General features: G+C 65.7%; 202 protein-coding genes, 2 tRNA genes and 3 pseudogenes (1 of these 207 running past the window's edge). 139 read left to right on the plus strand and 68 right to left on the minus strand.

Going from position 1 to position 230,686, the window contains the following annotated elements:
* From ACOOHP_RS06265 to ACOOHP_RS06445, 37 genes are all read left to right on the plus strand, one after another.
* Positions 1-56, plus strand: partial view of a hypothetical protein gene (locus tag ACOOHP_RS06265; protein WP_420465600.1) — the final stretch only. 205 nt of this gene lie to the left of the window's left edge; the window shows 56 of its 261 coding nt (coding positions 206-261); the start codon falls outside the window, past its left edge; it ends in the stop codon at positions 54-56.
* Positions 53-853, plus strand: a complete 801-nt coding sequence (locus ACOOHP_RS06270) for a hypothetical protein (protein WP_420465601.1) — start codon at positions 53-55, stop codon at positions 851-853. Before ACOOHP_RS06265 ends, ACOOHP_RS06270 begins: the two co-directional genes overlap by 4 nt.
* 53 nt (positions 854-906) lie before the next feature.
* The gene (locus tag ACOOHP_RS06275) at positions 907-1,305 is read left to right on the plus strand and encodes a hypothetical protein (RefSeq protein WP_420465602.1); all 399 of its coding nucleotides are present in this window, start codon (positions 907-909) and stop codon (positions 1,303-1,305) included.
* Positions 1,306-1,551: 246 nt separating this feature from the next.
* Positions 1,552-2,025 carry a hypothetical protein gene (locus tag ACOOHP_RS06280; RefSeq protein WP_420465603.1) on the plus strand — a complete coding sequence of 158 codons (474 nt, stop codon included), beginning with the start codon at positions 1,552-1,554 and terminating at the stop codon, positions 2,023-2,025.
* Between the two features lie 402 nt (positions 2,026-2,427).
* Positions 2,428-2,598 carry a YegP family protein gene (locus tag ACOOHP_RS06285; protein ID WP_420465604.1) on the plus strand — a complete coding sequence of 57 codons (171 nt, stop codon included), beginning with the start codon at positions 2,428-2,430 and terminating at the stop codon, positions 2,596-2,598.
* Positions 2,599-2,600: 2 nt separating this feature from the next.
* The gene (locus ACOOHP_RS06290; RefSeq protein ID WP_420465605.1) at positions 2,601-3,131 is read left to right on the plus strand and encodes a helix-turn-helix domain-containing protein; all 531 of its coding nucleotides are present in this window, start codon (positions 2,601-2,603) and stop codon (positions 3,129-3,131) included.
* Positions 3,106-4,551 carry a phage terminase large subunit gene (terL, locus tag ACOOHP_RS06295; protein ID WP_420465606.1) on the plus strand — a complete coding sequence of 482 codons (1,446 nt, stop codon included), beginning with the start codon at positions 3,106-3,108 and terminating at the stop codon, positions 4,549-4,551. The genes ACOOHP_RS06290 and terL overlap by 26 nt, the downstream gene beginning before the upstream one ends.
* Positions 4,548-5,885 carry a DUF1073 domain-containing protein gene (locus ACOOHP_RS06300; protein ID WP_420465607.1) on the plus strand — a complete coding sequence of 446 codons (1,338 nt, stop codon included), beginning with the start codon at positions 4,548-4,550 and terminating at the stop codon, positions 5,883-5,885. Before terL ends, ACOOHP_RS06300 begins: the two co-directional genes overlap by 4 nt.
* Positions 5,886-5,889: 4 nt before the next feature.
* Positions 5,890-7,020 (plus strand): DUF2213 domain-containing protein, encoded by a 1,131-nt coding sequence (locus tag ACOOHP_RS06305; protein WP_420466952.1) that lies wholly within the window; start codon positions 5,890-5,892, stop codon positions 7,018-7,020.
* On the plus strand, positions 7,020-7,463 hold the full coding sequence (locus tag ACOOHP_RS06310; protein ID WP_420465608.1) for a structural cement protein Gp24: 444 nt from the start codon (positions 7,020-7,022) through the stop codon (positions 7,461-7,463). Before ACOOHP_RS06305 ends, ACOOHP_RS06310 begins: the two co-directional genes overlap by 1 nt.
* An 11-nt stretch (positions 7,464-7,474) precedes the next feature.
* Positions 7,475-8,404 (plus strand): DUF2184 domain-containing protein, encoded by a 930-nt coding sequence (locus ACOOHP_RS06315; RefSeq protein WP_420465609.1) that lies wholly within the window; start codon positions 7,475-7,477, stop codon positions 8,402-8,404.
* A 51-nt stretch (positions 8,405-8,455) separates the two neighbouring features.
* Positions 8,456-8,764 carry a hypothetical protein gene (locus ACOOHP_RS06320; RefSeq protein ID WP_420465610.1) on the plus strand — a complete coding sequence of 103 codons (309 nt, stop codon included), beginning with the start codon at positions 8,456-8,458 and terminating at the stop codon, positions 8,762-8,764.
* Entirely contained in the window at positions 8,764-9,282 is a 519-nt protein-coding gene (locus tag ACOOHP_RS06325; RefSeq protein WP_420465611.1) for a DnaT-like ssDNA-binding protein, read from the plus strand. The genes ACOOHP_RS06320 and ACOOHP_RS06325 overlap by 1 nt, the downstream gene beginning before the upstream one ends.
* Positions 9,279-9,629: a hypothetical protein gene (locus tag ACOOHP_RS06330; RefSeq protein WP_420465612.1), complete on the plus strand. Its 351-nt coding sequence runs from the start codon at positions 9,279-9,281 to the stop codon at positions 9,627-9,629. The genes ACOOHP_RS06325 and ACOOHP_RS06330 overlap by 4 nt, the downstream gene beginning before the upstream one ends.
* Positions 9,626-10,651 carry a phage minor head protein gene (locus ACOOHP_RS06335; protein WP_420465613.1) on the plus strand — a complete coding sequence of 342 codons (1,026 nt, stop codon included), beginning with the start codon at positions 9,626-9,628 and terminating at the stop codon, positions 10,649-10,651. Before ACOOHP_RS06330 ends, ACOOHP_RS06335 begins: the two co-directional genes overlap by 4 nt.
* Positions 10,652-10,662: 11 nt before the next feature.
* A complete protein-coding gene (locus ACOOHP_RS06340; protein ID WP_420465614.1) occupies positions 10,663-11,106 on the plus strand; it encodes an HK97 gp10 family phage protein in 444 nt (147 codons plus the stop codon).
* Positions 11,103-11,507: a phage tail terminator-like protein gene (locus ACOOHP_RS06345; protein ID WP_420465615.1), complete on the plus strand. Its 405-nt coding sequence runs from the start codon at positions 11,103-11,105 to the stop codon at positions 11,505-11,507. Before ACOOHP_RS06340 ends, ACOOHP_RS06345 begins: the two co-directional genes overlap by 4 nt.
* A complete protein-coding gene (locus ACOOHP_RS06350; protein ID WP_420465616.1) occupies positions 11,485-12,156 on the plus strand; it encodes a hypothetical protein in 672 nt (223 codons plus the stop codon). Before ACOOHP_RS06345 ends, ACOOHP_RS06350 begins: the two co-directional genes overlap by 23 nt.
* Before the next feature lie 203 nt (positions 12,157-12,359).
* A complete protein-coding gene (locus ACOOHP_RS06355) occupies positions 12,360-12,701 on the plus strand; it encodes a hypothetical protein (RefSeq protein WP_420465617.1) in 342 nt (113 codons plus the stop codon).
* A complete protein-coding gene (locus ACOOHP_RS06360; RefSeq protein ID WP_420465618.1) occupies positions 12,698-13,054 on the plus strand; it encodes a hypothetical protein in 357 nt (118 codons plus the stop codon). Before ACOOHP_RS06355 ends, ACOOHP_RS06360 begins: the two co-directional genes overlap by 4 nt.
* Positions 13,042-13,833, plus strand: a complete 792-nt coding sequence (locus ACOOHP_RS06365; protein ID WP_420465619.1) for a glycosyltransferase — start codon at positions 13,042-13,044, stop codon at positions 13,831-13,833. The genes ACOOHP_RS06360 and ACOOHP_RS06365 overlap by 13 nt, the downstream gene beginning before the upstream one ends.
* The gene (locus ACOOHP_RS06370) at positions 13,830-14,498 is read left to right on the plus strand and encodes a glycosyltransferase (protein WP_420465620.1); all 669 of its coding nucleotides are present in this window, start codon (positions 13,830-13,832) and stop codon (positions 14,496-14,498) included. The genes ACOOHP_RS06365 and ACOOHP_RS06370 overlap by 4 nt, the downstream gene beginning before the upstream one ends.
* On the plus strand, positions 14,495-14,689 hold the full coding sequence (locus ACOOHP_RS06375) for a hypothetical protein (RefSeq protein WP_420465621.1): 195 nt from the start codon (positions 14,495-14,497) through the stop codon (positions 14,687-14,689). Before ACOOHP_RS06370 ends, ACOOHP_RS06375 begins: the two co-directional genes overlap by 4 nt.
* A gap of 97 nt (positions 14,690-14,786) precedes the next feature.
* The gene (locus ACOOHP_RS06380) at positions 14,787-15,248 is read left to right on the plus strand and encodes a hypothetical protein (protein WP_420465622.1); all 462 of its coding nucleotides are present in this window, start codon (positions 14,787-14,789) and stop codon (positions 15,246-15,248) included.
* A gap of 123 nt (positions 15,249-15,371) precedes the next feature.
* Complete coding sequence (locus ACOOHP_RS06385; protein WP_420465623.1) at positions 15,372-15,749, plus strand: hypothetical protein; 378 nt, start codon at positions 15,372-15,374, stop codon at positions 15,747-15,749.
* Positions 15,750-15,757: 8 nt separating this feature from the next.
* Positions 15,758-16,129: a phage tail assembly chaperone gene (locus tag ACOOHP_RS06390; protein ID WP_420465624.1), complete on the plus strand. Its 372-nt coding sequence runs from the start codon at positions 15,758-15,760 to the stop codon at positions 16,127-16,129.
* 1 nt (position 16,130) lies between these two features.
* Positions 16,131-20,843, plus strand: coding sequence for a tape measure protein (locus tag ACOOHP_RS06395; protein ID WP_420465625.1), 4,713 nt, complete (start codon positions 16,131-16,133; stop codon positions 20,841-20,843).
* Positions 20,840-23,164 (plus strand): hypothetical protein, encoded by a 2,325-nt coding sequence (locus ACOOHP_RS06400; protein ID WP_420465626.1) that lies wholly within the window; start codon positions 20,840-20,842, stop codon positions 23,162-23,164. The genes ACOOHP_RS06395 and ACOOHP_RS06400 overlap by 4 nt, the downstream gene beginning before the upstream one ends.
* Before the next feature lie 64 nt (positions 23,165-23,228).
* The gene (locus ACOOHP_RS06405; protein WP_420465627.1) at positions 23,229-24,536 is read left to right on the plus strand and encodes a hypothetical protein; all 1,308 of its coding nucleotides are present in this window, start codon (positions 23,229-23,231) and stop codon (positions 24,534-24,536) included.
* Positions 24,533-25,543, plus strand: a complete 1,011-nt coding sequence (locus ACOOHP_RS06410; protein ID WP_420465628.1) for a hypothetical protein — start codon at positions 24,533-24,535, stop codon at positions 25,541-25,543. The genes ACOOHP_RS06405 and ACOOHP_RS06410 overlap by 4 nt, the downstream gene beginning before the upstream one ends.
* Positions 25,540-26,163, plus strand: a complete 624-nt coding sequence (locus ACOOHP_RS06415) for a DUF4376 domain-containing protein (protein WP_420465629.1) — start codon at positions 25,540-25,542, stop codon at positions 26,161-26,163. Before ACOOHP_RS06410 ends, ACOOHP_RS06415 begins: the two co-directional genes overlap by 4 nt.
* Positions 26,164-26,225: 62 nt before the next feature.
* Positions 26,226-26,672: a D-Ala-D-Ala carboxypeptidase family metallohydrolase gene (locus ACOOHP_RS06420; RefSeq protein WP_420465630.1), complete on the plus strand. Its 447-nt coding sequence runs from the start codon at positions 26,226-26,228 to the stop codon at positions 26,670-26,672.
* Positions 26,669-26,803, plus strand: a complete 135-nt coding sequence (locus ACOOHP_RS06425; RefSeq protein ID WP_420465631.1) for a hypothetical protein — start codon at positions 26,669-26,671, stop codon at positions 26,801-26,803. Before ACOOHP_RS06420 ends, ACOOHP_RS06425 begins: the two co-directional genes overlap by 4 nt.
* Entirely contained in the window at positions 26,800-27,192 is a 393-nt protein-coding gene (locus ACOOHP_RS06430) for a hypothetical protein (RefSeq protein WP_420465632.1), read from the plus strand. Before ACOOHP_RS06425 ends, ACOOHP_RS06430 begins: the two co-directional genes overlap by 4 nt.
* The gene (locus tag ACOOHP_RS06435; protein ID WP_420465633.1) at positions 27,189-27,707 is read left to right on the plus strand and encodes a hypothetical protein; all 519 of its coding nucleotides are present in this window, start codon (positions 27,189-27,191) and stop codon (positions 27,705-27,707) included. Before ACOOHP_RS06430 ends, ACOOHP_RS06435 begins: the two co-directional genes overlap by 4 nt.
* Complete coding sequence (locus ACOOHP_RS06440) at positions 27,704-28,021, plus strand: hypothetical protein (RefSeq protein ID WP_420465634.1); 318 nt, start codon at positions 27,704-27,706, stop codon at positions 28,019-28,021. Before ACOOHP_RS06435 ends, ACOOHP_RS06440 begins: the two co-directional genes overlap by 4 nt.
* Positions 28,008-28,382, plus strand: a complete 375-nt coding sequence (locus ACOOHP_RS06445; protein ID WP_420465635.1) for a hypothetical protein — start codon at positions 28,008-28,010, stop codon at positions 28,380-28,382. The genes ACOOHP_RS06440 and ACOOHP_RS06445 overlap by 14 nt, the downstream gene beginning before the upstream one ends.
* A gap of 73 nt (positions 28,383-28,455) precedes the next feature.
* Here ACOOHP_RS06445 and ACOOHP_RS06450 read toward each other — a convergent pair whose 3' ends face one another.
* The 3 genes from ACOOHP_RS06450 to ACOOHP_RS06460 form a co-directional block, all read right to left on the minus strand.
* A complete protein-coding gene (locus tag ACOOHP_RS06450; RefSeq protein ID WP_420465636.1) occupies positions 28,456-28,737 on the minus strand; it encodes a hypothetical protein in 282 nt (93 codons plus the stop codon).
* Positions 28,734-29,129 carry a hypothetical protein gene (locus ACOOHP_RS06455; RefSeq protein WP_420465637.1) on the minus strand — a complete coding sequence of 132 codons (396 nt, stop codon included), beginning with the start codon at positions 29,127-29,129 and terminating at the stop codon, positions 28,734-28,736. Before ACOOHP_RS06455 ends, ACOOHP_RS06450 begins: the two co-directional genes overlap by 4 nt.
* 375 nt (positions 29,130-29,504) lie before the next feature.
* Positions 29,505-30,716 (minus strand): cytochrome P450, encoded by a 1,212-nt coding sequence (locus ACOOHP_RS06460; protein ID WP_420465638.1) that lies wholly within the window; start codon positions 30,714-30,716, stop codon positions 29,505-29,507.
* Positions 30,717-31,308: 592 nt separating this feature from the next.
* Between ACOOHP_RS06460 and ACOOHP_RS06465 the strand changes: the two genes are divergently transcribed.
* From ACOOHP_RS06465 to ACOOHP_RS06510, 10 genes are all read left to right on the plus strand, one after another.
* Entirely contained in the window at positions 31,309-33,009 is a 1,701-nt protein-coding gene (locus ACOOHP_RS06465) for an AMP-binding protein (protein ID WP_420465639.1), read from the plus strand.
* A 4-nt stretch (positions 33,010-33,013) separates the two neighbouring features.
* Positions 33,014-34,303 carry an aromatic ring-hydroxylating oxygenase subunit alpha gene (locus tag ACOOHP_RS06470; RefSeq protein WP_420465640.1) on the plus strand — a complete coding sequence of 430 codons (1,290 nt, stop codon included), beginning with the start codon at positions 33,014-33,016 and terminating at the stop codon, positions 34,301-34,303.
* Position 34,304: 1 nt separating this feature from the next.
* A complete protein-coding gene (locus tag ACOOHP_RS06475; RefSeq protein WP_420465641.1) occupies positions 34,305-34,796 on the plus strand; it encodes an aromatic-ring-hydroxylating dioxygenase subunit beta in 492 nt (163 codons plus the stop codon).
* 7 nt (positions 34,797-34,803) lie between these two features.
* Positions 34,804-35,718, plus strand: a complete 915-nt coding sequence (locus tag ACOOHP_RS06480) for a VOC family protein (protein WP_420465642.1) — start codon at positions 34,804-34,806, stop codon at positions 35,716-35,718.
* A complete protein-coding gene (locus tag ACOOHP_RS06485; protein WP_420466953.1) occupies positions 35,718-36,476 on the plus strand; it encodes an SDR family NAD(P)-dependent oxidoreductase in 759 nt (252 codons plus the stop codon). The genes ACOOHP_RS06480 and ACOOHP_RS06485 overlap by 1 nt, the downstream gene beginning before the upstream one ends.
* Positions 36,477-36,485: 9 nt before the next feature.
* The gene (locus ACOOHP_RS06490; RefSeq protein WP_420465643.1) at positions 36,486-36,800 is read left to right on the plus strand and encodes a non-heme iron oxygenase ferredoxin subunit; all 315 of its coding nucleotides are present in this window, start codon (positions 36,486-36,488) and stop codon (positions 36,798-36,800) included.
* Positions 36,787-37,476: a TetR/AcrR family transcriptional regulator gene (locus ACOOHP_RS06495; protein ID WP_420465644.1), complete on the plus strand. Its 690-nt coding sequence runs from the start codon at positions 36,787-36,789 to the stop codon at positions 37,474-37,476. The genes ACOOHP_RS06490 and ACOOHP_RS06495 overlap by 14 nt, the downstream gene beginning before the upstream one ends.
* Complete coding sequence (locus ACOOHP_RS06500; protein ID WP_420465645.1) at positions 37,473-38,336, plus strand: alpha/beta fold hydrolase; 864 nt, start codon at positions 37,473-37,475, stop codon at positions 38,334-38,336. The genes ACOOHP_RS06495 and ACOOHP_RS06500 overlap by 4 nt, the downstream gene beginning before the upstream one ends.
* A 135-nt stretch (positions 38,337-38,471) precedes the next feature.
* Complete coding sequence (locus ACOOHP_RS06505; protein ID WP_420465646.1) at positions 38,472-39,422, plus strand: acyl-CoA thioesterase; 951 nt, start codon at positions 38,472-38,474, stop codon at positions 39,420-39,422.
* A 12-nt stretch (positions 39,423-39,434) separates the two neighbouring features.
* Complete coding sequence (locus ACOOHP_RS06510) at positions 39,435-41,216, plus strand: patatin-like phospholipase family protein (protein ID WP_420465647.1); 1,782 nt, start codon at positions 39,435-39,437, stop codon at positions 41,214-41,216.
* Between the two features lie 10 nt (positions 41,217-41,226).
* Here ACOOHP_RS06510 and ACOOHP_RS06515 read toward each other — a convergent pair whose 3' ends face one another.
* The 18 genes and pseudogenes from ACOOHP_RS06515 to ACOOHP_RS06600 all read right to left on the minus strand — a co-directional run.
* Positions 41,227-42,018 (minus strand): enoyl-CoA hydratase-related protein, encoded by a 792-nt coding sequence (locus ACOOHP_RS06515; RefSeq protein WP_420465648.1) that lies wholly within the window; start codon positions 42,016-42,018, stop codon positions 41,227-41,229.
* Between the two features lie 52 nt (positions 42,019-42,070).
* Complete coding sequence (locus tag ACOOHP_RS06520; RefSeq protein WP_420465649.1) at positions 42,071-43,264, minus strand: hypothetical protein; 1,194 nt, start codon at positions 43,262-43,264, stop codon at positions 42,071-42,073.
* A complete protein-coding gene (locus ACOOHP_RS06525; RefSeq protein WP_420465650.1) occupies positions 43,261-43,488 on the minus strand; it encodes a hypothetical protein in 228 nt (75 codons plus the stop codon). The genes ACOOHP_RS06520 and ACOOHP_RS06525 overlap by 4 nt, the downstream gene beginning before the upstream one ends.
* A gap of 46 nt (positions 43,489-43,534) precedes the next feature.
* Positions 43,535-44,242 carry a hypothetical protein gene (locus ACOOHP_RS06530; RefSeq protein ID WP_420465651.1) on the minus strand — a complete coding sequence of 236 codons (708 nt, stop codon included), beginning with the start codon at positions 44,240-44,242 and terminating at the stop codon, positions 43,535-43,537.
* A 125-nt stretch (positions 44,243-44,367) separates the two neighbouring features.
* A complete protein-coding gene (locus tag ACOOHP_RS06535) occupies positions 44,368-44,808 on the minus strand; it encodes a DUF3429 domain-containing protein (RefSeq protein WP_420465652.1) in 441 nt (146 codons plus the stop codon).
* 86 nt (positions 44,809-44,894) lie between these two features.
* Positions 44,895-45,593, minus strand: a complete 699-nt coding sequence (locus tag ACOOHP_RS06540) for a hypothetical protein (protein WP_420465653.1) — start codon at positions 45,591-45,593, stop codon at positions 44,895-44,897.
* The gene (locus ACOOHP_RS06545) at positions 45,590-46,225 is read right to left on the minus strand and encodes a hypothetical protein (protein WP_420465654.1); all 636 of its coding nucleotides are present in this window, start codon (positions 46,223-46,225) and stop codon (positions 45,590-45,592) included. Before ACOOHP_RS06545 ends, ACOOHP_RS06540 begins: the two co-directional genes overlap by 4 nt.
* Before the next feature lie 40 nt (positions 46,226-46,265).
* On the minus strand, positions 46,266-47,258 hold the full coding sequence (locus tag ACOOHP_RS06550; protein WP_420465655.1) for a VWA domain-containing protein: 993 nt from the start codon (positions 47,256-47,258) through the stop codon (positions 46,266-46,268).
* Entirely contained in the window at positions 47,255-48,334 is a 1,080-nt protein-coding gene (locus tag ACOOHP_RS06555) for a vWA domain-containing protein (protein WP_420465656.1), read from the minus strand. The genes ACOOHP_RS06550 and ACOOHP_RS06555 overlap by 4 nt, the downstream gene beginning before the upstream one ends.
* A gap of 2 nt (positions 48,335-48,336) precedes the next feature.
* A complete protein-coding gene (locus ACOOHP_RS06560) occupies positions 48,337-49,605 on the minus strand; it encodes a hypothetical protein (protein WP_420465657.1) in 1,269 nt (422 codons plus the stop codon).
* Between the two features lie 7 nt (positions 49,606-49,612).
* Positions 49,613-50,416 (minus strand): MotA/TolQ/ExbB proton channel family protein, encoded by an 804-nt coding sequence (locus tag ACOOHP_RS06565; RefSeq protein ID WP_420465658.1) that lies wholly within the window; start codon positions 50,414-50,416, stop codon positions 49,613-49,615.
* A 62-nt stretch (positions 50,417-50,478) separates the two neighbouring features.
* Positions 50,479-50,721, minus strand: a complete 243-nt coding sequence (locus ACOOHP_RS06570) for a hypothetical protein (protein WP_420465659.1) — start codon at positions 50,719-50,721, stop codon at positions 50,479-50,481.
* Positions 50,718-52,793 (minus strand): PEGA domain-containing protein, encoded by a 2,076-nt coding sequence (locus tag ACOOHP_RS06575; RefSeq protein ID WP_420465660.1) that lies wholly within the window; start codon positions 52,791-52,793, stop codon positions 50,718-50,720. Before ACOOHP_RS06575 ends, ACOOHP_RS06570 begins: the two co-directional genes overlap by 4 nt.
* Complete coding sequence (locus tag ACOOHP_RS06580; RefSeq protein ID WP_420465661.1) at positions 52,790-54,352, minus strand: tetratricopeptide repeat protein; 1,563 nt, start codon at positions 54,350-54,352, stop codon at positions 52,790-52,792. Before ACOOHP_RS06580 ends, ACOOHP_RS06575 begins: the two co-directional genes overlap by 4 nt.
* A 10-nt stretch (positions 54,353-54,362) precedes the next feature.
* Positions 54,363-55,556 carry a hypothetical protein gene (locus ACOOHP_RS06585; RefSeq protein ID WP_420465662.1) on the minus strand — a complete coding sequence of 398 codons (1,194 nt, stop codon included), beginning with the start codon at positions 55,554-55,556 and terminating at the stop codon, positions 54,363-54,365.
* A gap of 3 nt (positions 55,557-55,559) precedes the next feature.
* A complete protein-coding gene (locus ACOOHP_RS06590; RefSeq protein WP_420465663.1) occupies positions 55,560-56,468 on the minus strand; it encodes a hypothetical protein in 909 nt (302 codons plus the stop codon).
* 62 nt (positions 56,469-56,530) lie between these two features.
* The gene (locus tag ACOOHP_RS06595; protein WP_420465664.1) at positions 56,531-57,904 is read right to left on the minus strand and encodes an energy transducer TonB; all 1,374 of its coding nucleotides are present in this window, start codon (positions 57,902-57,904) and stop codon (positions 56,531-56,533) included.
* Positions 57,905-58,349: 445 nt separating this feature from the next.
* Positions 58,350-58,631, minus strand: a pseudogene (locus ACOOHP_RS06600) (YkgJ family cysteine cluster protein); the annotation flags it as partial.
* A gap of 357 nt (positions 58,632-58,988) precedes the next feature.
* Between ACOOHP_RS06600 and ACOOHP_RS06605 the strand changes: the two are divergent.
* The 4 genes from ACOOHP_RS06605 (at position 58,989) to ACOOHP_RS06620 (ending at position 65,213) form a co-directional block, all read left to right on the plus strand.
* Positions 58,989-60,788 (plus strand): acyl-CoA dehydrogenase C-terminal domain-containing protein, encoded by a 1,800-nt coding sequence (locus ACOOHP_RS06605; RefSeq protein WP_420465665.1) that lies wholly within the window; start codon positions 58,989-58,991, stop codon positions 60,786-60,788.
* A gap of 76 nt (positions 60,789-60,864) precedes the next feature.
* Entirely contained in the window at positions 60,865-61,644 is a 780-nt protein-coding gene (locus ACOOHP_RS06610) for a glutathione S-transferase N-terminal domain-containing protein (RefSeq protein ID WP_420465666.1), read from the plus strand.
* Between the two features lie 90 nt (positions 61,645-61,734).
* Positions 61,735-64,119 carry a DEAD/DEAH box helicase gene (locus ACOOHP_RS06615; RefSeq protein ID WP_420465667.1) on the plus strand — a complete coding sequence of 795 codons (2,385 nt, stop codon included), beginning with the start codon at positions 61,735-61,737 and terminating at the stop codon, positions 64,117-64,119.
* Positions 64,116-65,213: an ATP-grasp fold amidoligase family protein gene (locus tag ACOOHP_RS06620; RefSeq protein ID WP_420465668.1), complete on the plus strand. Its 1,098-nt coding sequence runs from the start codon at positions 64,116-64,118 to the stop codon at positions 65,211-65,213. The genes ACOOHP_RS06615 and ACOOHP_RS06620 overlap by 4 nt, the downstream gene beginning before the upstream one ends.
* 145 nt (positions 65,214-65,358) lie before the next feature.
* On the opposite strand, the gene ACOOHP_RS06625 is transcribed toward ACOOHP_RS06620, so the two are convergent.
* The 3 genes from ACOOHP_RS06625 to ACOOHP_RS06635 all read right to left on the minus strand — a co-directional run bounded on the left by ACOOHP_RS06625 (position 65,359) and on the right by ACOOHP_RS06635 (position 68,491).
* The gene (locus tag ACOOHP_RS06625; protein WP_420465669.1) at positions 65,359-66,381 is read right to left on the minus strand and encodes an ATP-grasp fold amidoligase family protein; all 1,023 of its coding nucleotides are present in this window, start codon (positions 66,379-66,381) and stop codon (positions 65,359-65,361) included.
* A gap of 133 nt (positions 66,382-66,514) precedes the next feature.
* Positions 66,515-67,198 carry an MBL fold metallo-hydrolase gene (locus ACOOHP_RS06630; protein WP_420465670.1) on the minus strand — a complete coding sequence of 228 codons (684 nt, stop codon included), beginning with the start codon at positions 67,196-67,198 and terminating at the stop codon, positions 66,515-66,517.
* Between the two features lie 129 nt (positions 67,199-67,327).
* On the minus strand, positions 67,328-68,491 hold the full coding sequence (locus ACOOHP_RS06635) for a hypothetical protein (RefSeq protein ID WP_420465671.1): 1,164 nt from the start codon (positions 68,489-68,491) through the stop codon (positions 67,328-67,330).
* Between the two features lie 86 nt (positions 68,492-68,577).
* On the opposite strand from ACOOHP_RS06635, the gene ACOOHP_RS06640 reads away from it, so the two are divergent.
* The 3 genes from ACOOHP_RS06640 (at position 68,578) to ACOOHP_RS06650 (ending at position 71,980) form a co-directional block, all read left to right on the plus strand.
* Complete coding sequence (locus ACOOHP_RS06640; protein WP_420465672.1) at positions 68,578-68,997, plus strand: secondary thiamine-phosphate synthase enzyme YjbQ; 420 nt, start codon at positions 68,578-68,580, stop codon at positions 68,995-68,997.
* Between the two features lie 10 nt (positions 68,998-69,007).
* Positions 69,008-70,903: an ATP-binding cassette domain-containing protein gene (locus ACOOHP_RS06645; RefSeq protein WP_420465673.1), complete on the plus strand. Its 1,896-nt coding sequence runs from the start codon at positions 69,008-69,010 to the stop codon at positions 70,901-70,903.
* 138 nt (positions 70,904-71,041) lie between these two features.
* Complete coding sequence (locus ACOOHP_RS06650) at positions 71,042-71,980, plus strand: SphA family protein (protein ID WP_420465674.1); 939 nt, start codon at positions 71,042-71,044, stop codon at positions 71,978-71,980.
* 127 nt (positions 71,981-72,107) lie between these two features.
* On the opposite strand, the gene ACOOHP_RS06655 is transcribed toward ACOOHP_RS06650, so the two are convergent.
* A complete protein-coding gene (locus ACOOHP_RS06655) occupies positions 72,108-72,767 on the minus strand; it encodes a hypothetical protein (protein WP_420465675.1) in 660 nt (219 codons plus the stop codon).
* Positions 72,768-72,910: 143 nt separating this feature from the next.
* On the opposite strand from ACOOHP_RS06655, the gene ACOOHP_RS06660 reads away from it, so the two are divergent.
* The gene (locus tag ACOOHP_RS06660) at positions 72,911-75,634 is read left to right on the plus strand and encodes a serine/threonine-protein kinase (protein WP_420465676.1); all 2,724 of its coding nucleotides are present in this window, start codon (positions 72,911-72,913) and stop codon (positions 75,632-75,634) included.
* 257 nt (positions 75,635-75,891) lie between these two features.
* Here the strand turns inward: ACOOHP_RS06660 and ACOOHP_RS06665 are convergent, their stop codons facing one another.
* The 3 genes from ACOOHP_RS06665 to ACOOHP_RS06675 all read right to left on the minus strand — a co-directional run bounded on the left by ACOOHP_RS06665 (position 75,892) and on the right by ACOOHP_RS06675 (position 80,918).
* On the minus strand, positions 75,892-76,134 hold the full coding sequence (locus ACOOHP_RS06665; RefSeq protein ID WP_420465677.1) for a hypothetical protein: 243 nt from the start codon (positions 76,132-76,134) through the stop codon (positions 75,892-75,894).
* Positions 76,135-76,354: 220 nt separating this feature from the next.
* The gene (locus ACOOHP_RS06670) at positions 76,355-78,490 is read right to left on the minus strand and encodes a GEVED domain-containing protein (RefSeq protein WP_420465678.1); all 2,136 of its coding nucleotides are present in this window, start codon (positions 78,488-78,490) and stop codon (positions 76,355-76,357) included.
* 223 nt (positions 78,491-78,713) lie between these two features.
* Positions 78,714-80,918, minus strand: a complete 2,205-nt coding sequence (locus tag ACOOHP_RS06675; protein WP_420465679.1) for a choice-of-anchor Q domain-containing protein — start codon at positions 80,916-80,918, stop codon at positions 78,714-78,716.
* Positions 80,919-81,133: 215 nt separating this feature from the next.
* Between ACOOHP_RS06675 and ACOOHP_RS06680 the strand changes: the two genes are divergently transcribed.
* Positions 81,134-81,733, plus strand: a complete 600-nt coding sequence (locus ACOOHP_RS06680; protein ID WP_420465680.1) for a sigma-70 family RNA polymerase sigma factor — start codon at positions 81,134-81,136, stop codon at positions 81,731-81,733.
* 301 nt (positions 81,734-82,034) lie between these two features.
* Here ACOOHP_RS06680 and ACOOHP_RS06685 read toward each other — a convergent pair whose 3' ends face one another.
* The 3 genes from ACOOHP_RS06685 to ACOOHP_RS06695 all read right to left on the minus strand — a co-directional run bounded on the left by ACOOHP_RS06685 (position 82,035) and on the right by ACOOHP_RS06695 (position 85,037).
* Positions 82,035-82,976 carry a hypothetical protein gene (locus ACOOHP_RS06685; protein ID WP_420465681.1) on the minus strand — a complete coding sequence of 314 codons (942 nt, stop codon included), beginning with the start codon at positions 82,974-82,976 and terminating at the stop codon, positions 82,035-82,037.
* 264 nt (positions 82,977-83,240) lie between these two features.
* On the minus strand, positions 83,241-83,837 hold the full coding sequence (locus ACOOHP_RS06690; RefSeq protein ID WP_420465682.1) for a hypothetical protein: 597 nt from the start codon (positions 83,835-83,837) through the stop codon (positions 83,241-83,243).
* Positions 83,838-83,849: 12 nt separating this feature from the next.
* On the minus strand, positions 83,850-85,037 hold the full coding sequence (locus tag ACOOHP_RS06695; RefSeq protein WP_420465683.1) for an alkane 1-monooxygenase: 1,188 nt from the start codon (positions 85,035-85,037) through the stop codon (positions 83,850-83,852).
* A gap of 252 nt (positions 85,038-85,289) precedes the next feature.
* Between ACOOHP_RS06695 and ACOOHP_RS06700 the strand changes: the two genes are divergently transcribed.
* Positions 85,290-85,844 (plus strand): RcnB family protein, encoded by a 555-nt coding sequence (locus tag ACOOHP_RS06700; RefSeq protein WP_420465684.1) that lies wholly within the window; start codon positions 85,290-85,292, stop codon positions 85,842-85,844.
* A 163-nt stretch (positions 85,845-86,007) separates the two neighbouring features.
* Positions 86,008-86,868 carry a PA4780 family RIO1-like protein kinase gene (locus ACOOHP_RS06705; RefSeq protein ID WP_420465685.1) on the plus strand — a complete coding sequence of 287 codons (861 nt, stop codon included), beginning with the start codon at positions 86,008-86,010 and terminating at the stop codon, positions 86,866-86,868.
* A gap of 720 nt (positions 86,869-87,588) precedes the next feature.
* On the opposite strand, the gene ACOOHP_RS06710 is transcribed toward ACOOHP_RS06705, so the two are convergent.
* The 4 genes from ACOOHP_RS06710 to ACOOHP_RS06725 form a co-directional block, all read right to left on the minus strand.
* Entirely contained in the window at positions 87,589-88,893 is a 1,305-nt protein-coding gene (locus ACOOHP_RS06710) for a PepSY-associated TM helix domain-containing protein (RefSeq protein WP_420465686.1), read from the minus strand.
* Positions 88,890-91,250: a TonB-dependent receptor gene (locus tag ACOOHP_RS06715; RefSeq protein WP_420465687.1), complete on the minus strand. Its 2,361-nt coding sequence runs from the start codon at positions 91,248-91,250 to the stop codon at positions 88,890-88,892. Before ACOOHP_RS06715 ends, ACOOHP_RS06710 begins: the two co-directional genes overlap by 4 nt.
* Positions 91,251-91,342: 92 nt before the next feature.
* Positions 91,343-91,825, minus strand: coding sequence for a hypothetical protein (locus ACOOHP_RS06720; protein ID WP_420465688.1), 483 nt, complete (start codon positions 91,823-91,825; stop codon positions 91,343-91,345).
* Positions 91,818-92,714, minus strand: a complete 897-nt coding sequence (locus tag ACOOHP_RS06725; protein ID WP_420465689.1) for a haloalkane dehalogenase — start codon at positions 92,712-92,714, stop codon at positions 91,818-91,820. The genes ACOOHP_RS06720 and ACOOHP_RS06725 overlap by 8 nt, the downstream gene beginning before the upstream one ends.
* Positions 92,715-92,903: 189 nt before the next feature.
* Here ACOOHP_RS06725 and ACOOHP_RS06730 point away from each other — a divergent pair, with 189 nt between their 5' ends.
* From ACOOHP_RS06730 to ACOOHP_RS06740, 3 genes are all read left to right on the plus strand, one after another.
* Positions 92,904-93,209, plus strand: coding sequence for a hypothetical protein (locus ACOOHP_RS06730; RefSeq protein ID WP_420465690.1), 306 nt, complete (start codon positions 92,904-92,906; stop codon positions 93,207-93,209).
* A gap of 305 nt (positions 93,210-93,514) precedes the next feature.
* Positions 93,515-94,432 (plus strand): carboxypeptidase-like regulatory domain-containing protein, encoded by a 918-nt coding sequence (locus ACOOHP_RS06735; protein WP_420465691.1) that lies wholly within the window; start codon positions 93,515-93,517, stop codon positions 94,430-94,432.
* A gap of 68 nt (positions 94,433-94,500) precedes the next feature.
* Entirely contained in the window at positions 94,501-95,511 is a 1,011-nt protein-coding gene (locus ACOOHP_RS06740; protein WP_420465692.1) for a zinc-dependent alcohol dehydrogenase family protein, read from the plus strand.
* Positions 95,512-95,574: 63 nt separating this feature from the next.
* On the opposite strand, the gene ACOOHP_RS06745 is transcribed toward ACOOHP_RS06740, so the two are convergent.
* Complete coding sequence (locus ACOOHP_RS06745) at positions 95,575-96,150, minus strand: hypothetical protein (protein ID WP_420465693.1); 576 nt, start codon at positions 96,148-96,150, stop codon at positions 95,575-95,577.
* A gap of 229 nt (positions 96,151-96,379) precedes the next feature.
* Between ACOOHP_RS06745 and ACOOHP_RS06750 the strand changes: the two genes are divergently transcribed.
* Positions 96,380-97,018 carry a glutathione S-transferase family protein gene (locus ACOOHP_RS06750; RefSeq protein WP_420465694.1) on the plus strand — a complete coding sequence of 213 codons (639 nt, stop codon included), beginning with the start codon at positions 96,380-96,382 and terminating at the stop codon, positions 97,016-97,018.
* Between the two features lie 77 nt (positions 97,019-97,095).
* Here the strand turns inward: ACOOHP_RS06750 and ACOOHP_RS06755 are convergent, their stop codons facing one another.
* Positions 97,096-98,082 (minus strand): NAD-dependent epimerase/dehydratase family protein, encoded by a 987-nt coding sequence (locus tag ACOOHP_RS06755; protein WP_420465695.1) that lies wholly within the window; start codon positions 98,080-98,082, stop codon positions 97,096-97,098.
* A gap of 82 nt (positions 98,083-98,164) precedes the next feature.
* The gene (locus ACOOHP_RS06760) at positions 98,165-98,977 is read right to left on the minus strand and encodes an enoyl-CoA hydratase (protein ID WP_420465696.1); all 813 of its coding nucleotides are present in this window, start codon (positions 98,975-98,977) and stop codon (positions 98,165-98,167) included.
* Between the two features lie 143 nt (positions 98,978-99,120).
* Here ACOOHP_RS06760 and ACOOHP_RS06765 point away from each other — a divergent pair.
* The 3 genes and pseudogenes from ACOOHP_RS06765 to ACOOHP_RS06775 form a co-directional block, all read left to right on the plus strand.
* A protein-coding gene (locus ACOOHP_RS06765; protein ID WP_420465030.1) for an IS3 family transposase occupies positions 99,121-100,679 on the plus strand; the annotation gives its coding sequence in 2 pieces (ribosomal slippage) (positions 99,121-99,559 and positions 99,559-100,679; 1,560 coding nt in all).
* 278 nt (positions 100,680-100,957) lie between these two features.
* Positions 100,958-101,146: pseudogene (locus tag ACOOHP_RS06770) on the plus strand (transposase); the annotation flags it as partial.
* A pseudogene (locus ACOOHP_RS06775) lies at positions 101,143-102,516 on the plus strand (type I restriction enzyme subunit R domain-containing protein); the annotation flags it as partial. The pseudogenes ACOOHP_RS06770 and ACOOHP_RS06775, both read left to right, overlap by 4 nt.
* Positions 102,517-102,564: 48 nt before the next feature.
* Here the strand turns inward: ACOOHP_RS06775 and ACOOHP_RS06780 are convergent.
* From ACOOHP_RS06780 to ACOOHP_RS06800, 5 genes are all read right to left on the minus strand, one after another.
* Complete coding sequence (locus ACOOHP_RS06780; protein ID WP_420465697.1) at positions 102,565-104,016, minus strand: argonaute/piwi family protein; 1,452 nt, start codon at positions 104,014-104,016, stop codon at positions 102,565-102,567.
* Positions 104,013-105,881 (minus strand): SIR2 family protein, encoded by a 1,869-nt coding sequence (locus ACOOHP_RS06785; protein WP_420465698.1) that lies wholly within the window; start codon positions 105,879-105,881, stop codon positions 104,013-104,015. Before ACOOHP_RS06785 ends, ACOOHP_RS06780 begins: the two co-directional genes overlap by 4 nt.
* A gap of 427 nt (positions 105,882-106,308) precedes the next feature.
* The gene (locus ACOOHP_RS06790) at positions 106,309-107,559 is read right to left on the minus strand and encodes a ribonucleotide-diphosphate reductase subunit beta (RefSeq protein ID WP_420465699.1); all 1,251 of its coding nucleotides are present in this window, start codon (positions 107,557-107,559) and stop codon (positions 106,309-106,311) included.
* A gap of 84 nt (positions 107,560-107,643) precedes the next feature.
* Positions 107,644-110,595 carry a ribonucleoside-diphosphate reductase subunit alpha gene (locus tag ACOOHP_RS06795; RefSeq protein WP_420465700.1) on the minus strand — a complete coding sequence of 984 codons (2,952 nt, stop codon included), beginning with the start codon at positions 110,593-110,595 and terminating at the stop codon, positions 107,644-107,646.
* A gap of 796 nt (positions 110,596-111,391) precedes the next feature.
* Positions 111,392-112,897: an OmpA family protein gene (locus ACOOHP_RS06800; RefSeq protein ID WP_420465701.1), complete on the minus strand. Its 1,506-nt coding sequence runs from the start codon at positions 112,895-112,897 to the stop codon at positions 111,392-111,394.
* Between the two features lie 897 nt (positions 112,898-113,794).
* Here ACOOHP_RS06800 and ACOOHP_RS06805 point away from each other — a divergent pair.
* From ACOOHP_RS06805 to ACOOHP_RS06850, 10 genes are all read left to right on the plus strand, one after another.
* Positions 113,795-116,611 carry an Ig-like domain-containing protein gene (locus ACOOHP_RS06805; protein WP_420465702.1) on the plus strand — a complete coding sequence of 939 codons (2,817 nt, stop codon included), beginning with the start codon at positions 113,795-113,797 and terminating at the stop codon, positions 116,609-116,611.
* Positions 116,612-116,732: 121 nt separating this feature from the next.
* The gene (locus ACOOHP_RS06810) at positions 116,733-117,371 is read left to right on the plus strand and encodes a ribonuclease HII (protein WP_420465703.1); all 639 of its coding nucleotides are present in this window, start codon (positions 116,733-116,735) and stop codon (positions 117,369-117,371) included.
* A gap of 5 nt (positions 117,372-117,376) precedes the next feature.
* Positions 117,377-120,991: a DNA polymerase III subunit alpha gene (dnaE, locus tag ACOOHP_RS06815; protein WP_420465704.1), complete on the plus strand. Its 3,615-nt coding sequence runs from the start codon at positions 117,377-117,379 to the stop codon at positions 120,989-120,991.
* Positions 120,992-121,004: 13 nt separating this feature from the next.
* Positions 121,005-121,967 carry an acetyl-CoA carboxylase carboxyltransferase subunit alpha gene (locus ACOOHP_RS06820; protein WP_420465705.1) on the plus strand — a complete coding sequence of 321 codons (963 nt, stop codon included), beginning with the start codon at positions 121,005-121,007 and terminating at the stop codon, positions 121,965-121,967.
* Positions 121,968-122,010: 43 nt separating this feature from the next.
* Positions 122,011-123,291: a tRNA lysidine(34) synthetase TilS gene (gene tilS / locus ACOOHP_RS06825; protein WP_420465706.1), complete on the plus strand. Its 1,281-nt coding sequence runs from the start codon at positions 122,011-122,013 to the stop codon at positions 123,289-123,291.
* A gap of 167 nt (positions 123,292-123,458) precedes the next feature.
* Entirely contained in the window at positions 123,459-125,114 is a 1,656-nt protein-coding gene (locus ACOOHP_RS06830; protein ID WP_420465707.1) for a 3-(methylthio)propionyl-CoA ligase, read from the plus strand.
* Positions 125,115-125,202: 88 nt separating this feature from the next.
* A complete protein-coding gene (locus tag ACOOHP_RS06835) occupies positions 125,203-125,613 on the plus strand; it encodes a PaaI family thioesterase (RefSeq protein WP_420465708.1) in 411 nt (136 codons plus the stop codon).
* Positions 125,614-126,059: 446 nt separating this feature from the next.
* Positions 126,060-126,986, plus strand: coding sequence for an ABC transporter ATP-binding protein (locus tag ACOOHP_RS06840; protein WP_420465709.1), 927 nt, complete (start codon positions 126,060-126,062; stop codon positions 126,984-126,986).
* Entirely contained in the window at positions 126,983-127,744 is a 762-nt protein-coding gene (locus tag ACOOHP_RS06845; RefSeq protein ID WP_420465710.1) for an ABC transporter permease, read from the plus strand. Before ACOOHP_RS06840 ends, ACOOHP_RS06845 begins: the two co-directional genes overlap by 4 nt.
* A 50-nt stretch (positions 127,745-127,794) precedes the next feature.
* The gene (locus tag ACOOHP_RS06850; protein WP_420465711.1) at positions 127,795-128,835 is read left to right on the plus strand and encodes a potassium channel family protein; all 1,041 of its coding nucleotides are present in this window, start codon (positions 127,795-127,797) and stop codon (positions 128,833-128,835) included.
* Positions 128,836-128,996: 161 nt separating this feature from the next.
* Here ACOOHP_RS06850 and ACOOHP_RS06855 read toward each other — a convergent pair whose 3' ends face one another.
* From ACOOHP_RS06855 to ACOOHP_RS06865, 3 genes are all read right to left on the minus strand, one after another.
* A complete protein-coding gene (locus ACOOHP_RS06855) occupies positions 128,997-129,602 on the minus strand; it encodes a TetR family transcriptional regulator (RefSeq protein ID WP_420465712.1) in 606 nt (201 codons plus the stop codon).
* An 82-nt stretch (positions 129,603-129,684) separates the two neighbouring features.
* Positions 129,685-131,115: an aldehyde dehydrogenase family protein gene (locus ACOOHP_RS06860; protein WP_420465713.1), complete on the minus strand. Its 1,431-nt coding sequence runs from the start codon at positions 131,113-131,115 to the stop codon at positions 129,685-129,687.
* Positions 131,116-131,272: 157 nt separating this feature from the next.
* Positions 131,273-132,274, minus strand: coding sequence for an aldo/keto reductase (locus ACOOHP_RS06865; protein WP_420465714.1), 1,002 nt, complete (start codon positions 132,272-132,274; stop codon positions 131,273-131,275).
* Positions 132,275-132,445: 171 nt separating this feature from the next.
* Here ACOOHP_RS06865 and ACOOHP_RS06870 point away from each other — a divergent pair, with 171 nt between their 5' ends.
* Both ACOOHP_RS06870 and ACOOHP_RS06875 read left to right on the plus strand, forming a co-directional pair.
* A complete protein-coding gene (locus ACOOHP_RS06870) occupies positions 132,446-133,402 on the plus strand; it encodes an AraC family transcriptional regulator (RefSeq protein ID WP_420465715.1) in 957 nt (318 codons plus the stop codon).
* A gap of 53 nt (positions 133,403-133,455) precedes the next feature.
* Positions 133,456-134,373 (plus strand): pirin family protein, encoded by a 918-nt coding sequence (locus ACOOHP_RS06875; protein WP_420465716.1) that lies wholly within the window; start codon positions 133,456-133,458, stop codon positions 134,371-134,373.
* A 4-nt stretch (positions 134,374-134,377) separates the two neighbouring features.
* Here the strand turns inward: ACOOHP_RS06875 and ACOOHP_RS06880 are convergent, their stop codons facing one another.
* From ACOOHP_RS06880 to ACOOHP_RS06895, 4 genes are all read right to left on the minus strand, one after another.
* Positions 134,378-135,700: an NTP/NDP exchange transporter gene (locus tag ACOOHP_RS06880; protein ID WP_420465717.1), complete on the minus strand. Its 1,323-nt coding sequence runs from the start codon at positions 135,698-135,700 to the stop codon at positions 134,378-134,380.
* Positions 135,701-135,746: 46 nt separating this feature from the next.
* The gene (locus tag ACOOHP_RS06885) at positions 135,747-136,658 is read right to left on the minus strand and encodes an aldo/keto reductase (RefSeq protein ID WP_420465718.1); all 912 of its coding nucleotides are present in this window, start codon (positions 136,656-136,658) and stop codon (positions 135,747-135,749) included.
* A gap of 67 nt (positions 136,659-136,725) precedes the next feature.
* Positions 136,726-138,285, minus strand: a complete 1,560-nt coding sequence (locus tag ACOOHP_RS06890) for an AbgT family transporter (protein ID WP_420465719.1) — start codon at positions 138,283-138,285, stop codon at positions 136,726-136,728.
* A 120-nt stretch (positions 138,286-138,405) separates the two neighbouring features.
* Positions 138,406-139,113, minus strand: coding sequence for a tellurite resistance TerB family protein (locus ACOOHP_RS06895; RefSeq protein WP_420465720.1), 708 nt, complete (start codon positions 139,111-139,113; stop codon positions 138,406-138,408).
* A gap of 171 nt (positions 139,114-139,284) precedes the next feature.
* On the opposite strand from ACOOHP_RS06895, the gene ACOOHP_RS06900 reads away from it, so the two are divergent.
* The 25 genes from ACOOHP_RS06900 (at position 139,285) to pnp (ending at position 165,515) form a co-directional block, all read left to right on the plus strand.
* Positions 139,285-139,701 carry a hypothetical protein gene (locus ACOOHP_RS06900; RefSeq protein ID WP_420465721.1) on the plus strand — a complete coding sequence of 139 codons (417 nt, stop codon included), beginning with the start codon at positions 139,285-139,287 and terminating at the stop codon, positions 139,699-139,701.
* A gap of 50 nt (positions 139,702-139,751) precedes the next feature.
* Positions 139,752-141,446 (plus strand): CTP synthase, encoded by a 1,695-nt coding sequence (locus tag ACOOHP_RS06905; protein ID WP_420465722.1) that lies wholly within the window; start codon positions 139,752-139,754, stop codon positions 141,444-141,446.
* A 14-nt stretch (positions 141,447-141,460) separates the two neighbouring features.
* The gene (kdsA, locus tag ACOOHP_RS06910) at positions 141,461-142,297 is read left to right on the plus strand and encodes a 3-deoxy-8-phosphooctulonate synthase (protein WP_420465723.1); all 837 of its coding nucleotides are present in this window, start codon (positions 141,461-141,463) and stop codon (positions 142,295-142,297) included.
* A 19-nt stretch (positions 142,298-142,316) separates the two neighbouring features.
* Positions 142,317-143,615, plus strand: a complete 1,299-nt coding sequence (gene eno, locus ACOOHP_RS06915; RefSeq protein WP_420465724.1) for a phosphopyruvate hydratase — start codon at positions 142,317-142,319, stop codon at positions 143,613-143,615.
* Positions 143,616-143,624: 9 nt separating this feature from the next.
* Positions 143,625-143,903 carry a septum formation initiator family protein gene (locus ACOOHP_RS06920; protein ID WP_420465725.1) on the plus strand — a complete coding sequence of 93 codons (279 nt, stop codon included), beginning with the start codon at positions 143,625-143,627 and terminating at the stop codon, positions 143,901-143,903.
* 37 nt (positions 143,904-143,940) lie between these two features.
* The gene (gene ispD / locus ACOOHP_RS06925) at positions 143,941-144,654 is read left to right on the plus strand and encodes a 2-C-methyl-D-erythritol 4-phosphate cytidylyltransferase (RefSeq protein ID WP_420465726.1); all 714 of its coding nucleotides are present in this window, start codon (positions 143,941-143,943) and stop codon (positions 144,652-144,654) included.
* 10 nt (positions 144,655-144,664) lie between these two features.
* Entirely contained in the window at positions 144,665-145,165 is a 501-nt protein-coding gene (gene ispF / locus ACOOHP_RS06930) for a 2-C-methyl-D-erythritol 2,4-cyclodiphosphate synthase (protein ID WP_420465727.1), read from the plus strand.
* Positions 145,166-145,306: 141 nt separating this feature from the next.
* Positions 145,307-146,446 (plus strand): glutamine-hydrolyzing carbamoyl-phosphate synthase small subunit, encoded by a 1,140-nt coding sequence (gene carA, locus ACOOHP_RS06935; RefSeq protein ID WP_420465728.1) that lies wholly within the window; start codon positions 145,307-145,309, stop codon positions 146,444-146,446.
* Positions 146,439-149,657 carry a carbamoyl-phosphate synthase large subunit gene (gene carB, locus ACOOHP_RS06940; protein ID WP_420465729.1) on the plus strand — a complete coding sequence of 1,073 codons (3,219 nt, stop codon included), beginning with the start codon at positions 146,439-146,441 and terminating at the stop codon, positions 149,655-149,657. The genes carA and carB overlap by 8 nt, the downstream gene beginning before the upstream one ends.
* A gap of 111 nt (positions 149,658-149,768) precedes the next feature.
* Positions 149,769-150,245 (plus strand): transcription elongation factor GreA, encoded by a 477-nt coding sequence (gene greA, locus ACOOHP_RS06945; protein WP_420465730.1) that lies wholly within the window; start codon positions 149,769-149,771, stop codon positions 150,243-150,245.
* A gap of 31 nt (positions 150,246-150,276) precedes the next feature.
* Complete coding sequence (gene rlmE, locus ACOOHP_RS06950; protein WP_420466954.1) at positions 150,277-150,906, plus strand: 23S rRNA (uridine(2552)-2'-O)-methyltransferase RlmE; 630 nt, start codon at positions 150,277-150,279, stop codon at positions 150,904-150,906.
* A gap of 53 nt (positions 150,907-150,959) precedes the next feature.
* On the plus strand, positions 150,960-152,885 hold the full coding sequence (gene ftsH, locus ACOOHP_RS06955) for an ATP-dependent zinc metalloprotease FtsH (protein WP_420465731.1): 1,926 nt from the start codon (positions 150,960-150,962) through the stop codon (positions 152,883-152,885).
* Between the two features lie 109 nt (positions 152,886-152,994).
* A complete protein-coding gene (gene folP / locus ACOOHP_RS06960; RefSeq protein WP_420466955.1) occupies positions 152,995-153,786 on the plus strand; it encodes a dihydropteroate synthase in 792 nt (263 codons plus the stop codon).
* On the plus strand, positions 153,783-155,129 hold the full coding sequence (glmM, locus tag ACOOHP_RS06965) for a phosphoglucosamine mutase (RefSeq protein WP_420465732.1): 1,347 nt from the start codon (positions 153,783-153,785) through the stop codon (positions 155,127-155,129). Before folP ends, glmM begins: the two co-directional genes overlap by 4 nt.
* Before the next feature lie 21 nt (positions 155,130-155,150).
* A complete protein-coding gene (tpiA, locus tag ACOOHP_RS06970) occupies positions 155,151-155,915 on the plus strand; it encodes a triose-phosphate isomerase (protein WP_420465733.1) in 765 nt (254 codons plus the stop codon).
* A gap of 19 nt (positions 155,916-155,934) precedes the next feature.
* On the plus strand, positions 155,935-156,339 hold the full coding sequence (secG, locus tag ACOOHP_RS06975) for a preprotein translocase subunit SecG (protein WP_420465734.1): 405 nt from the start codon (positions 155,935-155,937) through the stop codon (positions 156,337-156,339).
* A gap of 45 nt (positions 156,340-156,384) precedes the next feature.
* Positions 156,385-156,469: transfer RNA gene (locus tag ACOOHP_RS06980), tRNA-Leu, on the plus strand.
* Positions 156,470-156,822: 353 nt separating this feature from the next.
* A tRNA-Met gene (locus tag ACOOHP_RS06985) sits at positions 156,823-156,899 on the plus strand.
* A 91-nt stretch (positions 156,900-156,990) separates the two neighbouring features.
* Positions 156,991-157,443 carry a ribosome maturation factor RimP gene (gene rimP / locus ACOOHP_RS06990; RefSeq protein WP_420465735.1) on the plus strand — a complete coding sequence of 151 codons (453 nt, stop codon included), beginning with the start codon at positions 156,991-156,993 and terminating at the stop codon, positions 157,441-157,443.
* Positions 157,440-158,927, plus strand: a complete 1,488-nt coding sequence (nusA, locus tag ACOOHP_RS06995) for a transcription termination factor NusA (protein WP_420465736.1) — start codon at positions 157,440-157,442, stop codon at positions 158,925-158,927. The genes rimP and nusA overlap by 4 nt, the downstream gene beginning before the upstream one ends.
* Before the next feature lie 31 nt (positions 158,928-158,958).
* The gene (infB, locus tag ACOOHP_RS07000; protein ID WP_420465737.1) at positions 158,959-161,673 is read left to right on the plus strand and encodes a translation initiation factor IF-2; all 2,715 of its coding nucleotides are present in this window, start codon (positions 158,959-158,961) and stop codon (positions 161,671-161,673) included.
* Between the two features lie 12 nt (positions 161,674-161,685).
* Entirely contained in the window at positions 161,686-162,066 is a 381-nt protein-coding gene (rbfA, locus tag ACOOHP_RS07005) for a 30S ribosome-binding factor RbfA (protein ID WP_420465738.1), read from the plus strand.
* The gene (gene truB, locus ACOOHP_RS07010) at positions 162,053-163,030 is read left to right on the plus strand and encodes a tRNA pseudouridine(55) synthase TruB (protein WP_420465739.1); all 978 of its coding nucleotides are present in this window, start codon (positions 162,053-162,055) and stop codon (positions 163,028-163,030) included. The genes rbfA and truB overlap by 14 nt, the downstream gene beginning before the upstream one ends.
* 48 nt (positions 163,031-163,078) lie before the next feature.
* Complete coding sequence (rpsO, locus tag ACOOHP_RS07015; RefSeq protein ID WP_420465740.1) at positions 163,079-163,348, plus strand: 30S ribosomal protein S15; 270 nt, start codon at positions 163,079-163,081, stop codon at positions 163,346-163,348.
* Between the two features lie 58 nt (positions 163,349-163,406).
* Positions 163,407-165,515: a polyribonucleotide nucleotidyltransferase gene (gene pnp, locus ACOOHP_RS07020; protein WP_420465741.1), complete on the plus strand. Its 2,109-nt coding sequence runs from the start codon at positions 163,407-163,409 to the stop codon at positions 165,513-165,515.
* A gap of 270 nt (positions 165,516-165,785) precedes the next feature.
* Here pnp and phaR read toward each other — a convergent pair whose 3' ends face one another.
* Positions 165,786-166,295: a polyhydroxyalkanoate synthesis repressor PhaR gene (gene phaR / locus ACOOHP_RS07025; RefSeq protein WP_420465742.1), complete on the minus strand. Its 510-nt coding sequence runs from the start codon at positions 166,293-166,295 to the stop codon at positions 165,786-165,788.
* A gap of 47 nt (positions 166,296-166,342) precedes the next feature.
* Positions 166,343-167,236: a tRNA glutamyl-Q(34) synthetase GluQRS gene (gluQRS, locus tag ACOOHP_RS07030; protein ID WP_420465743.1), complete on the minus strand. Its 894-nt coding sequence runs from the start codon at positions 167,234-167,236 to the stop codon at positions 166,343-166,345.
* A 189-nt stretch (positions 167,237-167,425) separates the two neighbouring features.
* Here gluQRS and ACOOHP_RS07035 point away from each other — a divergent pair, with 189 nt between their 5' ends.
* The 4 genes from ACOOHP_RS07035 (at position 167,426) to ACOOHP_RS07050 (ending at position 172,997) form a co-directional block, all read left to right on the plus strand.
* Complete coding sequence (locus ACOOHP_RS07035) at positions 167,426-168,214, plus strand: HAD-IA family hydrolase (RefSeq protein ID WP_420465744.1); 789 nt, start codon at positions 167,426-167,428, stop codon at positions 168,212-168,214.
* 69 nt (positions 168,215-168,283) lie between these two features.
* Complete coding sequence (locus tag ACOOHP_RS07040) at positions 168,284-169,876, plus strand: FAD-binding oxidoreductase (protein WP_420465745.1); 1,593 nt, start codon at positions 168,284-168,286, stop codon at positions 169,874-169,876.
* Positions 169,873-171,399, plus strand: coding sequence for a glycerol-3-phosphate dehydrogenase/oxidase (locus ACOOHP_RS07045; protein WP_420465746.1), 1,527 nt, complete (start codon positions 169,873-169,875; stop codon positions 171,397-171,399). The genes ACOOHP_RS07040 and ACOOHP_RS07045 overlap by 4 nt, the downstream gene beginning before the upstream one ends.
* On the plus strand, positions 171,396-172,997 hold the full coding sequence (locus ACOOHP_RS07050) for an FGGY-family carbohydrate kinase (protein ID WP_420465747.1): 1,602 nt from the start codon (positions 171,396-171,398) through the stop codon (positions 172,995-172,997). The genes ACOOHP_RS07045 and ACOOHP_RS07050 overlap by 4 nt, the downstream gene beginning before the upstream one ends.
* Here ACOOHP_RS07050 and ACOOHP_RS07055 read toward each other — a convergent pair.
* From ACOOHP_RS07055 to queF, 3 genes are all read right to left on the minus strand, one after another.
* Complete coding sequence (locus ACOOHP_RS07055; protein WP_420465748.1) at positions 172,978-173,658, minus strand: hypothetical protein; 681 nt, start codon at positions 173,656-173,658, stop codon at positions 172,978-172,980. The two genes, ACOOHP_RS07050 and ACOOHP_RS07055, sit on opposite strands and share 20 nt — an antisense overlap.
* Before the next feature lie 21 nt (positions 173,659-173,679).
* The gene (locus ACOOHP_RS07060; RefSeq protein WP_420465749.1) at positions 173,680-173,994 is read right to left on the minus strand and encodes a DUF1161 domain-containing protein; all 315 of its coding nucleotides are present in this window, start codon (positions 173,992-173,994) and stop codon (positions 173,680-173,682) included.
* A gap of 61 nt (positions 173,995-174,055) precedes the next feature.
* Positions 174,056-174,466 (minus strand): preQ(1) synthase, encoded by a 411-nt coding sequence (gene queF / locus ACOOHP_RS07065; protein WP_420465750.1) that lies wholly within the window; start codon positions 174,464-174,466, stop codon positions 174,056-174,058.
* A gap of 133 nt (positions 174,467-174,599) precedes the next feature.
* Here queF and smc point away from each other — a divergent pair, with 133 nt between their 5' ends.
* From smc to ACOOHP_RS07085, 4 genes are all read left to right on the plus strand, one after another.
* The gene (smc, locus tag ACOOHP_RS07070) at positions 174,600-178,145 is read left to right on the plus strand and encodes a chromosome segregation protein SMC (RefSeq protein WP_420465751.1); all 3,546 of its coding nucleotides are present in this window, start codon (positions 174,600-174,602) and stop codon (positions 178,143-178,145) included.
* A gap of 169 nt (positions 178,146-178,314) precedes the next feature.
* The gene (locus ACOOHP_RS07075; protein ID WP_420465752.1) at positions 178,315-179,058 is read left to right on the plus strand and encodes a cell division protein ZipA C-terminal FtsZ-binding domain-containing protein; all 744 of its coding nucleotides are present in this window, start codon (positions 178,315-178,317) and stop codon (positions 179,056-179,058) included.
* Between the two features lie 39 nt (positions 179,059-179,097).
* Positions 179,098-181,167 carry an NAD-dependent DNA ligase LigA gene (ligA, locus tag ACOOHP_RS07080; protein ID WP_420465753.1) on the plus strand — a complete coding sequence of 690 codons (2,070 nt, stop codon included), beginning with the start codon at positions 179,098-179,100 and terminating at the stop codon, positions 181,165-181,167.
* Positions 181,168-181,368: 201 nt separating this feature from the next.
* Positions 181,369-182,619, plus strand: a complete 1,251-nt coding sequence (locus ACOOHP_RS07085; protein ID WP_420465754.1) for a hypothetical protein — start codon at positions 181,369-181,371, stop codon at positions 182,617-182,619.
* Positions 182,620-182,709: 90 nt separating this feature from the next.
* Here ACOOHP_RS07085 and ACOOHP_RS07090 read toward each other — a convergent pair whose 3' ends face one another.
* Positions 182,710-184,335: an alpha-D-glucose phosphate-specific phosphoglucomutase gene (locus ACOOHP_RS07090; RefSeq protein ID WP_420465755.1), complete on the minus strand. Its 1,626-nt coding sequence runs from the start codon at positions 184,333-184,335 to the stop codon at positions 182,710-182,712.
* Between the two features lie 102 nt (positions 184,336-184,437).
* On the opposite strand from ACOOHP_RS07090, the gene ACOOHP_RS07095 reads away from it, so the two are divergent.
* The 4 genes from ACOOHP_RS07095 to htpX all read left to right on the plus strand — a co-directional run bounded on the left by ACOOHP_RS07095 (position 184,438) and on the right by htpX (position 188,528).
* The gene (locus ACOOHP_RS07095; protein ID WP_420465756.1) at positions 184,438-184,920 is read left to right on the plus strand and encodes a DUF1249 domain-containing protein; all 483 of its coding nucleotides are present in this window, start codon (positions 184,438-184,440) and stop codon (positions 184,918-184,920) included.
* Between the two features lie 11 nt (positions 184,921-184,931).
* A complete protein-coding gene (locus ACOOHP_RS07100) occupies positions 184,932-185,207 on the plus strand; it encodes a hypothetical protein (protein WP_420465757.1) in 276 nt (91 codons plus the stop codon).
* A gap of 153 nt (positions 185,208-185,360) precedes the next feature.
* A complete protein-coding gene (gene parC / locus ACOOHP_RS07105; RefSeq protein WP_420465758.1) occupies positions 185,361-187,574 on the plus strand; it encodes a DNA topoisomerase IV subunit A in 2,214 nt (737 codons plus the stop codon).
* A gap of 78 nt (positions 187,575-187,652) precedes the next feature.
* Complete coding sequence (gene htpX / locus ACOOHP_RS07110; protein WP_420465759.1) at positions 187,653-188,528, plus strand: protease HtpX; 876 nt, start codon at positions 187,653-187,655, stop codon at positions 188,526-188,528.
* Positions 188,529-188,743: 215 nt separating this feature from the next.
* Here htpX and ACOOHP_RS07115 read toward each other — a convergent pair whose 3' ends face one another.
* Positions 188,744-190,792 carry an EAL domain-containing protein gene (locus tag ACOOHP_RS07115; RefSeq protein ID WP_420465760.1) on the minus strand — a complete coding sequence of 683 codons (2,049 nt, stop codon included), beginning with the start codon at positions 190,790-190,792 and terminating at the stop codon, positions 188,744-188,746.
* Positions 190,789-191,820, minus strand: coding sequence for an EF-P beta-lysylation protein EpmB (epmB, locus tag ACOOHP_RS07120; RefSeq protein WP_420465761.1), 1,032 nt, complete (start codon positions 191,818-191,820; stop codon positions 190,789-190,791). The genes ACOOHP_RS07115 and epmB overlap by 4 nt, the downstream gene beginning before the upstream one ends.
* 90 nt (positions 191,821-191,910) lie before the next feature.
* Here epmB and efp point away from each other — a divergent pair, with 90 nt between their 5' ends.
* The gene (efp, locus tag ACOOHP_RS07125) at positions 191,911-192,480 is read left to right on the plus strand and encodes an elongation factor P (protein ID WP_420465762.1); all 570 of its coding nucleotides are present in this window, start codon (positions 191,911-191,913) and stop codon (positions 192,478-192,480) included.
* Between the two features lie 17 nt (positions 192,481-192,497).
* Positions 192,498-193,463 carry an EF-P lysine aminoacylase EpmA gene (epmA, locus tag ACOOHP_RS07130; protein ID WP_420465763.1) on the plus strand — a complete coding sequence of 322 codons (966 nt, stop codon included), beginning with the start codon at positions 192,498-192,500 and terminating at the stop codon, positions 193,461-193,463.
* Between the two features lie 386 nt (positions 193,464-193,849).
* On the opposite strand, the gene ACOOHP_RS07135 is transcribed toward epmA, so the two are convergent.
* Positions 193,850-194,848, minus strand: coding sequence for a winged helix-turn-helix domain-containing protein (locus ACOOHP_RS07135; RefSeq protein WP_420465764.1), 999 nt, complete (start codon positions 194,846-194,848; stop codon positions 193,850-193,852).
* Between the two features lie 242 nt (positions 194,849-195,090).
* On the opposite strand from ACOOHP_RS07135, the gene ACOOHP_RS07140 reads away from it, so the two are divergent.
* Together ACOOHP_RS07140 and recR are read left to right on the plus strand one after the other, a co-directional pair.
* On the plus strand, positions 195,091-196,257 hold the full coding sequence (locus tag ACOOHP_RS07140; RefSeq protein WP_420465765.1) for an alpha/beta hydrolase family esterase: 1,167 nt from the start codon (positions 195,091-195,093) through the stop codon (positions 196,255-196,257).
* A gap of 52 nt (positions 196,258-196,309) precedes the next feature.
* On the plus strand, positions 196,310-196,909 hold the full coding sequence (gene recR / locus ACOOHP_RS07145) for a recombination mediator RecR (protein ID WP_420465766.1): 600 nt from the start codon (positions 196,310-196,312) through the stop codon (positions 196,907-196,909).
* Here the strand turns inward: recR and ACOOHP_RS07150 are convergent.
* The 3 genes from ACOOHP_RS07150 to ACOOHP_RS07160 all read right to left on the minus strand — a co-directional run bounded on the left by ACOOHP_RS07150 (position 196,906) and on the right by ACOOHP_RS07160 (position 202,705).
* A complete protein-coding gene (locus ACOOHP_RS07150) occupies positions 196,906-197,241 on the minus strand; it encodes a 4a-hydroxytetrahydrobiopterin dehydratase (RefSeq protein ID WP_420465767.1) in 336 nt (111 codons plus the stop codon). The two genes, recR and ACOOHP_RS07150, sit on opposite strands and share 4 nt — an antisense overlap.
* Positions 197,238-201,401: a hypothetical protein gene (locus ACOOHP_RS07155; protein ID WP_420465768.1), complete on the minus strand. Its 4,164-nt coding sequence runs from the start codon at positions 201,399-201,401 to the stop codon at positions 197,238-197,240. The genes ACOOHP_RS07150 and ACOOHP_RS07155 overlap by 4 nt, the downstream gene beginning before the upstream one ends.
* Before the next feature lie 134 nt (positions 201,402-201,535).
* Entirely contained in the window at positions 201,536-202,705 is a 1,170-nt protein-coding gene (locus ACOOHP_RS07160) for a trans-sulfuration enzyme family protein (protein WP_420465769.1), read from the minus strand.
* An 80-nt stretch (positions 202,706-202,785) separates the two neighbouring features.
* Between ACOOHP_RS07160 and orn the strand changes: the two genes are divergently transcribed.
* Both orn and ACOOHP_RS07170 read left to right on the plus strand, forming a co-directional pair.
* Entirely contained in the window at positions 202,786-203,343 is a 558-nt protein-coding gene (gene orn / locus ACOOHP_RS07165; RefSeq protein ID WP_420465770.1) for an oligoribonuclease, read from the plus strand.
* A gap of 96 nt (positions 203,344-203,439) precedes the next feature.
* Positions 203,440-203,913 carry an Hsp20/alpha crystallin family protein gene (locus ACOOHP_RS07170; protein ID WP_420465771.1) on the plus strand — a complete coding sequence of 158 codons (474 nt, stop codon included), beginning with the start codon at positions 203,440-203,442 and terminating at the stop codon, positions 203,911-203,913.
* Positions 203,914-203,980: 67 nt separating this feature from the next.
* Here ACOOHP_RS07170 and ACOOHP_RS07175 read toward each other — a convergent pair whose 3' ends face one another.
* Entirely contained in the window at positions 203,981-204,946 is a 966-nt protein-coding gene (locus ACOOHP_RS07175; RefSeq protein ID WP_420465772.1) for a C-terminal binding protein, read from the minus strand.
* Between the two features lie 168 nt (positions 204,947-205,114).
* Between ACOOHP_RS07175 and ACOOHP_RS07180 the strand changes: the two genes are divergently transcribed.
* Positions 205,115-206,356, plus strand: coding sequence for an OmpA family protein (locus ACOOHP_RS07180; protein ID WP_420465773.1), 1,242 nt, complete (start codon positions 205,115-205,117; stop codon positions 206,354-206,356).
* Positions 206,357-206,398: 42 nt separating this feature from the next.
* Here ACOOHP_RS07180 and ACOOHP_RS07185 read toward each other — a convergent pair whose 3' ends face one another.
* On the minus strand, positions 206,399-206,938 hold the full coding sequence (locus tag ACOOHP_RS07185) for a Smr/MutS family protein (protein ID WP_420465774.1): 540 nt from the start codon (positions 206,936-206,938) through the stop codon (positions 206,399-206,401).
* A gap of 94 nt (positions 206,939-207,032) precedes the next feature.
* On the opposite strand from ACOOHP_RS07185, the gene surE reads away from it, so the two are divergent.
* From surE to ACOOHP_RS07205, 4 genes are all read left to right on the plus strand, one after another.
* Positions 207,033-207,779 carry a 5'/3'-nucleotidase SurE gene (gene surE / locus ACOOHP_RS07190; protein WP_420465775.1) on the plus strand — a complete coding sequence of 249 codons (747 nt, stop codon included), beginning with the start codon at positions 207,033-207,035 and terminating at the stop codon, positions 207,777-207,779.
* Positions 207,780-207,792: 13 nt separating this feature from the next.
* Entirely contained in the window at positions 207,793-208,467 is a 675-nt protein-coding gene (locus ACOOHP_RS07195) for a protein-L-isoaspartate(D-aspartate) O-methyltransferase (RefSeq protein ID WP_420465776.1), read from the plus strand.
* Positions 208,468-208,606: 139 nt separating this feature from the next.
* Complete coding sequence (locus ACOOHP_RS07200) at positions 208,607-209,224, plus strand: DedA family protein (RefSeq protein ID WP_420465777.1); 618 nt, start codon at positions 208,607-208,609, stop codon at positions 209,222-209,224.
* On the plus strand, positions 209,221-210,129 hold the full coding sequence (locus ACOOHP_RS07205) for a peptidoglycan DD-metalloendopeptidase family protein (RefSeq protein WP_420465778.1): 909 nt from the start codon (positions 209,221-209,223) through the stop codon (positions 210,127-210,129). The genes ACOOHP_RS07200 and ACOOHP_RS07205 overlap by 4 nt, the downstream gene beginning before the upstream one ends.
* 81 nt (positions 210,130-210,210) lie before the next feature.
* Here the strand turns inward: ACOOHP_RS07205 and ACOOHP_RS07210 are convergent, their stop codons facing one another.
* Entirely contained in the window at positions 210,211-211,239 is a 1,029-nt protein-coding gene (locus tag ACOOHP_RS07210; RefSeq protein WP_420465779.1) for a hypothetical protein, read from the minus strand.
* Between the two features lie 374 nt (positions 211,240-211,613).
* Here ACOOHP_RS07210 and greB point away from each other — a divergent pair, with 374 nt between their 5' ends.
* The 8 genes from greB to ACOOHP_RS07250 all read left to right on the plus strand — a co-directional run bounded on the left by greB (position 211,614) and on the right by ACOOHP_RS07250 (position 219,226).
* Positions 211,614-212,162 (plus strand): transcription elongation factor GreB, encoded by a 549-nt coding sequence (greB, locus tag ACOOHP_RS07215; protein WP_420465780.1) that lies wholly within the window; start codon positions 211,614-211,616, stop codon positions 212,160-212,162.
* Positions 212,163-212,299: 137 nt separating this feature from the next.
* Positions 212,300-212,638 carry a flagellar hook-basal body complex protein FliE gene (fliE, locus tag ACOOHP_RS07220; RefSeq protein ID WP_420465781.1) on the plus strand — a complete coding sequence of 113 codons (339 nt, stop codon included), beginning with the start codon at positions 212,300-212,302 and terminating at the stop codon, positions 212,636-212,638.
* 21 nt (positions 212,639-212,659) lie between these two features.
* Entirely contained in the window at positions 212,660-214,360 is a 1,701-nt protein-coding gene (gene fliF, locus ACOOHP_RS07225) for a flagellar basal-body MS-ring/collar protein FliF (RefSeq protein ID WP_420465782.1), read from the plus strand.
* Positions 214,361-214,392: 32 nt separating this feature from the next.
* A complete protein-coding gene (gene fliG / locus ACOOHP_RS07230; RefSeq protein ID WP_420466956.1) occupies positions 214,393-215,379 on the plus strand; it encodes a flagellar motor switch protein FliG in 987 nt (328 codons plus the stop codon).
* A gap of 22 nt (positions 215,380-215,401) precedes the next feature.
* Positions 215,402-216,049, plus strand: a complete 648-nt coding sequence (locus ACOOHP_RS07235) for a FliH/SctL family protein (RefSeq protein ID WP_420465783.1) — start codon at positions 215,402-215,404, stop codon at positions 216,047-216,049.
* Positions 216,046-217,410, plus strand: coding sequence for a flagellar protein export ATPase FliI (gene fliI / locus ACOOHP_RS07240; RefSeq protein WP_420465784.1), 1,365 nt, complete (start codon positions 216,046-216,048; stop codon positions 217,408-217,410). Before ACOOHP_RS07235 ends, fliI begins: the two co-directional genes overlap by 4 nt.
* Before the next feature lie 12 nt (positions 217,411-217,422).
* Positions 217,423-217,866: a flagellar export protein FliJ gene (locus ACOOHP_RS07245; protein ID WP_420465785.1), complete on the plus strand. Its 444-nt coding sequence runs from the start codon at positions 217,423-217,425 to the stop codon at positions 217,864-217,866.
* Positions 217,867-217,879: 13 nt separating this feature from the next.
* Entirely contained in the window at positions 217,880-219,226 is a 1,347-nt protein-coding gene (locus tag ACOOHP_RS07250) for a flagellar hook-length control protein FliK (protein WP_420465786.1), read from the plus strand.
* Between the two features lie 452 nt (positions 219,227-219,678).
* Here ACOOHP_RS07250 and ACOOHP_RS07255 read toward each other — a convergent pair whose 3' ends face one another.
* Positions 219,679-220,416, minus strand: coding sequence for a competence protein CoiA (locus tag ACOOHP_RS07255; RefSeq protein ID WP_420465787.1), 738 nt, complete (start codon positions 220,414-220,416; stop codon positions 219,679-219,681).
* A 377-nt stretch (positions 220,417-220,793) separates the two neighbouring features.
* Here ACOOHP_RS07255 and ACOOHP_RS07260 point away from each other — a divergent pair, with 377 nt between their 5' ends.
* The 6 genes from ACOOHP_RS07260 to ACOOHP_RS07285 all read left to right on the plus strand — a co-directional run bounded on the left by ACOOHP_RS07260 (position 220,794) and on the right by ACOOHP_RS07285 (position 225,765).
* Complete coding sequence (locus tag ACOOHP_RS07260) at positions 220,794-222,017, plus strand: tyrosine-type recombinase/integrase (protein ID WP_420465788.1); 1,224 nt, start codon at positions 220,794-220,796, stop codon at positions 222,015-222,017.
* A 339-nt stretch (positions 222,018-222,356) separates the two neighbouring features.
* Entirely contained in the window at positions 222,357-222,827 is a 471-nt protein-coding gene (locus ACOOHP_RS07265; protein ID WP_420465789.1) for a hypothetical protein, read from the plus strand.
* Positions 222,828-222,888: 61 nt separating this feature from the next.
* A complete protein-coding gene (locus ACOOHP_RS07270) occupies positions 222,889-223,125 on the plus strand; it encodes a helix-turn-helix transcriptional regulator (protein WP_420465790.1) in 237 nt (78 codons plus the stop codon).
* A 3-nt stretch (positions 223,126-223,128) separates the two neighbouring features.
* Positions 223,129-223,494 carry a hypothetical protein gene (locus tag ACOOHP_RS07275; protein WP_420465791.1) on the plus strand — a complete coding sequence of 122 codons (366 nt, stop codon included), beginning with the start codon at positions 223,129-223,131 and terminating at the stop codon, positions 223,492-223,494.
* A protein-coding gene (locus tag ACOOHP_RS07280) for an IS3 family transposase (protein WP_420465030.1) occupies positions 223,436-224,994 on the plus strand; the annotation gives its coding sequence in 2 pieces (ribosomal slippage) (positions 223,436-223,874 and positions 223,874-224,994; 1,560 coding nt in all). Before ACOOHP_RS07275 ends, ACOOHP_RS07280 begins: the two co-directional genes overlap by 59 nt.
* Before the next feature lie 174 nt (positions 224,995-225,168).
* Entirely contained in the window at positions 225,169-225,765 is a 597-nt protein-coding gene (locus ACOOHP_RS07285) for a recombinase family protein (RefSeq protein ID WP_420465792.1), read from the plus strand.
* A 41-nt stretch (positions 225,766-225,806) separates the two neighbouring features.
* Here the strand turns inward: ACOOHP_RS07285 and ACOOHP_RS07290 are convergent, their stop codons facing one another.
* Positions 225,807-228,752 carry a type I restriction endonuclease subunit R gene (locus tag ACOOHP_RS07290; RefSeq protein WP_420465793.1) on the minus strand — a complete coding sequence of 982 codons (2,946 nt, stop codon included), beginning with the start codon at positions 228,750-228,752 and terminating at the stop codon, positions 225,807-225,809.
* Between the two features lie 30 nt (positions 228,753-228,782).
* A protein-coding gene (locus ACOOHP_RS07295) for an IS3 family transposase (RefSeq protein WP_420465030.1) occupies positions 228,783-230,341 on the minus strand; the annotation gives its coding sequence in 2 pieces (ribosomal slippage) (positions 228,783-229,903 and positions 229,903-230,341; 1,560 coding nt in all).
* Positions 230,342-230,686 lie beyond the last annotated feature (345 nt).

The raw sequence follows: 230,686 nt of genomic DNA on the forward strand, positions 1-230,686 counted from the left end.
TCATGCAGCGGACGCGGAGGGCGCCACAGACAGAGACGGCGAGGCAGGCCGCATGATCGTTGATGTCGTCTGCGAGAACTCCAATTGTCCGGACCGATTCAAATGCGCCAGAAATCCCAGCGGCGGTGTTCTGAAATATCAGCCTTTCCAAAAAGTCGAAAGATACCCATTGGAGACAGATGATCATAGGTGCAGCAGATTCCTGCCGAAGGCGAACGCAAAAGAGGGAAAAGATCAGATGAGATCGGATAGAGAATCGACCCCCGTCCAGAAGGCATATGGGAAAGGCCGTATTGATGGATTGCGGTTGGCTGGCATCGAAGAACCGGAGACGTACATGAATGCTGAGCGGATCAGAATTGCGGAGCAAAATCTGAACGGGATCGCTAGAAAGATTTATGAGCATGTTCCGGCGGGCGATGCGGTGAAGGCCCATCTGATTATTTCATCAATGTCCAAGGCCACAGGATCTACTGCCGACCATCGCGTGGTTATGTCGTGCCTGAAGAAAATGGTTGATGAAAGGATTGTGAGAGAGCCCAGTCCCGGAGAATTCTGCAGAACGCCGAAGAGAGAAATTAAGGAATCAGAACAGAAACCAGCTACTAAACCGGAGCCAAAGATTGTGCAGAAACAGAGCAGCGTTGAAGTTAAGCCTGAAGCAGCTCCTGCGTCTCCGATGGATAGATTCGCGGCTCTTGCTCAAGAGGCGCGCAAGGCTGCAGAGCAAATCATCAACTTGGCTTCGAAGCTTGATGATGCAGCCATAGAGGTTGAGCAAAGCATTCAGGCGGCTAAGCAGGAAAACGCAAAGATGGTTCAACTGAAAGAGTTGCTGAAAAGTCTCTCTTAGGAGGATTTCTGAACAAGCCTGAAAAGACGATCATCCGCATCGGCGACGCCATCTTGTGGGCCTGGGGCGAGGCTGTCCGCAACGGCGAACTGGAGCGCGTCCTGATCGCGTCGCTGGCCTCGATAAATGAGGACGGCACGTCAAGGTCGCCCGGCACGCATTCAGACCCGACGCTTGCCAGGGTCATCGCGTGCGACCCGATAACGGATCCGGAAACCCTCGTGCGTGACGCTCATCTACAGGCGGCCATGATGGTCGAGACGGAAATGCAGCATTGGCGGAAGGACCGGCATCAGCGATTCTGGACCGAGGTCGCGACGGCCTACTACGCCGGGCCACATGGGCGGACCAATGCGGAGGTTGGACGGCTGCTGAAGGTCAGCGAGCGGACGATAGAGGGTGTCAGGTCGCAGATGCGGCGGTATTTGGTGATGGCGGCGAGGCGTGTTTGACTTTCCCTGCGGCTTTGCCCACGCTAACGGCTACGTGGTTATACCTGACTCCAAAGCCCGCCCAGAAGCGGGTTTTTTCGTTTCGAGGGCGGCATGACTGACGAACAGAACGCCCTTATCGCCGACCTACAGGCCCGTATCGAGGCCCTGGAATCCAAGGCCCTGCAGGAATCGCCAGAACAGCGCAGAGAGCGCCTAGAGGCGGCGAAACGGGCCGCAATCGCGAGACGGAAGCTCAAGCGGTAGATGCGTACGCTCATCATCGGCAGCGGCCCGAACGTCGCAGCCGAGCTGATGACGGTCAATCGCCGTCACTTCGACCTGACGCTGGGCATCAACCGAGCGGCCATCGATCACGGCCCGGTAGACGCCCACATCACGATGCATCCGAGAGAATACGGGCCGCGGAAAGTAGCTTGGATGGTCAGCTTCCACCCGTTCGCCGGCGTCAACGAGGTATTCCCCTGGCGCTGGTCGCCCGAGGTCAAGAGCAGCGGGTCGTCGGGCCTGTACGCGATCAAATACGCCCTGTACCGCGGATCGCAGGACATCACGCTTGCCGGCGTCGGCCTGGACGTGGCCCCGCACTATTACGGCGGGCCTGACTGGCAGGCAGCGATGCAGTTTCGGCGGGCATGGGAACAGGTGCTGCCGGAGATCAGAGGCAAGGTGTACAGTTTGGGCGGATGGACGCGGGGGCTTCTAGGCCCGCAGCTTTGAGGGATGATGTCCTGGCCGACACCGGACTGCGGGACGGCGAGGCTTCATCACCTGAGAGCCAAGCGAAGTCGCCAGCGATGGCCCCACGACTGCGTAGCGGGAGTGCGATAAAGGGCTCCGGGTAGCGCCGGAGGCTCTCACCGAATCGGGAAGTAACTCAACAGCAGAGCGGCGCAAGATCGGCGCCAGGTTCCGGGTATCGAATCCCGGCTTCCCATACATACACAGGCTCGCCATTGGCGGGCCTTTTTCGTTTCATGGCTAGGGCAATCATCAACAGCCCAGGCCAGCCCTGCGGGCGGTGGCCCGTAACACCCGCAGCGTCGGGCCTCGCACTGTGTGCCACTCCCAGGCCTGAGACGCCGTATTCCCCACGATACGGGGGTCATATTCGAGGTTCCCATGCTCCGATTCGAGACCTACAAGGACCGCGCCGGGTTATTCCGCTGGCGCCTGGTGCACCAGAACGGCAACAAGATCGCCGACAGTGCCCAGGGCTACAAGCGCATGCGCGACTGCCGGCGGGGTATCGAGTTAGTGCAGGCAAGTGCTGATGCGGTGGTGGAAGGGTAGAGATGGCAGGGAAGAAGAAAGCGCCGAGCAAGCCAGCCGCGAAGCCCGCAAGGGGTCGGCCGAGCAAGTTCAAGGATGAGATGGTCGATCAGGCCCGCAAGTTGGCCAACAAAGCATTCACAGACGCGGAAGTCGCTGAGTTCTTCAACATCCCGCGTACGACGCTGTATCGGTGGATGAATGATCACCCGGAATTACGCGACGCCTTAAAACTCGGGAAGGTCGCCGCTGATGAGCGAGTCGAGCGCAGCTTGTATGAGCGCGCCACCGGCTACTCTCACCCTGACGTGCATGTGAGCAACTATCAGGGTGCGGTAACACTGACGCCGATCAACAAGGTTTACCCGCCCGACACCACGGCGATGATCTTTTGGCTGAAGAATCGAAGGCCGGAGGAATGGCGCGATAAGGTGGACCACGAGCACGGCGGCCCCAACGGCGGCCCGATCCAAGTCGCCAGCATCGACACCAGCAAACTTTCGACCGCCGCCCTGCAAGAGTTGCTGAGTGTCCGCCGCAATCAAGCTGTCTGATGCCGACTGGCTGGCGATAGAGCGGGAAGCTTGCCGACGGTCGCTTGCAGAGTTCATCCGCTGCGCGTGGCACATCGTGGAGCCTGGACAGCCCTATGTCCACGGCTGGCACATCGATGCCATTGCCCAGCACCTGGAGGCAGTCACAGCGGGGCAGATCACGCGGCTGTATGTCGCGGTCCCGCCCGGCAGCATGAAGTCGCTGATGGTGTCCGTGTTCTGGCCTGCGTGGCAGTGGGGGCCGAAGGCTCAGGCGCACAACCGCATCATCGCCACGTCGCACGCCGAAGGGCTCGCGATTCGCGACAACCTGCGATGCCGGCGGCTGATCGAATCGGACTGGTATCGCAGGCTATGGCCTGACGTGAAGTTGACCGGCGACCAGAACGAAAAGAAGAAGTTTGAGAACACGGCGACCGGATTCCGTCAGGCAATGCCGTTCACCAGCCTGACCGGCTCGCGTGGTGACTGCATCGTGATCGACGATCCGATGAGTGTCGACGACGCGGCCAGCGAGGCCAAGCGCGAAGCGGTCAACCTGACGTTTCTGGAGGCGGTACCGACGCGACTGAACAACCCGGATCGCTCGGCAATCGTCGCGATCATGCAGCGGCTGCACGAGCGTGATGTCGTCGGGATCATCGAGGCGAAAGGGCTGGGGTATGAGGCCCTGGTCCTTCCGATGGAATTCGAGGTCGAAAGACGCTGCACAACCAGTATCGGGTTCGCTGATCCGCGAACGACTGAAGGCGAGCTGCTATTCCCCGCGCGATTCCCGCCTGAGGTCATCGAGCGCGACCGCAAGGCCATGGGCAGCTACGCATGGGCCGGGCAGATGCAGCAGAGGCCCGCGCCGCGCGAAGGCGGCATGTTCAAGCGGTCATGGTTCGAGATCGTGGACGCGGCGCCAGCGACCCGGCGCAAGGTTCGCCGATGGGATTTGGCAGGGACTGACGCGAAGGCCGGCGGCGATCCTGACTGGACCGTGGGGCTGCTGCTGAGCGAATCCGGGGGCGTCTGCTACGTCGAAGCAGTGACGCGCATCAGAGAGGCCGCAGCGGGCGTCGAAAGAACGATCAAGGCCACTGCCATGCAGGACGGCAAGGGCGTCCCGGTGATCCTGCCGGAAGACCCGGGCAGCGCCGGCAAGAGTTACGCGGCATACCTGATTCGGCTACTCGCCGGCTGGAATGCCCGAGCAGAGAAAGAGACCGGATCTAAAGAGGTCCGCGCAACGCCCGTTTCAGCCCAGGCTGAGGCCGGCAACATCAAATTGGTACGCGGATCTTTTAACGAAGCATTCTTGGACGAAATCGCCATGTTCCCCAACGCATCCCATGATGATCAGGTCGATGCGCTTTCGGGGGCGTTTGCGTCGCTGATGGGCGGATCAACCTACAGCTTGGCCAACGTCGCATGATCACCTCGATCAAGGACACGCTGAAGAACCTAGTTGCGAACATCGGGACCAGCCGCGACAAGGCGGCCGGCAGCTACTACACGAACCCATGCACGGACGATGCGCAGCTTGCGGCGATGTACCGCGCCGCGTGGCTGCCGAAAAAGATCGTCGAGATTCCCGCCCTGGACGCCTGCCGCAAGTGGCGTAACTGGCAGGCTGAAGCTGACGACATCACCAAGATCGAGGATGAGGAAAAGCGCCTCGGGGTGAAGTCGAAGATGCTTGAGACGAAGATCAAGGCGCGCTTGTTCGGCGGCGCCGCGCTCTACATCGGGACGGGGGAATCTGACCCGTCGCAGCCGTTGCGGCCCGAGTCGATCAGTGTCGGCGGCATCAAACACCTGACCGTCATGAGCCGGCGCGTACTGACCCCGATGGAACTTGAAACCGACCCGCTATCGGAGCGTTACAACAAGCCGCGCGCGTACATGGTCACGGGCAGCGGCATCGCGGTGGACATCCACCCGTCGCGCCTAGTGGTGAGCATCGGAAACCCGCATCCCGAGCCTGAACTGGCCGGCGGCGTGGATTACGGCTGGGGGGATTCGGTGCTGCATGCGTGCATGGAAGCTGTCAGAAACGCGGATGCAACCGGCGCCAACATCGCGTCGCTGATCTTCGAGGCGAAGGTCGATGTGCTGAAGATCCCGAACTTCATGCAGGGCATGGCGGATCCGGAGTATCGGCGGCTGGTTCTGGAACGGCTCACGCTTGCCGCCACCGCGAAGGGCATCAACGGCGCGCTGCTGCTGGACAAGGAAGAGGAATACGAACAGAAGTCGGCGAGCTTTGCGACGCTGCCCGACATCCTGCTGACGTTCCTGCAGATCGTTTCGGGGGCTGCCGATATTCCGGTGACGCGCCTACTTGGCCAAGCGCCCGGCGGGCTTAATTCGACCGGCGAAGCGGACCTGCGCAACTACTACGACCGCATTCAGTCGATGCAGGAACTGGACCTGCAGCCGTCCATGCAGGTTTTGGACGAATGCCTGATCCGATCCGCACTCGGGTCGCGCCCGCCTGACCTGTATTACGAATGGGCGAGCCTGTGGCAGACCACCGCCAAGGAGCGCGCGGAGATCGGCAAGATGACGGCCGACACGATCAAGATTCTCGGCGACTCGCGCTTGATCCCGGAAGAGGCGCTGAGCAAGTCGGCAATCAACATGCTGACCGAAAACGGCGTGATCCCTGGCCTTGAAGCTGCCGTCGAAGAGTACGGCGACGAACTGCCGGAAGAACCTGCGCAGCCGACGCCTGAAGAACTGGCCGCGACGCTGCCGGAGGAATGACCCGATGATGCTCTATGACGCCGTGACGACCACCGGCGTGCGGCGAACTGCGGACGGCTATTTGGTCGCTGATGTTCGCGTAGCACGTACCGGGATTCAGGAATACGCCGGTGCTGAGCTTGGCGTCGATAAGCCTATCGTCCGCGTGTATCGGCCGGAAGAGTCTGTGTTCGCCGCCGATGCGATGCGCTCCTACGCCTATCGCCCGATGACCAACGATCACCCGCGCGAGCTGGTGACGGCCGACAACTGGAAGAAATATTCCACCGGCCAGACCGGCGGCGACGTGGTGCGCGATGGTGAATTCGTCCGCGTTCCGCTGGTGATGATGGATGCCGCGGCGGTCAAGGACTTCGAGTCCGGAAAGCGCGAGCTATCCATGGGCTACACCGCCGAAATCGTATTCGGCGATGGCGTCACGCCTCAAGGCGAAGCCTACGACGCAATCCAGACGAATCTGAAAATGAACCATCTCGCATTGGTTGATGCCGCGCGTGGTGGGAATGCTTTACGCATCGGGGATTGGCGCGCCTCGAATGCTCAGGATCACGGCGCCGACAAGCCCCCTCCCATGGAGAAATCTGAAATGAGCGACACGAAAACCCGGACGATCCTGGTTGACGGACTGTCGGTGGAAACCACCGATGCCGGAGCCCAGGCCATCGCCAAACTGCAAGGCCAGATCAAGGACGCGCAGTCTGCGTCTGACGCTTTGGTGACCGACCACGCCAAAGCCATCGCCGCCAAGGATGCCGACCTCGCGAAGAAGGATGCAGAGATCGACAGCCTGAAAGGCAAGGTTCTGAGCGACGCCGAGCTGGACAAGCGCGTGAAGGTTCGCGCCGACCTGATCGCCACCGCCAAGGCCATCGCCGATGCCGATTACACCGGCAAGTCTGACGCCGACATCCGCAAGGCTGTCGTGGTCGCCAAGTTCGGCGACGGCATGGCCGACAAGCCCGAGGCGTACATCGCCGCGCGCTTCGACATCCTGGCCGAAGACGCCAAGGCCGACCCGGTGCGCAAGGTGCTGATGAAGGGCGCCGACGGCAAGAAGCCTGACGACAACGGCTATTCGGCCTACGTCGCTGACATTTCCAATTCCTGGAAACCGAACCAGAAGGAGGCCCACTAATGGCCGTTCAGAGCACCTATCGAGAGGAAATTCTCGAAGCCGTCGCGGGCCAGATCGCGGACATGACCCCGGCCACGTTGATGTCTCGCACTGTCGAGACTGCAGCGGGCATCGGGTTCGGCATCGCTGTAGAGCAGGGCACCGCGGACAAGGGCTGCATCCTGTTCGACGGCGGCACTGTCTTGGGCGTCACCGTTCGGGAGCGTTCGCTTGATGCGAATGACCCGGATGAGTTCGCGCAGTACGCAGAGGCGCGCGTGATGACCAAGGGCACTGTCTGGGTCGTGTGCACCAGCGGTTGCAGCGCAGGCGATGCCGTTTGGGTTCGCCCGTCCAACAACACTTTCCAAGACGACAACAGCAACTCTGCTGTTCAGATCGCTGGCGCTCGCTGGGATACCAGCGCTGAAGCCGGTGCGCTGGCCATCGTCCGCATGGGCTAAAGGAGGCCATCATGTCGAATCAACTCTTTGACGCCCAGGCTGCCTTGGGTTTCGTCGTTTCTCAGACCTCGCATATCGAACGCGAGGTGTACCAGATCAAGTACCCGGATATTCAGTATCCGAGCTTGATCCCCGTGGACACGTCCGCGCACCCGTTCGCGAAGTCCGTCACTTACTACAGCTCCGACAAGTTCGGCAAGGCGAAGTGGGTCAACGGCAACGCGGACGACGTGCCGAACGTCACCACCGAGATGACGAAGTTCGAGACCGAGGTTTACACCGCGGCCATCGGCTACGGCTACGGGTGGGAGGAGATTAACCACGCTCAGATGTTGGGCGTGAGTCTGACCGCCGACTACGCCATGGCCGCACGCCGCGCCTACGAAGAGTTCATTGATCGCGTCGCGCTGGAAGGCGACACGACCAAGAACATGGAAGGGCTGTTCGACAGCTCGGCGGTCACCGCAACGGCGCCGACGACTGGCAACTGGACGGCCGGCGGCACCACGGCCGACAACATCCTCAAGGACGTGAACGACGCGCTGCAGTTCGTGCACACCGCGACCGTCACCACGGTCATGGCGGACACGCTGTTGCTGCCCTGGTCTCGGTACAACCTGATCGCTACCAAGCGAATCCCGGACACCGAGACGACCGTCTTGCGGTTCCTGCAGCAGCACAACATCTACACCGCGAACACCGGCCAGCCGCTGATGATCCGCGGAGTGCGCAAGCTCGATACCGCAGGCACGTCGTCGAATCCTCGGATGATCGCCTACCGGCGCAGCCCACAGGTTCTGAAGCTGCATCTGCCGATGCCGCATCGGTTCCTGCCGGTGCATCAGGCCGGTCCGCTGCGCTTCGAGGTGCCGGGCGTGTTCCGCATGGGCGGCCTGGACATTCGTCTGCCCAAGGAAATCGTCTACACAGATGGCGTTTGAGTAACACGGGGCGGCCTGGATCGCCGCCCCTTTTTTCGGAGGATCAACCCGATGGTCAACATCACCAACAACCACAAGGCGCCGCTCGGGCTTCCGGGCGGCATTGTTCTTGCCCCTGGCGTGAAGACGCCCGTGCCGAACTGGCACGCGATCAAGGACAACCACATCGTCGCCGCATGGGTGCGCAATCGCATCCTGACGGTGGAGGGCGCAGACGCGCCTGTACCTCAGTCGGTTACCGATGCTGTCGCGGACGAAAAGGATTCGCTGATCGCCCAGCTTGCGGCGCTCGGCATCAAGAAAGACAAGCGCACGTCGCTTGAGAACCTGCGCACTGCCTTGAGTGAGGCGCAGGGCTGATGTACTACGGCAACCTGACCGACGCAGCGGCGTACCACGTGGATCGCGGCAACGCGGCGTGGGACGCGCTGACTTCGACGGCTCAGGAGGCCGCGCTCGTGCGCGCGTCGCAGTACATCGACGGCCGGTATCGCTGGCGCCTGATGTCCGGGCGCTGGCAGTCGATGTTCCGCGGGACCAAGACCGGCGGGCGCGCTCAGATTCTGGAATGGCCACGCACTGGCGCAACGGACTACGAAGGTAACGAGATCGGCAGCACGGAAGTGCCGACCGAAGTCGAATACGCGACGTATGAGGCCGCATTACGCGAGGCTGCAGACCCTGGAAGCCTGTCCCCGGACTACACCGCATCTGCGCAGGCGATCCGCGAAAAGGTCGGCCCGGTCGAAGTGCAGTACGGCGAGATGAAGGCGACCGACAACACGACGCCGAATCGACCCGTCATCCCGCTGATCGATGAGATCATCGCGCCGCTTGTGTTCCGCCCCTATGAATTACCGGCGGTGTCCGTTGTATGAGCGCCTTCTACGACCGGCTGAACGCTACCGCGCGCCGGCTGATCCAAGCCTATGGCAAGTCGGCGTCGGTCATCCGCATCGCCCTGTCCGGCCCGCCGCATGCGCCGGTACAGACCGAAACACCGCACGCCTGCATGCTGGTCGAGACGGGATACAAGCTCACGCTGATCCCGGAATCGCTGGTGCAGGTTGGCGACCGCATGGGGATCATCTCCACCACGATTGCGATCAGCCCTGAGACGGCCGACAAGATCGAGATCGGCGGCATTCGGTACAACTTCGTCGACGTGAAGCCGCTGAACCCTGGTGGGACCGTTCTGCTGTACGAATTCCTGGCGAGAGCATGAGCGCCACGCCGCGCCAGATCCTCGCAGAACTGGCGCGACTGGAACCGACGGTCCTGCGCGCGTACCTCGCGGAGGTTCGCAGGCTGACCAGTAACGCGCCTGTCGCGGAGATCGAGCGACTGATTAGCTCGGGCGACGTGGCCGGCATTGCGACTGCATTGCGCATGGACGCCTCGGCACTGTCTGAGTTGCTGGAATCGATCCGCACCGTCTACATCACCGGGGGCGTATTCGAGGCATCGTCAATTCGCCCGCCGAAAGGCGCCGGCATCGCGCGACTGCGATTCGACGTGCGGAACATCCGCGCGGAGGAATGGTTGCGTGATCACAGCTCACGGCTCGTGACGCGTGTCATCGACGATCAGCGCGACGCCATCCGCGTGACCGTATCCAACGGCGCGCAGATCGGACGGGCGCCACGTTCGACCGCCCTGGACATCGTGGGCCGCATCAGCCCGCAGACAGGGCGCAGGGCCGGCGGCATCGTCGGGCTGACCTCGAATCAGGCCGGCTACGTCGCCAACGCCAGGGCGCAGCTACTGGACCCGGAACAGATGGCCGGCTACTTCGACCGGCAATTACGTGATCGGCGCTTTGACGGCATCGTCAGGCGCGCGATGGAGGCAGGCAAGCCCGTCAAGGCGGCGGACATTGATCGCATCGTCGGTCGCTACTCCGACCGTCTGCTACGTCAACGCGGCGAGATGATCGCCCGGACCGAAACACTGAGTGCATTCAACGCCGGCAGCGATCAGGTCTACACGCAGGCCGTCGAGGCGGGCCAGATTCGAGCCGATGCTGTCACCGCAACATGGGTCGCCACGCGAGACGGCAGAACGCGCGACTCACACGCTGCGATGAGCGGCCAGACCGTGGCCTACGGTGAGCCGTTCCGCACGCCGAGCGGATACCTGATGCGGTATCCGGGGGATAGCGGATTGGGCGCGCCGGCTGCTGAAGTGATTCAGTGCCGCTGTGTTGCGAGGCGGCGCGTTGATTTTCTGGCGCAGAACCTCGGTTAGAGGGGTGACACATGGCCGCCAAAAAGTTCAACGCGGCCGTGGACTCATGGGTTCGCAAGAGCAAGGCCCGCGGCCAGGCCATCTTTCAAGAGTCCGTTCAGCGCGTCATCGAACAGGCGCAAGAGCAAGGCCCATCCGTCGCCAATCCCGGCGGCGGTGGCGGAAAGATGCCGGTGGACGATGGCTTTCTCAGGGCGTCCGGACAGGTTTCATTCTCCGGCATGCCCAGCGGGCCGAAGCGGCCTGCTGTCGGGGCTGCCGTGTACCGATTCAACGCCGACGACGTTGCGCTGAGCATCAGCCGCGCACGTCTCGGCGACACGATCTTTTTCGGCTGGACTGCGGAGTACGCGCGCGCGATGGAAGCCCGATACGGATTCCTTCGCAGTGCGGCGCAGAACTGGCGACCCATCGTCGCTGCGGTGACGGCTGAGGCCAAACGGAGGTTCCCGTGACCGATGACGCGATATGGAATGCGTTCGCGGTCCGTCTCGGGACGTTTGCCGCTGGAATGAGCCCTGACGTGCCGGTGATCTATGCCGGCGTGCATGGAACGCCGCCGGACACCGGGTCTTGGATCGAGGCGAGATACTTCCCGAACCGGACGCAGAAGTACGGCATCGCCAATGAAGGGCCGATCAGTCTGGTCGGGTTCTGTCAGGCGCTGGTCTGCGTTCGCCCTGGTGCCGGCCTTGCCTTGGACCTCGTGGATCTAGTCGTGGCGCATTTCGACACCGGGACCGTGCTCGGTCCGGCGAAGGTCGAGATGCCCCCTTACGTGTCATCCGTGATCGAAGAGTCAGACCGGATCATGCACCCGATCACGATTCCCTATGCTGCGCACGGCACGCGATAGGACGCGGTACAGGCATCGACAGAGGGAGCCGGAGTGCGACGCCCCGTTGTCTGCTGACATGCCGCGCGGTGACAAGTGGATCGTCTGCGCGTCGGGCCCGTCGATGCTGGCGGTAGACCTGCAGCACCTGCGCCGGTTTTCGACGTGGCGAGTCATCGTGGTGAACAACACCTGGAGCCTGCTGCCGTGGGCTGACGTTCTGTACGCCTGCGACTTCCGCTGGTGGGAGACGTACGGCGAGGCAGCATCTGTGTTCGCTGGCCAGAAATGGACCACCAGCGGCGCGGCGGCGATGAAGCACGGAATCAAGCGCATCGGCAAGCGCGACGGCGCAGGACTGTGCATCGAGCGCGGGCACATTCACACCGGCGGCAACAGCGGCTATCAGGCGGTGAACCTTGCGTATCACTTCGGGGCGAAGCGGATCGTGTTGCTTGGATTCGACATGCACCGCAAGAACGGTGCGCACTGGCACGGCGAGCATCGGGACATGATCAGCGCACCAGAAAGCCACATCAACGCATGGGTCAGGATGTTCGAGCCGATGGCACGCGATATGAAGATGGCGGGCGTGGACGTGGTGAACGCGACGCCCGGCTCTGCACTGCCGTGGTTCCGCATGGCGAGCATGGGCGAGGCGCTGAGATGATCGGGAACCCTGACACGTACTACGGGGCGACGGCATCGGAGTACGACGCTAAGCGCGACGGATCTCCGATGCGAAATGCTGAGCGATCGGCTGTGTCACGACTGATCAATTCAGGGCCTGTGTTCGATGCCCCGGTAGGAACCGGAGGGTTTTGCGACCTGTACCGTAGATACGGAGGCATGGGCGTAGATTCCAGCTCTGAGATGCTGAGCATCTGCACGCGCAAACATCCGTGGATGGATACAGACATTGTTGACCTCAAGGCGCCGCTTCCGTACCCAGACCGACATTGGCCGGTGACACTCTGCATGCGGTTCGTGTGGTGGCTCAAGGATGGTGAGTTTCAATCTGTTATGTCCGAGCTGCGCCGTGTGTCTCGCGCCGTCGTGTACTCGGTTCGAGTCTCTGAAAAGTACGGCCCGGGGCTGAATCACAAATCGCTCGCGCATACCCCTGCGATGGTGTTCGAGGCAAACGGCGGGTGGCGCGTAACGCACTGCATCGACGTGACCCGCAACTATCGAGTCCTGCGGATTGAACCATGAGCTTCGCCGACGTGCTCCGATGTTTCGCGGATCGCCGCGACGGATTCGCAACCGTTGTCCGGCTCACGGATGAGTGGGCCGACCGCTACAGCGTGCCGCGTCCTGTGTTTGGGCCGGATACGCCGGTCCGGCAAGAGATATGGAGCGCGGAACAGGTCGGCGCGCATCTTGATCGGCTCGCGAGAATCGAGCCGCGGATGATCACCGACGAATCACCGAGACGCCTATACGGCCCGCTGGTCCTGGTCGATTTTCGACATGGACGAATCGGGCAGATCGATGGACGCCGAAGGGCGAATGTCTGGCGTCACCAACCGGGGCAATACGGAGTGCTGATCCTGTGCGGATTCTGATCGCAGCGAAGCGTATGCCCGGCAAGCCCGGGCGCAGGGACGGCGGCGTGCAGACCTGGATTGCCACCGTGCGCGATGAACTGGTCAGGAGCGGGCACAGCGTCTGCATCGTGGACAAGGACAGTGCGGTAAATGGCCGGGCCTATGACCTCGGCATCTTCGCGAACTGGCACCACGTCCGGCGATGGCAACCGAACTGCTCCAAGGTCGTGAACATCTGCCACGGCATCGTCGATGACGAAGCGCCGGCCGACGGCGCGCTCTTCACGTCGGAGGAACTGAAAGATCACTGGCGCGGGACGGGCCGGGTGATCCGCCAGCCCGTCGACCTCGGGTTCTGGTCGCCCGGCGGCAAGCGCGAAGACCTGATAGTCAGATACGCGGCCAGAGGCGGCCTGGAATGGCTGCCAGGGCTCGCGGACATGATGGGGCATGCGTTCATCCACGTCCGGAACCTGTCGCACTGGAACGCACGCCAGGCGCTGCGCCGCGCGTCCTGCGTCATCGCTTCCGGGCGTTGCGCCGTCGAGGCGATGGCCTGCGGCGCGCCGGTCGTGATTTGTGATGACCGCCACTATCAGGGGCCGCTACTGGACCCAGACACGTTCGGCGCGATGGCTCGGAATTACAGCGGGCGTGGCGGCGGCGAACCGACAGAGGACTCATTGCGGGCTGCGATCATCCACGCGATGGACCGGCAGCATCTATTCAGGGCGCACGCGGAATTGCACCACGACGTGCGCGATGTGGTTCGGCAGATATTGGAGGCGGCGGGATGATTACGGTAGTTACGCCCACCGGTGGCCGCCCCGAAGCCCTCGCGCGCCTCGCCACCTACGTCAACGCGCAGACCGTCCGCGAGTTCAAATGGATCATGTGCGACGACTGCGACCCGGCCAGCCAGGTGCCGCAGATGCGTGATGGAATCACGGTTGAAGTCATCCGGCCGCAGTGGCGATGGGAAGGGCAAAACACGCACGCGCGGTCGTTGATAGAACTGTTGAAAACCTGTGAAGGACCTGTGATTCACTGCGAGGATGACGATGTATACCTCCCCGATCACATCGCAACGATGCTGCAGGCGCTGCGCACCGCCGACCTTGTAGGCCAGCGGGTCTCGCATTACTGGAACGCCGCGACGCGCCGCTATCGAGCGATCCCCGGCACGTATCACGCGAGCTTAGGAGCGTCTGCAATGCAAGGCCCGGCAACGATCCTGCTGCGGATGATCTGCGGCCAACAGCAGACGCGCCTGGACATCGACCTGTGGCGCAGCTTCAGCGGCAGAAAGTCGCTGCTCGATACGACGACCGCTGTCGGCATCAAAGGACTACCTGGACGCGCCGGCATCGGCGTAGGCCATCGCGAAAACTTTGGCGAGCCCGACCCCGACGGGCGTATGCTCAAGGCCCTCATCGGTCATTGCGCGGCGTCCTATCTGTGAGCGACAAGATCCATCAAATCCCGACCAAGCCAGACAAAGCCCTGGCCTTGACCGAAGAACTGCGCCGGACACTTCCGACGCTGATCGCTAACGCGCGAATGATCGCGCAGCTCAAGAAAGCGCAGTACGACGCCTACGTCGAGGCAGGGTTCACGCCGCAACAGGCGCTGGAACTGATCAAGACGACGTAACGAATCCCGGCCCCGCCGGTACCGCAACCCGCCCTCATCCGGCGGGTTTTTTATTGCCCGCGCTCGCGGGCTTTTTTATGCCCGAGAGGTTTTCCCCATGGCTGATCCAACCACCTATCTGAACGCGACTGTTTCCATCTCCACCACCACGCAGAACACCGACCTCGTGAATGAGGCGGCCTTCGAGGGCCTGAGCTACACGGCCATCGCCAACGTCGGGACCATCGGCCAGTACGGCTATGAAACCAACATGGTGAATTACCCGACGCTCGCCCGCGCGCTGACGCTCAAGGCGAAGGGGCAGACCGATGGCGGCAGCTTCACCATCGAGGCCGCGCAGGACGTGACCGACGCCGGTCAGATCGCATTCAAGGCCGCCGGCCTGCCGACGGTTCGCGATTCCTACGCATTCCGCATCGCCCTGCCCGATGGCGCCACGCACTACCTGCGCGGCCCTGTCGGCGGCCCCGTCTATCCGGGCGGCGGCAATGAAGACTTCGTGCGGATGGTCTTCACCGTCGGCGTGAATCAGTTCCTGGAAGGACTGCCCTCGGCGTAACCCATTAGCCCGCCTCGCGCGGGCTTTTCAGTTTCCGGCGGCTAGCCCTCGCGAGGGCGAAGAGGGACCTGATCCGACCCCTGCCGCCGGAATTCATTTCGGATCGATCACTGAGGATCAAACATGGACCTGTCTACAGAGTTCAAGCCTGTTGCTGCGCGTGATGTTTTCATCAAGCACCCGGTCACTGATGAGCCGACCGGGCTTGTCTTCATGCTTCGCCCGATGACCGACCCCAAGGTCAAAGCCGCGAAGCACCGCATCACGAATTCCCGTCTGCAGTCACGCAAGGGAAAGATCACGTCCGAACAGATGGAATCGCAGGGCGTCGAACTGATGATCGCGGCCATCGAAGGCTGGCGATGGGAAGGCGCCGCAACCTGGGGCGGAAAGAAGCCTGAGTTCACCGAGCAGAACCTTCGCGACGTGATCAAGAACGACGAAATCCGCAAGCAAATCGACGCGGAACTCGGAGACGACGCGGCTTTTTTCAAGGGCTGACGGAAGAGTTGGCGGATGCAGTCCGGCATTACGTCCGGTACGAAACCGCCAACCCTGACGGCGAGACGCGCAGGGAATACAACGCGCGCTTCAAACAGGACCACGTAACGCCAGACCCGCCGGAGATTCCGGATGTGGTCTGGCACGTGTGGGAATGGTTCTGGACGCTCTGCCGGCGCCGCCTTCAAGGCCCGCAACCGCTGACACACAGCGAAGTCCGCGCGTGGCGTGACAACACGTTGACGCCGGTCACCCCCGAGGAAATCGAAATGCTCTTTGCCATGGATGACGCATGGCTGACGCAGAGCGGGATCGAGCTTCGGGAACACGACGAACGCAAGAAGAAGTCGGGGCTGAAATCAGCTCCACGGAGGCGTTGATATGGATGTTGCCGAACTAGGGTTCAGGGCTGACTCAAGGTCGTTGCGGGCGGCCAATTCAGAACTGGACCGGCTGTCCGGCACTGCGCGCCGCACCGAGACAGCGACCGAACGCCTGAATCGTGGGTTCGACCGCATGCGTGGCCTGTTGGTCGCCATTGGTACCGGAGCCACTGTGCGCGCATTGGCTGGCGTCGAAATGCAGATGCGGTCCCTGCAATCGACGTTCACCGTCGCGCTTGGCACGGCTGAACGTGGCGCACTTGCGTTCGGCTATGTGAGGTCGGAAGCCAACCGGCTTGGCCTTGACCTGCAGTCTTCGGCCAGGGCGTTCGCCTCACTGCAGGCGGCGGCCAAGGGCACTTCGTTAGAGGGAGAGCAGGCCGCACGGATATTCACGGGCGTATCCGAAGCGGCGACTGCTTTGGGCCTTGACGCGAACACCACCGAGGGCGCATTGCTGGCCCTGCAGCAGATGATCAGCAAGGGCGTTGTCGCGGCAGAAGAGCTTCGCGGGCAGTTGGGCGAACGACTCCCCGGCGCGTTCGGGCTTGCTGCTGAAGCCATGGGAATGACCACGGCAGAGCTTGGGAAGGCCCTGCAGGCCGGCGAGGTCATGGCTGAAGACCTGCTGCCGAAGTTGGCAGACGCCCTGACGAACCGTTTCGGAAAAGCAGCGGTAGACGCGGCGGACAGTTTGACCGCGAACGTCAATCGGATGCGCACTGCTTTCTTCGACCTGGGCAGCGCTATCAATGAGGCCGGCGCACTTAGCGGAATCTCCGCAATGGTTGAGGCCGCGACGATGCTGGCGCAGCAGGTCAGCGCCGTGTCGAGGGCTAATCAGGAAGCCTTCGGGAACACTGATCCGTTGCTGCAATGGGGCGAAGCCTTCCGCGCCGTTATTGAAAACGCAATTCTTTTCTTTGGCCGAATCCCCGATTTTGTCAAAGCGTCTGCGGTCCTGATCGTCGCCGACATCGTATACATGGCCGAAGCGTTCCGCCTTAACTTCGAGGCGATGAGCGTTTTAGGCCAGCGCGCATTTGTCGTGATCCGCGGCGCCGTCGCCGCCGAAGTCGCGAAGATCATCGCGCTTGCGGCAGATATGGGCGACAGCCTTGCGAAAGTGTTCGACGCGCTTGGCGCGGACGACATCGCCCGCAGCCTTCGCGGAGCTTCCACAGCCGTTCGCGGGTTCGGTGAAGTCGTTGCCGATCAGGCCGCGAACGCAATCAAAGAGCTTGACGCTGAGCGTGAGGCGATCATCAAAGGCCAGAAGGCCAATGAAGACTTGCGCAGGTCTGTTCGGGATCAGGTCGCCGAAGAGCTTGTAGCCCGCGAAGCCGCGCGGCGCGCCGCGTTGGATCAGGTCGGCGCGCTTGATGCCGTAGGCGCCGCAGCGCTCGGGGCGGGAAGTGCAACGACAAAGGCAGCCGGCGAATCTGAAGCGGCTCTCAAGGCTGCAAAAAAAGCGGCGAAGGAAGCCGCGGAAGAATACCAGCGCTTCCTAGACGCAGTCTCAGAGGAAGCGGGCCAGATCAGCGCCGCTGACGAAGCCGAAAAGGTCACTCGCCAGATCGAGCGCCAGATCGAACTCGCGCAGATGGGGTTCTCGATTGACCGGGCGCGCGCCATCGTCACCGAAGACGTGATGCGCGACCAGATCGCGGCGGCTACAGATGAGCATGAGCGGCGCAGGCTTATCGCGGAGCTTGAGACGGTCATCGCGCAGCGCCGACTGGACGGGATCGAAGAGGCGCGCGCCGCATCAGAGCGCGCCCTTGATGAGGCGCAGCGCGCATGGGATCAGGCGGCGCAAGAGATCAATCGAAGCCTGACCGACGCGCTGTTGCGCGGATTCGAGGACGGCAAGGGCTTCGCGGAGAACTTCCGCGACACGCTCAAGAACATGTTTTCCACGCTGGTCCTGCGTCCGTTGATTGAGCCGATCATGGCGCCTATTTCTGGCGTGATTCAGTCGGCCCTTGGAGGCGGCATCCCGGGCGGGGCTAGCGCCCTTGGTGGGTTGATCCCCGGCGGCGCATCTACTGCCTTGGCTGGCTTCGGCGGCGGCCTGTTGCCGAGCGCAGCCACTGGCATTTCAGGCGGCGGGTTTACGGTCGGCAATACCGTTTATAACAGCGCCGGCCAGATCGTCGGGCAGGGTACTGGCGCAATGATCGGCCGCGGCCTTGGAGCCGCTGGCCTGGGCTACCTTGGCGGCAGCACGCTGGCGCAGATTCTCGGGCTGGACGAATCCGGGCAGACCGGTGCGGGCATCGGGGGCGCGCTTGGCGCGGGCCTCGGCAGCATCGTCCCCGGCATCGGCACGCTGTTAGGCGGCGCCATTGGCAGTGCGCTTGGCGGTGTAGTCGGAAGCGCCTTTGGCGGCGGCAGTTGGGGTACGGATGATCTTCGTCTTGCCGGCGCATTCGACGGATCAGACTTCGACGGATCGCTGACGCAGTTCAACAGCAAGAAGCTGAGCGCCGGCCGTGGTCGTCGTCGTCGACAGGTAGAGCTAGACGCGGAACCGCTCGAAAACGTCCTGAGCGACCTGTTCGGCGAAGTGTTTGCCGGCGGCACGCGCGCTGCCGAATCCCTCGGGCTGGCGGTCGGCGACTTTGCCTATGAGATCGACGAATCCTTACTCGGTCTGGAAGGCGATGCGCTGACCGAGCGAATTCTGGAGATCGTGGACGGCGCTGCAGATGCGCTGTCCGCTCAGATTCTGCCGGGGATCGAGAACTTCCAGCAGGAGGGCGAGACGCTTTCGCAGACCCTCGCGCGACTGTCCGCCACGGCGATGACGGTCGATCAAGCCCTCGCCGCCATCGACCAGTCCCTAGACCTGACCCAGATGGGACTGGTTGAAGCTACGCAGGAACTCATCAACCTCTTCGGCGGCGTCGATCAGTTCAGCGCCTCGCTGTCGTCCTACTACGACAAGTTCTTCACCGAGGCCGAACGCGAGCAGCGTCTGATCGACAGCCTGCGCGGGTCGTTCGAGGAGTTGGGCTACTCGCTGCCGGGTTCGCGCGACGGATTCCGCGACATCGTGGAAGGCCTGGACCTGACCACGGCCAGCGGGCGCGAGGCGTTCGCGGCACTGATGGGCCTGTCTGATGGGCTGGATCAGATCATCTCTTCGGAGGATGCGCGGCGGGCTGCGCAGCTCGCGGAGAATCAGGCGCAGATCGACGCACGACGCACGGCGACGCTTGCCCTGCAGATCAGGGTGATGGAGGCAGAGGGCAATGCTATCGGGGCGCTCGCATTGCGCCGTCAGCAGGAGCTGGACGCCACCGAGGAATCGCTACACGGATTCCTGCGGCACATCTACGCGCTGGAAGATCAGGCCGCCGCCGCAGACCTTGCTGCACAAGCCGCAGAGGAACAGGCCCGCGCTGCCGAGGAACTGGCCAGGATTCAGCAGGCCATTGCCACTGAGCGCGGCGGGCTGGAACGCGAACTGCTGACGCTGCAGGGAGATACCGCGGCTTTGCGTGCCCTTGAGCGTGCCGAGCTATTCGAGCAGAACCGCGAACTCTACGACCGCATCCAAGCCCTGCGCGACGAACAGGCCGCGACCGAGGAAGCATCCCGCGCGGCTGACGAACTAGCGCAGGCCAACCGCACCGCGGCGCAAGAGGCGCTGAACGCATCGCAGCGTCAGCTTGAACTCGCGCGCTCGAACGTGTCCCGTGCGTACGACGCGGAGATCGCCTCGCTGCAGTCCGTGGTCAACGCGGTGTCGAGTGCCGAATCTGCCTTGGGTTCAGCCCGGTCGGCCTTGTCCAGCGCCTACCAGCGCGAGGCGTCGGAGATTCAGGCGACGATCAATCAGTTTGACCAGCTCGCGCAGGCGCTCGGAGCGTTCCGCGGCGAGATCGGATCGACCATTGCCGTCGCGCAGGGCGGCTCACTGAACGCTGCCAGGGCCTTGTTCGATGCAGTGTCACGTCGTGCAAGGCTTGGCGACGCAGACGCGCTAGGCGCGCTGCCAGGGGCGGGGCAGGGCTTTGCACAAGCATCGCTCGCCGGATCGTCGTCGCAGATCGACTACATCCGCGACCTGATCCGCATTCAACGTGAGGCCGGCGAAGCGCAGGGCGTTGCCGAACGGCAAAAGAGTATCGCCGAACAGCAACTGGATTCTCTAAACGCGCAAGCCGAACGCATGGGCGTGCTGAATGAGTCGGTCCTGTCCGTTGCCGAGGCGACCTCGCTGGTCCTGCAGGCAGAGCAGGCATTCGAGATCGCACAGCAGGAAGCCGAAGCGGCAGCCGAGCAGATCAGCGAGCTTGAGAAAGCCCGCGATCAGTTGCTGGGCATCGATACCAGCGTGCTGTCGGTGCGTGATTCGATCATCGCGCTGCAGCTAGCCGAAGCGCAGAACGCCATCGCCATCGCCAATGCGGTGCGCCAGGGGATTGCCGCAGCCGCGGCGCTCGCATCTGCACCCGGCTTCGCATCCGGCGGCATGCACGCAGGCGGCTTCCGCTGGGTCGGCGAAAACGGCCCCGAGCTTGAGTACACCGGCCCGTCTCGAATCTTCAGCAATTCGGACTCCATGGAGATGGCATCGAACGACGGCGATCAGGAAACCAAGCTGCTTTTGCGCCAGGTCGTGAAGAACACCGGAAAGCTGCTGAACCTCAACCAGCGTTGGGACGGTAACGGCCTGCCCGAGACGAGGAATGTCGCATGAAGATTGTCCGGCCGGTTTCCGTTACCGACGCGAACCTCGTTTCCAACATCGTCGATGAAGCGGACGAATGGAGCGCGTCAACGCCGACGGATGAGGGCATCGAGCGCATCTACAACGGGCGGCTGTATGAGTCGCTGGAAGCCGCGAACACCGATCAGCCCGACATCGGCGCGTTGCTTGAGGCGCCGACGTGGCTAGACCTTGGCGCGATCAATCGGCTTCGGATGTTCGACGGCCAGGCTTCTCCGCAGTCGATCCGGGCGAACAATATCGATGTGACGGTCACGCCATCGATACCGATCAGCAATGTCAGCCTGATCAACGTCGTCGGCAACAGCGTCACGGTGCAGCAAATCGATTCAGAGGATGGCGTCGTTTACGCGGAAACGCGATCACTGATCGATAACAGCGGCATCGACAATATCTATGACTACCTGTTCGAGCCGATCGAGGTAATTACCGATCTTGTGTTCAGTGACCTTGTTTTTCAGGACTTGCCGAACTACACCGCGCCGGTTCGCATCGTCATAAATGCAGGATCAGGGACTGCGGCAGTCGGGGAGGTCATTATCGGCTTTGCGATAGATGTCGGGGACACCCTTTGGGGCACATCGCCGAGCATCCGCGATTACTCCCGCGTCGAGCAGAACGACTTTGGGGATTATGAAATCACCCGGCGCAGATGGTCGAAGCTCTGTGATTATGACGTAGTAATTGATACGGACGCGGCCGCATCGGTTATCCGCACTCTTTCCCGCATCAGATCAAGGCCGGCGTTGTTCATCGGCGATGACTCGAAAGAGGAAACGATCATCTTCGGTTTTTACACCGATGCGCAGATCGTTCTGGAAGGTCCGTTCAAGTCGGAACTGAGCATTGAAACAGAGTCACTTCCATACGAATCATTGGAGGATTCATTCTCCGGAGGTGCAGTTTCAGTTCCGACTGTTGATCAGCCAGAGGAAGGCTTCACCGTCCCTGATGGAGGCATGTTCATCTCTAGTGCATTCGAGGCCGTTCCAGACACCGACTCGCACGAATCATCCTCGTGGCAGTTCGCCACTGACGCAGCGTTCGCGAGCATCGTTTGGGAGTCTCTGTCGGATGTCGCGAACCTGACCGAGATCGTTCCCGATTGGGGATATTTCACGCAGTCCAGCGTCTATTACGTGCGCGTCCTTCATCGCGGCCTGACCTTCGGCGATTCGCCGTGGTCGCCAGGCGTTTCTTTCGTCGCCGGGCCCGAACTCAACATCACCACGCCGACCATCACTAGCCCCGAGGATGGCGACACGCACGCGCGCAGTCTCAACATCACGTCCAGCGCGTTCGCGTACAGCGGCGACGTAGTGACCGCACACGAAGCCACGCAATGGCAGATCGCCACTGATGCTGGCTTCACGATGCTGGAATACGACGACGTGAGCGAGTCGAGCCTCACCACGCTGGCCGTTCCGTCTGCGCTAACCAACGGCGACACGCTCTACGTCCGCTGCCGATACCGCGACAGCTACGGGATATTCAGCAGCTATTCGACGGGCGTTGAGTTTGTGGTCGGGGAGCCGTTGGGGCAAATCGCGTACACCACGCCGGGCGCCTCTACATTCGTTGTCCCCGCGAACGTAACTCGCGTCTCTGTAGTCGTGATCGGAGCAGGTCAGGCAGGCTCAAGCGGCGGCAGTGGTGGAAGCGGGGGCAGCCTCGCCTATGCGGATTCGATCACGGTTACACCGGGGCAGAGCATATCGATCAATGTTTCCGGTCCAGGCTCGCTTTCATCTCGGAGCAGATTCAAGGACGACGCGACGCTGTACGCAGAGTATCCGATCAATTTCAGCGCCACTGGATACGGCGGTTCCGAACTAACGGTCGGAAGGATCGGCGGTTTCGCCCTGATAAATGAGCCTTCGATTGGCTCTGGCGAAGCAGGCGGCGGCGGTGGCGCGGCGGGATATTCCGGCAACGGCGGCTCGCCGTACAACAGCCCGCCAAAGAGCACAACGCCCGGGGCTTCCGCCGCAGGTGCTGGCGCCTACAACACATCCGGATTCGGCGGGAACGGTGGCGGCGTTGGGCTGCTAGGTCCGAGCAATACCGGCGCTATGGGGGCCACTCCAGGCGCACACGGGACAAACGGCAGCGCTGGCCAAGATGGTCAGGCCACGCGCGGCGGGAATTACGGCGGCGGCGGCGGCGGCGCTCCCAAGGGCAGCGGCAGCAGCGGTAGGCAGCCCGGCCCAGGCGCCGTCCGCATCATCTACGGCCAACTCCCCAACGGCTCTTACCGCGCATACCCATCGACCGGCGTCGCCGACATGTAACCACCCGCTCCGGCGGGTTTCTTTTTATCAGCCCGCCTAGTGCGGGCTTTTTTGTGGAGCCGACATGCCCGCACCTACAGTCCCGTTGCCGCCAGTGTTCCCGGATCGCACGGCGCCGCGCCCGGAATACACCGCGCTGGCTGCCGCGTGGGGGGCAGCGTTCCCCGATACCGTCGAGGGGATGAATGATCTTGTCGATTGGCTGAACGGCAATCTAGGCGATATCGATGGCGACGTTCTGGCCGCCGAAACAGCCGCCACAAATGCAGGGGTGAGTGAAGCAGCCGCAGAGGCAGCAGCCGCGGAAGCAGCGAGCTACGCCGATGCGGCGCAGGTGTCCGCAGAAATTTACGACACCATTGCCCTGGGTCGCGCCGCAGTGGCAGACGGCGAGTATTTCAAGGTCATCCCAGACGGCGATGACATGCTGGACGCGCTTACGTTGTTCCGACGCGACTCGGACAGCACGCAGACGGAAATACTCACGTTCCTGAGCGCTGCGAATCTCAATGACGTTGCCGACGCGCGCATCGCTGCAGCGATTGGCGTCAGTGTCCAGGCGTACGACGCAGACTTGGCAGCGATTGCCGGCCTGGCCTCGGCGGCAGACAAGGTGCCGTATTTCACTGGCTCCGGAACGGCTGCGGTGGCGGACCTGACCAGTGCCGGCCGTGCGTTGATCGACGATGCGGACGACGCGGCACAGCGGGTGACGCTGGGGCTTGTGATTGGAACAAACGTCCAAGCCTACAACGCGAACCTCGACGAATACGCCGCGGTCAATCCGACCGCGGCCGGACTCGCCTTGCTCGACGACGCCACGGCCGGGGATCAGCTCGTCACGTTGGGGCTCACTGCAACAGCCGCCGAGATCAACATTCTGGACGGCGCCACGCTCAGCACGGCGGAACTAAACAAACTCGACGGCGTGACGGCGACCACGGAAGAGCTGAACTACGTCGATGGGGTGACCAGTGCGATCCAGACTCAGCTAAACGCCAAGCTGGCGCACACCGGTGGTGAGCTGACCGACTACCGAATCAAGTTTGTCGATCGAGGTAACTCGGGGGCCGGCACCGTCACGTTGGACTGGAGTGCCGGCAACGTGCAGCGCGTTGTGCGGACGGGCGCGTTCACGCTGGCGTTCTCGAATTTCCCGCCGTCCGGCACCTACTGCGAAATCAAAATCGAGGCCGTGAACTGGGGCGCCGGATCGTGGACATCGCCCACAATCAACTGGGTCCAGGCCGACGGCTCCTACACAACCAGCTTCGCCACATACGGCGTGACGCTGCAAGCCAGCGGTACCGATGCGATCTACCTAGAGACTCGCGACGGCGGAACCACGCTAATTGGGAGGGTCGGCCGATGATGCTGCTGGGGAGAGCGGCGCGCAGCGGTCGGCGGGGAACGAACGGCCGCATGGCGTTTTCGTCGACGACATCGCCGTACCTGACGACGTTCTATCGCGACGTGAACCTCATCACGTCTGGCCCGACGAATTCGCCCCCCTTCAACCAGGGTCGGCGGCTTGAGTGGAATCCTGCCGGGTCGCTGTTTGCGATTGCGCATGTCACGTCGCCTTTTTTCAGCGTGTATCGCGACGATGGTTATGGGCTTTCCTATCTTTCCGGAGCTTTGAGCGAGAACCCGGCAGGCAATGGTCAGGATTGCGCATGGAATCACGACGGGACATCAGTTGTTGTGGTCCATCCGAATAGCCCGTATTTGACGATTTACAACGTCAGCGGAGAATCGCTGACGAAATTGTCTGACCCAGGAACTCTACCGGCAAACATTGGCTTTTCTTGTGATTGGAACCACGACGGGTCGTACATGGTTGTCGGGCATCAAGCGTTTCCTTACCTCACGATCTACAGCCGGTCGGGGGATACGTTCACGAAAATTGCGAATCCGTCGTCTTTGCCGAGCGGCAATTCGATTGGTACTCGGTGGAACAGCGCAGGGACTTCACTAGCAGTAGCTTCATTGGGTAGTCCTTACATTTTGATCTACAACCAATCCGGGAGCACTTTCACTAAACTTTCTGATCCGGCGTCGCTGCCGACTGACTCGGCCAGGGCGGTAGGCTGGAGCCCGAACGGCACTTACCTCATCGTTGGATTCGACGCGAGCCCCTATATCCACATCTACAAGCGGTCTGGGGACACATTCGCCAAACTTTCCGATCCAGCGTCTTTGCCTGCTGGTCCGGTCTACGACATCGGCTGGCGAGACGACGATTGCGTGGCGATGGCACATAACACCAGCCCGTACTTGACGGTCTATGACCGCAGCGGCGACACGTTCACCAAACTGTCCGATCCCTCGGTCTTGCCGCCAGGCAACGGCCGCGGCATCGCATGGAGACCCACATGATCAGAATCCGCTCCAGCGGTGCCGTGGTTTCGCCACGCGAATTCCGCTTGATGCACGAGCCGATAATCATCCCGCCCGTAGTTTCACAGGCCGACGCCGAAATGTTCGGGGCCGACGTGATCGCGCCAACGCCGTCGCCCGACCCAGGGCTGTTCGCTGTTGTCGAATCCGGTGAGCCCGAACAGATCGAAGGCATCTGGACCCAAACCTGGACCATCACGCCCATCCTGGTCGAGCAGGCCCGCGCAATTCTGCATGAGCAGGTTGCGGCCGAGCGCCTGCGCCTGGAGCGCCTCGGCGTGCCGTACGTCTTCCCGGTCGACGTCGCCGGCACCATCCAGACCCGCGACGACACCGACACCCGCAACATCCAGGGCGTGGTGACCACGGCGATGATCCTGCAGGCCCAGGGCGTCACCGATCCGGTGCTCGAGTTCCGCACCGCCGACAACGTCAATCACGCCCTGACGCCGTCCCAGGCCATCGCAATGGGCATGGCCGTCTCCGCCCACGTCAACGCGCTCTACAGCGCCAAATGGACTCACGACGCGGCCATCGAGCAGCTCGCCGACACCGTCGCCTGCGCCGCCTACGACACCACAACCGGGTGGCCTGAGTAGCCCGAATCGATTCACCACCGAGCCCCGCCAAGTGCGGGGCTTTTTATTGCCTGGAGATCGCCATGCGACTGTCGCCACACTTCCACCTCGACGAGATGACGGCCAGCGAAACCGCGGCACGTCACGGCATCGCGAACGAGCCGAACGAGACCGAGATTCGCAATCTCGCTTGTCTGTGCGAGGAGGTTCTGGAGCCGCTGCGCGCATCCATCGGCCGACCGATCATCGTCACCAGCGGGTTCCGCTGCGTCGAGCTGAATCGGCGGCTGGGCAGCAAGGACACCAGCGATCATGTCGCTGGTCGTGCAGCCGACATCAAGGTCCACGGCCTTCGCCCGATCGAGGTGTGCCAGCGTATCGCCGACCTGGAGTTGCCGTACCGCCAGCTAATCCATGAGTTCGGCGCCTGGACGCACGTCAGCATCCCGGCCGACAACGAGGTGCCGCGTCGGCAGCATCTGACCATCGACCGGCTCGGCACCCGCCCCGGTCTGGAGGCCGCGCGATGAAGCGCCGGCCTGGGTTGATCGAGCGCATCGAGCACCTGCTGTGGGATCGGCTCGGCCTACGACTGGCCAACGTCGCTGTCGGCGCCGCGATGATCCTGCTGCTGATCGCCGCCCTGGCGGTGGCGTCATGATCCGCTGGGCGTTTCTCTGCGCGCTGGCGCTCACCGTCACCGGCAGCGTCCGGGCCAGCCCGGCCGAGGCGCTGGCTTACACCGCCGTGGTCGCGGATGTGGTCAGCACCCGCTACGCGCTCAACCAGGGCGCCACCGAGCGCAACCCGATCTACGGATCAGACCCGTCGTATCTGGCGCTGGGCATCGGCGCGGCGGTTCGCGCAGGCGCCATCTACGCGATCGCGCGCTACGGCGGCCCGCACGCTGACGCGACGCTGATGGTGCTCTCGTGCATCACGTTCTCGATCGCCGGCAATAACGTGGCGGTCGGCAAGGGTGACGAACGCGGCCCGGCTGTGATGATCGGGTTCAGCATTCCTATCGCCGGTCGGCTGATCTGGCCGTGAAAAAGATCAACTGGAAAGGGTTGGTCGGCACCGTCGCGCCGACCTTGGCCGCCGCCCTGGGCGGGCCGCTCGCTGGCATGGCGGTGCGGCAGATCAGTCAGGTGGTTCTGGGCGCTGAAGACGGCAGCGAGGAGCAGATCGAAGCAGCGCTGGCCACCGCCGGCCCCGACATGCTGACCAAGCTGCGCGAGGCAGATCGGGCGTTTCAGGTCCGCATGCGCGAGCTGGACATCGACGAGGACAAGCTGCATCAGATCGACCGCGCCAGCGCCCGCGAGCGCGAGGCCAAGACCGGCGACAGCCTGACGCCTCAACTGCTGGCCGCAGCGGTCACGGTCGGGTTCTTCGGCGTGCTGGCGACCCTGCTGCTACACGGCAAGCCGCTGGCCGGCGGCGACGCTCTGCTGGTGATGCTGGGCAGCCTGGGCACGGCGTGGACATCGATCATCGCCTACTACTACGGCTCCAGCGCCGGGAGCAAAGCGAAGTCGGCCGCGATGGAGGGCAAACGATGATCGATGCCGCACTCGAAAGATGGAAACTCATCTCTGGCGCTGTCGTCGGCATCCTCGCTGCGCTCTGGCTGATCGTTGGCTGGGCTCAGGACACGGCACGCGGGGCGGCAAACGGCGACGAAGCGCACGCGCATAACCGGGTGCAGGACCGGCGCATCCACGACCTGGAGGGCGACGCCGCACGGACGAATGTGGCGCTCGGCAAAGTGATCGCCAAGCAGGACGAACTCGCCGAGCAAGCCGAAGAGCGTGCCGAGCAACAGACGGTCCTGCTGCAACAGATTCTGAGGGAGGTGCGCAATGGGCGAAACTGACCAGACAGACCAGAAACGAGATCAGCGCCTGGACGTGTTCGCGGGCGACGACAACAGCACGTTCGGCCGGATCATGGACCGGATCGGCTCTCTGTCGCCGCGATGGCTGGCCGCGCTGCTGATCGGCGTCCTGGCGCTCGTGTGGACCGTTGCGCGTATCGGCGTCCCGTCGATCCTCGCGTCGATCCCGCTGGTGGACAAACTGATCGAGTACCGCGCAGCCAGCGCACCGGACGTGTCCGGCCAGCTCGACCGCATCGAGGCGCAGGGCGTGCAGACCGACCTCACGGTCCGCGCCATCGGGGAGGATGTGCAGCGCCTGGACGGCCGGGTGACGGCAATCGAGGACGCGCACGACTGATCTCGCCTGCCACCGCCGCCCACAACCCGCCCCCGGCCCTCGCGGCTGGGGCTTTTTTGCGTTTGGGGGGCTGTCAGGGCCGCTCCGCGGGGCTCAGGGCCGCGACCAGCCCGTCGAGCTCGGCCGGCACACGCACCCCGGCTCGGCTGAGCACGTACGGCAGCGCCCGGCTCAGGGCGTAGCGCGCTACCGGTGCCGGCGGTGGGCGCGAGCCGGTGCGCCACTCCCAGAGGCGGCTCCAAGAGTGCCGGGTTCCGAGCGCGGTATTGAGGTCGTCGAGCGCGTGCTGTATCTGCCGGCCGTCCTGCGTGTCGGCGGTGATCCAGGTCTCGATCAGGTGGGTGGGCAAGCTCATGCGGACGTGATAGTGCAGCCCGGAAGGCAAAGCCAGGTTGTGCCGTGCTCGTCCAGCATCTCGACGCTCGTGTACCCGAGCCGCGCAGCGAGGAGGCCGCGCAGGCGCTGAAACTCCCAGCCCTGCTCGGCATCGTCGGACTCACAGCCTTTGGACATGATCGCTTCTGCGGCAACTTCGTCGCCGCCGGTGATTTCCAGCGCTGTCTCCCATGCATTTTCTACGGAGTAATTCAGCTCGTAATCCGTGAGCGGGCGCGGGGAATCGATCACATGCAATAAGTCGCCGTGGCTGAGCGCGGCAGATTCCGAAGACGCACCGAAAACGCCGCCGAACATGCCGTCGGCGCGGATTTTGGTGATTTCGGTGTTGCTGCCGTGGAAGTGTTCCATGAGGTAATTCTATACCCGCATCCGGGTATAATCAAGAGGCAGGAATACCGTTCGTCGGGCGGGCTGCTACTCTCTGCCGGCGCCGGGCGGGGCTTGGATTTTTGTGTTTGGGGCTCCCTACATCGTCATTCCAAACAACGCAGTATTGCGGCCTGCAGCGGTGCAATAAATCATTCGATGTAGGGGTTATGACCGGCTAACAGGCTGATTCCCCGAGAGAGTGAACCGGACTGCAAATCCGCGTACGCCGGTTCAATTCCGACCCCAGCCTCCACTATTTCCAGCGGCCTTTTCTTCCTGTCGTCAGCGACTTGTCCCGGTCGAGACAGCGCGTCGCACTCCGTGTGGCCGCGGGCGGTTGTGCCCGCAAGGCCGCTACCAGACCAGGGGTAGTCTGGTGATCTTGGACACCGTGCCGCCGCAGACGGTGACGTCCGCGCCTTCTTCCAGGGCGAAGTCGGGAATGTGCTGCAGCCACTGCTGCAGTCCGATGACCAGTTCGTTGCGACCCAGCAGCGCGCCCGGGCAGCGATGGGGGCCGTGGCCGAAGGTCAGGATCCGGTGCACCGATCGATTCCAATCCACTTCCAGCGGCCGTTCGTAAATGGAGGGATCGAGATTGAAGAATTGCGACGCGATCGCGAGCATGTCGCCTTCCCGAAACGCGGTTCCTTCGATCTCGAAATCCGCGCGTGCCTGTCTGGCCATGGTGACCACAGGAAAGCGCCGGATCAGTTCGAGCGAGGCCGCGGGTATCAGATCGGGGTTTTCCACCAGCGCCCGGCGGTGCCCCGGATTCTGCGCAAGGAACAGCATCACGAAGCTGAACAGCGAGGACACGGTGTCGAGCCCAGCCATCAGGATATGGATGGCCGATCCGAGCGCCTCGGCCGCATCGATCGGACGTCCCCCGATGTCGGCGTTGACCGCGCGGCTCAGCAGATCTTCGCCGTCACGCCCGCGCCGGTCGTTCAGATAGGGCGCAAGATAGGCCGCCAGTCCGTCCATGGCCTCGACGCGCTTGCCCGGGTCCGGATGGCGCGTCGAGGCGTCGACCAGACTGCCGAGCTTCTCGCGGTCGCTGAGGGGCAGCTCGACCAGGTCGAGGAACACCGAGAGCGGCAGAACGTCGCCCATCTGCGTGATGAACTCGCAACGGCGCGCTGGGGCCAGCGCGGCGGCGAGTTCGGCGGCCAGGGTTCGAACCGCGTCGCTGCGTCCTCCGATGATCTTCGAGGTCAGGCCAGCATTGAGGAACGCGCGGAACGGCTTGTGTTCCGGAGGATCAAGCGTCAACGCGCCCATCGGGACCTGTGCCGGCGCCGCGGGAACGAAGAAATAGCGCGAACTGAAACGCTCGTGATCCCCATAAAGCGTGTGGACGTCCGTCCCGCGAACTGCGATCCAGTGACCACCGTGATGCGGCGACCACACGAACGGGTAGGGCGTGGCACGTTGGAACTCCACAAACGCCTCGTGAAACCGGTTGGCGTCGGTGGTGGGGTTGTAAACGTCGAAGTCCACCACCAAGTGATTCGGAACATGGCGGGGTGTGGGCTCCCGTTCGATCCGTTGGGCGTCGTTCATTGTCGTTCTCTCCTCTCTCCTGCGGCTTCGAACCGTTGGCCGAGGGTCGCCCCGCCTTTCGGTCAGTAAAGGCTGAAAGGCACTTGCCCCCTGTCCGCGAAGCCGCTCTTGTGGGTGGCCTCACGATAACGTGTTCGGTAGCTGCCTGCGCAGACGATCGGCGCGACAACGGTTGGCTCGGTCGGTGGGCAGCGTGGCATGCCTCGGGAGGGCGGGCGAAGCTGCAGGTGTCGAGAGGTCGAGGTTCGCAATAAAAAAGCAGGCTAGCCGGTATGTTGACAGTGATGGATCGGCCTTTGTAAGGTTCCTTGTCCGCACCGTTTCGAAACTGCCAGCCATGGAAAAGCGCAAGCGCGCCGTTACCCGTTCCGGCATCGCAGGCTGCGTTCCGGTGATCGGGAACCGACGGCGCGGCCAGGCGACGCTTGCCGTCGTGGCAACGGCGGCGGCGGTCAGGAGGCCATGATCGTCGTTGTGGCGTTGGACCTGGAGCGCCGGCAGGACGAACCGCTTGCGCTCGGTGGGATGGTGCGACCGGCGGCGAACAACGCCGGCGTCGAAGACGTCAGCGGAAGACAGAGGAGAACCAAGCATGGGTGGCACCACGACGTTTCGCGCCGCGCGTGACCTGTTGATTCTGCACCGCAGCGACTACGCCGCGGCGACCGCGGCGTTTCGCTGGCCGGAGCTGCCGGATTTCAACTGGGCTCTGGATCACTTCGACGATCTGGCTCGCGGCAACACGCACCGCGCGCTGTGGATCGTCGATGAATCCGGTGCCGAATCGCATCGCAGTTTCGAGGAGTTGCGGGTGGCCTCGGACCGCACCGCGAACTATCTGCGCGAACTCGGCATCGGTCGCGGCGATCGCCTGCTGGTGATGCTGCCGAACCGCGTAGAGCTGTGGGAGATCATGTTGGCGGCGATCAAGCTGGGCGCGGTGCTGAGCCCGGCGACGATGCTGCTGTCCGAGGCCGACCTCAAGGACCGTATCGAGCGCGGACAGATGAAGGCGGTCATCGTCGACGCTGCGAACGTTGCGAAGTTCGCTGGCCTTGCGGATGGTTGCGTAAAGGTAAGCGTCGGCGGGGTCGTCGCCGACTGGGCCGACTATGCGGACGGCGCGTCGGCTTCGGCGATTTTCAAACCGGACGGTGCTACCCGCGCTGACGATCCCTGCGTGCTTTATTTCACTTCGGGCACCACTTCCAAGCCGAAGATGGTGCTGCACACGCAGCGCAGCTACCCGGTAGGTCATCTGTCGACGATGTACTGGATCGGTCTGCAGGCCGACGATGTGCATCTCAACATCAGCTCGCCGGGCTGGGCCAAGCATGCCTGGAGCTGTTTGTTCGCGCCCTGGCATGTCGGCGCCACCATCTTCATCTACAACCAGGGCCGCTTCGATGCCGCCAGTACGCTCGCCACCCTGGTGCGTTGCGGCGTCACCACGCTGTGCGCGCCGCCCACCGCCTGGCGCGCGCTGATTCTGGAAGACCTGAAAAAGTATCCAGTGAAGCTGCGCGAACTGGTCAGTGCCGGCGAGCCGCTGAACCCCGAGGTGATCGAGCGGGTGAAAGCCGCGTGGGGGCACACCATCCGCGAGGGCTACGGTCAGACTGAATCCACCGCGATGCTCGGCAATCCGCCGGGCCAGCCGGTGCGCTACGGCTCCATGGGCCGTCCGCTGCCGGGCTATGCGATGGAATTGCTCGGTGTCGACGGCAAGCCGGCGAACGAGGGCGAGGTCAGCGTGGTGCTGAATCCGCGGCCGGCCGGCGTCATGGCCGGCTACGCGGGCGACGAGGACAAGACGAAGAAGGCGTTGGGCGGCACGCACTACGGCACCGGCGATGTCGCGACGCGCGACGCTGAGGGTTTCTTCTGGTTCGTTGGCCGCACCGACGACGTGTTCAAGTCCAGCGACTACCGCATCTCGCCGTTCGAGCTGGAGAGCGCGCTGATCGAACATGAGGCGGTGGCGGAGGCCGCGGTCGTCGAGAGTCCCGATCCGAAGCGTCTGTGCGTGCCCAAGGCCTGCGTGATTCTCAAGCCGGGCTTTGCGCCGAGCCGCGACACCGCGCTGTCCATCCTGAGCTTCACGCGCACGCGCCTGGCGCCGTACCAGAAGATCCGCGTGATCGAGTTCTGCGAGCTGCCCAAGACCGTGTCCGGAAAGATCCGCCGCACCGAGCTGCGGGCGACCGAGGCCGAGCGCCGCGCCGCCGGCCAGCGTGCGCCGCAGGAATATTTCGAAGCCGACTTTCCCGAATTGCCGAAGCAGAAGGACTGAGAACATGAACATGCCCCTGACACCGGAACAGCCCGCGGTGTGGCACGACCCGGCGCAGCACATCTTCAAGGTGTCGCGCCGCAGCTTCACCGACACCCAGGTGTTCCGCGACGAATACAACCGCATCTTCGACAAGTGCTGGCTGTACCTGGGCCACGAGTCCGAGCTGGTCAAGGCCGGCGACTTCGTGACCCGCATCGTGGCCAGGCGCAGCATCCTGTTCACGCGCGACGCGCAGAACAAGATCAATGCGTTCTTCAACGCCTGTCCGCACCGCGGCGCGCAGGTGTGCCGCGAGCGCAAGGGCAACGCCAAGTCGCACCAGTGCTTCTATCACGGCTGGGTGTTCGGAGCCGACGGCACGCTCAAGAGCCAGCCCGGCAGCGAATGCTATCCCGCCGACTTCAACGCTAACGGTGCCGGCAATCTGGTGCCGGTGCCGCGGCTCGATTCCTACCGCGGCTTCTGGTTCCTGTGCTTCGACAAGGGCGTACAGTCGCTGAGCGACTACCTCGCGAACGCCAAGGAGTGGATCGACATCATTGCCGACCAGTCCGAGGTTGGCATGACCCTGGTCGGCGGCACGCAGGAGTACCAGATCCGCGCGAACTGGAAGCTGCTGACCGAGAACAGCATCGACGGCTACCACGCCATCAACACGCACGCGACCTACGTCGATTACCTGAAGAACATGCAGGGCAGCATGAGCCCGGTGCCCTTCGACGGTACCGGCTACGATCTCGGCAACGGCCATGCGGTGATCGAGTACAAGGCACCCTGGGGCCGGCCGGTCGCGCAGTGGATTCCGCTGTGGGGCGAGGAAGGCAAGGTCGAATTGAACAAAGTGCGCGCGCGTCTGGTGGAGCGTTTCGGTGAGGCGCGCGCCGAGCGCATCGCCACGCTCAATCGCAACATGTTCATCTTCCCGAATCTGGTGATCAACGACATCATGGCGATCACCGTGCGCACCTACTTTCCGACCGCGCCGGACGCCATGCAGATCAGCGCCTGGGCGCTCGCACCGCAGGATGAAAGCGCCTGGGCGCGCAAGTTCCGGCTGTCCAATTTCCTCGAATTCCTCGGCCCCGGCGGCTTTGCCACGCCCGACGACGTGGAGGCGCTAGAGCAGTGCCAGCGCGGCTACGAGGCGATGAAGGAAGCGCCGTGGAACGACATGTCAAAGGGCATGATCAAGGACAAGGTCAACTACGACGACGAGCTGCAGATGCGCGTGTTCTGGACCGAGTGGCAGCGCCGCACGCGCGCCACCGCCGCGCTGCGGGAGGACGTCTGAGATGCGCGCAGAGGACGTGACCCGCGAGCAGGTCGAGGATTTCATGTTCCTCGAAGCCGAGATGCTCGACGAATGGCGGCTCAAGGAATGGCTGGGCCTGTTCACCGCCGACGGCAGCTATTACGTGCCGACCACGGACTCGGCGCCGAACGCCTCGCCCGATGATTCGCTGTTCTACGTCGCCGATGATCGTTTCAGGCTCGAACAGCGCGTGGAGCGCCTGCTCAAGCGCACCGCGCACGCCGAGTTCCCGAAGTCCAAGACCCGGCACCTGGTGAGCAATGTGCGCATCCGCGCGCGCAAGGATGACGAGCTGGACGTGGGTGCCGCCGTGCTGACCTATCGGACCAAGATGGGACTCACCGAGACCTATATTGGCAGCTACCGCTACCGCATCGCGGTGACGCCGGACGGCCTGCGCATCCGCGAGAAGCGCTGCATTCTCGACATGGATGGGCTCAAGCCCAATGGTCGCATCAGCATCATTCTCTGAGATCGCGATGAACGCCGCTGCCGAAACTCCCTTTCGCTACCGCCGCCTCGCCTACGTGGCGCTCAATGTCTCCGATCTTGCGCGCAGCACGGCGTACTACCGTGATCTGGTCGGACTTGCGGTCAGCGATGCGGCCGCCACCCACACTGCGCTGCGCTGCTCGCAGGATCATCACAACATGCTGCTGTATCCGGCCGCGCAGCCGGGACTCAAGCGCGTTGGATTCGAGCTGGAAAGCCGCAAGGATCTGGAGATTGCGCGCGACTACGTCGCAGGTCTCGGCCTGAAGATCGAGGAGATCGCGACCGAGGAGCTCAAGACGCTGCGCACCGTCGCGGGCTTTCGCTTCCACCTGCCCGGCAGCGGGCTGTGTCTCGAATACTTCGTGCAGATGATGCAGCTGGCGCAGCCGTTCACGCCGACCGTGACCAAGATCGAGCGGCTCGGGCACGTGGTCATCAACGTCGCCGACTTCGATCTGGCGATGGAATGGTTCACGCAGAAGCTCGGCTTCAAGGTCTCGGACTTCGTGCCGGGCTTCGCCGCCTTTCTGCGCGCGTTCCCGAATCCGCTGCATCACTCGTTCGCGATTCTCACCGGCAGCGACAACCATCTCAACCACGTCAACTTCATGGTCAAGGACATCGACGATGTCGGCGCCGCCATGAACCGCATGAAGAAGAACGAGGTGGAGATCGTGTTCGGTCCCGGCCGGCACCAGCCTTCGGAAAGCATCTTCCTGTACTTCCTCGACCCGGATCGCATGACCGTGGAATACAGCTTCGGCATGGAGACCTTCCCCGAGCACGGCGCCCGCGAGGCACGGTTGCTGGAACCGGCACCGGGCACCCTGGACACCTGGGGCAGCGTGCCGACGCCGGCGTTCGGCAAGGTCGGAACCATCGAAGGAGCGGCCGCTTGATCCGCCGATTCGAGACGCGCGTTGCGGTCGTGACCGGCGCAGGTCGCGGCATTGGCTACGCCTGCGCCGAGCGGTTGGCCTCGGAGGGCGCGAAGCTGGTGATCGGCGATCTGGATCAGGCGCAGGTCGATGCGGCCGTCGCGAAGCTCAAGGCCGATCACGGTGCCGACGCAATCGGCGTGGCCGGTGACCTTGCGCAGCAGGACGTGGCGGAACGCACCATCAAGGCCGCGACGCAGCACTTCGGCCGCCTCGACATCCTGGTCAACAACGCGGGCGGCGGAATTCTCAGACCGTTTCTGGAACACACGCCGGACACCCTGCGCGCGACCATCGACCGCAATCTCTGGACCTGCATCTGGTGCAGCTGGTACGCGCTGCCGATCATGAAAGCGCAGCAGTACGGACGCATCGTGAATCTCGGTGCCGACTCGGTGCGCAACGGCCTGTTCGATCACGCCGCCTACAACGCCGCCAAGGGCGGCATGCACGGCATGACCACCGGGCTGGCGCGCGAGTTCGCCAGGTGCGGCATTACGGTGAACACCGTCGCGCCCTGCGTGGTCGCCACGCCGCAGCTCGACGAGGTCGCCGCAAAGAATCCCGAACTGGTACGCAAGGTCACTGAAATCGTGCCCATGGGCCGGCCCGGAACCATGGAAGAAATCGCGTCGATGGTCGCCTATCTCGCCAGCGCGGAAGCCTCGTTCGTCACCGGTCAAGTCGTCAGTGTCAACGGCGGCACCACCATGCTTTGAAGAGTTCGAATGTCTATCTTTCATCCTTTGCTGCGCGCCGACGAAATCTTCGAAGACGAGATCAAGAACGCGATATTGCCGGACGGCACCAAGGTCGCGATCTACAATCTCAATGGCGCTTACTACGTCACCGACGACACCTGCACCCACGAGAACGCCTCTCTGTCCGAGGAAGGCATGATCGACGGCAGCCACGTCATCTGCGGCTGGCATTTCTGCGGATTCGATATCGCGACCGGGGCTGCGACGGCATCGCCCTGCAGCGAGCCGCTGAAGACCTACGCGATTCAGGTCATCGACGGTGTGATTCATGCCGGACTCTGACCTGCCGACGACGGGTGCAGTCGCCAAGCCACGCCGATCCCCGGATGTGGCGGGAAGCGTGCGCAGGCGGCGCACCCAGGCCGAACGTACTGACGAGACACGCGGTCGGGTGCTGGAGGCAGCCGTCGTGGTGCTGCGGCGCAAGGGCTATGCAGGCCTGCGCACCGACGAGGTGGCGCGCGTCGCCAAGGTGTCGCGCGGTGCCATGCAGTATCACTTCAAGACCAAGGACAGCCTGGTCCTGGCTACTGCACAACATCTGCTGCGTGACGTACTCGAACGCGGTCGCACCCGGGCTCAGGACGCACGCTATTGTGGCGATCCCATCGAAGGCGTCATCCAGGATGGCCTGGATTTCTTTCTCGGCCCCGACTTCGTGACCATCCTCGATCTGGTGCTCGCCGGCTCCAAGGACCGGGCGTTGCGCAAGCAGATCTACGCCTATACGCGCGACAGCCGTCTGGGCGTCGAGGCTGCTTGGCTGGACGTGCTGTGCGAATCCGGCCTGCCGCGCGTCAAGGCCGAGACGGTGCTGTGGCTCACCATCAGCGTGGTGCGCGGCTTTGCGGTACGCGCACTGTGGCAGCGCGACGATGCACGCTTTCGCGGCTTGCTGGACGAGTGGAAACTGATCCTCGCCGGCCACTTCAAGAACCTAAAGGGAGAGATGTCATGAGCCTGTGGCTCGACTTTGTCGGCTGCGAGATTCGCTGGGTGGAAACCCCGACCTTCGGCCGCATCCGTGTTGCCGAGGCCGGCCCCGGGGACGCTCCGGCCATCCTGTTCCAGCATGGCATCGGCGGCCACCTGGAGGCGTACAGCAAGAATCTGGTGGCGTTGTCCGACGAGTTCCGCTGCATCGCTTTCGACTATGTCGGGCATGCCATGTCCAACCGCAAGGCGATGGACTACACGCCATTGGCATTGGGCGAGCAGGTGATCGAGTTGATGGATGCGCTCGGGCTCAAGACCGCGCACCTGTCCGGCGAATCTCTTGGCGGCTGGGTCTCGGGCTACCTGGCGGTGCGCCACCCCGAGCGCCTCGGCCGCGTGATGCTCAATACCGGTGCCGGCATCCCCATCGTCAGCGCCAAGGGTCGGGCCGATCTGCTCGACCTGATGGAGCGATCAAAGAAGGCTGCGGGGGTGGCGCCGAACTTCGAGGCGGTCAAGCATCGTATCGAGTGGCTGATCCATCCGAACAACCATCATCTGGTGACGGACGAGTTGGTGAACCTGCGGTTGAAGTACTACCTCATGCCCGAAGGCCGCGAGGTGACGCCGATGGTCAACCGCATGCTGCCTCGCCACGACGAGTTCCTGATCCCGCTCGAACAGATCCGGCACGAAACTTTGCTGCTGTGGACGCGCGACAACCCGATTCACGATCTGGAATGCGCGCAGGCTGCGGTCAAGCGCATCACGAACGGGCGCCTGTACGTGATGGAGGCCGACGGTGCGCACTGGCCGCAGTACGAAGCACCGGAGGAATTCAACCGCGTCGCGCGCGCATTCTTCGCCGGGCGTCCTTACTGAAACGCGTGAGGCAGAGTGGTCCGCGCTGGCTCGCCGCGCCCGCTGGCGACGGGGCGCGATCCTGCGGCGCCGGCTCGCCTCCATCCCGGGGGGAGATTGCCGGGGTTTGGCCGGGCGTGGTCTGAACGCTTAGGCTTGCGCATCCTTCCCACCCCGATCCCCGACGACATGGACGCACTGGCCCAAGATCTGCTGGAAGTGCTGAGCCTGGAAACCCTGGAGTTGAATCTGTTCCGCGGCCCTTCGCGCAACCTCGGCGGCCGCAGCATGTACGGCGGACAGATTGTCGGCCAGGCGATGCTGGCCGCCAGTCGCACCGTGGAGGGACGGGCACCGCATTCGCTGCACGCCTACTTCCTGCTGCCGGGCGACATGGACCGGCCGGTGATCTACGAAGTGGATCGCCTGCGCGACGGCGGCTCGTTCTCTTCGCGGCGGGTGCAGGCGATCCAGCACGGGCGGCCGATCCTGTCGATGATGGCCTCGTTCCAGAAAGACGAAGAAGGATTCGAGCACCAGGTCAAGATGCCGGAGGTGCCCGCACCGGAGTCGCTCAAGTCCTGGCAGGAACTGGTGCAGGAATGGATCGGCCAGACCCCCGACATCACGCCCGAAGCGCGTGCCGCGCTGATGGCGGATTTCTTCATCGACTTTCGTCCGGTAGATCCGGTCAATCCGCTCAAACCATCGAAGCGCAGCACCCGCGGTGCGATGTGGTTCCGCGCCCGCACGCGCCTGCCGGACGATCCCTGGCTGCATCGCTGCGTGCTCGCCTACGCCAGCGACTGGGGCCTGTTGGGTGCTGCACTCAAGCCCTACGGCCGCCGCTGGTTCGAACGCAACATGATCGTCGCCAGCATCGATCACGCGCTGTGGTTTCATCGCCCCGCGCGCGCCGACGAGTGGCTGCTCTACGTCACCGACTCCAATACCGCGCAATCGGCGCGCGGGCTATCGCGCGGCATGATCTTCGACGCCAGCGGCCGGCTCATCGCCAGCGCCGCGCAGGAGGGGCTGATGCGCTGCGTGGAGGCACGCGAGCACTGGGAGCGCGAGATCGACGTCGAAGACGACGCCCAACCGTAAGTCCAGCGCGCCATGGAGAATCTCGAACTCCTGGCACAGTCGACATGGTTTGCGGGCCTGTCCGCGGCGGTGCGCGAGCGCGTCGCCGCGCAAATGGAGTTGCAGCACCTGCACAGCGGCGAGCTGCTCTACGCGCAGGGCGACGATCCCGACTATCTGTATCTGGTGGCGAGCGGCCGCCTGCGCGTCAGCGTCGGCGACAAGGTGCTGGGCTATGTCGCGCGCGGCGAACCGGTGGGCGAGATGGCGGTCATCGGCGGCGAGGCGCGCAGCTCCAGCGTCCATGCCCTGCGCGACACCGAACTGCTGCGCCTGCCGCGCGCCGCACTGCTGGCCTGGCTTGAGCAGGACGCGCCGGCGCTGATGAGCCTGACCCGGCTGATGCTCGGGCGTCTGCGCCAGTACCAGCATCAGTACCGGCCGCCGTCCACGCGCGGCCAGGGCGTGCTGGCGATCCTGCCCGCAGCCGATCCGATGCCGGTGCAGGTGCTGGCCGAAGCGCTGGTGCAAAGGCTGGGCGGCTGGCCGCAGGCGCGCCTGATCACCGCGGCGCACGTCGATGCCGCGCTCGGCGCCGGCGCAGCGCAGGCGGACTTCGATCACGGCTCCGCCTGCGAGCGTCTGCAGCACTGGCTCAACGGTCTGGAGCAGCGACATCGGTATCTGGTGCTGGCGGCGCACAGCGATCGCGATCACTGGGCGAAACGTTGTCTGCGTCAGGCCGACCGCGTGCTGGTGATGGCCGAATCCAGCGCGGCGCCGACGCGCTTGCCGGCGCTGGACGCGATTCCCGATGGCCGTTTGCTGGCGCCGGTGGAACTGGTGCTGCTGCGGCCCGAGGGCGATGCGTCGGCGCACACCCGCGAGTGGTGCCGCGTGACCGGCGCGCGCAATCACTACTTCGTACATCCCTGGGCGGAGGGCGAGCTGGCCTCGCTGGCACGCCAGATCACCGGTCGCGGCATCGGTCTGGTGTTGGGCGGCGGCGGTGCACGCGGCTTCGCGCATATCGGCCTGGTGCGCGCGCTGCACGAGCTGGAGATCCCGGTCGACATCACCGGCGGCACCAGCATGGGCGCGTTCGTGTCGGCGCTGCTGGCCTGCGGCTTCGATCCGGTGGAGATGACTCACGTCGCCCGCGAGACCTTCGTCAACAACAATTTCCTCAACGACTACACTCTGCCGCAGGTGTCGCTGATTCGCGGCCGCCGTTTCTTCAACCGTCTGATCGAGGTCTTTGGCGAACGGCGCATCGAGGAACTGCGCTGCAGTTATTACTGCATCTCCACCAATCTCACCTCGGGTGCCACCGTGGTCCACGACCACGGACTGCTGGCGGCCTGGGTCGGTACCAGCATGGCGGTGCCCGGGGTGGCGCCGCCGGTGGCCTGGGAGGGCGACCTGCTCTGCGATGGCGGCGTGGTCGACAATCTGCCGACGGACGTCATGCAGTCACTGGAGCGCGGTTCCATCATCGCCTGCAGCGTCAGCCAGGCGGGCGATATCCGCGCGCCCGGCCGCGGCCAGGGTGACCCCGAACCCGATGCCCTGCTGCGCTGGCGCGGCGAGGCCCTGCGCCCCAGCTTCAGCGAGATCCTGCTGCGCACGGCGACGCTCACCGCCGACACCCTGTTCCGCAAGGACGCGATCTCGCGCGCCGACGTGGACATCCACATGCCCGTCCAGGACGTCGGCATGTTCGCCTGGAAGCGTCTGGACGAACTGGTCGAGCGCGGCTACGACCACGCGCTGCGGGTGCTGGCGCCAGAGCGCGAGCGTTTGCTGCGGCTCTGAAGCAGTGCCCTCAGCGAAAGCGCGGTGCGCGTTTCTGCAGAAACGCCTGCACGCCTTCGTCGAACTCGGCGCGGCCGAGCAGGTCGCGCTGGCGCTGGTATTCGTAATCGAGCTGCTGCTCCAGATCGTTGGCGTCGGCCGCGCGAAACGCGGCGCGCAATTCTTGCGCGGCGTGGCGCGGGGTCTGTGCCAGCGATCGCGCCAGCGCATCGCTTTCCAACGCCAGTTGTGCATCGTCCACGCAGCGCCAGATCAGGCCCCAGCGCTCGGCGGCCTCGCTGGCGACGCGCTCACCGGTGAGTGCCACCGCCATCGCACGCGCCGGGCCCAGGCGGCGCAGCAGATGCCAGGTCGCGCCCAGGTCGGGCAGGATGCCCAGGCGCGGCATGAACGGAAACAGGAAATACGCCGAGCGCGCGGCGAGCACGATGTCGGCGCCCAGCGCCAGGCTCGCACCGGCGCCCGCTGCCGGACCGTTGACCGCGGCAACGACCGGAAACGGCAGCCGCTGCAAGGCCTGCACCAGCGGATTGATGACGACGCGCAACTGCTCGGCGCCGGCTTCGGCGCGCTCGGCCAACGTGGCGCCGCTGCTCACCGACAGGTCGGCGCCGGCACAAAATCCCTTGCCCGCGCCGGTGAGCACCATCGCGCCCACATCCTGGCGCGTCGCCAGCGATGCCAGCGCCGCATGCAGGTCCTGCAACAGTCCGGGCGCGAACGCATTGAGCGTGTGCGGGCGGTTCAAGGTCAGCCGGGCGATGCCGTCGGTGATGTCGAGCGCAACGTCGGTGAGGGTCATGAAAAATCCGTGATGGTGGCGGGCTGATCGATGGCGTTGATCGATGCCTGATTCAGGCAGGCTGCAGATCGTCGAGCGCGAAAGCCTGACCGAAACCCAGGTCCTGTGCACGCCCACGTAAGCGCTCGAGCAGGGCGGGATCGACTCCGCCCAGCGGGAGGAGGGTGCGCGCCAATTCAATCTGCTGTGACTTCGGCGCGCGTGCGGCCACCTCAAACAAGGGCTCCCACAACTCGCCGAGCAGCGCCGCGCGCGCCAGATCCTGCAGCGCCGGCGGCGGTAGATCGCCGGCAAAGCGCGCCACCGCATCGAGCATCGGGGCGTCCATGTAACGCACCAGCGGCAGCACGTCGCCCCACAGCGTGTCCTGTGTCGCCGCGGCCAGGATCGCGGGCAGTACCTGCGCGTCGTCGCGCAGGACCGGAAGGTTGACCACCTTGCGCTGGGACTCGGGCGACAGCAGCGAGATCACCGGCAGCAGGTCGCTCCACAGGCCCTGACGGTGCGTCAGCTCGACCACGGCATTGAGCACCTGCGTGTCCTGCGCCGCCGCCAGATCGCCCAGCTCGCGCTTGAGCGCGTAGCTCACATGCACGATCAGCGACAACACCTCCAGCAGCAGATCGCGCTGCGGGTCCACCGCCAGCAGCAACGCGCGGCGCAGACGCTCCGGCGGCAGCAGGCGCACCAGGTGATCCAGGCGGTTGCGCGACTCGACGAAGCAGGCGATGCGCAGCAGCACCTCGTCGTCATCCACGCGCGCCATCACCGCGGCGACGGCGTCGTCGCGCAGGTAGTCGACGAAGCGCCCGGCGGTGGGCCAGTCGCGGCGCGCGATCAACTCCATCGCCACCTCCACCAGAATCGCCACCGGGATCGCCTGGATCAGATCGTGCGCGCGCCGCGGGTCCAGTTCGCGACACACGTCGGCCAGGAAATGCGTAGGCAGGCGCACCGCCATGCGCGCGGCACGCCGTGCCGGCATCTCGCCGGCCAGACAAGCGGTCAACAGCGGTCCCGCCCAGCGCGCCAGCCAGGCCACCAGCATGATCGGCAGCGGTCGCAGCCAGCGCGCCAGGCGCAAAAGCAAGGGCCGGTCCAGCGCGTACCACAGGTCGAACACTGCCAACCGCAGACCGCGCAGGGTCTCTGCCGGCAGCGTCTGCAGATCGGGCAGGGAGGGTGCGGCCTCGCCGAGCAGGCGGTGCAGTTTCTCGGCTTCGGCGCGCGCAGCGAGACGGGTCACCGGCCCAGACCCCGCAGGAGCAGGGCTCGCAGCGGCCACGGCAGCACGCGGCGCAGATCGCGATCCAGCGTCGCGCGGCGCTGCTCGGTGGCCTGGGCGATGGCGGCGGACAGCGCAGCCCGCGGCTCTTCGCCGAGCGTGGCTAGCGGCCGCAGGTGTCCGACCGGTCGCTGCAGGCGTCGCTGCAGCAATGCCTTCGCGTGTTCCTCCGGTATGCCGGCCATGCGCCTCCCCCGTACAGGCAGGCGCCAGTGTAGCGATCCAGAGGTGCTAGCCGGGCTGCGCCGATCGCCCTGGCAGGACCTCGGCAGCCAGGCGCTGCATGCCGGTGCGGAAATACTCGAAGCGCTCCGACAGCCGGCGGAAAATGTCGCGTAGCCCGAACTGTTGCGCCTGTGCGGTGCCGGCGGCCTGCGCGAAGTGGCTGCGACCGAGGCGTCGATAGAACTCCATCGATACCGGCCGGCGCCGGTACTGGCGCCGGTGTTCGATCCAGGGTGCGCAGACGCCGGACAGGTACAGCGCGTAGTTGCCGATGTGCGCGTCGACCAGGAAACGCCGCTCCGGGCTGGCGTCCAGTCCTTCCTGCAGCAAGTCGGCGAAGTATTCGTACCGCGCCGCGTCTTCGCGCTGCAGACGATAGATGCGCTCGGTGTGGCTGAACAGGCCGAGAAGGTTGGCCAGGTAGTGGATGACGTTGCGTTCCAGGCGGTCGCGCGGACCAGGCAGGCTGTGACGCAGCATCACGTCGAAGAACAGGCGGGGCGAGACGTCCAGCACCTGGGTGTGCCGGTCCAGCAGCGCGCGTTGCACGAAGCGCGATTCCAGAATCGACTCCAGGGTGTTGGGCTGCTCGTGGACGCGACGGATCGCTTCCACCGCGTCGACACCCGGCACCGGGAAATGCTCGAACAGGAACAACAGATCCTTGTGCGCGAATGCGGCCGGATCCACCAGGGCAAAGTCGGGAGACTGCATGATTGAAACCTCCTTGCACATGACCTGTAACGTCTATGCAAAGTCTGGGCCTGTACACGCGTGCAAGCCAGCCAGCACTCGCCGCTGAGGGCTGCCAAACCGCCGTCGATCCGGTAGCCGTCGGTTCAGGCGCTCGCCGAGATCGCGTAGCGCCAGCCCATGGCGGTGAGCACGCCGATGGTCAGCACGCTGCGCAGCGCGAAATAACCGCCGACCGTGCCCAGGCTGCGTTCACGCCAGAAATCGGCAACCAGCAGCATCACGAAAGTCAGTGCGAGCACCGCCAGCGCGGGCGCGAACGGCAGTGCGGTGGAGAACCACGCGAGCAGCATCAGGGCCATGGCGATCAGCAGACCGGCCAAACCCGCGGCACCTTCGCAGGCGGGCAGGGCAAAGCCCCACAGCGAGCCGGCCATGAAAGCGGCGATCAGCGCGCAATAGCTCAGCCACACCGCGTCCATCCAGTCGGGAATGGTCTGCGGCGACAGGCTCAGCCACGCCGGCCCGAGAAAGAACGGGATCAGGCCGGCGTAGCCGATCAGGGACACCGGGGTGGGCAGGCGCATACGGCACTCCAGAATTCCGAGGCCGCATTCTGAACCCTCGCCGCAGTGACCTGCGATCTGTCGCAGCGGCGCCATGCCGCGGCCGATCAGCCCGGTGGAGGGTGACTGTTGCGTGTAGGTCGTGCGGCCGGCGCCAGCAATTCGCCCACCTGTCCGGCGATGCCGGCGCAGGCCGCGGCCTCGGTGCGCGCGATCATCGGAATCGGCACGATGATCGCGGGCATGTAGGAGGTGCCGCTGGCGTTGACGGTGATCTTGCCGACCGCGCTGCGGTTGTGGACGTCCCAGATGGATACCTCGTACTTGGATTCCTTCTCCCACCAGCCGAAGCCCAGGCAGCCGCCGCCGGCGGGCGAGATCGCGCAGCCCATGCTGCCGCCGCCGTCGATCTTTTCGGTTTCGCCGTCCACCCACACCAGAAAGCGCACGCCGGTAGCGCGCAGGCGCTGGGCGATGTCGGGGCGATCGAACAGATTGTTGAGCGCGTCGGCAGAGACCGGCGCGGTGCGCGGCTCCAGCCAGGGAAACAGGGCGTCCACGAACTGTTGCTCGGAATAGATCGACAGGCGCCGCTGCTGCAGCGAGTCCGCAACGCAACGGTTGAAACTGGCCTCGGATTCGCGGTCGCCGCGGTGGCGCCGGCCCAGCACCACCACCGACTCGTCGACACCGACCATCACGGTCTGGCCGCTCTGGCGCAACTGCTCCACTTTGGAGCTGACGCAACCACCCAGAGCGATGCCCAGCAGCGATACCAGCAATGCGGTCGGCAGGCGCCAGTTCATGGGGTGGACAGCGCCTCCGAAGAGGACGGCTGTGGCTGCCGGATCACCGCCAGTTCGTTCTGCAGGCGCTGCCGGAACCCCGGCCCGTCGCGAAAGATCAGCGCCATGCCGGCGGCGGCGTCGCGCAGGGCCTCGCGAACGGCCGCGGTCAGCGCCGCGTGGGTGCCGCCGAGCGTCGAACCGCGATGCTTACCGTAGGCAGCGATCTCCCAGGCCGCGAGCAGGCGTCCATTGGGCGCGCGCAGGTTGAGGCGGTACTTGATCCAGGCCTCGTGGAACTCGTCCTTGTCGCTGCGCGGCGAGGCGATCTGCACGTCCTCGATTACCGGCTGCAACACCGCCTCGACACCGGCCGGCGTTGCCTGCTCGTCGGGCGGCTGTGCCAGCACCGTGAGCGAGCGGAACTGCTCGGTGAGAAATTCGGTGAACAGGACCTTGGACGCCGGGCCCACCGACACCCGTTGTTCGAAGCCCTTGGGCGGTTTGTCCAGGTGTTCGTAGGCGACGAACTGCGGGTCCATGTACAGACCCATCGCGGTGGGCACGCGGATCAGCACCGGTTGCGGAAACTCGGTCGTCGGCACCACCGGCTTGGCCGAGCAGGCACCGAGCAGGCATGCCAGCAGCACCACGGACAAGCATCTCCGGTTCACTGCGAGCCTGCGATGGCGGTTACAGCCCGACAAAAGCACCTCCGTTTTCAGCACACAGGATACGCATCAGGCTGGCGAAGCGGATGCCGGTGACCGACACCGCGCCGTTGGCCGCATACTGCGTCGGAAAACCCACGCCGTGGATGCGCGCACGCGGCACTCCGCGTGCGTCCTTGGGATTGATGCGGCGGATACGCTGCACCACGTCCTCGATGCTCGATCCCGTGAACTCGTCGCCGAGCACGTAGATGGAGATCTTCTTGCCCGGTTCGGCAAACGCGCGGATGGCGCGTTCGATGCCCTCCACCGGGCTGGAATCGGAAAACGTGCGCCAGGTGGCGAGCGCGCCGAGCAGCGCCTTGCGCCGCGCGGGCGTGTCCGGAATCCATTGGCCGGCGCGGTAGGTGTTGAACAGATAGTCGCCCTCGTCGCTCATGACCTGCATGCCTTTGACGCGAGGATAGATGTCCAGGATTTCATCCATCTTGCGCAGCATCTGCGGCCAGGCGAAGCGCTGCATGGAACCGGAGGTGTCGATGACGAAGACGATGTACTCGCTGTCCACCGGAATGCCGCCGACCGGTGCGTCGGCGCGCGTACGCACGCCCTGCGCCTGCAAGCGGCGCATCTCCTCGGTCAGAGTCTGGCGCGCCGCTGCCAGGCGCTGTTCGATGGTTTCGGCCACCGTCACTTCGGCGCGCGTCTCGCTGGTCTTGTCGTCCAGCGAATCCGAACTCGTGCGCAGCGCCGCCAGGGTACTGCGCGCGGCTTCCAGTTCTCGTCGCACCGCCGCCACCTCGTCCTCCAGCGCCTGGCGCTTGCCGGAGGTTTCCTGCGCCAGCTGCTGCAACTGCGCCTCGCGTGCGGCCAGTTCCTCGGTGGTCTGCTCGCGGATGCTGGGCTCGGCGGACTTGGTCAGCACCAGCAGCAGCACGATGGCGCCGAAGCCGCAGCAGATCACATCGAGGAAGGACAGACCGAAGATTTCCTCCTCGCGGCGCCGGCGCTTCACGGCCAGTCCCTCGACGGTTCCAGGAACGCGCCGCCCGAGATGCGCGCCAGTTGCCAGAACGCGCTGGCCGCGCGCGGATCGCCTTCCATCGGCATCAGGATCACGTTGACCGGCACCCCGCGCGGCAGCTTCTGCACCGCCTCGTTGTAGTGCGCCAGGCGCTGCTTGCCGGACACGACGCCGCCGCGAATGCTGCTGCCCTGGGTCGGCAGGCCGTCGGTGATCAGGATGATGTTGTCGGGTGCCGGATTGAGCGCGCGCGCGGCGTCGAAGGCCTTGGCCAGACTGGTGCCGCCGGCCGGCACCACCTCGCGCAGCGCGCGCATGGCGGCGTCCAGACCGCGCCCGGAGTCGGACGCCAGCCAGCCGCCCTTGCCGGTCACTGGGCGTGCGTCCTGCGCGAAGACCAGCATCTGGAACTGACCGTCCGGCGGCATCTGCGCGGTGAGCCAGTCGGCGGTGGCCAGCGCGCGCGTCCACTTGGGCGCACCGCGGCGTGCCGATTCGCTCATGTTGCGGCGGCGGATGGCGTCGACGATGGTCTCGCCGAGCATGCTGGCGGAGCCATCCACCAGGATCAGCACGCGCCGCCCGCTCACCTGCAACCCGGTCAGATACTGCCGTTGGCCCTCGCCGCGCACGGTGCGGGTGGCGTTGGCGGCGGCGTCCTGGCTGGCCGCGCGCATCGCCGCCACCCGCTGCTCCAGTGCCAGCAGTTCCTCCTGCAAACGGCGCATGCGCGACTCGCGCTCGGTGGCGGCGTCGCCTTCGGGCATGGCGGCGCGCAGTTGCTCGATCTGCTGACGCAGACGTTCGGCCTCGTTCTCTGCGGTTTGCAGTTCCTCTTCTTCACGCGACAGCGCCGACTCCATCGTGAGAATGGCTTGGCGACCGTCGAGGATCTCGCTCTCCAGCGCGTTGACGCGGGCGACGAGGTCGAAGTTGCTGTCGAGATCGCGATCGACTCTGGCGTGATCCACCAGCATGAACAGCAGGATCGCCGCGCCGAAGCCGCAGGAAATGACGTCGAGAAACGACAACCCGATGACGGCCATATCGCGGCGTCGACGTCGCATGGTCAGTCCGCTCTGGCCACCACGATCAGGCGCAGCTCGCTGCCGCCGTGGCTGAGGCGATCGCCGGCGCGCAGCGGCCGCGTGCCGGCCAGCGCCTCGCCGTTGAGTCGCACCGTCGAGCCGCCGGCGTCTTCGATCTGCAGTGCGTTGCCGTCTCCGCGCAGCAACCCCGGCGCGCCGGGTAGCCAGGCCGACAGCGCCTGCACGCGCCCGTCGGCGGGCAGCGGAAGCGCGCGATAACCCAGCAAGGCGTGGGTGGGTACCAGACTGTGCTCGCCCGAGGCGCTTTGCGCGTGCAGCGCACGTCGCGGCAGGCGCGTGACCCAAGGCAGTTCGGTGCTGTCGGTTTCGATCAGGGCCAGGTGTTCGGCGATGCCGCGCGCCACTGCGCCGGCATCGAGCCGTTGCGCCTGCGGCAGTTGCGATGCCAGGCCCGGCAGTTCCGCCGCACGATCGCTGAGCAGGATGCTCGCCGGCTCACCGGCGATGGCGCCGCTGACGGCGTCGACGATGGCCGCCACCCGGTCCGACAGGGTCGAGGCCAGCGCCTCGCGGGTGAGGCCGGCGCGGTGCGTGCGCGTCCCCGCATCCAGTTCCAGCACCGCCTGCGACTCGCCCGACAACTGCGCCATCCATTGCGGCAGCCGGTCGTACAGCGCCTGCTCGGTGGCGGCGCTGTGCAGCGGATCGAAGCGCGCCGTGCGCACGAACGCTTCCGCCACCACCGCCGCGCAGCGGTCCTGCAGCGCCGCCAGACCGGGCTTGAGCTCCTGCAGCCGCGTGCGGGTCAGGTCGCGATCGCCGTCCAGCCAGGTCAGCAGCACGCGATGGCGCTGGACGTCGACGTGCACGCTGCGCGGCGCGGTGCCCAAGGTGCTGGCCGCCGCCACTGCCGCATCGACCAGCCCGACCGCGCGCACCTGCAGGGCCTGCAGAATGCCGAGCAACACGCCGAGCTGGCTGGGCGTGAAGCTGGCCGGCGCCGCCAGCACCAGCGGCTGTTCGGTCAGCGCGCTGCCCAGTTCCAGCAATTGCGCATGGGCCAGATCGGCGGCGCTGCGCGCAGCGCCCAGCGGCGTGGGCAGGCTGGCGTCCAGCTGATACCAGTAGCGGTCGTATGCACGTCGCGGATCCAGGCGCAGGCGCGCCTGGGCGTCGCGACCGGTCAGCAGGCGGCGGCCATCCAGCGCCGCACAGCCGGGGCTCTCCAGCAGCAGTTGCTCGCCCTCGTACAGGCGCAGGCCGACGTCGTTGAGTTCCAGGATGCGCATCGGCCGGTCAGCTCTGCGGCGCCTGCAGGTTCTGGATCAGCTTGCGCTCGCACTGTGCCTGGCCGTCGAGCACCAGGCGCTCCTGCAGCTGTTGCAACTGGTAGAGCAGGAACATCAGCACCATCGACAGCAGCAGCGCGACCAGGGTGGAGTTGAAGGCGGTGCCCAGGCTCTCGGTGACGCCGGCCAGATCGCCCTCCAGCGCGCGATTGGCCTGGCCCATGGCCTGACCGATGCCGCGCACGGTGCCGATGAAGCCGATGGAGGGAATCGCCCAGGCGATGTAGCGCACCAGCGACAGTTCCGAGTCCAGGCGATCGCCGTACCCCTGGCTGGCGCGGCCCACTTCGTCGGACACGTCCTGGATGTTGCGGGTGGTGCGGAAGCGGTTGAGCGCGGTGAGCAGCAGGTGCGGTAACAGGCGTTCGCGGCTTTCGGTGGGCAGCGCCTCCAGCGCGCGGGCGTGACCGCGGGCATCCTCGGGCAGGATGCTCTCGCCGTCGGCAATCGCGACCAGGTTGGCCTCGAACAGCTCGCGTTCGCGTCCCAGGTTGCGGAACTTGTAACCCATGATGGCGAAGCCCCACAGTGCCAGGATGATGCTCAGCTCCTGCTCGTAGTCCTTCAGGATCACCCACACGTTCGCCTCGTTGACGTGCTGCGGGTCGGCCAGCACCGCGGCCTGCTGCTGCTCCAGCGCCGCCGCGGCGCGCGGCCGCACCAGCGCCAGGTAGGCGGCGTGCACCAGGATCGCCGCGATCGCCAGCGCGAAGATCTGGTAGACGAATTCGACGGGAAAATTTCGGCGCATGGTCGGGGTGGGGCGCTGAGGCGTTTAGGGATGAAGAGGCGCGAGGATCGAGAGTCGACGCTTCAGATATCGGCCGGGAAATCCACTTCCTGGTCGGGAGACACCTCTTCCGAAGGTCGAAAGCTGCTCTGATCCACCGCGCCGCCGGATCCCGATTCGGACGGAGCGGGTGCGGCCTCGGAACCTTTCGGCGCGGGCGATGCGTCGCCTTCCTGCGCCGACGTCGTCGACGCGCACAGCGCCAGGCCCACCGCTGCCAGGTTGCGCGTGCATACCGTGAGAATCGGTCCGATCAAGGGGTTCATTGCGCGTACCTTGCCACGCGAAAGCCGAGGTCGGGCCGCGGTTCGCGGCCGAAGTCGCGATAAGCCGAGCGCAGCTGCACCACGCCGCCGTGCAGCCAGCTCGATCCGCGGATGACGCGGTCGCTGCCGGATTTGCTGCCGGGTTCGGGGCCGAAAGGGTCGGTGACGCGCGGCGGGTCGATTGCCAGCGCGGTTTCATAGGCATCGTGCACCCACTCGGCCACATTGCCGCCCAGATCGAACAACCCCAGCGGATTGGCGCCAAAGCTGCCGACCGGGCTGGCGGCAGGGTATTTGTCGTCATAGCCGGGCAGAAGCTGTTCGGCGATGCCTTGCGCGGAGGCGTCGGCGAAGTTGCCGCTGCCCGCCGGTGGCGGAAACGCCGCGCCCCAGGGATAGCGACGTTCCTGCCGGTTGGGCGCAAAGCGTGCTGCCCACTCCCACTCGGCCTCGCTGGGCAGGCGGTAGCCGGTGGTGACCGGTTTGACCAGCGCAAAGTCGTTGCCGCTGGACTCGTAGGCGGGCGGCAGCCCGTCCTGCTGCGACAGCCAGTTGCAGTAGCGCACGGCGTCGTTCCAGCTAACGCGTGCGACCGGCTGCCGGTCGTTGTCCAGGGTGGTGCGGCGAATGATTCCGGACGAGTGCCCTCCGGCAAAGCGCCGGTATTGTTCGTTGCTGATCTCGGTGGTCGCCAGATAAAACGCGCGGCTGAGCTTGACCGGACGCAAGGCCTCGTTGGTCTGGCGGCCCTGGGTGCCGCGCGCGCTCCCCAGGGTGAATTCACCCGGTGCGATCAGCACCAGTTCCGGCCCCCCCTTGCTGGCGATGCGCGCCGGGTTGCGCGCCGCCTGCGCCGCCGCCTCGGTCTTGAGGCGGATGGTCACGCGCTGCTCGAAGCCCGGCTTGGGCGTGACCGTGCCGGTCCAGGGCTCGTGGCCGTCCTTGCTGGCGGCGATGCGATGCGCGGTGGCGGTCAGCTTCACCTCAGTGGTGCCGGGGGCGACCGCCTCGCCGTCGATCTCCACCTTCGCGTCGGCCGGCTGCACGTCCAGCACCACGCTGCCGAGGATCGCCTGCAACTCCAGTTGCAAAGGCTCGTTGCCGTCGGAGGTCACGGTCTGCCGGTGTTCCAGCGTGCGGTAGCCCGGCGCCGACAACGTCAGCGTATGGCTGCGCCCCGGGGTCAGCAGCAGGTCCAGCGGGGTGTTGCCGCGGAAACTGCCGTTGACGGTGACGCTGGCGCCGCGCGGAATGCTGCTGAGCTGCAAGCGGCCCTGCGCCGGCTGCAGATCGACCTCGGGCAGCGCCAGCGCCTCGTTGGCGGTCACCGTCAGGCGGTCGCGCCAGGTGGCGTAGCCGGGCAGGCTCAGTGCGATCTCGTGGGCGCCGGCACCCACCTCCAGGGTTTGCGGCGTGCGGCCGGCCTCGATGCCGTCGATCAGGATGGTGGCGCCCGGTGGCTGCGAGCGCACCGACACCGGCGCCCAGCCCGGTACCAGGTCCACTTGCAGGGTCTGCTCCACGCCGCCACCCTCGATCTCGATGCGCGCCTCGTAGGCCTGATAGCGCGGTGCGCGCAGCAGCAGGTCGTACTCGCCGGCACGCAATTCCAGCGCCTGCAGCGGCGTGGTGCCGCGCGCGGTGCCGTCGATGAACGTCTGTGCGGGTGGATTCGACACTAGGCGCAGGCGCCCCGGCAGACGTGTCATGTCGAACTGGAAGCTCTGCCTGCGGGGGTCGTTGCGCACCTGGAAACCGGCGGCCAAGTCCTCGTAGCCCTCCGCCCGCGCCAGCAGCCGGTACTCGCCCGGCCACAACAGGTATCCGCTGCCCAGTGCGAAGCCGACGCCACCATCGACGTCGATGCGGGCGCCGGCCGGCTCGATCCGCAACTGCACTGAGCGCGCCATGTAGAAAAACAGCACCGCCGCAGCCATCACCAGTCCCAACGCGCCGAGTGCGATCCACAGTGGCGGGATGCGCGGCCGCACGCCGCCGGATTGCTGTCCGGCGGGCTGGTAGGGCACCGCGGCGATGCGCGGGCTGTCGTCGCTTCGGTCGGCGTCGCTCACAGGGTTTCCGTACAACGAATGTCGATGCGCAGATCGCCGCTGCCGCTGCCGACCTCGAATTCGCGGCGCACATCCACGTAGCCGGGGCGGCTGCCGACTGCCACATAACGACCGGGCTTGAGCGTCGCCGTGTTGCTCACGAAACGGCCGAGCTGGCCGACGCGATAGATGGTGACCTCGGTCTGGCCATCCGACACCAGCTCCACCGTCACCGGCTGCGCGGCCGCCGCGCGTGCCTGCTCCAGCGCCGCGATCTGCGCACGCAGCGCGGGCCCCGCGTCGCCGACCTGCCGCGCCTGGGCCAGCAGGGATTCGGCCTCCTGCATCACCGCCGGACTGTGCAGGCGTTTAGGCTCATCGATCAAACGCTGCAGCTGCGACGCCAGTTGCGCACGCGGTTCGGCCCGCGCCAACCCTTCGGCGGCGAATACCAGGCTGGCGTCGATCTGCAGCGCGCTGCGATAGCTGGCCGCCGCGCCGGTCCAGTCTTCGGCGGCCGCCTGGGTGTCGGCGCGCTGGCGCAGTTGCGCCAGCTGCGCCACCCGCCGCGCTTCGGCCAGCCGCTGGCCGGCGGCGCGCACACCCGGATCCTGTGCGCGCAGCTGCCGCGCCCGGGCCAGCGCCTGTTCGGCGCGATCGAGCTCGCCCTGGTCCAGCGCGCTGAGCGCGGCCGCCAGTTCGCGGCGGAACTCGGCGTCGGCGGCCTGGGTGTCCAGCCGCGCCAGGTTTTCACGCGCCTGCTGACTGTCGGGGTCCAGCGCCAGGGCCTCGCGCAGTGCCGCGCGGGCAGCGGCGAGGTCGCCGGCCTGTTCCAGACGGAACGCAGTGTCCAGCCTGGCGCGCAGCGCCGGCGCGCGATCGATCCGTTGTAACCCGGCCGTAGCAGTCGCATTGCCGGGTTCCAGCTGCAATGCCTGCTGGTAGGCGCGGGTGGCGGTCGCCAGCTCGCCGCTTTCCAATGCCTGGTGGCCCTGATCCAGCGCGGCCTGCAGGCGCTGCGGCAGACCGTCGACCAGCGCGGTCGTCGCTAGTGCGGCAGCCTCCCAGGCGCTCTTGGCGGCGGGGAAATCGGGCGTTGCGAACGCCTCGGCGCCGCGCCGGGCATGCTGCGCCGCCGCGTCGAGCTCGGTGGCCGCCCAATCCTGGGCGCCCGACCGCTGCAGTTGCTGCAGGTCCGACTGGTAGCGTGCCTGTGCCGCCTGCGCCGCCGCGCGGGCCTGCAGCAGTTCGGGGTCGTCCCAGGCTTCCGCGGTCGGGGTCGTTGTAGCAGTCGGCGCGGCGGGTGCCGGGGCGGTAGCGACGACTTCCGGGCCGGTCGCCGGTGCCGACGCCTCCGGCAGAGACGGCGGCGCCTGCAGCAGCCGCGGCAGCCCCCACAGGGTGATGCCGCCGAACAACAGCACCAGCAGCAGCCCCAGCACGAAGCGGCTGGCCGGAATGCGGCGATCAGCGGTGGTGGTTGTGTCCGTCGCTGCCGCTGCGCGCGCTGCCAGTGCCGGCGGCTGCGGTGCGATACGCTGAAAAGCGGCGGGGCTTTCGGCTTCCGGTTCTGACCTCATGGGACGGCGTTCAGGGTGTGGTGCCGATCTCGGCGGCATAGCGAGCTTGCAACATCTCGCGCCACTGGTCGTACTGGTCCTGCGCCGAACCGGTGAGGGTGACCGTCTTGCCGTCCAGTTCGACCACCCGCGGCGACACGTCGTCGTTGATCGAAGCATTGAGCTCTTTCAGCGATTCGGCGTGCAGTTCGGCCTCCTTGCCCTTCTGCATGCCGCTGGCAAAGATGCCGACGCCGCCGATGATGCCGATCTGGCCGATGGCCGCGGTGCCGGCATTGTCGGCGCTGCCCAGCGCCACCGCACCCGCGACCACCGCCGCCGCGCCGGCAATCTTGCGCCACAGGGCCTGGCGTTCCAGCTCGCGCAGGGCCACCGCCTCGGTGTAGCTGGCGCGCCGCCACTCCTGGTAGGAGGGCGTCATGTTGTGACGGAAGGCGGCGTAGTGCGCGTCCAGGGTGTCGACCAGGGCGTCGTCGCGCAGACGGATGCGCTCGATGCTCTGCACGATGGGATCGTTTTCCGGCGGCAGCCGCAGCACCTGGTAGCGGCCGTCCTTGTCCTGTTTCAGATAACCCTCGAAGCGACTGGGCGCGAGGTCGGCTGCAAAGCGCAGCTGCGCCACCCGACGCACCTGCAGCAGGTCGTCGGCCTGCAGCTTCTGGCGCACCTGCAGCAGGTCGTTGGCCACGCGGCTGTAGAGATCCTGGAAGGGGTCGCTGCCACGCGCGGATTTTTCGGTGTAGGAAATTTCCGCGGCCTGTTCTTCGTACTCGCGGTCCAGCCACTGGCGTCCGCTGGCGTCCCGCGCGTGGACGCGCAGGCGCAGCAGTTCGCCGTCCGAATGCAGGATCTTGCCGCCGATCACGAGCATCGAGGCGGGCGTGGCCTCGGGCAGCACGCGCACCGTGCCCCAGTAGCCGGTGCCGTCCAGGGTCTGGCGCAGCAGTTGCGGCACGTAATTGGCCTCGGCTTCGCGCACTGCCGGGTAGATGAATTGTTCCTGCTGCTCTTTGAGTGTCTCCGGCACGCCCGGATCGAAGCGCACCACGGTGACTTCCAGCAATTGTTCGACCGGCAGCTCCTGTTGCGCCTGGCTGGCCTGTACCTCGTTGACGCGCTTGACCTGTTTGGAGACGCAGCCGCCCAACGCCAGCAGCGTCAGCAGTAGCGACAATCCGATCGCGGTACGCGGCACGGTGTCCATGGCTCAGCCCTTGCGCGACTTGTACTTGCGATATTCCTCCCACAGCCGCGCACGCAGCTCCGGGTCCTTTTCGCGCTCGGCGGCCTCGCGCAACTGGCGCGCCACCACGTCGTCGTCGTGGCCGTCGGGGATGCCCTCGGGTGCGGGGAAGCTAGGCCCCGATTGGCCGTAGCCGGCGGTGGACGCGGTCTGCGGGTCGCCGCCCTGGTCCGATCCGTCCACCGGCAGCTCGGCCGGCATGCCGGCGGTGTTGACGCCGTCGCCGCCACCGCCGCTGCCGGACTCGCCGGCCTCGCCGCCGCTGCTGCTTTCGCGCTGCTGTTCCAGCACCGCCTGTTCCCTGGCCAGGCGCTCGTCGAACTCGCCCAGGGAACCCTGGAACGCCTGGTCCCAGCTCTGCGTGCGCTCGGCTTCGGTCTTGGCACCGCCGCCGCTGCCGGACGCGGTCTGTGCCCCGCTGCCCGAGGCCGGTTGCGCGCCGCCACCACCGGGCGTGGCTGTTTCGCTTTGTGTGCCGGCGCCGCCGCCCGTCCCCGACCGGGTTTCGGTGCCGCCGGCCTCCTGTCCGGACGAACCGGACACGCTGCCATCCTGGGATGCGCTTTCGGCGCTGCCGCTGGCCGCCGCCGAGCCCTGCTCCGAGCCCTGTTCCGAGCTCGGCCCCGAACCCTGCCCGGAACCACGTTGCTGGCCGGCGCCGCTCGCAGCACCCTGACCGCTGTCCTGCCTGCCGCCTTGCTGACCCGCGCTGCTGGTGGTTCCACTGCTTCCGCCGCTGCTGCCGGAGGACGGTGGTGGCGGACTGCCGACCGGGGTCGGCGACGACGGTGTCGGCTTGGACGGGTTGCTGTTGCAGGCCATGAGCAGGCCCGCAAGGGTCCCGATCAGCGCGGCGCGTATCGGCAGTTTCATGGAATGGAGCCTCCTGGCTGGCCAGAGGTTGGACGCGCTGGCGACCGCGGAGTTTCGCCCGCTCATGCTGAATCTCCACCGACGCTTAGACGATAGCGCAGGCCCTGGCTGGATTGCGGTTTGCCGTCGCGGATCGCCGGACGCAGGCGCGCGGCGCGCAGCGCCTGCAGCAGCGCGTTGTCAACCGAGGTCGGCAGGTTCTGCGGCTGACGTTGCACGATGCGCGGCTTGAGCACGCGACCCTGCGCGTCGACGTCGAACTCGGCGATCAAGACCCCGCCGCTACCGGCAACCCGCGCCTGCGGCACCGCCAGCTGAAGGAACTTTGGTTGCACCAAGGTCACGGGTTGACCGGCGGTGCGTTCCAGTTCTGCAGCACGGGCGTAGGCCTCCAGTGCCGGGCCGTCGCGGCCCAGGGTGATGTGGACATCGCCCAGGCGCAGCCACTGCGCGGCCTGTTGCGCCGCGGGCGCCGCGGATTGCGCACTCAGGATGCGCTCGGCGCGTGCCAGCGCGGTGGCCGGCTGGATGCCCGGTGACAACGAGGGCTGGTCGATCTCGCGCCGACGCAGACCGCCGCTCAGGGCGAGTTCCAGCAGGGGTTCGAACAGAGCCGCTTGCTCGCGGCCGCCGTTGTTGTCCAGCAGCTGCACGGCCTGAGCATGCAGGCCGATGGCGTTGGGGGAGTTGCCGGCTTCGCGAAACCAGCGGCCGGCCGACACGTAGAGCGCCGCGAGCTGCGCGGGGTCGTCGTGGTACACCCGTTCGGCGACCTCGACGCGACGGATCTGCCATTCGTCGGCGTCCTCGCGGTCGCCGCTGGCATCAGTGGCGACGGCCAGGGCCTGCAGCACCTCGAGCTGCCCGGCGCTGTAGAGGCCGCGACCGAGCCGATGCAGTTGCAGAGCGTTGGCAAAGGCGACCTGCGCCGGCAACACCTGGCCTTGTGCCAGGTGCAGATAACCCATGCCGTACCAGGCTTCGTATAGCCGGGGGTCGCGCGGGCCGCCCTGAGCCTCGGCCAGCTCGACCGCGCGCAGGTAGTCGGCCAGCGCACCTGCGGCGTCGCCGGCCGCCTGGCGCAGATGCCCCTGCTGGATCAGCGGCACGCTCAGGCGGCCGTCCTCGGGCCCGTAGGCGATCCGGCTGTCGGCGAGCGCGCGGTCGGCCAGTGCCAGCGCCGCCTGCGCGCCGTCCTGTTGCAGCGCAGAGGACATCGCCTGTGCGGTTGGCGCCGAAGCCGGCCGCGCGGGATTCTGTGGCAGAGTCGGCGGCGCCACCGTGGTGAGCTCACGCGGCGGTGCCGGCAATTCCGGCGGCGTCGCCGAGGCCGCCATGCAAACCGCTGCCAGCAGCAGCCCCCACCCGCCGGTCGATGCGCGTCGCAGGCGCAGGACAACAGCGGGGCTGGGCGAGGGCTTCTGCGAAGAAAACATGGTCGATCGGTTCGAGGTCGGGTGAGCGACGTGGGTAGCAGCATGGTGCGCCAGAGCGCCTGCTTCAATCGTGGATGCGGCCATCGCTGTGAGGACGTCTGCAGTCGAGCATGGACGGGGCGTGTGAAAGCCGATGGACGGTCGACCGCCCGGACCCCATGTCTACGTCAACGCGTTCCGATCCGGACGCAGCCCCAGCCCGCATTTCTCACAGGTCGCCGGAGAATCCCTTGCCTATTCCCATGCTCGCGGCGTTCTTGAAGCTCGCCTCGGAAACAGACTGAAGGAAGATTCTCCGTCTGGATCGGCGCTGGCCTGTCTGCGGCGCGCATCGCTTGGGACTCACTCACCCCATAGAACCACTATGGGGTTCGCTCCGTCCCAGCGCACTGCACGTCCTCGACATACGGCCATCGCTCGATCCCCTGTGAGGAATGCGGGCTAGTGACGGCGCGGTCGACGCCTCCAGCGCGTCAAGAAACTCCAAGGCGTGCTCCCGGCTCGACCCGCACATCTCCGCACTGGGTTGCAGGTCCGAGCAAACCGGCGGTCGGCGCGGGTCGCCGAACAGACGGCAACGCGACTGTGCGTCGAGTTGCACGCACCGCACTCCGGCAGGCTTGCCCAGCGGCATGCCCGGAATCGCCGACGATATCGATGGCGCAATGCAGCAGGCCCCGCAGGCCACCCGGCAGCGCAGCTGGCCGGCAAGGCCTGTCGGGGCCATGTGTGGCGCGGGCGGCGAGGGTGTTTGGCGGGGTGTCATTTCAGGAGAGGCAGAAACCGTTGAGCATCTTGTGCGCCACCGCCCCGCAGGCCACCCGGCAGCGCAGCTGGCCGGCAAGGCCTGTCGGGGCCATGTGTGGCGCGGGCGGCGAGGGTGTTTGGTGGGATGTCATGTCGAGCTGTTGCTAAAGGCGGCCGGACGGCGGGTGGGCTGCGAGCCCGGCCGGCTGGGCGTTCTGCTCGCGTTCTGCTTCGACAGCGGACCACGCTGGCGCTACGGTCAAGGACCCTTGGCAAGCATACGCTAGAGTACGGCTATCCCGGTTTCGTCCACCTGTCCTCCCTTTCGGAGCTGTTCATGCCCACTTACACCCCGCCCCTGCGCGACATGCAGTTCGTGCTGCACGAATTGCTGGATGTGTCTACGGGTCTCAAGAAGCTGCCGCCACACGCCGACATTGATCGCGACACCATTGATTCCATCCTGGAAGAGGGCGGCAAGTTCTGCGCCGAGGTGCTGTTCCCGCTCAACCAGGTCGGCGACCGCGAAGGTTGCACCTATCAGGGCGACGGCGTGGTGACCACGCCGACCGGCTTCAAGGAGGCTTACGAACAGTTCGTCGAGGCCGGCTGGGGCGCGCTGGGCATGGACCCCGACTTCGGCGGCCAGGGCCTGCCGCACGTCATCCACAGCGCGTTCATGGAAATGATGAACAGCGCCAACCAGGCCTGGACCATGTATCCCGGCCTGAGCCACGGTGCCTACAACGCGCTGCATGCCTTTGGCACGCCGGAGCAGAAGGCGCTGTATCTGCCCAAGCTGGTCTCGGGCGAATGGACCGGCACCATGTGCCTGACCGAGTCCCACGCCGGTACCGACCTGGGCATCCTCAAGACCAAGGCCGAGCCGGTCGGCGACGGCACTTACGCGATCACCGGCACCAAGATTTTCATCTCGGCCGGCGAGCACGACATGTCGAAGAACATCATCCATCTGGTGCTCGCGCGTCTGCCGGATGCGCCGCCGGGGACCAAGGGCATCTCGCTGTTCATCGTGCCCAAGTTTCTGCCCGATGCCGATGGCAATCCGGGCCAGCGCAACACGTTCAAGTGCGGCTCCATCGAACACAAGATGGGCATTCACGGCAACGCCACCTGCGTGATGAATTTCGATGGCGCCATCGGCACCCTGGTCGGTGCGCCGAACAAGGGCCTCAACGCCATGTTCGTGATGATGAACAGTGCGCGTCTGGGCGTGGGCATGCAGTCGGTGGGCTTGGCGGAGACCGCCTACCAGAATTCCTTGGCCTACGCCAAGGACCGCACCCAGGGTCGCGCGCTGACCGGGCCCAAGGCCAAGGACAAGACCGCCGACCCGATCATCGTCCACCCCGACGTGCGCCGCATGCTGCTCACGCAAAAGGCCTACGTGGAGGCCGCGCGCGCCTTCACCTACTGGGCCGGGCTGGCGATCGACCGCGAGCACAAGCACCCCGACGAAAAGGTGCGCAAGGACAACGCTGATCTGGTTGCGCTGCTGACCCCGGTGGTCAAGGGCTTCATCACCGACAACGGCTACGAGTGCACCACCCTGGCCATGCAGGTACTGGGCGGCCATGGCTACATCGCCGAGTGGGGCCTGGAACAGCACGTGCGCGACGCGCGCATCAACATGATCTACGAGGGCACCAACACCATCCAGGCGCTGGACCTGCTCGGCCGCAAGGTGCTCGGCGACATGGGCGCCAAGCTGATGAAGTTCGGCAAGGCCATGCACGAGGCGCTCAAGCCCTTCGAGGAAGAGCCGCGCATGCAGGAATTCCTGGCGCCGCTCAATGCGCTGCAGAGCGAGGTGCAGAAGCTGACCATGGAGATCGGCCAGAAGGCGATGAAGAATCCCGACGAGGCCGGTGCCGCGGCGGTGCCCTATCTGCGGATTATCGGCCACCTGGTGTTCTCGTTCGCCTGGTGCATGGCGGCTGGGGTGGCGATGAAGAGGCTGGCCGGCAGCGCGGGTGCCGACGAGACGTTCTACAAGTCCAAGCTCACCACCGCGCGTTTCTACTTCGCCAAGCTCTATCCGGAAACGGCAGCGCTGATGCAGCAGGCGCGCGCCGGCTCGGCAACCTTGATGGAACTCGAAGAGGCGGCGTTCTGAGGTCGTCCTTGCCCTCCGTCCGAAGCCGTCGTGTCATGGCGGCTTCGCACTTCGCTTTCACCGGTTCGATGCTCACATGACCACTGCGCTCGATCTTCTCGCCAATGTTGTGGGCGCCACCGCGCGCGGCTGGCGCGGCACCATGGTCAGCCGTGTGGCCGAACAGCCGGCGGAGCCGCTCAAGCTCTACGACATCGAGTCCTGTCCCTACTGCCGCCTGGTGCGCGAGACCCTGACGGAGCTGGACCTGGACGTACTGATCCTGCCCTGCCCGAAGAACGGTCAGCGTTATCGCGTGGAAGCAGAGCGCATCGGCGGCAAGCAGCAGTTTCCGTTGCTGGTAGACGACAACACCGGCACGACGATGTACGAGTCGGCCGACATCATGGCCTACCTGTGGCGCACCTATGGCGGTTCCGAACGGTCGCCTTCGGCCCTGCGTCACGCGATCGCGGTGGCGGGTTCGAACCTCGCGACACTGGCGATGCTGCGACCCGGCGGCATCGCCGGACTCCGGCTGCGGCCCTCGACCGCGCCCGCCGAGCGGCTGGAGCTGTACAGCTTCGAGACCAGCCCGTTTTCCAAACCGGTACGCGCACGCCTGTGTGAGTTGGAGCTGCCCTATCTGCTGCGCAACACCGGCAAGGGCCAATGGTCCGACATGGGCCCGCCAATGTTTCGCGACCGGGTGTTCAAGGGTCACCGGGACACCACGCGCAACCGTGCCTGGCTGGCGGAGAACACCGGCAGGGTGCAGGTGCCCTACCTGATCGACCCCAACACCGGGGTGGCGATGTACGAGTCGCGCGACATTCTGGCGTACCTGAACCGCACGTACGCCCAGCCGGTGCCGTAGTCCGCGCGCAGCGGCCGCACACCTGCGGGCGACCCCGCACTTTCGCTTCGACCGCAGACGGCTACACTGCTCTCTTCATCTTGGAGAACTGTGTCTGTCGTCATGGCAAGTGGAGGGACTTTCGATCTGTTCGACGACGCCACCGCGCGGCAGGACGTGCTGCCCGCGGCGACGGAGGTTGCGCACGAGCGCATCGTGCCGCAGGCCTGCCTGCGACTGTTCACGCATCGAATCCAGACCTGGTTTCGCGGCAAGCCCGATCGCCGTCCCATCGGCGCCGCGCGCCTGACGTTCGACTACGCGGGGCAACGCTTGCGCCCCGCCGCGACCGGCATCCGCCGCGGTGCCGAACCGATCGACGAGGCGTTTCGCAACAGCGCCGCCGAACTCGACGCGCTGGAGCGTCTGGCCGAACTGCACATGACCGAGGCCACCGAGCTCGAAGGCGTCTATTTCGACCGTGATCCGGTGCTGCGTGCCGGCGATTTCGTGCTCGAACGCGGCCGCGGCGCGCTGGCCACGCCGGACCACTGGCTGCACCTGCTGCCGCGCCTGTCTGGCGCCGGGTTCCAGCTCGAATTCGCGCCGGAATTTCCGGTGGAGCTGCTGCAGGCACCGGACCACTGGCGCGTGGACGTCGCCAGTCGCGCGCACGGCAAGTGGTTCGAGTTGGGCTTGGCCCTGGAGGCCGACGGCCAGCGCCTGGACTTGCTACCCATCCTGCGGCGCCTGCTGGCCGATCCGGGGTTTCCGCGTCAGCCGCAGCCCAACGAACCCAAGGATGCGGTGTGGCTGGCAGCGCTGGACGACCGCCGCCATGTGCCGCTGCCCTTGAGCCGCCTGCGTCATCTGTTGGCGATCCTGCAGGCGACCATCGCCGCGCAGCCCGCCGGCACCCACTTGCGCTTGCGCCGCGCACAGGCGGATCTGCTCGACGAATTCGACCGCATCCCGGACCTGCGCTGGCATGGGCGCGAGCGGATTGCCGCAGAACGGGATCGCTTGCGGGTATTGGCCGGTGAAGCCCGCAGCTCGCGGCCGCCGGCCGCCGGGTTCGAAGCCGAACTGCGCGGCTATCAGCAAGAGGGTCTGGCCTGGCTGGGCTTTCTCGGGGAAGCCGGACTCGGTGGCGTGCTCGCCGACGATATGGGCCTGGGCAAGACGGTGCAGGTGCTGGCGCACATCTGGACCGAGCGTGTTGAGGGCCGGTTCACCCGTCCCAGCCTGATCGTGGCGCCGACCACGCTGGTGGCCAACTGGCGCAACGAAGCGCGGCGCTTCGTGCCCCAACTGCGTGTGCTGGTGCTGCACGGGCCGGACCGCGACACGCGCTTCGAGCAGATACCGCAGCACGACCTGGTCATCACCACCTATCCGCTGCTGTCGCGCGATCGCGTCGAGCTCAAGCGCCATCGCTTCGGCCTGCTGGTGATGGACGAATCCCAGTTCATCAAGAACGCGCGCACGCAGGCCGCCAAGGTCGTGCGTGAACTCAAGGCGGATCGGCGCCTGGCCATGACCGGCACGCCGCTGGAGAATCACCTGGGCGAGCTGTGGGCGCAGTTCGATGCGGTGGAGCCCGATCTGCTCGGCGACGAGAACGGTTTCGATCGCTACTTTCGCGATCCCATCGAGGAACGCGCCGATGCCAACGCGCTGGCGCGGCTCAACCGCCGTGTCGCGCCCCTGATGCTGCGACGGCGCAAAGAGGACGTGCTCAAGGATCTGCCGCCCAAGACCGAAATCCTGCGCGCGGTGGAGCTCGACGGCGCCCAGGCCTCGCTGTACGAAGCCATCCGTCTGGCGCAACACGCCCGGGTCCGGCAAGCCATTACCGAGCGCGGCGCCGCGCAGTCCGGGGTTGTGGTGCTGGATGCGTTGCTGCGCCTGCGCCAGGCCTGCTGCGATCCGCGTCTGCTGCGCATCGAGGGCATGGAGGAGCAGGCCGCGGCCACGCCCTCGGCCAAGTTCGAGCACCTGCTGGAAATGCTTGAAGGCCTGGTGCTGGCCGGCAAACGCGTGCTGGTGTTCTCGCAATTCACCTCCATGCTCGGACTGATCGAAGCTGCATTGAGCGAACGCGGGATCGAGCACTTGCTGCTGACCGGTCAGACGCAGAATCGCGCGGAACTGGTCGACCGCTTCCAGCAGGGCGAGGTGCCGGTGTTCCTGATCAGCCTCAAGGCCGGCGGCGTCGGTCTGAACCTGACTGCCGCCGACACCGTCATCCACTACGATCCCTGGTGGAATCCCGCCGCCGAGGATCAGGCCACCGATCGCGCTTACCGCATCGGCCAGGACAAGCACGTGTTCGTCTACAAGCTGATCTGTTCGGGAACCGTGGAAGAACGCATCCGCGCGTTGCAGGCGCGCAAGGCCGCGCTGGCCAGCGCGGTGATGGAAGGCGGCACTACGGCGACGCTGCAGTTCGACGAAACCGAGATCGACGAGTTGTTTGCGCCGGTCGCGGGGTGAGCAGTGAAGGCCCGGTCGGACCTGCCGGGGTGATGCCGGTGCGCCGGAGCAGTTTTCTGCGCCTGCGGCAGTGGCTGTCGAAGTGGAGCGACTGGCGCGCGCAAATGGCCAGGCGTCTTGACCGGTTCACCGACAAGCCGCAAGGCCGGCACCTCAGACGCTGGATCTTGCGCCTGCCGGGCGTGGACCGCTGGAAACTGCATCGCATCTTCACCCGCCGCTACGCTCGCACGTTCGGGCGCCAGCCGAATCTGGCGCAGCCGCGGCTGTTCACGGAGTACATCACGCACCGCATCGTGTACGACCGCGATCCGCTGCTGAAACTGGCCTGCGACAAACTGGCGGTGCGGGAGTATGTCGGCCGGACCGCGGGTTCGCAGTACGTCGCGCCTCTGATCGGCGCCTGGCGTCGAGTCGACCGGATCGACTGGCTGGCGCTGCCTCTGCCGATGGTGCTCAAGCCCAACAACCAATCGGGGCTCTACGAGATCGTCCGCCATCTGAATGACCTGGATCGCTTGAAGTCGGCGTGCGCTGCGTGGCTGGAGCAGGATTATTTCGACCGCTCCCTGGAATGGGGTTACCGCGGGTTGCCGCGGCGCATCCTGGCCGAACCGCTGCTGCGTGCACCTGACGGCGGCAGCCTGATCGAAGTGTTGGCGTTCACGTTTCACGGCCAGCCGCTGGTGCTGTTGGCAGTCACCGGGGACAAGCGCGACAAGCGCCGGTTCTGCACCGCGAACCTCGACGCGCGAGGAGGCCGGCTGGACCTGAGGGGCACGGCGCACGTGATCGAGGAAGTGCTCTCTCCAGACCAGCAGCGGCGCTTCTTGGCACAGGTCGAGTCGGCTCGGGAGGAAATCCTCGCCGCCGCCGCACGCGTCGGAGCGGCCTTTCCGTATGTTCGGGTGGATTTCTACATCACCGACCAGGGCCTGAAGATCGGCGAACTGACCCCCTATCCCGCAGGTGGGCGTGGCCGCTACTCACCGCCAGACTGGGATGCGCGGCTGGGCGAGATGCTCCGTCAGAGCGCGACCCAGAGGCCGCGGCGGCGCAAGCTGTTCCGTACGGTGTGGCCGCCGCTCGACTGAGAGCGGTACGCGACGCCTTCAGGGCAGAAAAGGCGCCACCACCGCGACCCCGCAGTTCGACGAAACCGAGATCGACGAGTTGTTTGCGCCGGTGGGTGGGTGAGGGGCAGGGACAAATGCAGGGTGCGGTGCCGTGCCGGCTTTCTCAGGTCTGCATCCGCGGCATCCGCGGCAAGCGCCAATGGCGCAGGTAGGTCGCACATCTTTGAACATTCAGGATGACAGGTGGCGTTCGGGATGGCGCGGGAATGTCTGAAGGCCAAGCGGTACGTCGCCTCCACGGTTGCACAGGATCAGATCGCACCGCGTCGATAAACATTGCACCCAGCTTTTGGTCCCAGTCAGCCGGCTGAAATGGCGTAGTCCCTCGTTGCGGATAGGCGGTGAGTTCGGCGACCTTGAGTCCCTCGCTGGTGATCCAGATATCGACCCGCATCATTGCGAACCAGCGCCCGAGTCGCTGCGCCAGATCGGCAATCGCTTCGCGATGACTTTGGAACTCGCGTATCAGTCGTTGCAACTGCGACGCGTCCAGAACTCGCTCCGGCGGATCGGCTTTGCCGCGCAGATCAAGCCTTTGTCCGTGTGCGCCGAACCAGCCGTTGCAGCGGTGGTTGGAACCTTTCTTGCCGGTCAGTACCTCGAAGACAGCAGGATGGCCGGCAAACGTTGTTACGTTCACTTCGATCATGGATTCACCGTCGTGACTCTTCATCACGGGCTCGGCGAGTAGTCGATCAGGAGTGTTCAGATAAGACCATTCCAGCCCGACGTCGAAATAGGATTGCCGGAGCCAAGAGGTTCCCAGCGCGGTCAACGACGACGTGTCAGCGCGCTGCAGATCCCTCACGACCCGGATCTTTCCAGACATGTTGTTGGGCTTGAAAACGAAGGTGTCAGGAAGCGTTTTCCACTCGATTCGATCAGCACGTTGCCAGCTTCCCAGCAGTGGCAGCGCATACCTATACCCTGCCATACGCGAGACGAACTCTCGAGTCGCCAGTTTGTCTCCAGCAAACCGCAGCCAGGGATCGCGATCATGAACCATACGTTGCAGGATTCGTTCGTTGAATCCGTGCGGGGCGATCAGATTAGGTTTGCGACCGAAACGGTTGGCATGTCCGTGGACCACCTGCCGCCGTATCTTCCGCCAGCCGAGCAGTGGCATGCGCAGCATCCACGGGCGCAGCACTCCCCCTCGCCAAGTATTTGCCAACGCATTCAGTCGGCCGAACTGCCTGCTCAACCAATGCTGAAGATGCCACCGCGCGAGCGCGATTTGGTTTGCGAGCGGTGGACGCTTAGCCATAGGTAGGATCCCGCACAAACGGATTGAACTGCCGCTCCGCCCCCAACGTGGACATGGGCCCGTGCCCGGGCACGAAGCGAACCTCGTCGCCGAGCGCAAACAGCCGCTCGCGAATGGAGCGAATCAGGTCGGCGTGATTGCCGCGCGGAAAGTCCGTCCGTCCGATAGATCCCTGGAAAATCACGTCGCCGACAAAGGCCAGTTGCGAGGGCGCGTGATGCAGCACCACATGACCGGGGGTGTGGCCGGGGCAGTGCAGGACGTCCAGACGCAGGCTGCCGAGTTCGACGGTGTCGCCGTGATGCAGCCAGCGATCTGGCGTGAAGGACTTGGCCGGTGGGAAGCCGAACTGCGCGGCCTGTTGTGGCAGCAGATCGATCCAGAACTGATCGTCCTCGTGCGGGCCTTCAATGGGCAGCCCGTAGCGTTCGGCGAGTTCGGCCACGGCGCTGGCGTGATCCAGATGGCCGTGGGTGACCAGCAACTTTTCGAGTTTGAGTTCGTGGTGCTGAACGCGCGCCAGCAGGCGATCAATCTCGCCGCCAGCGTCTACCAGTGCCGCCTGACGGGTGTCGGTGTCCCAGATCAGGGAGCAGTTCTGCTGAAACGGGGTCACCGGCAGAATGTCGCAGCGCAACGCCGAGGAACCGGATTGAGAAACAGTCTTCGGGTACATGGCCCGCATTATCGGGCATCACCCTCGGGCTGACTTCCCTCACGCGTTCAGGCGGGCAGCGCTGGCGGCGTTTTGCCGCTGAAATAGTCGACCCGCGCGGCGAAAACAGCGACGCTGCGCGTCACCCGTTCATGCCGTCGACAGCGCCGGCGGTGTTTGACCCTGCAGGTATTCCAGCAGACGCGGGCCTTGCAGCCGGTTTCCTGGCAGACCCACCAGTCTTGCGAGGCCCGCGACTCGATCTTGCCGGTCGCGTTCCAGTGGGTGCAGGTAATGCGCGTTGAGCAGATGCCCCCAGGCCTGGGGTCGCAGATAGCGTTCGCCGCCGATGGGCGCAAAGCTGTGCCCGGTGTCTGACGCCAGGACGCCCAGCCGCGCCAGCGGGTCGTGTTCGTTGCCGAAGCTTTCGATGAACGGCAGGCTGCGGTGCTTGTCGATAGCGCTCATGCCGCTGGCGCAGTTGCCGAAGGTGTAGATCTCCAGCTTGGCCAGTTCGTGCGCCGACAGCGGCGGGCGCACCGCTGCCGAGCCGCGCTGCTCGCCACGTCGCGCGGCCTCGTCGGCCGAAGGAAACCCCCACTGGTGCGCCAGGTGCTGCGCCACCTGCTGTTCCGGGCAACCCGGTTCGCCGTTCAAGGCCTGTGCGGCAGTGGCCGGATACAGCGCACGTAGCAGCCACAGCAGCACCGACGTCACCACCGTGCCCTGCGAATGCGCGATCAGGATCACGCGCTTGCAGCTGGGTTGCTTGAGCGCGACATAGATCGGGGCGAAGGCCTTGCGCGCAGCTTCGGCGATGCCGCGACTGCCGCGATCCACGGTGCACTCGGCCAAGTCTGCGAGCAGCCCGCAGCTGGCATTGTGCAGCAGGATCAGCGGGCGTCCGAACAACTTGCCCAGATAGGCGGCGTTGAGCAGCAGCACGTGGCGGTCGGCGCCGATGCCGTTGAGAAAGAACCAGGCCTGGTCGGGGGTGGGATCGGGCCAGCAATGGGTGTCGTGATAGCGAAACACCTTGGTCGGCCGCAGCAGCAGGCGCACCACCGGCTTCAGTCGGGGACGGTGGCGGACCCAGCGCGGCGGGCGTTGCGAGGACGCCGGAATCAGCAGGTGTGCCAGGGTCTGTGCGGCCTTGCTCCAGTTGGAGACCTGCGAGAGCTGGAACTCGCTGTACGGGCAGTATTCCGGCGACCGGCTTTCCGGATCCCCCAGCAGGCCGCGCTGCAGCGTTCGGCATTGCGGCCCGAACATCCGGGCCACCTTGAACACCTTGCCGATCGCCTGCGAAACCATGGTTTATTCCTCGTGTTGGCTGGGTCTAAGCAAGCATCAGGCCAGCCCGGCAGGCACAATGGGCGCTTTGCCGGAGTCCTTCGGCCATGAAGTCTCATCGCCAGGAAATCACGCTGCACACCGAAACCCGAACCGCGTTCGTCAACCTGACACCGCAGGTGGACGCGGCGTTGCGCGACAGCGGAATCCAGGAAGGCCTGAGCTTGGTCAATTCCATGCACATTTCATCCAGCGTCTTTGTCAACGATGACGAACCCGGGTTGCACCAGGATTTCACGCATTGGCTGGAGGGCCTGGCGCCGCACGAACCGACGCGTCAGTGGCGGCACAACGACACTGGCGAGGACAATGCCGACTCGCACCTCAAACGCCAGATCATGGGTCGCGAGGTGGTGGTGGCAGTGACCCGCGGGCGCCTGGACCTGGGCACCTGGGAGCAGATTTTCTACGGCGAGTACGATGGCCGGCGGCGCAAGCGCGTGCTGGTCAAGATCATCGGCGAATAACCGGCACGGCATGCTCAACTTCAGTCAACTCACCTTGCGCCGCGGCGCGCGGATTCTTATCGACGACGCCACCCTGTCCATTCACGCCGGCCAGCGCGTGGGGCTGGTGGGCCGCAACGGCACCGGCAAGTCCAGCCTGTTCGCGCTGATGCAGTACGAACTGGCCCCGGACAAGGGCGAGTTCACCCGGCCGCGCAACTGGGCGGTGGCCACCGTGGCCCAGGAAACCCCGGCGCTGCCGACCCCGGCCCTGGAATATGTGCTCGACGGCGACCAGGAGCTGCGCGAGCTGGAGACCGCGCTGGCGAAGGCAGAAGCCGCGCACGATGCGCAGCGGCTATCCGATCTGCACGAGCGTGCCTATCAGATCGACGCGTACACCGCGCGTGCGCGCGCCGCCACCCTGCTCGACGGCCTGGGCTTCGAGCAGGCCACCCATACGCAAGCGGTGGCCGAGTTCTCCGGCGGCTGGCGCATGCGCCTGAACCTGGCGCGTGCGCTGATGTGTCGTTCGGACCTGCTGCTGCTGGACGAGCCGACCAATCACCTGGACCTGGACGCAGTGATCTGGGTGCAGGAGTGGCTGGCCGCGTATCGCGGCACGCTGGTGGTGATTTCGCACGATCGCGAGTTCCTGGACGCGGTGTGCACGCATACCCTGCACCTGCACGGCGAGCGCCTGACGCTGTATGCCGGCAACTACTCTGCTTTCGAGCGTGTGCGTGCCGAGCGCCTGTCGCAGCAGGCGGCCACCCGGGCCGCGCAGGAGCGCCAGGTGGCGCATCTGCAGAAGTTCGTCGACCGCTTCAAGGCGCAGGCCACCAAGGCGCGGCAGGCGCAGTCGCGGGTGAAGATGATCGAGCGCATCCAGCTGGTGGCGCCGGTGATCGCCGACAACGAGTTCACCTTCAGTTTTCGCAAGCCGCTGAAGATGCCCTCACCGCTGGTGAGGCTGAACAAGGTCAGTGTCGGCTACGGCGGCAAGGCGCAGTTGTCCGGCGTGAATCTGGGCATCGAGCCGGGCGAGCGCATCGGGCTGCTGGGCCCCAACGGCGCCGGCAAGTCCACTTTCGTCAAGCTGATTGCAGGCAAGCTGGAGGCCATGAGCGGCACGGTGGTGATACACCCGGATCTGGTGGTCGGCTACTTCGACCAGCACCAGCTCGAACAGCTCGATCCGGCGGCTTCGGCCATTCTGCATTTCAAGCGTCTGGACCCGCAGGCGCGCGAGCAGGATCTGCGCGATTACCTGGGCAGCTTCAACTTTCGCGGCGACCGCGCCTACGAGGCCATCGAGCCATTCTCCGGCGGCGAGAAGGCGCGCCTGGCGCTGGCGCTGGTGGTCTACCCGCGGCCCAATCTGTTGCTGCTCGACGAGCCGACCAATCACCTGGACCTGGACATGCGTCAGGCGCTGGAACTGGCGCTCACCGACTTCGACGGGGCGGTGGTGCTGGTGTCGCATGACCGCCACCTGATCGCGAGCGTCAGCGATCGTCTGTGGCGGGTGGCGGATCACGCGGTGCAGCCGTTTGACGGCGACCTGGACGACTACTCGCGCTGGCTCAGCGAGCGCGGGCGCAAGCCGGCGCCGGGTGCGGGCAAGCTGCAGAAAGCCGATGCACCGCAGGTGGCGTCGGCAGCGCCGAAGGCGACGGTCTCGCGCGACGAGGTCAAGCGGCTGCGCGAGACGCTGCGCAAGACCGAGGCGCGCCAGAAGCGCATCGAGGAATTGCTGCGGCGCCTGCAGCAGCAACTGGCCGAGCCAACCCTGTACGAGCGCAGTGACGGCCCCGCCGAGGCCGCCAAGCTGATGAAGCAGCAGGCCGAGCTGCAGGACGAGCTGGCGACGGTGGAGGAAACCTGGCTGGAGACCGCGGACCTGCTGGAAACCCAGGGCGCCTGATCGTCATGAGGAGCGGAAGCGCGCGCCTACTCTGCAGGGCAGGGGTTACCCCCGGTATGACCCGCCGGGTTTGCCCATTAACCTGAGCGCAGCACGCGCGCAGCCTGCATGCCGTGGCCCCTGGGAGGAGAACAAGAAATGAACCATAAAAATGCACCTGCCTGCGCGCGCCGGCCCCGGCGCCTGGCATCTACGCTGGCCGTCGCGCTGCTGGGGCTGGGCGGCTTCGCGCCTGCGGTACAAGCTGGCGAAGGCGGACTGTCCAACTTCCCCTACGGTGCGCAGACGACCTACGCGGCCATCATGCCGCCGCCGGGTACAACGTCGTTCTTCGGGTACATGCTGGGTTACACCGCCGACAGCGTCAGAGACAACGGCGGCGACCGTATCCCTGGCGTGGAGGTCGAGGTATTCGCGCTGGCACCGCGGCTGGTGCACAGCTGGAAACAGCCGCTGGGCGGATTCAAGGTCAGCAGCGGCATCGTAGTGCAGGGGGCCTACGCCAAAGTCGAGGTGCCGGGTGCCGAGGATGACGTGACCGGCCCGTCGCTGCTGGGTATCGAGCCGTTCTACCTGACGCGGTCGGTCGGCGCCTGGCACTTCCTGACCGGGCCGCTGCTGTACTTTCCGCTGGGACCTTACGACCGCAACGATCTGGTCAACAGCACGGTCAACTACCGCTCCTACGCCTATCAGACCTCGGCCACCTGGACGCCGACGCCGCGCTGGGACATCTCCCTGAACGCCGCCATCGAGTTCAAGGAACGCAACGACGACACCGACTATCGCTCCGGCACGCAGACCGGCCTCACCTTCGGCGTCGGCCATCGGCCGTTCACCAACCAGAAATGGGACCTGGGCATCAGCGGCTTCTACACCCGCCAGTTGACGGACGACGAGCTCGACGGACAGGACGTGCCGGGCGGCAACCGCACGCGCAAGTTCGCCGTCGGCCCCAAGCTCGTCTACTGGTTCACCCCGGCCGCCGGCCTGGTCGTGCAATGGCATCGCGAAACCAACGTGCGCAACGCGCCCAAGGGCGACCTGTTGTGGGTGGAGGTGGCGTTTCCGTTGTAGGCGCGGCCGCCCGGTGCAACCCGGGAAATCGTCGTGCCGACGAAACGACCGATCCCGGGCGTTGCCCGGGCTACGGTTGCTTCAATCGAGCGTTCGTCGCGAACCCGACGCCGGGCGCCGATGCAGTTCAGAAATCCACCGCTATCTTCTGCAAGCCCAGACTCCCCGTGAGGTACGCCTGGATCGCCGTGGACCACTTGTCCGGAAGCCTCGAGGTGGGGCTGGGCCCGTACCCGGCGGCGTTCTTGATCACGTGGGTCACGCCGGGGATCTGCGGCAGCGAATTCGGCGGCGTGCCGTACGGATGCACGGCCACGCCGCGGGCGTCAGGCTTGTTGCCATTGAGTGAATTGGATCGGTCGGAGAAGCTCACCAGCACCGCATTGATCTTGATGATCCGGAACCCGACGCTCGCCCCGCCGTCCAGCGCGTAGAGCCGCACAACAGATTGGTGCCCAGTGGGATTCGAGTCGATGCCGTTGGCCTTTTCATGTGGCGTGTTCGGGCTCTTCCACCCGGTCGCCGGAACCGCAGGCTTGGACGCGTAGGTGTTGATCATCCGGGCATTGAGCTGCTGGGCGTTATTGGGGTCGTCGTGCACGTCCCCCGGCACCCAGTACACCTTGCCGCTGGTGGTCTCCGCGACGCCATAGAACCATTGGCCGGGCTCGGCCGCCGTGAAGTCATGAAGATTGTTCACGTCGCCCATCTGCAGCCCCACCGCATTCGGGTCGTCCTGGTAGTTGGATTGGCCGCCGTTGCCGTTGGGTACTTGAATGATAGCCATGGTGATCTTGCTCCGTCGTGATGGGTTCAATCGGCTTAGCGACGAGGCGTCAACAAATCCCTCATCCGCGGCCGTGGTTCGCCACCGCAGGCTTGCCTGCCTGAGTGCTAGCCTCGCGCCACACCTGACTGGCCCTGCCCCCGATGCCGGACATCGACTGGTCCGCCCTGGAAGACCTGTTTCACGCTGTCGCCGACCTGGCGCCGGAGGCGCGCGCGGCCTACCTGGACCGGCACTGTCCCGACCCCGACCTGCGCCGCGAGGTCGAATCCCTGCTGGCGGCCGATGGCGTTGAGGGCACCCGCGTCGGTTCGGTGATCGGGCAGGGCATCCAGCAGGCGACTCTGGGCAGTATCGAAGCCGGCCAGCTCATTGGCCCCTACCGCGTGGTGCGCGCCATCGGCGAAGGCGGCATGGGCGCGGTGTACCTGGCCGAGCGCGACGACGGCCAGTTCCGCCAGCAGGTGGCGATCAAGGTGTTGCGCAGCAGCCTGCCGGGCCCGGAGCTGATGGCGCGCTTCCGCCACGAGCGGCAGATCCTGGCCGGCCTGCGCCATCCCAACATCGCCAGCCTGCTCGACGGCGGCGCCAGCGACACCGGCATGCCGTATCTGGTGATGGAGTACGTCCAGGGCCTTGCGCTGGACCGCCACTGCCGGGATCGGGCACTGGACCTGCACACGCGCCTGGCGCTGTTCCAGAAGGTCTGCGGCGCGGTGCAGGCCGCCCACCAGAACCTGATCATTCACCGCGACATCAAACCGGCAAACGTGCTGGTCGATGCCAGCGGCGAACCCAAGCTGCTCGACTTCGGCATCGCCAAGCTGGCCGACGAGCAAGGGGCGGCCGCCGACTCCACCCTGACCGCCTTCGGCGGCCGCGCCTTCACTCCGGAATTCGCCAGCCCCGAGCAGGTGCGCGGCCAGCCGGTGACCACGGCTTCGGACGTCTATTCACTGGGCGTGCTGCTGTACGGCCTGATCACCGGCCGTTCGCCGTACGCGCGCTGGCGCACGCAACCGCTGGAGCTACAGAAGGCGGTGTGCGAGACCGATCCGCCGAAGCCCAGCGACTCGCTGCTCGGCGCGGCGGATACCGCGCTGGCGGCGCCGGTGGCGGCGCAGTTCCGCCGCGCGTTGAAGGGCGACCTGGACCACATCGTGCTCAAGGCCATGCGCAAGGAGCCCGGCCAGCGCTACGCCTCGCCGGCGGCGCTGGCCGAGGACATCCAGCGCTTCTGCGATCAGCGGCCGATCGAGGCGCGGCGCGGCTCGCGGCGTTACGTGCTGACCAAGTTCCTGCGCCGCAACGCGCTGCCGGTGTCGGCGGCCGCAGCGGTGACCGTGGCCATCGCCGGCACCGTGGCGTTCTACACCCAGCGCCTGCAGACCGAGCGCGACGTCGCCGAACGCGAACGGGCGGCGGCCCAGGAAATGTCGGACTTCGCCTTCGGCATGTTCCGCGCTGCCAATCCCTCCGAGCAGAAACCGGGCTTGACCGCGGTCGACATCCTCGCCCGCGGTGCCGAGCGCATCCAGACCCAACTCACCGACCAGCCGCGGCTGCGCGCCCGCATGCTGTACGTGCTGGCCGGGTCCTACTGGGCGCAGGAGGAACAAGCCCGAGCCGAGGACCTGTATCGGCAGGCGATCGAAACGGCCTTGTCAGCGCCTGACGGTCTGCAGGAGGCGGCAAATGCCGCGGAGCGCTACGCCCTGGCCCTGCAGACCACCGATCGCTTCGAGGACACGCGGCAGGCCATCAAGCGGGCGCGTGAGTTGTTCGGGCGCCTGTACCGCCACACCGGGCCGGAGTGGGCGAAGCGGCGGGCGGACTTCGGCCTGGACCTGCTTGGCGTCGAGTTTCGCAGCGACGGACGCACGGCCACGCCGGAGCAGTACGCGCTGATCCAGGACATCAAGCAGGCATATCAGGAGGCCGACCGGCGCAATACCCACGATTACGCAATCGCCCTGGTCAGCGAATCCAACTGGCACAAGAAGCGCTTCGAATGGCCGCAGGCCATCGCGATCCTGACCGAGGCCCTCGGCCATTCGCAGGGCGAGCATGGCGAGGGCCACATCCGCACGGCGTTCACGGTCGAAGACCTGGCGCGCACGCTTTATTTTGCCGGCGACTACGCGGCGGCCCGGATCCGGTTCGAGCAGTTCATGGACATCGTCACCGCATTCAAGGGCGCCGACAGCGCGGACCTGACCTGGACGCTCTACTACCTCGCACGCATCGAGCGTGAATCCGGCGGCCACGCCCGCGCGGTGCGTCTGGTGGATCGCCTGATCGCCATCGAAACCGCCAGCCCCGCAACTGACGACCAGCGCTACCTGGCCCGCGCGCTGGCCCTGCGCGCCCTGCTGCGCGCCGACGCCGACGACCTCGACGCCGCCCAGGCCGATGCCGAACGCAGCCTCGAGTTGCTGGCCGCCTCCGGCCAGACCCGCGTGCAGATGGACGTCGCCCACGAGGCCTGGGTGACGGTGGCGCTGGCCCGTGGCGACACCGCCACGGCGCTCGAACACGGGCGCGCCCTCGACGCCGTCCGGAGGCTGGAACTCGACCCCGCCCAGACCGACACCCCGCAGGCCATCACCCTGCACGCCAGCGCCCTGGCCGCCAGCGGCGATGTCGAAGGCGCTGCCGCCCTGTACGCCGGAGCGATCGATCTGGCCGAGCAGCGCTACGACCCGCAATACCCCACGATCGGGCGCGCGCTGTGGGGCCGCGCGCGGATGCATTCAAAAACTGGTGACGAGACCGCCGCCGCGCAGGACCGCGCGCGCGCCCAGGCCATCTTCCAGGCACGCGGCATGGTCCCGCAGACCGCCGCCTGGACCCTGCCGGCCCGGTAGGGCGGCCCGCGGCCGCCGCCAGTCCGTGCAGCGCGGATGCTGCCCCTGGGTTCGGGTCGGGTTCGATCAGGAAACCCCGGGTTGCACCCAGGCTACGGTTCCTACAGCTATTGCACGAAAAACCTGATCCGACGGCCGTCAAAAAAAACGGCCCCCGGGCAGGTACCCGGAGGCCGGTTTGCGACTCGCATGTCGCCATGCTGCGGCCCTTGCCGGTCCGCTACCGCCGCCGCACGCGGAAGTCGGGGGTGCTGCGCTCAATTCAGGCCGAAGCGCGTGTCCATCAGGCGCGCCACCGGGCCTCTGGGTGCGTCTTCCAGGCGCAGATAGCCGGCAAGGCTCAGGCTTTCGAGCGCATCTGCAAGATATTCCTGGCTCAAGCCAGCGCGACTCCAGGCGGCCATCAGCTCGTCCAGGCGCATGCTGGCGCCAGCCCGGATCATGGCGGTGTCGAAGATGTGGTGGAGGGTGTTCCAGAGGGAGGTGGTGGAGATGTTCATGTCGGGGCCTCTTGGGGTGGCGGGTTGGATCCGGAAAATTCCGGCTTCATTCCTAAAGCGACGAGGGTTTGGGCAACCCCTCACCGACCTGCTGCTGAACCCCTGCGCCGGTCGCTTCCAGCCCCGGCAACGACGCGCCTATCCCGCCGCCGAAGCCTAAAAAAGCGAACGCGCAGGTCGCCATCCGGGCAACCCGCGCGTCCGCTAGCGAGCTGAAACCTCAGCGTCGCACGCGCTCCAGGCCGAATCGGCGCAACGCGCCCAGAAGTCCGAGCATGCCGAGCAGACCCAGGCCCAGGCTGCCGCCGCCACCGCCACCACCACCACCCGGGGCCGGCTCGGGTTCAGGCTCAGGCTGCGGTTCCGGTTCCGGCTCGTCCTCGGCAACCACGGTGATCAGGTGATCCTCGACTTCGCCGTCGGTGGCAATGCCGGTCGGGCTGTTGCAGTTGGTGGGATTGCCGCTGGCGTCGTCGAGGCTGCACACCCGGGCGCGCAGCACGCGGACGCCGAGCGGGGTGTCCAGCGGCACCACGCCGCCATCGATGGTGTTGATGCCATTGGTCACGGGGCGGTTTTCCACGAGGTGGTCGTTGTCGCCGAACTCGCCGTCCTGGCTACCGTCGATCCACACATTGAGCACCGGATCAGTGCTGCCGGTGCCGGCACCGGTGGCGGTGACGGTGAACGAAAAGCTCAGCGGCTGACCGGGCGACACCGTGATGCCCGCAGCCAGGCCGTCTTCGTCGTTGCTGCCGTCGCCGTTGTCGCCGCTGGCGTTGGCAGACGGAAAGCCGTCGGCTTCGGCATCACGGATGGTGCCGAGGATGACGCCGGTCGCAAAGTGGCGGGCACCGCCCGACGAGAAGCCTTCGGCATCACGGCTGGTGCCGTAGCTGTCGGGGGCATCGCCGAAGTCGCCTTTGACTTCGAAGGCGCCGACGTCGCAGGCGATGTTGCCGTCGCCGGTCCCGTCGAGGTTGCGGCTGTTGCCAAACTGCGGGCCGGTCTGGTCTTCACCGCCCGCACCGGGTGGGTTGGCGTCGTTCGCGGCCAGGCAGGGGCCTTCGGCTGCCGCATCAATTGCCACGCTGCCGGTCAGCAGGGCGTGGATGGGCGTAAAGCCGCCGACGTTGAAGGCATCGAGCTCGGCCAGTTGCAGCGCCGAGCGCGTGGTGTTGGCATTGTTGACGCGAAAGCCCGAGGGCTGCGGGGTGCCGCTGCCGCCGTTGCCGCCGATTACCGACGAACAGGTGTTATCGGTCAGCAGGTTGTTCTGGCCGGAGAGCACCGAACCGGCATCGCTGCCTTGCAAGTCACAGGGGCCAACGATGATGCTGTTGTCGATGCGGGTGTTGAAGTTGCCCGTAACCCCGGACACGGAAAGCTGCACGTCCGGGTTGGACCCGGTACTTTCGTTATCCGTGATCGTGCTGTGCACGAGCGTGATTTGACCCGAGAGATCGGTGATGCCCGGGTCAGTTTCCGCGCGGTTGCCGGCCACGGTGCTGTTAATGATGCTTAGGTTGGATACCGTGCCGACCAGCGCGATGCCGCCGCCCGAATTGGTCGCCTCGTTGTCGGTGATTGTGCTGCGCAATACCAGATGCGAGCCGCCGGTGATGTCCATTCCGCCGCCGCTCGACGCTGTGCAGCCCTGCAGTAGGCTGTCGACAATGCGGACGCGGTTGTCCGGCCGGAGTACCGTGGCCATGCAACCGCCGGAACCACCGCCATTGCTGTCGGTGATGCGCACGCGCAACAGTTCGAGATTGTTGCGATCAACCTGCACACCACCCGCAGTGTCGGCGGAACCATTGGTGATGGTGATGTCGCGGATGACCACATCGGCAGAGACGCCGTCGGTGCCTGGATTGACCAGTTGAAACACGCGGCTTTGAGCGTCGCCGTCGATGGCCAGTAGATTGCGCCCAGGTCCGGAAATGGTCACGGATCTCGTGATCTGCAGTTCGCCGCGCACCAGGGTGATGACCCCGTCGCCGCCCGCTTGGTTGAAGCCGTTGTCCGAACCAACGCCGGCCAGCACCACGCCGGCAAAGGCGATGCGGTCGTTGGTGCCGTACGGGCCGTTTTCACCGCTGGTGTCGGCCAGGCAGGCGTCCTGGTTGCTGCCGGCGTTGATGCTGGCCACGGCCGAACGCAGCGTGCAGCGGCTGCCTTCGGTGAACTCGTTGTCGTCGTCGGTTTCCACCACGATCAGCGCGGCCTGCACAGGAAGACTCAACAGTCCTGCGATCGCCAGCAGACCCGCTGCCAGCAGGGCCCGCGCTGCGCGGCGCCCCCGATATCGGCCATGGCCCGGCTGGGCCTGGTGAGGTGTTCTGTTCTGCCACATGGGAAATGTCTCCGGTATTTCCGGCCGGAATTGGCCTTCACTCACCCAAGCGCCGCTGGAAAGACGATCCCCTCATCGGCGGCGAGAAAATCCGCCTCCGGGAGGGGTTCCGCGGTTGCGACCGGTATCGGGATGCCCGGTGGTGTCACGAAATTCCACCAGCTCGACATTTGCCGAACGGGCGGGCTGTGCCCGCCGTCGGAAATGGGGTTGGCGAAGCGGCTCAAAGCCTCAGCAGCTCCGCCCCGGCTTCGGCGGCGTCGAAGGTGTCGTCACCATCGAAGGTCGCCGTGTAGCCGCCATTGAGCAGGTTGCCAAGCAGGCCGCCAAGCGTGCCGGTGCAGCTCGCGCGGCCGCTGGCGTCGGTGACGCCGCTGCAGATCGCGGTGCGGCCGGCGGTGAAGCGCACGGTCTTGCCGGGCAGCGGCTGGCCGGTACTGACGTCGATAAGCGTGGCGCGGGGGCTGGTCTGGATGCGCAGGGACAGGCCGCGCCGCACCATCACCACCGCGGTGGGCTCGGCGGTCAGGGCGCTCGGGCCTCCGAACTCGTAGGCGCCGATATCGCAGAACTCGCCGCGCGGGCGCTCGATGCCGCGCTGGTCGGCGTCGGCACAGTCGGTCAGATCGGTGACCGCGTCGATGGCCAGGCTGGCGGGCAGCAGGGCGTGGGTCAGCGTCGGTCCGCCGTTGTCGGACAGCGGCCACAGCCCGGGGTCCGCGGTGACGAGGTTGGCGGTGCCGGCCGGTGCGATGTCGGCCAGCTCCTGGCAGCCCTCGGGGCCCAGCAGGTTGAAGCCGTTGGTGGTGACCGCGGCTCCGGCGAAATCGATCCGGCAGTCCCGGGTGCCGGGGTTGCCGGAGATCAGGCTGTTGGAGACGCTCAAGCGTTGACCGGCGGAAAACAGAAACGAAAGGCCGCTGGCGTTGAAGTCGGTGCCGACGTTGGCGGTGACCGTGGTCTGCAAGAGCTCGAGGCTGCCGGTCTGCACCGCGATCCCACCGCCGACGATGTGGGCCTGATTGCCGGACACGGTGGAATTCACCACGGTGGCTTCAGAGTTGTTAAACACAAACATGCCGCCACCGAAATTGCTGACGTTGGCGTCCTGCTCGTCGGCACCCCCGATCAGGCTGCTTTCGATATGGGCATTGCTGCCATTGGCGATCAGCAGACCGCCGCCACCGCCGTTGAGGGCGATGTTGCCGCCTACGGTGGAACGGGTCAGGCGCAGGCTGGCCCCTTGCAGGTTGATGCCGGCGGCTTCGCCGGACTGGTTGCGGGTGATGCGGCTGTCGCTGATATCAGCGCTGCTTCCGGTTTGCACGAACAGGCCACCGGCGGAACGCTGATCGCTGGCGGCGTTACGGTCGATGACCGAATCCTGCGTCATCACCAGGTGCCCGCCGGCGACGACGCGAACACCGCCGCCGCTGTCGCCGGCGGTGTTGTCGCGGACGGTCACGCCGACGAAATGGGCGGTATTGGGCTCGCCGTCGGTGCGATTGGACACGCAGGCGCCGCCGCCGATGCCGTCAGTATGGTTGTCGGTCACCATGGTGCCCTGGTCGAGCCGCGCCTGCGGGCTGCCCAGGCGCAGGCCGCCACAGGTCTCGGTGCTGCGGTTGTGATCGATTTGGATGCCTTCGAGGCTCACCATCAGCGCGGTGGATGCGGTGAACATGCCGCCGCCCACCCGTGCGCTGTTGTGGTGGATGCGAGTGCCGTTACGCAGGATCACCGAGGCGGCCTCGGTCAGCTTCAGTCCACCGCCGCTCCAGCCCATGGCCCGGTTGTCGGTGATGCGCACGTTGTCCAGCACCACGCTGGAGCCCGGCGCAAAGACCGTGATGCCGCCGCCGTCGCTGGTCGTCTTGCGCCCGCCGGTGACGGTGATCCCGCGCAAGGTCACTGAGCCGTCGATGGCGCGAATGTCGAAGATGCCGTTGGCGATCGAACCAGGTCTGTCGCCGCCGGCATCGATGATCGTGGTGGCAGGGCCGGTGCCGTTGAGGGTGACACTGGTGTTGAGGTCGAGGTCGCCGACCCGTGCCGCGTTGTCACCGCCGGCAATTGTCAATGTAAACGTGCCTTCAGGCAGTTCGATGGTGTCGAACGGATCGGCCGGGTCAGCGGTGTCAAACTCGGTCAGACACTCGCCGTCAGCCAAGGCGGCTGCGGCGCCGGGACCCACGTTGACAGCGGGGGACTGCGTATTGACCACGATCACCGCTTCGCGGAGAGAGCAGAAGCCGTCGAACGCGATGGCGTCGATGGGGGTGTTCACCGCCACGGTGGCGGCCTGGACGTTCGACGCACCAAGACCGGTGGCGGCAAGGAGCATGGCGAGTGTGGTCAGGCGCAATCGTGGCAGCTTGCGGCGGGATGGCGCGGGCGCGTGTGCAGGCGCGAAGGTGATGGATGACATGGAATTCTCCCGAATGGATGAAAGGACTGGCCGCAAAGCGCGGCAGGCTCAATCACTCAAGCGACGGCCTGTCCTTGATCCCGTCATCGGCGCTTCGATCCGGTAAAGCGTGACCGCCGTCTCGATTCGATGCGCCGGCTGACTCCAATGCCGGTGCAGGCCCGTATCATTCGGTTCAGTCAGGGCCGGACCCTGGATCGCAGGAGGTCATTGGGGTGAATCAGCCGTTGCCCGAAGTGCCGCAAATCGCTGACATCACCTGTCTGCTCGGCGCCTGGCAGAACGGCGACAGCGCCGCGCTCAACCGGCTGACGGACCTGCTCTACGCCCAGTTGCACGCCATGGCGGATCGGCACATGCGCCGCGAATCGGTCGGTCACACCCTGCAGGCCACCGCGCTGGTCCACGAGGCCTACGCGCGGGTCGTGGGCGCGGAGCTGAACTTCCAGGACCGCAGCCATTTTCTGGCGGTGATGAGCACGCAGATGCGGCGCATCCTGATTGATCACGCCAAGGCCAAGCATCGCGACAAGCGCGGCGGGCATGCGGTGCCGATCTCGCTGGACGACGTGCCGACCGTCGCCGCCGACAGCAATCCGCTGCTGCTGGACCTGGACGAGAGCATCCGCGCGCTCGGCCGCCGCGATCCACGCAAGGAGAAGGTACTGGAGATGCGCTACTTCGGCGGCATGACCCAGCCCGAGATTGCCGAGGCCCTCGACATTTCCCTGGCCACGGTCGAGCGCGATCTGCGCATGGCGCGGGCATGGATCAAGATGCAGTTGAATGAGGGTGAAGCAAGGGACTCGGGCTGACAGTGGCCGCCCGACCGCTGGTCTCTGCGAAACCAGGTAATTCCCCACAGGGCCATCACCTACCCGGTCCCCTCGGTCCTGGCGTCATCGAGGGATGGCGCTGCCGCCGGGGGCTGGACCTACAGGCAGACAATTCAGGCCGGCTTCATGCGCAAACCGGAGACTGGGTTTGTCGGCGGCATGTCCTTCCCCCCAAGGACTTCTCCTCCAGGCCTCCCCCGGGCCCCGTCGGCAGCCGGCCCCTCTGCGCTCTCCCCGCAGAGGGGCTTTTTTTGGATCTTTTTGGGTTGGGTAACGACGTTCAAAACATCGGATCGATGCGCAGCTCCTGGCCGGTGGCCAGTGCCGTGCGGGTTTGTTCCGAAATGCTGCCGGGCCGACGCGGGGCAGGGCCGGCGGCTTCGAGCAGCACGAAGGATTCGCCGCGATATTCCACGTAGGCATCGTTGTCGCCGGGTGTGCGGGCGATGCCCAGCAGGTAGTGGCCCGGCACGCGCACGCCGATCAGTCTGGGTCCGTCCAGGTTCTTGACGATGGCCGCGAGCAGCGCGGATTTGGTATCGCAGTCGCCGTAGCCCTTTTCCAGCGCGCGCGGCGGCGTGTAGAAACCCAGGGTCTGGCGCCCGCTCTCCACCGCGGACGGGGTTCGATAGGCCAGGCCGGTCTGCACCAGCGCCACCGCCGACTCGAACAGGTCCTCGGCGTCGTGGCCGCGCTCGCTGGCCAGGCGGCGCAACGCGGCCGAGACCGGCAGCACATGGGCGCGGTTGTGACGCACCACCTCGGGGATGTCCACGAACAGCCGCGAGCGCTGGCCGGGCACGCTGCGCAGACGCAGTTTGTGCTCCCGGTAGTAGCGCATCAGGTGCTGGTCGAACACCTGCTGGTTGCAGCCGCGAGTGGCTTGGCAGCGCTCGCGCAGGACGTCGAGTTCGTCCTGCGAGACGCCGAAAGCCTGCATGGAATTGCGCGCGGCGGCTTGTTCCAGGTGAAAGCGGATGGACAGCGCATCGCCGCTCAAGCCACGAAAGTCGGCGGTCACCAGGTAGCGTCCGCGGTCCGCCGCGGTCTTGAAATAGCGCGGCCCGGCATGCGGCGCAGGCCCGAAGTTCAGCACCTGGGGGATGCCCGGCAGTTGCTGATCGTTGGCGCTGGCTGCGTTCGAGCACAGCGCTGCCAGGACAAGAGTGGCCAGCGGGACGGGCTGGGCAAGCAAGGCGCACAAGCGTCGGAAAGGGGACATGGTCTCGGCGGGCGTGAGCATGGGCCCGCTGAGGTGCAAGTCCTGTTCGCTTGCGGAGCAGGTTTAGACTCAACCCTCCGCTCGTCTGCCGGTGAGGGCCGTCGGTTCCGGACCGGCGACCAGTGGTATGCCGGTGCCGACGAGTGCGCGCGGTTTGCGGTGGCGCAAATGGTTGCCGGCCCGATCGGAGCCCGGCGGTGAGAACCCGTGACGGCAAACCGACGCCGGAAAAATGGCGAACGCCGACGGCTCTGGAGCGAGTCCTTACTGCCCGGACGGCTTGGCGCCGGTCGCCGCCGCCAGGCGGGCACGAACCTCGACGATCCGTGTCGCTAGAAGCGGACAGTTCTCGGTATCGCGATCCAACTGCGCGATGAGCGCGTCGGTCGGCAGGCCCGGGAGGTCGCTCGGTACGTCGCTCGGGTCGGCTGGGCGGCAATCGAGGTAGCGCCGAACCTGTTCGGCGCGATCGCAGCCCAGCTCCGGGTCGCGCAGCACCACGGCGCCGCTGAACCTGCAGGCCGCAGCGTCGCCACGCTGGGCATCGCGCAGAAACTCGACGCGGTAACGCCAGCGACGCACTTCCGGGACCACCGCGTGGCGGGATCGCACCGCGATGGGCAGGCCCATCCACCAGGCGAAGCCTGCTTCGCCGTCCTGGCGGCGGTAGAAGTCGGCCAGGACCCGTCCAGCCGCGGCGGCGCCCTCGGGGCCGTGCAGCAGGGCGTGGTTGCGATCGACTCCGGGCGCGATCGCGGAGTGGTCGGGATCGGCTGCAGCGGCGGCCAGGGTCACGGCGCCGAACAGGACCAGGAGAATGCCCCTCAGGCGTGGGCCGGTCCTGCAGCAGCGCGCACGCAAGCCCGTTTCCGTCTAGCTGGCAGGTGTCGGCTGCGCCCGTCCATAGCGCGCCGTGAGTGCGGCACGACGCCGCGGATGGATGTTGACCTTGTTCATGTCGCCCCGGGCCCAGACCGCGACGCGCGGGTCCATCAGGGCAAACCACAGCGGCGGGAACAGCGCGACGAAGAACATGCCCGGGTAGCCGCTGGGCAGCTCCGGCAGTTTGTCGAAGGCGCGCAGGCTCTGGTAGCGCCGCGTTGGGTTGGCGTGGTGGTCGGAGTGCCGCTGCAGCTGGAACAGGATCAGGTTGGACATCACGTGGTTGGAATTCCACGAGTGGTGTGGCTGGCAGTGTTCGTAGCGGCCGTCGGGCCGCTTTTGCCGCAGCAGGCCGTAGTGCTCGATGTAATTTGCGCTGGTCAGAATCCACCAGCCCCAGAAAGCCTGAATGAACAGGTAGGGAATCATGATCCAGCCGAACGCGACGATCAGGCCCAAGTAAAGAGGAATGGTGATCAGCCAGGGCTGGATCACTTCGTTATGCAGGCTCCACACGCGCTTGCCGCCGCGTTGCAGGCGGATGCGCTCGGACGCCCAGGAACGGCGCAGCGCACCGGGAATTTCGCGCACGACGAAGGCGTAGATGCTCTCGCCCATGCGCGAGGTGGCCGGGTCTTCGGGCGTGGCCACGTCCTTGTGATGGCCCTTGTTGTGTTCCACAAAGAAGTGCCCATAGCCCACTACCGCCAGCACCGCCTTGGCCAGCCAGCGTTCCAGGCCGGTGGTCTTGTGGCCCAGCTCATGACCGGTGTTGATGGCCAGACCGTTGATGATGCCGACCGACAGGCCCAGACCCAGAATGGCGTGCCAGGGCAGATCCTGGGTGCCCACGATGTACGCCGCGTAGATCATGGTCACGTAGTGCATCGGGACCGTCAGATAGGTCAGCACGCGGTAATAGCGGTCCTGCTCCAGTTGCGCCACCACCTCGGGCGGGGCATTGCTTTGGTCTGCCGGCAGCAGGTGATCGATGATCGGAATCACGCCGTACCACACCACCACCGTCAGCCAGTACCAGGCGACCTGGCCGGAGGCCAGCGCCAGCAGGCAGGAAATGACCGGAACCACCGGCCACAGCAGCGACAGCAGCCACAGGGCGCGTTTGCGATCCGTGTAGGTCACCACTCGTCCGTCGTCGGTCGCGACGCTGATGCTCATTACGTTTACTCCTGGAGTCGTCGGCTGGCATACCACCAGACCGTCGTTTGATCACCGGCGTCAGCCTAGACTCGCAGCCCTGCCAGCGACAGTAGGACAGGCCCGGAGGATCCGTCCGATCCCAGCCGATCCGGAAGTGCAGCGACGGGTGAGAGTAAAGAACGGTAAACGCCGGCGGGAACTCAGATGCAATTCAGTTTCCCAGCCTAGCTTGGGCTCGCGGCTTCTACCGCGCACTGCCCGAGAACGATCATGTACCGCCAACTGATGTTGATCACCGCCCTCAGCCTTGGTCTTGCTGCCACGCCCGCGGCTATGGCCGATTCCGACCGTGACCGTGACCGCGACCGCGGCGCCGGTTTCGGCGCCTCGCGCGATCACGACCGGGGCGACCAGCAACGGCATCGGCGGCCGGAGCATCGTCGGGATCATGACCGCGATCGCGGTCGTCATCACCGCGGCCATTGGGATCGTGACCACCGCGATCATCGGCGTCCGCCGGTCCACCATCGCCCGCCCCAGAACCGTCACCGCTGGAGCAACGCACGCGAGCAGCACTGGCAGGGTCCGCGCTACCGCGTACCGCGCTACCACCGGCCGCAGGGTTACGTGCGCCATCACTGGGTCGCCGGTCACCGTGTGCCGCCTTCCTACCGGCACAGCCGATACGTGGTTCACGACTACCACAGCTATCGTCTGCGCCCGCCGCCGCGCCACCATCACTGGGTACGGGTGGACAACGACGTCGTGTTGACGGCCGTCGGTACCGGTGTGATCGCCGCGGTGGTTTACGGCATCTTCCAGTAACGCGATCCCGCGCGGCGGCAGGTCCCCGTCTTTATCGAAACCGGGACCCGCCGGTTGGATTGCCGGCTCGATACCAGTCGAGCCGGCCCGGCGCCAGACCGCCAAAACGTGCGACGCGCGAACTGAGACAATCGCGCTTCCGTTTCCACGGTTGCGCACTCCCATGAAAATTCCACCCGGCCTGCTTCCGCTGGTCGAAGAAGGCGTCGTCGACTCGGTGGTTCGTCCGCTCAAGAGCGGCAAGGAAGCTTCGGTTTATCTGGTGTCCTGCGGCGGCACGCTGTGCTGCGCCAAGGTCTACAAGGAAGCCAATCAGCGCGGTTTTCACAAGCTGGCGCAATACCAGGAAGGCAGAAAGTCTCGCGGCACCCGCGAGGCCCGCGCGATGGTCAAGGGTTCGCGTCACGGTCGCCGCGAGCAGGAATCCGCTTGGAAGAACGCAGAGGTCGACGCGCTGTATCGGCTGGCCGACGCCGGCGTTCGCGTGCCGCAGCCGCGGGGTTACTTCAGCGGCGTGCTGCTGATGGAGATGATCGCCGACGAGCACGGCGATCCGGCGCCGCGGCTCAACGAAGTCACGCTCAGTGCGGAGCTGGCGTTGAGCTATCACGCCTTTCTGATGCGCCAGATCGTGCGCATGCTCAGCGCCGGGCTGATTCACGGCGACTTGTCCGAATACAACGTGCTGCTGGATGCCAATGGTCCGGTGATCATCGACCTGCCGCAGGCGGTGAACGCCTCCGGCCACAACGGCGCGTTCGCCATGCTGGATCGCGACGTCGGCAACATGAAAACCTACTTCGGCCAGTTCGCGCCCGAACTGCTGGCCACCGAGTACGCACGGGAAATCTGGTCGCTGTACGAGCGCGCCGAACTGCACCCCGACAGCGAACTGACCGGCACCTACGTCTACAGCACCGTCGAAGCCGACGTCGACGGCGTGATGGTGCAGATCGAAGAAGCACGTCGCGAGGCCGAGATCCGCCAGCGCGGACGCGAAGAGGCCGAGGCGCGGGAGGACTGAAGCGATCGCGTCAGTCGGTTACACGCTAGCGGTTCGATTCGCGGCAATAGGAACGCGCCCATTTCCGCAGATTCTGCCGATGCTCGCCGCGGGCTCGATCAGCCTCGTTGTTGGTGTCGATGCATTTCCGGCGCAGCCATTCGGACACCCTGGCGCGACATTGCCGATAGCGGATCGTGCCGTAGCCGTGAACTCCCTCGCAGTCGGTGAGTGGAACCACATAGAACAGCGAGCTGCCGTCGGTCCGGGCAGCGGGTGGAGCCGATGATCGCGACGCAGAGAACGGCGTGCGGGGCGTGCGCGGCGCCGGCCGCGCGGGCGGCAGGCTTGCGCGCGAGGCCTGTGCAAACTGCTCACAGGCGCTTTCCGGATCGTCGTTGAGGGCAGCACCGGATCGTGTTTCTTCGACACATCGCGCGCGGAGCAAGTCCAGATTCGGTTGCGCTGGTCCGAAGTCTTCGAATCGGCGCTCGCTTCCGGTCACCGGCGTATCGGGCGTCCGCGCGGACTGCCCGCTGCTTTGCTCAGGCTGCGTCGCATTGTGCGGTCCACGGCCAAGGCTCCAAGCAAGCAGTAGCAGCAGTGCGCTGCTGATGCCCACTGCAAGCGTCACCGGGATCAGCCAGGTTTTCACGTCCGGGCGGGAAGGGCGAAGATCGCTGCAAGCTTAACGCGATGCCTGCGCCTTGCCGCGCAGATCGATCGTCGCGGCCATCCTTGTCAGCCTCTGGCAATCCTGGCGCCTGCGCCCACACGGTCACACAACCACAGCGCCAGCACCGAAGCACCGAGCAGCGGCATCACGACACACAGCGCCGCGCCCGTTGCCAGCGCCCAGCGCGGCAGGCGGATCTCGGCGCGCAGCGGTGCACCGAGTTTCCCGCGCGGTCGACGCAGCCACCACGACAGGAATCCGGTCGCGCTGATCCACACCAGCGCCAGCGCAAACACGGTGTTGAACCACTGGTTGGCGCGGCCGAAGAAGCTGCCCTCGTGCAGGTCCACGCCAACCGACACCGCCCGCGGAATCGGCGGGTAGTCGTCCCAAGTGGTCTTGACCAGCACGGTGCCGTTGCCGCGATCCAGCGCCAGTTGGGTTTCCTGCGCCGCCCGCGGCATCCGGTTGCGCAGGCTCAGGGCCGAGCCTGGCCGGCCGTCGAGCTTGATCTCCACATCGCCGTCGACGCCGGCCGCACGCGCGCGCTGCAGGGCCTCGTCGAGCGTGATCGCCGCGCCGTCGGTCACCGGGCTGCTCTCTGCGCGCATCGCCGCACCGAACGGCGAGGACTGTCCCAGCGCGCCCTGCAGCGGCTTGAGCACCTGATTGCCCCAGAAGTGAGTCCAGGGCAATGCGCTGATCAGGAAGGCGAGCAGCAGCGCCGAGAACAGCACCGCCACGCTCGCGTGCAGGTCGCGCACCAGCACGCGGGCGCCCTGTCCGGTGCGCGGCACCAGTGCGGCGAGCAGACCTCGATCCCCGGGCCACCAGAGATACAGGCCGGTCAGCACCATCACCACGGCCCAGCACGCGCCGAGTTCGAGCAGCCAGGAGCCAGCGTCGCCGAGCGGCCATCCGCCGTGGATTTCGCGGCTCCAGCCGGGCATCCAGCTCCAGTCGGGCAGCGAGCCGAGCACCTCGCCCGAGTAGGGATTCACGAACACCGGAAACGGCAATCCGTCGCCCTCGCCGTGATGCCCGCCGAACATCACCTGCGTCGCGCGCGTCGGCTCGGCGGGCACGATCAAGGTGGTCGCTTGCGCCTCCGGGTGTGCGGTCAGTGCCGCCGAAAGCTGCGCGTCCAGACTCGCGCGCTGCGCTTTGGGTTCGACGAAGCGCAATTCAGGATGCGCCCAATCTGCCCACTCGTCGTGCCACAAATACAGCGTGCCGGTAAGGCTCTGCAGCAGCACGAAGGGAATCACTAGGAACGCGGCGTAGAAGTGCCAGCGCCACAGGCGGCGATAGAGACGGCCGTCGCCGGCCGCCTCCCCCGCTGTCGTCGTGGATTCGGGTGTTGCGCTCATCGAAACGTTCCGCGGAATTCGGCGACGAAGCTGCGCTGCGGGTACGGATGGAATTCGTAGTATTCCTCGTCGGTGAGGTTGGAGACGCCGAGACCGAACTCGTACTTCTCTTGCCAGGTGTAACCGAGGCGCGTATCCACCGTCGTGAACGCCGAGGCACAACCGAAGCGCTGGCAGCCGCCGTCATCGCTGTTGTCGATCTCCGCGTAGTTGTCGCCGGTGTGCAGGGCCGCGAGGTTGGCGTTCCAGCCGGGCAGGAAGCGCCAGTTGGCGACGAGATTGGCGCGCACATCCGGGATGCGCACCCAGTCCTTGCCTTCCGACGCCGGGTTGCGCGCGTTCTCCTTGATCTCGGAATCCACCAGCGAGAGGTTGGCTTCCACGTCCAGGTTCGGCAGCAGCTCGTGCACGCTGTAGACGAACTCGACGCCCTGGGTCAGCACGCGATCCACGTTCTGGATATTGGTGATGTTCGGGGTCACGTTGACGTTGGTCTGGAAGTGGATGGTGTCGTCGATGTCGTCGCGGAACAGCGAGACGCGAACCTTGTGCTTGTCCGCGTACACCTTCTCCCAGGCGATCTCCTGCGATAGCGCGTCCTCGGGTTTGAGGTTCGGATCGTTGTTCTGGATCGTCGCCACCGGCTGGCCGTTGACGGTGGTGGTGCCGATGGAGCCCTGGAACAGTTCGGATACCGTCGGATAGCGCACGCCGCGTCCCACCGAGTAGCGCAGCGTGTAGGCCGACGGCGCGTAGGCGATGGAGAGCTTTGGCGATACGTCTTCTTCCTCGCGATCCGTATAGCGCAGGCCGTCCGGATTGCTGGCATTCGCGCGCAGGCCATCGAGCGCCTCCCAGCGTTCGAGACGCACCCCCGCCGTGGCCGACCAGTCGGGCGCGAACTTCCACACGTCCTGCGCGTACAGCGCCTGGATCACGGTGGCGCCTTCGGCGTCCTCGAGCAGCGAGCCGCGGGCGCCGCGCTTCCAGTCGCCGGTCGCGTAGCGCTCCTGGTCGAGCTCGTAGCGCGAGCGGTAGTAACCGACCGTGAACGTGTGCGCGAGATCGTCGCGGGCATACGTGCCCTGCAGGTCGAGATTCCACCAGCCCTTGCCGGAACCGCCGTCGGTGATGGTGCCGGCCAGCAGGTTCTCGGTTTCGCCGGACCCGGTCGGCACGTTGGATCGCAATTCGTCCTCGCCGATGTCGTACAGCGAAACAACACTGGAGACATTCCAGCCGCTGTCGCGCTTGCTGCGCACGGTCAGCGCCGTCATCAGGTGCTCCTCGACGCCCTCCTGCGGACCGAAGGAACTGTCGGCAACGGTGTAGACCTGGTCATCGACACGAATGGTGCCGCGCGTCACCGTGTTGCCGGCGGCGTCGCGCAGGAAACTCAGGCCGTCGCGATCGTAGTCGTTGCGCCAGAAGCCGATCTGGCCGTCGGCGCGAAACACGTCGTTCTCGTAGGCGATCTTGGTCTTGACCTGATTCTGCACGCCGTCCTCACGCGAGCCGCCGTTGGGACCGAGGATCAGCCGCGCTGCGCCTTTCGGATCACGGTCTGCAATCGCACCGGTAACGTCGACCGCGCTGGCCTGTTGTGCTTCGCTCGGTGCAGCCACACGCGTACCGGTGGCGTACTGCATCGGGTGGCTTTCGCTGCGCAGCTGGTTCACGCCCAGCGAACCGGTCCAGTTGCCCCAACGGTTGCCGCCGAAGGCGCTGAGCTGCGAGCCGCCGTAATCGTCCTCGAAGCCGTACTCGGAATAGCTCTGGGTGAAATATTGCGCGCGGCCCGACACCGTGGCTTCGGATGGATCCTGGGTGGTGACCAGCACCGTGGTGCCGATGGAGTTGCCCGGGTACAGCGCCGAATACGGTCCGTACAGGACATCGAAGCGCGCGATCTCCTCCGGCGCCACCATGTTCCAGCGTGGCGCGTTGAAGCGACCGAGGAAGTTGGACAGCAGCACGCCGTCCGAATACACCACGCCGCGCGGCGCCTGCAAGACGTTGTGCGAGCGACCGCCGATCAGCGCGTTGCGATCGCCGATGTAGCGCTTGCGCATGGTGACTGTAGGCGCGTGCTTGAGCGCGTCCTCGGTGTTCACGAACACACGGTTCCGCAGTTCGCGCGCGGTGACGCCGACGCTGGTCTGCGGCAAGTCGGCGGTGAGCCTGCGACGCTCGCCGGAGACGGTGATGGTCTGGATTTCGGCTTCTTCCTCCTCGTGCATCGCGACCTCGGTCGCGCCGGTATCAAAGCTGGAGGCCGGGGTGGCGTCTTCGGCATGGCCGGGCGACGCCAGCAGCAGCGCGGCAGTTGCCGCCGCGATGGGAGACATCTTCAACATGAGTTTTCTGTCCTGATCGGCACCCGAACGGATTCGGGCAGCGCGTTGGCGCAGGGACGCGGGCAGGGCAGCCCGCGCCATTGACGGCGGGATCAGGAAATCTGCGGTGGCCCGCGTGCGGGTGGCTTGGGCCAGACCGGCCGGTGTGCTTTTTCGAGCGCGGGCGGTGCGGCCGGCTCCAGGCCCGCCGCGCGCAGAAGGATCGTCAGATTGACGCGGTGCAGAGCGTCCGTTGCTGCGCCCGCGCAGAACTGCATGCAGTCCTGGTGTTGCTCGGCCTGTGCCGAACCTTTCTGCAGAATTTCGCGCACCTCGGTGGGCAACTGGGCCAGCTTGGCACTCATGCCCGGCGACAAGGGGCCGCACCAGGTGGCCAGACCTGCGTTCTGTTCCGCCATCACCGCCGCGTGCGCCACCGGCAGACAGGCCTGCGTCAGCCATGCGAACAGGGCGAAGGCGAGCAGGAGGCGGGAGCGGAGGTGGCGGTGAGTCACCCAGCTATTGTGCCGGACCGGCGCAAGGTACGGGGTCGTCGTCTTGCGATTTTTTTGACGTGCCGCGCCGAGCTCATCCACCGGCAAAGCTCTGCAGCGCGCGTTGCACGATCACCGGTCCTGCCTCCTGCGTGAAATGCCCGGCCTGTGCCAGTTCCAGCGGCTCGGGACAGCCGCGAATGATGCCGCGGAGTGCCCGCATCACCGGTGGACCCAGCACCGGGTCCTGCATGCCGATGGCCATGAAGCTCTGGCCGCTCCACTGGTTGCGCCACCAGTCGCGGGCGCGGCGGGACAGCGCAGCGCCCTGCGCATCGGGCCGGTCCGGTACCAGATTGGGGAAGCGCCGTACCCCGGCCTTGTAACGCGCATCCGGAAACGGCGCGGCATAGGCCTGTGCCTCGGCCTCGCTCAGGCCGGCGATCGATCGTTTCATCAAGCCGGCGATGTCCATGTCCGGACTGCGGTTGCTGTAGTCGCGCCAGGCCAGAAATCCGGCGCCCAGCGGCACATCCCCGGTGCCCAGTGCGGTATTCATGACGATCAGGCGCTCGAAGCGACCTGGCAGGTCCATCGGCAAGGTCAGGCCCAGCAGCCCGCCCCAGTCCTGGCAGACCAGGGTGACGTTGCGCAGATCCAGATGTTCGACCAGCCGTATCAGGGCCAGTCGATGAAAGTCGAAGGTGTAGACCGGCTCGTCCGCGGGCTTGTCGGACCGGCCGAAGCCGAACAGGTCCGGCGCCACCACGCGCAAGCCTGCGCCGACGAAGGCGGGGATCATCTTGCGGTACAGGTAGCTCCAGGTCGGTTGCCCGTGCAGGCACAGCGCCACCGGTGCGTCGGTCGCACCCAGGTCCAGGTGGTGCATGCGCAAGCCTTGGTAACCCGGCAAGGTGTCGCACCAATGCGGCTCGAACGGGTAGTCCGGTAGCTCGGAAAAGCGGTCTTCGGGGGTTCTGAGCACGTCCATGGTCGGCGTTCCGGTCTGCGGTCGATGGGTGGATTGGTCGCGAGTGTGCCCAAAGCGGCGCGCGATGGGAGGTGGAGGACTGCGAGTGGGCGGATTAGGATTCCGGGCTGAATCTCGATCACGCCTGTACATTAGGAGGGTTTCCGCGTGCTCCCGCATGGCTGTCACGTTTTCACTGCTCTGGTCCTGATGACTACCGCGCTCGGCGTTGCCGCCCAGGGTTCGATCAGACCGCAACCCAGTACCCCGCCTCCAGGGGGTGGCGATCCGCGTGATCGCCGGCCCGCCCCGCCGAACTATCGGATGTACGACTACGGCAAGGAGGTGTACGCGGTGAAATTGGGTTGCGCCACCTGTCCGCTTGGCGACAAGCCGTTGGACGAGGCCACTGCGCGCCGCGTGCTCAATGACGAGACCTTGGGCTACGACATGAGCTACGAGGAGTTCGACGCGGTGAAGGTGTTTCTGCGCCAGCGTTTCGGGTTTCCAGGATAGCGCGGTGCGCCAACCGCCGACGTTCCGGGCGCGGTTCGCTCGCCAGTGTCCGGGACGACGCCCGCCACGGCGGGACCGGCAACGTGTAAAGGCCGAGTTCATGGTGGCGCGGTATTGATGGCGCTGGCGATCATGGGAGTGGACGGTCATCCGCTGCGGCGGAACCGTCGCGCAAACCGCATAGGTCATGATCGATTTCGCGATCGGGCACGCATGGGGCGTCTCGATCCCAGTGGAGGGTCGGCGTAAGCTCGTCGTAACGATCGGCGGCCGGCTTCCATCTCCGTTCAGAGGAGGCATGCAACATGAAAGCACTTTCCCTATCGGGTTTCCGTCATCGCGCCAGTGCGCAAAGATCCGCGTGGATCGCGGCGCTGGCGTTGGCCGCATCGATGACCTCCACCGTCCGCGCCCAGGACACTGGCGCCGAAAGTCTGGATCTGGGCCAGCTTTCCTACATCAGTGGCGGTATCGGCGCGGACGAGTCCGCAGCGATGAAGGCGCAGGCCAGCAGCTATTCGCTGGCGCTGATCTTCGCCCAGCATCTGGACGGGCAGGATGTGTTTCTGGCGTCGGTGCCGGTGGTCATCAGCAAGGACGACGGCACCTCGGTGCTCGACATCGTCACCGAAGGGCCGTACCTGCTGGTCAATCTGCCCGAGGGCATCTACCGGATCTCGGCGACCTACGGGCAGCGCGAGAAAACTGCGAACGTGCAGATCAAGCCGTGGGCGCACGAACGCCGCACCTTCCTGTGGGAAGAACTCGGGAGCGCCGCGGTCAGCACCACCGCCTCAGCCCCGACGGTGGTCGCTGCTGCGGCCGCGCCGGCACCGTCGGTGGTGGTTACGACCCCCACCAGCCACCTGCCGGCTGCCAAGACCTACGGGAATGTCAGCTACATCACCGGCGGTATCGGCTCGGACGAATCCAACGCCTTGAAGGCCGAGTTGGGCAAGCATCCGCTGTCGCTGACCCTGGCCAGCCGAATCGATGGCAAGGATGTGTTCCTGGCCAGCGTGCCGGTGGTGGTGCGCGATGCCAGCGGCACGGTGGTGCTGGAAGCCACTTCCGAGGGCCCCTATCTGTTGGCCGACCTGCCGCCGGGTAACTACGACGTGTCCGCCTCCCACAAGGGCGAAGAGAAGCGGGGCAGCGCCGCGATCAGCGCGGGCAAGCCGGCAAGGCTCACATTCCTGTGGCAGGGAAGCGCGACACCGTAACGCCCACGGTCGGCGGCCGGTCGCCGTCTCTTTCCACAGTTCATTTCTTTTTGCCGAGTCTGAATCGTATGCCCAACGCCATCCGCATCCGCAGTCCTGCCACGCTCGACAGCCTTTACGCCGATACCGTGGAGCCGCGACCGCCCGGCCCGGGCGAGGTCGTGGTGCGCATGCGTGCCAGCTCGCTCAACTTCCACGATCTGGTCGTGGTCACCGGCCATCTGCGGGCGGCGGACGGCCGCATTCCGATGTCGGACGGCGCCGGCGAAGTGTTGGCGGTGGGCGGCGGTGTGGACGATCTGCAGGTCGGTGATCGGGTGCTCAGTACCTTCTTCACCGACTGGCCCGATGGCGAGCCGGACCTCAAGGGCTTCAGCAGCGTCCCCGGTGACGGCATCGACGGCTATGCCTGCGAGTTTGCCACCGTGGCGGCGGGTTCGCTCACGCGCTTCCCGCGCGCCTACAGCTTCGAAGAGGCCGCCACCCTGACCTGTGCCGGCGTCACCGCCTGGCGCGCACTGATGGTCGAAGGGCGCCTCAAGGCCGGCGAGGTGGTCCTGGTGCAAGGCAGCGGCGGCGTGTCTATCTTTGCGCTGCAGCTGGCCAAAAGCGCCGGTGCCACGGTGATCGCCACCTCGTCCTCCGACGAGAAGCTGGAGCGCCTGCGTGCGCTGGGCGCCGACCACCTGATCAACTACAAGCGCACCTCGGACTGGGGTGCGGAAGCCGTGCGCCTCAGCGGGCAGGGCGGGGTGGATCATGTGATCGAGATCGGCGGTGCCGGCACCTTGCCGCAGTCCATGCAGGCGGTGCGCCAGGGTGGACACATTTCGTTGATCGGCATCCTCGCCGGACGCGAGGGCGTGATTCCCACTTCGCTGCTCATGCGCAAGCAGGCACGCTTGCAAGGCATCACGGTCGGCAGCCGCCGACACCAACTCGATCTGGTACGCGCCTGCGAGGCCACCGGCATCAAGCCCGTGATCGATCGCAGCTTCCCGTTGCCTCAGCTCGCCGATGCGTTCCGCTATCAACAGTCCGGCGCGCACTTCGGCAAGATTTGCGTGAGCATCCCCTGAGGGCTGCGGTGACGGTGGTTGCGCGACCGCGCGGTCGCGATGCAAACGCAGCGCACGAACGGATCAGAATTCACGCTGGTGGCGGCAGGCTTGGATGTCCGCGTCGGTCACCCCCGGGCGCTTGCCGCGTGCATCGCGTAGGCGGGTCTGCAGGATGGACCACGGCAGGCAGCGCGCCGGAAACCCGTTGCCGTGATCGATCACGGTAAAGGACACCTTGTCGTAGTCCGAGGCGACCTGCGGTCGCACGATGTAGGTGCGCCCCGGCGCCACCCGGAACGGCACCTGCGCGCGGGTCAGACTGATGCCGGCGTCGATGTTGCGCACGTACTGCACCTCCACCACGTGCTGTCCCGGTGGCAGCCAGATGCCGACCTCGGGGCCCAGTGTTGCCGGCGCGTTGGCAGGCCGCCAGGCCGCAACGTGCCGGTCCTGCAATGCAAACCCGTTGACGGTCACCACGGCGCCGCCCGGCGTGTCGGCCAGCGTCGACAGGAAGCCGTGGTTCGCAGTCGAGGCCGGTCGCTTCGATGGCGCCGCAGGGTGCGATGGCACTTCCGGCCAGGTGCAACCGGACAGCACGAACAGCGTCGCCGCCGACCCCAGGATCAGGCCAAGAACAGAGTGTGGTCGTATCACGGCGCGTTGCGTATTCCTTGCGGCTGTCTCGTGCGCAGGACCTTAGCCTCGGCAAGTGTCGACCGGCACATCGCGGGCGATCAGAGCCCCGGCGCGACCCGACGAGAGGCGCTGCGTGGGACCGACGAAGAACCCGGCGGCCGCGGCACGGCTTCCTCGCCGGAACATCGATGGCCGCGGCAGCTAAAATCCACCGGACATAACGATCCACGAACTGGCGAGGAGAAACATGATCACCATTCACCACCTGGGCATTTCGCAGTCCGACCGCATCGTCTGGCTGATGGAGGAACTGGGGCTGCCCTACGAGCTGAAGTGGTATCACCGGCGCACCGAGGACAACTTCCTGCCCGCCGAGTACCTCGCCCTGCATCCCGCCGCCACCGCGCCGGTGATCACCGACGGCGATCGCACCGTTGCCGAGTCGGCCGCCATCGTCGAATACATCTGCCACCGTTACGGCGACGGCCGCTACACCGTGCGTCCGGACCAGCCCGAATACCCGGACTACCTGTACTGGATGCACTTCAACAACAACGTGCTTGGTTTGTTCATTGCCCAGCTCGCGCTGGGCGTGGCCGCTCCGGGTCCGGACGCCGACCGCGTGCGCAGCCTGGTGCAGCGCCGCGAGGACAATTACTACCGTTATCTCGAACAACGCCTGGGCGAAGTGCCCTATCTGGCCGGCAGCGAGTTCACCTGCGCCGACGTGATGGTGACCTTCAACCTCACCTCCATCCCGCTGTTCGGTGGCCGCAGCATCGACGGCATGCCCAACACCGAGGCCTATGTGAAGCGCATCAGCAGCCGGCCGGCGTACATCAAGGCCATGAGCATCGCCGGGCCGGGCGCGAAGCCACCGGGGTAGGTCCGGGACGGCGGCCGCCGCGTCGCGAGTCTGCAACCGCGCCCGGCAGATCGAGGCCGGTGTTGCTGGCGCAAGCCTTACAGCAGCCCGGCCTGACGCAGCCAGGCGTGGCAGTCGGCCAGGCACTCGCGCAGCGGCGTGGCCTTGAAGCCGAGTTCGCGCTCGGCCTTGGCGCTGTCGACCACGGTGGTCACGCACATCAGGCGCGCCATCTCGCGCGTCATCAGCGGCTCGCCGGAACTGGCCGGCGTGAGCGAGCCGAGCACGGTGCCGAGCAGGCCCAGTACCGGGGCCGGCGCGGTCAGGCGCGGTGGCTTGATGCCCAGCAGTTCGCAGGCCCCGCGCGCCATGTCGGCAAGGCTGGTGTCGTGGCCGCCGAGCAGGTAGGACTCGCCGGCGCGGCCCTGGGTGGCCGCTGCGACGTGAGCGCGGGCGATCTCGCGAACGTGATTGAACGACAGCCGACCGGGCGGCAGCAGCGGTAGCTTGCCGCTCTGCAGCAGCAGGAACATGCGACCCCAGTTCTTGCTGTCCTTGGGTCCGATGATGGCGCCCGGTTGCAGGATCACGATGTCCTGTCCTGCGGCCGCCGCCTTGCGCGCTTCTTCCTCGCCGAGCCACTTGCTGCGCTCGTAGTTGATGGAGGACATCGCCGCCCGACTCGGCGTGGCTTCGTCGAAGCGCTGCGTCTGCGTGCCGTAGGCCGACACCGTGGAGGTCACCACCACGCGCCGCACGCCGGCGGTGCGCGCCGCGGCGAGCACATGGCGCGTGCCGTCGACATTGATCCGCGTCTGCATCGCGTCGCGCTTGTGCCACAGACTGGTGTCGCCGGCGACGTGGAACACCGTGTCGGTGCCGGCGGGAATCGCAATCGATTCCGCGTCCACGATGTCGCCTGCCACCACCTTCACACCCAGTGCCGCCAGCTCCGGCGCCGCTTCCGGCTTGCGCGCGATGGCGGTGATGTCCCAGTCCTGCGTGCGCAGTTCCACGCAGAGCTGGTGGCCGAGAAAGCCGGTGGCACCGGTGACGTAGGCGGTTCGCGAGATGGGCGTGCTCATGCGCTCGATGTCGGGAGGAGAAGCGCCAACTATAGACGCGCCCGCATAGGCAGGCGTCCCGATGCGCCAGCCAGCGTCAGACTCAGGACGCGGACAGCGGCCTCCACACCGGCGTGCGCTTGTCGAGAAAGGCGTCCACGCCCGCGAGCGCGTCCTCTTCCATCATGTTCTGCGCCATCACCTCGCCGGCGTAGGCATAGGCCTCGGCCAGCGGCATCTGGCGCTGGCGATGGAACATGGCCTTGCCGTAGCGGATCGCGGTGGGGCTCTTGGCCGCGATCACCGCGCACTGGCGCGCCACCGCGGCGTCGAGTTCGGCATCCGGCACTGCCGTGTTGATCAGGCCCCAGTCCGCTGCCGTCGCAGCGTCGATGAAGCGCGCGCTCACCAGCAGGTCGAAGGCGCGCTTGGCCGAGACGTTGCGCGACAGCGCCACCGCCGGCGTCGAGCAGAACAGCCCGACATTGATGCCGGACACCGCAAAGCGCGCGCTGTCCGCCGCGATGGCGAGGTCACAGGCACCGACGAGCTGGCAGCCCGCCGCGGTGGCGATGCCGTGCACCCGCGCGATCGCCGGCACCGGCAGTGCCTGGATGGCCAGCATCACCTTGGCGCAGCGGGCAAACAGCGCGCGGTAGTAGTCCAGGGTTGGCGTTGCGCGCATCTGACGCAGGTCGTGCCCGGCGCAGAACGCCTTGCCGGCACCGGCGATGACCACGCAGCGCAGCTCAGGGTCGCGGCTCAGCGCATCGAGCTCGGCCTGCAGCGCGCCCAGCAATTCCTCGGACAGCGCGTTGAACTGCTGCGGCCGGTTCAGGCACAGCGTGACGACGCCGTCGCGATCCTGCCGCGTCAGCAGCGGCTCGATTGATGCGACAGGGGCGGATGCGTTCATGGGTGGCTCCCAGTGCGGAGACTGCATTGTCGGCCTGCCGGGCCAGCGCTTCGATCCGGGTGCTCACCCAGTCAAGCCCCCCCGCGTCAGAATAGTTGCCGCCTTGATAGGACCATCCCTGGGGGCGTCAATGAAGGTAGAACGTGGCTCGATACGGACAAGGATTCAAGGACCGCGCGGTAGCGCGGCTGTTGCCGCCTGAAAGCGCGGCGGTGGAAGACGTGGCGTTAGCAGTGGGAGTGGGTGCCCAGACCTTGCAGCGTTGGCGAGAGCAGACGCAGTCCGGGCCGGTGAAGGCTCGGACGTGGACCGCGGGATCGCGTCTGGAGGCGGTGATTGCAACAGCACCGATGGCCGAAGCGGATCGGAGTGTGTGGTGCCGGGAACAGGGTGTATTTCCGACGGAGTTGGAGAAGTGGCGGGCCAGCGCAACGGCCGCACTGGCGGAACCCGAAGAAGCCCGTGCCAGTCCGCAGGCGACGCGACAGGACCGCAAGCGCATCAAGGAGCTGGAGCGCGACCTGCTGCGCAAGGACCGGGCGCTGGCGGAGACGGCGGCTCTGCTGGTCCTTTCAAAAAAACTCGCGGCGATCTTCAACAAGGCAGAGGACGAATGATCGACCTCGAAGATCGCCAACGCCTGGCCCACAACATTCAAATCGCCCAGGGTGCCGGTGCCCGGCTGCACGCCGCGTGCGACACCGCGGGCATCGACACCCGCACCCTGCAGCGCTGGAGAGCGTGCGGGGGGCTCGTGGACGGCGATGGAAGGCCCCAGGCCGTCCGACCCACACCGGCGCATGCCCTGAGCCTGGCCGAGCGTGCCGAGCTCTTGCGCGTGGCTAATGAGCCGCGCTTTGAGGCCGTGCCGCCAGCGCGCATCGTGCCGATGCTGGCCGACGAAGGCGTGTACCTAGCCAGCGAGTCCAGCTTCGCGCGTGTGCTGCGAGCACATGGCCAAGCCACTCACCGTGGACGCGCCCGCGAGCCGCACACGGTACGCCCACCGACCACCCACATCGCCACTGCACCGCGCCAGGTGTGGTGCTGGGACATGACCTATCTGCCGGCCACGGTGCTGGGACGCTGGTATCACCTCTACCTGATTCTCGACCTCTACAGCCGCAAGATCGTCGGCTGGGAGGTCCATGACCGCGACCATGCCGATCACGCAGCGCATCTGGTGCGGCGCACCGCCCTGGCAGAGGGCATTGCGGCCCTGGTGAACAAGCCCGTGCTGCACGGCGACAACGGCGCCACGCTCAAGGCCACCACGGTGCTGGCGATGCTGCACTGGCTCGGAGTGAAGCCCTCCTACTCGCGGCCGCGGGTGAGCGACGACAACGCCTACGCGGAATCGCTCTTCCGCACCGCCAAGTACCGGCCCGAGTTTCCGGCCAGAGGATTCGAAGACCTGGCGGCAGCGCGCGCCTGGGCAGCCGGCTTCGTGCGCTGGTACAACATCGATCATCGCCACAGCGGCATCCGCTACGTCAGCCCGGCACAGCGCCACGACGGCAGCGATGGTCCGATCCTGGCGGCGCGCCACGCGCTCTACGCCCAAGCCCGCGAACGAAACCCTGCACGATGGTCAGGCGCAACGCGAAACTGGTCGCCGGTACTCGCCGTCACCCTCAACCCCGAACGCGACTGCGTCATCAACACCCACGTCGCCGAAACCTTTAAGCAACTCGCTGCATGAATGAGGCGGCAACTACCTTGACGCGCGCCGAAGCGGAGGAGGGCGGGTTAGCCGCGGCTGTTCGCGGCGTAACCCGCCGCATGCCGCGATCATTGGGCCGGGATGCGCGGAAGGCAGGTTACTCGGTGAAGCCGCTAATCCGCCCTACGCGGGCTTCGATCCGGGCGCTCACTCGGGCGGGTCGTGTCCCCGGGCGTGGTGTAGGTTCTGAAGGTCATCGGTGGCAACTGGTTTAGGTTTGGGTTTCGACGCTCAACCCTGAACACAAGGAACCACCGATGACCGATGAGATGATGAACCTGCGGGCGCTGCTGGAAAAGAGTCCGGATGCCGATCTGCTGCGCGAGATGATCGGCTTTGCCGGCCAGCGACTGATGGAACTGGAGGTCGGCGCGCTGACCGGCGCAGCCTACGGCGAGAAGAATGTCGAACGCATGGTGCAGCGTAACGGCTATCGCGAGCGCGACTGCACCCGCACAACATCGGCCAGAAGACGGAAGTCATGGTCGAGCACTTCCAGCACTTCACGCGCCACAAGATCGGTGGCCATGCCAAGGCGATGGTCGTCACCGGATCGCGACTGGAGGCGGTGCGCTACAAGCAGGAGTTCGACCGCTACATCCAGGAGAAGGGCTACCCGATCAAGAGCCTGGTGGCGTTCTCCGGCACCGTTGAAGACGACAAGATCCCGGAAAAGACCTACACCGAAGTGGAGATGAACGGCGGGCTGAAGGAAAAGGAACTGCCCGACACCTTTGCCAAGCCGGATTTCCGCGTGCTGCTTGTTGCCGAGAAGTACCAGACCGGCTTCGATCAGCCACTGCTGCACACGATGTATGTGGACAAGCGCCTGGCCGGTATCCAGGCCGTGCAGACGCTGTCGCGCCTGAACCGCACGCACCCGCTCAAGGACGACACCTTCGTGCTCGATTTCGTCAACGAGCCAAGCGAGATTCAGGAGGCCTTCCGCCAATATTACGAAGGCTCGCTGATGGGCGAGCAGGTGGATCCGGACCGACTTTACGAGGTCAAGGCCGAGCTCGATGCCTCGGCCATCTACCTCCAGACCGAGGTTACCGATTTCGCGCGTGTGTTCTTCGCGCCGAAGCGCCGGCAGAGCCCCGGCGACCACAAGGCGATGAACGCGATTCTCGATCAGGCTGTCGCGCGCTTCGTTCAATTGCAGAACACGGAAGAAGAGGAAGCAGAACTGTGGCGCGGCAAGCTCCAGGCGTTCCGTAATCTTTACAGCTTCCTGAGCCAGGTCATTCCGTATCAGGACAGCGACCTCGAAAAGCTGTTCACATATCTGCGTCATCTCGCGCTGAAACTACCCAAGCGCAAGAGCGGGCCTGGCTATCAGTTCGACGAGGAGGTCGAACTCGATTACTACCGGCTGCAGAAAATCAGCGAAGGCTCGATCAGCCTCAACGAGGGCTATGCCAAGCCGCTGGACGGGCCGCGCGAGGTGGGATCGGGCATGGCGCGCGAAGAGCACGTTTCGCTATCGCGCCTGATTGATGTCATCAATGAGCGGTTTGGCGGGGAGCTGAACGAAGCCGACCAGCTTTTCTTCGATCAGATCGCTGAAGCCGCCAGCCAGAGCGAGGCGCTGCAGAAGGCGGCCGAGGTCAACCCTTTGGACAAGTTTCAGATGGTCTTCAAGCAGGTGCTGGAATCCCTGTTCATCGAGCGCATGGAGCTCAACGAAGATCTCTTCACCGACTACATGGGAAAACCAGAGTTGCAGGAGTTGGTGTCGAAATCTCTAGGGGTTCAGGTATACGAGCGCTTGGCGGCGAAGTCGGCCAAGAAACAGGGAAGGGCAGGTAACTAGGCACGTGCTATTCGTGTCGTACATTCTTCAGCTACCGCCCATTATTGCTTACATGAAAAGCCGGTATGCGTAGGCATTTCCCGGAAGTGCACGAACATTGGCTATCGTTCTGGCCAGCCGCTGAGAGTATCGAATGGTGACAGGAACGGGGTCGTAGAGGGCATCGTTGTTCCAATCCATCTTCGTCAACGCAAGGGCTTCCAGAGCGGTTGTTTCCATAGGCCCGATACCTGCGTGACGCACGAGGCTGATCGGGCGCGGGATGCTTTTCTTGCCTTGGTAGTAGTCCCCTTGCAGTGAAGCACGTGGCGCGTTGCCAGCGACCCAGACCAGCACAGAATTTCCGGAGCGCTGCAGTACCGTGCCGCGAGGAACTGGGTAGCCATCAGGCTCGCTGCGCGCTCCCCGTTTCCTCCCCTGGTTCAACCACACGCCGCGCCAGCCCGGGCTACTCCCGACCTCAATGCATTCAACCTCAGGCACGGCAGACAAAGCGTCTAGTGCGCCTTCCATTTCCTCGGATCGGAAAGCCGTCGTTTTGTGAACCACGAGCCGGCGTGGCAATTGTCCGCCGTTTCGGCCCTGATAGAGATGCAGACTGCGCGCCAGCACCGCACGCATATCGTTCCGGCTCAGGAAAGGATTGCGTCGCGCTTCTTCAATGTCCTTGACAGGGTCGCGCGCCTCGAATGCTACGAACTGCATGCCACCGCCGTCTGCGTCGAAGACCTGCGAACAGCAGGTGACATAGTGCGCTTCCTTAGGTTCGCCCCTCAGCGCGTAGGCAAGGCCAATATAGGCCGTCCCTTCAGGGACCTCCGGAAGGGGAGCCAGTTTCCAGGGGATGCCGCCTGCCTTCACATACAAGGCAATCGACAGGCGCCACGCTAGGGATGCCTTGTATTGGAAGTTGATTGCGCGGTCATTGATCACCTGCGTTGGGATGCCGTATGCCGCTCCCAATGCCTTGAGAGCATCGTGGGCATCGAAGCCCGGTGCTCGAAATGCCGCCTGCCAGGCGTCCGGCAGGTGGACGAGGGCGACGTCGAACTGATCGCGTACCAACATCAGCCGATCCATTCCGCCGCGAAGAGCCTGCAACAGCCGTTCGTGCGCTGGTCCATTCTCGCCCAGCTTGTCGAGGTCGTCAGGCAGCTTGATGTGAGCGCTGCCGGTTGGCGCCCCTATCAAGGGGACGCCGAATATGTCCGCGAAACCGCGGAAGTGCGGGACATACTCTTTTCGGTCCCCTGGCTTCTGATTCGAGCGCAGGGTATCGATTAAGTCCCGCAGTCCGGCTAGTCCGCTCAGGGGCGCAATACTCGCGATCCGCAATGCCGGGGTGTAGGCCCTGAACGTAGCCGAACTGTAAGGGCCAAATAGGTCGAGCCCACGTAGCGGATTCACGTCGAGCGACTGATCGGCCGGATCGAACGTCAACTGAGGTTCTTCCAGCAGGGTGAAGGGTGCCATCTTTGATGCGTCGAAATTCATGCTCATCGACCACCACGTCGGAAATAGTCGTGCTCATGGCCCGGTCGGCTCCAGGCGGTGACCGGTGACAAGCGGAACTCCGCATCCTGACCAACACCATCTTCTAGCCGGAGCGATCGCAATGAAAAGGATCCGTCTCCTGCAAGTATCCTTGCCCATGCGGCGATGATCTGAGCCCATGCTTGGTTGCGGCGCAAAACCCATCGTTCGCGCCGCCAATCAATCGCAGGATCGCCTTGGCGAAGAACTTGAAATGTAAGATCGCCCGATGCGGCTTCAGCGTCGCCGTCGTTATCCGCCTCGCGGCGCGGGAACTCCACAGAGGTGAACGGCTCGAATGCACACCACCACTGCCCATTCAAGGACTCTAGGCGGATTTGCACGCCCTCATTGAATGGATAGTCGAGGTCGGGAATCTTGCCCACGAGTGCTGCGTTGTACGCGCGCTTGAGCTCCGCGAGCTGGTTATCGCGACGGGTAACAACTTCCGGTGGGTCGTCCGGAAACCCGCTTTGCACCAGCAGCGAGTGCCCCTTACGGCGCAGACGGGCAAACAGCGGCCGCCTTCGGCACAAAGCGCGTACGAGCGCATCGTAGAGAAGTCCGCGAGCCCAGCTGTCCCGTTCCGGGTGCAACTCGATCGATCCCGCGACGCGGCCGCCGACGCTGGCAAAGGCGCGATCGAGATCAGCGTCGCTCCCGAAAGCCGCCAACTCCTGCCCTGCGCTGGCGACGATGGCCCAGACCTCTGCCTCTCGTAGCAGCTCTCGCGCACGGGATGTTGAAACCGGTTGATCGACTTGGATGCGACGCGCAACTGTCGGCAGGGCGAGTACCGGAAGCGCTGAGCATTGCAGCACGGGAAACTTCCGCCGCTCAGTCGTCGGCAGCGGGACCTCGCGAACAACCGGATTCGGACGCGCCTGATAAACATGCGTCTTGAGTGGCGCCGGCAGCTCGGTGTCGTCGGCAATGTCGGCCGCCAGTTCATCGAAAGTCTGGGAGTCCACGACAGCAACGGATACACCGGCCTTGACCGCAGCCTCCAGCAATTGCGTTACGGCGGGCAGCAGCGAATCAGCTCTCCGCGTCACCCAGAACAGCCCGCCCGGAAATGCCTTGGGCTGTGCTAACGCTTCGGTGAGGGCTTCCATGACCGAGGCATCGCGCCCGCTATATCCGACGACCACGAGGCCGAAGCGAGCGCAAGCTGCAGACAACACTTGCCGCATCTGCGAATCCTGCGTCTTCAGTTCCGCTGTCGTGTTCTTTAGTTCGACCGATTGGTAGTCGCCATGCAGCTTGGCAAGCAAGGGCCACCGAGATTCCCGCATGCAGAGCTGGGCGCGAGCGGCGTTATCGATAGCCGCGACCGTCAGATGGGCGCGCTCAGCGGGATCGACTAACTGATCAGTGAGCGTTGCAGCGGTCTCTATTAGGGAATCGAAGTTTGTCGTGAAGACGCAAGGAACCCGCTGGGTAGTCAGCAATGCCGCGAGGACCCTGTGTGCGAACGACGGACTCCCTTTTCTGATGGCTGCCTCGATGTATGCGCGTCGATCCTCCGGGGTCGGATAGACAGCCTCGAACGCTGCTGCGTATTCGGTCGGATCGTTCGGCACGGGAAGCCCCGATCGAGTGCTGAGGTACGAATTAATCCGCGCGATCCATAGCGGGTCGTTGGCGTCCACTTGCCTCAGCGAGGTGCCGGTGAGCTGGCAGAACAACCGCTTCTTGAGGTCGGTGATCATCGCGTAGCCGGTAGGAATTCCGGCTGATGCAGAGGCTCCGGCGCCGAGGAACCAGGCCAGCATTTGCGGACGCAGGGCGAACTGCCTGGCGAACTCTGGCCCCTTCAGCGTGCGGATCACGCCAAATCTCTGCTGGAGTCGGCGATAAACGGGAGCTCTAGCGATGCAAGGGTAGAGCGGAAGCTTGCTCTTGTCCCTGGAGCATCGGAATTTGGAGCGTACTTCTCGAACGTTTTGATCACCGTCGAGGCGTAATTGTGTCGTGTCCGCATCCGATACGTCGATCAGGCCTTTCGGGCTGCATTCACCTTCGGATTGTGAATCGAAACTCGCACAGATCCTTCTCGATTATCACCCGCCGCGAACTGGATCCATTCAGTTCGGGCAAATCTTGATTTGGCTTTCCGCAGGCTCGTTTGAAGATAGGGCAAATCTGAGAATAGGTGGCGGCGCTAGGCAAATCTTGGAATAGCTAATTTGAGTCTAGAACTGACCCAGAAAAATCTGGGTCAGCCGTTGTCCCTACGAGTGACCCATCCATCTAGGCTCAATCCCAGCTCAAGGCCCCACCCGTCTGATACTCCGTCACGCGCGTCTCGAAGAAGTTCTTCTCCTTCTTGAGATCCATGACCTCGCTCATCCACGGGAACGGGTTGGTGTCGGCACCGGGGTAGATCGCCTTGATGCCGATCTGCTGGCAGCGGCGGTTGGCGATGAACTGCATGTACTCGGTGAACATCGCGGCGTTCAGGCCCAGCACGCCGCGCGGCATGGTGTCGTGCGCGTAGCGGATCTCGAGCTGGGTGGCCTCGTGAATCATCTGGCGGGCCTGCTCCTGGAACTCATTCGTCCACAGGTGCGGGTTTTCGATCTTGATCTGGTTGATCACGTCGATGCCGAAGTTCATGTGCATGGCTTCGTCGCGCATGATGTACTGGATCTGCTCGCTGGCGCCGATCATCTTGTTGCGACGGCCGAAGCTCAGCAGCTGCACGAAGCCGACATAGAAGAAGATGCCTTCGAATACGACGTAGAAGGCGATCATGTCGCGCAGCAGGCGCTGGTCAGCCTCCGGCGTGCCGGTGTGGAAGTTCTCGTCGGCCAGGGACTGGGTGTAGGGTAGGGACCACGCGGCCTTGTCGTGAATGCTCGGCACTTCGCGGTACATGTTGAAGACTTCGGCCTCGTCCAGGCCGAGGGACTCGATGATGTACTGGTAGGCGTGGGTGTGGATGGCCTCTTCAAATGCCTGGCGCAGGATGTACTGGCGGCACTCGGGGTTGGTGATGTGCTTGTAGACGGCCAGCACGAGGTTGTTGGCCACCAGGGAGTCGGCGGTGCTGAAGAAGCCCAGGGAGCGCTTGATGATGGTGCGCTCGTCCTCGGTCAGGCCGTTGGGATCGGCCCACAGCGCGATGTCGGCACTCATGCCGATTTCCTGCGGCATCCAGTGGTTGTTGCAGGCGGCGAGGTACTTCTCCCAGGCCCACTTGTACTTGAAGGGGACGAGCTGGTTGAGGTCGGCGCGGCAATTGATGATCTTCTTGTCGTCGACCTGGATGCGGCGCGCGCCCATGTCCAGGTCTTCCAGACCGGTATAACCGGCCTCGGGCTTGCCCTGGGTGGGCTTGAGGCGGAATTCCTCAGGGCCGGGGATGGGCGGTTTCGGAGCAGGTGCTGGCGCAGTTGCCATGACGACAGCGCCGTGAGGCGAATGGCGTGAGGCGTGAGGCGCCGAAGCGGCCTTCGCCGGGGCGGTGGTGGGTGTGGTTTCGTCGTCCCAGGACAGCATGTTCATCTCCTTGCCCTTGCGATCATTCTGTAATCGCGAAGGGTCTTGCAATCGTTGATCAAAAAGCGCGGCCATTAACGCCTAACGCCTTCACTGGCAGCTCTCACATCCCGGATCCAGGATCGAGCACACCTTGGCGCCGGACACTTCGGTGGCCGCACGCGGCAGGGTGATGGGCCCTGACACGGCGGCCGCAGCACCGGCACTCTCGCCGCTGCCGACCTTGTTGAGCCGGCCATCGGTGATGGTGGTCTTTTCGGCGTGGGTGGCGCCCAGGGTGCGCAGGTAATAGGTGGTCTTGAGGCCGGACAGCCAGGCGTGCTTATACAGCTCGTCCAGTTTCTTGCCGCTGGGCGCGGCCATGTACAGGTTCAGCGACTGCGACTGGTCGATCCACTTCTGGCGGCGGCTGCCGGCGTCCACCAGACGCTTGGAGTCCACCTCGAACGCGCACTTGTAGATCTGCTTGAGCTCATGCGGTACGCGGTCGATCTGCTGCACCGAGCCGTCGTAATACTTGAGGTCGTGCGCCATCACCTCGTCCCACAGGCCCAGAGCCTTGAGGTCGTTGGCCAGGTACTCGTTGATGACGGTGAATTCGCCGGACAGGTTGGACTTCACATACAGGTTAGAGAACTGCGGCTCGATGGACTGCGCCACGCCGGTGATGTTGGCGATGGTGGCGGTAGGAGCGATGGCCATGCAGTTGGAGTTGCGCATGCCCACGGTCTGCACGCGGGCGCGCAGCGTGTCCCAATCGAAGCGGCCGGAAACACTGCTGTCCTGGCGCAGGTACTGGTTGCCGCGCGCCTCGCCCAGCAACCTGATGGAGTCGATGGGCAGGATGCCCTGGTCCCAGAGCGAGCCCTTGAAGGTGGAGTAGGCGCCGCGCTCTTCGGCCAGATCGGTGCTGGCCTGGATGGCGTAGTAGCTGATCGCCTCCATCGATTCGTCAGCGAAGCGGATCGCCTCGTCGCTCTCATAAGGCAGGCGCAACTTGTACAGCGCGTCCTGAAAGCCCATCACGCCCATGCCGACCGGGCGGTGGCGCAGGTTGGAATTGCGCGCGGTGGACACCGAGTAGTAGTTGTACTCGATGACGTTATCCAGCATGCGCAAGGCGGTGCGGATGGTCTGCTGCAGCTTGACCAGATCGAGCTGGCCGTCGGCGCCGATGTGTGCGGGCAGGTTGACGCTGCCCAGGTTGCACACGGCAATCTCGGAACCGGCCTTGGTGTTGAGCGTGATCTCGGTGCACAGGTTGGAGCTGTGCACGACGCCGATGTGACTCTGCGGGCTGCGTACGTTGCAGGGGTCCTTGAAGGTGATCCACGGATGCCCGGTTTCGAACAGCATGCTCAGCATCTTGCGCCACAGGTTGAGCGCCGGCATGCGCTTGAAGTTCTTGATGCGGCCTTCGTCGGCGAGCTTTTCGTACTCGGCGTAACGCTGCGCGAACGCATCGCCCATCAGATCGTGCAGGTCGGGCACTTCGTCCGGCGAAAACAGCGTCCACTGGCCGTCTTCCATCACCCGCTTCATGAACAGGTCCGGCACCCAGTTGGCGGTGTCGATGTCATGGCAGCGGCGGCGGTCGTCGCCGGTGTTCTTGCGCAGGTCCAGGAATTCCTCGACATCGCGGTGCCAGGTTTCCAGGTAGGCGCACAGCGCGCCCTTGCGCTTGCCACCTTGGTTCACCGCCACCGCGGTGTCGTTGGCCACCTTCATGAACGGCACCACGCCGTTGGACTTGCCGTTGGTGCCCTTGATGTAGCCGCCCATGCCGCGCACCGGCGTCCAGTCGTTACCCAGCCCGCCGGCATACTTGGACAGCAGGGCGTTGTCCTTGATGGCGCCGAAAATCCCGTCGAGGTCGTCCGGCACCTGGGTGAGGTAGCAGCTCGACAACTGCGGGCGCAGGGTGCCGCTGTTGAACAGGGTGGGCGTGCTGCTCATGAAGTCGAAGGCGCTGAGCAGCTGGTAGAACTCGATGGCCTTGGCTTCGCGGTCGATCTCGTTGATCGCCAGACCCATGGCAACGCGCATGAAGAACGCCTGTGGCAGCTCGAAGCGCACCTTGTTCGAGTGGATGAAGTAACGGTCGTACAGCGTCTGCAGGCCCAGGTAGTCGAACTTGGCGTCGCGCTCGGCCAGCAGCGCCTTGCCCAGGGTGTCGAGGTCGAACAGGCACAGCTTGGGGTCCAGCAGCTCCAGTTCCGCGGCCTTGTGGATGTAGTCGCGGAAGTAATCGGGGTACAGCGCCTTCATCTCCTCGAAGGTCGGCCGCGTCTGCGGCTCGCCCAGGAACTTCAGCGCCTCGTGGCGCATGGCGTCCAGCAGCAGGCGCGCGGAGACGTAGGTGTAGTTGGGTTCCTTTTCGATGCGGGCGCGGGCGGCCAGGGTCAGGGCCTGGCTCAGCTCGGCTTCCGGTATGCCGTCGTACAGGTCGCGCACCGCGGCGGCGACCACTTCCTCACCGTCGACGCCGGTCAGGCCTTCGCAGGCTTCCGCAGCCAGACGATGCATGCGCGGTTCGTCCAGCGGCACGATGCTGCCGTCGTCGAGCTTGACGTTCAGCGTGGCCTTGGCCGGCGCCGCCTCGGTCTGCTTGGCGGCTTCGGCAGCGCGCTTGCGCATCTGCTCGTCGCGATACAGCACATAGGCTCGTGCCACCTTGTGCTCGCCGGCGCGCATCAGCGCCAATTCCACCTGGTCCTGGATGTCCTCGATGTGCAGGGTGCCGCCGCCGTTCATGTGGCGGGTCAGGGCCTGGGTGACCTGCTGGGCGAGGTCGGCCACCAACTGGCGCACGCGCGAACTGGCCGCCGCCTGTCCGCCTTCCACCGCCAGAAAGGCCTTGGTCAGGGCAATCGAGATCTTGGAGCTGTCAAAACTGGTGAGCTTGCCGTTGCGGCGGATCACCTTGATGCCGCCGGGGGCGGTCGCAGCCAGCTCGGCATGCGTGGGCATTGCCGAAGCAGTTTCAGCGGTCTGACGGCGCGTTTCGCTGCCGGCGGTGGTCTGAGCGGATGACAGACTCATGGGTGTTGTTCCCCTCGAACGAATGTGGTGACTTGGATGCGGCGGACGGGGCGCTAGCTCGTCATGCGCATCGGCAGGTCGACGTACCAGACCATGTTTAGTCTGCTCCTTCCCGGTGACTTCAAGCGGGAGAAACAAGCCAGTTCATCGTCGGTACGCATCTTCCTGCGGTGCGGGGACCGGCTCTGGGCCGGGCCACCGACGAGGGGTGCGTTTCACCGTCGGCTAACAATATCTAGTGGTTTTCGGATGGGCAAACCCCAACATCCTGTGTTCAGGCTTGTGGATCACCCCTGCCTAAGATGTGGGCTGCCTGTGGATGGAGTCGCTAAGTGCAGGCATGAGAACAGGGTTTGCGGACACCCTCACCCCCTTATCCGGCAGTGGATAAATTCCGCCAGGCCTCCGGCGGCGCCAGCCGGATCGGTGCCGAACGGTCTGACTCCGGGTCAATTTCTTTTTGGATCAGTGAATTGAAAATTGTCTCGAAGGTTGTTTCGAAGATTTTTTCTTTGTGATTAAAAATTAAATAACACTACCGTCTTTAATTTAATTACAAGACTTGTGATGATGGCTGCGCAGTCAATGCAAGTGCGCAGCGACCGGCGACCCCGAAATCGCGGCGTATTACGGTGACGCTTTTGTCTCAAGGGCGGTACACGCCAGCGCCGCGGCTACCGCTTCCGCGCGCATTAACTCGAAAACCGGAAGGGTTGCCTTGCGGAGAGGTCGACACCAACGAAAAGCCCGGCGGGTTTCCCCGCCGGGCCAGTGTTTCAAGCCTTGTTACCGGACCTCAATCGATCACGCGGAATTCCACGCGGCGATTCTCTTCCTGACCTTCGGCCGTGCTGTTGTCCGCGATCGGCGAGGTCTCGCCGTAGCCGGCCGGGCGCATACGCGCTCCGACGACTCCGCGGCCGACCAGATAGTCCTTGACCGAATTGGCGCGACGCTCCGACAGGCCCAGGTTGTAGGCATCGGTGCCGAGCGAGTCGGTATGACCCTGGACTTCCACCGAGACATCCGGGTAGGCGGCAAGCGTGTCGGCCACGTCGTTGAGGATCAGCTCGGCCGGCCGGGTCAGCTTGGCCGAGTCGAACTCGAACTTGACCCCACGCAGCACGAAGCGCTGATCCAGCGCGCAACCGTTGGCATCGACGGCTTCGCCCGGACGCGGCCTGCGGCAGTCGCCGACCAGCGCGCAACCATTGGGCAGCACCTTCAGGCCCGGCGGCGTGTTGGGGCACTCGTCGAGGTGGTCGGGGATACCGTCGCCGTCGGAATCCAGCGGGCAGCCGTCCGGTCCGACCGGGATGCTCGGATCGGAATCCGGGCACTTGTCAAGATGGTCGGGGATGCCGTCGCCGTCGCTATCGGTGATCGGGCAGCCCGCTGCATCGACGGCCTGACCACGCGGGGTGTTCGGGCACTGGTCGAGGTAGTCGGGTACGCCGTCGCCGTCGGAATCCAGCGGGCAACCACGGCTGTCGACCTTGACGCCAGCCGGCGTGCCGGGGCACTGGTCCAGATGGTCGGGTACGCCATCGCCGTCCGAATCGAACGGGCAGCCGTTGGCGTCGACCGGCGATCCGGGCGGCGTGTTGGGGCACTTGTCGAGATAGTCGGGCACGCCGTCCTGATCGAGGTCGATCGGGCAGCCGTCGGAGTACACCTGCACGCCGCGCGGCGTGTCGGGGCACTTGTCCTTGGAGTTGGGCACGCCATCGCCGTCATCGTCACCGGGGTCGGCGCCGAACTTGTAGCGGGCGCCGGCGGTGGCGGTCCACACATAGAACGTGTCTTCCGGGATGATGCCTTCCTCGCTGATGAAGTCGAGGTTGTAGCGGGTCTCCAGGCGGATGTCCCATTTCTTGTCCATGGGAATGAACAGACCGCCGCCTACGCCCACGCCGCCACCGGACAGCGACTCCTCAAGAAAGTCGATCTGGTGGCCGTTGAGGTTGGCCAGCAGGAAGGGACGCACGCCAGCGTCGGGCCCTGCCAGCGTGGTGACCAGGTTCAGACCCGCCGTGAAGCGTTCGTAGTCGTTGCCCTCCGGGATGTCGAACTCGTCGCTACTGACATCGAGGATGCCGAACCCGGCTTCCAGTTCGAATCCGAAAAACGAGTTGACGTTCTTGCCGATACCGATCTGGCCCTGACCGCCGAAATCGCCGTCGGCAAACATCGCCCCGAGCGAGGGCGAGATGTACCAGCGGGTGTCGGCTTCCTGAGCCGTCGCAGAGCCTGCCGTCGCGCACAGCGCGAGCGCGGCCATCCATTTCAAAGGTTTCAACATTCCTTCACTCCCCATCGACCCTGGTCTTTCAGTAGATGACGGCCTTGCGACCGACCTTGAGCTCGGCGGCCGACCGGAACTGCCAGCGATCTTGGAGATCGCCCCTAACAGGCAGGTCCCGGCGCGGCTAACGCCTTTGACGCTTGGATTATGATGATGCCGCAGGGCGCCGTAAACCGCGATACGCTGAAATTCGTTGCGATCAGCGTACTTTGCGGCACGGTAACCACCTGATTGGCGCCCCTGGCAGGGCTCGGATCCTGCGCCGCCGTCGGACATGGCGGTTGATCGAGGCGTGGCGACTGCGACTTAAAGCACGTCCTAATACACGCCGCAGCAAGCGTCTGCCTTTGGCTTAAGGGAGCAGCGGCGGCAGTGTCGTCAACCCTGCACCGGCGCACTTGTCCGGCCGTCCAACCCGGCGGTGCCGGGTCCGATCCGGTCTTGCGCGGCGGCCCGGCGCAGCCGTTAGTCGGGGCGGCGAAGCGGGCCGGAAGCGCGCAAATCGAGCGACCACAGCGGCGACAGCTCAATCCATCTTGATGCCCTTGGGGCGTCCGTTGCGCGCTTGTCCCGGCCGCGCTCGCAACATCGAAGGTCGGTTCAAGCTTAGGACGGCCCTCCGGCCCGCACCAGCGAAGGGTCGGCACCGCGAGGTGCGAGGGTGTCGACCCGCGGCCCCGGTCACGGGTCCCGAGCAAGGGGCACGCAGAGGGACTACTGAGGTGTGGGTCGGCGGTCCCAGCGGGCCGCGGGCACGGCGGCCGGGAAAAATTTCTGCAGAAAGTTGAAGCTTTTCGCACGCGGATGCGATTATGATTCAATGCGAACACACGGAGAGGCTCAGACTCCGTGTGAGCGGCGTACTGCATTGACCTTTGCAAAGGGAGAGTGGTGATGAGGCATTTCGGAATTCTTTGGGCGGTCCTGGCCGCCTTGTTCATCGCGGGCTGCGGGGGGGACAGCATCAAGAGTCCAACCTTCACGCAGATACTTCAGGCCGTCACCGTTCAGCCCAGCACTGCATCGACGCCGATCGGGCGCACGGTCCAGTTCACTGCCGTCGGCGAGTACACCTTGCCACCAGGCTCCGCCACCCCGACCGAGCAGCGCCCGATCGAAGACGGCGTTCAATGGGCGGTCGGCAATACCTCGATCGCCACCATCGATCAGAATGGCGTGGCGACCGGCGTCAGTCCCGGTTCCACCCAGGTCACCGCCACCATCGACGGCGTCAGTTCGACCCCGGCAACCTTGAACGTCGGCGACGCGGTCGTCGAATCCATTGCCATTACCCCCGCCAATCCCACCGTGTCGCTTGGCAACACCGTGGTGCTGAGTGCGATCGGCACGTTCTCCGACGGAGAAACCGGTCCGGTTTCGGTAAATTGGAGTTCCAGCAACACCGGCGTCGCCACGCTGGCGCCCGCCACCGGACCGTCGACCACGGCCACGGGCGTAAGCCAGGGCGGAAGCACCATAACCGCTTCCACCGTCAACGCGGACGGCGACCCGGTGTCGGCCACCACCACGCTCACCGTGGGGCCGTTCGAACCGATCCTCTTGTCGCTGCAGGTCACGCCTGATCCGGCAACGCAGCCGGTTGGACGTCCGCAGCAGTTTGTCGCCACCGGCACGTTCTCGACTGCACCGGGCGGTGGCGGAACCACCACCATGCCGGCGACCGTGACCTGGTCGACGGCCAACTCCGACGTCGCCATCATCGACGCGCAGAACGGCGTTGCCACTGGCCAGATGATCGGGTCCACGCTGGTGACCGCTACCGCTGCCAACGGCGTCAGCGACAGCGCGACGTTCAATGTCACGGCGCCGGTGCTGGATCGAATCGAGATCACCCCGCCGAATCCGACGGTCCCGGTAGGTGCCAACGTCACCCTGTTTGCCGACGGTGTGCTGACCAATGGCGCCAGCAGCCCGATCTCGGTGACCTGGAACTCGGACAACACCACCAACGCGACCGTGGTTGCCGGCCCTGCGACCACCACGCTGGCATCCGGCCTGAGCGTCGGTACCGCCGTGATCAGCGCCACCAACGGCGACATCACCGGTCAGACCACGCTCACCGTGACCGACGCCGAGATCGTGGCGCTGGACCGCGTCGAGCCGAATCCGGCCGGCGTGGCTGTGGGTCGCTCGCGGGTGTTTACCGCCATCGCCAGTCTCTCCGACGGCAACGAGGCAGTGTTCCCCAATGACGAGATCATGTGGAGCAGCAGCGACCCCGATATCGCCACCATCGACGCCGATGGGCGCGCCACCGGTCTGGTCGAAGGTCGCGTCAACATCACCGCCACCCGCACGGAAACCGGCGAGACCGCCAGCGCGCTGCTGGTGGTGAACGACGGTGTCTGCACCATTCCGCTGCGTGCGGCGGACGGCGCTGTGATCACTCCGCAGCTCACGCCGTTGTGCGTGCTGTGCAGCCTGGAGGACGGTGAGAACATCATCGACCTCAACGATGACAACTTCGGCACGCTCAATGTGCCGGTAGGTCTGCTCGGCAACAGTGCCGGCGCGCGCGTCCGCTCGCTGACCACGTTCGAGGGCGGCAACAACGCTGGCTTCATCATCGGCAAGCCCGCCGGCACCCTACTGCTGGCAGAAGTGACTTCGCAGGTACAGGTGCGCACCTTGCTGGACGGTGTGGTGCAGGAAGACAGCAGCGACGGTGTCGCCCTGCGCGTCGAACTGCTGGGCCTGGAGCTGCTGGGCGGCGGCGAGACCGAGACTGCGCTGGTCGGCATCCGCACCTCGGTGCCTTATGACGCCATCGAGCTCAGCTTCAACTCGGGTGTGGCTTCGGTGCTGTCGGAAGTGCAGGTGTTCCAGGCTTGCGGCACGGCAGAATTCTCGCCGCCCGCTTCACCGCTGGTCGGCATCGACCGCATCGAACCGTCGACCTCCATCGTGGCGGTTGACGCCACGCGCGGCTTGGAAGCGATCGGTGTGTTCGAGAACGGCGATGAAGCGCCCATTCCCGACGCCGACCTGATCTGGGAAAGCGAAGACCCGACCAACGCCACGGTCAGCCCCCTGGGTCTGGTCACGGGTATTTCGCCGACCACCACGCCGGCCGTGATTCGGGCAACGCTGGATCCGGTCGTGTACCCCGATATCGACGTCAACAACACGGCCGTGGGCAGCGTGACCGTGGTCGGCAACGTCTGCGAAACGCCGTTCCGTTCGGCTGACGGTGCCACCATCGAAGGCGATACGGGCGGGCTGTGCCTGCTGTGCAGCACCAGCAACCTCGAAAACGTGATCGACGATCTGCCGAACACGGCGGGCACCATGGCGACGACCCTGAACCTGCTGGGTTCGGTCAGCGTCACGGTGACCAAGCCGCCGCTGGCGCCGAACATCATGCCGGTGTCCGGGGACAACCCGGGCTTCGTCATCGGTCGCCCGGTCGGACGCGTGCTGCTGGCCGAGCTGCTGGCGGAGTTCGAAGTCGAGACGCTTTTGGACGGTGAAGTACAGCAGAGCAGCGACACGGAGATCCCCCTGCGTGCGGACTTGCTGGGTCTGTCTCTGACCGGTGACGCCGAGCTGGCGGTACTGACGGTCAATGCGACGCAGCCGTACGATTCGCTGCGGTTGACCTTCCAGGGTCTGCTGTCGGCCGGCTTGCAGAACGATCTCAGCACTGCCGAGGTGTTCCGCGCCTGTTCGACGACATCGCTGCCAAACTAGGTTGGCGTCTCGGGCCTGGGTTTTATCGTCAGGTCATCAGCGGTTTTTCAGGGGCTCCTTCGGGAGCCCCTTTTTATTGCTCGACTCGTCGACGGTCACGGCGCTGCCGCGTGCGGCTAAAATGTGGCGAATGCACGGGGCGGATCTTTCGGTGAGTTCGTCGGCTGGGGAGGCAGTGATGGTGGCCGGCGTGGATGAAGTCGGTCGCGGCTGCCTGGCTGGGCCGGTCTATGCAGCGGCGGTGATCTTTAGGCCGGGAAACGACGTCCAGGGTCTGCGCGATTCCAAGCAGCTCAGCGCGGTCCGACGCGAGCAGATTGCGCCACGGATTCGCGATGTGGCACGGGCCTGGGCCGTCGGACGAGCCGAAGTCGAAGAGATCGACTGCATCAATATCCTGCAGGCCACGTTCCTGGCGATGCGCAGAGCGGTACAGGCCCTGGAGCCGCGACCGTCGCTATGCCGGGTGGATGGCAGTGCCGATCCGGGCCTGCCGGTGCCCGCGCAGATGGTCGTCGGTGGCGACGCGTTTGAGCCCGCGATCATGGCGGCGTCGATACTCGCCAAGGTGGCGCGAGACCAGGAGATGGTCCGCCTGGATGCGCTCTATCCCGGTTACGGCCTGGCGCAGCACAAGGGTTATGGCACGCCCATGCATCTGGCCGCCTTGCACAAGCTGGGGCCATGCGCCCTGCACCGCATGAGCTTTTCGCCCTGTCGCGCCGCCTCGCTTGCGGTCTCCCGTCTCACGGCGTCCTAGGCCCGATGTTCGTTCACCTGCGTCTGCATACCGAGTATTCGATCACCGACGGGCTGGTGCGGGTGGAGCCCCCCAAGCGCAAGGGCGTGGAGGGCGCCACGCTGGCGACGCATGCGGCACGACTGGGCATGCCAGCGATCGCGCTGACGGACCGCATGAACCTGTTCGCGATGGTCAAGTTCTACAAGTCGTCCGAGGCCGCCGGCATCAAGCCGGTGGTCGGTTGCGACCTGCGGCTGACCGAAGGCCAGAAAGGCGAGCCGCCCGAGCGCCTGACCCTGCTGGTGCAGAACGAGGCCGGCTACCGCAATCTTACGCGCCTGATCTCGCAGGGCTACACCGACGGACAGGGCAGTGGGCAGCCGTTGATCGAGCGCGCATGGCTGCAGGAATGCGCACAAGGGTTGATCGCATTGACCGGCCGCGACGGCGCGGTGTTTCGCGCCGCAGCGCAATCCAACGTCGAGGCGACGCTCGAAGCACTGCGCGACCTGCAGCAGATCTTTCCGGACCGGCTGTATCTGGAGGTCTCCCGCTGCGACCGGCCAGGCGACGAAGACTGGGTGCAGGCCGCCTCGGCGCTGGCGCGTCGCTGCGACGTGCCGCTGGTGGCCACCAACGACGTGCGCTTTCTGCGGCGCGAGGATTTCGCCGCCCACGAAGCACGCGTGTGTATTGCGCAAGGCCGGGTACTGGCCGACGACAAGCGGCCGCGCGAGTACACCGAAGAGCAGTATCTGAAATCTCCGCAGGAGATGATCGAGCGTTTCCACGATCTGCCGGAGGCGATCGCCAATACCCTGGAGATTGCGCGGCGGTGCACGCTCAGTCTGAAGTTCGGTACCTATCACCTGCCGGTATTCCCCGTTCCCGACGGCTACACCGCCGATACCTACCTGCGCGCTGTCGCGCACGAGGGCCTGACGCGACGGCTGACGGAAACTTCCCCGACGCAGCCGGGGCCTCCCTCGGAATCGATCTACCGCGAGCGGCTGGATTACGAGCTGGCGATCATCGAAAAGATGCAGTTCCCCGGATACTTTCTGGTGGTGTCCGACTTCATCCGCTGGGCCAAGTCCAATGGCTGTCCGGTGGGACCGGGGCGCGGCTCCGGGGCGGGGTCGCTGGTGGCATATTCCATCGGCATCACCGATCTCGATCCGTTGCCGTACAACCTGCTGTTCGAGCGGTTTCTCAATCCGGACCGCGTCTCCATGCCGGACTTCGATGTCGACTTCTGCATGGACAATCGCGATCGCGTGATCGAGTACGTCTCGCAGAAATACGGGCGTGACCGGGTCGGCCAGATCATCACCTACTCCACCATGGCGGCGCGCGGCGTCGTGCGCGATGTTTGCCGCATCATGGGTCACGGCTACGGTTTCGGTGACCGCCTGGCCAAGCTGATCCCGGGCACGCCGGGTGCCACCCTGGCCGACGCGGTCGAGGAAGTGCCGGAGCTCAAACAGGCGCACGCCGAAGAGGAGGACACCCGCGCGGTGCTGGATCTGGCGCTGGAGCTCGAAGGCCTGACCCGCGGCGTCGGCGTGCACGCCGGTGGCGTGGTGATCGCCCCGCAGCCGCTCACCGAGTATGCCCCGCTGTTCTGCGAACCCGGGGGCGCGGGCCTGCGCAGCCAGTTCGACATGAAGGACATCGAGAACATCGGGCTGGTGAAGTTCGACTTCCTCGGTCTGAAAACGCTGACCATCATCCAGACCGCGCTCGACACCATCCGCGGCAGCCAGGGCCGGCACCTGGACGTACTCAAGCTGCCGCTGGACGACGCCGAAACCTACGCGCTCTACGCCAGCGGCGACACCGCTGCGGTGTTCCAGATGGAATCGCCGGGCATGCAGCGCGCATCGCGCGATCTCAAGCCCGATACCTTCGAGGACATCATCGCGCTGGTGTCGCTGTACCGGCCCGGTCCGATGGAGCTGATTCCGGAATACTGCGCACGCAAGCGCGGCGATTCGGAGGTGGTGTATCTGCATCCGGACATGGAAGCGGTGCTGCAACCGACCTATGGCATTTTCGTCTACCAGGAACAGGTGATGCAGATGTCGCAGCGCCTGGCCGGCTACTCGCTGGGTGGTGCCGACCTGCTGCGCCGCGCGATGGGCAAGAAGAAAGCCGACGAGATGGCGCAGCAGCGCGCCATCTTCACCCAAGGCGCCCAGGCCAAGGGCATTCACGAACATACCGCCACCGCGGTGTTCGATCTGATGGAGAAATTCGCCAACTACGGTTTCAACAAATCGCACGCCGCCGCCTACGCGCTGGTGAGTTACCAGACTGCATGGCTGAAGACGCACTACCCGGCGGAGTTCATGGCCGCGGTCATGAGTTGCGACATGGACCATACCGACACCGTGGTGGCCATGCTGGCCGAGTGCCGGCGCATGAAGTTGCCGGTGCACCCGCCCGACATCAACCGCGGCGACTACCGCTTCACCGTGACCCGCCACGGCAGCGGGCCGGGCGAGATCGTTTACGGCCTGGGTGCGATCAAGGGCGTGGGCGAGGGCGTGTTGGCGGGCGTCGTCGCAGAGCGCCGCTCCAACGGGCCGTTCCGCGACCTGTTCGATTTCTGCACCCGGATCGATCTTCGGCGCGCCAACAAGCGGGTGCTCGAAGCCCTGATCCACTCCGGCGCGCTGGATGCTTTCGGGCTCAACCGCGCCTCGCTGCTGGCCAATCTGCCCAAGGCGCTGGCGGTGGCCGAGGCCGCCATGCATCGCGCCGATACCGGACAGGATGACCTGTTCGGCATGGGCGCTGGACCGAGCGCAGGTCCGGTACAGATCGAAGCCGATGTGGTGCCGGAACTGCCGCAGCGCGAGCGCCTGGAGTTCGAGCGCCAGACCCTGGGCTATTACCTGTCCGGGCACCCGATCGAGGCCTATCACCCGATCATCGACGCGGTCTGCAGCGGCCGCCTGCGTGAGCTGATTGCCGCGCACGCGCAGGCGCCGCCGATCGCCGCCGGAGATGGCAGGCCCGCTTGGCAGCCGCGTGCCAAGGTTCTGTTCGCGGCCTGGGTGACCGACCTGCGCTACTTCAAGGGTCGCGCTGACGGCGACGGCCGCGCCGCGCGCGCCAGCTACAAGGTGACCCTGGACGACATGGGCACTCAGATTTCGTGCTGGATCGACATCGAGCCCTATCAGCGTTTCCAGGCCTTGCTCAAGCCGGACCAGTTGGTATTCGTGATGGCTGAAATCGGTCTGTCGCCCGGGCGCGACGGCCGCGAGTCGGAGCCGCGTTTGTACGCGCCCGAGTTTCTGGGGCTGGACGGCATCTACCAACAGTACTTGGCGCGCGTGAAACTGGACTGGCGTCAGCCGGCGGACAAAGTCGCGATCCTGCGCAAGCTGCTGGAGCCGCTGCGCCAGCCCGACGGGGCCAGCCTGTGTGTGTACCTGCACTGCGATGCCGGGCGTGCGGTGCTGGATCTTCCTGCGGACTGGTCGATCCGGCCGGATGAGCGCGGCGTGATCGCGCTGCGCCAGCTTGTCGGCGCGGACTGCGTAGAATTGGAGTTCAGGCGCTACACCGCGCCCCTGACCGAGCGGCGCGGCACGCGCAGCTTCGTGCCGAGTTACGACGACGAATAAGGCTTGCCCGAGCATGAATCTCAACTACCTCGATTTCGAACAACCGATCGCCGACCTGCAGCAGAAGATCGAGGAGCTGCGCTACGCCACCGCCGGCAGCGAGGTGAATCTCACCGAGGAGATTTCACGGCTGGAGGCCAAGAGCCAGGAGCTGACCCGGCAGATTTTCAGCAATCTCAACGCCTGGCAGATCGCCCAGCTCGCGCGGCATCCGCAGCGGCCGTACGCAATGGATTACATCAAGACCCTGTTCACCGAGTTCGAGGAACTGCACGGTGATCGTCACTTCAAGGACGATCCCTCCATCATCGGCGGCCTGGGACGGCTGGACGGCCGCGCGGTGATGATCATCGGCCAGCAGAAGGGTCGCGATGCCAAGGAGCGCGTGCTGCGCAATTTCGGCATGCCGATGCCGGAGGGTTATCGCAAAGCCTTGCGACTGATGAAGATGGCGGAGCGCTTCAACCTGCCGATCGTCACCTTCATTGATACGCCCGGTGCCTACCCCGGCATCAGCGCCGAAGAGCGCAATCAGTCGGAGGCCATCGCGCGCAATCTGTTCGAACTGGCGCGGCTGCGCACGCCGGTGCTGGCCGCAGTGATCGGCGAGGGCGGCTCTGGCGGCGCGCTGGCCATCGGCGTGGCCGATCACCTGATGATCTCGCAATACGGAATCTATTCGGTGATTTCGCCCGAGGGCTGCGCATCGATCCTGTTCAAGTCCGCCTCGCGCGCCAAGGAGGCGGCGGAGGCGATGAAAATCACCTCCAAGGATCTGATTGAACACAAGCTGGTTGACGAGATCATCCCCGAACCCCTGGGCGGCGCCCATCGCGACGTGGCCGGCATGATGGCGGCCGTCAAGCAGCGCCTGGTGGCGAATCTGGAGCGCCTGCGGCGCGTGCCGATCTCGCAGTTGTTGAGCACTCGCTACGATCGCCTGATGAGCTACGGGGCGTTCGAAGTCCGGCACTGAGCCGGGCATCTCCCGCGCGGTCGGGCGGCAAGGACATCGCGTCGTGGCCGCCGAATCCTTGAACCTGCTAGGGCCGGCGGCGGCGCACACCTCGGCGCTGGCGGTCGCTTACAGCGGTGGCCTGGATTCCACCGTGCTCCTGCACCTGCTGCGCGGCCGGACGCCGCCCGGACGTCTGCGCGCCCTGCATGTCCATCACGGCCTGCAGGCGGCGGCGGAGGATTGGGCGGCGCATTGCCTGGCGTGCGGAAAGACCCAGGGCGTACCGGTGCAGATTCTGCGGGTGAAGGTTGAAAACACCGGACAGGGGCCGGAAGCGGCGGCGCGCACTGCGCGCTACGTCGCCCTGGCCGCGCAGCTGCGGCCGGGCGAGGTACTGGTGACGGCTCAACACGCAGACGATCAGGCCGAAACCCTGTTGCTCAACCTGTGCCGCGGCAGTGGGGTGCGCGGTCTGGCGGCGATGCCGGTGTGGAGCGAGTTTGCGCCAGGGTTTCTGTGGCGGCCCTTGCTGCAGACCCCGCGTGCTGCGCTGCGCGCATACGCGGCGGCACACGGCCTGAGCTGGATCGAGGATCCGCATAACGCCGATCCCGCTTACGCCCGCAGCCGCCTGCGCAAGACCGGCCTGCCGGTACTGCGCGAGCAGTGGCCGGGCCTGATCAAAACGCTGGGGCGCACCGCCGAGCGCATGGCGGAGGCATCGGAGCTGCTGCAGGAACTCGGCCTGGCCGACTTGGCCGGCCTGCGCGCCGACGTCGATCACGCGCTGTCGGTTGCCGCCCTGCGACGGATGACTGCCGCACGCCGCCGCAACGCCTTGCGCTGCTGGATCGACCAGCAGGGCTTGCCCGCGCCGTTTCAGCACAGCCTGGAGCGGGTGGACGCCGAGATGCTGAGCGCGCGCGCCGATGCCGATCCGGTCGTCGCCTGGCCCGGCGCCGACTTGCGTCGCTATCGTGATCGCCTCTACGCCATGCCCACGCTGGAGCCACCGATGTCGGCGTCGCTGGCCTGGGACGGGCGTACCGAGGTGCTTTTGCCTGGCGCCAGCGGGCGGGTCGTTGCGGGCCCAGGCGGCAGCCCTGCGGGCGTGTTGCGCATGCCGCGGCCGGGTGAGCGATTCCGGCCGCTCGGCGCAAGCCACCGACGCAGCCTCAAAAATTTGTTCCAGGAACGCGGTGTCCCGACCTGGGTGCGAGAGCGAACGCCGGTGCTGGAATGCGCTGGCAGCGCGGTGTGGATCGGCGGCATCGGGCCGAGCGCAGATTTCCGCGGTGCTGAGCCGCGCTGGCTGTGTCGATTGCCGGGCGCCGCGCGGTAGTTTCACCCGGGCCCCAATTACAGAAGTGTAGTACCAGGTCGCACCCAGGTTGCGAAATGACAGACCTCCAGCACCTGCCCAACCCGGTGGTTGGTTTGTGCGCGGTGTGCCGGTATCTTCCGCAATCTTGTGGTATCCCAAACAGAATCAGATAAGAGGAGCGACTCATGCTGGGCCAGATGATGGATATGCCGTTGACTATTTCGTCCCTGATCGTCCACGCGGACCGCTATCACGGGGATACCGAGATTGTGTCGCGTGCGGTGGAAGGCCCCACAGCGGACAACGGCGGCAGCATCAAGGACGGCCTGCACCGCTATACCTATCGCGAAGCGCACACGCGCTCGCGAAAGCTGGCCAATGTGCTCAAGGACCAGGGCATCGCGTTCGGCGATCGCGTTGCCACCCTGGCCTGGAACGGTTACCGCCATTTCGAGCTGTATTACGCGATCTCCGGCATGGGCGCGGTGATGCACACCATCAACCCGCGCCTCCATCCGGAACAGGTGGCGTGGATCGTCAATCACGCCGAGGATCAGGTGCTGTTCTTCGACATCACCTTTGCGCCGGTGGTGGAAAAGATTGCCGAGCACTGCCCCGGCGTGAAGGCCTGGGTGGCGATGACCGATCGCAAGCATATGCCGGCGATCAAGGTCGACCATCTGCTGTGCTACGAGGACCTGATCGAGCCTGCATCCGACGTCTACGCGTGGCCGGAGTTCGACGAGCGTTCCGCCGCTTGCCTGTGCTACACCTCGGGCACCACCGGCAATCCCAAGGGCGTGCTGTATTCGCACCGCTCGACCCTGCTGCACGCCATGGCCAGTATCCAGCCGGACGTGTTCAATCTGTCGAACCGCGAGGTGGTGCTGCCGGTGGTGCCGATGTTCCACGTCAACGCCTGGGGCATCGCCTACACCGGGCCGATGGTAGGCGCCAAGCTGGTCTTCCCGGGTGCGGGATTGGACGGCGCCAGCGTGGTGGACCTGTTCGAGCGCGAAAAAGTCACCCTGAGCGCCGGCGTGCCGACGGTGTGGCTGGGCGTTTTGCAATACCTGCAGGCCAGCAAGAAGAAGCTGTCCACGGTCAGGCGCATGGTCTGCGGTGGTTCGGCCGTGCCGCCAGCGTTGACCAAGGCGTACATGGAAGAGCAGGGCATCAAGATCCATCAGGCCTGGGGCATGACCGAAATGTCGCCGCTGGGCACCTTCAACACGCTCAAGGCCAAGCACGATCCGCTGTCGGACGAAGAGAAATTCAGGATCGAGACCAACCAGGGCCGGGCCATCTACGGCGTCGATCTGAAGATCGTCGACGGCGATGGCGAGGAGCTGCCACGCGACGGCAAGACTTCCGGCGATCTGCTGGTGCGCGGGCCGTGGATCATTCAAAGCTACTACCGGCTCGATCACAGTCCGTTGGTGGACGGTTGGTTCCCCACCGGCGATGTCGGCACTCTGGACCCCGACGGCTATCTGACGATCACCGATCGCTCCAAGGACGTCATCAAGTCCGGCGGCGAGTGGATCAGTTCCATCGACCTGGAAAACCTGGCGATGGCGCATCCCGCGGTGGCGATGGCGGCGGTGATCGGCGTGGCGCATCCGAAGTGGGACGAGCGGCCGCTGCTGATCGCCGTCAAGAAGCCCGGTCAGGAGGTGTCGGCGGCGGAATTGCTGAAGTTCTTCGACGGCAAGATCGCCAAATTCTGGATGCCCGACGATGTGCAGTTCATTGACGCGCTGCCCTTGGGTGCCACCGGCAAGGTACAGAAGAACAAGCTGCGCGAGCACTTCAAGGATTACAAGCTGCCGACTGCCTGAGGATCGATCCCGTGGCCGTGGCGCGTCGACGCGCCACGGCTTTTTTGTGTCCGCGCTGGCGCGTGCACGCGAGTCGATGGAGCGAACGATGAGTCCGCTGGAACAGTTTCTGCCCTATCTGCTGCAACACCCCTTGCACCGGGCAATGGGCCTGCGCGAGATCGAAACCGCGGATGGAACCGCCTGGTTCGAAGTGGACATCGGGCCCGACACGGTGAACACCGCCGACATGTTCCACGGCGGCGTGGTGTACGCCCTGGCCGATCTGGCCGCGCTGTCGGCGGCGTTGACGCGATTGCCGGAAGGACATTTTGCGGTTACCCACGACCTCCACGTGTCGATGATGCGCGCCGGCATGCGCGGTCAGCGGGCGAGGTTCGAGGGACGCGTGTTGCGGATGGGACGCTCCCTGGCTTTCATTCAGGTGGAGGTCAGTTGTGCCGGCGAGGTGCTGGCGCGGGCCTCGGTGACCAAGTCGATCCTGAAATCTGCCCGCTGAATCACCGCGCGATCAGGCGGTAGCCTCAGCGCAGGCGATGAAAAACGCCGGCGGCCTTCCAGAACGCTTCTCCGGAGCTGACGGATTCTGCAGCGAGCTTGGATTTTGTTGCCGCGACCGCGGGCGCCTCGGCGGCATTCGACGGCGCGGCTTCCGGCGTCGGTGTCGAAGCCGGTTCGCTCGCACGGTGGCGCGGAGGCTTGCGTGGAAGATTTTGGCGGGAGTCGCTCATGGTCGGGTACTGACTGGCGATGGCTCGCGGCGGGCTGCTGAGTCGCAGGCTCAAGGTAGGCGCCCTCGTCGCGCAAGGCAAGCCGCCGGCCGCCGCTTGCTTTAGGCTTCCACCCCAGCCGAGGCGCCCGAGAGCGGATCGGCTCCCACCCCATCCAACCGCCGCCAACCGGGTGTCGGCGCCCGGGCGTACCGATTGCGGAGCCAAGTTACGCGTGTCCTCCATCATTTCGATTCGAGACCTCACCAAGACTTACGCCTCGGGCTTCCAGGCACTCAAGGGGGTGAACCTGGAAATCCGCCGCGGCGAAATCTTTGCGCTGCTGGGACCCAACGGTGCCGGCAAGACCACGCTGATCGGCGTCGTTTGCGGCATCGTCAACCCGAGCAGTGGCACGGTCACCGCCGACGGCCACGACATCGCGCGCGACTACCGCGCCGCCAGGGCCAAGATCGGCTTGGTGCCGCAGGAATTGAGCGTGGAGGCCTTCGAGACCGTGTGGGATACCGCGAATTTCAGTCGCGGCCTGTTCGGCAAGCCGTCCAACCCTGCGCTGGTGGAGAAGGTGCTGCGCGATCTGTCGCTTTGGGACAAGCGCAAGTCGCCGATCAAGTCCCTGTCCGGCGGTATGAAGCGGCGCGTCATGATCGCCAAGGCGCTGGTACATGAGCCACAGATCCTGTTTCTGGACGAGCCCACCGCCGGTGTCGACGTGGAACTGCGCCGCGACATGTGGAACGTCGTACGGCAACTGCGCGCAGGCGGGGTGACCATCATCCTGACCACGCACTACATCGAGGAGGCCGAGGAGATGGCGGATCGGATCGGCGTGATCAATCACGGCGAGCTGATCCTGGTGGAGGACAAGGCGACCCTGATGCACAAGCTCGGCAAGAAGCAGCTCACCCTGCAGCTCAAGCAGCCGCTCGCCGAGATTCCCGCCAACCTGGCTGGGGAGGCGCTGGAACTTGGCGCCGACGGCCAGTCGCTGGTCTACACCTTCGACGCGCAGGCCGAGGAAACCGGCATCGCGCAGTTGCTCAGACATCTGCACGAGCAGGGCATCGATTTTCGCGAGCTGCGCTCCAGCGAAAGCTCGCTGGAAGACATTTTCGTCAATCTGGTCCGGGCCCGCGCATGAACCTCTACGCCATTCGCGCCATCTACCGTTACGAAATGGCACGTACCTTTCGCACCCTGCTGCAAAGCTTGGCCTCGCCGGTGATCTCGACCTCGCTGTACTTCGTCGTCTTCGGTGCTGCCATCGGCTCGCGCATGGGCGACATCGACGGCGTCAGTTACGGCGCTTTCATCATCCCCGGTCTGATCATGCTGTCGCTGCTCAATGAGAGCATTTCCAATGCCTCGTTCGGCATCTACATGCCCAAGTGGACCGGAACCATCTACGAGCTGCTGTCGGCGCCGGTGAACTACTTCGAGATTCTGATCGGCTACGTCGGCGCCGCGGCGACCAAGTCGATCATCCTGGGCCTTCTGATCCTGATCACCGCCAGACTGTTCGTGGACTACGACGTCGCGCATCCGCTGTGGATGGCGTTCTTCCTGGTGCTGACCGCGGTCAGCTTCAGCCTGTTCGGTTTCATCATCGGCATCTGGGCGGATAATTTCGAGAAGCTGCAGATCATTCCGCTGATGATCGTCACCCCACTGACGTTTCTTGGCGGCAGTTTCTATTCCATCAACATGCTGCCACCGATGTGGCAGACCCTGAGCCTGTTCAACCCGGTGGTGTACCTGGTCAACGGATTTCGCTGGAGCTTCTTCGGCGTGGCCGACGTCAACGTCGCCGTCTGTATCGGCGTCATGCTCGCGTTCCTGGCGCTGTGCATTGCGGTGGTGGGCTGGATGTTCCGCACCGGTTATCGCCTGAAAACCTGATATCGGCGATCCAGGTGCTCGTCATCTTCCACTGAGGGCCCGAGTCGCTCATGGCACTACCGATCCGCCGGAAACGAACTGCACCGCACTCCGGGACCCGGTTGTTCCGGCGCACACCGCGTTCGCCCGCACGTATTCTGGGCACGCGGGTGCTGCTGATTCTGGGCGTGCTGGTTTTGCTCACCGCGGTGCTGTGGTGGGATCGCGCCGGGCTCAAGGATCACCTGGATGGCCATATCAGTTTTTCGGACGTGGTGTATTTCACCGCGGTGACCGTGACCACGGTCGGCTACGGCGACGTAGTGCCGGTGACTGATCGCGCACGCCTGATCGATGCTGTTCTGGTCACGCCGGTGCGGCTGTTCGTGTGGCTGGTGTTTCTGGGCACCGCGTACGAGCTGTTGTTGCAGAAATGGATCGAGGGCTGGCGGATGAAGCGCATGCAAAGCGGGTTGAAGGATCACGTCATCATCTGCGGCTACGGTCACAGCGGACAGAGCGCCGCCAAGGAGATCGTCGCCTGCGACGGCGACGCAGTGGTGATCGACCTCGACCCGCGCGCGGTGCAGCGCGCCGCCGACGCCGGTCACATCGCGCTGCAAGGCGACGCGACGCGCGAGGCGGATCTGGCCGAGGCGCGCGTCGACAAGGCCAGCGCCGTGTTGATCTGCGTGGGCCGCGACGACACCGCGGTGCTTGCCACCCTGACCGCGCGCCATCTGCATCCGGGCGTGCGCGTCATCAGCAGCGTGCGCGAGTTCGAAAATCTCAAGCTGGTGCGCCAGGCCGGCGCCGACACCACCGTGCTGCCTTCGCAGGTCGGCGGCTATCTGATGGCCGATGCGGTGCGGACGCGTTACCTCAATGCCTATGTGTCCGACATGCTCACTTCGTCCGGGCGCATCTCGCTGCAGGAGCGTGTCGCTGGCCCGACCGACGTCGGGCGGCGCATGCGCGATCTGGATTCCGAGCTGGTGGTGCGCGTGTATCGCCAGGGCGAGCCGATCGGGTTCTGGGAAGGCGACAAGACCGTGATCCAGATCGGTGACGTGCTGCTGACCATCGTGCCGAACCCGGACCTGGCCGACTGAGAGCTTGTGAAGATTTCGTCGCGAGCGAAGGCAGGTCGGGTTTCGCCGGAGCGCAGCAACCGGAATGTACTGACGTACATGAGGACTGCGAGCACCGCCGAAACCCGAGATGCCGAGCGCAGCAGAAAGATTCACACGCTCCGAGCCGCCGGTCGCGGTGTTCAGTCCGGCAGGCACGCAAAGCTGCGATCCAGCAGCTTCGCGAGCGGGGTTTTGCCCGCCTCTTCCAGCCAGGCGTCCATCGCCGTGCGAAACGCGGCCACACCGATACGGGCGGTGAGCCGCGCGCGCAGAAGGCCTGCGGCGGTTTTCGGTAGTCGGGTGGTCAGCGCCTGTGCCAGCGCGTCCTCCCACTCGGCGTGTTTCTGCAGGGAGTGCCCGCGCAAGCTCGGCGTGCGATGGATCAGATAGGCGAACCGGTAGGTCTGCTCACGCCGCGGATCGACCTCGGCAACCATCCGCAGAAACGCTTGATGCATCGACTGCAAGGGCGGTTCTGCGCGTGGTCGCGCCAACAGTGCGGCCACCAGCGTCTCCTGCAGCTCGCGGGTCCAGCCGAGGACGAGGTCGCCCTTGGTTTCGAAATAGCGAAAAAACGAGCGCCGCGAGATGTCTGCGGCCGCGGCGATTTCGTCGACCGTCACCTCATCGAAGCCGCGTTCCACGAACAGGCGCATGCCTACCGCAATCAGGGCCTCGCGGGTACGCACCTGCTTGCGCTGGCGCAGGCCGGCCGGAGCGGCGGCGCGGAGAATCTGCTCGGTCATGGTCTGATGCAGGTTGTGGTGCCGGTGGTGTTGCGAAGAGGGCGGACGCGCCGACCGCCCTCTTCGCCATCGCGTCGCGCCCTCAGGCCTGGGCGTAGCCCATGATCGCCTTGACCTCCAGGAACTCCTGGAAGCCGTGGTCGCCCCACTCACGACCGTTGCCGGACTGCTTGTAGCCGCCGAAGGGGGCGGCCAGATCCAGGGGCGCGCCATTGACGCAGACCATGCCGGTGCGGATGCGTCGTGCCACCTTGCGCGCGTTGTCCAGATTGCCCGACTGCACCGCGCCGCCGAGGCCATAGATGCTGTCGTTGGCGATGCGGATGGCCTCCTCCTCGTCCTGGTAGGGTATGACCGCAAGCACCGGGCCGAACACTTCCTCGCGCGCGATGGTCATATCGGGGCGCACGTCGGCAAAGATGGTGGGGCGCACGTAATAGCCGCGCTCCAGGCCTTCGGGCAGGCCGGGGCCGCCGGCAACGACGCGCGCGCCTTCTGCGATGGCGGTGTGGATCAGGCCCTGGATCTTGTCCCACTGCACCTTGCTCACCACCGGGCCGAGCACCGTGCCCTTGCCATTGGGATCGGCGGTGGGAAATGCCTCCACGGCCTTTTTCAGTTCTTCCAGCATCTGCTCCTGCTGATCGGCGCGCACCAGCAGGCGCGACGGCGCGTTGCAGCTTTGCCCGCTGTTGAGGAAACAGGCGCCGAGTGCCTCGGGCGCGGCCTTGGCGAAGTCCGCGTCGGACAGCACCACGTTGGCCGACTTGCCGCCGAGTTCCTGCGACACCCGCTTGACCGTGTCGGCAGCGTTGCGCGCCACCAGGATGCCGGCGCGGGTGGAGCCGGTGAACGACATCATGTCGATATCCGGATGCGTCGACAGCGCGGTGCCGACGCCGGGGCCGTCGCCGTTGACCAGGTTGAACACGCCCTTGGGCACGCCGGCTTCGTGCAGGATCTCTGCCACGATCAGCGCGTTCAGCGGCGCCACTTCGCTGGGCTTGAGCACCATCGTGCAACCCACCGCCAGCGCCGGGGCGACCTTGCACATGATCTGGTTCAACGGCCAGTTCCAGGGGGTGATGAAGCCGCACACGCCGATCGGTTCGCGCGCGAGCAGGGTGGTGCCGCGCAGTTCCTCGAATTCGTAGGTCTTGAGCACTTCAATGGCCTGCTTGAGATGGGCCAGACCCATCACCGCCTGTGCGTGCTTGGCCAGCCCGGCGGGTGCGCCCATCTCGCGGGTGACGGTGGTTGCCAGATCCGGGGCGCGGCGCTCGTACACCGCGGCGATCTTTTCCAGCAGCGCCAGGCGCTCTTCACGCGTGGTCTGCGAGTACGCCGGAAACGCCGCCTTGGCGGCCGCCACGGCGCGATCCACGTCGGCTTGACCGCCCAGGCTGATCTGGCCGGCGACTTCCTCGGTGGCGGGGTTGATGACGTCGAGCAGACGCGATTCGACCGGGTCCACCCAGGCGCCGTCGATGTAGAACTGGGTTGGCTTGGACATGAGCACTCCTTGGTTGATGGCGAGTCCGCGCGATGTGGCGGACCGGGATCGACAGTGTAATGGCACTGAATGCCAAATGCGTGGCAGTGCCATGAAGGATGCTGTCCCTGACGGGCAAGCCGCGGCTGTCCGTCAGGGAAACCCGCCGCGAAATCGCTCAGCGATTCAGCGCGCCCATGAACATCGCCGGGTAGCGCTCGCCGACAATCTGCGCCGATTCGATCAGGTCTCGGATGGCCTGAAGATCCGCCGGGCTCAGCGCAACCTGGGTGGCGCCGGCGTTCTCCTCCAGCCGCGACAGACTGCGGGTGCCCGGAATCGGTACCAGGTCGGGCGCTTGATGCAGCAGCCAGGCCAGCGCGAGCTGTGCCGGGGTGCAGCGCTTGTCCCGGGCCAGCGCGATCACGGCGTCGACCAGTTTCAGGTTCTGTTCCAGATTGCCGGCCTCGAAGCGCGGATTGCTGTGCCGCCAGTCGGCGGCGTCGAGGTCTTCCGGCTTGCGGATGGCGCCGGTCAGAAAGCCGCGGCCCAGCGGGCTGTAGGGCACGAAGCTGATGCCCAGCTCATGGCATACCGGCAGGGCGTCGGTCTCGACCTCTCTCGTCCACAGCGAGTACTCGCTCTGCAGCGCGGCGATGGGATGAATCCTGGCCGCGCGGCGCACGCTGGCGCCGGAGGCTTCGGACAGGCCCAGGTAGCGCACCTTGCCCGCTTCCACCAGGCGTGACATCGCGCCCACGGTTTCCTCGATGGGCACCTGATCGTCGATGCGGTGCTGGTAATAGAGGTCGATATGGTCGACGCCCAGGCGCTTGAGACTGGCGTCGCAGGCCGAGCGCACGTACTCGGGCCGGCCGCTGATGCCCAGGAATTCGCCGGCTTCGTTGCGCACGTTGCCGAATTTGGTGGCCAGCACCACGTCCTTGCGGCGGGTCTTGAGCAGTTTGGCCAGTAGGCGCTCGTTGGCGCCGTTGATGCCGTACATGTCGGCAGTGTCAAAAAAATTGATGCCGATGCCGAGCGCGCGATCGAGCACCGCCAGATTCTGGGTGTCGTCTGCCGGCCCGTAGAAATCCGACATGCCCATGCAGCCCAGGCCGATGGCGGAAACCTCTAGCTCGGATGCGCCGAGGCGGCGACGCGGAAGGGGATGTGTCATGAACGACTCCGGAGGGTGGGAACAGACGATCAGACTAGACCTCGGAGCGTGTCGGCGTTAGCAGGTTACTGGCGCACCCTTGCCCGATCCTGCTGCACTCGGTGCAAGCGCAGGGGCGCGCCCGGACGACGGCGCATACTGTGCCGGCCGTATCTGATCCCGGAGCACGTCATGGCGGAATCAACTTCTACTTCTCCTGCACGGGTCATCGCGCAGCGCATCGGGCTGGAAGCGCCGCAGGCCGAACTGGCCGACCGCGTGATGCGCGCGGCGCGTGCCGAAGGCCTGACGGCCAGCGGCATTCCTGGTCTGGACCTGATCCGCTTCGATCAGCCTTCGCGGCCGTTGCCGACGGTGTACGAGCCCAGCCTGTGCGTGGTGGTGCAGGGCCGCAAGCAGACCCAGCTCGCGGGCGAGATCTACACCTATGACGCGCTGCATTACCTCGTGGTGTCGATGAGCCTGCCGGTGGTCGGCCAGGTGATCGAGGCGACGCCGGAGCGCCCCTACCTGTGCCTGCGCTTCGTGATGCAGCCGGCGGTGGTCCACGAGTTGCAGCAGCAGATCGGCGCAAGCAGCGCCACCCCGGCGCCGGCCCGGCGCGCGCTCTACCTGGCGCGCAGCAGCGCGCCGCTGCTGGACGCGGTGCTGCGCGTGGTGCGGCTGATGGACACGCCGCAGGAAGCCGCGGTCCTGGCGCCGCTGGCGTTGCGCGAGATCCACTATCGCGCGCTCACCGGCGAACTCGGCCAGCACCTGCTGGATCTGTGCAGCATCGACGGCACCGCCCAGCGCATCGCCCGCGCCATCGACCTGATCAAACGCCGCTACACCGAATCCCTGCGGGTCGAAGAGCTCGCCGAAGTCGCGCACATGAGCAGCTCGGCCCTGCACCATCGTTTCAAGGCCGTCACCGCGATGTCGCCGCTGCAGTTCCAGAAACAACTACGGCTGCAGGAAGCCCGGCGCCTGATGCTGTTGGAAGGTCTGGAAGCCGCCGCCGCAGGGCATCGGGTGGGTTACGAGAGCCCCTCCCAGTTCAGCCGCGAATATCGGCGGCTGTTCGGTGCGCCGCCGCGCCAGGAGATCGAGACCGCGCGTTCCGGCCTGCGGGCGGTGGGCGGCTGAATCAAGGCGGTGTGGGTGGCAAACTTGCGGCATTGCCATCTTCGGAGAGCCCGATGAACCCAGAACCTATTCCCGCCGGTCTGGCGCCCGCGCCGCCGCCGGTCATGCGGCGCTTTGCTGCCAGCAGCAAGACCCTCGGCGAAGGCATGGAAATCCGCCGTGCGCTGCCGACCCAGGCGCGACGCATGGTCGGGCCCTGGTGCTTCCTCGATCACTTTGGCCCGGTCGATATTTCCGGTGGGCAGGGCATGCGTGTGGGCCCGCATCCCCACATCGGACTGCAGACCGTGACCTGGCTGTACGAGGGCGAAATCCTGCATCGCGACAGCCTGGGCAGCCTGCAGTTGATCCGCCCCGGCCAGCTCAACCTGATGACCAGCGGCCGCGGCATCTCGCATTCGGAAGAATCACCGCAGGAGCGCTCGCCGCGCATGCACGGTCTGCAGTTCTGGATCGCGCTGCCCGACGGCGCCACCGAAATTCCACCCGCGTTCGAACACTATCCCGAACTGCCCAGGGTCGAACACGGCGGCCTGCACTGCACCGTCCTGGTGGGCGAAGCGCTGGGGCAGCGCTCGCCAGCGCGCATGTACTCGCCGGTGATGGGGCTGGACGTGCGGTCGCCGCAGGCGACGACTGCGCCGCTGCCGCTGGATTCGCAGTTCGAGCACGCGGTGCTGCTCACCGGCGGCGAGGTCAGCGTCGACGGCGAGGCGCTGCACACTGGCGAGTTGCTGTATCTGGGCGGCCAGCGCAGCAGCCTTGCAGTGCGCGCTTCGGCCGACGCCCGCTTCGCGGTCATCGGCGGCCGCGCCTTCGCCGACCCGGTGCTCATGTGGTGGAACTTTGTCGGTCGCGACAAGGCGGCGTTGAGCGCCGCCTGCCGTGAATGGAACGCGGAGGCACCCGGGTTCGGTGAAGTGCGCGGCTACGACGGCGCACGCCTGAGCGCTCCGTTGCCGCCCTGGTAGGCATTCAGACGGTGGCGGGTAAGGCGTCGGAGGCCTGCGACTCCCGCCGCCGCTGATGCCGCCCCAGCCAGTAGCCCGTCGTCGCCCATCCCAGCGCGATGCCGCTGCCGACGAACATTGCCAGCGCGGGATGCTCTCCGAGCAGATCGAGGCCGCGCTTGACCCAGCCGCTGACCGCGTCGCTGCCGCGGTAGACCACGGTGTCGATGAAGTTCTTGGCCTTGTATTTCTGTTCGGCGGTGACCACGGTGTAGAGCATCTCGCGGCCCGGCCGCACCAGCGCGTATTCGCCGGCGCGGCGCACCACCATCACCACCACGAACACCGCAAACACCGGCGCAAATGCCAGCCATAGAAATCCGAATGCCACCACCAGCGGCACCGCCACCAGCAGCACGCCCACGCCGAACTTCTGCGCGATGCGGCCGGTGATGAAGACCTGGGTGAGGATGGCCAAGGTTTGCACCACGGTGTCGATCAGCCCGAACACCTGGGTCTGGCGGGTGCGGTCGGTGAAAGTCTCCGCCACCAGCCGGGCCTGCTCGAAGTACAGGAATGTGCTGACGCTGGCCAGCAGCACCACGAACAGCGCGATGCCGAGCAGATAGGGCGTGTGCAGCACTGCGCTGGCACCGGCGAACGGGTTGCCGCCCAGTGGCAGCACCGCGGGCGGTTGCGCCGGACCGACGTGATCGGGCAGCGGATGACGGGCGCGCCAACTCTGCAACCACAGCGCCGCGGCGATACTGGCGACCAGCAGTGCGGCCGACAGCAGCACCAGCCCGGCATGTCCCAGCGGCGCCACCAGCAGGGCGCCGAGTAGCGGACCGGTCAACCCACCCAGGCTGGCGCCGCCGGCGATCAGGGCGAACAGGCGCTTGGCCTGCGTGCTGGGGAACACGTCGGCCAGCACGCTCCAGGCCAGCGAGATGCAGATCAGGTTGTAGACCGACAGCCAGATGTAGAACGTCCGCGCGGCCCACAGCGAATCGGGCCGCTGCGCAAAACTGGCGGCGAACAGCAGCAGGTGCACCGCGAAAAAGCCGTAGGTCCATGGCAGGATGCGCCGCCGCGAAACCTGCGACGCCAGCCATCCGAACAGGGGCAGGGCGGCCAGGGTGGCAAAGAAGGTGCCGGTGAACAGCCATTGCAGGTTGTCGATGCCGCCAGCGATGCCCATGGTTTCGCGTACCGGCCGCAGCATGAAGTAGCCGGTGAACAGCAGGAAGAACATCAGCAGTCCGGCCACCACCGCCGGAGTCTCCTGCGCGGAGACGTTGAAGACGCGCGCCAGCCAGGGCGGGCGGTCGCCCGCTGCGGCGCTCATCGCCGGCTGAATCCAACGCCCGCCATGCGGCGGGCCCGCCGCGGCCTCACGCGAACTTCGCCATCAGTTCTTTCTGTTGCGCGGTGTCGAGCAGCGCGCCGCGACCGGCCTTGAGCTGATCGGCCTGGCGATGCGGCTTGCCGGTGGCGGGTATCACTGCGGTCACCGCCGGATGGCTGATCGCGAACTTGAGAAACATCTGCGCCCATGAGCTGACGCCGACCGCTTCCGCCCAGCCCGGCAAGGGCTGGTCCTTGACCCTGGCGAACAGGCGGCCGTCATCGAAAGCACGATTGATCAGCACCGCCACGCCACGATCCTGCGCCAGCGGCAGCACCGTCCTGGCCGCCGCTGGCGAATTCACCGAGTAATGGATCTGGATGAAGTCCAGCTTTTCGCTGCGCAGGATCTGCTCCAGATCGTCCAGGCCACTGTCCAGGTAGTGGGTGACGCCCACGTACCGGGTCTTGCCCTGTGCCTTGAGTTCGCGCGCGTAGGGCAATTGCCGGCGCCAGTCGCGCAGGTTGTGGATCTGCAGCAGCTCGACCTTGTCGGTGCGCAAGCGGCGCAGGGATTCGGCCCATTGCGCCGTTGCCGCGTCCGCGCTGTCAGCGGCGATCTTGGTTGCCAGGAAACAGCGCTCGCGCCAGCCGCCTTCGTCCAGCAACTGGCCGAGCACGGCATCGGCATTGCTGTAGTTGGGCGAGGTGTCGAACACGGTGGCACCGCCTTCGAAGAAGATCTTCATCACCTCTTTGAGCGCCTCGAATTCCGGCGAATCGACCGCGGTTTCGAAGCTGCCGGAGGTGCCCGCGCCGAGGACCGGCACCTGCTCGCCGCTGGCCGGAATGGTTCGCATGATCAGCCCGGTATCGGCGGCCCAGCTCGCCTGGCGCGCGGCCAGCAGGCCCAGGCCGGCAGCGCCAGCGGTGGCGAGAAAGCGTCGGCGGTTGATCATGATCGTCTCCGGTGGCGGTCGGAAAAGGACCCGCGCTTGCAGCCAAGGTTCGGCGATGGCTGCGCGCTCAGGGCGTGTAGCCGTAGGTCGCCCCCAGCCCCAAGGGCAGTCCCAGACCCCAGTAGGCGAGCAGGAACGCGCTCCAGGCCGCCAGGAAGATCAGCGAGTAGGGCAGCATCATCGCCACCACCGTGCCGATGCCGCTGGATTTGACGTAGCGTTGGCAGAACACCACCACCAGCGGGAAGTAGGGCATCAGCGGGGTGATGATGTTGGTACTGGAATCGCCGATGCGGTAGGCCGCCTGGGTCAAGTCCGGCGAGATGCCGAGCTGCATCAGCATCGGCACGAAGATCGGCGCCAGCAGCGCCCACTTGGCCGAGGCCGAACCGACGAACAGGTTCACGAAACCGGTCAGCAGCACAATGCCGATTACCGTCGCTCCCGCCGGCACCGCCAGCGCCTGCAGGCCGGCGGCGCCCTCGATGGCGATCAGCGCGCCGAGGTTGGAGGCGCCGAAGGCGTAGATGAATTGCGCCGCGAAGAACGCCATCACGATGTAGTAGCCCATGCCCTGCATCGCGTGGGTCATGCCGGCGATGACGTCGTGCGAATTCCTAAGCGTGCCGGCGGCAAAGCCGTAGACCACGCCGGGCAACAGGAACAGCAGGAAGATGAAGGCCACGATCGACTGCATCAGCGGCGCATCGCCGGCCGACAGCAGGCCGGCCGGCGATCGCCACGGCGAGGTTTCCGGCGCCGCGGTCAGCGCCAGCAGCAGCGCGCCCAGGATCATCGCGATCACCGCCGCGCGCAGGCCGCGCTTTTCGGCGGCGGTGAGCGGATCGAAACTCGGCGCCTGCGCCAGATCGCCGTCTACCGCCAAGGCTTGCAGGCGTGGCTCCACGATACGGTCGGTGATCCACCAGCCCAGGCCGATGACCAGCAAGGCTGATGCCGAGGTGAAGAAGAAATTGTTGAGCGGATTGAGGACCACGGCCGGGTCGATGATGTGCGCTGCCGCCTGGCTCAGGCCCTGCAGCAGCGGGTCCAGGCTGGCCGGCACGAAGGTGGCGGAGAAGCCACCCGAGACACCGGCAAACGCCGCGGCGATGCCCGCCAGCGGATGCCGCCCGGCGGCGTGGAAGATCACTGCGCCCAGCGGCACCACCAGCACATAGCCGGCATCCACCGCGGTGTGACTGAGAATGCCGATGGCCACCAGCATCGGGGTCAGCAGTCGCCGTGCGGTCACTGCCAGCAGCGCGCGCAGCCCGGCGCGGATGAAGCCGGCATGTTCGGCCACGCCGATGCCCAGCATCGCCACCAGCACCACGCCCAGCGGGTGAAAGCCGACGAAGGTCTTGACCAGATTGGCGTAGAACGTGGTCTGTGCGGCCCCGGCCAGCAGGTTGTTCACCTGCAGCGGCGCCTGGCTGCGCGGGTCGATGGCACTCCATTGCACGCCGGACAGCAGCCAGGACAACACCCACACCGCGATCAGCAGGATCAGGAACAGCACCGCCGGATCGGGCAGGCGATTGCCAATGCGCTCCACGGCGTCGAGAAAGCGCATGAAGCTGCTGCGCGGTACGACCGGATCGGGCCTGATGGTCGGTGTGGTCATGGTCGGCAGACTGGTCGAAGAGAGCGGGGCACCCGCGGTTCTACGCAAAGATGCCCGATCCGGACGAATTTCTCTGCAGCGCTCGCCGGACGCAGCGCGCCGGTCACGCGCGGGTAGGGCCTATCCCGGCAGGGCCTGCCGCTCCAGGCTGTCCTTGAGCGCCGGGTCCAGCTTGAGCTGGCGTGCCAGTTCGTCCAGGTAGGCGCGCTCCATGAAATTCTGCTGGTCGGCGGCCATCAGGCTGGCCAGGTACATCTCCACGCCAATCTCCGGCGTGCTGGCGGCGCGCGCGACCTCGGCCGGGTCCAGCGGCTTGGCGAGTTCGGCTTCCAGCCAGTGACGGGTCTCGGGGTCCTCGGCCAGCCGACCGAGTTCGTTGTGAATCAGGCCACGCTCGCGCTCGTCGATATGGCCGTCGGCCTTGGCGGCTGCGACCAGCGCCTGCAGGATCGCGCGGCTGTGAACTTCAACCTCGGGGGCGGGCAGGCGGTCCACCGTGCGCGGTGCCGGCGCGGCAGCGGCGCCCGGCGCCTGTTGCTGCTGCTGCCAGTCGCTGTAGGCGCGGTAGGCCAGAGCGCCGAGGGCCGCGACACCGCCGTACTTCAGCGCGCCCCCGCCCATCTTGCGCACGCTCTTGTTGCCCAGCAGCAGGCCCAGCGCGCCGCCGCTGAGGGCGCCCTTGGTGAAGTCCGAGCCGAGCAGACCGCCGATGCCGCCCGCTGCGCCACCGCTGCGAGCGGGCTGGCCGGGCTGCTGCGCGGGCAGGTTCTGGTTGAGCATGGCCTGGCCGGAGGCCAGCAATTGGTCGAGCAATCCCTTGGTGTTCATATTCTTGTTCTGGCGCTGAAGGAAAGGAGCCGGATAGACCGTCCAGGCAGGTTAAAGATTCCCGCGGCGGACATGCCGGTTGGTGCTACCGCGGCTTGTTCGCAGCGCGTCGGCGCCGCAGCATGCCACCGCCAAACCCGCAGCGGGAGTCGTTACATGCTGGAAAACACGATGCACGAACTGTTATTGCAGGCGCAGGACCAGCGCGTGGTGGAGGTCTTCGGCGCCGATCCCGCGTTGCCGGCCGCCGACCTGGAGTCGCGCAAGGCCGCCGCCGACCAGCTCGTGCGCCTGCGCCTGGCGCAGTTCGAGGACGATGCGCGCACCCGCCTGCGACTGACCAATCCGGGGCGTTACTGGGCGCTCAACGGCGGCTACATGGCCTTGCTCAAGGACGACCCGGAGCGCGCCGCCGGCGGCAACGGCCGCGGCCGCAACCCGGAGATGGAGCAGTTGCGCTACCAGTTCATGACCCTGCGCATGCGCACGTTCTGGTGGAGTTTCGGCATTTCCATCGCCAGCTTCGTGATGTCCCTGGCCTCGCTGTCGATTGCGCTGCGATACGGCGGCGCCCTGCTGCGGCCATGAGCGCGAGTCCGGCCTGATAAACTTCTTCAAACCAACCTCGCTTATTCGTCATGGCCGACGCCGGCTCTACGCGCTTTATTTTCGTCACCGGGGGCGTCGTCTCCTCGCTGGGCAAGGGTATCGCCGCGGCGAGCCTGGCCGCGCTGCTGGAATCGCGCGGGCTCAAGGTCCGCATGATCAAGCTGGACCCGTACATCAACGTCGATGCCGGCACCATGAGCCCGTTCCAGCACGGTGAGGTGTTCGTCACCGAGGACGGCGCCGAGACCGATCTGGACCTGGGCCATTACGAGCGCTTCCTGCGCGGCAAGACCAATCGCCATTCCAACGTCACCACCGGCCAGATCTACCGCAACGTGCTGGACAAGGAGCGCCGCGGGGATTACCTGGGTCGCACCGTGCAGGTGATCCCGCACATCACCGACGAGATCCACGCGCGCATCAAGATGGGTGCGGCCGGCGCCGACATCTGCATGGTGGAGATCGGCGGCACCGTGGGCGATATCGAATCGCTGCCGTTCCTGGAGGCGATCCGCCAGATGGGCGCGGAGTTGGGGCGTAGCCATGCCATGTACATGCACCTGACGCTGGTGCCCTTCATCAAGGCGGGTGGCGAGCTCAAGACCAAGCCCACGCAGCATTCGGTGAAGGAGTTGCGCGGCATCGGCATCCAGCCCGACATCCTGCTGTGCCGCTGCGAAAAGCCCTTGCCGGAGTCGGAGCGCCGCAAGATCGCGCTATTCACCAACGTGGCCTACAACGCGGTGATCTCCGGCATCGACGTCGATGACATCTACAAGATACCGGGCTGGTATCACCAGCAAGGGATGGACGAGCTGGTGGTGCAGCACTTCGGCTTGCAGGACCTGCGCCGCGCCGATCTGTCGAGCTGGGAGCGCGTGGTCGAAGCGCGCGACCAGATGGATGCCGAGGTCCAGGTCGCGATGGTCGGCAAATACGTGGATCTTGCAGATGCTTACAAGAGCATCAATGAGGCGCTGTATCACGCCGGGCTGCACGCACACACACGGGTGAAGATCCGCTACATCGAATCGGAAACCCTGGAATCGCAGGGCGTGCGCGTGCTGCAGGGCGCCGACGCCATCCTGGTCCCCGGCGGCTTCGGCGAGCGCGGTATCGAGGGCAAGATTCTGGCCGCCAACTACGCCCGCGAGCACCGCGTGCCCTATCTGGGCATCTGTCTGGGCATGCAGGTGGCGGTGATCGATTACGCGCGCAGCGTGTGCGGCCTGGCCAACGCCCATTCCACCGAGTTCAATCCGCATTCGCCGCACCCGGTGATCGCGCTGGTCACCGAGTGGGTCGACGCCACCGGCAAGCTGGAGACACGCACGGCAACGTCCGATCTGGGCGGCACCATGCGCCTGGGAACGCAGCGTTGTCGCCTTGCGGCGGGTTCGCGATCTCGTGCGATGTACAACGCCGAGCTGGTCAGCGAACGTCATCGTCACCGCTACGAGTTCAACAACAATTACCGTGCGGAGCTGACCGCCAAGGGCCTGCTGCTGGCGGGCGTGTCGGAGAACGAAGAGCTGGTGGAGATTGTAGAGATCCCCGATCACCCCTGGTTCGTCGGCGTGCAGTTCCATCCGGAATTCACCTCCACCCCGCGGGACGGTCATCCGTTGTTCGAGGGCTTCGTCAAAGCCGCTCGCGAGCATCACTTGGCGCATCAGGAGGCCGTCGGCAAGACCCACACCGCGCCCGCAGCGGCCAACGCCTGAGCACCGGACCTCCCATGAAACTGCTAGGACGCGACATCGGCCCGCAGTACCCGATCTTCCTGATCGCAGGCCCCGACACCCTGGAATCACAGGAGCTGGCGATCGAGGTTGCCGGCCACCTCAAGGCCATCACCGACCGGCTCGGCATCCTCTACGTGTTCAAGGGCAGCTTCGACAAGGCCAACCGCAGCTCGCACCAGAGCTACCGCGGGCCGGGGATCGAGGGTGGGCTCAAGATCATGGACAACGTCAAGAAGCAGATTGGCGTGCCGGTGCTCACCGATGTACATGAGGACACCCCGCTGGGGGAAGTCGCCAGCGTGATCGACGTGATCCAGACCCCGGCCTTCCTGTGCCGGCAGACCAACTTCATGCAGAACGTGGCGCGCACCGGCCGGCCCATCAACGTCAAGAAGGGCCAGTTCATGAGCCCCTGGGAGATGGGCAACGTCATCGACAAGATGGCGGCCGTCGCATCTCATCAGTTCATGCTGTGCGAGCGCGGTTTCAGTTTCGGCTACAACAATCTGGTGGCCGACATGCGCGGCCTGGCGATCATGCGCAAGTTCGCGCCGGTGGTGTTCGACGCCACCCACACCGTGCAGTTGCCGGGTGGGCAGGGCCACGCGTCGGGCGGCATGCGCGAGATGATTCCGGTGCTGGCGCGCGCAGCGGTGGGCGCCGGCGTATCCGGTCTGTTCATGGAAACGCATCCCAAGCCGGACGAGGCCTTGTGCGATGGGCCCAATTCGCTACCGCTCAAATTTATCGGCGGCCTGCTCGAAACCCTGGTCGAGCTCGACCGCGTGGTGAAGAAGTCGGGCCTGCTGGAGACCCAACTCGTCCCCTGAACCGAGGCCCTAAACACGTATGTCCATCATCACCCGCATCACCGCTCTGGAAATCATCGATTCCCGCGGCAATCCCACGGTGGAAGCCGAGGTCGAACTGGAGACCGGCGCGGTCGGTCGCGCCGCCGCACCCAGCGGCGCGAGCACCGGCACCCGCGAGGCGGTGGAGCTGCGCGATGGAAAGCCGAAACGCGGCAAGAGTCGTTACCTGGGCAAGGGTGTGCGCAAGGCGGTCAGCCATGTGGAAGGTGAAATCGCCGACGCGGTCGAAGGTCTGGACGCGCAGGACCAGGCGGGGTTGGACCGGGTGATGATCGAGCTCGATGGCACCGAGAACAAATCGCGCCTGGGCGCCAACGCCATCCTGGCCGTGAGCCTGGCGGCGGCCAAGGCGGCGGCGATGGAGAACGGCCTGTCGCTGTTCCGCCATCTCGGCGGCATCGGCGCTAATGTGCTGCCGGTACCGATGATGAATGTCATCAACGGTGGCGCGCATGCCGACAACAACGTCGACATCCAGGAATTCATGATCCTGCCGGTCGGCGCGCCGAGTTTTTCCGAGGCGCTGCGCTGGGGTACGGAAGTGTTCCATACGCTCAAGACGGTGCTGAAGGGGCGTGGTCTGAACACCGCGGTCGGCGACGAGGGCGGTTTTGCGCCCAACCTGGAATCCAACGTTGCCGCGTTGGATTGCCTGCTGCAGGCCATCGAGAAAGCCGGCTACAAGCCGGGCAAGGATATTTACCTGGGCCTAGACGTGGCCTCCAGCGAGTTCTTCGAGAAAGGCAAATACAACCTGCACGGCGAGGGCAAGAGCTTCTCGCCGGAACAGTTCGCCGACTTTCTCGCCGATATCGCGGCCAAGTATCCGGTCATTTCGATAGAAGATGGCTGCGCTGAAAATGACTGGGTGGGCTGGGCGGCGCTGACCAGGAAGGTGGGCGCTAAGGTGCAGTTGGTCGGCGACGATCTGTTCGTCACCAACACCCGGATTCTGGCCCGTGGCATCCGCGAGGGCATTGCCAACTCCATCCTGATCAAGCCCAACCAGATCGGCACGCTGACCGAGACGCTGGACGCGATCCAGATGGCGACCGGCGCCGGCTACTCGAGCGTGGTCAGCCACCGCTCGGGGGAGACCGAGGACGCCACCATCGCCGATATCGCGGTGGGCACCGCGGCCACGCAGATCAAGACCGGCTCGCTGTGCCGCTCCGACCGCATGGCCAAGTACAACCAGCTGCTGCGGATCGAGCGCGAACTCGGTGTCCGCGCCCGCTATCCCGGCGCCGGCGCTTTTCCGGTGAAGCTGGGATAAGCTCGCAGCGTGTCGCTCAAGCACGCCATCACCGCCGTTCTGGGCCTGTTGTTCCTCGGGCTGCAGGGGCGGCTGTGGATTTCGGACGATGGCCTGCGCAGTCAGACCCGTCTGCAGCATCAAGTGGAGTCGGCGCAGGCCGAGAATCGGCAACTCGCGGTCCGCAACACCGAGCTGGAGGCCGAAGTGCAGGATCTCAAGTCCGGCCAGGCATCGGTGGAGGCGCGCGCGCGCACAACCCTGGGCATGATCAGGCCGGACGAGACCTTCTTTCTCGTCGTCCAGTGAACCCTGACGCTGGCGCGACACCTTGGGGTTGCGATCCTTGAGTACTCGCAGGGCGCGCTACTGGGCGGTGGTTCCAGCTGCCGGAGGCGGTTCGCGGATGGGCACCAACAAGCCCAAGCAATATCTGAATCTGCGCGGCCGCGCCTTGCTGGAATGGAGTCTCGGCCCGTTTCTGGACACCGGCTGGATCGATGGCTTGGTCCTGGTGCTGGCCAAGTCCGACCAGGACTACGCACGCCTGCCCATCGCACGCCATCCCAAGATTGTGACGACCATCGGAGGGGCGGCGCGAGCCGAGTCGGTGCTGGCCGGCCTGGAGGCGGTATCCGAGCGCACCCGCGGCTTCGAGGACGTGTTCGTTCTGGTGCACGATGCCGCGCGTCCGTGCCTGGAGTGGTCGGACCTGGAGCGTCTGCGTGACGAGGCCGACGACGATGATGGTGGGTTGCTCGCCGTGCCGGTAACCGACACGCTCAAGAAGGGCAAGAAGGGCAAGGTCGCCGCGACGCTGGACCGGTCTTTGCTATGGCGGGCGCAGACGCCGCAGTTGTTCCGTCTTGATCTGCTGCGCCAGGCGTTGCTGGACTGCGACGAGCGCAATCTTCAGGTGACCGACGAGGCCAGTGCCATGGAGCGTGCCGGCTACAAGCCCAGGCTGGTGCGCGGGCGCGAGAGCAATCTCAAGGTGACCTACCCGGAAGACCTGCTGCTGGCCGAGTTCTGGCTGGCTCATGCAGAGAGTCAGCCATGAGGAAGCGGACATGAGTTTCCGGATCGGCCACGGATTCGATGCGCATCGTCTGGAAGCTGGAGAAGGCGTCACCCTGGGAGGGGTTTTGATTCCCTGCGAGTACCGTGCGATCGCCCACTCGGACGGCGATGTGCTGATCCATGCCCTGTGCGATGCCTTGCTCGGGGCCTGCGCGCTGGGCGACATCGGCAGGTTTTTTCCCGACACGGACGACCGGTTCAAGGGTATCGACAGCCGCGAACTGCTGCGCGATGTGACCCGTCGGGTCCATCAGTCGGGGTACGTGCCGGGCAACGTGGATCTGACCCTGGTCGCGCAGACGCCCAAAGTCGCACCGTATGTGGATCTGATGCGCACGCGCCTGGCGTCCGATCTCGGGGTGCTGCCGGCCGTGGTCAACGTCAAGGCCACGACCACCGAAGGCATGGGCTACCTTGGCCGCAAGGAAGGGGTGGCTGCGCACGCCGTCGTGTTGCTGGCGGTTGCAACCAGGTCCGTCGCTTCGGGCTGAGAACACGGCAAGGCCGGTCGCGAAGCGTCGATAGACGCACTGCAACATCGCCGGTAGAATCTGCGGTCGTTTACGCACGGGGGGCGCTTGCCCCCCTTGTTGTGTGTGCGGATCGATTTATCACCCCAGAATTCCGAGCCGATGACGAACCCCAAGCCGGCCCTTCTTGCACTCGCCGACGGTAGCGTTTTCGAAGGCATTTCTATTGGTATTGATGGGAAGTCGGTGGGGGAGGTGGTGTTCAACACCGCCATGACCGGCTACCAGGAAATCCTCACCGATCCTTCGTACCGGCAGCAGATCGTCACGCTGACCTATCCCCACATCGGCAACGTCGGCAGCAACGCCGAGGACGACGAGTCGGGCAAGGTGCAGCTCGCCGGCCTCGTATTGCGCGAAGTGCCGCGCCGCCCGAGCAACTTCCGCTCGACCCAGGATTTTTCCGAGTACCTGCGCGAGCAGAAGGTCGTCGCCATCGCCGGCATCGACACCCGCCGCCTCACGCGCATCCTGCGCGACCAGGGCGCGCAGAACGGCTGCATCGTGGCCGGCGCGAAATTCAGCGAGAAGGCTGCGCTTGCCGCCGCCCGCGAATTCCCGGGCCTCAAGGGCGCGGACCTCGCGAAGGTCGTGACCACCGCCAAGGCCTTCGAGTGGACGACCGGCTCGTGGGTGCTCGAAACGAATCGTGAAACGCAGATCGGCGCGGTCAAGCACCACGTCGTGGTCTACGACTTCGGTGTCAAGCGCAACATCCTGCGCATGCTGGTCGACCGTGGCTGCAAGCTCACTGTGGTGCCCGCGCAGACCAAAGCCGCCGAGGTGCTCAAGCTCAAGCCCGACGGCGTGATGCTGTCCAACGGCCCCGGCGATCCCGAGCCCTGCACCTACGCCATCGAGGCTGCACGCGAATTCATGCAGCGCAAGCTGCCGCTGTTCGGCATCTGTCTCGGCCACCAGATTCTCGGCCTGGCAGCCGGCGCAAAAACGCTCAAGATGAAGTTCGGCCACCACGGCGCGAATCACCCGGTGCAGGACGTGGAGTCCGGCCGCGTGCTCATCACCAGCCAGAACCACGGCTTCGCGGTGGATGAATCCACCTTGCCGGGCAACGTGACCGCGACGCACCGCTCGCTGTTCGACGGAAGTAACCAGGGAATTCGCATCACCGACGCGCCGGCCTTCAGTTTTCAAGGGCATCCGGAGGCGAGCCCGGGGCCGCATGACGTGAGCTATCTGTTCGATCGGTTCGTGAAGATGATGGAGTCCACCCATGGGTAAGCGCACGGACCTGAAGTCGGTCCTGATCATCGGCGCCGGCCCCATCGTCATCGGACAGGCCTGCGAGTTCGACTACTCCGGCGCGCAGGCCTGCAAGGCGCTGCGCGAGGAGGGCTACCGGGTCATCCTGGTGAACTCCAACCCGGCGACGATCATGACCGACCCGGAGATGGCGGACGCGACGTACATCGAGCCGATCCGCTGGCAGACCGTCGCCGCGATCATCGAGAAGGAGCGCCCGGATGCGCTGCTGCCGACCATGGGTGGCCAGACCGCGCTGAACTGCGCGTTGGATCTGGAGAAGCACGGCGTGCTCGCGAAGTTCGGCGTGCAGATGATCGGCGCGAACGCGCACGCGATCGATCTGGCCGAAGACCGCCAGAAATTCCGCGACGCGATGACCGAGATCGGTCTGGGTTCCGCGCGTTCCGGCGTGGCGCACACGATGGACGAGGCCGATGCGATTCAGGCCGGCATCGGCTTCCCGGTCATCATCCGGCCGAGCTTCACGCTCGGCGGCACTGGCGGCGGCATCGCCTACAACCGTGAGGAGTTCGAGGAGATCGTCACCCGCGGGCTCGATCTTTCGCCCACCACGGAAGTGCTGATCGAGGAATCGCTGCTCGGCTGGAAAGAATTCGAGATGGAGGTGGTCCGCGACAGCAAGGACAACTGCATCATCGTGTGCAGCATCGAGAACTTCGATCCGATGGGCGTGCATACGGGTGATTCGATCACCGTCGCGCCGGCACAGACCCTGACGGACAAGGAATACCAGATCATGCGCAACGCGAGCATCGCGGTGCTGCGCAAGATCGGCGTGGACACCGGCGGCTCCAACGTGCAGTTCGCGATCAACCCCGACGATGGGCGCATGATCGTGATCGAGATGAATCCGCGCGTGTCGCGCTCCTCCGCGCTGGCGTCGAAGGCGACCGGGTTCCCGATCGCGAAGATCGCGGCCAAGCTCGCGATTGGCTACACGCTGGACGAACTCAAGAACGACATCACCGGCGGCGTGACGCCGGCGAGTTTCGAGCCGAGCATCGACTACGTCGTCACCAAGATTCCGCGCTTCACGTTCGAGAAATTCCCGCAGGCCGATTCGCGCCTGACCACGCAGATGAAGTCGGTCGGCGAAGTCATGGCCATGGGCCGCAACTTCCAGGAATCGATGCAGAAGGCGTTGCGCGGGCTGGAAGTGGGCTCGGACGGTTTCGATCCGCAGGTGAAGATCGGCAGCGAGGAGTCGCTGAACAAGATCATCGAGGAGCTGGTCACGCCGCGCGCCAAGCGCGTCTGGTTCGTGGCCGATGCCTTCCGCGCCGGGCTGTCGGTGCCCGAGGTGTTCAAGTTCTCGAAGATCGATCCCTGGTTCCTCGATCAGATCGCCGAACTCGTGGCGGTGGAGAGCGACATCGCGCAGCAGAAGATCTCGTGGATCGGGGCGGACGAGCTACGCCGCTACAAGAAGCTCGGCTTCTCCGATCGCCGCATCGCCAAGCTCATGGGCGTGAAGGAAGAGTCGGTGCGCAAGCGTCGCATCGGCCTGGGCGTGCGCCCGGTGTTCAAGCGCGTCGATTCCTGCGCGGCGGAGTTCCGCTCGTCGACGGCGTACATGTATTCCAGTTATGACCAGGAATGCGAAGCGGTGCCTACAGACCGCGACAAGATCATGATTCTCGGCGGCGGGCCGAACCGCATCGGGCAGGGCATCGAGTTCGACTACTGCTGCGTACACGCGGCGCTTGCGCTGCGCGAGGATGGTTACGAGACCATCATGGTCAACTGCAATCCCGAGACGGTGTCGACGGATTACGACACCTCGGATCGGTTGTACTTCGAGCCGCTGACCTTCGAGGACGTGATGGAAATCATCGACCTCGAAAAGCCCAAGGGTGTGATCGTGCAGTTCGGCGGCCAGACGCCGCTGAAACTGGCGCGTGCACTCGAAGCTGCGGGTGCGCCGATTATCGGCACCTCGCCCGATTCGATCGATCTGGCTGAAGACCGCGAGCGTTTTCAGAAGCTGGTGGATAAGCTCAAGCTGCTGCAGCCGCCCAACGGAACCGCCACTTCCGAGAAGCAGGCGCTGCAGGTCGCCAATAAGGTGGGTTATCCGCTGGTGGTGCGTCCCAGCTACGTGCTCGGTGGCCGCGCGATGGAAATCGTGCACGACGACGAAGACCTCAACCGATACATGACCGAGGCGGTCAAGGTTTCCAACGACTCGCCGGTGTTGCTGGACCGCTTCCTGAACAACGCGGTGGAAGTAGATGTCGACGCCTTGAGCGACGGCAAGGATGTGGTGATCGGCGGCATCATGGAGCACATTGAAGAAGCGGGCGTGCATTCGGGCGACTCGGCCTGTTCGCTGCCGGCCTATTCCCTGCCGCAAAGCGTGCTCGACGATATTCGCGAGCAGATTTTCAGTCTGGCGAGGGCATTGAAGGTGGTCGGACTGATGAATGCGCAGTTCGCCGTGCAGGGCACTCGGGTCTATTTGCTGGAAGTGAACCCGCGTGCCTCTCGCACCAGCCCCTTCGTGTCCAAGGCCATCGGCCGGCCGCTCGCGAAGATCGCTGCGCGCTGCATGGTCGGGCAGTCGCTGAAATCGCAAGGCATCGGCCGGGAGCTGATCCCGCCCTACTTCTCAGTCAAGGAAGCGGTGTTTCCGTTCAACAAGTTTCCCGCGGTCGATCCGCTGCTGGGACCGGAGATGCGCTCAACCGGCGAAGTGATGGGCGTCGGCAAAACTTTTGGAGAGGCCTTCTATAAGGCCCTGTTGGGCGGCGGCAACGCGATTCCGCGCAACGGCACCGCGTTTCTGTCGGTGCGCGACAGCGACAAGCCCAAGGCGGTGGAGGTCGCACGACTGCTGGTGGCGCGCGGCTTCAAGGTGGTTGCGACGCACGGAACCGCCGCCGAGATTCGCAAAGCCGGCATCGCTTGCGAGGGGGTCAACAAGGTCAAGGAAGGCCGGCCGCACTGCGTGGACATGATCAAGAATGGTGAGATCCAGCTGGTGGCCAACTCCACCGACGGCAAGAAGTCGATCGAGGAATCGCGCTCGATCCGCTCGGCGTCGATCCAGCACAAGGTCTGCTATTTCACCACGGTGTCGGGCGCACACGCGGCGGCGGTGGCGATGACCTTCATGGACGAGCAGGACGTCCACAGCCTGCAGACGCTGCACGCCACGGTCTGCTAAGCGATAATTCGCGGCACGTCCGCGTCCGGTGCAAATCCAGGACGCGGGACTCCAGGACTGTCCCCGGGGCGCTTGCTGCGGCTCTGGGGCGCTTTTGTTGCGAGGACCATCATGAGCCGAGTGCCCATCACCAAGCGTGGCGAGGACAAATTGCGGGAAGAGCTGCGCGTTCTGAAATCGGATGCCCGTCCCAAGGTGATCGCCGCGATCGCCGAGGCGCGAGCACACGGTGACCTGCGCGAGAACGCCGAGTATCACGCCGCAAAGGAGCAGCAGGGCTTCATCGAGGGGCGTATCGCCGAAATCGAAGGCAAGCTCGCCGCCGCGCAGGTGATCGACGTGACCCAGATGGAAGCCAACGGCAAAGTGATCTTCGGAACGACGGTCAGGGTGGTGGATGTCGACACCGACGACGAATTCCGCTATCAAATCGTGGGGGACGACGAGGCCGACTCCAAGAATGGCCTGATCTCCTACAACTCCCCCATCGCGCGAGCGCTTATCGGCAAGCACGAGGGCGACGTCGCAGAGGTGGCCGCGCCCGGTGGACAGCGCGAGCTGGAAATTCTGTCGGTGGAGTACCTCTGAGCCGCACGACTGCCGCTGCGGGACCGGCCGGGTGAGCCGCAAGCGCAGTGCGAGTTCGACGCGCTGGCTCGCCGAGCACGAGAACGATCCCTATGTCCGGGAAGCCCGCAAGCTGGGCTTCCGTTCGCGCGCCGTGTTCAAGCTGCGCGAGATCCAGGAAAAAGACCGCCTGATCAGGCCTGGAATGGTGGCGGTCGATCTCGGCGCCGCCCCGGGCGGGTGGAGCCAGTTGGCGCGACCCTTGCTGGGTCCGCAGGGCAGGTTGATCGCACTGGATATCCTGCCGATGGACCCTTTGCCAGAGGTTGAGGTCATAACCGGCGACTTTCGCGAAAGTGCGGTAATGGCGGAATTGGAGGGGCTGATCGGGACGCGCGCGGTCGATCTTGTTTTGTCGGACATGGCCCCCAACGTCTCGGGCATCACGACGGCGGATCAGGCCGGTCAAATCTATCTGTGCGAGCTGGCGTTGGAATTCGCCAGGGCTCACCTGAAGCCGGGTGGCGATTTTCTGGCCAAGGCGTTCCAGGGCGACGGTTTCGAGGCCTTTCTCAAGGGGCTTCGACAGGATTTCGATTCGGTGTCGATTCGCAAGCCCAAGGCCTCGCGGGCGCGCAGTCGCGAAGTGTATTTGCTGGCGAGGAGACTGAAGCGGGTGTAAGGTCCATAACGCGGTATCAGACGTGTGCAGACAGCGGTCACGAGGGTGATGCTTTGAACGATCTAGCTAAGAATCTCCTGCTCTGGGTAGTCATCCTGGTCGTCCTGATCAGTGTGTTCCAGAGCTTTGCCAACCGCAGCCGCTCGCAGCAGCCGATTGCCTACTCGGACTTTCTGCAGCAGGTGGAAAGCGGCCAGATCGCCGAGGTGCGGATCGCCGGCGACGTCATCGCCGGACAGCTCAAGAGCGGCGCCCGGTTCGAGACCATCAGCCCGGAAACCGACAACCGTTCCATGGTGGGCACCTTGCTGGACAATGGCGTGAAGTTCACCGGTGAGCAGCCCAAGGGTACGCCGTGGCCCCTGCAGCTGCTGTTCAACGCCTTCCCGATCCTGCTACTGATTGCAGTCTGGGTGTACTTCATGCGCCAGATGCAGGGCGGTGGCGGTGGCAGGGGGGCCATGAGTTTTGGCAAGTCGCGCGCCCGGATGCTCAACGCCGATCAAGTCAAGGTCACGTTCAACGACGTGGCGGGGGTGGAGGAAGCCAAGCAGGAAGTGGGAGAGCTGGTCGATTTCCTGCGCGACCCCAGCAAGTTCCAGAAGCTTGGCGGCAAGATTCCGCGCGGCGTGCTGATGGTGGGTTCGCCCGGCACCGGTAAAACCTTGCTGGCCAAGGCGATCGCTGGTGAGGCAGGGGTGCCGTTCTTCACCATCTCCGGCTCGGATTTCGTGGAAATGTTTGTCGGTGTCGGCGCCAGCCGCGTGCGTGACATGTTCGAGCAGGCCAAGAAGCACGCGCCCTGCATCATCTTCATCGACGAGATCGACGCGGTCGGCCGTCATCGCGGCGCCGGTCTCGGCGGTGGGCACGACGAGCGCGAGCAGACGCTGAACCAGTTGCTGGTGGAAATGGACGGTTTCGAGGGTAGCGAGGGCGTCATCGTCATTGCCGCCACCAATCGGCCGGACGTGCTTGATCCGGCGCTGCTGCGCCCGGGCCGTTTCGACCGTCAGGTCGTGGTACCGCTGCCCGACGTGCGCGGCCGCGAACAGATCCTCAAGGTGCACATGCGTGCGGTGCCGCTGCATGACGGCGTCAAACCCGACATCATCGCGCGTGCAACGCCGGGCTTTTCGGGCGCGGATCTGGCCAATCTGGTCAATGAAGCGGCACTGTTTGCTGCCCGCGGCAACAAGCGGCTGGTCGATCACGACGACTTCGAGCGGGCCAAGGACAAGATCATGATGGGCGCCGAACGCCGTTCCATGGTCATGTCCGAGAAAGAAAAGAAGCTCACCGCCTACCACGAGGCGGGCCACGCCATCGTGGGCCTCAACGTGCCGGATCACGACCCGGTCTACAAGGTCACCATCATTCCGCGTGGCCGCGCGCTGGGTGTGACCATGTTTCTGCCCGAGGAAGACCGCTACAGTTACACGCGCGAGCGTCTCAACTCACAGATCTGCTCCTTGTTCGGCGGGCGCATTGCCGAAGAGCTGATCTTCGGCCTGGACAAGGTCACCACCGGAGCCAGCAACGACATCGAGCGTGCGACCGAGATTGCGCGCAACATGGTCACGAAATACGGCATGTCCGGGAAACTGGGGCCGCTGTCGTACGGTGAAGACAATGGCGAGGTGTTCCTGGGCAAGAGCGTGACGCAGACCAAGGGCGTCTCGGATGAAACCGCGTTTGCGATCGATCAGGAGATCCGCGAGATCATCGACAGCAACTACGCGCGCGCCAAGACGGTCATCGAAGCCGACATGGACAAGCTCCATGTCATGGCGGAGGCACTGCTCAAGTACGAGACCATCGACTCGGCGCAAATCGCACGCATCATGCAGGGCCAGGATCCGGGCGAACCCGAGAGCTGGAACGACAGCGGTCGCCCCACGCCTCCACCGGCGCGTCCGGGCGGCTCGCCGGTGGAGCCGGTTCCGCCGACGGGCGAGCCGCGTCCCGCGAGTCACTGATTCGCCAGATTGACTGCGAAGATGTCAGCCGCCGGCTAGCCCGGCGGCTTTTTTCTGCGTGACGCTCCGCATCGGCAACCGTCGGTTCGACCTGCAGGAGCCCCTGGTCATGGGGATCCTCAACCTCACGCCGGATTCGTTCTCCGACGGCGGCCGTTTCGTTTCGATCGAGACCGCTTGCGCGCACGCTCGCGCCATGAATGCGGAAGGTGCGGACTTGATCGATATCGGTGGCGAATCGACCCGTCCCAGTGCGCAACCGGTGAGCGAGCAGGAGGAACTCGACCGGGTCATCCCGGTAATCGAGCGCCTGCGCTCGGAGCTGGATATCCCCTTGTCGGTAGACACCATGAAGCCTGCGGTCATGCGCGCTGCGCAAGCGGCCGGTGCCGACCTGATCAACGATGTCCATGCCCTGCAAGCGCCCGGAGCGCTGGCAGCGGCGGCCTCATCAAACGCGGCGGTGTGCCTGATGCACATGCGGGGTGAGCCGCGGACCATGCAGGAAGCGCCGATCTACGCCGATGTGGTGGCGGAGGTTTGCGCGTTTCTGCAGCGACGGGTGCAGGCCTGCGTGGAGGCGGGCATCGCGGCTGACCGCATCCTGCTAGACCCGGGATTCGGGTTCGGCAAGCGGTTGACACACAATCTGCAGCTACTGGCGAATCTGCACGCGGTGGTGGATCTGGACTTTCCGGTGCTGGTCGGGCTGTCGCGCAAGTCGATGTTGGGGCAGTTATGCAACGCGCCGGTTTCGGAGCGGCTGGCTGCCGGCCTTGCAGCAGCGACGGCGGCGGTACTGGGTGGCGCAGCCATCATCCGAACGCATGACGTGCGGCCCACCCGGGATGCGGTACGGGTAGCGGCTGCGGTTCGGCTAGCCAAGGGGAGGTACATTTGAAGCGACAGTATTTTGGTACCGACGGAGTGCGGGGCGCGGTTGGGACCGCGCCGATGACTCCGGATTTTGCGCTGAAGCTGGGCTGGGCGGCCGGACGGGTTCTGGCACGCACGAGTGGCGCACGCGTGTTGATCGGCAAGGACACGCGGCGCTCCGGGTATATGTTCGAGTCGGCACTGGAGGCGGGATTTGCCGCGGCGGGGGTGGAAAGCGACATGCTGGGCCCGTTGCCGACCCCGGGGGTGGCTTACCTGACGCGGGCTTTGCGGGCTCAGGCCGGTGTGGTGATCTCGGCCTCGCATAATCCGCACCATGACAACGGGGTCAAATTCTTTGGTCCCGACGGCGGCAAGCTCAGCGACCAGGTGGAGGCCGAGATCGAGGCTCTGATCGACACTCCGCTGACCTGTGTGGCGTCAGATCGGCTGGGCCGGGCGCGGCGTATCGACGACGCACAGGGTCGGTACATCGAGTTCTGCAAGAGCAGCTTTCCGGTCAGCCGGACCCTGGCCGGGCTGCGCATCGTGCTGGACTGCGCCAACGGCGCCGCCTACCGCACCGCGCCGGCGGTGTTCGCGGAACTGGGGGCCAATCTGACGGTGATCGGCGACCAGCCCGATGGTTTCAACATCAATCGCGACTGCGGCTCCACCCACCTCGAGGCATTGCAATCCGCGGTGCGCGCGCAGGGCGCCGACGTCGGCATCGCGCTGGACGGGGATGCGGATCGTTGCCTCATGGTCACCGAACAGGGCGAACGGATCGACGGTGACGACATCCTGTTCGTCATCGCCCGGCATCGACAAGCGGTGGGGCGGTTGCGGGGCCCCGTGGTGGGCACGCAGATGTCCAACCTGGGCTTGCAGCTTGCGCTCGAAAGGCTGGGGATCGAGTTTCACCGCGCCAGCGTCGGTGATCGCTACGTGCTGGAGCTGCTCAAGCAGCACCATGGGGAACTGGGTGGCGAGACTTCCGGCCATACCCTGTGCCTGGATCGCACTACCACCGGCGACGGCACCATCACCGCCCTGCAGGTGCTGGTCGCGCTGCTCGACCACGGCGGCAGTCTGGGCGAACTGGCCTCGGGCCTGCATAAGTGCCCGCAGGTGCTGATCAATCTGCGCGTACAGGGGGCAAGCGAGCGGATCATGGCGGCGCCCGCGGTGGTCGACGCGGTGGCGCAAGCCAAGGCTCGGCTGGGGCGCCACGGTCGCGTACTCTTGCGTCCCTCGGGGACCGAGCCGCTGATCCGTGTCATGGTCGAATCGCAGGATCAGCAGGAGACCATTGCCGTGGCCGAATTCATCGCCGAGCGCGTGCGCGAGGCGGCAGACCCGACCTGAAAAATCTCAAGGAGAGATCGCATGCAGCGCCAGTACCTTGTTGCGGGAAACTGGAAGATGAACGGCAGTCTGGAGACCAATCGCAGCCTAATCACCGGCATCGCCAGCCAACGCACACACTGCGCCAACGTCGAAGTGCTGGTGTGTCCGCCCGCGGTGTACCTAGCGCAGGTGCGAGAGCTGATCGATGGTCATCCCATAAACCTGGGTGGACAGAATGTGGCCGACCAGGACAAAACCGGCGCGTTCACCGGCGAAACCCACGCCGCGATGCTGCGCGAGATGGGATGCACCTACGTGATCGTCGGGCACTCCGAGCGTCGTGCGCTGTATGGCGAGACCGATGCGGTGGTGGCAGCCAAGTTTGGCGTGGCACAAGTGGCCGGGCTGGTGCCGGTCCTTTGCCTGGGCGAAACCCTCGAAGAACGCGATCGCGATCAGACCGAGACGGTGCTGGCCCGCCAGCTCGGCGCCGTGCTGGATCGGGTCGGCGTTGGCGCCTTCGCCCGCGCGGTGATCGCTTACGAGCCGGTATGGGCGATCGGCACCGGTCGCACCGCGAGCGCCGGTCAAGCGCAGGCGGCACACGCCTTTATCCGTGGTCTGCTGGCGGCCCGCGATGCTAAGATCGCGGGCTCGGTTCGCATCCTCTACGGAGGAAGCGTCAAGCCGGACAACGCGGCCGAATTGTTTTCTAGTCAGGATGTGGATGGCGGACTGATTGGTGGCGCCTCGCTCAAGAGCGGCGATTTCATGGCGATCTGTGCGGCCGCACAGGCGCAATAGTTTCGGGTAAGCGAATTCAATGTACACAGTACTGGTGGTGGTGCAGGTTTTGGTGGCGATCGCGCTGGTCGGACTGGTGTTGATCCAGCACGGCAAGGGCGCCGATGCGGGCGCAGCGTTCGGCAGCGGGGCGTCCGGCACTGTTTTCGGTGCTCGTGGCGCTGCGAACTTCCTGACGCGGGCCACTGCCACTCTGGCCGCGGCCTTCTTCATCAGCAGTCTGGCTCTCGCGTACCTGGTCAACGACCGTAGCGGTGGAGGTGGCAGCAGCGTGGTGGACGGGATCGAGGACAATATCGTGATCCCGGAAGACAACCTTGAGGCGCCGCCCCCGGTGCCGGAGTCCGCGGTCGAGCCCGAAGCCCCGTCGGGATCCTCAGCCGAACCTGCCGCCGAAAGCGATACCCCCAGCGTGCCGCAATAGGGTTCGAGACAAACGCGAATCGAATCGCTAAGATTCGCGCCCCCTGCCGACGTGGCGGAATTGGTAGACGCACTACCTTGAGGTGGTAGCGGCGAAAGTCGTGGGAGTTCGAGTCTCCCCGTCGGCACCAAAACAGTGATGTTTTGGAGGCATAGCAAAGGGGGGTTGGTGAGGCTACGCGAACCCGCTTGGATCGCCGGCCCGAGCCGTGGGTCACCGGCGTGCGGACGAAACAACCACCAGATACCCGCACGGTCCGCGCTCAATCAAGGTCCCCACTCCACGTTCGCAAGCTGCCGCCGGACCGTGGCTCGGCAAGCACCGGGCATCGACGTTTCGTGGCGGCTGCGGCGGCAGTGTGCCTTAGGCTGGGTGTTGCTGATCGGTAAATCCGATCGAAGCGAAAACTCCAGTAAACGCAAATAATTATTGCCAGCCCGTTGCGACGATTTTGGGCACCCCATATACTAGTCGTCTGTCTGGTGCGGGGTGGAGCAGTCTGGCAGCTCGTCGGGCTCATAACCCGAAGGTCGTAGGTTCGAATCCTGCCCCCGCTACCAATTATTTGGTACCAAACAGGCCCCGCGTGGGCCTGTTTTCGTTGGTGAATTGGCAGGTGAAGCGCGGGTGTTGCAGGATCGGCTACTAACTTTGATCGAACCCCTGGTCGAGTCTCTCGGCTACGAACTCGTGTTGCTCGAGTTCATGGCGCAGGGCAACGCTGCGCTGCTACGGCTGTACGTCGACGCCGAGCAGGGAGTGACGCTCGGCGATTGCGAAGCGGTCAGCCGGGAAGTCGCGGCGATGCTCGATGTCGACGATCCAATCCGGACCGCCTACCAGCTCGAGGTGTCGTCGCCGGGCCTGGACCGGCCGCTAACCAAGCCAGGCCATTTTGAAAAATTCACCGGCGAAAAGGCGCGCATCGAGCTGACCGCGCCGATCAACGGGCAGCGCCGCTTCGTCGGCAGGATCAGCAGAACCACGGCCGATAGCGTCTGGCTGGCGTCCGACCGCGCCGAGACCGAACTGGCCTACGCGGCCATTGCGCGGGCGCGCCTGGTTCCCAATTACTCAATTCGAACGGCCGAGGGTGAGGCGTGAACAAGAATATTCTGTTAATGGCCGACGTGGTTTCCAACGAAAAGGGTGTCGACAAAGACATCATTTTCGACGCACTGGAGGCCGCACTGGCTTCCGCTACCAAGGAACAGCACGGGGACGAGTCCGATATCCGGGTGGCGATCGATCGCGAAACCGGGGAGTACGAGTCGTTCCGCCGCTGGACCGTCCTGGAAGACGACAGCGAGGATTTCGAGTTTCCCGAGCGTCAGATCAAGCTGACCTACGCCGAAAAGGAACACCCCGGCATCCAGGTCGGTGCCGTTATCGAGAAGAAGATTGCTTCCGTCGATTTCGGTCGTATCGGTGCTCAGCGCGCCAAGCAGGTCATCGTGCAGAAAGTGCGAGAAGCCGAGCGGGCGCAGGTGGTGGAGGCGTACAAGGATCGGGTTGGCGAACTGCTCACCGGCCTGATCAAACGACTCGAGCGTGGCGCCGTGATCGTCGACCTGGGCGGCAATGCCGAAGCCATCGTGCCCCGCGAGCACCTGATTCCGCGCGAGCCGGCGCGTCCTGGGGATCGCATCCGCGGTTTTCTGTATGAAGTCAGTCCGCAGGTGCGTGGCCCCCAGCTGTTTCTCTCGCGCACCTTGCCGCAGTTCCTGATGGAGCTGTTCAAGATCGAAGTACCGGAAATCGCACAAGGTCTGATCGAACTCAAAGGTGCGGCTCGCGACCCGGGACTGCGCGCCAAGATCGCGGTGCAGGCCAAGGACAAACGCATCGATCCGGTCGGAGCCTGCGTCGGAATGCGCGGTTCGCGCGTGCAGAGCGTGTCCAACGAACTTGCCGGCGAGCGTGTAGATATCGTGCCCTGGGACGAGAATCCGGCGCAGTTCGTCATCAATGCGATGGCGCCCGCCGAAGTCGAGAACGTGGTGATCGACGAAGACTCCCACGCCATGTCGATCGGTGTGGTGGAGGACAAGCTGGCGCAGGCCATCGGTCGCGGCGGTCAGAATGTGCGCCTGGCCTCGGAGCTGACCGGCTGGGTCATCAACGTCATGACCACGTCCGATCTCGAAAGCAAGAAGGACGAGGAGAATCGCGGCATTCTCGAAATGTTCATGGGCGAGCTCGACGTCGATGCCGAAGTCGCCAGTGTGCTGGTCGACGAAGGGTTCACCACACTGGAAGAAGTGGCCTATGTGCCGACCGAAGAGCTGCTGCAGATTGAAGAGTTCGACGAAGCTATTGTCGAAGAGCTGCGCAGCCGCGCGCAGGATGTGCTGCTGACCAAGGCCATCGCCAAGGCCGAACGCGCCGCCGACGTGGCGCCAGCCGAAGACCTGCTGGCGGTCGAAGGCATGAGCGAAGAGCTCGCCTATGCGCTGGCGGCGGCCGGTGTGGTCACCGCAGAGAACCTGGCCGATTTGGCCACGGACGAATTGCTGGAACTTGCCGAGCTGGATGAGACCAGCGCGCAGAACCTGATCATGGCGGCTCGCCAGAAGGTTTACGCCTGAGCCCGCTCCGCCAAATCCAACCGAAGACCCTATGTCCACAGTAACTGTCCAGAACTTTGCCGAAGAGCTGAAGCGTCCGGTCGCCGAGCTGCTGGCTCAGCTCAAAGAGGCAGGCGTTGCTGCCGATGACGCCAAGTCGCCGCTGTCGTCCACCGACAAGGTTGCGCTGCTGAACTATCTGCGACAAAAGACGCGCGCGCCGATCAGCGCGACCGCCGCTGGCGCCGCTGCGCCGAACCGCATCACGCTCAAGCGCAAGGAAACCTCGGAACTCAAGCTCGGCGGAGGTCGCGGTCTGCCGACCAAGACGGTCAGCGTCGAAGTTCGCAAGAAGCGGGTGCTCAAAGCCGATCCCCTGCTCGGGCCGGGAGCCGGGGAACTGCCGGCGATCGAGCATGAGGAGGTCGACACGCTAGAGGCCGCTGCCGCCGCAGCCGAGGCGGCTGCCGAGGCGCAGGCTCAGGCCGAGCAGCAGGCCGCTGCGCGTGCCGCTGCCGAGGCGCAGGCCACGGCGCAGGAGCAGGCACAACAGGAACAGGAAGAAGCCGCCAGAAGGCAGCAGGAAGAACAGGCTGCCGCGATCCGGGCGGAAGCCGAGGCACGCGATCGCGAGCGGCTCGAACACGAAGACAAGCTCAAGAACGATCCGATTTATCGCGCCAAGTCAGACGCCGAGGCAGCGCGCCGGCGCGCTGAAGAGAACATTCGTCGCATGGCCGAGGCCCGCGCCAATGCGCCGGTCGCGGCTGCACCCGTGCCTGTTGCGACGCCAGCGCCCGCAGCGGCGGCGGCCCCGGCTGCGCCCAAGAAAGCCGGAGATCGCGACCGTGGTCGCAGCACGCACGGTCGCCAGGAGCTGCACGTTGCCGAGGGCAAGGGAGGCAAACGCGACAAGAAAAAGCGCAAGCCCACCGGGCAGGTGCGGGTGGACAACGCGCATCAGTTCGAAAAGCCGATCGCGCCGGTTGTGCGTGAGGTGGAGGTGCCGGAAGGCATCACCGTGGCAGATCTGGCCAACCGCATGGCGATCAAGGCAACCGAACTCATCAAGGTGATGATGAAGAGCGGTGTCATGGCCACCATCAACCAGATGCTCGATCAGGATACTGCGGTGCTGATGGTCGAGGAGCTGGGTCACAAGGCGCGTGCGGTCAAGGAAACCGAGTTCGAGGAGGGCCTGATCCAGGCAGTGGAAGGCGAAAAGCGCGACGTGCCTCTGGAGACCCGTCCGCCGGTCGTCACCATCATGGGTCACGTCGATCACGGCAAGACCTCGCTGCTCGACTACATCCGCAAGACCCGCGTCGCGGCGGGCGAAGCCGGCGGCATCACCCAGCACATCGGCGCTTATCACGTGCAGACCGACAAGGGCGTCGTCACGTTTCTGGACACGCCGGGTCACGCCGCCTTCACCCGCATGCGTGCGCGAGGCGCGCAGATCACCGACGTGGTGATTCTGGTCATTGCGGGCGACGACGGCGTCATGCCGCAGACGCGCGAAGCGATCCAGCACGCGCGTGCGGCGGGCGCGCCGATGGTGGTGGCGGTCACCAAGATCGACAAGCCCGATGCCGACCTCATGCGGGTCAAGAACGAGCTGTTGAAGGAAGAGGTCGTGGCCGAAGATTTCGGTGGCGACGTGCAGGTTGTCGGGGTCTCCTCCGTCAGCGGACAGGGTGTGGACGACCTGCTCGACGCCATCCTGTTGCAGGCCGAAGTGCTCGAACTCAAGGCGCCGGTCGATGTGCCCGCGCGCGGCCAGGTGGTGGAGTCCTCGCTGGAAAAAGGGCGCGGCCCGGTGGCAACCGTGCTGGTGCGCGCCGGAACGCTGCGCCAGGGCGACGTGGTGCTGACCGGACCGCATTTCGGCCGCGTACGCGCGATGTTCGACGAAGCTGGCAAGCCGGTGAAGGAGGCCGGCCCCTCGATACCGGTGCAGGTGCTGGGTTTGTCCGGCGTGCCGGACGCTGGCGACGACATCGTGGTGGTGGCCGACGAACGCAAGGCACGCGAACTCGCCATCCTGCGCGAATCTAAGCAGCGCGAACAGAAGATTGCGCAGTCGCAGACCGTGCGCATGGACCAGATTTTCGCGCGCATGGGCGAGGGCGAAGGCGAGGGCAAGCAGCTCAACATCATGATCAAGGCCGACGTGCAGGGTTCTGCCGAAGCCCTGGCCGAATCGCTGCGCAAGATCCCCAGCGCCGAGGTTCGCGTCAACGTGCTGGCGTCGACCATCGGCGGCATCAGCGAATCTGACGTCGATCTGGCGCTGGCGTCCAAGGCCATCATCATCGGCTTCAACGTTCGCGCCGATAACGTGGCACGCAAGCGCATCCAGGACACCGGCATCGACGTTCGTTACTACTCGATCATCTATCAGGTGATCGACGATGTGACCGACGCCATTTCCGGCATGCTCGGCACCGAAGTGCGCGAGCAGATCGTGGGCATCGCGCAGGTGCGCGAGGTGTTCCGCAGTTCCAAGCTGGGCAACATCGCCGGTTGCCTAGTGATCGAGGGCAGTGTGCAGAAGAACCTGCCGATCCGTGTTCTTCGCGATCAAACGGTGGTCTACGAGGGCGTGCTGGAATCGTTGCGCCGCTTCAAGGACGATGTGGCCAAGGTCGAGGCCGGTACCGAATGCGGTATCGGCGTGAAGAACTACAACGACGTCAAAGCCGGCGATCAGATCGAATGTTTCGATCGCATCGAAGTGCGTCGCAGCGTCAAGGCCGTGGCCTGATCGCATCGCCGGATGAAGGAGTTCCCACGCAAGCTTCGTATCAACACCCAGTTGCAGCGCGAACTGGCGGAGTTGATCGTTGAGAACCTGACCGATCCCCGCCTCGACGGCGTGTCGATCACTGAGGTCGACGTGTCGCCCGATCTGCGCAATGCCACCGTGCACGTCAGCTCGCTGAAATCCGATGCCGAACTGGAGCAGAGCGTGCGCGCGCTGGCCGGTGCCGGGGCGATCCTGCGCAAGGGGCTCGGGCGTCGGCTGCGGCTGCGTTATGTGCCGCAACTGCACTTTCGCAGCGATTCAAGGATTCGAAAGGCAGATCGGCTGACCCAATTGATCCGCGATGCGGTGGTCGACGATCATCAGCATGCACGCGAGCGTGGCGAGGAATAGGGCCATCTCGGGAGCGCGCAAAAAAAAATCGCTATGGCGGGCGGTCGACGGCATCCTGTTGCTGGACAAACCCCTGGGGTTGAGCTCGAACGGCGCGTTGCAAGCCGTGCGGCGTTTGTTCAACGCGGAAAAGGCCGGGCACACCGGCAACCTCGATCCGCTGGCGACCGGCATGCTGCCGGTGTGTTTCGGCGAGGCCACCAAGCTCAGCGGGCGGCTGCTGGACGCCGACAAACGCTATGTGGCGATAGCCCGTTTCGGCGCATGCACCGCCACTGGCGATGCCGAGGGCGAGGTGGTCGCCACCTCCGATGTCGGCGGGCTGGACTGGGCAGCACTGGAGGCGGTGCGCGCCGCTTTCGCCGGGACGATCAGCCAGACGCCGCCGATGTATTCGGCGATCAAGCACGAGGGCCGACGGCTGTACGAGCTGGCCCGCAATGGCCAGACCGTTGCCCGGACGGCGCGGCAGGTGCGCATTCACGAACTGCGGTGGCGGCCGTTGTCGGCCACCGAGCTGGAGATTTCGGTGGCCTGTTCCAAGGGCACCTATATCCGCACCCTGGTCGAGGACCTCGCCGCCGGCATCGGGCACTGCGCGCATCTGCGCCAGCTACGCAGGCTGGAGGTCCATCCGTTCGGCGGGCAGCCGATGTGGACCGTGGACGCCCTTCAGGCGCTGGCCGAAGCCGGCGACCTCGATCGCGCCCTGCTGCCGATGAATGCCGCGGTGCGCGATTGGCTGCAGGTCGACCTGCCGCGTGAGGACTTGGTGCGGGTCGCCCGCGGCCAGACCATCGCCGCTCCGGCGGCGCTGACCGGGCAGGCCACCGACACGGTGGCGGTAATCGATGAGTTTGGGTCGCTGCGGGCGCTTGCCCGTCTCGATCCGGTGAAGGGTTTGGTGCCCAGCCGTTGGCTGGGGGGTGCTCGCTGGCTTGAGGCGAACGGGTCGGAAAGCTAGAATGGCGAGCTTTGTACGGAAATTAATCAGCAGGTTTGGAGCGTTGCAATGACTCTTTCGGTAGAACAGAAGCAGGGTGTGGTCCAGCAGCATGCCCGGGGTACGGGTGACACGGGTTCGCCCGAGGTGCAGGTGGCACTGTTGTCGGCGCGTATCACCGATCTCGGCGGCCATTTCGAGAAGCATTCCAAGGATCACCATTCGCGTCGCGGCTTGCTGAAGATGGTCAATCAGCGCCGCCGTCTGCTGGACTATCTTAAGCGCAAGGACGAAGCGCGTTACACCCAACTCATCGCCACGCTCGGATTGCGCCGCTAACCAGCGGCGTTTTTCGTTTTCAGCGATTCGAACTTCGTCAACCAGAGCGCTCTGAACAATGGGAATTCCCGCACTTCCTGCGACACCGACCAGCAAGACATTCTCCTACGGCGCGCACAGCGTCACGATCGAAACCGGCGCCATCGCCCGTCAGGCCACCGCCGCGGTAATGGTCAAGATGGACGACACCGTGGTGTTCGTCTCGGCGGTTGCAAAAAAGGAAGCCAAGCCGGATCAGTCCTTTTTTCCGCTGACCGTCGATTTCATGGAGCGCACCTATGCTGGCGGGCGCATCCCTGGCGGTTTCTTCAAGCGTGAGGGGCGTCCTAGCGAGCGTGAAACGCTGACCAGCCGTTTGATCGACCGGCCGATCCGCCCGTTGTTTCCGGACGGGTTCCTCAACGAGATTCAGATCATCGCGGTGGTGTTGTCGCTGAATCCCGAGGTCGATGCCGACATTCCCGCCATGATCGGTGCCTCGGCGGCACTGGCGTTGTCCGGGGTGCCGTTTGCAGGCCCCATCGGCGCTGCCAAGGTCGGCTACATCGACGGCCAGTACGTGCTCAACCCCTCGGCATCGCAGCAGAAGGTGTCGGATCTCGACCTCGTGGTGGCCGGCACGCGCGACGCCGTCATGATGGTGGAGTCGGAAGCCAAGCAGCTGTCCGAAGACGTGATGCTGGGCGCCGTGCTGTTTGGACATCAACAGATGCAAGCGGCGATCCAGGCCATCGACGAACTGGTCCAGATCGCCGGCAAGCCGAAGTGGGAGTGGGCGCCGGTGGACAGCGGTCAGGGCCTGGCAGAGGCGCTGAGAGCCTACCGCGGCGACGTCGTCGCCGCTTATGGGGTCGCCGACAAGCAGGAGCGGCAGGACGCGGTCCGCGCGGTTCGCGACCGCGCTGTCGAAGCCCTGACCGCCGGCGAGTCGCCTTTGCACGTCGCCGACAAGGTCAAGACCGCATTCCATGATCTGGAAGCCGAAGTGGTCCGCAGCCGCATCCTGGAGGGCAATCCCAGAATCGACGGCCGCGATACGCGCACGGTTCGTCCGATCAGCATTGCGGCCGGCGTGCTGCCGCGCACGCACGGCTCGGCCATCTTCACCCGTGGCGAGACCCAGGTGCTGGCGGTGACGACGCTGGGGACCGGCAAGGACGCCCAGCTCATCGACGCGATGGAAGGCGAGTGGCGCGAGCCCTTCATGCTCAATTACAACTTCCCCCCTTACTGCGTGGGCGAGACCGGTCGCGTCAATGCACCGAAGCGCCGCGAGATCGGACACGGTCGTCTGGCCAAGCGCGGCCTGGCGGGGGTGATGCCCGACCTCGACAAGGAATTCCCCTACGTGGTGCGCGTGGTGGCTGAGACTATGGAGTCGAACGGCTCATCGTCCATGGCCACGGTCTGCAGTTCCTGCCTGGCGATGATGGACGCGGGTGTACCGCTCAAGTCGCCGGTGGCAGGCGTTGCCATGGGCCTGATTCTGGAAGGCAACAAGTTCGCGGTGCTGACTGACATTCTCGGCGACGAGGATCATCTCGGCGACATGGACTTCAAGGTGGCCGGTTCGCGCAATGGCGTGACCGCGCTGCAGATGGACATCAAGATCACCGGCGTCAACGGCGAGATCATGAAGCAGGCCCTGGCGCAGGCCAAGGATGCCCGCCTGCACATCCTCGACCAGATGGATCAGGTGCTGTCCGCCGGGCGCACGGAGATGTCGCCGTTCGCACCGCGCATCACCACCATCAAAATCCATCCTGACAAGATTCGCGAAGTCATCGGCAAGGGCGGCGTCACCATCCGTTCGATCACCGAGGAGACCGGTACCAGCATCGATATCGAGGACGACGGCACCATCAAAGTAGCCGCCACCGACAGCGCCAAGGCCGAAGCGGCCATCGCGCGTATCCACGCGCTGACCCGCGACGTCGAAGTGGGCGCCATCTACGAAGGCAAGGTCGCCAAGCTGATGGACTTCGGCGCGTTTGTGACCATCTCGCCCGGCAAGGACGGCTTGGTGCATATTTCGCAGCTCGCCGACAAGCGGGTCGACAAGGTCGAGGACGTGGTCAAGGAAGGCCAGTCGGTGCGGGTCAAAGTGCTCGAAGTCGACAAGCAGGGCCGCATCCGCCTATCAATGAAAGCAGTGGATGTCGAGTAGTTTTTATGCGTGAACGGGTTGCAGATGAGAACCTGTTCACGCAAAATCAACGAATGTTGTTGCCTGTCAAGCCGTAGTCAATAAGCGGATACGGGCCCAAAAGAAGCCCCGCCACGATTGGGGTAAGGTGCGAGAAGAAGGCCTGAGGCCTGCCTGGAGGAGACCAGAGCTGTTTTTAAAGGAGCGCGGATGCGCTCTCTTTTTCCAGGTTCGATGTTGCAGTGCACTATTCCGTGGCCTGACCCTGACAAACTCTGTTCGCGCTGCAGCTCATGACTCGGGATCGTCCGCTCGGCTGAGCGGGTTGAGCTTCTTGGTTTTCGACAAATTCTTCAGAAATTCCTTGCGTACCAACCTCCAGATCGGCACCTGCCGCTCGGCGAGATCCTTGAGTGCGTGCAGCGGCTGCTGGGCTTGACCCAGGCGCTGGCGCAGCTGGTCGGCGAAATGGGCCTGCTGCTGGGTGAACAACTGCAGCGACAGCTCCAGATAGCGGCTGATGCTGGTCTGCATCGGATCGCCGTAGAAGCGGATGATGAAGGTGAGAACCTCGGTGGTGAAGATGGGGTCGCCACCTTCTTCCTGCTCCGAAATGACCTGCAGCAGGATGCTGCGTGTGATGTCTTCGCGCGAGCGCTTGTCCTCGACCCGGAATCGCACGTTTTGCAGGACCAGCTGCCGGACCTCTTCAAGCGTGATGTAACGGCTGATTTCCGTATCGTAGAGACGGCGGTTCGGGTACTTCTTGATGACGCGCAGTTCGCTCATGAGACCGGCCATGTTGCAGTGCGCCAAGAATGCCAGAATCAACGGCTTGGAACAAAGGCTTAGGCCATTTCCAACCGATCCGGAGGGATGTCTTGCGGGCGCCATCGGCAGATCGCGTGCGCGAGCACGGTGGCCGGATTCAGGTGTTCGGCATCGTGCAGCACTGCCTGCCCCAGGCAGCGCAGAGCAGCCAGCAGGTTGAGCGTGGCGGTTTCTTCGCGCACTGCCGTGGCGTCGTCGCGCTTGCTGAGCTTGCGGCCGTGTGCGTCCACCACCAGCGGCAGGTGACGGTAGCGCGGCAGCGGCTGCCCCAGCGCCCGGGAGACTTCGATCTGACGCAGGGTCGAAGCGACCAGATCGCTGCCGCGCACCACATCGGTGATGCCTTGCGCGGCCTCGTCCACTGCGCAGGCGAGTTGATACGAGGCGTGGCCGTCGCGACGACGGATGACGAAATCGCCAATGTCGAGCTGCGAGGTCCGGCGCTGCGGACCCAGGCTCAGATCGTCGTAGGTCAGGTTGCCCGTCGGCAGTCGCAGGCGCAGCGCCGCACCGACGTCGGGATGTCCGGCCTCCCTGCAAACCCCCGGATAGACCGCCTCGTCAGCCTCGGATGGTGGGCGCCGCCCCTGCAGTTGGGCACGGCTGCACGTGCAGGAATAGGTCAGGCCGGCCCTGCATAGGTCCTCGATGGCCCGCGCGTAGGCGGGGCGATGTTCCGATTGCCGTCGCAGCGGACCATCCCAATCCAGGGCGTGGGCGCTCAACTGCGACAGGATCCGCTCCTCTGCGCCCGGCCTGACCCGGGGTCGATCGAGATCGTCGATGCGCAGCAGCCAGGTGCCGCCCGCCGCTCGTGCGTCCAGATAGCTGGCAAGCGCGGTGACCAACGATCCGAAATGCAACGGACCGGACGGCGTTGGCGCGAAGCGACCGACGTAAGCCATGCGCATGGACGGTGCCGACAAAGGCGGTGAACGGTGTCAGATGGCCGACAAAAACACAACGCCAAACAGTCCACTACAGGGGACTTCGACTATACTGCGTGAAGTTTCCCGTGGTACCCCTGTCATGCCCGAACCCGCCATACCCGCTGTGCATTGGTTGACACCGCCCTTCGCGGTGCCGTCAGGGGGATGGTCGTGAGCTTGCGGGCCCTGTTGTTCGACGTCGACGGCACCGTCGCCGATACCGAGCGCTACGGGCACCGGCCAGCCTACAACAGCGCGTTCCGCAAACTGGGATTGACCTGGCGCTGGGGGCCGCGGCTCTATCGGAAGCTGCTCGCGCTGCCCGGCGGCAAGGAGCGCTTGCGCTACTTCGTCGATCAGCATCATCCCGACTTGGCGCATCACACGGCGGCATACGCCAACGATCCCGATCTGTGGGTGGCGCAAGTCCACGATCTCAAGTCCCGCTATTTTCAGCGCTACCTGCGCAAAGGCCGCATTCCTCTGCGTCCGGGCGTGGCGCGCCTGATCCGCGAGGCCGACGCCGCCGGATTGCATGTGGCGCTGGTGAGCAATGCCAGCCGCGCCAGCCTGCGTCCGGTACTGCGCTACGGTCTGGGCCGGGAGCTGGCCACCCGTATCGATCTCGTCGTCAGCGGCGAAGACGTCACCCGCAAGAAGCCCGCACCTGACAGCTATCTGCTGGCGCTATCGCGGCTGGGCCTGGCCGCCAACGAGTGCGTGGCCTTGGAAGATTCCTCGATGGGCCTGCGCGCCGCGGTGGCCGCCGGTGTGCCCACCATCGTCACCACCAATGCCAACACCGAAGGCGAGGATTTCTCTTCGGCCTGTGTGGTGCTGGACGGTTGTGGCGAGCCCGATCAGCCGGTGACGCATGCTCGCGGCCCGGCGCTGGGGCCCTACCTGACGCTGGAGCAATTGCGCGCCGTTCAGCGCTTCGCCCACGTTCCGACCTGCTGAGATCGTTGTCCTGAAAGGGACGCGCGATACACTGCGTCGCTTCGGTCATCGATCGGGGCGGGAGTCGGCATGCGGCGCTGGAACGGCTGGGGCGAAGCGGAACAAAGTGTGGCGCTGGGATCCCAGGCCCTGGCTTTCCTGCGCGAGCGTATCGGTCCCGGACAAGCGTCGCCCGAAGCCGAACTGGACGCCGTCCTGCGACACGTTGCCGCCTCGCGCCTGCAGCTCGCCGGTTTCGACGTCTCGCCCGAAACCCGGCTGCGGCACGCTCGCGGCCACAGCTATCGCGACTGGCTGGCGCTGAAGTACGGCCGCATCGGGCCGGTGGCGGACGCGGTCGCCAGTCCTGCCACGCACGAAGAGGCGCGGGGCCTGTTGCAACAGGCGCGCGAGGCTGGCGCGGTGGTCATCCCCTGGGGCGGCGGTACCAGCGTGGTGGGCCACCTGGACGTGCCGGTCGACAGCGACCGACCGGTACTCAATCTGTCGCTGCAGCACATGAACCGCTTGCTGGACTGCGATAGCACCACGCGACTGGCGCGTTTCGGCGCAGGCGTCGCGGGGCCGCAGATCGAGGCGCAACTGCGCGATCTGGGGTTGATGCTTGGCCACTACCCGCAGTCGTTCGAGTATTCGACCCTCGGGGGCTGGGTGGTGACGCGTTCCAGCGGCCAGCAATCCCTGCGCTACGGCCGCATCGAGCAACTGTTCGCAGCCGGTCGCCTGGCGACCGCGCGCGGCGATCTGGAGGTGGGAGGCGTGCCGGCGTCTTCCGCCGGTCCCGACTTGCGCGAATTCGTGCTCGGTTCCGAAGGCCGTCTGGGCGTGCTGACCGAAGCGACCGTGCGCCTGCGGCCCCTTCCCGAGCGCGAGGATTTTCACGCGGTCTTCTTCCCCACCTGGGATCAGGGTGTGCTGGCCGTGCGCAATCTGGTCCAGGCCGACCTGCCGCTGTCGATGCTGCGCCTGTCCAACGAGAGCGAGACCGAAACCCAGCTCACCCTGTCCGGTCACGACAAGGCCATCACCTGGCTCAAGCGTTATCTGAAGCTGCGCGGCAGCGGCGTCAAGCCGGTGATGCTGGTCATGGGGGTTACCGGCCTGAATCGCGAAGTGCTGCGCACGCGGCGCGAGTCGCTGACCGTGTGCAAGCTGGCGCGCGGCGTGCACGCGGGACGCATGATCGGCGCCGGGTGGGCCAAGAACCGCTTTCGCGGACCCTACCTGCGCAACGCGTTGTGGGAGGCGGGCTACGGCGCCGACACGGTGGAAACCTGCGTCAACTGGCCGCAGCTGACCCCGCTGATGCGTGCCATCGAACAGGCCGCGACCGATGTGATGGCACAGGACGACGAACGGGTTCACGCCTTCACTCACCTGTCGCACGTGTACCGACAGGGCTGCAGCCTCTATTCGACCTTCGTGTTTCGATCCGCGGCCGATTACGAGCAGGACCTGGCGCGCTGGCAGCGGCTCAAGGCACGCCTGTCGCAGACGGTCGTGGCCCACGGCGGCACCATCAGCCACCAGCACGGCGTCGGTACCGACCACGCGCCTTACTTGGCGGCTGAAAAGGGCGCGCTGGGCATGGACCTGATCCGCGCGGTGGCGCGCGAACTGGATCCCGATCGCATGATGAATCCAGGCAAGCTGTTCGCGTGAGCGGCGACCGGCTTGCCGGACTGGACGATCGCTACGATCTGATCGTCATCGGCGGTGGCATCAGCGGTGCCGGCGTGCTGCGCGAAGCCGTGCGCACCGGGGCTTCGGCGCTGCTGGTCGACAAGAACGACTTCGCGTCGGGCACGTCGAGCGGTTCGTCCAAGCTCGTCCACGGCGGCTTGCGTTACCTGCGATCCGCGCAATGGCGGCTCACCCTGGAGTCGGTGCGCGAGCGCGCACGTCTGTTGCGCGAGGCGCCGGGCCTGGTCGATCCGCAAGCTTTTCTGATGCCGGTGCATCGCGGCGTGAAGCCGAGCCGCTTGCTGATCCGGACCGGCCTGCTGGTGTACGACCTGATGGCCGGACGCCTTGCCTCGTGCTGGCTGTCGGCCGACGAGGTCGCGCGACGCGAGCCCGCGCTGTCGCGGGATGCGCTGCTCGGGGCGATGCGCTTCGAGGACGCCCGTACCGACGACGCCCGCCTCGTGCAGCGTCTGATCGAGGACAGTCGCGCGGCAGGCGCGACCGCGCTGAACTATGTGCAGGTCGACGATCTCTTGCGCGATCAGGAGCGCGTGTGCGGCGTGGTGCTGCACGACCGCCTTGCGAACACCACGCGACGCATCGAGGCCGGACTGGTGGTCAACGCTTCCGGGGTGTGGGCGCGCCAGTTCGCGTCGGCAACGGTCGGCGCGCCGTCGCTGCGCCCCTTGCGCGGCAGCCACTTCGTGTTTCCGCACGCACGCCTGCCGATCGCGCATGCGATTTCCTGGCTGCATCCGCACGATCGCCGACCGATTTTCGCCTACCCCTGGGAGGGCGCCGTGCTCTACGGCACGACCGACCTCGATCACGATGTGCGCGCGCTCGACTCTCCATGCATGACCGCCGGGGAAGCGAGCTATCTGATCCAGGCGCTGAACTTACGCTTCCCCGACGTCAACCTGGATGCCAGCGATGCGCTGTGCCGCTATGCCGGCGTGCGGCCGGTGATTGCCGGCGGCAAGGGCGCGCCGTCCGCGGAGTCTCGCGAATCCGCGCTGTGGTCGAGTCCGGGCTTGGTCAGCATCACCGGGGGCAAGCTCACCACTTTCCGCGTCACCGCGCGCCAAGTGCTTACGGAAGCGGCGCAACAGCAGCCGCGGCTCGCGCCGCGCGCGGAGCAACCGCTGTTCGAATATGCGGCAAATTCGGACGCGAGCCTGCTACGCCTGAGCGGAAGGCTCGGGCCGGCCATTGCGCAGCAGTTGGTTGCGCAGGACGAGTTGATGAGTACTGTGGGCGCCACGCCTTACACCTACGCCGAGCTGAAATGGTCGGCCGGCCACGAACAGGTCCACCGGCTCGACGATCTGCTGCTGCGACGTACGCGCATCGGGCTGGTGAGCGCGCGGGGCGGTGCCGCGCTGCTGCCCTCCATCCGCATCGTGGTGCAGTCCGAGCTGGGCTGGGACGATGCGCGCTGGGCTGCCGAGGAAACCGCCTATCTCGCGCTGTGGCAACAACAGCACGCGCCGCTATGAGGGACGCCCCCAGCACCCATTGTCCTCCGGGCAAGCACCGTGTCGGCACGGCCCGCCTGCTGGCACTGGACGTGGGTACCCAGAGCGCGCGTGCCTGCGTGTTCGACACCCAGGGCCAGTTGCTGGTACGCAGCCAGGTTCCCATCGAGCCCTATGTTTCGCCGCAGCCCGGGTGGGCCGAGCAGGACCCGGAGGTCTGGTGGAACGCGCTCGTGCAGGCCTGCACCGGACTCTGGACGCAAGCCGCGGTGACGCCCGGGCAGATCGCCGGCCTGTCGCTGACCACGCAGCGCGCCACCATGGTCTGCCTCGACGCCAACGGCGCGGTGCTGCGCCCCGCCATCGTCTGGCTCGACCAGCGCCGCTGTACCGCGCCGCCCGACCTCGGGCCGCTGTGGCGCGCCCTGTTCGGGGTCGTCGGCGCGACGCCGCTGATCGCCCATCTGCAGGCCGAGGCCGACGCCAACTGGCTCGCGCAGCACCAACCCGAACTGTGGCGCGCCACAGCGAAATATCTATTCCTCAGCGGGTATCTGACGCACCGACTGGTCGACGACTACGTGGATTCGGTCGGCAGCCAGGTCGGCTATGTGCCCTTCGACTACCAGCGGCTCGAATGGGCCAAGCCGGCGGACTTCAAGTGGAAGGCGGTCGCGGTGCGCGCGGAGCAGCTACCGCGGCTGGTGCCACCGGGCGCGCGGCTGGGCGCGCTGACGCCGCGTGCGGCGCAGGCGCTGGGGCTGCCTGCCGGGCTACCGATGATCGCGGCGGCGGCCGACAAGGCCTGCGAGGTGGTCGGCTGCGGCGCGCTGGAGCCGGACGTGGCGCAGCTCTCGTTCGGCACCACGGCGACCGTCAACACCACGCAGACGCGCTACTTTGAGGTCCAGCGCATGCTGCCCGCGTATCCAGCCGCGGCGCCGAATGCGTGGAACACCGAGATCCAGATCTTCCGCGGCTTCTGGATGGTGAGCTGGTTCAAGCGCGAGTTCGGCCAACGCGAGATCGCGCTCGCGGCCGAGCGCGGCGTGGCGGTGGAGTCGCTGTTCGACGAGCTGGTGAACAGCGTGCCGGCTGGCAGCATGGGCCTGACCCTGCAGCCCTACTGGTCGCCCGGCGTGCGCGATCCGGGACCCGAGGCCAAAGGCAGCATCATCGGCTTCGGCGATGTGCATACACGCGCGCACCTGTACCGCGCGATTCTTGAAGGCCTCGTATACGGCCTGCGCGCCGGTGCCGAACAGATCGAGCGCCGTACCGCGCGCAAGATCCGACGCCTGGTGGTGGGCGGCGGCGGCTCGCAGTCGGATGCCGCGATGCAGATCACCGCCGACATATTCGGCCTCGCCGCCGAGCGGCCCGAGGTTTACGAGACCTCGGCGCTGGGCGCCGCGATCAATCTCGCAGTAGGCCTGGGGCTGCACCCCGATTACGCCGCGGCGGTGCGTGCCATGACCCGTGTCGGCCGAAGGTTCGTGCCGGAGCCCGGCGCGCAAGCGATCTATCTGCGACTTTATCGCGAGGTCTATCGCGATCTTTATCCCCGGCTGCAGCCCCTTTACCGACGCATCCGCGACATCACCGGATATCCGGTATAGGCCCGCGGCCAGCCAAAACCAGTCCGGTCATGGCCAGGCTCAGCACCCCGGCGTTGAGCAGATGCCAGGCCCAGTGGGTGCCCCAGACCCAGCGCGAGCACCAGGCCTGGTCCACGCTGCGTAGCGCGATGGAGACGGCGAACAGCGCCGCGGCCAGCGCGAAGACTGCGGCGCCGGGCCGGCGTCGAAACGCCAGGCCCAGGGTCATCAGGCTCAGCGCCGCCAGGGCCGGGAGGTAGTCCACCGAGCCGTTGAGATCGCCGGATTCGAACGGCGCGGTCACGAACACGCCCAGCGCCCACAGCGCCGGTGCAGCGATCCAGGCCAGCGACCAGCGGATGTCGAGTACGTAGCGCGCAAAACAGATGGCGAAGCCGTAGATGAACAGGGCGATCGACAGGACGTCGAGCCATCCGGCCCAGCGCGTAGCGAAGGTGTGGAAGGCGCCCGAGCAGATGCCGATCAGCGCAATGCAGCCGGCCAGCAGGTTGAATGACAGCGGCACCGGTCGCGGAGCAAAGGCCAGGGGCATGCGCGCGGCGACCCACACGCCGGCGAGGACAAACGCCAGATTGCTCAGCGCGTTGAGCGGTTCGGCGAGCAGACCGGGGCCGAAGCGCTCGCAGTAAAGGTCGACCGGCTGCAACCATTCCATGGCCATGGCGATTGCAGCCGCGTCGGATCAATAGTTCTGCAGCGGGGTCTCGGGCGTGCCGGTCGAGGTGGCTGGCTCCGTCGCCGGGGCCGCGGCCTCCGGGGCCGTCGCCACCACACCGCGGGTGTAGACGAGCTTGCGGGAGCCGCCGTCGCAGCTGCCGACGATCTGGCGATCGCCTGCATCCGCAGTGGCCACCGCCTCCAGGGTGTAGTTCTTGACGCCTTTGGCCTGTAGCTGCGCGTCGATTTCGGCCTGCAGCTCGGCGCAATCCTTGCGCGCCTGCGCAGTGCCGACGGCCAGCAACAGGCTCAAAGCCGCGATGATCTTGATAGATTTCATGGTCTGTTCTGTCTCCTGATTCCCGGTGGGCGACGCTTGAGCGCCTGTCTTGAGCGCCTGTTTACTGCTTGATCCATTCGCCTGGCGGCAGCGTTACGGCCGGTTGCGGGCTCCAGCCCGGCGCGCGATGTTCGACCACAACGTGGGTAAAGATGCCACCGCGCACGCCGAAGTCGCCAGTCAGGCGCATGAAGCGCGGCGCGGTGGCGGCGACCAGGTCGTCGAGGATGCGATTGGTCACCGCCTCGTGAAAGGCGCCTTGGTCGCGAAAGCTCCAGATGTAGAGCTTGAGCGACTTGAGCTCGACGCAGCGCTGGTCGGGGATGTATTCCAGGTAGAGCGTGCCGAAATCCGGCTGGCCGGTCTTGGGGCACAGGCAGGTGAACTCTGGCATCCGCATGCGGATCACGAAGTCGCGCCCGGGATGGGGATTGGAAAAGCTTTCTAGCGACGTGTCCGGCTGGGTAGACATGCGGGCGGTGGCGGCAGCGAACGGCGCAAAGGTGGGTGATTCGAGGTCGGTAATTTACACTAGCCCATCGGCCTCCCCTGGGGAGCGGCCTCATTGAAAGCGCCACGACTGTGCGCGCACAACTCGAAATCGAATGCGCCTTTCCGGACTCAAGCTGGCCGGCTTCAAGTCTTTTGTCGATCCCACGCAACTGCCGCTGCCGGCCAATCTGACGGCCATCGTCGGCCCTAACGGCTGCGGAAAATCCAATCTCATCGATGCGGTGCGCTGGGTGCTGGGCGAGGCCAGCCAGAAGCAGCTGCGCACGCAGGACTCGGACGACGTCATTTTCAACGGCTCCAAGACCCGCAAGCCGGTCGGTCGCGCCAGCGTGGAGCTGCATTTCGACAACAGCGACGGCCAGATCACCGGCCCGTACGCTGCCTATACCGACATCGCGGTGCGTCGCGAACTGACCCGCGACGGCAATTCGCAGTACTTCCTCAACGGGCGCAAGTGCCTCAAGCGCGACGTCACCGACCTGCTGCTCGGCACCGGCCTGGGCGGCAAGAATCAGTACGCGATCATCGAGCAGGGCATGGTCAGCCGCATGATCGAGGCCAAGCCCGAGGAACTGCGCGCCTGGCTCGAAGAAGCCGCCGGCATTTCCAAGTACAAGGACCGCCGCAAGGAAACCGAGAGCCGTATCCGCCAGACGCGCGAAAACCTGTCGCGCCTGAATGACATGCGGGTGGAGATTCAGGCGCGGCTCGAAGTGCTACGCAAGCAGGCTGCCAACGCGGAGAAATACCGCGAGTTCAAGCAGCAGGAACGTCAACTCAAGGCCGAGATACTGGCCTTGCGCGAGCGTGGTCTGGACGCCGAGGCAAACGCCCATCAGGACAAGCTCGAAACCCTGGAGCAGGCGCTGGAAAACGCGCGCGCCCAGGTCATGGCGGCGGCCCAGGGCCGCGAAGGTGCCGAGGACGCGCGGCGTCAGGCGCAGGAGCAGCTCAACCGCGAGCAGGGCGCGGTGTTCGAGGCCGAGGGCGCCGCCAGCCGGCTCGAACAGGACCTGGTGCACGCGCGCGAGCTGCGCGCCATGAAGCAGCGCGAGCTGGAACAGCTCGATCGCAGCCTGGCCGATCTCGACCGCCGCCGGCAGCAGGATCGCCTGCGCCTGGAGCAGGCGTTGGCCGAAGTCGGGCAGCTCGAAAGTCAGGCCGAGTCGGCACTGCGGCATCACGAGGAGGCGCGCGCCAACCTCGCGCGTTCGGAAAACAGTGCGCAGGCCGAGCAGGCGTGCTGGGAAGAGTTCAGCGCCACCTCCGAGCAGCCGCTGTTCGATACCGAAGGCGAGCGTGTGCGCGTGCAGGCGCTGGAGCGCGCGCAATTCCAGTTGGAGGAGCGCTACAAGCGGCTGGCGGCGGAAAGCGCCGGGCTGGATGCCGCGCCGATCCAGGCCTCGCTGTTCGATGCCGACACCGAACTGGGCCAGCTCGATGCTGAGATCGCCGATGCCCAGACCCGCCTGCAAGGGCTGGACCGCGACCTTGCTGCGCTGCGCGAACAACGTGCCACCCTGGACGGCGGTTTGCACGAGTCGCGTCAGCAGCTGCAGTCGGCGCGCGGGCGCCTGTCTTCGCTGGAAACCCTGCAACAGGCCGCGCTGCGCCAGGACGACGCCGAACTGGCCGGCTGGCTGCGCGAACGCGAGCTGATCGGCCAGCCGCGTCTTGGCCAGCATCTGCAGGTCGAGGCGGGCTGGGAGACCGCCGTCGAGCACGTGCTGCAAGGCCTGCTGCAGGCGCCTTTGGTGGATCATCTGGCGACCGATTGGGCGCACCAGGAGTGGCCCCGGGCCGGCTTGGCGCTGCTGCAGCGTCAGGGGACCGATGCCCCCGCCGACGCCGGCACCCTGGCCGCATGGGTTCAAGGTCCGCAAGCGGTGCGCGATTTCCTAGGCTCGGTCTATTGCGCCGACAACGCGGCCGATGCTGTCGCGCGTCTCGGCACGCTCGCCCCTGGCGAGTCGGTGACCACGCCGGACGGCGTCTGGCGCGGACGTGGCTGGATACGGGTGCCGTCCAGTCAGGATGCGCGCTCGGGTGTCATCGCGCGCGAGCAGCTGATCCAGCAATTGCGCGCGCAGGTCGACGAAACCAGCCAGGCCATCGACGCGCGCGAAGCGGCGCTGGGCGCGGTACGCGAACGCCAGCAACAGGCTGAGAGCGAACGGCGCGAACTGGCCGCGCGCTTCGAGCAGTCGCGCAGCCGGCAATCGCAGCGTCTGGCATTTCGCCAGGCCCAGGCGGTGCGACTGGAGCAGACCCAGGGGCGCATCGCCGCCCTGGTCAAGGACATCGAGGCGCTCAAGGCGCAGCGCGAGCAGCAGGCCGCCGAACTGACTGCCTCGCGCGACAAGCTGGTCAACCTGGAGGCGGTGGCGCAACGCTTGCGCGAGGAGCGCATCCAGCATCAGCAGGGTCTGGCGCGCGTGCGCGACGCGGTCAGCCGCAATCGCGCCCTACTGACCCAGGCTGCGCAGGCCGACAGTCAGGTGCAGATTCAGCTGGCATCGCGGCGCAGCCATGTTGCGGCGCTCAACCAGAGCGCGTACGAACTGGAGGCCAGCCGCGAGCAGCTGGTACAGGACCGTAGCGCCCGCGGCGCTGCGGTGGAAGAACTGGAGGCACCCCTGGCGGAGCGCCAGGCACAGGCCGAAACGGCGCGCGATGCGGTCAACGCGGCGCGCGAGGTGCTGCGTAGCGCGCGCATGGCCCTGGAAGCGGCCGAGCAGGCGGTGGGTCAGAGCGCGCAGGGTTTCCGCGAGGCGGAGGACGCCAAGGATCAGGCGCAGGAGCGCCTACAGCAGGCGCGCATCGAGTTCGAGAACCTGCGCGCGCGCCGCCAGAGCATCCAGCAGCAACTGGCCGAGGTCTGCGAAGCCTCCGGACTGGAACCTGAAGCCGTGTTCGCGCAGCTTCCTTCCGAGGCCACCAGCGACGGATGGGAGGAAAAGCTGGCGGGCTTGGGCCGACGTATCGAGCGTCTGGGCGCCATCAATCTGGCCGCGATCCAGGAGCTGGAAGAGGCCGAAGGTCGCGACCGGTATCTGGGCGAGCAGTACGACGACCTCACCGGTGCGCTGGATACCCTGGAGGAGGCGATCCGCAAGATCGACGCCGAGACCAAGGAACGTTTCAAGGATACGTTCGACAAGGTCGACACCATCTTCCGCGACCGCTTTCCGAAACTGTTCGGCGGCGGCGAGGCGTATCTGGAACTCACCGGCGACGACCTGCTCGACACCGGCGTGCGGGTGATGGCGCGCCCTCCCGGCAAGCGCAATTCCAGCATCCAGATGCTGTCCGGCGGCGAGAAGGCGATGACCGCGGTGGCCTTGCTGCTGGGCCTGTTTCAACTCAACCCGGCGCCGTTCTGCCTGATGGACGAGGTCGACGCGCCGCTGGACGACGCGAACGTAGCGCGCTACTGCGAGGTCGTGCGCGAGATGAGCCAGACCGTGCAGTTCATTATCATCACCCACAACAAGATCACGATGGAGCTGTCCAGCCATCTGCACGGCGTGACCATGCAAGAGCCGGGCGTGTCGCGACTCGTGAGCGTGGACGTCCAGCAGGCGGTGGATCTGGTCGGCCAGGTCGAAGCGGAAGCCGGGAAAGAGTCGATAGCGTGAAGAACCTTCGTTCGGGCGGCTTGCCCTCACCCCACCGTCCGCATCCGCGGACGGTCCCCCCCTCTCCCCGGTTGGGCTTACCCGGGAGCGCCATAATGGCGCTCTCGAGCTGGGACCCAACCGCGCGGGCGAGGGACGTTGGCGTCGCCGTCGGCGACTAGGAGAACTCATGGGCGAATTGCAATGGGCGCTGCTGATCGTATGCGTAGTGCTGGTGGTGGCGCTGTACGTGCTCAGCCGCCGCGCGAAATCCGAAGACGGCGACGACTCCACCGAAGACGCCCTGCTTCGCGGGGCCGATGAGCAGGGCGATCAGCTCGATCTGCTGGCGCCGCGCAAACCGCCGCAGGGATACGATGAATATGGTGTCGGCCGCCCGCGCAAGCGCGGTGGCGAACCCAGCATGGATGCGCCCAAGGCGCGGGAACCGGCGTCGCCACCGTCGGTCGCCACCTTGCTCAAGCCGTCGACCCAGACCGCTCCCGCCGCCGCTGCGGTACCCGCGCGACCGGTCGCGCTGATCGTGGCGCCCACCGAGGAAATCGACATACTCGGCCCGCAGCTGCATCAGGCCCTGGCCATGCAGGGGCTGCGCTTTGGCGAGGGCGAGCTGTATCACCGCCTCATCGGAGGTCGCAGCGTGTTCTCGGTAGCCAGCCTGCTCAAGCCCGGCAAGCTGGTGCCGACCGAGGCCGAGACCTTCTCCACCAAGGGCTTGCTGGTTTTGATGAATCTGCCGGGCCCGGTCAGTCCCACGGTTGCCTTCGACGACATGCTGGGCACCACCCGTGCGCTGGCGGTGGCGCTCAAGGCGGATATCTTCGACGCCAGCCGTCAGCGCGTGGACGACGCCGTGGCCAGCAGCCTGCGCCAGGACCTGCAGGCCTGGGCCAAGACCCACCAGCTGGGCTGAGAACCTGTGCCGCAACCGGCGGTAACTGCCGCCGCCCGCGTGGCCTGGTTGCGCGAACGGATTGCTGCGCACGACCACCGTTATTACGTGCTCGATGCGCCCAGCGTTTCCGATGCCGAATACGACGCGTGGTTTTCCGAATTGCGCGAGTTGGAGACCCGCCATCCCGAGCTGGCGAGCGCCGACTCACCGACGCAGCGCGTCGGCGGCGCGCCCAGCAGCGCATTCGCGCCGGTGACCCATCGCCTGCCGATGCAGTCGCTGCGCAAGGCCGGCGACGAGGCCGCGCTGCGCGATTTCGACCGTCGCGTGCGCGAAGTTCTGGGCTGCGACAGTGCCCGCTACAGCGCCGAACCCAAGCTCGACGGCTTGGCGGTGTCGTTGACGTATCGCGACGGCGTGTTGGTGCAGGGCGCCACCCGCGGCGACGGCGAGACCGGTGAGGACGTCACCGCCAATCTGCGCACCGTCGGCGACATCCCGCGACGCCTGCGCGGCCAGCCACCGCCGGTGGTCGAAGTGCGCGGCGAGGTGTATCTGCCGCTCAGCGGGTTCCGCCGTCTATGCGCCGAGGCCGAGGCGCGTGGCGACAAGGTGCCGGTCAATCCGCGCAATGCTGCGGCTGGCTCGCTGCGCCAGCTCGACCCCGCCGTCACCGCGCAGCGGCCACTGGCCTTCACCGCTTATGCCCTCGGTTATCGGGAGCAATGGGATGCGCCGGCAAGCCATGCCGAGGTGCTGGCGCAGTTGCGCGCCTGGGGTTTGCCGGTATCGGACTTGATCGAAACCGTCGACGGTGTCGACCGCATGCTGAGGTATTTCGCGGCGATGGCGCAGCGCCGCGCCGAGCTGGATTTCGAGATCGACGGTGTGGTGTTCAAGCTCGACGATCTTGCCGGCCGCGAGGAACTGGGCAGCGTATCGCGCGAGCCCCGCTGGGCCTGCGCCTACAAGTTTGCCGCCGAAGAGGCGCGCACCGTGTTGGAGAATGTGGAGTTTCAGGTCGGGCGCAGCGGTGCGCTCACCCCGGTGGCGCGGTTGCGGCCGGTGTTCGTCGGCGGTGCCAACGTCGGCAACGCCACGCTGCACAATATGGATGAGGTCGAACGCAAGGACGTGCGACCGGGCGACACCGTGATCGTGCGTCGCGCCGGCGATGTGATCCCCGAAGTGGTCCGTGTGGTGCTGGCCGACGAGGCCGAGCGCGCCGCCCACGACGCGCGGGTGCCGGTGCGGTTGCCACCACAGTGCCCGGTGTGCGGGGGGCATGTCGAACGGGTCGAAGGCGAGGTGGTCGCGCGCTGCACCAACGGTTTGTCCTGCCGCGCGCAGTTGCACGGCGCACTGGTTCATTTCGTGTCGCGCAAGGCCATGGACATCGAAGGGCTGGGCGACAAGCTGCTGGCGCAGGCGATCGACGCCGGGCTGCTGACGTCGCCGGCCGACATCTACCTGGCCTTGACTGCAGAGGTACTCGCAGGGCTCGAGCGCATGGGCGAGAAGTCCGCGTCCAATGTCGCGGCCGCCATCGCGCGCAGCCGCCTCACCGAGTTCGGCCGCTTCCTGTTTGCACTCGGCTGTCCGCAAGTGGGCGAAACCACGGCACGCGATCTTGCGCGTCACTTCGGAACGCTGGACGACCTGCTCGCCGCCATCCACAGCGATGCGTCCACCGCCCATGCGCCCGAACTGAAGGACAAGGACCGCTACCCGCGACTGCGCCAGGTGGCCGACGTCGGCCCGACAGTCGCCGCGCACGTGGTGAATTTTTTCGGAGAGCAGCGCAATCGCGAAGTGGTCAGCGCGCTGGTGCGGCCGCGCGATCAGGGGGGCTGCGGCATCCATTGGCCGGCGCCCGCCGCTGCCGCGGGCGGTGCGCTGGCCGGCAAGAGCATCGTCATCACCGGCACCCTGCCGGGAATCACCCGCGATCAGGCGACCGCGTGGATCGAGGCGCAAGGCGGTCGGGTGGTGGGCTCGGTATCGGCCAAGACCGACTTCCTGCTGGCCGGTGCAGCCGCGGGCTCCAAGCAGGCCAAGGCCGAAAAGCTGGGCGTTACGGTGCTGGACTGGAACGCGCTGCAGAAGTTGGCTGTCGACGACGCCTGAGCGGTCGCGCGACCGCATCGGGTCCAGCCGTCGCCGCGCCGCCGGTCCGCTTTTCGATGCCGCTGGGTTTGGCCTCAATCGGCTCGTCGGGCGCTTTGCACCGGTTGTCCCGCCTGCATCGCATCGCGCTTCGCGTGCGTCGATGCTTCGGTCCATCGCTGTCGCGGGGCGGCGGTTCCCAACTTTTAACGGAGAGTTCTCATGTGGCAGAAAAGTCTGATGGCGCTGGCCTTGGCGGGTTCCTTGACGCTGGTGGGTTGCGGCGGCGGCGGTGGCAGCAGCGGTAGCAGCGGCGACGGCGGCGCGCCGACGCCTACCGCGCGCAACGACGTGGCCGGTCCGCTGGACGCGGTGCAGGAGCCGGTCTCCAACCAGGTCCTTGCCCCTCTGGCGGTTGCCTCGGCGGGCACCCCGTTGGCAGGTGTGGTGACCTGCGTCGATCAGATCGTGGTCGGCGACACGCTCGATATCGTCGACGTCCTGGCAGCCCAGGCCGACGCCGGCACGGCGGGCTTTCAAGGCGCGGCGACGGTGGTGCAGGCCGAGCTGACCAATCTGGTTTCCGATCTGCAGGGTCTGCTGTTGTCGCTGGCCGGCGGTGGCGCCTGCAGCGGCACCACCATTCCCGCGCCCGGCGGACTGGGCAGCAACCCGCTGGCCGGCACGCCGCTGGAAGCCTTTGGCGCGACCCTGCTGAGCACGCTGGCGTCGGTGCAGGGCGGTCTGCCCGGGACCGGCGGCGGTGCCGGTGTTCCCGATCTGAGCGTTCTGAGCGGTCTGGTCGCGCAGCTCGCGGAGGGCTACAACCTGGCGCTGTCGATGGTGCCGGCGGAGGCTATCAATGCGCCTGTAGTCGGCCCCTCGCTGACCCTGGTCGGCACCGCGCTGGACGATCTGGAGACCACCGTCGGTGCGGCCTCCAGCGGCGATCCGACCGCAGTGGCTTCGGCGCTGACCGTCACGGTCGAGCATCTGGTGAACGGCCTGTTGGTGGACGTGTTGCCGATCGGACTGCTCGAAGGGCAGGTTGGCGACGGTGGTGGCAACCCGCTCAGCGGTCCCATCATGGACGCCATCGACCAATTGACCGGACTGTTGGGGACCGGCTTCACCACGCCGGGCTCCGGCCTGGGTGGCGACGCCCTGACCGGTGTCATCGAAACCCTGCTGGCGCCGCTGACCGGTGCCGTCCCGGGCGTTGGCGGTGGCGATCCCACCGTGATCCTGGATGACCTGCTGGCACAGATCACCTCGGTGCTCGGCGGTGCCGGCGGCACCGGCGGTCTGCCGATCCCGGCAGTCGGTGGTGCCCAGCTCAACAATGCCCTGGCGCAGCTCACCGGTCTGCTCTCCGGTGCCGGTGCGCTCGAAGGTCCGCTGGCGCCGCTGTTCGCAACCCTGACCGGCCTGCTCGACGGCTTGCTCGGTGGCCTGCTGGGTGGCCAGGGCTGATCGCTACCGGCGATCCGGCATCGGTGTAGCGGTACCAGAGCCCCGGCCTTGCGCCGGGGCTTTTTTTGGCGCCGAGCTTGCCGCGCCTGCTCAGGTGATGACGCTGGGTGCGCGCCTGCCGGTGATATCGGCGACGCGCACGATCTTTTCCGCCAGGCCCGTCAGCGGCGCCAGTGCTTCGGTGGATTTCAGGTCCAGGGCCTGACGCTCGAAGCGTTCCAGGTACAGGCGCAAGGTGGCGCCCTTGGTGCCGGTGCCGGACAGCCGCACGATGAGGCGCGCAGCATCGCCAAACACCAGGCGCAGTCCCTGGTCGGTGGCGCGGCTGTCGTCGATGGGATCGACATAGGAAAAGCTGTCGGCGGCGCTGATGGTGTAATCGCCATAGCGCTGACCGATGCGCGCCGGCAATGATTCCTGCAAAGCCTGCATGACCTGTTGTGCCGCGGCGGCAGGTAGCTCGTCGTAATCGTGGCGCGCGTAATAATGGCGCCCGAAGCGCGCCCAGTGCGCCTGCGCGATGTCCTGCACCGAGCGTTCCGTGATCGCCAGGATGTTGAGCCAGGCCAGTACGGCCCAGACACCGTCCTTCTCGCGGGTGTGGTTGGAGGAGGTGCCGAAGCTTTCTTCGCCGCACAGGGTGATGCGACCGGCGTCGAGCAGGTTGGCAAAGAATTTCCAGCCGGTGGGCGTCTCGTAGCAAGGGATCTTCAAGGCGCGCGCGACCTGATCGAGCGCGCGACAGGTGGGCATGGAGCGCGCGACGCCGGCCAGGCCGTCGCGATAGCCGGGCAGCAGGTGCAGGTGCTCGCACAGCATTGCCAGCGAATCGCCGGGCGTCACGAATAGACCGCGGCCCAGGATCATGTTGCGGTCGCCGTCGCCGTCGCTGGCACCGCCAAGTTCGGGCGCGGCATCCGACAGCATCAGATCGACCAGCGGCTTGGCGTAGATCAGATTGGGGTCGGGATGGCCGCCACCAAAATCTTCCAGCGGGCAGACGTTCTGCAGGCTGGAAGCCGGCGCCCCCAGCAGGTCCACGAACAGCCGCTGAGCGTAGGGGCCGGTCACCGCGTGCATCGCATCGAAGCGCAGGCGGTGGCCGCGCTTGAACCAGTCGCGGATGCGGTCGAAGTCGAACAGGGTCTGCATCAGCTGCGCGTAGTCGTCCACGCAGTCGACGATCTCCACCGCCATGCCCTCGACGGTTTGCGTGCCGCGCCGGTCCAGGTCTACGTACACGCCTTCCAGCGTGCGGTAGCGCGTCATGGTCCGGCTGGCCTCGTACAGCCGGTCGGTCAAGGACTCAGGTGCCTGGCCGCCACCGACCACGTTGTACTTGAGGCCGAAGTCACCGTCCTCGCCCGCGGGGTTGTGGCTGGCAGTGAGCAGAAACCCGCCTGCCGCCTCGCGACTCCGGATCAGGTGCGAGGCCGCCGGAGTGGACAGCAGGCCGCCCTGGCCGACTACAACCCGACCGATGCCGTTGGCAGCGGCCATCGCGATCGCGGTCTGAATCGCAGGGCGGTTGTGATATCGACCGTCGCCGCCGACGATCAGCGTGCCGCCGCGCAGACGCGGGTCGACATCGAAGATCGCCTGCAGAAAATTCTCCAGGTAGTGCGGCTGCTGGAACACGGCGACTTTCTTGCGCAGCCCTGCGGTGCCCGGTTTCTGGTCGGAGTAGGGCTTGGAAGCGATTTCGCGCACGGCCACGGGGTTCTCCAGTCCTGCGAATGAACGCTCATTGTGGCCGCGTGTCTGGCGCAAAAATCAAGACTTGCGCCGCTTCCGGGCCTTGCGGATAGTGTCTTCCCCATGGAAGCCATTCGAGAACATCTGTGCCCCTGCTGCGGCAAGCCGCGACGGCTTGCGCACCTGATGGATCTGTACGAGCGCAACTATCGTCTGCTGCAGCGCCTGATTCCGGAGCTGGATCTGCCGTTCGAATCGGCGGTGTCGCGATCCGGCTCGGATCTGCCGCTGCACCTGAGTCTGGTTGCGCGTGATCGTTACACTCTGACCTTGCGCCTGACCTACGAATTCGTCGACGACTGCGGCCTGCGCCGGCAACCGGACATCCTGATTCGCGCATATCGGGACGCGGGCGTCGCCGAGGCGCTGGAATGTTCGCATCGACCGCCGTGGCAGGCGCAGGATGAGGCGGACCCCAAGGCGGGCGAGTTCCTGAGCGGGCAATGGCGCCGCAACCTGATGTTGGGCAAGTGGCTGGAATACCTGCTGGACCACGGTCACGGCTTTGGCATGGCCCATCGTCCGCGGGTGGCGGCGGCGGCCTGAGGAGTGAAATCATGACGCGCACAGTTGTGGTTGCGATTGCAGGGTTGCTGGCCGCCACCTCGGGGACCGCCAGCGCTGACTCCGATGCGGTGCGCAAGGCCCTGCAGGACCGCGCAGGCAAGTCCGCTACCGTGGTGCTGGCTTCCGGCGCCGAGCTGACCGGCAAGGTCGGCGCGCTGTCCGACGACAGCGTGCGACTGACCGAACTCAGCGGCAAGGAATTCTTCGACGCCGTGATCGACCTGGATCACGTGCAGGCCGTGGTGTTCCGCGCCCGCGACAACTGAACGGCCTCAACGCAGGCCCCGGAAACTCGTCATGCCGGCGAAGGCCGGAATGCGGACATCCCGGCCGGTCTCCGGAAAACGTTTCCCTTGGCCGCTTTACGGCGGTGCCGCGATGACGGCGCTCGTAAACCTTTGCCCTCGAATTCGATCGACATGCTGAACTCCGATACCGAACGCCTGCCGCTGCGCGCCTTCGCCGAAAAGGCTTATCTCGATTACTCGATGTATGTGGTGCTCGATCGCGCGCTGCCGCACCTCGCTGATGGGCTCAAGCCGGTGCAGCGTCGCATCGTCTACGCCATGTCGGAGCTGGCGCTGGGACCCGGCGCCAAGCACAAGAAGTCGGCACGCACCGTCGGCGACGTCATCGGCAAGTTCCATCCGCATGGCGACAGCGCCTGCTACGAGGCGATGGTGACGATGGCGCAGCCCTTCAGCTATCGCTATCCACTGGTGGACGGGCAGGGCAACTGGGGTAGCGCGGACGATCCGAAATCGTTCGCCGCCATGCGTTACACCGAGTCGCGGCTCGGCGCGTACGCACAGACCCTGCTCGCCGAACTCGGCCAGGGCACGGTGGACTGGCAGCCAAACTTCGACGGCACGATGGAAGAGCCGGTGCGCCTGCCGGCACGCCTGCCCAATGTGCTGGTCAACGGCACCACCGGTATCGCGGTGGGCATGGCCACCGACATTCCGCCGCATAACATCCGCGAGCTGGTCAAGGCCTGCCTGCACCTGCTCAAGCATCCGAACGCGCAGGTCGAGACATTGTGCGAATTCGTGCCCGCGCCGGATTTCCCGACCGGCTGCGAGATCGTGTCCGAACCGCACGATCTGCTCAAGATCTACCAGACCGGCAATGGCATGGTGCGCACGCGCGCGGTGTGGGAGCGCGAGGAAGACAGCGGCCATATCGTCGTTGTCGCGCTGCCGCATCAGGTGTCGCCGGCCAAGATCCAGGAGCAGATCGCCGAGCAGATGCGGGCCAAGAAACTGCCGCTGGTGGAAGATCTGCGCGACGAGTCGGACCACGAGAACCCGACGCGTGTGGTCATCATTCCACGATCGAACCGGGTCGATGCAGAGGCACTGATGGCGCATCTGTTCGCCACCACGGACCTGGAAAAGAGCGTACGCGTCAACCTCAACATGATCGGCCTGGACGGGCGGCCGCGCGTGAAGAATCTGAAGCAGATTCTGGTCGAGTGGCTGGAGTACCGCTTCCAGACGGTGACGCGGCGGCTCAACCACCGCTTGACCAAGGTCAACGACCGGCTGCACATCCTCGAAGGTTTGATGATCGCCTACCTCAATATCGATGAGGTGATCCGCATCATCCGCTTTGAAGACGAGCCCAAGGCCAAGCTCATCAGCACCTTTGCGCTGTCCGACGTGCAAGCCGAGTGGATACTCGATCTCAAGCTGCGTCACCTGCAAAAGCTCGAAGAGATGCGCATCAAGGGCGAGCAGGACGAGCTGACAGCCGAACGCGCCAGACTGGAGGAGCTGCTCGACGACGACGACAAGCTCAGGAAACTGATCGGCGAAGAGCTCAAGGAAGACGCCCGGAAATACGGCGACGAGCGCCGCTGCGTGGTCCAAGCGCGGCCGCCGGCGGTGGCGATGTCGGCCGAGGAGATCATCCCCGCCGAACCGCTGACCGTGGTGCTTTCCAAGGCGGGCTGGATCCGCGCCGGCAAGGGCCACGAACTGGACCCGGCGTCGCTGTCGTACAAGGCAGGCGACGAGTATCTGGCGCACGCGCACGGCAGATCCAACCAGTTGCTGGTGCTGCTGGACTCCAAGGGCCGCAGTTACACGCTCAATCCGCGCGAGCTGCCGTCGGCGCGCTCCCAAGGCGAGCCGGTGACCACCAAGCTTGATGTCCAGCCCGGCGCGCGCATCGTGGCGCTGCTGTTCGGCGACGAAAACGAGCGTTACGTGCTGGGCTCCGAAGAAGGCTATGGCTTCGTTGCACGCCTGGGCGAGCTGGCTTCGCGACAGCGCGCTGGCAAAGCGGTCGTCAGCGTGGAGCGTGCGCCGTTGGCGCCGGCGCGGGTGCCCGATCCGGGCAGCGACCGGCTGGCGCTGGCGACCGCAGAAGGCCGGCTGCTGGTGTTCCCGATTTCCGAACTGCCGGAACTGGCCAAGGGCAAAGGCAACAAGCTCGTCACCTTGAAAGGCGAAGATCGCATCGTCGCCAGCGCGGTGGTGCCACTGCCTGCCACGCTCACCCTGTATTGCGGCAAGCGGACCTTGAATCTTAAGCCGGCCGATCTGGACGCTTACGTCGGTGCTCGCGCCAGTCGTGGCGGCCATCTGCCGCGCGGTTTCCAGACGGTGGAGCGGATGGCGCTGGCTTGAGAACCGGCTCTTGAAGCGGCGGTCGAAGACCCCGATATTCCCGCGGCAAGTTCAACTGGAACGAAAGGCGAGGGCGGTATGAAACGAGTGATGCTGCTGGTTGCGACCAATGTCGCGGTAATGGTGGTGCTGGCGGTGGTGGCCTCGCTGCTGGGGGTCGATCGCTTCCTCACCCAGAACGGGCTCAACCTGCCGGCCTTGCTGGCGTTCTCGGCGATCTTCGGCTTCGGCGGCGCGTTCATTTCGCTGGCCATGTCCAAGTGGATGGCCAAGCGCAGCACCGGCGCGCAGGTCATCACCGAGCCGAAGACCTCCACCGAGATGTGGCTGATCAACACGGTGCAGCGCCAGGCGCGCACCGCGGGTATCGGCATGCCCGAGGTCGCCGTCTTCGACGCGCCCGAACCCAACGCCTTCGCCACCGGCATGAACCGCAACAACGCGCTGGTGGCGGTGAGCACCGGCCTGCTGCGCAACATGAGCCAGGATGAGGTGGAGGCGGTGCTCGGTCATGAGGTGGCGCACGTCGCCAATGGCGACATGGTGACCCTCACCCTGGTGCAGGGCGTGGTGAATACCTTCGTGATGTTCCTGTCGCGGGTGGTCGGTTACGTCATCGACCGAGCCGTGTTCAAGACCGAGCGCGGCGTGGGTCCGGGCTACTACATCAGCGTGATCGTGCTGCAGATCGTGTTCGGCATTCTGGCGACGACCATCGTGTGCTGGTTCTCCCGCCAGCGCGAGTTCCGTGCGGACGCCGGCGGTGCGCATCTGGCCGGCAGGCGCAAGATGATCGCCGCGCTGGAGCGGCTCAAGGCCGGCCACGCGGAGTCCTCGCTGCCTGAGCAGGTCGCGGCCTTCGGTTTCATCGGCGGCGCCAAGAAATTCTTCATGACGCATCCGCCGCTGGAAGATCGCATCGCCGCCCTGAAGGCGGGAGGGGCGGCGGGCTGAAGCTGGACGGGCGGGGATCGACACCGCGCAGCCGTGCCGGAGTCGTCGCACCCGCTCATCGAGCGCGGACAGCCGCCGCGGGCCGCCCTACGGGATGGCGCTAAACCTATCCATTGAGTTGGGGATGGCGGGGGGTGGCCACCGCTGGCCGATTCGGCCTGCAGATCAAGCTAATCCCGGATATCGATCCGGGTTTTTCCAGCTCAGCAAGCGCGCTAAGCGATCAGCACGACCTCGGGCTCCTGTACGTGGTAGCCCTGGATGAAATTGACGCCCATCTGCCACATGCGGGCCATGACGTTGGCGTCCTCGACATGACTGACGATGGTGCGAATCCGCCGTTGTTTGGCCTGGTCCATGAAGCCGGCCATTTTCTTCTGGATGTCCTTGTCGCTGAAGTTGTGCGTGTAGGACATGTGGAACTTGAGGAAATTGATCGGCAGGTGCTCCAGCAGCTGCGCGGAATTCACCCCGATGCCGAAGTGTTCGATGGCGACGCTGGCGCCGCAGTCGCGCAGATATTTGGTCAGGGTCTTGGCCTTGCGGATGTGGTTCTGCAGGGAAATTTCCTGAATCTCGAAGCAGACTTCCTCTTCGCCGAGCTTGCGGCCCTTGAGCAGTTCCTGGAACCAGGCGATGTACCCGTCGGTATCTTTCAGGGTGTCCTCGCTGAGCTTGACGAACAGCATCGAGCCCTCTTTGCGGTTTCCGCGCGCCGTGATCACGTTGGTGGCCTGCTGGATGACCCAACGATCGATCAGGCGCATCAGCCCGGCCTTCTCGGCGATGCGGACGAAGTCGCTGGCGTGCACTTCCTCGCCCTGGTCGTTGATCATTCGGATCAGCACGTCGAAGTGCTGGCGCGTGTCGCCCTCCAGGCTGGCGATGGTCTGGTAGGCCAGCTTGAAGCGATTGTCCTCCAGTGCGGCGCGGATGTTTTCCACCGTGCGCTGCTCTTCGCGTTCGGCCGCATTGGCCTTGGCGGTCGGCCCGATCAGGGCATAGCGATTGCCGCCACGGCCGGACAGCTTGCGCGCATCGTTGGCGAGCACCCCGACGATCTTCGAAGCGGTTTCGGCAGCACTGAGGGGATACACGGTGATCGACAGCGACACCTGCGACTCGTGTTCCGCCGTGCTGAACACCTGGGCGCCGATATCGCGCACCAGCCGGTCCGCCAGCGGCTCGAATTCCAGCGCATCGTGGCGCGACACCAGCAGAGCAAATTCGTGGGTGGAGAACCGGAACAGGTTCACGCCTGCCTCGGCATCGCGCGCCAGACGCGCGCCGGCCTGCACCGCGACCTGCTCGGCGTCCAGGTGACCGATGCGGTCTTCCAGCGAGTCGAAGCCGTCGATCACCGCAAACAGAGCGGCTCTGGGTTCTTCATCGGCGCCGGTATTGTCGATGGCATTGAAGAAATCGAGCCGCCCGGCCGCGGCGGCGGTGGGTGCCTGCACCGCTTCGGCGCGGATCAGCATTTCCACGAAGCGCTCGCCGTCGGCCTCGCCCCGGGTCAGCTGCGCCGACACGGTGACGGGGGTGCGGTCACGGCTGAGCAGGGCGCACTCCAGCGACTTGCCGTCGGCGCGGCCGTTGTTGAGCTGGCGCAGCTGGTCGCGCACGGCGGCGTGCTGTTCGGGCGCCACCAGATCCATCAGCGGCATGCCGGCCAGAGCGGCGGGGTCATCGTGACCCAGCAGGTTGGCGAACGCGGGATTGACCTCGGCCAGGATACCCTCGTAGATCTGCGCCACGGCGTCACCGGTGCCGGCGACCAGCTGGGTATAGCGGGATTCGTAGTCGGCCAGCAGCGCGCGCGTACGGGCCAATTCGCGCAGGTTGCGGTAGGCCAGGTATTCACGCAGGTAAACGCGCTCCAGATGTCCCAGGCTTTCCTCGTTGCAATCGGATACCAGATCGCGCGCGCCGGCGGCGACCGCGGCCGCCGCGTTGTCGCCGGACAGGCGCTGGCCTAGCGAGAGAATCGGCAGACTGGGTGCAAAGCGTCGGCAGCTTTCCATCACCGCCCTGAGCGGCAGTGCCGCGGACTGGTCCGAGGCCATCAGCAGATCCGGTGGACTCTTCTGCAGATGTTGTTCGAGCTCGGCGGCGTCGGAGACCCACACCGCACGCATCTTGTGGCCGGCGTTACGCAGATGGCTTTCGATGCGCTTGGCGTTTTCCTCGAAAGGCGCCACCACCAGCACCAGCGCAGTCGTGGCGGCCGGGGCGGCGGTTCTCAGCAGCGGCGGGTTGTTCACCATGGAATCCAGGTTTTGGCGGGCTCACCCGGCACTTCCCGTGCCAGTTTGGGGACCAGATACCCGGGGGAGCTTCGCGACAACTCTCGCATCAGCCGTACCGCCCGGTCCTCGGAAACCTCGAAATGGGCCGCGCCCTCGACGCGGTCCATCACATGCAGATAGTAGGGGAGAACCCCCAGACTGAACAGGCGCTCATGCAGGCCCATCAGTACGTCGGTCGTGTCGTTGATGCCGCGCAGCAGAACCGACTGGTTGAGCAGGGTCAAGCCGGTATTGCGCAGCGCACGGCAGGCGTCGCGCACGGTCGAGTCCAGTTCGTTGGCGTGATTGGCGTGCAGCACCATCGCCTTGTCCAGCGGCAGCGCGGTCAGAATCTTGAGCAGGCCGGCATCGACCCGTTCCGGCAGCACGATGGGCTGACGCGTGTGGATGCGGACGCGACGCAGGTGCGGGATGCGTGCCAGGCCTTCCAGCAACTCTTGCAGACGCTCGTCCGAAAGAGACAACGGATCGCCGCCGGAGAGGATCGCTTCAACGATGCCGGGATCGGCGGCCAGACGTGCCAGCGCAGGTTGCCAGTGACCGCGCGCGGCAAGGCTTTCGGCATAGGGAAAGTGGCGCCGGAAGCAGTAGCGACAGTGCACGGCGCAGGCGCCGGTGGTGATCAGCAGGGCGCGGCCGTGGTACTTGTGCAGCACGCCGTCTCCCAGCGCGGCGTCCAGGTCGCCGACTGCGTCGCGCACAAAGCCTGCAGCCTGCTCCGCCTCCCGCGCGGCCGGCCACACCTGAAGAAACAGCGGATCGAGGGGATCGCCCTTGCGCATGCGCGCGGCGTAACCGCGGGGTACGCGCAAGGGGAACGAGCGCAGACGCGGCAGTTCCAGTGCCGGCAGCGCGGGATCCAGCTCCAGGTAGGACAGCAGATCGGACGGACGGCTGAAAGCCTGGCGCAGCGCGTGCTGCCAGGCCGGCGCACGCGGCGCCTCGGCCGAGGTCTGTCTTGGGTCGGGGCTAGCGGCTATCATGCGCGGCCGATTTTCACCGATTCCGGTCGCACAAACGCGCGACCGTGATGAACGCAACCCCGTACATCCAGGACAAAGAGCGTCTCGCGCATGGCTACCGTCAGCACCAATGAAATGAAATCCGGCACCAAGGTGCTGGTCGATGGCGAACCCTACTCCATCGTCGACAACGAATATCGCAAACCCGGCAAGGGTCAGGCCACCAACACGGTGAAGATTCGCAGCCTCAAGACCGGCCGCGTGATCGATCGTACTCTCAAGTCGGGAGACACCTGGGAGCTGGCCGACATCGAGGAAGTGGAGATGCAGTATCTCTACAACGATGGCGAGTTCTGGCATTTCATGAACCCCGCCAGCTTCGAGCAGATCCAGGCCAGCAAGACCGCGTGCGAAGACGCCGCCAAGTGGATCAAGGGCGAAGAGACTTGCAAGATCATGTTCTTCAACGGCCAGCCCCTGTCGGTGACGCCGCCCAACTTCGCGATCCTGGCCATCACCGAAACCGATCCGGGCCTTCGTGGCGACACCAGCGGCGGCGGCGGCAAGCCGGCCACCCTGGAAACCGGCGCCATCGTGCGCGTACCGCTGTTCGTGCAGCAGGGCGAACTGGTCAAGGTCGACACCCGCACCGGGGAGTACCTGAGCCGGGCGGGCAAGTAGCTCGCGAGGTGTGAGGCGTGAGGCGTGAGGCGCCGCTATGGCAGCCCTCTGCCAGTCTGGAAACTCTGAAAGCGCGGGCCGAACTTTATGGTTCGGTCCGCGCTTTTTTTGGCGTCCGCGGTGTGCTCGAGGTGGACACGCCGATCCTGTCGGCGCATGCCACTGTGGATCGGCACATCGAATCCTTTGCCGTGCCCGGCGGCGGCTGGCTGCAGACCTCGCCGGAGTTCGCGATGAAGCGGCTGCTGTGTGCCGGCAGCGGACCGATCTTTCAGATCGCACCCGCGTTTCGACGCGAGGAGCGGGGTCGACATCACAACCCCGAGTTTCGTCTGCTCGAGTGGTACCGACCGGACTGGGATCACGATCTGCTGATGGACGAGGTCGAAGAGCTGATGCATGCGCTCGACGTCGGCCGCGGCCGCAGCTTCGTGCGCCTGAGCTATCGCGAGGCTTTTCTGGCCTTCGCCGGCATAGACCCGTTCACCGAGACGGTGGAAGCCTTGGCGCGGCGCGCGGCTGCCGGCGCGGTACCAATGCTGGATCTTGGCGGCCAGGCCTTGGATCGCGACGCCTGGCTGGACCTGTGGATGTCGCACCGCGTGGGTCCGCGGCTGGGTCACGAGGCGCCGGTGTTTCTGCACGACTTCCCGGCCAGCCAGGCGGCGCTGGCGCGCGTGCGGCCGGGCGATCCGCCGCTGGCCGAGCGTTTCGAGCTGTTCTGGCAGGGCATCGAGCTGGCCAACGGCTTTCACGAACTGGCCGACGCCGCCGAACAGCGCGCCCGCTTCGAGGCCGACCTCGTCTGGCGTGCGCAGCAGCACCGCACGACGCCGCCTATGGACGCGTATCTGATCGCCGCGCTGGAGCACGGCCTGCCGGATTGCGCGGGGGTGGCCCTGGGTCTGGATCGCCTGCTGATGCTCAAGCTCGGCCTGCCCGAAGTGGCCCCCAGTCTGACGTTTGCGGCCGATCGCGCCTGAGGGGTGAAGGCGCTGCGGATTCTGCAACCTGCGTGCATCCCGGGAAATGCGGTTGCCGCGGATTTCGCGGAGACCGCGGATCGAAAGGCAGCGGCCTGTGCAGGCTGATCCGTTCACCGAAGCGGTGTCGCGACGATCCCAACCGGCTTTTGTTGTGGACCGTGTTTGTCCGGGCCGTGCGTGGCCGGCAGTTGCGACTCCTCGGTTCGTCCACGCCGGAATCTTCTGTGTGCCCCCGCCTGCGTCGTTGCGAGCGTCGCCTATTCCGGCAACCGCAGCCGCAGGGCACGCAGGCGTGTCGACAAGTCTGCGGCGCGCGCGAGGCGCGTCTGCGGATCCGGGTGGACCGCCGCTGCGATCTCGGCGCGCAATTGCGGGTCGCGTACCTACGCGGTCCAGTCGGCCGTCATTGCGCACTGCAAGTCGCCCAGCACGCACTGATAGAGCAGGACGCCGAGCGCGTGAATGTCGCCCGGACGATCGCCAGCGCGGCGGCGGCGGCTCAGTGACGCGCGCCCGTCAGGCGGCATCTGCGACCAGCCCCAGTTCGCCAGTTTGATCGTAGGGCCGCTGTCCGATGCTGCGAGCACGACCACGGAGGCGGGTTTGAGGTCCTCGTGCAGAATGCCGGCGGCGTGAGCGGCATCCACGGCATCGGCGATGCGCGCCACCCACTCGAGCCGGGCGGATAGCGGCAAGGCACTGGCATCACCGTTGCGCGAACCCCACTGCAGCAAGGTGCCCAGCGAGCTCCATTCGGTTTCCATCCACGCGGGTTGTTCGTCGAGCTGTTGGCTCAGCAGCGCGACCGCCGGCGAGTCGTCGGGGCCGCAGGCTTCGCGCAGGCGCTGGATCGCCGTCAGTTCGCGGAGCATGAATTCGGACGCGACAGCGTCCGGCGCGAACTTCAGCATCCGTTTGCCACGGTGCTGGCGATGTTCGATCGCCCAGGCCTCGCCCTGCACACCACGGTCCAGGCATTCCACCAGGCGCCATTCGGGGCGCCCGGCCGGCGACTGGCCGACAGCCAGCCTGAGCCCGGTGGCAAGCGCCTCGTCCTGCTCCACCGTCACTGGCACGCCCAGGCGATAGCCTTGGCCGTGCACGGTGAGCACCTTGTGCCAGTCGCGGTCGTCCAGCGCGCTGCGCAGCTTGGTCACGCAGTTGGTCAGGGCGCCGTCGGAAACCGGTTTGTCCTGCCACAAGTCGTCGAGCAGTTCGTCCTTGCCGCAAACTTCGCCGGGACGTTCCAGCAAGCGCATCAACAGATGCCACACGCGAGGTTGTACATCCGCTATGGCGCCCTGCACTTGAATCTGCCGGGTGGCCTCATCGACGACGACGTCGGCGAACCGCCAGCGTCTGGGTCGCGTTTCAGGCTGCAAGACAACCCCCTTTGTTGTGTCGAAGCATCGGCAAGCGTCGGATCGTCACCCGACCCGCGGCCTCATCCGGTTCGAGCGACGATGCTCCATCCCTTTGGCGCGAGCGTCGATCCCCGGGGCGCCGAATCCGACCGGCAATCTGCGAGCGGGATCACATTTAGCACGTGAAGGTTGGGAAACGGTGAGGACCTGCGGGCCGCTTCATCTTACGTTGGCGGGACGTTCCAACCTCCGGAATTTCCATGTCCAGCACCCGCTCCCGACGCGATGCCCCGGCCGCCATGCCAGGACCCGGCTCGTCCTGGCGACAGGCCCTGTGGCTGCTCCTGGCGATGCTGGCCGTCGTCGCGCTGTGCATCTGGAGTGTACCGGGTGAAGCGCAGCTGCTGCGTAACCTGCTGGGCAGTGGCGGGGGCGCCCCTTCGGCGCCCGTCAAGTCGGGCATGTTCAGCGCGCCGCTGTCGATTCCAACGCCGGAGGGCGACCGCTTCTTTCTGGTTTACGCGCCGCGCGATTACCGGCCAGGCGATCCCGTGCTGCTCGCGCTGCACGGCGGTAGCCTGAGTTATGAAATTGCGATGGAGCCGGGCAATCCGTTTGCCGCCATCGTCGATCTGGCCGACGAGCACGGCTACCTGCTGATCCTGCCCAACGGCACCAACGGGCTGCTGGCGCCGGGCTCGCCGGGGTGGGCGGACGGCCGCTCCAACAAGACCTGGAATGACTGCCGTCCGAGTCCTGGCCGCGTGGCAGACGACGTCGGCTTCCTGTCCGACTTGATTGCACACGCCACCGACACCGACGGCCCGTACCGGGCCGACCCCGAACAGGTCTTCGTCATCGGCCAGTCCAATGGCGGCTTCATGGCGCAGCGCATGGCCCTGGAGCGGCCGCAATTGCTGCGCGCGGTGGGTTCGGCCCTGGCCAACGTCGCGGCCGACAGCGAGTGCGTGCCCGCCGGGCGCGCCGTTCCCATCGCGCTGGTCAACGGCGACCAGGACCTGCTGGTACCCTGGCGCGGTACCGCGAATGCCGATGGCAGTTGTCCCGCGCTGTCGCTGTCGCTCACCGGCTGCATGCTGTCGGCGGAAGCCTCTCGCGATTTCTGGGTGGCCTACAACGGCAACGCGGCCGCCGCGCGGGTCGACCGCCAGCTGACCAATGTGACCTCGTCCGACGCCGGCTCCACGCTGCGCGAGATGCGCTACGACCGCCGGCCGGGCAGCTTTACCAAGCCCTCGCCGGCGCCGGTGGTGTTCTACCGCGCCAACCGTGCCGGCCATGTCGAACCCAGCCTGCTGTACCGCATCGGCACCGCCGGCAAGGCCGCTTTCGGCAACCAGAACCAGGATGCCGAGGGATACGGCCTGATCTGGTCGTTCTTCGAGTCGTTGCCGGCGGTGAACTGAAGCGTCGGCGCCGCGCCTGTCTTTATGCAGGCACCGGTAGAATCGGTGCCTCATGAATACTTATTCCCCTCGCCTTGCGCGGCTGATCGAGGCCTTGCGCAAGCTGCCTGGCGTCGGTCCCAAATCGGCCCAGCGCATGGCGTTTCACCTGTTGGATCGCGACCGTCGCGCCGCCGAGCAACTGGGTCTTGCCTTGAACGAGGCGCTCAGCGGCATCGGCCGCTGCCCCAGCTGCCGCATGTTCTGCGAGGACGCGGCCTGTCGCTACTGCAGCCCGGCGCGCCGGGCGGCGGGCCAGCTCTGCGTGGTGGAAACGCCCGCCGATCTGATGGCCATCGACGCCGCCACGTCTTATCGCGGACGCTACTTCGTGCTGATGGGACGGCTGTCGCCGCTGGACGGCGTGGGGCCGGAGGAACTGGGTCTGGCAGCTCTGCAGGCGCTGCTCGACGACGGCTCGGTGCAGGAGATGATCGTGGCCACCAACCCCACCGTGGAGGGCGAGGCCACCGCCTACTACCTGGCCGAGATGGGCAAGGCCGCCGGGATCAAGGTATCGCGCATCGCCCATGGTGTTCCCATGGGCGGCGAACTGGAATACGTCGACGGCGGCACCCTGGCGCACGCGCTGAGCGGGCGCACGCCGGTTTAGCCCATTAGCGCGTCGATCTTGGCGGCGCAGATGAAGTCGTTCTCGGTCAGCCCGCCCACGGCGTGAGTCCAGTAACGCACTTCGCAGGTCTTGTAGCCGAAGTTCACGTCGGGATGATGGTCCTCCCGATGTGCCACGTAGATCACCGCGTTCACGAACGCGGTGGTGTGGTAGTAGTTCTTGAACTCGAACGTCGCGGCGAGCGCGCGACTGTCGCCGGCCAGTGTCCATCGCGGCTGCAGTTGCGGCATCAGCGCGGCGCAGGCCGCGGCGTCCAGCGCCGGCACGCCGCCTTCGCAGGGCACACAGCGCTTGTTGGTGAGCTCGGTCATGAGGATGCTCCGTCTTGAGGTCCCGGTTCGCGCACGATAACAGGCGCTTTCTTCCACAGGCCGCCGTGCGAATACTGCGCCCAGCCCCAGCGCAGCCAGTTGAGCAGGCTGTTGGCCAGCCACAACGCCCATAGCAGCATCAGTCCGCGATAGAACCAGATCGACACCGACAGCACCCAGGCTTCAGGCAGGGCGTCGGCGTAGCGGTCCTGGTACCAGTTGAGCTGATAACGCGTGGAATCGTTGCCGGCAATCTGCATGTCCGGGGTGCCCAGCAAGCCCTGCGCGACCGCACCAAACAAGATGCTCAAGGCCACCAGCGTCCACAGCGCCAGCAGGATCTGCGCCGCATTGAACCGCCGCGCACTCCAGTGCTGCGGTATCCGCGCACGCAGCGCCAGCGCGAACAGCCAGCCGGCCACTGCGGCCGCGCCGACGACGGGCAGTTGCGACAGGCCGATCATCAGCAGCGCCCACTGCGTGCCCCGCAGCGGCGTCAGCCCGCTGCGGCCGAGTGCGATGGCCACCGCCAGCAACACTGCCAGCACGCCCCAGAACAACACCGCCGGGCCCAGGGTCGGTCCATGGACCCACAACACCCAGCGGTCTTCCGGGAGATGGACGCGCAGGCGTGCGTTGACCCCGGATGAGCCGGGGGACAAGGCCGGCGTGCGGGTGACCAGGCCCAGACCCTCCTCGGCGCGCAGGCGCACCGCTACCTGTTGCGTGCCGGGGCGCAAGGGCAGGATCAGGCCGTCTTCTTCGCGCCGCGGCGGCTGCGGCACGCCGTCGATGTCCAGGCCCTGCAGGCTCAGGTGCGCGGGCAGGGGTAGCGCGTGCTGGCCGCCCTGGCTGGCCCGTAGGGTCAAGTCCAGACGGTAGTCGGTAGCGCGCTTGCCGGGCTGCACGTCCAGCTCGGCTGCGTCCATGGTCAGCACCTGGCCGCTGACCGACTGCGGTCGCGCCACCTGGATCACCAGGGTCTCGCCCGGCCATGGACGGAAGCTCACCAGTCGCCAGTCGCCCTCCTGATTGGCCACCGGCGCCAGGCCGTCGAAGTCGACGTGCCACAACGGGCTGATGTCGAAGCGCCAAGTCTCGAACAGATTGACGCTGCTGTCCGCCTTCAAGTCGAGTTGCGGCGCGACCTCCAGCCGCGAAGTCCAGCGCACCACGCGCTGACCCGGTGAGAAGCTGGCCTGGATCACCTTGCCGAGCTTGCGCACAGCGTCGCCGGTGACGACCTCCCCGGTCAGCGCCGGCACCGAAGCCACCAGCGCGCCCTGGGCGTTGCCCTCGCGCTGCAACTGCGATTCCACGTTCCATACCAGCCCGAACTGGAGATTGCGTGTCAGCCGCAGCAGGGGTGGTAGCGCCTGTCCGCCGCCTGGTTCGAGTGCGCCGCCGTCGTCGCCCGCGGGTGCATCCGCAGGTTTCTCGCGCAGCAGGTCGATGACGCTGCCGGCACGGCCCTGCGCATCCACGCCGCTGACGTTCCAGCCGGGCGCGTCGACACTGACCTGCTTCGGCGGCGGTGCGGTCGGCAGTTGAATCTGCGTAAAGCCCTCGAGATCGCCGCTGACGTCCACCTCGTGGCGACCCGCCGGCACCCGCAGCCACAGTACGCCGCGCGCATCGCGCAACAGGGTCGCCGGCTCGCCGTCCAGGCGAACCTGCGACGGCTGCCACACGCGGCTTTGTTCGCTGGCCAGCGGCGGCACCGGCAGCGGCAGCGCCGTATCCACCTGCGCCTGCGCGCTCAGGCGCAGCAGCAGGGTCTGTGTGGCGTCCACCGCCACCGCCATGCGCGACCAGTGGGCACAGTGCGGCAAGCAGTCGGGCGGGGCGATCAGGCGTTCGCGCAACTCGTCGAGCAGGGCTTGCGACGGCGTCGGCGGGTCGGACTGTGGGGCCTGCAAGGCCATCGCCGGCAAGGGCAGCGCCAGCAACGCCGCGGTCAGCGCCAGAGTGAGCGTCAGGGTCGCTGCCGTTGCAGCGTCAACGGGGCGAAGACGCAGGCGCGGCCCGCCCGGCGGCCACGCCAGCCAGCGCACCGCCAGCACGGCGATCAACAGGATCGAGACCCATCCGAGCAGACGCGTCAGCCACGGCGGTATCAACCACAGACGGAACGCCTGATCGGCGGTGACCGGCCCCGACCAGCTCAGTTGCGCGCTGCGCCAGTGCCAGGCCGGCAAGCCCGGCCCGGTCTGGGTCAGTACATTGGGGTCGAGCGCCTGGATCGACGTCTGCACCGCGTTCTGCTGGGGCGCCGATGCCGGCTCCAGCAGCTGCCGCGACGACTGGCCGACACCGTCGGCCGAGGCTTCGAGCTTGGACATGACCCGTGGCTGATCCATCTCCTGCGGTGCGGCTGCCTCGCTGTAGGCGATGTCGGCGCTGCCGGCCATGGGCGCGGCGCGATGTGCCCACGCGCCAGCCGGATCCAGTTGCGGGTACAGGCTCAGGCGCGCCTGCTGTACCGCGAACGGCAATGCCACGAATGTCAGGATCGCCGCGGCGACCCATTGATAACCCCACAGCAGCTTACGCAGGCGACCGCCGTCCAGCGATGCCGGCAGCGCGCGCAGCAGGGCGATGGCCGCGATCAGATTGAGCCAGGCCCAGCGCGGCGCGGCCGGCTCGTGCCAGGTGAGCGCCAGGGTCAGCAGGGTCAACAGCGCTGCACCGCGGCCGAACAGGCGCAACGCGGCGATGGCGGCGACCAGCACCAGGAACAGATCCAGCAAGGTCCAGCGCGCCAGCCAGGTGTCCGGCACGTTGTCCACCCCCGGCGCGGCGATCAGCCGCCAGGCCGGCGGCAGGTGCAGCGTGGTGTCGACACCCTGCAGGTTGGTGTTCCAGCCGCCCGCGGGCAGGCGCTGGCCGGCATCGTCGATGCGGCTGTCGGCAGACAGGTTCAACACGCCATGACGCACTTCCACACCGACCCCGTCCTGATGGCGGGTGATGAGCTGCGGCTGGCCGTCCACCTGCACGCGACCAAGGGTGATCGGCGCTTGCGCGTCCAGCCGCCACGTCCGTGCCAGGCGTCCGTGCAGGTGGTCCTGCACGCTGTAGCCGCCGCCGTCGAAGTCCAGCCACAACTGACGCTGCAGGCGCAGGTCGTCGGGTGCCAGGTCGCGACTGCCGCGCTGGCGCTCGGCCAGACTCAACTGCGCTCCGGGTTCGGCCAGAAAAGCCGGCAACGCCTGCCAGGGCGCCGGCACGCCAGTCTGGCGCGGGTCCACCGGCGCCAGACCGGTCGGCTCGACCACCCGCAGCTCGGGGCGCATGCGCAGCGACCAGATCTCCTGCGCCGCCCAATCCGGGCTTGCCGCCGGAGCCGGCAGCATCAACGGCGCCGCCGTCGCGCGGGCGCTCAGGGTCAGGGTCCACAGGCCCGGGCGCACCTGCACCCGCAAGTAGCCGTCCTCGTCCAGGCGCGCTGGCAGGCCGCCGCTCAGGCTCAGCGGCACCAGCCCGGGCAGCAGCGCGGGACCGATGCGTTCTTCTCGCACTTCGCCGCCGGCTTCGATCTGGATCTGGGTGGTGACCAGCGCCGGGATGTCGTCGTCGATCAGGCGGAATACGCGCAGGCTCAGCCGCTCTGCCTGCTCGGCTGCGCTCGCGGCGCGGCGGCCCAACCACAGTTGATTGCCGGTGTCGCGCTGCGGATGGGCCACCTCACGGCCGCCCAGCCGCAAGGCGAGCAGCCCGCTGCCGGCCGGCACGCGCAAGGATTCCGGCAGGGCGCGCCAGTCGAAACGGCCTTGCACGACGTGCTCCCCGGCGCCGACCCACAGTGCAGGGATGGCGTCGCGGTCCAGCACCGGCGCCGCCCGATCGTTCACGGTCACGTCCTGCGGCCAGCTTGAGCTGTCGCCGGGCAGTTCCAGCCAGCCGGGTGCCTCGACACGGGCGCGCAAGTCGAAGCGGCCACCAGCGGCGTCGAGGTCGAGGTTGAGCTGGGTCGGCCAGTGGCACAGGCGCCTGGCGGCGGCGCCGTGCGCGAGCGTGCAGAGCTCGGGTTCCGCGCCGTGCAGCACCCACGGAATCCACGCCCGCAGGGGCTCAGGCACCCGATCCGGGCTCAGCGGCGCCGCCTGCGCGAGGCCGACGGTAAGCAGCAGCGCACCCAGCAACAGGCCTGGCCTCATGGAAAGACTCCTGCAACGCAAGATGGTGGAGCGAGTGTTAACGGACGCAGCGTCGGCAAGGGGTTGGCGAGCACGCATTTTGCCGGGACCCATCGGGCGCGGTTCTGCCGTCGCATCCGCACCGATGCGACTCTTCAGATCCTGCGCAGTGCATGGTCGAGGTCACTGCGCAGGTCGTCGACGTCCTCGATTCCGACCGACAGCCGGACCAGCCGATCCACGATGCCCAGGCGTTCGCGCTCGGCAGCCGGCACGCTGGCGTGGCTCATGGTGGGGGGATGGCCGATCAGGCTCTCCACCCCGCCCAGGGATTCGGCCAGCGCAAACAACTGCGTGCCCTGCAGCAGGCGCAGCGTGCCCGCCATGTCGGTGCGCAACTCCAGCGCGATCATGCCGCCGTAACCGTGCCGCATCTGGCGCTGCGCTAGCGCGTGTTGCGGGTGCGATGCCAGGCCCGGGTAGTGAACGCGGGCCACTTTGGGGTGCCGCTCCAGCCAGCCGGCGAGCTCTTGCGCGTTGGCGCAATGCCGCTGCATGCGCAGGTCCAGGGTCTTGACCCCGCGCAACGCCAGATAGGCATCGAACGGACCCGCGATGCTGCCCACCGCGTTCTGCAAGAAGCGCACACGCTCGAGCAGATCGGGGTTGGACCCGGCGACGATCACGCCACCGATCATGTCGGAATGGCCGTTGAGATACTTGGTGGACGAATGCACCACCAGATCGAAGCCCAGTTCCAGCGGCCTTTGCAGACAGGGACTGGCGAACGTGTTGTCGACCACGCTGATCAGTCCGTGCTCTCGGCACAGCGCCGCAATGGCGGCCAGATCGGCCAGACGGAGCAGCGGATTGGTCGGCGATTCGGCCCACACCATGCGCGTATCCGGCCGGATCGCACGGACCAGATTCTGCGGATCGCGCAGGTCCACGAAGGAAAACTGCAGCGCCGCGCTGCGGGCGCGCACCTGCGTGAACAGGCGATACGAGCCGCCGTAACAGTCCTCGCTGACGATCACGTGGCCGCCGGCGTCCAGCAACTCCAGCGCGGTGGCGATCGCCGCCATGCCGGAGGCGAACGACCACGCGCGCGTGCCGGACTCCAGCGCCGCCACGCAGCGCTCCCAGGCAAAGCGGGTGGGGTTGTGCGGGCGCGAGTACTCGTAGCCCTTGTGCGTACCGGGGGCGTCCTGCACGTAGGTTGAGGCCAGCGAGATCGGCGGCATCACCGCACCGGTGTTCGGGTCCGGCGACTGACCGGCGTGAATGCATTGCGTAGCGAAACGCGGGGTTCTGGCATCCGACATGCGCGCAGATTAGCGCTGAACCGCGACGGCTGCCGCAACAGTGTGTGATGCTCCTGGGACCTTTTACAGTCCGTTCGAACATGGCTGCGCACGAGAACAACCTGATCTGGATCGACCTGGAGATGACCGGCCTGATCCCCGAACGCCATCGCATCATCGAGATCGCCACCCTGGTCACCGATTCGCAGCTCACGCTGCTGGCCGAGGGCCCGACCCTGGCGGTGCACCAGTCCGATGCCGAACTCGCTGCGATGGACGAGTGGAACACGCGCCAGCATGGCGGCTCCGGCCTGACCCGGCGCGTGCGCGACAGCACGCTGGACGAGGCCGAAGCGGAGAACCTCACGCTGGAATTCCTGTTGCGCTGGGTGCCGCCGGGGGCATCGCCGATGTGCGGCAATTCGATCTGCCAGGACCGGCGTTTCCTGGCCCGCCACATGCCCAGGCTGGAACGCTTCTTCCACTACCGGAATCTCGACGTGTCCACGCTCAAAGAGCTGTGCCGGCGCTGGGCGCCCCAGGTCGCGGGTGGTTTCACCAAGGCCTCCACGCACCTTGCGCTGGACGATATTCGCGACTCCGTGGAGGAGTTGCGCTACTACCGTCGGCGCTTCATCGGAATGTCCGAAAACGGCTAAAAAATTGCGGCGCGAGGCCTTGAAACGGACATCGGCGTTCCTAGCTTTCATGGCATGCGGCGATACGCCGCAGTCAATCGCAAAAGGAGACCCGCCATGACACTCGTGAACTACGTTCCGCAGACCGCCAACCCCTATCAGTCCTACCGTCAGCCCTGGTCCCTGCATCAGGAGCTGTTGCAGGAAGTCAACCGTTTCTTCGACCGCGTCGGTGCCAACGACGCCTCCAACGGCGCGACCGCCGACTGGGCGCCAGGCGTCGACATCGAGGAATACGCCGATCGCTTCGTGCTGTACGCCGATGTGCCTGGCGTCGATCCCGCCAGCATCGAGGTCACGCTGGAGAAAGGCGTGCTGACCCTGGCCGGCAGTCGCGAGGCCATCGTCGACAAGGACGGTGCCGAGCGGCGTCGGACCGAGCGGCCGGCCGGTCGCTTCCATCGCCGCTTCACCTTGCCGGACACTGTCGATTCGGACGCGGTCAGCGCCAGCGGTCGCAACGGCGTGCTGGAAGTGGTGATCCCCAAGCGCGCGCAGGTACAGCCGCGGCGCATTGCCGTGAACGCCTGATCGGGCGTCCGACACGGCCCGCTGCCCCCAGTTCGGGCAGCGGGTCGTTCGCGTCACTCCCTTCGCGTTACGGCGGCGGCACCAGATCCCGCGGTGGCTGCCCGGCGAGCACGCGGATCACCTCCTCGGTGGCGCGCAGTCGCAGCTCCTCGACCGACGTTGGCGACGAGAACGCGATGTGCGGCGTGGTGACGATGCGCGGATGTGCGGTGATGGCCGCAGGCGGCTCGGGTTCGCCTTCGATCACGTCCAGCGCCGCGCGGCCGGGGCGTCCGACTTCCAGCGCGACGATCAAATCCTCGTTGTGAACCAGCGCGCCGCGGCTGATGTTGACCAACAGGCTGCCGGGCTTCATCTGCGCAAACGCGCGCGCATCGAACACGTGTCGGGTCTGCGCCGACAACGGCAGCAGCACGATCACCGCGTCGCTGCGCGTTAGCAGGCCGCCAAAATCCACCCACTCGATCTCGGCCGGATGGTCCGCCGCCCGCGTGCGGCTGTAGGCCAGCACGGTGCAGCCGAAGCCGCGCAATTTGCGTGCGACCAGTTTGCCGATGCGCCCGTAGCCGGCGATACCGACGGTGAGCGTGCGCACGCGCCGCGGTGTCGGACGCGAGGGATCCCAGATGCCCTGCTTGACCTCGCGGTCGTTCTCGGTGATCCCGCGGGCCCAGTCGAGGAGCATCGCCACGGCGTGATCCGACATCTCCTCGACGCAGTAATCCGGCACATTGGTCACCAGCGCGCCGCGCGCAGCGGCGGCCACGCGGTCGATGTTGTCCAACCCGACGCCGACGCGGGCGACCAATTGCAGGTTCTCGCAGTGGCCGATGGCGGCCCGATTGACGAGCGCCCAGCAGGTCATGATCGCCTGTGGGCGATAATGTGCGCATTGGGCGACAATATTTTCGGGTGGCGGCGCCGCCTTCGGTCCTGCGATGAGTTCCAGGCCGGCGGCGGCAAAGCGCTCGTACTCGAGGTCGAGGTTGTTCCAGGCATAGTCGGTGAGCAGCACTTTCTGGCGTTTGTTCATCTGCGGTTCTGGAAAGCTGTGTTGGGCTGTTCAGCGCGTCTTCAGCCGTGCGGACCTTGCATCCTCTGGGAGCAAAGGGGGCGGTTTCATAGCCTTGTCACGTGCGTCGGCGCATCGTTTACGCGATCGGCAACGCCGCCGATCCGATTTTCGTCAGGGGAGTGATCGATGTCGAATGGATTCAAGACCAGGCTCGGCCTGGGTGTAGTGGGCATTTTTCTGGGTCTGTCGCCGCAACTGGCGCAAGCCGGCGTGAACGGCCCGTACGTCAGCCTGTTCGGTGGCTTAAATCTTCTGGAGGACGAGGACTTCCGTCTGTCCGGACGCGATGTCGAACTGCCGGTCCGCAACGGCGACACCCTGTTCGCGATCGACTCGGACGACGGTTTCGTCGCCGGTTTGGCCGTCGGCGTTCGTCAGGGCATCTTTCGGCCGGAGCTGGAGCTGGCCTACCGCCTCAACGATGTCGACCAGCAGACCGAGAATCGCGTCGTGGGCGGTGGCCTGCTGACACCTGGCACGGCAGCGACGGTGGTAACCGACGCACCCGCAGAGGAAACCGAGGCGATCACGGCCATGGCCAACGTCTGGATCGACTTCCTGGGTCCCGACTCCAAGCTGCGGCCCTACTTCGGCGGCGGCCTGGGCGCGGTGAGATTCGAGCTGAGCGATCCCACCTACAACGGCAACGATCTGGGCAGCGACGACGACATCGTGTTCGCCGGGCAGCTGGGTGCCGGTATCGGCTACAGCGTGACGCCGAAAATCGATGTGAGCCTGGACTACCGTTACCTGAAGTCCGAAAGCGGCGATTTCGAGTATGGCGTCGACAACGAGGAATTCGTCAAGGCCCGCTACGAAACGCAGTCGGCGATGCTGACCTTGCGCTACAACTTCGGCAACCCGCCGCCGCCCCCGCCGCCGCCGCCGGAACCCGAGCCGGTGCAGGTGGTCGAGGCCCCGCCGCCCCCGCCCCCACCCCCGCCGCCGCCGCCGTGCACCGGCCCCGACGGCGAGCAGTTGATGGATATGGAAGGCTGCAAGACCGGCGACACCATCGTGTTGCGTGGCGTGAACTTCGACTTTGATCGCTCCGTGCTCACCGCCAATGCCCAGACCATCCTGGACATGGTTGCGACGGAACTGACCGAGCATCCGGATATCGACGTCGAAGTGGTCGGTCACACCGACTCCAGGGGCTCCGAGCCTTACAATCAGACGCTGTCTGAACGCCGCGCCGCTGCAGTCGTGAAGTACCTGGAGGGCAAGGGCGTCGCCACCGAGCGCATGGCGCCGCGCGGGATGGGCGAGGCCCAGCCGATGTCCGACAACGCGACCGACGAAGGTCGCGAGATGAACCGGCGCGTCGAGCTGCAGGTGATCGCCGATGGCTCCGAAGGCGGTCAGTAAACGCGTTTAGCCGAAGCGCGCAGCGGCTGAGCGGACCATCGCTCAGCCGCTGCGGCGCAGCAGCACGTAGAGCGCGCCGCTGCCGCCGTCCTCAGGTCGCGCCGAACAAAACGCGTGCACGTCGCGCAGCTTGCGCAACCAGCCGTCCAGTTGGCGCTTGATGACCGGCCCGCTGTTGGGCGAACCATTGCCCTTGCCGTGAATGATGCGTACGCAGCGCCGGTCCTGGTCGCGGCACTGGGCCAGAAAGCGCGCGACCTCCGCCCTTGCCTTGTCGCGGTTGAGTCCGTGCAGATCGACTTCCGCTTCCAGCCGGTAGCCGCCTCGGCGCAGGTGTCGCAGCACCGACTCCTGCACGCCCGGCGCGCGATAACTCAGGGTTTCTCCGCTCTCGAAATGGTCGGGGTCCGGTCCGCTCAGCAGTTCCGCCAGCACCGCAGCCTCGTCAGCCCTGCTGTGACGCGGCTCCGGTGGCGGTGGCAGCGGACGGGTGGGCACGCGCGTGCTGGGACCGTGCAGGCGAATGTCGCGCATGGCGGCGCGAAACGCGTCAAGGTCGTCGTCGGGCGGTTCGGGGCACATGCGAGGTCGCGGCTGGCAGGCGGGGCGTTGGGCTCGGGCAACGGAATCATAGGCGCTGGGCGGATAAACTAGCGCTCTTTGACGTGTCGATCCCATGCGCATCCTTCTTTCCAACGACGATGGCTGTACCGCGCCGGGCTTGCTATGCCTGCGCGATCATCTGCGAGAGCAGCACGATGTCACGGTGGTGGCGCCCGACCGCAACCGCAGCGGCGCCAGCAATTCGCTCACCCTGGCGCGACCGGTGCGCGTGCAGACGCACGCCGATGGCACCCACTGCGTGGACGGCACGCCAACCGACTGCGTGCACCTGGCCTTGACCGGCATGCTCGATGAGGCCTTCGAGATCGTGGTGTCCGGGATCAACGCCGGCTCCAACCTGGGCGACGACACGCTGTACTCCGGCACCGTGGCAGCGGCGATGGAAGGCCGTTTCCTCGGCTATTCCGCGGTGGCGGTGTCGTGCTGCTCGCACGAGCCCCAGCATTTCGACACCGCTGCGCGGGTGGCGCTGCGGATGGTGGAGCGACTGCGCCACGATCCGCTGCCGGGCGATACCATCCTCAATGTCAACGTGCCCGACATCGCCTTCGAAGACCTGCAGGGGTACGAGGTCACTCGGCTGGGCAGTCGCCACAAATCGGAGAAGGCGATTTCTGCGCGCGACCCGCGCGGTCGCCAGATCTGGTGGATCGGTGCCGCCGGCGGCGAGGGCGGCGCCGGACCCGGAACCGACTTTCACGCCATCAACCGCCATCGCGTGTCGATCACGCCGCTGCTGGTCGACTTGACCCGGCATGCCTCGCTGGAGCGTCTGTCGTCGTGGGCGCAGGACCTTTGAGCGGACCCGCGCGATGACCGACGCCGTTCGACACCACCACAGCCGCGGGCTGGGCATGACTTCGTCCAGGGTGCGTGTGGCCTTGCTCGACGAACTGCGCCGGCAAGGCATTCGCGACGAGCGCGTGCTGGAGGCCATGAACAAGGTGCCGCGCCACGAGTTCGTGGAAGAGGCGCTCAAGTCCGAGGCTTACAAGAACCGCGCGTTGCCGATCGGTTACGCGCAGACCATCTCGCAGCCCTACACCGTGGCCTTGATGACCGAGGCGGTGCTGGGTGGTGGCTCGCCCCGGCGCGTTCTGGAGGTCGGCACCGGCAGCGGCTACCAGACCGCGGTGCTGTCGCATTTGGTGGAAACCGTGTTCACGGTGGAGCGCATCCGCGCACTCACCGAAACCGCACGCGTGCGTCTGGCCGGCCTGGGCCACCGCAACGTGCACTTCGGATATGCCGACGGCACGCTGGGCTGGTCGCCGTATGCGCCGTACGACGGTATCGTGGTCACTGCCGGCGGAGACGAGGTACCGACCGCGCTGATCGATCAGCTGGCACCGGGCGGGCGCCTGGTGATCCCGGTCGGGCCGGCCGGGGCGCAGATGCTGCGAGTGGTGGAACGCGGCGCCAAGGGCCGGGTCGAACGCGAGATCGGCGCCGTCACCTTCGTGCCGCTGCTGAGCGGCAAAGCCTGATCGGGCGTCCCATACACTTGCCGGGTCCGGCCACCGGCACCTGCGCGCCGACGCCGGGCGAGTGCCGGCGGCGGGAGCCATTGGGCGCGCGACGAAGCGGCATCGGCGCGCGACCGCCGCGGCCGTTCTGAGGAGCAACATGCAAGCGTTCGGAGAATGGCTCAACGGCATCCTGGCGCATCTTGGCTACGGCGAGATCGCGTTCCTGATGGCCTTGGAATCGACCCTGGTCCCCATCCCGTCGGAAGTGGTGATGATTCCGGCCGGTTATCGGGCGGCGCAGGGGGAGCTGAATCCGTGGCTGGCGACCCTGGCCGGCGGCCTCGGCTCGCTGGGCGGCGCCTGTTTCAATTACCTGATGGGTCGCTACGTGGGCCGTGCGTTTGCCCTCACCTACGGCAAGTATTTTCTGGTCAGCCCCAGGACCTTTGCAGATGCCGAGGCGCTGTTTCTGCGCAACGCGAATCTGGCGACCTTCGTCGGTCGCTTCATTCCCGGCATCCGGCACCTGATCTCGATCCCGCCGGGGATGTTCGGCATGCGGCTGGCGCCGTTCATGTTCCTCACCACACTCGGTGCGACCCTGTGGTGCGGCGTGCTGGTGGCGCTGGGCTATTTCTTTGGTGAACCGGTGGTGGAAGCGGTGGGCAAATACACCCACGAGGCGAGTGTGCTGGCCCTGCTGGGGCTGCTGGCGTTCGTGATCTGGTTCATCTACAAGCATCGCAACAAGCAAAACCCGGAGGCCACGCCTTGAGTCTGGAATTCCACCGCCTAGCGCGAATCGCACCGTTGCTTGCTGCATCGCTCGCCGGCGGTTGCGCCAATCTGGTGTCCTGGGATCCGCCGCCGCAACGCGAAGTGCACAACCAGCAGTTGCCGCCGGTGACGCCCGAACGCCCGGTGGCGAGCGGCGAGTACATGGTGCAGCGGGGCGACACGATGTACTCGATCGCGTTTCGCAACAATCTGGACTATCGCGAGCTGGCGCGATGGAACGCGGTGGGTTCCGATTACCTGATCCGACCCGGACAGGTTCTGCGGTTGTCGGCGCCGCCGCAGGTCGCGCTGGTGGAGGGCGATGTGGTGTCGTATCCCACTCAGGAACCGCCGCCCCCCAGCAACCGCCCAACGCCGCTACCGGTCGAAGCGCCGACCATTCCGATCGTGCCCGGTGCGGCGCCGGCACCGCGCCGACCGCGCATCGTGGCCCATGCTCCGCCGTCTCCGGTCGAGCCGGTGGTCCGTCCGACGGTGCCGCCCCCGCCAGTGATCACCAGCGAGTCGGGAGGCCCGTACAAGTGGCAATGGCCCACGCAGGGTGACGTCGTGCGGGCATACAACCCCGGCGCCGGTTCCAAGGGATTGGACTTCGCCGGCAAGGTCGGCCAGCCCGTTTTTGCGGCGGCGCCGGGCAAAGTCGTGTACAGCGGGTCGGCGCTCAAGGGCTACGGCGAGCTGATCATCATCAAGCACGATGATCTGCGCCTGTCGGCCTATGGCTACAACCGCACGCGTCTGGTCAACGAAGGTCAGATGGTGAGTGGCGGCCAGCACATCGCCGAACTGGGGCTGGGCCCGGAAAACAAGCCGATCCTGCACTTCGAGATTCGCGAACGCGGCCAGCCGGTCAACCCGGTTCCGTACCTGCCACCGCGTTGAAGCGGACCGGCGGAGTCGGGGCGATACCCGCAGCCGACGGTCCGCCCAAGACGATCGCAGAGAAGTTCAGTCGGCGCCGGCTCAGGGTAGAGGTACCGGATCGGCCAGATAGGTTTCCAGCAAATCGCGGAACTGGCCGTCGTCGCTGGTGATGGTGGTCTGCCCGTTGGCCCCGGCGGCAAACACGACGCCGACTCCTCCAGCTTGGACCAGACGCTCGGGATTGCGCAGGAAATAATCCACGCGGTTGTCGCGGTAACGCTCGAAGCTGCCGCCGGGGTTGGGTGAGGGCACCCCCATCGGCGTCTGCCACCACAGCACCGGCAGGCGTCCGATGCCCTGCTGCCAGATGCGAGTCTGCGCCAGGTGCCGCTCGAACGCCGCGTCGTCCCAGTAAGGATTGTCGACACTGCGTCCGCAGCCCGGACCGTCGGCCTCGAAGCACCCGGCATCGCGGTCCAGGGTCTGCTGGATCATGAAATCGCCTTCGGCCGCACCGACCGCGTTCATCAGCGAGATGACCTCCTCGTCGGTCTGCCCGAAGGAGGCCGGCGGGAAGCCGACGAAGGCCTTGGGCGCGCGCGCCCGGGCAATGGCGAGCAGGCAGCGGCCGACGCCGGTGACGTCGTTGGGCAGGTCGGCACAATCATCGGCGATGTCGACCTGGGCAAACATGGCGGTGGGCTGGCTGTCGGTATAGAGCGCGACGTAACTCCAGAAGTCGGGCTCCAGATTGACGATGGCCGGCTTGTCGTAGGCACCCAGCAGGTCGAACAGCAGTTCGGTATGTCGCCAGTACCTGTCCATCTGCGAGGCGCTGGACAGCAGCCCCTCGATGTTGCCGTCGCCGTTGTCCGCCATCTGGTAGAGCGTGAACATGGGGATGGCCCCGACGCTGTCGGCCAAGGCGGTGACGATGTTTACGTACTCGCCTTCGGGGCTGTTGTAATTGATCCAGGAGTCGCCACCGATGCTCGGCAGGTAGCGATCATAGAAATCGATCTGTAGACCCTGCTCCTGGATAGCGCTGATGGGATTGTTGGTGCCCAACCCGATCAGCAGCCGGCTGTCGCGCCCCATGGCGCTGGCGAGCGCCGCAGCGGCGGACACCGGCTCAGGTTCTGGTTCGGGCTCCGGTTCTGGATCAGGCTCCGGCTCGGGTTCTGGATCAGGCTCGGGTTCCGGCTCCGGCGTTGGCATGTTGCCGGGATCGTCATCGGGCGGCGCGTGGTCGTTTCCCCCCGAGCCTCCGCCGCAGCCTGACAGCGCGAATGCGACAATCGTCAACGCGATGATTCGCTGCAGCATGGGACGATCCTCGTGGAGCCGGCAGATTACGGGCGCTGCCATTTAATGCGGCAGATGATGACTGGGCGCAAGCGAGCACTGTGCGCTGGATCACAGAAGCCGGATTCCCCGGTAATCTTCTCCAGCGGGCGCGTTGGGGATTGAGACCCACAAGCAAGAACGGCTGGACACGGGCGATGGCGCGGGGATGGGGTAAGGAAGAGGACTTCGACGATCCGCAAGACGGGTCGGAGCGCTTTCGCGAATCGCCGACGCGTTCTTCGCCCTACATCACGCCCGAAGGCCATGCCCGGCTCAAGGCCGAGTACGACCAGCTGTGGAGCGTGCGGCGACCGGAAGTGGTCAGGGCGCTGATGGCGGCTGCTGCCGAAGGCGACCGCTCGGAAAACGCGGAATACCAGTACCGCAAGAAAGAGCTGCGCGAGATCGACCGGCGGGTGCGCTACCTGCAGCGCAGAATCCCCGCGCTGGTCGTCGCCGAACGACCGACTGCCGATCTCGCCAGCGTGTACTTCGGCGCCTGGGTGGAACTGGTAGATGAACACGACCAGCGTCGCTGCTATCGCATCGTCGGACCCGATGAAACCGACGCCGCGCAGGGTCGCATCAGCATCGACTCGCCGCTGGCGCGCGCCCTGCTCAAGCACCGCGCCGGCGATGTCGTGGAAGCGCAGCTACCGGGTGGCGTCAGCGAATTCGAGATCCTTTCCGTGCGCTACGAGTAGGGCAGTGGTGGTGCAAGTGGGCTGACCTTGTCAGGGCGTGTCGCGACCTGCTGCAGGCAGCGGCGCCGTAATCCCGACGCCGTTTTTACTGGAACAGGAGTTGCTCCAACGCCGGGGAACCGACATCCCGACCGGCCATGTCCCAGATCGACGTCAACAGCGTGCTGTCCCAGATCCGTGCCCTGCAGGCGCAGGCCGGCGCGCCTGCGCGTCCCGCCGTACCGGCTGCGGCCGCCAGCACCGCAAGCGGAGCACCGAACTTCGGCCGCGTGATGGAAGCTGCGCTGGATCGGGTGAGCCTGCGCCAGACCGAGTCGGCCGAGCTGCAGTCGCGCTTCCAGCTGGGCGATCCCAACACCGACATCGCGTCGGTGATGCTGGCGTCCGGTCGCGCGCAGGTGGAATTCAAAGGCCTGGTGGAAGTTCGCAACCGCATGGTGCGGGCTTACCAGGACGTCATGAACATGCCGCTGTAAATCTGACAAGGCACGCACCCAATGGCCCTGGCCGAAACCGCTGCACCGCCGCTACCCGCCGGCATTCCGACCCACCTGCGCGCGGTCAAGGATCTGCCGATCGTGCGTCAGCTGTTGCTGCTGGTGGGCATTGCGGCCGCTGTGGCCGGCGGCATCTACGCCTTCACCTGGTCGCAACGGCCCGGGCAGGTGGTGCTGTTCCCGGAATTGGCGGGGCAGGATGCGGCCGCCGCCAGTGAGGTGTTGCGCAGCAATGGCATCGAATATCGCCTGGACTCGTCCAGCGGCGCGCTGACGGTCGCTGCCGGACAGGCTCATGAAGCGCGTTTGCTGCTGGCCTCGCAGGGCTTGCCCAAGGCCAGCGCCAATGGTTTCGAGATGATGGCGCAGGACCCTGGTCTGGGTGTAAGCAGCTTTCTGGAAGGTGCGCGTTACAACCATGCGCTGGAGACGGAGCTTTCGCGCAGCGTTGCATTGCTTGCACCGGTCAAGGCGGCGCGCGTACATCTGGCCATTCCCAAGCCCACCGCGTTCGCTCGCGCCGAACAGGGTGCCAGCGCCTCGGTGCTGGTGAACCTGCATCCGGGTCGCGAGCTCGAAGCCAGCCAGGTGCAGGCCATCGTGCACATGGTGGCGTCCAGCGTGTCAGGCCTGAAGCCCGAGCGCGTCACTGTGGTGGATCAGTTCGGGCGCCTCAAGAGCGGTCAGGACGACGACGCCTTGTCGGTGTCTACAGAGCAGTTCGACTATGCGCGCCGGGTGGAGGCCGATTACGTGCGTCGCATCGAGCAACTGCTGGCACCGGTCACCGGCGCCGGCAAGATCAGCACGCAGGTCGCCGCGGAACTGGACTTCTCGCAGACTGAGGAAGCGCGCGAGAGCTACGCACCGGACCGGTCGGTGCTGCGCGCCGAAGTCACCAGCGAGCAGAAAACCAGTGGCCCGCCCGGCCCCCAGGGCGTGCCGGGCGCGCTGTCGAACCAGCCGCCGCAGGCGCAGCCGGCGCTGCCGCTCAACGCGCTCGCCGGCCAGACGCAGGACGCCAATGCCGCGCCGGTCAATGAATCGCGCAATGCCTCGCGCAGCTTCGAGGTGGACCGCACTTTGTCGCACACCCGTCAGCCGGTGGGGCGCTTGAAGAAGCTCACCGTGGCGGTGCTGGTGGATGACCTGCCGCGGCCGGACGGCAAGGGTGGCAGCAGCCTCAAGCCGCTGGCGCCCGAGGAGATTGCCCGCGTCGAAGCCCTGGTACGCGATGCGGTGGGGTTCGACGCCAACCGCGGCGATCGCGTCACCGTGCAGAACGTCAGCTTCATGCCGGAGTTGCCCATCGTCGAGGCAGCTGCGCTGCCGATCTGGATGCAGCCGCAGACGCAGACGATGCTGCGTCACGGCTTCGGCTTGCTGGCGGTGCTGGTGCTGATCTTTGCCGCCCTGCGTCCCGCGCTGAAAGTGCTGCTCACGCCGACGCCGATGCCAGGTCCGGCGCTGCAGAGCACCCTGGGCGCGATCGAACACCAGCCGGATGCGCGGGATGCCGTCGGCAGTCGTTCGCGCAAGCGCAGTCTGGAGGCTGAGCCGGAGGAGGAAGAGCCGTCTCCGCTCGATATCAGCGGCCCCTACGAGAAGAAGCTGCACACCGCGCGCAGCGTAGTGGCGCAGGACCCCAAGCGGGTCGCCCAGGTCGTGAAGTCCTGGCTGTCCGAAGACGGAGCGCCCTGACCATGGCCGAGCTTGCAAAGTCCAGACTCGAAATTCCCGGGCCCGAGCGTGCTGCCATTCTGTTGATGTCACTGGGCGAGATCGAAGCCGCCGAAGTGCTCAAGCACATGGGTGCCAAGGACGTGCAGAAAGTAGGGCAGGCCATGGCCTGCCTCAGCAACGTGTCGCGCGACAAAGCCACCGTGGTGATGGAGAACTTCGTCAGCACGCTGGAAAGCCAGACCTCGCTCGGCGTCGGCGCCGACGACTACGTGCGTCGCGTCATGGTCAATGCGCTCGGCGAAGACAAGGCGGCCGGGTTGATCGACCGCATTCTGCTGGGCCGCAACAGCAAGGGTCTGGAAGCGCTCAAATGGATGGAAACCCGCGCGGTCGCCGACCTGGTGCGCAACGAGCACCCGCAGATCGTCGCCATCGTGCTGGCCTATCTGGATTCCGACCAGGCGGCGGAAGTGCTGGCGCTGTTGCCCGAACGCATGCGCGCCGATGTGGTCATGCGCATCGCGCGTCTCGACGGCATCCAGCCCGCCGCGCTCAAGGAACTCGACGAGATCATGGAGAAGCAATTCTCCGGTGGTAACAACCTCAAGTCGTCCAGTGTCGGCGGCGTCAAGAAGGCCGCCAACATTCTCAACCTGATGGATTCGAGCAGCGAGCAGATCATCAGCACGCGCATCGGCGAAGCCGACGGTGAGCTTGCCAACCGCATCCAGGAACTGATGTTCGTGTTCGATGACCTTGCCGGTATCGATGATCGCGGTATTCAGACCTTGCTGCGCGAGATCGGCACCGAAACCCTGGGCATGGCGCTCAAGGGGGCCGATCCCAAGGTCAAGGACAAGATCACGCGCAACATGTCGCAGCGCGCGGCCGAAATGCTGATCGAGGACATGGAAGCCAAGGGTCCGGCGCGCCTGGCCGATGTGGAGGCCGCCCAGAAGGAGATGCTGGCGGCTGCCCGTCGTCTGGCCGACGCCGGCACCATCGTCATCGGCGGCAAGGGCGAGGAGATGGTATGAGCACGTCGGTCGGAGCCTTGCGATGAATGCAGCGCGCGACAACGGTGGCTATACGCCGGTGCTCTCGGGCGAGCAGTTGAGCGGCAGCGCCGCCGCCTGGTCGCTGCCCAGCTTCGACGAGATGCTGCGTGCCCGATCGGTGCCGACGCCCGAACCGCCGACTGCGCAGCAGGTCGAGAACATCGAGGCCGAGGCCTTTCGCGAGGGCCACGCGCGCGGCTATGCCGATGGATATTCCCAGGGTGCCGGCGCGGCGCGCGCCGAAGCCGAGCGACTGCGCCTGCTGCTGCGTCACTTGAGCGCGCCGGTGGCGGAGGTCGACACGCAGACCGAAAGCGCACTGGTCGCGCTGATGCTGGAACTGGCGCGTCGCCTGGTGCAGCAGGAGCTGGAAGCCGCGCCCGAAAAAATGCTGGGTGTCGTGCGCGAGGCCGTCTCACACCTGGCTCAACCCACGCGCAGCCTGCGCATCCGCCTGCATCCGGAGGACGCCAGAGTCATCGCCGAACATCTGCCGCAAACCGCAGAAGCCGAAGGCTGGACGCTGGTGCCGGACCGCCAGCTCATGCCGGGTGACTGCGTGGTGGAAACCGACACTGCCCGGGTCGATGCGCGACTGGATACGCGCCAGGCGCAGCTCGCGCAGCGCTTGTTGGGAGAGGCGAGTTGAACGAGTTCGCAGCGCAGCGCAACCTGCGTCTGGTCCGCGTGCTGGAAGATCGCAGCCGTCATGTCCGCGAGTACGACACCATGGTGGTGGAGGGCACGCTCAAGCGTGTCGTCGGGCTGACTCTGGAAGCGGCCGGTCTGAGCGTGCAAATCGGTGGCCGTTGCCGCATCGATGCGGCGGATCATTCCAGTATCGAGGCCGAGGTCGTGGGTTTTTCGGGCGACCGCACCTACCTGATGCCGGCCGGCGAGATGCAGGGTCTGCTGCCCAACGCGCGGGTAGTGCCCCTGACCCGGCGACCCGAATTTCCAGTCGGCGATGGCTTGCTCGGCCGTGTGCTCGATTCCGAAGGCGCGCCGCTGGACGGCCTGGGCAGACTCAAAAACGTGACGCGCAAATCGCTGCGCAGCACCAGCATCAACCCCCTGCTCCGCGAGCCCATCCGCGAACCCCTGGATGTCGGTGTGCGCGCGATCAATACCTTGCTTACGGTCGGGCGGGGTCAGCGATTGGGTCTGTTCGCCGGTACCGGCGTCGGCAAGTCGACCTTGCTCGGCATGATGACGCGCTATACCCGGGCCGAAGTGGTGGTGGTGGGCCTGGTCGGCGAGCGCGGTCGCGAAGTGCGCGATTTCATCGAGCGCAATCTGGGGCCGGAAGGCCTCAAGCGCGCCGTCATCGTTGCCACGCCTGCCGACCGTCCGCCCTTGCAGCGCATGCGTGGTGCCTGGCTGGCAACCTCGGTCGCCGAAGCATTTCGCGATCAGGGCCGGCATGTGCTGTTGCTGATGGATTCGCTGTCGCGCTTCGCCCAGGCTGCGCGTGAAATCGGGCTGGCAGTGGGCGAGCCACCGACCACGCGAGGCTATCCGCCATCGGTATTCGCCAAGCTGCCGGCGCTGGTGGAACGCGCGGGCAACGGCATGCCCGGCGGCGGCTCCATCACTGCGGTCTACACCGTGCTGACCGAGGGCGACGATCCCAACGACCCGATCGCCGATACCGCGCGCGGCATTCTTGACGGCCACATCGTGCTGTCACGCAGCGTCGCCGACGCCGGCCTGTATCCGGCCATCGACATCGAGGCCTCGGTGTCGCGCGTGGCCAACGACATCGTGCCGGCGACCCAGCAACAGCAGGCGCGACGATTTCGCCAGCTTTACTCGGCGTACCGACAGAACCGCGACCTGATTGCCATCGGCGCCTATCAGAAGGGCGCCGATCCGCGCGTGGACGCCGCCATCGCGGCGTGGCCGTCGATGGAAACCTTCCTGCAGCAGTCGGCCAGTGCCGGCGCCAGCTATGCCGAAAGCTGCGCCGCGCTGGCCGCACTGGCGTCCGCTGCCACACCGTCCCGCTGAGCCTGAACTGTCATGGTCATGAGCGTCGATCGTCTCGAAGTCCTGGTGAAAGTCGCGGCATCGCGCGCCGATCGTGCCGCGGAGGAAGTGGGCCGCCGCAAGGCCGGCCTCAACGAGCAGGAACACCGCCTGCAGGAATTGCGGCGCTACATGGACGATTACCGTTCCCGCCCGCTGCCCTTGTCGTCGATGCTGATCGCCAATCGCGAGCGCTTCATGGCGCGACTGGGCGAAGCCGAGGCGCAGCAGCGCCGCACGGTGGAACAAGCGACGCACGCGGTGCACGAATCCACCCGGTCCTGGCTGGAGCAGAGAGCCGGACAGCAGAAATTCGGGGTGCTGCAGACCGCCGCGATCGATCGCCAGAACCGGACGGCCGAGCAACACCAACAGCGAGGCCTGGACGAGTTCGCGCTACGCGTGTTCGCGGGGCGGCCCGGGGCCAACACCGACTGATACATTGCCGCGCATGGATCTCAAACTCTCCACCCTGGGACCGCTGGGCACCACCACCACCGCCAACGCGGGTCCCAACCCGACGACGGGCGACGGCGAGGCCGCTGGCAATTTCGCGTCCGACCTCGCTGCGATGACGAGCGGTCTTCGTAGCCCCGCTTCCGGCGCCAGTTCGCCACTGGCCGGGCTGGGACCGCCGGCCGCCGCCAGCAGCGTCGAGCCGGTCGCCGACCGCGGGTTGGCGGCGCTGGCGAAGCTGTTATCCGAAGGCCTTGCAGCGGGGGCGATCCCCGAAGCCCAGGCGCGGCCGCCAGTGCGTAGCGCCAAGCCAACGTCGGCCGACGCCGCCGCAGCTGCGCTGCCGGAGACGCAGCTGCTGGCCGCGCTGGCATCCCTGATGGTCGCCGCCAAAGCCGGCGTATCGGCCGCCGGCCCGGAGAAGGTTTCGGCGACGCCGATCGAGGTTGCTGCCGATCCGGACGCCGCCCTGCCGCCCGCGATGACGAGCTGGTTGGGCATGGCCGTCGAGTTGGGGCTGGTTGCGCGACCGACGGCAGGCGGCGCCACTCCGCAGGCCAGCAAGCCAGACGCGACGATGGTGCTGTCCACGCTGGCCGCACGGCTTTCAGCTTCAGTGGTGCAAGGCACTGCGACCACCACGGCGCCGACCACGACTGGCGGCCACGGCATCGTGGGCGGTAGCAGCAGCCCCCTGGCGGCGCTGAATCTGGCAGGCGCCACTCCGCCGGCCCCTGCGGGTGCCGTGAGCATGCTCGACACCCTGGCTGCGATACTCGACCCCGCGGCGCAACCTTCCGCGCCAGCAAGCGCGGGCATCGTTCTGGAAGGGATCGCCGACCCCGCCGGAGCGCCCACCACTGTCGCCGCGCCGGTTGCAAATCCGCAGTCCTCGCCGGTCGAGCGCGCCGGTCTGCCGTCGGCGCTGTCGGGGCCACTGGAAATCCGCCATCCGCAGGCCCCGCGACAACTGGCCGATAGCGTGATCTGGCACCTCGATCAGGGCGTGCACGAGATCCGCATTCGGGTGAACCCCGAGGCGCTGGGGCCGCTGGAGGTCAAACTCAGGCTGGACGGTGAGAAAGTGGCTGTGCGCTTCGACATGGCCGACGCCAGCGTGCGCGACGTGGTGCAAACCTCATTGCCCAGCCTGTCCACCCTGCTTTCGGCGCGCGGCCTGGAACTGCAGCACGCCCAGGTGTTTTCCCAGGACCGCGGTCAGTCGCAGCCCGGTTTCAGCGGAGGCGAAGCCGCCGAGGCCAGGACCGGAATCGAAGTCGAGGAGAGCCGACCCGCAACGAGGCTGGTCTCACGCCGAGGTCTCATCGACGATTACGTTTGAGGCCCCGACGTTGCGGCCCGGCGCGCATCACGGCGTGGTGTCGCCATCCAGGCGCAAAAAAAGCCCGGGTGTTGGTCCGGGCTTAGACGTCTATTGGGTTGGCTCCCCGACCGGTACGTACTGGGAACCAGACGGGTTCTGTTCGAGTTGCCGGCGAGGCTGAGGCGGACGAGTGGATCCCGGAAAGGCGTTGCACTTTCATTGCAGGGCGTGCGGTGAGCGGTTCGAGGCTGAGCCGACCCGGACTGTGCCGGTAGCGGATCGGAAATGGCAACCGGTCGACTATTTCGCGGCATGCCCTTTGTGCTCGGCTGAGGCTGCCCAGCTGGGGTGGGAGCTGGGGCTGGCCAAGGCCTGGACGTTGGCGGCGGGGCCGAAGACGGCCGCCGGGATCCAGAAGTATCACCTTCGTTTTACCAGAGTTCCTTTCGAGGGCAGCATGATTAATCCAATTAATCAATCGGTTCGGGAATTATCTCGGAGACAACACCATAGCGTTGGTATGCCTCTTCGTTTTGACGAGCCAGTTCCGATCCGTAGTCGGCCTCGCGTTCCTTGTCTGTACGTTGGTCTCGTAGTGGTTTGCCGTCATCCATGGCATTCACGGTCATCAAATTCCCCCATCCCGCGCATGGGGTCGACCGATACATCTTTCGAAGCCTTAGGACTTTACCTCCGCCAAGATCAAAGAAAGCGGGTTTCGAGGCCAAAACGATCGATCTTTGGGGGTGCTTCCAACGAAACGTCTCGTGGCCCTTTCGTAGACGTAAGAGAAAGCGATCCGCTTCGTAGGCGGCGCGGACATCAAACATCCAGACCATGTCTCCGTAGAACGCTTCGCGCGCCAGAATTTCCGCGACTGAGATCGAGGAGTGCTGAAATTCGATCACCCGGCCATTCAGAACTGCATCGGCTCGGTGAGTTTGACCATCCCGGGTCATTACGACTTCCGTTTGCCCGCCGAGAGTCTGGATGTGTTGCTGCCACTGCAAGTGCCAATCCGAAATCGGCTCAGCCCATGGGTCGCAATCAACTTTCCCGAGGTGACTCCAATGCCAACAGTTAAGTCTTCCGCAACGCGCCACAACTGGCGCGCGGCACGCGGGGCAGATCGCGCGTTGCCCCGAACGCTTGGGGGCGAGATTTGTCCCCTCACTGGAGAGAGCTATCCTCAATTGCCGGCTCCTCAACGGGTCTTCGAGGCGGCGGCTAACTTGAGCTGCCTCTGCGACGCGTTTTTCGATACGAAGACATCGAGCCAGCGGTCTGCTCTCATCGCAGAAATGAGAGTAGCGCTGGCTACGATGGAGGCCGACGTGCCTTCAGCGAGAAGCCTTAAAAAGGGTTCTCAGCCCGGCATAAGGGCTAAAAAGTATGGCTCCGTGACCAGGACTCGAACCTGGGACCAAGTGATTAACAGTCACCAGATTTGGAACGTCGTGAGACGGCCTGCCTCGATACGTACCCCCTTGAAACGTTGTTCTGACATTAAAACATAGGCACTAGACGACTCATGCCGTGTCATGTAGTCTCGCCTCAAAGTATCGGGGTAAGTATCGGGGTTTCGATGCCGGTCAAATCAAGTGATGCATCGATCAAGGCGCTGAAGTCGAGGCGAAAGGAGTACGAAACCGCCATCGTTGGGCATCGTGGCCTAGTGGTGGTGGTCTACCCCAGCGGTGCTCGCAGCTACACCTACCGATTCCGCCAAGATGGAGTTCTCAAGCGGGTATTCCTGGAGGCGGACTCGCTGGCTGCCGCCCGGACCGAATGGGCCGCGCTGACCGGCACCGTGAAGAAGGGCGCCGACCCTGCCGAAGTCGTGAGGCGCGGCAAAGCAGCGAAGCAGTTGAAGCGCAAAGCTGACCGTGCAGATCCGACCATTACTGATCTCGCTGCTGACTTCATCCGTCTGCACTCCAAGAAGAAGAAACGGAGCTGGCGAGCTGACGAACTGATGCTCGAAGGACTGGTGCTGCCCGAATGGGGCTCCCTGAAGGCAAAGGACGTCGAGCGCCGCGACGTGGTGGCCTTGCTGGATAAGGTGGCGGAAACCGCCCCTATTCGCGCCAATCGTTTGCTGGCAGTGGTGCGCAAGATGTTCAATTGGGCGGTGCAGCGTGACGTACTGCCAGCTTCGCCGTGCGCGGGCGTGAAGGCGCCTGCCAATGAAACCGCACGCGACCGCACCCTGACCGATGGCGAGCTGCGCCTTTTCTGGAACGGCCTGCCGAAATCGAACATTCCCGCCGACACGCAAACCGCGCTGCGGCTGCAGTTGCTGACCGGCTGCCGTATTGGCGAGATTGCAGGCGCCCGCTGGTCAGAGTTGGACCGCCAGAAAGGGGAATGGCTGATTCCTGGGGCGCGGACCAAGAACCGTCGCGAATGTTTGCTGCCGCTGCCACAAGTCGCGCTGGCCCTGCTCGAAGGGCTGGACGATGCCGGTCCGTACCTGTTCCCTCGCAAGGGCAAGAAGAGCGGCCATCTTCGGGCTGACGTGGCGACCCATGAACTGGGTCACGGCGAGTTCGCCATCGCGGAGCGGTTTACTTCGCACGATCTGCGCCGGACGATGGCGACGAACCTGGGCCGCCTACGCGTGCCCCGCGTGGTGCAAGACGCGATCCTGAATCACAAGGATCGGAGCATCGGCGCCACCTATGACCGACACGACTACTACGACGAAAAGCGTGCTGCTTTAGGGGCGTGGGCGGCGCACCTGCACCTGATCGTGAGAGGCGAGGAATGCGGCAAAGTAGTGCCGATCAGGAGCGCGTCAAGTGGTTGACTGTTCGACCAGACGCTCTCGGGACGCGGTCCGCCAATTCGTTGCCTGTGCTGTCCTCGAATTCGTCTAGGTCGATGTACCAGCAACGGCCGATCTTGCGGGCTTTAATGACGCCGGCCTCAATCCAGCCGAGCACGGTGGTGCGCGTCGGGCGCGAGGCAACCGAGAACAAGGACTGAAACTCTGAGATTCGACTGAGGCGCATAAGGTCACAGTGAGACCTGCTTGTAGTCCATTATCGCTTCACACCGAATTGCCAAGGCTAGGCCGGCCAGCCGAATGCGGGACACCTTCACCCGTTGCCGTGGCGACCCTTGAAGGGCGCAGGGACGGTGCGCGATGACGATAAAGCAGCGGCAGCGTGGGACTCTGCCGGACCAAACGCAAGAAGAGCGCGCGGTTCAGGTAGCCAGATGTCGGCGCATTGCGAATCTGCTGGAGCAATTGGCAGACAAATTGTTGGCCAGCGATCCAGGTGACGACGCGGACGACCAGAGTGAAGTAGTAACGCAGGCGTTCGACTTGAAAGAAGCGGCGCGGATAGTCCGCGAGCATTACGCAGCGCTGATCAACACGCCGTCACCGAAGAAGCGCGGCAATCCGAACATGAGGCGAAAGGCGAATCCTCTAGACGTGGCTTTCGCCTACGTCAGCTTGCGCCAAGCAGGGGATTTGAAGGCCGACGCAGTGGCAGAGCTCGCGGACAGATTCGGAATCAGCACGGACACGGTAGACATTCACATCAAGAGACTCGCGAGGGAAGTTCGAGATTTCGCGGATAGCGAGGGGGTAACTATTAGGGACGAATAGGTACCACGCATCGACGCGCTATAAAGCGAATCATGCTGCACCCCTTATGGAGTGCCGCACCATGTCGCAGAAAGTTACAGCTGAAAGTCTACCGGAATCATGCCGGTACTTCGACACCATGCCGGACGCGGGTGAAGTCCGCCAGCCCACCGTAGAAGCGCTGTTCGGTATCAGCGCGGCAACGGTCTGGCGCTGGGTACGTGAAGGCCGTCTGCCGAAACCGCGAAAGCGAGGGCCGCGCGTCACGACTTGGAACGTGGGCGAACTGCGCGCAGTTCTGAGCGCAAAGGCAGCTTGAGCCATGCCCGCCGACCAACACGACGGCGAGACCGTCACGCAGATCCCCGACGGCGACCGGGCCGTTCGTTTGCTGGAAGGGTTCGCGATGCTTGGTGCTGCCAGCGCCACCACGGGTTTCAAAAGGCTGAAGATGGAGCCGGGATTTCCCAGGCCATTTTTGTTCGGTCACCGCCGGTTCTTCCTGCAGTCCGAGTTGCTGGCGAATCTGGCGCGCTTTGCCGCGCAGCGCGTCGGCGAACAGGCCCCCCGCGTCAGAATAGTTGCCGCCTTGATAGGACCATCCCTGGGGGCGTCAATGAAGGTAGAACGTGGCTCGATACGGACAAGGATTCAAGGACCGCGCGGTAGCGCGGCTGTTGCCGCCTGAAAGCGCGGCGGTGGAAGACGTGGCGTTAGCAGTGGGAGTGGGTGCCCAGACCTTGCAGCGTTGGCGAGAGCAGACGCAGTCCGGGCCGGTGAAGGCTCGGACGTGGACCGCGGGATCGCGTCTGGAGGCGGTGATTGCAACAGCACCGATGGCCGAAGCGGATCGGAGTGTGTGGTGCCGGGAACAGGGTGTATTTCCGACGGAGTTGGAGAAGTGGCGGGCCAGCGCAACGGCCGCACTGGCGGAACCCGAAGAAGCCCGTGCCAGTCCGCAGGCGACGCGACAGGACCGCAAGCGCATCAAGGAGCTGGAGCGCGACCTGCTGCGCAAGGACCGGGCGCTGGCGGAGACGGCGGCTCTGCTGGTCCTTTCAAAAAAACTCGCGGCGATCTTCAACAAGGCAGAGGACGAATGATCGACCTCGAAGATCGCCAACGCCTGGCCCACAACATTCAAATCGCCCAGGGTGCCGGTGCCCGGCTGCACGCCGCGTGCGACACCGCGGGCATCGACACCCGCACCCTGCAGCGCTGGAGAGCGTGCGGGGGGCTCGTGGACGGCGATGGAAGGCCCCAGGCCGTCCGACCCACACCGGCGCATGCCCTGAGCCTGGCCGAGCGTGCCGAGCTCTTGCGCGTGGCTAATGAGCCGCGCTTTGAGGCCGTGCCGCCAGCGCGCATCGTGCCGATGCTGGCCGACGAAGGCGTGTACCTAGCCAGCGAGTCCAGCTTCGCGCGTGTGCTGCGAGCACATGGCCAAGCCACTCACCGTGGACGCGCCCGCGAGCCGCACACGGTACGCCCACCGACCACCCACATCGCCACTGCACCGCGCCAGGTGTGGTGCTGGGACATGACCTATCTGCCGGCCACGGTGCTGGGACGCTGGTATCACCTCTACCTGATTCTCGACCTCTACAGCCGCAAGATCGTCGGCTGGGAGGTCCATGACCGCGACCATGCCGATCACGCAGCGCATCTGGTGCGGCGCACCGCCCTGGCAGAGGGCATTGCGGCCCTGGTGAACAAGCCCGTGCTGCACGGCGACAACGGCGCCACGCTCAAGGCCACCACGGTGCTGGCGATGCTGCACTGGCTCGGAGTGAAGCCCTCCTACTCGCGGCCGCGGGTGAGCGACGACAACGCCTACGCGGAATCGCTCTTCCGCACCGCCAAGTACCGGCCCGAGTTTCCGGCCAGAGGATTCGAAGACCTGGCGGCAGCGCGCGCCTGGGCAGCCGGCTTCGTGCGCTGGTACAACATCGATCATCGCCACAGCGGCATCCGCTACGTCAGCCCGGCACAGCGCCACGACGGCAGCGATGGTCCGATCCTGGCGGCGCGCCACGCGCTCTACGCCCAAGCCCGCGAACGAAACCCTGCACGATGGTCAGGCGCAACGCGAAACTGGTCGCCGGTACTCGCCGTCACCCTCAACCCCGAACGCGACTGCGTCATCAACACCCACGTCGCCGAAACCTTTAAGCAACTCGCTGCATGAATGAGGCGGCAACTACCTTGACGCGCGCCGGTAGGTGGAGAGGTCGGCAAGTGCCCGCACTTCATACCACCGTATTCTGTACGTGCCAGGGCTGGCCTGAAAACAATCCAAACTGACTTGTTTTTCGTAAAGATATCGTGTACAGTTATCAACGTACAGATAAGGTACCTTATCATGCGAATTGGCTACGCTCGCGTCTCGACTCAGGACCAGAATCCCGAACTGCAGCTCGACGCCTTGTCGGCGGCGGCGTGCGAGCAGGTTTTCCAGGAAAAGGTTTCGGGCCGCGTTCGTGAGCGGCCAGAACTGGAGGCTTGCCTGCGTACCCTGCGCAAAGGGGACACGCTGGTGGTTTGGAGGCTCGACCGGTTGGGTCGCTCGCTGAAAGACCTCGTGGAGATTATTCACGGGTTGGAAGCACGCGGTGTGGTCTTCCGGTCGCTGACCGAGAGCATTGACACCTCCAGTGCGGGGGGGCGGCTGATATTCCACGTCTTCGGCGCGCTGGCCGAGTTCGAGCACAATCTGATTCGGGACCGCACCGTGGCCGGCCTTGCAGCGGCGCGTGCGCGAGGGCGAATGGGCGGGCGCCGTCCAAAGCTGTCCAAGGCCGATGTACGCAAGGCTGCTGCCATGCTCATGGACCCGATGATGACCAAGACCGAGGTGGCCGCGCATTTCGGGATATCGCGGGTGACGCTCAATGCCGCGCTTGACCGCGCGGGCTATCCGCAGAACCCGGCAGCATCGGTTCAGACGGTCACCGCGTAAGTGATCCTCCGCCGGACTTCGGTCATGCCGCGTCCCGTCGCCTACTCAGCCCCCCGCTGCCGCAATGCCTCGTACAACTGCCCGGGCCCGAGCAGAATCTCCAGTAGCCCTGCTCGGACCTTCTCCGAGTTCAATGCCTGAGTGCTCATGGCCGTGTTAGCGCTGAGCGCATCCATGATCGCGTTCATGAGTTGGCTGTTGAGGTCGGGCGAGTTTGCGAATTGCTCCTTGGAGTTGTTGCCGGCCTGGGTCATCAGGATGTCGGACTCCAGCAGCTTCCCCTTGAGCACGTTGTTCACGTACACCAGTTTGTCGTTGTCGGTGACCTCGCCCTCGAACAACTCGTTCACCTTGGCAATGATTTGCGCGAGGTAGATCTTCTCTTTCTCGCGCACCTCGCCGCTGCCGGCCTCGGTCAGGGGCTTGAGCTTGGTGGGGTCGCCGTAGCTGAGCGGCAGGTCCTGGGCCTCGTCTGACTTCAGGCGATGGTGCGTGAGCACAACCTTGCTCAGGTCCACCCCCTCGCGCTGGCGGCCGAATTCCAGCAGAGGTAGCAGGCGGCGGAAGAAGATGGCGCGCTTCTCGATGTCGGTGTTGCCGTAGTCGAAGATCTGGCTCAGGAACGTGTACACCCGAATGAAGGCACCGAGATTGCGCTGGAACAGTAGCAGCGCGTCCATTTCTTCCTTCGCCGCTTTCTCGCCGGCCTTGTCTTTCTTGGCGACGGCCACGACGTGGGCTTCGCGCGCGGCCTTGTATTTCTTCATCAGCCGGTCGGCGACGGGCTCCAGGGCCGCGGACAGCTCGGCCTGGGTGCCCTTGGGATTCAGCTCTGCACGCACCACGCGCTCAATTTCGTTGTCGTCGTAGTACCCGCTGGTGTCGAGCTGTGCGCGGAGGTCGTAGACCAGGTTCGGGTCGGTCACGCCGTCCAGCTCGGCGGTGGTGTGGTAGGTCTTGAACGCGGCCAGCACCTCGTCCGGGTCGTTCACGAAGTCCAGGACGTAGGTGGTGCCCTTGCCGGGGTGCGCGCGGTTAAGGCGGGAGAGTGTCTGCACCGCCTGCACGCCGGCCAGGCGCTTGTCCACGTACATGCCGCAGAGCAGCGGCTGATCGAACCCGGTCTGGAACTTGTTGGCGACGAGCAGGATGCCGTACTCGTCAGTAGCAAACGCCTGCCGGATGTCACGGCCTTTGAGATTGGGGTTGAGCGCGGCGGAGGTCTCGGTGAACGGGTCCGGTCCGGACTCCTTATCGTTCACCTCACCAGAGAACGCGGCGAGCGTGCCGATCTTGTAGCCCTGCCCCTTGATGTATTTCTCGATGGCGAGCTTCCAGCGCACAGCCTCGACGCGACTGGCGACCACCACCATCGCCTTGGCCTGACCGTTGAGCAGGGGTGCCACGTTCTCGCGGAAATGCTCGACGACGATCTGCACCTTCTGGCTGATGTTGTACGGGTGAAGCCGCACCCAGCGCATCAGGCCCTTCATGGCCTCGTCCCGCTCAACCTCCTTCTCGTCCCATTCCTTGCCGTTGTTCGCCAGCTTGAAGGCCAGCTTGTACGGCGTGTAGTTGCGCAGCACGTCGAGGATGAAGCCCTCCTCGATGGCCTGACGCATGGAGTAGACGTGGAACGGAGCGGGCAGGTTGTCGGGGCCAGCGGGTAGCTCAGGCTTGGGCCTGCGCCCGAACAGCTCCAGGGTCTTGGCCTTGGGCGTGGCGGTGAAGGCGACGTAGGTGATGCCGGCATCCGCGGCACGCGCGGTCATCTGCGCGGCCAGCACATCCTCCGTGCTCACTTCACCGCCGTCAGCCAGATCGCTCAACTCCTCGGCGGACAACAACTGCTTGAGCTTGGACGCGGCCTCGCCGGTCTGGCTGCTGTGCGCCTCGTCGGCGATCACCGCGAAGCGCTTGCCCTGCGTCGCCGCCAGCTCCTGCACGGCCGCCAGCGCGAACGGGAAGGTCTGGATGGTACAGACCACGATCTTCTTGTTGCCGGACAGTGCTTCTGCGAGCTGCGCGCTCTTCGCACCGGCCTCGTTCTTGATGGTGGCGACGACGCCGGTGGTGCGCTGGAAGTCGTAGATGGCTTCCTGCAACTGCGAGTCGAGCACGTTGCGGTCGCTCACCACCAGCACGGTGTCGAACAGCTTCTGGTGCTGGTCATCGTGCAGGTCCGCCAGGAAGTGTGCGGTCCAGGCGATGGAGTTCGTCTTGCCCGAGCCGGCGGAGTGCTGGATCAGGTACTGCTGGCCCGGGCCTTCGCTGCGCACGGCGGCGAGCAGCGCGCGGGTGGCATCGAGCTGGTGGTAGCGCGGGAAGATGATCGCCTTGATCTTCTTCTTGTCGTCGCGAGGTGCGACGAGGTAACGGCCGATGATCTCCAGCCAGCTCTCGCGTGCCCAGACTCTCTCCCACAGATAGCTGGTGCGGTGGCCAACAGGATTCACCGGGTTGCCGGCCGCGCCGTTGTCGCCCTGGTTGAACGGCAGGAAGGTGGTCGCGGGGCCGGCCAGCTTGGTGCTCATGCGCACCTCGCTGTTGCTGACCGCGAAATGCACCAGCGCACCGCGCGGAAAATCCAGCAGCGGATCGGCGGCGTTCTGGCCCTTGGGCTTAGGGTGACGATCGAAGCGGTACTGATCCACCGCGTCGTCGATGCTTTGCGTGAAGTCGGTCTTCAGCTCCACCGTGGCCACGGGGATGCCGTTTAGAAACAGCACGAGGTCAATACAGTTCTCGTTGTGCAGAGAATAGCGAAGCTGCCGCACCACGCGCAGTCGATTGGATTCGTAGCGCGCCATGATCTCGGTGTTCATCGCCAGCGCCGGCTTGAACTGCGCCAGCGACAGGGGCTGTTTGAGGCCGAGCAGCTCCACACCGTGACGCAGCACGTCCAGGGTGCCGCGGTCGTCGAGTTGCTTACGGATGCGGTCGAGCAGCACCGACTCCGCGCCAGCGCCGTGGCTCTTACTCAGCACCGGCGCGCGTCAAGGTAGTTGCCGCCTCATTCATGCAGCGAGTTGCTTAAAGGTTTCGGCGACGTGGGTGTTGATGACGCAGTCGCGTTCGGGGTTGAGGGTGACGGCGAGTACCGGCGACCAGTTTCGCGTTGCGCCTGACCATCGTGCAGGGTTTCGTTCGCGGGCTTGGGCGTAGAGCGCGTGGCGCGCCGCCAGGATCGGACCATCGCTGCCGTCGTGGCGCTGTGCCGGGCTGACGTAGCGGATGCCGCTGTGGCGATGATCGATGTTGTACCAGCGCACGAAGCCGGCTGCCCAGGCGCGCGCTGCCGCCAGGTCTTCGAATCCTCTGGCCGGAAACTCGGGCCGGTACTTGGCGGTGCGGAAGAGCGATTCCGCGTAGGCGTTGTCGTCGCTCACCCGCGGCCGCGAGTAGGAGGGCTTCACTCCGAGCCAGTGCAGCATCGCCAGCACCGTGGTGGCCTTGAGCGTGGCGCCGTTGTCGCCGTGCAGCACGGGCTTGTTCACCAGGGCCGCAATGCCCTCTGCCAGGGCGGTGCGCCGCACCAGATGCGCTGCGTGATCGGCATGGTCGCGGTCATGGACCTCCCAGCCGACGATCTTGCGGCTGTAGAGGTCGAGAATCAGGTAGAGGTGATACCAGCGTCCCAGCACCGTGGCCGGCAGATAGGTCATGTCCCAGCACCACACCTGGCGCGGTGCAGTGGCGATGTGGGTGGTCGGTGGGCGTACCGTGTGCGGCTCGCGGGCGCGTCCACGGTGAGTGGCTTGGCCATGTGCTCGCAGCACACGCGCGAAGCTGGACTCGCTGGCTAGGTACACGCCTTCGTCGGCCAGCATCGGCACGATGCGCGCTGGCGGCACGGCCTCAAAGCGCGGCTCATTAGCCACGCGCAAGAGCTCGGCACGCTCGGCCAGGCTCAGGGCATGCGCCGGTGTGGGTCGGACGGCCTGGGGCCTTCCATCGCCGTCCACGAGCCCCCCGCACGCTCTCCAGCGCTGCAGGGTGCGGGTGTCGATGCCCGCGGTGTCGCACGCGGCGTGCAGCCGGGCACCGGCACCCTGGGCGATTTGAATGTTGTGGGCCAGGCGTTGGCGATCTTCGAGGTCGATCATTCGTCCTCTGCCTTGTTGAAGATCGCCGCGAGTTTTTTTGAAAGGACCAGCAGAGCCGCCGTCTCCGCCAGCGCCCGGTCCTTGCGCAGCAGGTCGCGCTCCAGCTCCTTGATGCGCTTGCGGTCCTGTCGCGTCGCCTGCGGACTGGCACGGGCTTCTTCGGGTTCCGCCAGTGCGGCCGTTGCGCTGGCCCGCCACTTCTCCAACTCCGTCGGAAATACACCCTGTTCCCGGCACCACACACTCCGATCCGCTTCGGCCATCGGTGCTGTTGCAATCACCGCCTCCAGACGCGATCCCGCGGTCCACGTCCGAGCCTTCACCGGCCCGGACTGCGTCTGCTCTCGCCAACGCTGCAAGGTCTGGGCACCCACTCCCACTGCTAACGCCACGTCTTCCACCGCCGCGCTTTCAGGCGGCAACAGCCGCGCTACCGCGCGGTCCTTGAATCCTTGTCCGTATCGAGCCACGTTCTACCTTCATTGACGCCCCCAGGGATGGTCCTATCAAGGCGGCAACTATTCTGACGCGGGGGGGCACCTCCCAGGCTTTCGGTTGCGTGGCCTGTACCCAGGCGAGCACGTCGGCCGGGTACAGCGCACGGGCGCGGTCGTAGCTTGGGGCGTCGCCAGCCGCGTAAAGCCAGCCATGCGTCGCGAGGTGGGCGCATAGGTCGTTCTCGAACTCGATTTCCTTGTGCAGGCTCATTCCCCATTGCCCTCGGTATCCACGCAAGTCCCGGCCGACCGCGGCCACCCTTCGCAACTCTTTGTTTTCAAAGCTGCTGTCGGTGTCTGGCGGGCCCAATTCACCGA

Source organism: Panacagrimonas sp. (assembly GCF_965216805.1).
Taxonomy (GTDB): Bacteria; Pseudomonadota; Gammaproteobacteria; order Nevskiales; family Nevskiaceae; genus Panacagrimonas.

Coding starts and splice junctions, on each gene's coding strand:
- ACOOHP_RS06270 (WP_420465601.1), top strand. CDS start 53: ATGATCGTTGATGTCGTCTGCGAGAACTCCAATTGTCCGGACCGATTC.
- ACOOHP_RS06280 (WP_420465603.1), top strand. CDS start 1,552: ATGCGTACGCTCATCATCGGCAGCGGCCCGAACGTCGCAGCCGAGCTG.
- ACOOHP_RS06285 (WP_420465604.1), top strand. CDS start 2,428: ATGCTCCGATTCGAGACCTACAAGGACCGCGCCGGGTTATTCCGCTGG.
- ACOOHP_RS06290 (WP_420465605.1), top strand. CDS start 2,601: ATGGCAGGGAAGAAGAAAGCGCCGAGCAAGCCAGCCGCGAAGCCCGCA.
- ACOOHP_RS06300 (WP_420465607.1), top strand. CDS start 4,548: ATGATCACCTCGATCAAGGACACGCTGAAGAACCTAGTTGCGAACATC.
- ACOOHP_RS06305 (WP_420466952.1), top strand. CDS start 5,890: ATGATGCTCTATGACGCCGTGACGACCACCGGCGTGCGGCGAACTGCG.
- ACOOHP_RS06310 (WP_420465608.1), top strand. CDS start 7,020: ATGGCCGTTCAGAGCACCTATCGAGAGGAAATTCTCGAAGCCGTCGCG.
- ACOOHP_RS06315 (WP_420465609.1), top strand. CDS start 7,475: ATGTCGAATCAACTCTTTGACGCCCAGGCTGCCTTGGGTTTCGTCGTT.
- ACOOHP_RS06320 (WP_420465610.1), top strand. CDS start 8,456: ATGGTCAACATCACCAACAACCACAAGGCGCCGCTCGGGCTTCCGGGC.
- ACOOHP_RS06325 (WP_420465611.1), top strand. CDS start 8,764: ATGTACTACGGCAACCTGACCGACGCAGCGGCGTACCACGTGGATCGC.
- ACOOHP_RS06330 (WP_420465612.1), top strand. CDS start 9,279: ATGAGCGCCTTCTACGACCGGCTGAACGCTACCGCGCGCCGGCTGATC.
- ACOOHP_RS06335 (WP_420465613.1), top strand. CDS start 9,626: ATGAGCGCCACGCCGCGCCAGATCCTCGCAGAACTGGCGCGACTGGAA.
- ACOOHP_RS06340 (WP_420465614.1), top strand. CDS start 10,663: ATGGCCGCCAAAAAGTTCAACGCGGCCGTGGACTCATGGGTTCGCAAG.
- ACOOHP_RS06350 (WP_420465616.1), top strand. CDS start 11,485: ATGCTGCGCACGGCACGCGATAGGACGCGGTACAGGCATCGACAGAGG.
- ACOOHP_RS06355 (WP_420465617.1), top strand. CDS start 12,360: ATGCTGAGCATCTGCACGCGCAAACATCCGTGGATGGATACAGACATT.
- ACOOHP_RS06360 (WP_420465618.1), top strand. CDS start 12,698: ATGAGCTTCGCCGACGTGCTCCGATGTTTCGCGGATCGCCGCGACGGA.
- ACOOHP_RS06370 (WP_420465620.1), top strand. CDS start 13,830: ATGATTACGGTAGTTACGCCCACCGGTGGCCGCCCCGAAGCCCTCGCG.
- ACOOHP_RS06380 (WP_420465622.1), top strand. CDS start 14,787: ATGGCTGATCCAACCACCTATCTGAACGCGACTGTTTCCATCTCCACC.
- ACOOHP_RS06385 (WP_420465623.1), top strand. CDS start 15,372: ATGGACCTGTCTACAGAGTTCAAGCCTGTTGCTGCGCGTGATGTTTTC.
- ACOOHP_RS06395 (WP_420465625.1), top strand. CDS start 16,131: ATGGATGTTGCCGAACTAGGGTTCAGGGCTGACTCAAGGTCGTTGCGG.
- ACOOHP_RS06400 (WP_420465626.1), top strand. CDS start 20,840: ATGAAGATTGTCCGGCCGGTTTCCGTTACCGACGCGAACCTCGTTTCC.
- ACOOHP_RS06405 (WP_420465627.1), top strand. CDS start 23,229: ATGCCCGCACCTACAGTCCCGTTGCCGCCAGTGTTCCCGGATCGCACG.
- ACOOHP_RS06410 (WP_420465628.1), top strand. CDS start 24,533: ATGATGCTGCTGGGGAGAGCGGCGCGCAGCGGTCGGCGGGGAACGAAC.
- ACOOHP_RS06415 (WP_420465629.1), top strand. CDS start 25,540: ATGATCAGAATCCGCTCCAGCGGTGCCGTGGTTTCGCCACGCGAATTC.
- ACOOHP_RS06420 (WP_420465630.1), top strand. CDS start 26,226: ATGCGACTGTCGCCACACTTCCACCTCGACGAGATGACGGCCAGCGAA.
- ACOOHP_RS06425 (WP_420465631.1), top strand. CDS start 26,669: ATGAAGCGCCGGCCTGGGTTGATCGAGCGCATCGAGCACCTGCTGTGG.
- ACOOHP_RS06430 (WP_420465632.1), top strand. CDS start 26,800: ATGATCCGCTGGGCGTTTCTCTGCGCGCTGGCGCTCACCGTCACCGGC.
- ACOOHP_RS06440 (WP_420465634.1), top strand. CDS start 27,704: ATGATCGATGCCGCACTCGAAAGATGGAAACTCATCTCTGGCGCTGTC.
- ACOOHP_RS06445 (WP_420465635.1), top strand. CDS start 28,008: ATGGGCGAAACTGACCAGACAGACCAGAAACGAGATCAGCGCCTGGAC.
- ACOOHP_RS06450 (WP_420465636.1), bottom strand. CDS start 28,737: ATGAGCTTGCCCACCCACCTGATCGAGACCTGGATCACCGCCGACACG.
- ACOOHP_RS06455 (WP_420465637.1), bottom strand. CDS start 29,129: ATGGAACACTTCCACGGCAGCAACACCGAAATCACCAAAATCCGCGCC.
- ACOOHP_RS06460 (WP_420465638.1), bottom strand. CDS start 30,716: ATGAACGACGCCCAACGGATCGAACGGGAGCCCACACCCCGCCATGTT.
- ACOOHP_RS06465 (WP_420465639.1), top strand. CDS start 31,309: ATGGGTGGCACCACGACGTTTCGCGCCGCGCGTGACCTGTTGATTCTG.
- ACOOHP_RS06470 (WP_420465640.1), top strand. CDS start 33,014: ATGAACATGCCCCTGACACCGGAACAGCCCGCGGTGTGGCACGACCCG.
- ACOOHP_RS06475 (WP_420465641.1), top strand. CDS start 34,305: ATGCGCGCAGAGGACGTGACCCGCGAGCAGGTCGAGGATTTCATGTTC.
- ACOOHP_RS06480 (WP_420465642.1), top strand. CDS start 34,804: ATGAACGCCGCTGCCGAAACTCCCTTTCGCTACCGCCGCCTCGCCTAC.
- ACOOHP_RS06490 (WP_420465643.1), top strand. CDS start 36,486: ATGTCTATCTTTCATCCTTTGCTGCGCGCCGACGAAATCTTCGAAGAC.
- ACOOHP_RS06495 (WP_420465644.1), top strand. CDS start 36,787: ATGCCGGACTCTGACCTGCCGACGACGGGTGCAGTCGCCAAGCCACGC.
- ACOOHP_RS06500 (WP_420465645.1), top strand. CDS start 37,473: ATGAGCCTGTGGCTCGACTTTGTCGGCTGCGAGATTCGCTGGGTGGAA.
- ACOOHP_RS06510 (WP_420465647.1), top strand. CDS start 39,435: ATGGAGAATCTCGAACTCCTGGCACAGTCGACATGGTTTGCGGGCCTG.
- ACOOHP_RS06515 (WP_420465648.1), bottom strand. CDS start 42,018: ATGACCCTCACCGACGTTGCGCTCGACATCACCGACGGCATCGCCCGG.
- ACOOHP_RS06525 (WP_420465650.1), bottom strand. CDS start 43,488: ATGGCCGGCATACCGGAGGAACACGCGAAGGCATTGCTGCAGCGACGC.
- ACOOHP_RS06530 (WP_420465651.1), bottom strand. CDS start 44,242: ATGCAGTCTCCCGACTTTGCCCTGGTGGATCCGGCCGCATTCGCGCAC.
- ACOOHP_RS06535 (WP_420465652.1), bottom strand. CDS start 44,808: ATGCGCCTGCCCACCCCGGTGTCCCTGATCGGCTACGCCGGCCTGATC.
- ACOOHP_RS06540 (WP_420465653.1), bottom strand. CDS start 45,593: ATGAACTGGCGCCTGCCGACCGCATTGCTGGTATCGCTGCTGGGCATC.
- ACOOHP_RS06555 (WP_420465656.1), bottom strand. CDS start 48,334: ATGCGACGTCGACGCCGCGATATGGCCGTCATCGGGTTGTCGTTTCTC.
- ACOOHP_RS06560 (WP_420465657.1), bottom strand. CDS start 49,605: ATGCGCATCCTGGAACTCAACGACGTCGGCCTGCGCCTGTACGAGGGC.
- ACOOHP_RS06565 (WP_420465658.1), bottom strand. CDS start 50,416: ATGCGCCGAAATTTTCCCGTCGAATTCGTCTACCAGATCTTCGCGCTG.
- ACOOHP_RS06570 (WP_420465659.1), bottom strand. CDS start 50,721: ATGAACCCCTTGATCGGACCGATTCTCACGGTATGCACGCGCAACCTG.
- ACOOHP_RS06580 (WP_420465661.1), bottom strand. CDS start 54,352: ATGAGGTCAGAACCGGAAGCCGAAAGCCCCGCCGCTTTTCAGCGTATC.
- ACOOHP_RS06585 (WP_420465662.1), bottom strand. CDS start 55,556: ATGGACACCGTGCCGCGTACCGCGATCGGATTGTCGCTACTGCTGACG.
- ACOOHP_RS06590 (WP_420465663.1), bottom strand. CDS start 56,468: ATGAAACTGCCGATACGCGCCGCGCTGATCGGGACCCTTGCGGGCCTG.
- ACOOHP_RS06595 (WP_420465664.1), bottom strand. CDS start 57,904: ATGTTTTCTTCGCAGAAGCCCTCGCCCAGCCCCGCTGTTGTCCTGCGC.
- ACOOHP_RS06605 (WP_420465665.1), top strand. CDS start 58,989: ATGCCCACTTACACCCCGCCCCTGCGCGACATGCAGTTCGTGCTGCAC.
- ACOOHP_RS06610 (WP_420465666.1), top strand. CDS start 60,865: ATGACCACTGCGCTCGATCTTCTCGCCAATGTTGTGGGCGCCACCGCG.
- ACOOHP_RS06625 (WP_420465669.1), bottom strand. CDS start 66,381: ATGCCACTGCTCGGCTGGCGGAAGATACGGCGGCAGGTGGTCCACGGA.
- ACOOHP_RS06630 (WP_420465670.1), bottom strand. CDS start 67,198: ATGTACCCGAAGACTGTTTCTCAATCCGGTTCCTCGGCGTTGCGCTGC.
- ACOOHP_RS06635 (WP_420465671.1), bottom strand. CDS start 68,491: ATGGTTTCGCAGGCGATCGGCAAGGTGTTCAAGGTGGCCCGGATGTTC.
- ACOOHP_RS06640 (WP_420465672.1), top strand. CDS start 68,578: ATGAAGTCTCATCGCCAGGAAATCACGCTGCACACCGAAACCCGAACC.
- ACOOHP_RS06645 (WP_420465673.1), top strand. CDS start 69,008: ATGCTCAACTTCAGTCAACTCACCTTGCGCCGCGGCGCGCGGATTCTT.
- ACOOHP_RS06650 (WP_420465674.1), top strand. CDS start 71,042: ATGAACCATAAAAATGCACCTGCCTGCGCGCGCCGGCCCCGGCGCCTG.
- ACOOHP_RS06655 (WP_420465675.1), bottom strand. CDS start 72,767: ATGGCTATCATTCAAGTACCCAACGGCAACGGCGGCCAATCCAACTAC.
- ACOOHP_RS06660 (WP_420465676.1), top strand. CDS start 72,911: ATGCCGGACATCGACTGGTCCGCCCTGGAAGACCTGTTTCACGCTGTC.
- ACOOHP_RS06665 (WP_420465677.1), bottom strand. CDS start 76,134: ATGAACATCTCCACCACCTCCCTCTGGAACACCCTCCACCACATCTTC.
- ACOOHP_RS06670 (WP_420465678.1), bottom strand. CDS start 78,490: ATGTGGCAGAACAGAACACCTCACCAGGCCCAGCCGGGCCATGGCCGA.
- ACOOHP_RS06675 (WP_420465679.1), bottom strand. CDS start 80,918: ATGTCATCCATCACCTTCGCGCCTGCACACGCGCCCGCGCCATCCCGC.
- ACOOHP_RS06685 (WP_420465681.1), bottom strand. CDS start 82,976: ATGTCCCCTTTCCGACGCTTGTGCGCCTTGCTTGCCCAGCCCGTCCCG.
- ACOOHP_RS06695 (WP_420465683.1), bottom strand. CDS start 85,037: ATGAGCATCAGCGTCGCGACCGACGACGGACGAGTGGTGACCTACACG.
- ACOOHP_RS06700 (WP_420465684.1), top strand. CDS start 85,290: ATGTACCGCCAACTGATGTTGATCACCGCCCTCAGCCTTGGTCTTGCT.
- ACOOHP_RS06705 (WP_420465685.1), top strand. CDS start 86,008: ATGAAAATTCCACCCGGCCTGCTTCCGCTGGTCGAAGAAGGCGTCGTC.
- ACOOHP_RS06710 (WP_420465686.1), bottom strand. CDS start 88,893: ATGAGCGCAACACCCGAATCCACGACGACAGCGGGGGAGGCGGCCGGC.
- ACOOHP_RS06715 (WP_420465687.1), bottom strand. CDS start 91,250: ATGTTGAAGATGTCTCCCATCGCGGCGGCAACTGCCGCGCTGCTGCTG.
- ACOOHP_RS06725 (WP_420465689.1), bottom strand. CDS start 92,714: ATGGACGTGCTCAGAACCCCCGAAGACCGCTTTTCCGAGCTACCGGAC.
- ACOOHP_RS06730 (WP_420465690.1), top strand. CDS start 92,904: ATGACTACCGCGCTCGGCGTTGCCGCCCAGGGTTCGATCAGACCGCAA.
- ACOOHP_RS06735 (WP_420465691.1), top strand. CDS start 93,515: ATGAAAGCACTTTCCCTATCGGGTTTCCGTCATCGCGCCAGTGCGCAA.
- ACOOHP_RS06740 (WP_420465692.1), top strand. CDS start 94,501: ATGCCCAACGCCATCCGCATCCGCAGTCCTGCCACGCTCGACAGCCTT.
- ACOOHP_RS06750 (WP_420465694.1), top strand. CDS start 96,380: ATGATCACCATTCACCACCTGGGCATTTCGCAGTCCGACCGCATCGTC.
- ACOOHP_RS06755 (WP_420465695.1), bottom strand. CDS start 98,082: ATGAGCACGCCCATCTCGCGAACCGCCTACGTCACCGGTGCCACCGGC.
- ACOOHP_RS06760 (WP_420465696.1), bottom strand. CDS start 98,977: ATGAACGCATCCGCCCCTGTCGCATCAATCGAGCCGCTGCTGACGCGG.
- ACOOHP_RS06780 (WP_420465697.1), bottom strand. CDS start 104,016: ATGAGCATGAATTTCGACGCATCAAAGATGGCACCCTTCACCCTGCTG.
- ACOOHP_RS06790 (WP_420465699.1), bottom strand. CDS start 107,559: ATGAACATGCTGTCCTGGGACGACGAAACCACACCCACCACCGCCCCG.
- ACOOHP_RS06795 (WP_420465700.1), bottom strand. CDS start 110,595: ATGAGTCTGTCATCCGCTCAGACCACCGCCGGCAGCGAAACGCGCCGT.
- ACOOHP_RS06800 (WP_420465701.1), bottom strand. CDS start 112,897: ATGTTGAAACCTTTGAAATGGATGGCCGCGCTCGCGCTGTGCGCGACG.
- ACOOHP_RS06805 (WP_420465702.1), top strand. CDS start 113,795: ATGAGGCATTTCGGAATTCTTTGGGCGGTCCTGGCCGCCTTGTTCATC.
- ACOOHP_RS06810 (WP_420465703.1), top strand. CDS start 116,733: ATGTGGCGAATGCACGGGGCGGATCTTTCGGTGAGTTCGTCGGCTGGG.
- dnaE (WP_420465704.1), top strand. CDS start 117,377: ATGTTCGTTCACCTGCGTCTGCATACCGAGTATTCGATCACCGACGGG.
- ACOOHP_RS06820 (WP_420465705.1), top strand. CDS start 121,005: ATGAATCTCAACTACCTCGATTTCGAACAACCGATCGCCGACCTGCAG.
- ACOOHP_RS06830 (WP_420465707.1), top strand. CDS start 123,459: ATGCTGGGCCAGATGATGGATATGCCGTTGACTATTTCGTCCCTGATC.
- ACOOHP_RS06835 (WP_420465708.1), top strand. CDS start 125,203: ATGAGTCCGCTGGAACAGTTTCTGCCCTATCTGCTGCAACACCCCTTG.
- ACOOHP_RS06845 (WP_420465710.1), top strand. CDS start 126,983: ATGAACCTCTACGCCATTCGCGCCATCTACCGTTACGAAATGGCACGT.
- ACOOHP_RS06850 (WP_420465711.1), top strand. CDS start 127,795: ATGGCACTACCGATCCGCCGGAAACGAACTGCACCGCACTCCGGGACC.
- ACOOHP_RS06855 (WP_420465712.1), bottom strand. CDS start 129,602: ATGACCGAGCAGATTCTCCGCGCCGCCGCTCCGGCCGGCCTGCGCCAG.
- ACOOHP_RS06860 (WP_420465713.1), bottom strand. CDS start 131,115: ATGTCCAAGCCAACCCAGTTCTACATCGACGGCGCCTGGGTGGACCCG.
- ACOOHP_RS06865 (WP_420465714.1), bottom strand. CDS start 132,274: ATGACACATCCCCTTCCGCGTCGCCGCCTCGGCGCATCCGAGCTAGAG.
- ACOOHP_RS06870 (WP_420465715.1), top strand. CDS start 132,446: ATGGCGGAATCAACTTCTACTTCTCCTGCACGGGTCATCGCGCAGCGC.
- ACOOHP_RS06875 (WP_420465716.1), top strand. CDS start 133,456: ATGAACCCAGAACCTATTCCCGCCGGTCTGGCGCCCGCGCCGCCGCCG.
- ACOOHP_RS06880 (WP_420465717.1), bottom strand. CDS start 135,700: ATGAGCGCCGCAGCGGGCGACCGCCCGCCCTGGCTGGCGCGCGTCTTC.
- ACOOHP_RS06885 (WP_420465718.1), bottom strand. CDS start 136,658: ATGATCAACCGCCGACGCTTTCTCGCCACCGCTGGCGCTGCCGGCCTG.
- ACOOHP_RS06890 (WP_420465719.1), bottom strand. CDS start 138,285: ATGACCACACCGACCATCAGGCCCGATCCGGTCGTACCGCGCAGCAGC.
- ACOOHP_RS06895 (WP_420465720.1), bottom strand. CDS start 139,113: ATGAACACCAAGGGATTGCTCGACCAATTGCTGGCCTCCGGCCAGGCC.
- ACOOHP_RS06900 (WP_420465721.1), top strand. CDS start 139,285: ATGCACGAACTGTTATTGCAGGCGCAGGACCAGCGCGTGGTGGAGGTC.
- ACOOHP_RS06905 (WP_420465722.1), top strand. CDS start 139,752: ATGGCCGACGCCGGCTCTACGCGCTTTATTTTCGTCACCGGGGGCGTC.
- kdsA (WP_420465723.1), top strand. CDS start 141,461: ATGAAACTGCTAGGACGCGACATCGGCCCGCAGTACCCGATCTTCCTG.
- eno (WP_420465724.1), top strand. CDS start 142,317: ATGTCCATCATCACCCGCATCACCGCTCTGGAAATCATCGATTCCCGC.
- ispF (WP_420465727.1), top strand. CDS start 144,665: ATGAGTTTCCGGATCGGCCACGGATTCGATGCGCATCGTCTGGAAGCT.
- carA (WP_420465728.1), top strand. CDS start 145,307: ATGACGAACCCCAAGCCGGCCCTTCTTGCACTCGCCGACGGTAGCGTT.
- carB (WP_420465729.1), top strand. CDS start 146,439: ATGGGTAAGCGCACGGACCTGAAGTCGGTCCTGATCATCGGCGCCGGC.
- greA (WP_420465730.1), top strand. CDS start 149,769: ATGAGCCGAGTGCCCATCACCAAGCGTGGCGAGGACAAATTGCGGGAA.
- folP (WP_420466955.1), top strand. CDS start 152,995: ATGGGGATCCTCAACCTCACGCCGGATTCGTTCTCCGACGGCGGCCGT.
- tpiA (WP_420465733.1), top strand. CDS start 155,151: ATGCAGCGCCAGTACCTTGTTGCGGGAAACTGGAAGATGAACGGCAGT.
- secG (WP_420465734.1), top strand. CDS start 155,935: ATGTACACAGTACTGGTGGTGGTGCAGGTTTTGGTGGCGATCGCGCTG.
- infB (WP_420465737.1), top strand. CDS start 158,959: ATGTCCACAGTAACTGTCCAGAACTTTGCCGAAGAGCTGAAGCGTCCG.
- rbfA (WP_420465738.1), top strand. CDS start 161,686: ATGAAGGAGTTCCCACGCAAGCTTCGTATCAACACCCAGTTGCAGCGC.
- rpsO (WP_420465740.1), top strand. CDS start 163,079: ATGACTCTTTCGGTAGAACAGAAGCAGGGTGTGGTCCAGCAGCATGCC.
- pnp (WP_420465741.1), top strand. CDS start 163,407: ATGGGAATTCCCGCACTTCCTGCGACACCGACCAGCAAGACATTCTCC.
- phaR (WP_420465742.1), bottom strand. CDS start 166,295: ATGGCCGGTCTCATGAGCGAACTGCGCGTCATCAAGAAGTACCCGAAC.
- gluQRS (WP_420465743.1), bottom strand. CDS start 167,236: ATGCGCATGGCTTACGTCGGTCGCTTCGCGCCAACGCCGTCCGGTCCG.
- ACOOHP_RS07040 (WP_420465745.1), top strand. CDS start 168,284: ATGCGGCGCTGGAACGGCTGGGGCGAAGCGGAACAAAGTGTGGCGCTG.
- ACOOHP_RS07050 (WP_420465747.1), top strand. CDS start 171,396: ATGAGGGACGCCCCCAGCACCCATTGTCCTCCGGGCAAGCACCGTGTC.
- ACOOHP_RS07055 (WP_420465748.1), bottom strand. CDS start 173,658: ATGGCCATGGAATGGTTGCAGCCGGTCGACCTTTACTGCGAGCGCTTC.
- ACOOHP_RS07060 (WP_420465749.1), bottom strand. CDS start 173,994: ATGAAATCTATCAAGATCATCGCGGCTTTGAGCCTGTTGCTGGCCGTC.
- queF (WP_420465750.1), bottom strand. CDS start 174,466: ATGTCTACCCAGCCGGACACGTCGCTAGAAAGCTTTTCCAATCCCCAT.
- smc (WP_420465751.1), top strand. CDS start 174,600: ATGCGCCTTTCCGGACTCAAGCTGGCCGGCTTCAAGTCTTTTGTCGAT.
- ACOOHP_RS07075 (WP_420465752.1), top strand. CDS start 178,315: ATGGGCGAATTGCAATGGGCGCTGCTGATCGTATGCGTAGTGCTGGTG.
- ACOOHP_RS07085 (WP_420465754.1), top strand. CDS start 181,369: ATGTGGCAGAAAAGTCTGATGGCGCTGGCCTTGGCGGGTTCCTTGACG.
- ACOOHP_RS07095 (WP_420465756.1), top strand. CDS start 184,438: ATGGAAGCCATTCGAGAACATCTGTGCCCCTGCTGCGGCAAGCCGCGA.
- ACOOHP_RS07100 (WP_420465757.1), top strand. CDS start 184,932: ATGACGCGCACAGTTGTGGTTGCGATTGCAGGGTTGCTGGCCGCCACC.
- parC (WP_420465758.1), top strand. CDS start 185,361: ATGCTGAACTCCGATACCGAACGCCTGCCGCTGCGCGCCTTCGCCGAA.
- htpX (WP_420465759.1), top strand. CDS start 187,653: ATGAAACGAGTGATGCTGCTGGTTGCGACCAATGTCGCGGTAATGGTG.
- epmB (WP_420465761.1), bottom strand. CDS start 191,820: ATGATAGCCGCTAGCCCCGACCCAAGACAGACCTCGGCCGAGGCGCCG.
- efp (WP_420465762.1), top strand. CDS start 191,911: ATGGCTACCGTCAGCACCAATGAAATGAAATCCGGCACCAAGGTGCTG.
- ACOOHP_RS07140 (WP_420465765.1), top strand. CDS start 195,091: ATGTCCAGCACCCGCTCCCGACGCGATGCCCCGGCCGCCATGCCAGGA.
- recR (WP_420465766.1), top strand. CDS start 196,310: ATGAATACTTATTCCCCTCGCCTTGCGCGGCTGATCGAGGCCTTGCGC.
- ACOOHP_RS07150 (WP_420465767.1), bottom strand. CDS start 197,241: ATGACCGAGCTCACCAACAAGCGCTGTGTGCCCTGCGAAGGCGGCGTG.
- ACOOHP_RS07155 (WP_420465768.1), bottom strand. CDS start 201,401: ATGAGGCCAGGCCTGTTGCTGGGTGCGCTGCTGCTTACCGTCGGCCTC.
- ACOOHP_RS07160 (WP_420465769.1), bottom strand. CDS start 202,705: ATGTCGGATGCCAGAACCCCGCGTTTCGCTACGCAATGCATTCACGCC.
- orn (WP_420465770.1), top strand. CDS start 202,786: ATGGCTGCGCACGAGAACAACCTGATCTGGATCGACCTGGAGATGACC.
- ACOOHP_RS07170 (WP_420465771.1), top strand. CDS start 203,440: ATGACACTCGTGAACTACGTTCCGCAGACCGCCAACCCCTATCAGTCC.
- ACOOHP_RS07175 (WP_420465772.1), bottom strand. CDS start 204,946: ATGAACAAACGCCAGAAAGTGCTGCTCACCGACTATGCCTGGAACAAC.
- ACOOHP_RS07180 (WP_420465773.1), top strand. CDS start 205,115: ATGTCGAATGGATTCAAGACCAGGCTCGGCCTGGGTGTAGTGGGCATT.
- ACOOHP_RS07185 (WP_420465774.1), bottom strand. CDS start 206,938: ATGTGCCCCGAACCGCCCGACGACGACCTTGACGCGTTTCGCGCCGCC.
- surE (WP_420465775.1), top strand. CDS start 207,033: ATGCGCATCCTTCTTTCCAACGACGATGGCTGTACCGCGCCGGGCTTG.
- ACOOHP_RS07195 (WP_420465776.1), top strand. CDS start 207,793: ATGACCGACGCCGTTCGACACCACCACAGCCGCGGGCTGGGCATGACT.
- ACOOHP_RS07200 (WP_420465777.1), top strand. CDS start 208,607: ATGCAAGCGTTCGGAGAATGGCTCAACGGCATCCTGGCGCATCTTGGC.
- greB (WP_420465780.1), top strand. CDS start 211,614: ATGGCGCGGGGATGGGGTAAGGAAGAGGACTTCGACGATCCGCAAGAC.
- fliE (WP_420465781.1), top strand. CDS start 212,300: ATGTCCCAGATCGACGTCAACAGCGTGCTGTCCCAGATCCGTGCCCTG.
- fliF (WP_420465782.1), top strand. CDS start 212,660: ATGGCCCTGGCCGAAACCGCTGCACCGCCGCTACCCGCCGGCATTCCG.
- ACOOHP_RS07235 (WP_420465783.1), top strand. CDS start 215,402: ATGAATGCAGCGCGCGACAACGGTGGCTATACGCCGGTGCTCTCGGGC.
- ACOOHP_RS07245 (WP_420465785.1), top strand. CDS start 217,423: ATGGTCATGAGCGTCGATCGTCTCGAAGTCCTGGTGAAAGTCGCGGCA.
- ACOOHP_RS07250 (WP_420465786.1), top strand. CDS start 217,880: ATGGATCTCAAACTCTCCACCCTGGGACCGCTGGGCACCACCACCACC.
- ACOOHP_RS07260 (WP_420465788.1), top strand. CDS start 220,794: ATGCCGGTCAAATCAAGTGATGCATCGATCAAGGCGCTGAAGTCGAGG.
- ACOOHP_RS07265 (WP_420465789.1), top strand. CDS start 222,357: ATGACGATAAAGCAGCGGCAGCGTGGGACTCTGCCGGACCAAACGCAA.
- ACOOHP_RS07270 (WP_420465790.1), top strand. CDS start 222,889: ATGTCGCAGAAAGTTACAGCTGAAAGTCTACCGGAATCATGCCGGTAC.
- ACOOHP_RS07275 (WP_420465791.1), top strand. CDS start 223,129: ATGCCCGCCGACCAACACGACGGCGAGACCGTCACGCAGATCCCCGAC.
- ACOOHP_RS07285 (WP_420465792.1), top strand. CDS start 225,169: ATGCGAATTGGCTACGCTCGCGTCTCGACTCAGGACCAGAATCCCGAA.